Source organism: Streptomyces sp. NPDC005263 (assembly GCF_042872365.1).
Classification (GTDB): domain Bacteria; phylum Actinomycetota; class Actinomycetes; order Streptomycetales; family Streptomycetaceae; genus Streptomyces.
Map to the genome: position 1 here is coordinate 284,136 of NZ_JBIAKJ010000001.1, position 228,132 is coordinate 512,267.

206 protein-coding genes (2 of these 206 running past the window's edge) are annotated in these 228,132 nt (G+C 71.2%); 94 read left to right on the forward strand and 112 right to left on the reverse strand.

All coding sequences use genetic code 11. From position 1 onward, the window contains the following. The 5 genes from ACFYRY_RS01335 to ACFYRY_RS01355 all read right to left on the reverse strand — a co-directional run. A protein-coding gene (locus ACFYRY_RS01335; protein WP_389138827.1) for a pyridoxamine 5'-phosphate oxidase family protein crosses the window boundary here: on the reverse strand, positions 1–311 show its 5' portion. It extends 175 nt beyond the left edge of the window; only the first 311 of its 486 coding nucleotides appear in the window; the start codon lies at positions 309–311; its stop codon lies off the left edge, out of view. Between the two features lie 124 nt (positions 312–435). Beyond that, positions 436–1,110: a helix-turn-helix domain-containing protein gene (locus ACFYRY_RS01340; protein WP_389138829.1), complete on the reverse strand. Its 675-nt coding sequence runs from the start codon at positions 1,108–1,110 to the stop codon at positions 436–438. Between the two features lie 19 nt (positions 1,111–1,129). Next, the gene (locus tag ACFYRY_RS01345; protein WP_389138831.1) at positions 1,130–2,200 is read right to left on the reverse strand and encodes a zinc-dependent alcohol dehydrogenase family protein; all 1,071 of its coding nucleotides are present in this window, start codon (positions 2,198–2,200) and stop codon (positions 1,130–1,132) included. A 209-nt stretch (positions 2,201–2,409) separates the two neighbouring features. Continuing rightward, on the reverse strand, positions 2,410–2,907 hold the full coding sequence (locus ACFYRY_RS01350; protein WP_389138833.1) for a flavodoxin domain-containing protein: 498 nt from the start codon (positions 2,905–2,907) through the stop codon (positions 2,410–2,412). A gap of 217 nt (positions 2,908–3,124) precedes the next feature. Continuing rightward, positions 3,125–5,506, reverse strand: coding sequence for a phosphoketolase (locus ACFYRY_RS01355; protein ID WP_389138835.1), 2,382 nt, complete (start codon positions 5,504–5,506; stop codon positions 3,125–3,127). A 46-nt stretch (positions 5,507–5,552) separates the two neighbouring features. Between ACFYRY_RS01355 and ppk2 the strand changes: the two genes are divergently transcribed. After that, positions 5,553–6,356: a polyphosphate kinase 2 gene (gene ppk2, locus ACFYRY_RS01360; protein WP_389141006.1), complete on the forward strand. Its 804-nt coding sequence runs from the start codon at positions 5,553–5,555 to the stop codon at positions 6,354–6,356. Between the two features lie 17 nt (positions 6,357–6,373). Here the strand turns inward: ppk2 and ACFYRY_RS01365 are convergent, their stop codons facing one another. Both ACFYRY_RS01365 and ACFYRY_RS01370 read right to left on the reverse strand, forming a co-directional pair. Further along, entirely contained in the window at positions 6,374–7,249 is an 876-nt protein-coding gene (locus ACFYRY_RS01365) for a universal stress protein (protein ID WP_389138837.1), read from the reverse strand. Positions 7,250–7,254: 5 nt separating this feature from the next. Beyond that, positions 7,255–8,277, reverse strand: coding sequence for a zinc-dependent alcohol dehydrogenase (locus tag ACFYRY_RS01370; protein ID WP_389138838.1), 1,023 nt, complete (start codon positions 8,275–8,277; stop codon positions 7,255–7,257). A 304-nt stretch (positions 8,278–8,581) separates the two neighbouring features. Between ACFYRY_RS01370 and ACFYRY_RS01375 the strand changes: the two genes are divergently transcribed. The 4 genes from ACFYRY_RS01375 (at position 8,582) to ACFYRY_RS01390 (ending at position 12,551) form a co-directional block, all read left to right on the forward strand. Next, the gene (locus ACFYRY_RS01375; RefSeq protein WP_389138839.1) at positions 8,582–10,294 is read left to right on the forward strand and encodes a SulP family inorganic anion transporter; all 1,713 of its coding nucleotides are present in this window, start codon (positions 8,582–8,584) and stop codon (positions 10,292–10,294) included. Between the two features lie 152 nt (positions 10,295–10,446). After that, positions 10,447–10,911 (forward strand): cyclic nucleotide-binding domain-containing protein, encoded by a 465-nt coding sequence (locus tag ACFYRY_RS01380; protein ID WP_389138840.1) that lies wholly within the window; start codon positions 10,447–10,449, stop codon positions 10,909–10,911. 33 nt (positions 10,912–10,944) lie between these two features. Then, on the forward strand, positions 10,945–11,670 hold the full coding sequence (locus ACFYRY_RS01385; protein ID WP_389138842.1) for a CBS domain-containing protein: 726 nt from the start codon (positions 10,945–10,947) through the stop codon (positions 11,668–11,670). A 179-nt stretch (positions 11,671–11,849) separates the two neighbouring features. Beyond that, on the forward strand, positions 11,850–12,551 hold the full coding sequence (locus ACFYRY_RS01390) for a response regulator (protein WP_389138844.1): 702 nt from the start codon (positions 11,850–11,852) through the stop codon (positions 12,549–12,551). 48 nt (positions 12,552–12,599) lie between these two features. On the opposite strand, the gene ACFYRY_RS01395 is transcribed toward ACFYRY_RS01390, so the two are convergent. After that, positions 12,600–13,601: an aldo/keto reductase family protein gene (locus tag ACFYRY_RS01395; RefSeq protein WP_389138845.1), complete on the reverse strand. Its 1,002-nt coding sequence runs from the start codon at positions 13,599–13,601 to the stop codon at positions 12,600–12,602. Between the two features lie 152 nt (positions 13,602–13,753). Here ACFYRY_RS01395 and ACFYRY_RS01400 point away from each other — a divergent pair, with 152 nt between their 5' ends. After that, on the forward strand, positions 13,754–14,302 hold the full coding sequence (locus ACFYRY_RS01400; RefSeq protein ID WP_389138847.1) for a GNAT family N-acetyltransferase: 549 nt from the start codon (positions 13,754–13,756) through the stop codon (positions 14,300–14,302). An 86-nt stretch (positions 14,303–14,388) separates the two neighbouring features. Further along, on the forward strand, positions 14,389–15,222 hold the full coding sequence (locus tag ACFYRY_RS01405; protein WP_389138849.1) for a class II glutamine amidotransferase: 834 nt from the start codon (positions 14,389–14,391) through the stop codon (positions 15,220–15,222). Between the two features lie 58 nt (positions 15,223–15,280). Here the strand turns inward: ACFYRY_RS01405 and ACFYRY_RS01410 are convergent, their stop codons facing one another. From ACFYRY_RS01410 to ACFYRY_RS01445, 8 genes are all read right to left on the reverse strand, one after another. Continuing rightward, on the reverse strand, positions 15,281–16,444 hold the full coding sequence (locus ACFYRY_RS01410; protein ID WP_389138851.1) for a substrate-binding domain-containing protein: 1,164 nt from the start codon (positions 16,442–16,444) through the stop codon (positions 15,281–15,283). 68 nt (positions 16,445–16,512) lie between these two features. Beyond that, positions 16,513–17,631, reverse strand: a complete 1,119-nt coding sequence (locus ACFYRY_RS01415) for an ABC transporter permease (RefSeq protein ID WP_389138852.1) — start codon at positions 17,629–17,631, stop codon at positions 16,513–16,515. Continuing rightward, positions 17,628–19,175, reverse strand: coding sequence for a sugar ABC transporter ATP-binding protein (locus ACFYRY_RS01420; RefSeq protein ID WP_389138854.1), 1,548 nt, complete (start codon positions 19,173–19,175; stop codon positions 17,628–17,630). Before ACFYRY_RS01420 ends, ACFYRY_RS01415 begins: the two co-directional genes overlap by 4 nt. A gap of 154 nt (positions 19,176–19,329) precedes the next feature. Next, positions 19,330–22,173, reverse strand: coding sequence for a SpoIIE family protein phosphatase (locus ACFYRY_RS01425; RefSeq protein WP_389138855.1), 2,844 nt, complete (start codon positions 22,171–22,173; stop codon positions 19,330–19,332). 183 nt (positions 22,174–22,356) lie between these two features. Continuing rightward, positions 22,357–23,631 carry an MFS transporter gene (locus ACFYRY_RS01430; protein ID WP_389138856.1) on the reverse strand — a complete coding sequence of 425 codons (1,275 nt, stop codon included), beginning with the start codon at positions 23,629–23,631 and terminating at the stop codon, positions 22,357–22,359. A 118-nt stretch (positions 23,632–23,749) separates the two neighbouring features. Further along, positions 23,750–25,126, reverse strand: coding sequence for a phosphatase PAP2 family protein (locus ACFYRY_RS01435; RefSeq protein ID WP_389138858.1), 1,377 nt, complete (start codon positions 25,124–25,126; stop codon positions 23,750–23,752). Between the two features lie 166 nt (positions 25,127–25,292). Beyond that, entirely contained in the window at positions 25,293–26,279 is a 987-nt protein-coding gene (locus tag ACFYRY_RS01440; RefSeq protein WP_389138859.1) for a hypothetical protein, read from the reverse strand. Then, positions 26,263–26,901: a helix-turn-helix transcriptional regulator gene (locus ACFYRY_RS01445; RefSeq protein ID WP_389138860.1), complete on the reverse strand. Its 639-nt coding sequence runs from the start codon at positions 26,899–26,901 to the stop codon at positions 26,263–26,265. Before ACFYRY_RS01445 ends, ACFYRY_RS01440 begins: the two co-directional genes overlap by 17 nt. 332 nt (positions 26,902–27,233) lie before the next feature. Between ACFYRY_RS01445 and ACFYRY_RS01450 the strand changes: the two genes are divergently transcribed. After that, positions 27,234–28,544, forward strand: a complete 1,311-nt coding sequence (locus ACFYRY_RS01450) for an MFS transporter (protein ID WP_389138862.1) — start codon at positions 27,234–27,236, stop codon at positions 28,542–28,544. On the opposite strand, the gene ACFYRY_RS01455 is transcribed toward ACFYRY_RS01450, so the two are convergent. From ACFYRY_RS01455 to ACFYRY_RS01475, 5 genes are all read right to left on the reverse strand, one after another. Continuing rightward, positions 28,524–29,732 carry an ROK family protein gene (locus ACFYRY_RS01455; protein ID WP_389138864.1) on the reverse strand — a complete coding sequence of 403 codons (1,209 nt, stop codon included), beginning with the start codon at positions 29,730–29,732 and terminating at the stop codon, positions 28,524–28,526. The two genes, ACFYRY_RS01450 and ACFYRY_RS01455, sit on opposite strands and share 21 nt — an antisense overlap. Positions 29,733–29,801: 69 nt before the next feature. After that, positions 29,802–32,381, reverse strand: a complete 2,580-nt coding sequence (locus ACFYRY_RS01460) for a beta-galactosidase (protein WP_389138865.1) — start codon at positions 32,379–32,381, stop codon at positions 29,802–29,804. Next, on the reverse strand, positions 32,378–33,316 hold the full coding sequence (locus ACFYRY_RS01465) for a carbohydrate ABC transporter permease (RefSeq protein WP_389138866.1): 939 nt from the start codon (positions 33,314–33,316) through the stop codon (positions 32,378–32,380). The genes ACFYRY_RS01460 and ACFYRY_RS01465 overlap by 4 nt, the downstream gene beginning before the upstream one ends. Further along, the gene (locus tag ACFYRY_RS01470) at positions 33,316–34,230 is read right to left on the reverse strand and encodes a carbohydrate ABC transporter permease (RefSeq protein ID WP_389138867.1); all 915 of its coding nucleotides are present in this window, start codon (positions 34,228–34,230) and stop codon (positions 33,316–33,318) included. The genes ACFYRY_RS01465 and ACFYRY_RS01470 overlap by 1 nt, the downstream gene beginning before the upstream one ends. Continuing rightward, on the reverse strand, positions 34,227–35,513 hold the full coding sequence (locus tag ACFYRY_RS01475) for an ABC transporter substrate-binding protein (RefSeq protein WP_389138869.1): 1,287 nt from the start codon (positions 35,511–35,513) through the stop codon (positions 34,227–34,229). The genes ACFYRY_RS01470 and ACFYRY_RS01475 overlap by 4 nt, the downstream gene beginning before the upstream one ends. A gap of 918 nt (positions 35,514–36,431) precedes the next feature. On the opposite strand from ACFYRY_RS01475, the gene ACFYRY_RS01480 reads away from it, so the two are divergent. Then, on the forward strand, positions 36,432–37,343 hold the full coding sequence (locus ACFYRY_RS01480) for a hypothetical protein (RefSeq protein WP_389138871.1): 912 nt from the start codon (positions 36,432–36,434) through the stop codon (positions 37,341–37,343). Between the two features lie 331 nt (positions 37,344–37,674). Here ACFYRY_RS01480 and ACFYRY_RS01485 read toward each other — a convergent pair whose 3' ends face one another. The 7 genes from ACFYRY_RS01485 to ACFYRY_RS01515 form a co-directional block, all read right to left on the reverse strand. Then, complete coding sequence (locus tag ACFYRY_RS01485) at positions 37,675–38,781, reverse strand: NAD(P)/FAD-dependent oxidoreductase (RefSeq protein ID WP_389138872.1); 1,107 nt, start codon at positions 38,779–38,781, stop codon at positions 37,675–37,677. Between the two features lie 244 nt (positions 38,782–39,025). Then, positions 39,026–39,502 (reverse strand): carboxymuconolactone decarboxylase family protein, encoded by a 477-nt coding sequence (locus tag ACFYRY_RS01490; protein WP_389138873.1) that lies wholly within the window; start codon positions 39,500–39,502, stop codon positions 39,026–39,028. Between the two features lie 81 nt (positions 39,503–39,583). Then, a complete protein-coding gene (locus ACFYRY_RS01495) occupies positions 39,584–41,485 on the reverse strand; it encodes a glycoside hydrolase family 97 catalytic domain-containing protein (protein WP_389138875.1) in 1,902 nt (633 codons plus the stop codon). A 38-nt stretch (positions 41,486–41,523) separates the two neighbouring features. Continuing rightward, positions 41,524–43,860 carry a Tat pathway signal sequence domain protein gene (locus tag ACFYRY_RS01500; protein WP_389141008.1) on the reverse strand — a complete coding sequence of 779 codons (2,337 nt, stop codon included), beginning with the start codon at positions 43,858–43,860 and terminating at the stop codon, positions 41,524–41,526. A 194-nt stretch (positions 43,861–44,054) separates the two neighbouring features. After that, positions 44,055–46,067, reverse strand: a complete 2,013-nt coding sequence (locus ACFYRY_RS01505) for a S9 family peptidase (protein ID WP_389138876.1) — start codon at positions 46,065–46,067, stop codon at positions 44,055–44,057. 101 nt (positions 46,068–46,168) lie between these two features. After that, complete coding sequence (locus ACFYRY_RS01510) at positions 46,169–46,702, reverse strand: GNAT family N-acetyltransferase (RefSeq protein ID WP_389138878.1); 534 nt, start codon at positions 46,700–46,702, stop codon at positions 46,169–46,171. A gap of 86 nt (positions 46,703–46,788) precedes the next feature. After that, complete coding sequence (locus ACFYRY_RS01515) at positions 46,789–47,184, reverse strand: hypothetical protein (RefSeq protein WP_389138879.1); 396 nt, start codon at positions 47,182–47,184, stop codon at positions 46,789–46,791. 245 nt (positions 47,185–47,429) lie between these two features. Here ACFYRY_RS01515 and ACFYRY_RS01520 point away from each other — a divergent pair, with 245 nt between their 5' ends. From ACFYRY_RS01520 to ACFYRY_RS01540, 5 genes are all read left to right on the forward strand, one after another. Continuing rightward, positions 47,430–47,567 (forward strand): hypothetical protein, encoded by a 138-nt coding sequence (locus ACFYRY_RS01520; protein ID WP_356777535.1) that lies wholly within the window; start codon positions 47,430–47,432, stop codon positions 47,565–47,567. A gap of 223 nt (positions 47,568–47,790) precedes the next feature. Next, entirely contained in the window at positions 47,791–48,438 is a 648-nt protein-coding gene (locus tag ACFYRY_RS01525; RefSeq protein WP_389138880.1) for a DUF6629 family protein, read from the forward strand. Between the two features lie 234 nt (positions 48,439–48,672). Beyond that, positions 48,673–49,998, forward strand: a complete 1,326-nt coding sequence (locus tag ACFYRY_RS01530; protein WP_389138882.1) for a lipase family protein — start codon at positions 48,673–48,675, stop codon at positions 49,996–49,998. A gap of 98 nt (positions 49,999–50,096) precedes the next feature. Continuing rightward, complete coding sequence (locus tag ACFYRY_RS01535; protein WP_389138883.1) at positions 50,097–51,062, forward strand: YihY/virulence factor BrkB family protein; 966 nt, start codon at positions 50,097–50,099, stop codon at positions 51,060–51,062. Positions 51,063–51,272: 210 nt separating this feature from the next. Beyond that, a complete protein-coding gene (locus ACFYRY_RS01540; protein ID WP_389138885.1) occupies positions 51,273–51,998 on the forward strand; it encodes an FAD binding domain-containing protein in 726 nt (241 codons plus the stop codon). Between the two features lie 45 nt (positions 51,999–52,043). Here ACFYRY_RS01540 and ACFYRY_RS01545 read toward each other — a convergent pair whose 3' ends face one another. Both ACFYRY_RS01545 and ACFYRY_RS01550 read right to left on the reverse strand, forming a co-directional pair. Further along, on the reverse strand, positions 52,044–52,619 hold the full coding sequence (locus tag ACFYRY_RS01545; RefSeq protein ID WP_389138887.1) for a phosphatase PAP2 family protein: 576 nt from the start codon (positions 52,617–52,619) through the stop codon (positions 52,044–52,046). Next, complete coding sequence (locus tag ACFYRY_RS01550) at positions 52,612–54,000, reverse strand: diacylglycerol/lipid kinase family protein (RefSeq protein ID WP_389138889.1); 1,389 nt, start codon at positions 53,998–54,000, stop codon at positions 52,612–52,614. Before ACFYRY_RS01550 ends, ACFYRY_RS01545 begins: the two co-directional genes overlap by 8 nt. Before the next feature lie 356 nt (positions 54,001–54,356). Here ACFYRY_RS01550 and ACFYRY_RS01555 point away from each other — a divergent pair, with 356 nt between their 5' ends. The 3 genes from ACFYRY_RS01555 to ACFYRY_RS01565 all read left to right on the forward strand — a co-directional run bounded on the left by ACFYRY_RS01555 (position 54,357) and on the right by ACFYRY_RS01565 (position 59,025). Then, positions 54,357–55,454, forward strand: a complete 1,098-nt coding sequence (locus tag ACFYRY_RS01555) for a M23 family metallopeptidase (protein WP_389138890.1) — start codon at positions 54,357–54,359, stop codon at positions 55,452–55,454. Between the two features lie 211 nt (positions 55,455–55,665). Continuing rightward, positions 55,666–56,781, forward strand: a complete 1,116-nt coding sequence (locus ACFYRY_RS01560; protein ID WP_389138892.1) for an SGNH/GDSL hydrolase family protein — start codon at positions 55,666–55,668, stop codon at positions 56,779–56,781. A 144-nt stretch (positions 56,782–56,925) separates the two neighbouring features. After that, entirely contained in the window at positions 56,926–59,025 is a 2,100-nt protein-coding gene (locus tag ACFYRY_RS01565; protein WP_389138894.1) for a hypothetical protein, read from the forward strand. A gap of 76 nt (positions 59,026–59,101) precedes the next feature. Here ACFYRY_RS01565 and ACFYRY_RS01570 read toward each other — a convergent pair whose 3' ends face one another. The 4 genes from ACFYRY_RS01570 to ACFYRY_RS01585 form a co-directional block, all read right to left on the reverse strand. Further along, positions 59,102–59,710, reverse strand: coding sequence for a TetR/AcrR family transcriptional regulator (locus tag ACFYRY_RS01570; protein WP_389138896.1), 609 nt, complete (start codon positions 59,708–59,710; stop codon positions 59,102–59,104). Positions 59,711–59,744: 34 nt separating this feature from the next. Next, entirely contained in the window at positions 59,745–61,799 is a 2,055-nt protein-coding gene (locus ACFYRY_RS01575) for a discoidin domain-containing protein (RefSeq protein WP_389141010.1), read from the reverse strand. Between the two features lie 201 nt (positions 61,800–62,000). Beyond that, on the reverse strand, positions 62,001–62,660 hold the full coding sequence (locus ACFYRY_RS01580; protein WP_389138898.1) for a YceI family protein: 660 nt from the start codon (positions 62,658–62,660) through the stop codon (positions 62,001–62,003). A 711-nt stretch (positions 62,661–63,371) separates the two neighbouring features. Beyond that, on the reverse strand, positions 63,372–64,901 hold the full coding sequence (locus tag ACFYRY_RS01585; protein ID WP_389138899.1) for an MFS transporter: 1,530 nt from the start codon (positions 64,899–64,901) through the stop codon (positions 63,372–63,374). Positions 64,902–65,219: 318 nt separating this feature from the next. Here ACFYRY_RS01585 and ACFYRY_RS01590 point away from each other — a divergent pair, with 318 nt between their 5' ends. After that, positions 65,220–66,062: a serine/threonine protein kinase gene (locus tag ACFYRY_RS01590; protein ID WP_389138901.1), complete on the forward strand. Its 843-nt coding sequence runs from the start codon at positions 65,220–65,222 to the stop codon at positions 66,060–66,062. A gap of 71 nt (positions 66,063–66,133) precedes the next feature. Further along, positions 66,134–66,637, forward strand: a complete 504-nt coding sequence (locus ACFYRY_RS01595; protein WP_389138903.1) for a carboxymuconolactone decarboxylase family protein — start codon at positions 66,134–66,136, stop codon at positions 66,635–66,637. Positions 66,638–66,740: 103 nt separating this feature from the next. Here the strand turns inward: ACFYRY_RS01595 and ykgO are convergent, their stop codons facing one another. The 3 genes from ykgO to rpmG are packed head-to-tail and all read right to left on the reverse strand — an operon-like array spanning position 66,741 to position 67,373. Continuing rightward, a complete protein-coding gene (gene ykgO / locus ACFYRY_RS01600) occupies positions 66,741–66,863 on the reverse strand; it encodes a type B 50S ribosomal protein L36 (RefSeq protein ID WP_356776726.1) in 123 nt (40 codons plus the stop codon). A 37-nt stretch (positions 66,864–66,900) separates the two neighbouring features. Beyond that, positions 66,901–67,161: a type B 50S ribosomal protein L31 gene (locus ACFYRY_RS01605; RefSeq protein WP_389138905.1), complete on the reverse strand. Its 261-nt coding sequence runs from the start codon at positions 67,159–67,161 to the stop codon at positions 66,901–66,903. A 47-nt stretch (positions 67,162–67,208) separates the two neighbouring features. After that, positions 67,209–67,373, reverse strand: a complete 165-nt coding sequence (gene rpmG / locus ACFYRY_RS01610; protein ID WP_356776722.1) for a 50S ribosomal protein L33 — start codon at positions 67,371–67,373, stop codon at positions 67,209–67,211. Positions 67,374–67,602: 229 nt separating this feature from the next. On the opposite strand from rpmG, the gene ACFYRY_RS01615 reads away from it, so the two are divergent. Beyond that, entirely contained in the window at positions 67,603–68,598 is a 996-nt protein-coding gene (locus ACFYRY_RS01615; protein ID WP_389138908.1) for a helix-turn-helix domain-containing protein, read from the forward strand. A gap of 98 nt (positions 68,599–68,696) precedes the next feature. Here the strand turns inward: ACFYRY_RS01615 and ACFYRY_RS01620 are convergent, their stop codons facing one another. From ACFYRY_RS01620 to ACFYRY_RS01635, 4 genes are all read right to left on the reverse strand, one after another. Beyond that, positions 68,697–70,979 carry a helix-turn-helix domain-containing protein gene (locus ACFYRY_RS01620; RefSeq protein ID WP_389138909.1) on the reverse strand — a complete coding sequence of 761 codons (2,283 nt, stop codon included), beginning with the start codon at positions 70,977–70,979 and terminating at the stop codon, positions 68,697–68,699. Positions 70,980–71,034: 55 nt separating this feature from the next. Continuing rightward, positions 71,035–72,789 (reverse strand): hypothetical protein, encoded by a 1,755-nt coding sequence (locus tag ACFYRY_RS01625; protein ID WP_389138911.1) that lies wholly within the window; start codon positions 72,787–72,789, stop codon positions 71,035–71,037. 298 nt (positions 72,790–73,087) lie between these two features. Beyond that, positions 73,088–74,620 (reverse strand): helix-turn-helix domain-containing protein, encoded by a 1,533-nt coding sequence (locus tag ACFYRY_RS01630; RefSeq protein ID WP_389138913.1) that lies wholly within the window; start codon positions 74,618–74,620, stop codon positions 73,088–73,090. Positions 74,621–74,721: 101 nt separating this feature from the next. Beyond that, positions 74,722–75,330, reverse strand: coding sequence for a GNAT family N-acetyltransferase (locus ACFYRY_RS01635; protein WP_389138914.1), 609 nt, complete (start codon positions 75,328–75,330; stop codon positions 74,722–74,724). 96 nt (positions 75,331–75,426) lie between these two features. Between ACFYRY_RS01635 and ACFYRY_RS01640 the strand changes: the two genes are divergently transcribed. The 5 genes from ACFYRY_RS01640 (at position 75,427) to ACFYRY_RS01660 (ending at position 80,639) form a co-directional block, all read left to right on the forward strand. After that, positions 75,427–76,047, forward strand: coding sequence for an L-threonylcarbamoyladenylate synthase (locus ACFYRY_RS01640; RefSeq protein WP_389138916.1), 621 nt, complete (start codon positions 75,427–75,429; stop codon positions 76,045–76,047). A gap of 126 nt (positions 76,048–76,173) precedes the next feature. Further along, positions 76,174–76,929, forward strand: coding sequence for a dienelactone hydrolase family protein (locus tag ACFYRY_RS01645; RefSeq protein WP_389138918.1), 756 nt, complete (start codon positions 76,174–76,176; stop codon positions 76,927–76,929). A gap of 194 nt (positions 76,930–77,123) precedes the next feature. Continuing rightward, positions 77,124–77,918 (forward strand): MHYT domain-containing protein, encoded by a 795-nt coding sequence (locus ACFYRY_RS01650; RefSeq protein ID WP_389138920.1) that lies wholly within the window; start codon positions 77,124–77,126, stop codon positions 77,916–77,918. 112 nt (positions 77,919–78,030) lie between these two features. After that, entirely contained in the window at positions 78,031–79,533 is a 1,503-nt protein-coding gene (locus tag ACFYRY_RS01655; RefSeq protein WP_389138922.1) for a metallophosphoesterase family protein, read from the forward strand. 77 nt (positions 79,534–79,610) lie between these two features. Further along, positions 79,611–80,639, forward strand: a complete 1,029-nt coding sequence (locus tag ACFYRY_RS01660) for an LLM class flavin-dependent oxidoreductase (RefSeq protein ID WP_389138924.1) — start codon at positions 79,611–79,613, stop codon at positions 80,637–80,639. A gap of 4 nt (positions 80,640–80,643) precedes the next feature. Here ACFYRY_RS01660 and ACFYRY_RS01665 read toward each other — a convergent pair whose 3' ends face one another. Next, positions 80,644–81,618 (reverse strand): TauD/TfdA dioxygenase family protein, encoded by a 975-nt coding sequence (locus ACFYRY_RS01665; RefSeq protein WP_389138925.1) that lies wholly within the window; start codon positions 81,616–81,618, stop codon positions 80,644–80,646. 157 nt (positions 81,619–81,775) lie between these two features. On the opposite strand from ACFYRY_RS01665, the gene ACFYRY_RS01670 reads away from it, so the two are divergent. Continuing rightward, the gene (locus tag ACFYRY_RS01670; protein WP_389138927.1) at positions 81,776–82,606 is read left to right on the forward strand and encodes an aldo/keto reductase; all 831 of its coding nucleotides are present in this window, start codon (positions 81,776–81,778) and stop codon (positions 82,604–82,606) included. Positions 82,607–82,719: 113 nt separating this feature from the next. On the opposite strand, the gene ACFYRY_RS01675 is transcribed toward ACFYRY_RS01670, so the two are convergent. From ACFYRY_RS01675 to ACFYRY_RS01715, 9 genes are all read right to left on the reverse strand, one after another. After that, complete coding sequence (locus tag ACFYRY_RS01675) at positions 82,720–85,059, reverse strand: SpoIIE family protein phosphatase (RefSeq protein WP_389138928.1); 2,340 nt, start codon at positions 85,057–85,059, stop codon at positions 82,720–82,722. Between the two features lie 64 nt (positions 85,060–85,123). Beyond that, positions 85,124–85,591: a peroxiredoxin gene (locus tag ACFYRY_RS01680; RefSeq protein WP_389138929.1), complete on the reverse strand. Its 468-nt coding sequence runs from the start codon at positions 85,589–85,591 to the stop codon at positions 85,124–85,126. Further along, on the reverse strand, positions 85,588–85,968 hold the full coding sequence (locus tag ACFYRY_RS01685; protein WP_389138931.1) for a hypothetical protein: 381 nt from the start codon (positions 85,966–85,968) through the stop codon (positions 85,588–85,590). Before ACFYRY_RS01685 ends, ACFYRY_RS01680 begins: the two co-directional genes overlap by 4 nt. 216 nt (positions 85,969–86,184) lie before the next feature. Next, complete coding sequence (locus tag ACFYRY_RS01690) at positions 86,185–86,706, reverse strand: MarR family winged helix-turn-helix transcriptional regulator (protein WP_389138932.1); 522 nt, start codon at positions 86,704–86,706, stop codon at positions 86,185–86,187. 30 nt (positions 86,707–86,736) lie between these two features. Then, positions 86,737–87,963 (reverse strand): NAD(P)/FAD-dependent oxidoreductase, encoded by a 1,227-nt coding sequence (locus ACFYRY_RS01695; protein WP_389138934.1) that lies wholly within the window; start codon positions 87,961–87,963, stop codon positions 86,737–86,739. Then, positions 87,960–88,157, reverse strand: coding sequence for a ferredoxin (locus ACFYRY_RS01700; RefSeq protein ID WP_389138936.1), 198 nt, complete (start codon positions 88,155–88,157; stop codon positions 87,960–87,962). The genes ACFYRY_RS01695 and ACFYRY_RS01700 overlap by 4 nt, the downstream gene beginning before the upstream one ends. A 50-nt stretch (positions 88,158–88,207) precedes the next feature. After that, positions 88,208–89,437, reverse strand: a complete 1,230-nt coding sequence (locus ACFYRY_RS01705; protein WP_389138938.1) for a cytochrome P450 — start codon at positions 89,435–89,437, stop codon at positions 88,208–88,210. A gap of 283 nt (positions 89,438–89,720) precedes the next feature. After that, positions 89,721–90,443 (reverse strand): response regulator transcription factor, encoded by a 723-nt coding sequence (locus ACFYRY_RS01710; protein WP_389138940.1) that lies wholly within the window; start codon positions 90,441–90,443, stop codon positions 89,721–89,723. A gap of 31 nt (positions 90,444–90,474) precedes the next feature. Then, entirely contained in the window at positions 90,475–91,131 is a 657-nt protein-coding gene (locus tag ACFYRY_RS01715; RefSeq protein WP_389138942.1) for a TetR/AcrR family transcriptional regulator, read from the reverse strand. Between the two features lie 184 nt (positions 91,132–91,315). On the opposite strand from ACFYRY_RS01715, the gene ACFYRY_RS01720 reads away from it, so the two are divergent. The 5 genes from ACFYRY_RS01720 to hemC all read left to right on the forward strand — a co-directional run bounded on the left by ACFYRY_RS01720 (position 91,316) and on the right by hemC (position 97,152). Beyond that, complete coding sequence (locus tag ACFYRY_RS01720) at positions 91,316–92,797, forward strand: MFS transporter (protein WP_389138944.1); 1,482 nt, start codon at positions 91,316–91,318, stop codon at positions 92,795–92,797. Between the two features lie 232 nt (positions 92,798–93,029). Then, on the forward strand, positions 93,030–94,010 hold the full coding sequence (locus tag ACFYRY_RS01725; protein WP_389138946.1) for an ATP-dependent DNA ligase: 981 nt from the start codon (positions 93,030–93,032) through the stop codon (positions 94,008–94,010). A gap of 208 nt (positions 94,011–94,218) precedes the next feature. Beyond that, positions 94,219–94,995 carry an NPP1 family protein gene (locus tag ACFYRY_RS01730; RefSeq protein ID WP_389138948.1) on the forward strand — a complete coding sequence of 259 codons (777 nt, stop codon included), beginning with the start codon at positions 94,219–94,221 and terminating at the stop codon, positions 94,993–94,995. A 114-nt stretch (positions 94,996–95,109) separates the two neighbouring features. Next, a complete protein-coding gene (locus tag ACFYRY_RS01735; RefSeq protein WP_389138950.1) occupies positions 95,110–96,126 on the forward strand; it encodes a questin oxidase family protein in 1,017 nt (338 codons plus the stop codon). Between the two features lie 90 nt (positions 96,127–96,216). Then, entirely contained in the window at positions 96,217–97,152 is a 936-nt protein-coding gene (hemC, locus tag ACFYRY_RS01740) for a hydroxymethylbilane synthase (RefSeq protein WP_389138952.1), read from the forward strand. 55 nt (positions 97,153–97,207) lie between these two features. Here the strand turns inward: hemC and ACFYRY_RS01745 are convergent, their stop codons facing one another. The 4 genes from ACFYRY_RS01745 to ACFYRY_RS01760 all read right to left on the reverse strand — a co-directional run bounded on the left by ACFYRY_RS01745 (position 97,208) and on the right by ACFYRY_RS01760 (position 100,034). Then, the gene (locus tag ACFYRY_RS01745) at positions 97,208–97,723 is read right to left on the reverse strand and encodes a hypothetical protein (RefSeq protein ID WP_389138954.1); all 516 of its coding nucleotides are present in this window, start codon (positions 97,721–97,723) and stop codon (positions 97,208–97,210) included. A 190-nt stretch (positions 97,724–97,913) separates the two neighbouring features. After that, positions 97,914–98,774, reverse strand: a complete 861-nt coding sequence (locus ACFYRY_RS01750) for an ABC transporter permease (protein WP_389138956.1) — start codon at positions 98,772–98,774, stop codon at positions 97,914–97,916. After that, positions 98,734–99,582, reverse strand: coding sequence for an ABC transporter ATP-binding protein (locus ACFYRY_RS01755; protein ID WP_389138958.1), 849 nt, complete (start codon positions 99,580–99,582; stop codon positions 98,734–98,736). Before ACFYRY_RS01755 ends, ACFYRY_RS01750 begins: the two co-directional genes overlap by 41 nt. Next, a complete protein-coding gene (locus ACFYRY_RS01760) occupies positions 99,579–100,034 on the reverse strand; it encodes a MarR family winged helix-turn-helix transcriptional regulator (RefSeq protein ID WP_389138960.1) in 456 nt (151 codons plus the stop codon). Before ACFYRY_RS01760 ends, ACFYRY_RS01755 begins: the two co-directional genes overlap by 4 nt. Positions 100,035–100,292: 258 nt before the next feature. Here ACFYRY_RS01760 and ACFYRY_RS01765 point away from each other — a divergent pair, with 258 nt between their 5' ends. Then, the gene (locus ACFYRY_RS01765) at positions 100,293–101,084 is read left to right on the forward strand and encodes an RNA polymerase sigma factor SigF (protein WP_389138962.1); all 792 of its coding nucleotides are present in this window, start codon (positions 100,293–100,295) and stop codon (positions 101,082–101,084) included. 18 nt (positions 101,085–101,102) lie between these two features. Here the strand turns inward: ACFYRY_RS01765 and ACFYRY_RS01770 are convergent, their stop codons facing one another. Next, positions 101,103–101,438, reverse strand: a complete 336-nt coding sequence (locus ACFYRY_RS01770; protein WP_389138964.1) for an ANTAR domain-containing protein — start codon at positions 101,436–101,438, stop codon at positions 101,103–101,105. A 166-nt stretch (positions 101,439–101,604) separates the two neighbouring features. Here ACFYRY_RS01770 and ACFYRY_RS01775 point away from each other — a divergent pair, with 166 nt between their 5' ends. Then, a complete protein-coding gene (locus ACFYRY_RS01775) occupies positions 101,605–102,408 on the forward strand; it encodes a VOC family protein (RefSeq protein WP_389138965.1) in 804 nt (267 codons plus the stop codon). 84 nt (positions 102,409–102,492) lie between these two features. Here the strand turns inward: ACFYRY_RS01775 and glgX are convergent, their stop codons facing one another. Continuing rightward, a complete protein-coding gene (glgX, locus tag ACFYRY_RS01780) occupies positions 102,493–104,631 on the reverse strand; it encodes a glycogen debranching protein GlgX (RefSeq protein WP_389138967.1) in 2,139 nt (712 codons plus the stop codon). Next, positions 104,628–105,155 (reverse strand): pep a2, encoded by a 528-nt coding sequence (locus ACFYRY_RS01785; RefSeq protein ID WP_389138969.1) that lies wholly within the window; start codon positions 105,153–105,155, stop codon positions 104,628–104,630. The genes glgX and ACFYRY_RS01785 overlap by 4 nt, the downstream gene beginning before the upstream one ends. A gap of 293 nt (positions 105,156–105,448) precedes the next feature. Here ACFYRY_RS01785 and ACFYRY_RS01790 point away from each other — a divergent pair, with 293 nt between their 5' ends. The 7 genes from ACFYRY_RS01790 to ACFYRY_RS01820 all read left to right on the forward strand — a co-directional run bounded on the left by ACFYRY_RS01790 (position 105,449) and on the right by ACFYRY_RS01820 (position 116,506). After that, positions 105,449–105,748 (forward strand): DUF5133 domain-containing protein, encoded by a 300-nt coding sequence (locus ACFYRY_RS01790; RefSeq protein WP_356776643.1) that lies wholly within the window; start codon positions 105,449–105,451, stop codon positions 105,746–105,748. A 74-nt stretch (positions 105,749–105,822) separates the two neighbouring features. Next, a complete protein-coding gene (locus ACFYRY_RS01795; RefSeq protein ID WP_389138971.1) occupies positions 105,823–107,820 on the forward strand; it encodes a maltotransferase domain-containing protein in 1,998 nt (665 codons plus the stop codon). Then, positions 107,817–109,553, forward strand: a complete 1,737-nt coding sequence (treS, locus tag ACFYRY_RS01800) for a maltose alpha-D-glucosyltransferase (protein WP_389138973.1) — start codon at positions 107,817–107,819, stop codon at positions 109,551–109,553. The genes ACFYRY_RS01795 and treS overlap by 4 nt, the downstream gene beginning before the upstream one ends. Positions 109,554–109,581: 28 nt before the next feature. Then, positions 109,582–110,940, forward strand: coding sequence for a maltokinase (locus ACFYRY_RS01805; RefSeq protein WP_389138975.1), 1,359 nt, complete (start codon positions 109,582–109,584; stop codon positions 110,938–110,940). A gap of 3 nt (positions 110,941–110,943) precedes the next feature. Continuing rightward, positions 110,944–113,154 carry a 1,4-alpha-glucan branching enzyme gene (gene glgB, locus ACFYRY_RS01810; RefSeq protein WP_389138977.1) on the forward strand — a complete coding sequence of 737 codons (2,211 nt, stop codon included), beginning with the start codon at positions 110,944–110,946 and terminating at the stop codon, positions 113,152–113,154. Between the two features lie 115 nt (positions 113,155–113,269). After that, on the forward strand, positions 113,270–114,358 hold the full coding sequence (locus ACFYRY_RS01815) for a glutamate--cysteine ligase (protein ID WP_389138979.1): 1,089 nt from the start codon (positions 113,270–113,272) through the stop codon (positions 114,356–114,358). 243 nt (positions 114,359–114,601) lie between these two features. Continuing rightward, complete coding sequence (locus ACFYRY_RS01820; RefSeq protein WP_389138981.1) at positions 114,602–116,506, forward strand: AMP-dependent synthetase/ligase; 1,905 nt, start codon at positions 114,602–114,604, stop codon at positions 116,504–116,506. A 103-nt stretch (positions 116,507–116,609) separates the two neighbouring features. On the opposite strand, the gene ACFYRY_RS01825 is transcribed toward ACFYRY_RS01820, so the two are convergent. Both ACFYRY_RS01825 and ACFYRY_RS01830 read right to left on the reverse strand, forming a co-directional pair. After that, positions 116,610–116,897 carry a DUF4190 domain-containing protein gene (locus ACFYRY_RS01825; RefSeq protein ID WP_389138983.1) on the reverse strand — a complete coding sequence of 96 codons (288 nt, stop codon included), beginning with the start codon at positions 116,895–116,897 and terminating at the stop codon, positions 116,610–116,612. Positions 116,898–117,057: 160 nt separating this feature from the next. After that, positions 117,058–117,234, reverse strand: coding sequence for a hypothetical protein (locus ACFYRY_RS01830; RefSeq protein WP_389138985.1), 177 nt, complete (start codon positions 117,232–117,234; stop codon positions 117,058–117,060). 204 nt (positions 117,235–117,438) lie between these two features. Here ACFYRY_RS01830 and ACFYRY_RS01835 point away from each other — a divergent pair, with 204 nt between their 5' ends. Then, the gene (locus ACFYRY_RS01835) at positions 117,439–117,873 is read left to right on the forward strand and encodes an ATP-binding protein (protein WP_389138987.1); all 435 of its coding nucleotides are present in this window, start codon (positions 117,439–117,441) and stop codon (positions 117,871–117,873) included. Positions 117,874–117,888: 15 nt separating this feature from the next. Here ACFYRY_RS01835 and ACFYRY_RS01840 read toward each other — a convergent pair whose 3' ends face one another. The 3 genes from ACFYRY_RS01840 to ACFYRY_RS01850 all read right to left on the reverse strand — a co-directional run bounded on the left by ACFYRY_RS01840 (position 117,889) and on the right by ACFYRY_RS01850 (position 118,950). Next, on the reverse strand, positions 117,889–118,326 hold the full coding sequence (locus ACFYRY_RS01840; RefSeq protein ID WP_389138989.1) for an ATP-binding protein: 438 nt from the start codon (positions 118,324–118,326) through the stop codon (positions 117,889–117,891). After that, positions 118,323–118,445, reverse strand: coding sequence for a hypothetical protein (locus ACFYRY_RS01845; RefSeq protein WP_389138991.1), 123 nt, complete (start codon positions 118,443–118,445; stop codon positions 118,323–118,325). The genes ACFYRY_RS01840 and ACFYRY_RS01845 overlap by 4 nt, the downstream gene beginning before the upstream one ends. Positions 118,446–118,578: 133 nt before the next feature. Then, the gene (locus tag ACFYRY_RS01850; protein WP_389138993.1) at positions 118,579–118,950 is read right to left on the reverse strand and encodes a PRC-barrel domain containing protein; all 372 of its coding nucleotides are present in this window, start codon (positions 118,948–118,950) and stop codon (positions 118,579–118,581) included. 397 nt (positions 118,951–119,347) lie between these two features. Between ACFYRY_RS01850 and ACFYRY_RS01855 the strand changes: the two genes are divergently transcribed. Both ACFYRY_RS01855 and ACFYRY_RS01860 read left to right on the forward strand, forming a co-directional pair. Continuing rightward, positions 119,348–123,625 (forward strand): HAMP domain-containing protein, encoded by a 4,278-nt coding sequence (locus ACFYRY_RS01855; RefSeq protein ID WP_389138995.1) that lies wholly within the window; start codon positions 119,348–119,350, stop codon positions 123,623–123,625. Then, positions 123,622–126,081, forward strand: coding sequence for a SpoIIE family protein phosphatase (locus tag ACFYRY_RS01860; protein WP_389138997.1), 2,460 nt, complete (start codon positions 123,622–123,624; stop codon positions 126,079–126,081). Before ACFYRY_RS01855 ends, ACFYRY_RS01860 begins: the two co-directional genes overlap by 4 nt. A gap of 30 nt (positions 126,082–126,111) precedes the next feature. On the opposite strand, the gene ACFYRY_RS01865 is transcribed toward ACFYRY_RS01860, so the two are convergent. Next, positions 126,112–126,438, reverse strand: a complete 327-nt coding sequence (locus tag ACFYRY_RS01865; protein WP_389138999.1) for an STAS domain-containing protein — start codon at positions 126,436–126,438, stop codon at positions 126,112–126,114. Positions 126,439–126,786: 348 nt separating this feature from the next. Between ACFYRY_RS01865 and ACFYRY_RS01870 the strand changes: the two genes are divergently transcribed. The 8 genes from ACFYRY_RS01870 (at position 126,787) to ACFYRY_RS01905 (ending at position 135,909) form a co-directional block, all read left to right on the forward strand. Next, positions 126,787–127,197 carry an STAS domain-containing protein gene (locus ACFYRY_RS01870; RefSeq protein WP_389139001.1) on the forward strand — a complete coding sequence of 137 codons (411 nt, stop codon included), beginning with the start codon at positions 126,787–126,789 and terminating at the stop codon, positions 127,195–127,197. A gap of 188 nt (positions 127,198–127,385) precedes the next feature. Then, positions 127,386–128,285, forward strand: a complete 900-nt coding sequence (locus ACFYRY_RS01875; protein ID WP_389139003.1) for an STAS domain-containing protein — start codon at positions 127,386–127,388, stop codon at positions 128,283–128,285. Continuing rightward, positions 128,282–128,701, forward strand: a complete 420-nt coding sequence (locus tag ACFYRY_RS01880; RefSeq protein ID WP_389139005.1) for an STAS domain-containing protein — start codon at positions 128,282–128,284, stop codon at positions 128,699–128,701. The genes ACFYRY_RS01875 and ACFYRY_RS01880 overlap by 4 nt, the downstream gene beginning before the upstream one ends. Further along, positions 128,701–129,138 (forward strand): anti-sigma regulatory factor, encoded by a 438-nt coding sequence (locus tag ACFYRY_RS01885; protein ID WP_389141012.1) that lies wholly within the window; start codon positions 128,701–128,703, stop codon positions 129,136–129,138. Before ACFYRY_RS01880 ends, ACFYRY_RS01885 begins: the two co-directional genes overlap by 1 nt. Beyond that, complete coding sequence (locus ACFYRY_RS01890) at positions 129,138–130,184, forward strand: SpoIIE family protein phosphatase (protein WP_389139006.1); 1,047 nt, start codon at positions 129,138–129,140, stop codon at positions 130,182–130,184. Before ACFYRY_RS01885 ends, ACFYRY_RS01890 begins: the two co-directional genes overlap by 1 nt. Continuing rightward, a complete protein-coding gene (locus tag ACFYRY_RS01895; RefSeq protein WP_389139008.1) occupies positions 130,181–131,899 on the forward strand; it encodes a PP2C family protein-serine/threonine phosphatase in 1,719 nt (572 codons plus the stop codon). Before ACFYRY_RS01890 ends, ACFYRY_RS01895 begins: the two co-directional genes overlap by 4 nt. A 221-nt stretch (positions 131,900–132,120) precedes the next feature. Further along, on the forward strand, positions 132,121–133,497 hold the full coding sequence (locus tag ACFYRY_RS01900; protein WP_389139010.1) for an NAD(P)/FAD-dependent oxidoreductase: 1,377 nt from the start codon (positions 132,121–132,123) through the stop codon (positions 133,495–133,497). A gap of 165 nt (positions 133,498–133,662) precedes the next feature. Then, on the forward strand, positions 133,663–135,909 hold the full coding sequence (locus ACFYRY_RS01905; protein WP_389139012.1) for an FUSC family protein: 2,247 nt from the start codon (positions 133,663–133,665) through the stop codon (positions 135,907–135,909). A gap of 48 nt (positions 135,910–135,957) precedes the next feature. Here ACFYRY_RS01905 and ACFYRY_RS01910 read toward each other — a convergent pair whose 3' ends face one another. From ACFYRY_RS01910 to ACFYRY_RS01930, 5 genes are all read right to left on the reverse strand, one after another. Continuing rightward, positions 135,958–136,389, reverse strand: a complete 432-nt coding sequence (locus ACFYRY_RS01910) for a hypothetical protein (RefSeq protein WP_356776131.1) — start codon at positions 136,387–136,389, stop codon at positions 135,958–135,960. Positions 136,390–136,418: 29 nt separating this feature from the next. Beyond that, the gene (locus tag ACFYRY_RS01915) at positions 136,419–137,252 is read right to left on the reverse strand and encodes a DUF1206 domain-containing protein (protein ID WP_389139014.1); all 834 of its coding nucleotides are present in this window, start codon (positions 137,250–137,252) and stop codon (positions 136,419–136,421) included. Between the two features lie 262 nt (positions 137,253–137,514). After that, positions 137,515–137,739, reverse strand: a complete 225-nt coding sequence (locus ACFYRY_RS01920) for a DUF5133 domain-containing protein (RefSeq protein WP_389139016.1) — start codon at positions 137,737–137,739, stop codon at positions 137,515–137,517. A gap of 20 nt (positions 137,740–137,759) precedes the next feature. Next, the gene (locus ACFYRY_RS01925; RefSeq protein WP_389139018.1) at positions 137,760–138,617 is read right to left on the reverse strand and encodes a SigB/SigF/SigG family RNA polymerase sigma factor; all 858 of its coding nucleotides are present in this window, start codon (positions 138,615–138,617) and stop codon (positions 137,760–137,762) included. Positions 138,618–138,795: 178 nt separating this feature from the next. Continuing rightward, entirely contained in the window at positions 138,796–139,239 is a 444-nt protein-coding gene (locus ACFYRY_RS01930) for an ATP-binding protein (RefSeq protein ID WP_389139020.1), read from the reverse strand. A gap of 238 nt (positions 139,240–139,477) precedes the next feature. Between ACFYRY_RS01930 and ACFYRY_RS01935 the strand changes: the two genes are divergently transcribed. The 3 genes from ACFYRY_RS01935 to ACFYRY_RS01945 all read left to right on the forward strand — a co-directional run bounded on the left by ACFYRY_RS01935 (position 139,478) and on the right by ACFYRY_RS01945 (position 142,007). After that, on the forward strand, positions 139,478–139,699 hold the full coding sequence (locus ACFYRY_RS01935; RefSeq protein WP_389139022.1) for a hypothetical protein: 222 nt from the start codon (positions 139,478–139,480) through the stop codon (positions 139,697–139,699). A gap of 61 nt (positions 139,700–139,760) precedes the next feature. Continuing rightward, complete coding sequence (locus ACFYRY_RS01940; protein WP_389139024.1) at positions 139,761–141,239, forward strand: aminotransferase class I/II-fold pyridoxal phosphate-dependent enzyme; 1,479 nt, start codon at positions 139,761–139,763, stop codon at positions 141,237–141,239. Positions 141,240–141,551: 312 nt separating this feature from the next. Beyond that, entirely contained in the window at positions 141,552–142,007 is a 456-nt protein-coding gene (locus ACFYRY_RS01945) for a cyclic nucleotide-binding domain-containing protein (RefSeq protein WP_389139026.1), read from the forward strand. Between the two features lie 53 nt (positions 142,008–142,060). Here ACFYRY_RS01945 and ACFYRY_RS01950 read toward each other — a convergent pair whose 3' ends face one another. Together ACFYRY_RS01950 and ACFYRY_RS01955 are read right to left on the reverse strand one after the other, a co-directional pair. After that, positions 142,061–143,362, reverse strand: coding sequence for an MFS transporter (locus tag ACFYRY_RS01950; RefSeq protein WP_389139028.1), 1,302 nt, complete (start codon positions 143,360–143,362; stop codon positions 142,061–142,063). Positions 143,363–143,510: 148 nt separating this feature from the next. Next, on the reverse strand, positions 143,511–144,125 hold the full coding sequence (locus tag ACFYRY_RS01955; RefSeq protein ID WP_389139030.1) for a LysE/ArgO family amino acid transporter: 615 nt from the start codon (positions 144,123–144,125) through the stop codon (positions 143,511–143,513). Positions 144,126–144,194: 69 nt separating this feature from the next. Here ACFYRY_RS01955 and ACFYRY_RS01960 point away from each other — a divergent pair, with 69 nt between their 5' ends. Further along, positions 144,195–145,094 carry a LysR family transcriptional regulator ArgP gene (locus tag ACFYRY_RS01960; protein ID WP_389141014.1) on the forward strand — a complete coding sequence of 300 codons (900 nt, stop codon included), beginning with the start codon at positions 144,195–144,197 and terminating at the stop codon, positions 145,092–145,094. Positions 145,095–145,341: 247 nt separating this feature from the next. Here ACFYRY_RS01960 and ACFYRY_RS01965 read toward each other — a convergent pair whose 3' ends face one another. Then, positions 145,342–146,112, reverse strand: coding sequence for a TetR/AcrR family transcriptional regulator (locus ACFYRY_RS01965; protein ID WP_389139032.1), 771 nt, complete (start codon positions 146,110–146,112; stop codon positions 145,342–145,344). Positions 146,113–146,255: 143 nt separating this feature from the next. Here ACFYRY_RS01965 and ACFYRY_RS01970 point away from each other — a divergent pair, with 143 nt between their 5' ends. Beyond that, on the forward strand, positions 146,256–147,476 hold the full coding sequence (locus ACFYRY_RS01970) for a saccharopine dehydrogenase family protein (RefSeq protein WP_389139034.1): 1,221 nt from the start codon (positions 146,256–146,258) through the stop codon (positions 147,474–147,476). 128 nt (positions 147,477–147,604) lie between these two features. Further along, positions 147,605–147,856: a WhiB family transcriptional regulator gene (locus ACFYRY_RS01975; protein WP_389139036.1), complete on the forward strand. Its 252-nt coding sequence runs from the start codon at positions 147,605–147,607 to the stop codon at positions 147,854–147,856. A 93-nt stretch (positions 147,857–147,949) separates the two neighbouring features. Here ACFYRY_RS01975 and ACFYRY_RS01980 read toward each other — a convergent pair whose 3' ends face one another. From ACFYRY_RS01980 to ACFYRY_RS02000, 5 genes are all read right to left on the reverse strand, one after another. Then, positions 147,950–148,399 (reverse strand): DUF6098 family protein, encoded by a 450-nt coding sequence (locus ACFYRY_RS01980; protein ID WP_389139038.1) that lies wholly within the window; start codon positions 148,397–148,399, stop codon positions 147,950–147,952. Between the two features lie 72 nt (positions 148,400–148,471). Further along, positions 148,472–150,292 (reverse strand): sensor histidine kinase, encoded by a 1,821-nt coding sequence (locus ACFYRY_RS01985; RefSeq protein WP_389139039.1) that lies wholly within the window; start codon positions 150,290–150,292, stop codon positions 148,472–148,474. Further along, positions 150,289–150,987 (reverse strand): response regulator, encoded by a 699-nt coding sequence (locus ACFYRY_RS01990; RefSeq protein WP_389139041.1) that lies wholly within the window; start codon positions 150,985–150,987, stop codon positions 150,289–150,291. The genes ACFYRY_RS01985 and ACFYRY_RS01990 overlap by 4 nt, the downstream gene beginning before the upstream one ends. A gap of 48 nt (positions 150,988–151,035) precedes the next feature. Next, positions 151,036–151,788, reverse strand: coding sequence for a L,D-transpeptidase family protein (locus tag ACFYRY_RS01995; RefSeq protein WP_389139043.1), 753 nt, complete (start codon positions 151,786–151,788; stop codon positions 151,036–151,038). A 57-nt stretch (positions 151,789–151,845) separates the two neighbouring features. Then, positions 151,846–153,258, reverse strand: coding sequence for a M1 family metallopeptidase (locus ACFYRY_RS02000; RefSeq protein WP_389139045.1), 1,413 nt, complete (start codon positions 153,256–153,258; stop codon positions 151,846–151,848). A gap of 159 nt (positions 153,259–153,417) precedes the next feature. Between ACFYRY_RS02000 and ACFYRY_RS02005 the strand changes: the two genes are divergently transcribed. Next, positions 153,418–153,768 (forward strand): DUF488 domain-containing protein, encoded by a 351-nt coding sequence (locus ACFYRY_RS02005; RefSeq protein WP_389139047.1) that lies wholly within the window; start codon positions 153,418–153,420, stop codon positions 153,766–153,768. Between the two features lie 19 nt (positions 153,769–153,787). On the opposite strand, the gene ACFYRY_RS02010 is transcribed toward ACFYRY_RS02005, so the two are convergent. Then, positions 153,788–155,461, reverse strand: a complete 1,674-nt coding sequence (locus tag ACFYRY_RS02010; RefSeq protein WP_389141016.1) for an FAD-binding dehydrogenase — start codon at positions 155,459–155,461, stop codon at positions 153,788–153,790. A 58-nt stretch (positions 155,462–155,519) separates the two neighbouring features. Next, the gene (locus ACFYRY_RS02015) at positions 155,520–156,146 is read right to left on the reverse strand and encodes a TetR/AcrR family transcriptional regulator (RefSeq protein WP_389139049.1); all 627 of its coding nucleotides are present in this window, start codon (positions 156,144–156,146) and stop codon (positions 155,520–155,522) included. 139 nt (positions 156,147–156,285) lie between these two features. Between ACFYRY_RS02015 and ACFYRY_RS02020 the strand changes: the two genes are divergently transcribed. The 3 genes from ACFYRY_RS02020 (at position 156,286) to ACFYRY_RS02030 (ending at position 159,075) form a co-directional block, all read left to right on the forward strand. After that, positions 156,286–156,912: an alpha-ketoglutarate-dependent dioxygenase AlkB family protein gene (locus tag ACFYRY_RS02020; protein WP_389139051.1), complete on the forward strand. Its 627-nt coding sequence runs from the start codon at positions 156,286–156,288 to the stop codon at positions 156,910–156,912. A 137-nt stretch (positions 156,913–157,049) separates the two neighbouring features. Further along, complete coding sequence (locus ACFYRY_RS02025) at positions 157,050–157,796, forward strand: MBL fold metallo-hydrolase (RefSeq protein ID WP_389141018.1); 747 nt, start codon at positions 157,050–157,052, stop codon at positions 157,794–157,796. Positions 157,797–157,836: 40 nt separating this feature from the next. Beyond that, positions 157,837–159,075, forward strand: coding sequence for a DUF4032 domain-containing protein (locus ACFYRY_RS02030; protein WP_389139053.1), 1,239 nt, complete (start codon positions 157,837–157,839; stop codon positions 159,073–159,075). Between the two features lies 1 nt (position 159,076). Here ACFYRY_RS02030 and ACFYRY_RS02035 read toward each other — a convergent pair whose 3' ends face one another. Continuing rightward, on the reverse strand, positions 159,077–159,949 hold the full coding sequence (locus tag ACFYRY_RS02035) for a universal stress protein (RefSeq protein WP_389139055.1): 873 nt from the start codon (positions 159,947–159,949) through the stop codon (positions 159,077–159,079). A gap of 269 nt (positions 159,950–160,218) precedes the next feature. Here ACFYRY_RS02035 and ACFYRY_RS02040 point away from each other — a divergent pair, with 269 nt between their 5' ends. The 4 genes from ACFYRY_RS02040 to ACFYRY_RS02055 all read left to right on the forward strand — a co-directional run bounded on the left by ACFYRY_RS02040 (position 160,219) and on the right by ACFYRY_RS02055 (position 166,768). Continuing rightward, complete coding sequence (locus tag ACFYRY_RS02040; RefSeq protein WP_389139057.1) at positions 160,219–161,895, forward strand: FAD-dependent oxidoreductase; 1,677 nt, start codon at positions 160,219–160,221, stop codon at positions 161,893–161,895. Further along, positions 161,892–163,352: an ATP-binding protein gene (locus ACFYRY_RS02045; RefSeq protein WP_389139059.1), complete on the forward strand. Its 1,461-nt coding sequence runs from the start codon at positions 161,892–161,894 to the stop codon at positions 163,350–163,352. The genes ACFYRY_RS02040 and ACFYRY_RS02045 overlap by 4 nt, the downstream gene beginning before the upstream one ends. Continuing rightward, positions 163,349–163,711, forward strand: a complete 363-nt coding sequence (locus ACFYRY_RS02050) for a UBP-type zinc finger domain-containing protein (RefSeq protein WP_389139061.1) — start codon at positions 163,349–163,351, stop codon at positions 163,709–163,711. Before ACFYRY_RS02045 ends, ACFYRY_RS02050 begins: the two co-directional genes overlap by 4 nt. 84 nt (positions 163,712–163,795) lie before the next feature. Next, complete coding sequence (locus ACFYRY_RS02055) at positions 163,796–166,768, forward strand: AAA family ATPase (RefSeq protein ID WP_389139063.1); 2,973 nt, start codon at positions 163,796–163,798, stop codon at positions 166,766–166,768. Positions 166,769–166,810: 42 nt separating this feature from the next. Here the strand turns inward: ACFYRY_RS02055 and ACFYRY_RS02060 are convergent, their stop codons facing one another. After that, a complete protein-coding gene (locus ACFYRY_RS02060) occupies positions 166,811–168,037 on the reverse strand; it encodes an SGNH/GDSL hydrolase family protein (RefSeq protein ID WP_389139065.1) in 1,227 nt (408 codons plus the stop codon). Positions 168,038–168,312: 275 nt separating this feature from the next. Between ACFYRY_RS02060 and ACFYRY_RS02065 the strand changes: the two genes are divergently transcribed. The 6 genes from ACFYRY_RS02065 to ACFYRY_RS02090 all read left to right on the forward strand — a co-directional run bounded on the left by ACFYRY_RS02065 (position 168,313) and on the right by ACFYRY_RS02090 (position 175,003). Then, positions 168,313–169,419: a tetratricopeptide repeat protein gene (locus ACFYRY_RS02065; RefSeq protein ID WP_389139066.1), complete on the forward strand. Its 1,107-nt coding sequence runs from the start codon at positions 168,313–168,315 to the stop codon at positions 169,417–169,419. Next, the gene (locus tag ACFYRY_RS02070) at positions 169,416–170,441 is read left to right on the forward strand and encodes a polyprenyl synthetase family protein (protein ID WP_389139068.1); all 1,026 of its coding nucleotides are present in this window, start codon (positions 169,416–169,418) and stop codon (positions 170,439–170,441) included. The genes ACFYRY_RS02065 and ACFYRY_RS02070 overlap by 4 nt, the downstream gene beginning before the upstream one ends. Before the next feature lie 186 nt (positions 170,442–170,627). Beyond that, on the forward strand, positions 170,628–172,271 hold the full coding sequence (locus ACFYRY_RS02075; protein ID WP_389139070.1) for a serine/threonine protein kinase: 1,644 nt from the start codon (positions 170,628–170,630) through the stop codon (positions 172,269–172,271). A gap of 149 nt (positions 172,272–172,420) precedes the next feature. After that, positions 172,421–173,392, forward strand: coding sequence for an LLM class F420-dependent oxidoreductase (locus tag ACFYRY_RS02080; RefSeq protein ID WP_389139072.1), 972 nt, complete (start codon positions 172,421–172,423; stop codon positions 173,390–173,392). 91 nt (positions 173,393–173,483) lie between these two features. After that, complete coding sequence (locus ACFYRY_RS02085) at positions 173,484–174,515, forward strand: hypothetical protein (RefSeq protein ID WP_389139074.1); 1,032 nt, start codon at positions 173,484–173,486, stop codon at positions 174,513–174,515. Between the two features lie 62 nt (positions 174,516–174,577). Next, a complete protein-coding gene (locus tag ACFYRY_RS02090) occupies positions 174,578–175,003 on the forward strand; it encodes an SsgA family sporulation/cell division regulator (RefSeq protein WP_389139076.1) in 426 nt (141 codons plus the stop codon). Positions 175,004–175,204: 201 nt separating this feature from the next. Here the strand turns inward: ACFYRY_RS02090 and ACFYRY_RS02095 are convergent, their stop codons facing one another. Next, on the reverse strand, positions 175,205–175,705 hold the full coding sequence (locus ACFYRY_RS02095; protein ID WP_389139078.1) for a DUF6328 family protein: 501 nt from the start codon (positions 175,703–175,705) through the stop codon (positions 175,205–175,207). Between the two features lie 144 nt (positions 175,706–175,849). Between ACFYRY_RS02095 and ACFYRY_RS02100 the strand changes: the two genes are divergently transcribed. After that, a complete protein-coding gene (locus ACFYRY_RS02100) occupies positions 175,850–176,269 on the forward strand; it encodes a hypothetical protein (protein WP_389139080.1) in 420 nt (139 codons plus the stop codon). Between the two features lie 141 nt (positions 176,270–176,410). Beyond that, positions 176,411–176,758, forward strand: coding sequence for a hypothetical protein (locus ACFYRY_RS02105; RefSeq protein ID WP_389139081.1), 348 nt, complete (start codon positions 176,411–176,413; stop codon positions 176,756–176,758). A 3-nt stretch (positions 176,759–176,761) separates the two neighbouring features. On the opposite strand, the gene ACFYRY_RS02110 is transcribed toward ACFYRY_RS02105, so the two are convergent. Both ACFYRY_RS02110 and ACFYRY_RS02115 read right to left on the reverse strand, forming a co-directional pair. Beyond that, on the reverse strand, positions 176,762–177,745 hold the full coding sequence (locus tag ACFYRY_RS02110) for an aldo/keto reductase (RefSeq protein WP_389139083.1): 984 nt from the start codon (positions 177,743–177,745) through the stop codon (positions 176,762–176,764). Between the two features lie 47 nt (positions 177,746–177,792). Continuing rightward, positions 177,793–179,031 carry an FAD-dependent monooxygenase gene (locus ACFYRY_RS02115; protein ID WP_389139085.1) on the reverse strand — a complete coding sequence of 413 codons (1,239 nt, stop codon included), beginning with the start codon at positions 179,029–179,031 and terminating at the stop codon, positions 177,793–177,795. Positions 179,032–179,237: 206 nt separating this feature from the next. On the opposite strand from ACFYRY_RS02115, the gene ACFYRY_RS02120 reads away from it, so the two are divergent. Beyond that, positions 179,238–179,690 carry an SRPBCC family protein gene (locus ACFYRY_RS02120; protein WP_389139087.1) on the forward strand — a complete coding sequence of 151 codons (453 nt, stop codon included), beginning with the start codon at positions 179,238–179,240 and terminating at the stop codon, positions 179,688–179,690. Between the two features lie 10 nt (positions 179,691–179,700). Here the strand turns inward: ACFYRY_RS02120 and ACFYRY_RS02125 are convergent, their stop codons facing one another. Then, a complete protein-coding gene (locus ACFYRY_RS02125) occupies positions 179,701–180,432 on the reverse strand; it encodes a ribonuclease H (protein ID WP_389139089.1) in 732 nt (243 codons plus the stop codon). Between the two features lie 31 nt (positions 180,433–180,463). Continuing rightward, the gene (locus ACFYRY_RS02130) at positions 180,464–181,264 is read right to left on the reverse strand and encodes a VOC family protein (protein WP_389139091.1); all 801 of its coding nucleotides are present in this window, start codon (positions 181,262–181,264) and stop codon (positions 180,464–180,466) included. A 190-nt stretch (positions 181,265–181,454) separates the two neighbouring features. Here ACFYRY_RS02130 and ACFYRY_RS02135 point away from each other — a divergent pair, with 190 nt between their 5' ends. Beyond that, positions 181,455–182,330: an aminoglycoside phosphotransferase family protein gene (locus tag ACFYRY_RS02135; protein WP_389141020.1), complete on the forward strand. Its 876-nt coding sequence runs from the start codon at positions 181,455–181,457 to the stop codon at positions 182,328–182,330. A gap of 56 nt (positions 182,331–182,386) precedes the next feature. Here the strand turns inward: ACFYRY_RS02135 and ACFYRY_RS02140 are convergent, their stop codons facing one another. After that, positions 182,387–182,869, reverse strand: coding sequence for a VOC family protein (locus tag ACFYRY_RS02140; protein ID WP_389139093.1), 483 nt, complete (start codon positions 182,867–182,869; stop codon positions 182,387–182,389). Between the two features lie 123 nt (positions 182,870–182,992). Here ACFYRY_RS02140 and ACFYRY_RS02145 point away from each other — a divergent pair, with 123 nt between their 5' ends. The 3 genes from ACFYRY_RS02145 (at position 182,993) to ACFYRY_RS02155 (ending at position 185,581) form a co-directional block, all read left to right on the forward strand. Further along, positions 182,993–184,210: an epoxide hydrolase family protein gene (locus ACFYRY_RS02145; RefSeq protein ID WP_389139095.1), complete on the forward strand. Its 1,218-nt coding sequence runs from the start codon at positions 182,993–182,995 to the stop codon at positions 184,208–184,210. 128 nt (positions 184,211–184,338) lie between these two features. Further along, positions 184,339–184,977, forward strand: coding sequence for an ATP-dependent Clp protease proteolytic subunit (locus ACFYRY_RS02150; protein ID WP_389139097.1), 639 nt, complete (start codon positions 184,339–184,341; stop codon positions 184,975–184,977). 1 nt (position 184,978) lies between these two features. Next, a complete protein-coding gene (locus ACFYRY_RS02155; protein ID WP_389139099.1) occupies positions 184,979–185,581 on the forward strand; it encodes a ClpP family protease in 603 nt (200 codons plus the stop codon). A gap of 15 nt (positions 185,582–185,596) precedes the next feature. On the opposite strand, the gene ACFYRY_RS02160 is transcribed toward ACFYRY_RS02155, so the two are convergent. Next, on the reverse strand, positions 185,597–186,058 hold the full coding sequence (locus ACFYRY_RS02160) for a helix-turn-helix domain-containing protein (RefSeq protein ID WP_389139101.1): 462 nt from the start codon (positions 186,056–186,058) through the stop codon (positions 185,597–185,599). A 626-nt stretch (positions 186,059–186,684) separates the two neighbouring features. On the opposite strand from ACFYRY_RS02160, the gene ACFYRY_RS02165 reads away from it, so the two are divergent. Continuing rightward, positions 186,685–187,575: an RNA polymerase sigma factor SigF gene (locus ACFYRY_RS02165; RefSeq protein WP_389139102.1), complete on the forward strand. Its 891-nt coding sequence runs from the start codon at positions 186,685–186,687 to the stop codon at positions 187,573–187,575. Between the two features lie 126 nt (positions 187,576–187,701). Here ACFYRY_RS02165 and ACFYRY_RS02170 read toward each other — a convergent pair whose 3' ends face one another. Further along, positions 187,702–188,157: an ATP-binding protein gene (locus ACFYRY_RS02170; protein ID WP_389139104.1), complete on the reverse strand. Its 456-nt coding sequence runs from the start codon at positions 188,155–188,157 to the stop codon at positions 187,702–187,704. A gap of 216 nt (positions 188,158–188,373) precedes the next feature. Here ACFYRY_RS02170 and ACFYRY_RS02175 point away from each other — a divergent pair, with 216 nt between their 5' ends. Next, positions 188,374–189,609, forward strand: coding sequence for an epoxide hydrolase family protein (locus ACFYRY_RS02175; RefSeq protein WP_389139106.1), 1,236 nt, complete (start codon positions 188,374–188,376; stop codon positions 189,607–189,609). Positions 189,610–189,750: 141 nt separating this feature from the next. Here the strand turns inward: ACFYRY_RS02175 and ACFYRY_RS02180 are convergent, their stop codons facing one another. Further along, positions 189,751–190,161 (reverse strand): hypothetical protein, encoded by a 411-nt coding sequence (locus ACFYRY_RS02180; RefSeq protein WP_389141022.1) that lies wholly within the window; start codon positions 190,159–190,161, stop codon positions 189,751–189,753. A gap of 338 nt (positions 190,162–190,499) precedes the next feature. Between ACFYRY_RS02180 and ACFYRY_RS02185 the strand changes: the two genes are divergently transcribed. After that, positions 190,500–190,883: a nuclear transport factor 2 family protein gene (locus ACFYRY_RS02185; RefSeq protein ID WP_389139107.1), complete on the forward strand. Its 384-nt coding sequence runs from the start codon at positions 190,500–190,502 to the stop codon at positions 190,881–190,883. A gap of 107 nt (positions 190,884–190,990) precedes the next feature. On the opposite strand, the gene mgrA is transcribed toward ACFYRY_RS02185, so the two are convergent. Next, positions 190,991–191,983 carry an L-glyceraldehyde 3-phosphate reductase gene (gene mgrA / locus ACFYRY_RS02190; RefSeq protein ID WP_389139109.1) on the reverse strand — a complete coding sequence of 331 codons (993 nt, stop codon included), beginning with the start codon at positions 191,981–191,983 and terminating at the stop codon, positions 190,991–190,993. A gap of 126 nt (positions 191,984–192,109) precedes the next feature. On the opposite strand from mgrA, the gene ACFYRY_RS02195 reads away from it, so the two are divergent. Together ACFYRY_RS02195 and ACFYRY_RS02200 are read left to right on the forward strand one after the other, a co-directional pair. Continuing rightward, positions 192,110–192,994: a LysR substrate-binding domain-containing protein gene (locus ACFYRY_RS02195; protein WP_389139110.1), complete on the forward strand. Its 885-nt coding sequence runs from the start codon at positions 192,110–192,112 to the stop codon at positions 192,992–192,994. Positions 192,995–193,022: 28 nt separating this feature from the next. Beyond that, complete coding sequence (locus ACFYRY_RS02200; protein ID WP_389141024.1) at positions 193,023–193,538, forward strand: DUF664 domain-containing protein; 516 nt, start codon at positions 193,023–193,025, stop codon at positions 193,536–193,538. Here the strand turns inward: ACFYRY_RS02200 and ACFYRY_RS02205 are convergent. The 8 genes from ACFYRY_RS02205 to ACFYRY_RS02240 form a co-directional block, all read right to left on the reverse strand. Next, positions 193,520–194,599, reverse strand: a complete 1,080-nt coding sequence (locus tag ACFYRY_RS02205) for an adenosine deaminase (protein WP_389139112.1) — start codon at positions 194,597–194,599, stop codon at positions 193,520–193,522. The two genes, ACFYRY_RS02200 and ACFYRY_RS02205, sit on opposite strands and share 19 nt — an antisense overlap. A 28-nt stretch (positions 194,600–194,627) precedes the next feature. After that, positions 194,628–195,023, reverse strand: a complete 396-nt coding sequence (locus tag ACFYRY_RS02210) for a VOC family protein (RefSeq protein ID WP_389139114.1) — start codon at positions 195,021–195,023, stop codon at positions 194,628–194,630. 163 nt (positions 195,024–195,186) lie between these two features. Then, entirely contained in the window at positions 195,187–195,849 is a 663-nt protein-coding gene (locus ACFYRY_RS02215; RefSeq protein WP_389139115.1) for a 1,4-alpha-glucan branching protein, read from the reverse strand. Between the two features lie 80 nt (positions 195,850–195,929). Continuing rightward, complete coding sequence (locus ACFYRY_RS02220) at positions 195,930–196,835, reverse strand: aldo/keto reductase (RefSeq protein ID WP_389139117.1); 906 nt, start codon at positions 196,833–196,835, stop codon at positions 195,930–195,932. 61 nt (positions 196,836–196,896) lie between these two features. Beyond that, positions 196,897–198,135, reverse strand: coding sequence for a PP2C family protein-serine/threonine phosphatase (locus ACFYRY_RS02225; RefSeq protein WP_389139119.1), 1,239 nt, complete (start codon positions 198,133–198,135; stop codon positions 196,897–196,899). 136 nt (positions 198,136–198,271) lie between these two features. After that, a complete protein-coding gene (locus ACFYRY_RS02230) occupies positions 198,272–199,594 on the reverse strand; it encodes an aldehyde dehydrogenase family protein (RefSeq protein ID WP_389139121.1) in 1,323 nt (440 codons plus the stop codon). A 126-nt stretch (positions 199,595–199,720) separates the two neighbouring features. Continuing rightward, positions 199,721–200,923 carry an RNA polymerase sigma factor gene (locus ACFYRY_RS02235; protein ID WP_389139123.1) on the reverse strand — a complete coding sequence of 401 codons (1,203 nt, stop codon included), beginning with the start codon at positions 200,921–200,923 and terminating at the stop codon, positions 199,721–199,723. Further along, positions 200,923–201,279 (reverse strand): YciI family protein, encoded by a 357-nt coding sequence (locus ACFYRY_RS02240; RefSeq protein ID WP_389139124.1) that lies wholly within the window; start codon positions 201,277–201,279, stop codon positions 200,923–200,925. Before ACFYRY_RS02240 ends, ACFYRY_RS02235 begins: the two co-directional genes overlap by 1 nt. A gap of 121 nt (positions 201,280–201,400) precedes the next feature. Here ACFYRY_RS02240 and ACFYRY_RS02245 point away from each other — a divergent pair, with 121 nt between their 5' ends. Continuing rightward, a complete protein-coding gene (locus ACFYRY_RS02245; protein ID WP_389139126.1) occupies positions 201,401–202,429 on the forward strand; it encodes an acyl-CoA dehydrogenase family protein in 1,029 nt (342 codons plus the stop codon). A gap of 21 nt (positions 202,430–202,450) precedes the next feature. Here ACFYRY_RS02245 and ACFYRY_RS02250 read toward each other — a convergent pair whose 3' ends face one another. The 8 genes from ACFYRY_RS02250 to ACFYRY_RS02285 all read right to left on the reverse strand — a co-directional run bounded on the left by ACFYRY_RS02250 (position 202,451) and on the right by ACFYRY_RS02285 (position 209,873). Beyond that, positions 202,451–203,689 (reverse strand): hypothetical protein, encoded by a 1,239-nt coding sequence (locus ACFYRY_RS02250; RefSeq protein ID WP_389139128.1) that lies wholly within the window; start codon positions 203,687–203,689, stop codon positions 202,451–202,453. 29 nt (positions 203,690–203,718) lie between these two features. Beyond that, positions 203,719–204,153: a peptidoglycan-binding protein gene (locus ACFYRY_RS02255; protein ID WP_389139129.1), complete on the reverse strand. Its 435-nt coding sequence runs from the start codon at positions 204,151–204,153 to the stop codon at positions 203,719–203,721. A gap of 122 nt (positions 204,154–204,275) precedes the next feature. Further along, positions 204,276–205,418, reverse strand: a complete 1,143-nt coding sequence (locus ACFYRY_RS02260) for an LLM class flavin-dependent oxidoreductase (protein ID WP_389139131.1) — start codon at positions 205,416–205,418, stop codon at positions 204,276–204,278. 25 nt (positions 205,419–205,443) lie between these two features. Continuing rightward, the gene (locus ACFYRY_RS02265; RefSeq protein WP_389139133.1) at positions 205,444–206,628 is read right to left on the reverse strand and encodes an SfnB family sulfur acquisition oxidoreductase; all 1,185 of its coding nucleotides are present in this window, start codon (positions 206,626–206,628) and stop codon (positions 205,444–205,446) included. A 4-nt stretch (positions 206,629–206,632) separates the two neighbouring features. After that, entirely contained in the window at positions 206,633–207,187 is a 555-nt protein-coding gene (gene ssuE / locus ACFYRY_RS02270) for an NADPH-dependent FMN reductase (protein ID WP_389139135.1), read from the reverse strand. Positions 207,188–207,246: 59 nt separating this feature from the next. Then, the gene (locus ACFYRY_RS02275) at positions 207,247–208,464 is read right to left on the reverse strand and encodes an acyl-CoA dehydrogenase family protein (protein WP_389139137.1); all 1,218 of its coding nucleotides are present in this window, start codon (positions 208,462–208,464) and stop codon (positions 207,247–207,249) included. Positions 208,465–208,499: 35 nt separating this feature from the next. Continuing rightward, the gene (sfnG, locus tag ACFYRY_RS02280; RefSeq protein ID WP_389139139.1) at positions 208,500–209,618 is read right to left on the reverse strand and encodes a dimethylsulfone monooxygenase SfnG; all 1,119 of its coding nucleotides are present in this window, start codon (positions 209,616–209,618) and stop codon (positions 208,500–208,502) included. Positions 209,619–209,789: 171 nt separating this feature from the next. Then, positions 209,790–209,873, reverse strand: coding sequence for a putative leader peptide (locus ACFYRY_RS02285; RefSeq protein WP_369335566.1), 84 nt, complete (start codon positions 209,871–209,873; stop codon positions 209,790–209,792). A gap of 136 nt (positions 209,874–210,009) precedes the next feature. Here ACFYRY_RS02285 and ACFYRY_RS02290 point away from each other — a divergent pair, with 136 nt between their 5' ends. After that, entirely contained in the window at positions 210,010–210,927 is a 918-nt protein-coding gene (locus ACFYRY_RS02290; protein WP_389139141.1) for a LysR family transcriptional regulator, read from the forward strand. Between the two features lie 42 nt (positions 210,928–210,969). Here ACFYRY_RS02290 and ACFYRY_RS02295 read toward each other — a convergent pair whose 3' ends face one another. Then, complete coding sequence (locus tag ACFYRY_RS02295; RefSeq protein ID WP_356777008.1) at positions 210,970–211,137, reverse strand: hypothetical protein; 168 nt, start codon at positions 211,135–211,137, stop codon at positions 210,970–210,972. A gap of 271 nt (positions 211,138–211,408) precedes the next feature. On the opposite strand from ACFYRY_RS02295, the gene ACFYRY_RS02300 reads away from it, so the two are divergent. From ACFYRY_RS02300 to ACFYRY_RS02315, 4 genes are all read left to right on the forward strand, one after another. Beyond that, positions 211,409–212,935, forward strand: coding sequence for an SDR family oxidoreductase (locus tag ACFYRY_RS02300; RefSeq protein WP_389139143.1), 1,527 nt, complete (start codon positions 211,409–211,411; stop codon positions 212,933–212,935). After that, positions 212,932–214,305 carry a cryptochrome/photolyase family protein gene (locus tag ACFYRY_RS02305; protein ID WP_389139145.1) on the forward strand — a complete coding sequence of 458 codons (1,374 nt, stop codon included), beginning with the start codon at positions 212,932–212,934 and terminating at the stop codon, positions 214,303–214,305. Before ACFYRY_RS02300 ends, ACFYRY_RS02305 begins: the two co-directional genes overlap by 4 nt. A 187-nt stretch (positions 214,306–214,492) precedes the next feature. After that, the gene (locus ACFYRY_RS02310) at positions 214,493–215,092 is read left to right on the forward strand and encodes an anti-sigma factor domain-containing protein (RefSeq protein ID WP_389139146.1); all 600 of its coding nucleotides are present in this window, start codon (positions 214,493–214,495) and stop codon (positions 215,090–215,092) included. 145 nt (positions 215,093–215,237) lie between these two features. Next, positions 215,238–215,678 carry an SPW repeat protein gene (locus ACFYRY_RS02315; protein ID WP_389139148.1) on the forward strand — a complete coding sequence of 147 codons (441 nt, stop codon included), beginning with the start codon at positions 215,238–215,240 and terminating at the stop codon, positions 215,676–215,678. A gap of 151 nt (positions 215,679–215,829) precedes the next feature. Here the strand turns inward: ACFYRY_RS02315 and ACFYRY_RS02320 are convergent, their stop codons facing one another. Together ACFYRY_RS02320 and ACFYRY_RS02325 are read right to left on the reverse strand one after the other, a co-directional pair. Continuing rightward, complete coding sequence (locus ACFYRY_RS02320) at positions 215,830–216,606, reverse strand: GNAT family N-acetyltransferase (protein ID WP_389139150.1); 777 nt, start codon at positions 216,604–216,606, stop codon at positions 215,830–215,832. Between the two features lie 336 nt (positions 216,607–216,942). Beyond that, on the reverse strand, positions 216,943–217,806 hold the full coding sequence (locus ACFYRY_RS02325) for a chaplin family protein (protein ID WP_389139152.1): 864 nt from the start codon (positions 217,804–217,806) through the stop codon (positions 216,943–216,945). A gap of 296 nt (positions 217,807–218,102) precedes the next feature. Here ACFYRY_RS02325 and ACFYRY_RS02330 point away from each other — a divergent pair, with 296 nt between their 5' ends. The 3 genes from ACFYRY_RS02330 (at position 218,103) to ACFYRY_RS02340 (ending at position 222,722) form a co-directional block, all read left to right on the forward strand. Then, the gene (locus ACFYRY_RS02330) at positions 218,103–219,698 is read left to right on the forward strand and encodes an alpha/beta hydrolase (protein WP_389139154.1); all 1,596 of its coding nucleotides are present in this window, start codon (positions 218,103–218,105) and stop codon (positions 219,696–219,698) included. A 105-nt stretch (positions 219,699–219,803) separates the two neighbouring features. Then, positions 219,804–220,901: a chemotaxis protein gene (locus tag ACFYRY_RS02335; RefSeq protein WP_389139156.1), complete on the forward strand. Its 1,098-nt coding sequence runs from the start codon at positions 219,804–219,806 to the stop codon at positions 220,899–220,901. A 348-nt stretch (positions 220,902–221,249) separates the two neighbouring features. After that, positions 221,250–222,722 carry a PP2C family protein-serine/threonine phosphatase gene (locus ACFYRY_RS02340; RefSeq protein ID WP_389139158.1) on the forward strand — a complete coding sequence of 491 codons (1,473 nt, stop codon included), beginning with the start codon at positions 221,250–221,252 and terminating at the stop codon, positions 222,720–222,722. A 42-nt stretch (positions 222,723–222,764) separates the two neighbouring features. Here the strand turns inward: ACFYRY_RS02340 and ACFYRY_RS02345 are convergent, their stop codons facing one another. Then, positions 222,765–224,258, reverse strand: a complete 1,494-nt coding sequence (locus tag ACFYRY_RS02345; RefSeq protein WP_389139159.1) for a hypothetical protein — start codon at positions 224,256–224,258, stop codon at positions 222,765–222,767. 247 nt (positions 224,259–224,505) lie between these two features. Between ACFYRY_RS02345 and ACFYRY_RS02350 the strand changes: the two genes are divergently transcribed. Then, positions 224,506–225,645 (forward strand): aminoglycoside phosphotransferase family protein, encoded by a 1,140-nt coding sequence (locus ACFYRY_RS02350; RefSeq protein WP_389139161.1) that lies wholly within the window; start codon positions 224,506–224,508, stop codon positions 225,643–225,645. 271 nt (positions 225,646–225,916) lie between these two features. After that, positions 225,917–227,887 carry an N-acetylmuramoyl-L-alanine amidase gene (locus tag ACFYRY_RS02355; RefSeq protein ID WP_389139163.1) on the forward strand — a complete coding sequence of 657 codons (1,971 nt, stop codon included), beginning with the start codon at positions 225,917–225,919 and terminating at the stop codon, positions 227,885–227,887. A 5-nt stretch (positions 227,888–227,892) separates the two neighbouring features. Here the strand turns inward: ACFYRY_RS02355 and ACFYRY_RS02360 are convergent, their stop codons facing one another. Then, positions 227,893–228,132, reverse strand: the 3' portion of a protein-coding gene (locus tag ACFYRY_RS02360; protein ID WP_356775198.1) for a hypothetical protein. Its footprint extends 258 nt past the window's final position; 240 of the gene's 498 nt are visible here — the last part of the coding sequence; the start codon falls outside the window, past its right edge — the gene reads right to left on this strand; it ends in the stop codon at positions 227,893–227,895.

Below are 228,132 nucleotides of genomic sequence, written 5' to 3' on the forward strand. Positions count from 1 at the left end.
AGCTGTGCGTGCTCGGCCGGGTCGGTCACCAGGGTGGCCGACCCGGTGACCACGACGCTCCAGCCACAGTGGGCGGTGGTGTCGACCTCGTCGGCCTCGAAGGCGACCACGGCGCCGTCGACCGCGCTCACCAGTTGTGAGGAGGCCGAGGTGCGCACCAGGATCGCGCCGTCCCGGTCCAGGCAGAAGGTGACGGGCAGCACGGCCGGCAGCGCCTGCCGCGTGTACACGATGCGCCCCACGGGCGCCTGGACCAGCAGGCGCGCGCACTCCTGCCGGTCGAGTTCGCGGAATCCGTCGTCGGCGTACATCTGCCTTCTCGTCTCTGACCTGACACATCTGACAGCTCGGCGCCGCTCACCTGTTCGTGCTCACGCGGTGAGGAGAACTCAGCCATGGAGCATCGGCGGCCTGCTTCCCCGGGGAGGGCCCGGTTCAGACCGTGATCCGGCGTCCGGTGACGGCATACGGTTCGATGCGCACCCACATGTCGCGTCGGCCCCCCGCCCACGGTGTGCTGTACGCCTGGTGCGCGAGCCGCTGTGCCTCGCCGGGATCCGTCACCAGGCGCGCGTGGCCACGCAGCAGCACGCTCCAGCCCTGGCTGAACACGTCGTCGATGCGGTCGACCTCGAACGCGACCCGGGAGCCGGACGCCAGCGACGGTGTCGCGCCCTGGGCGGTCCGGAAGACGACGCCGCCGTCGACGACGCTGTAGTTGACCGGGACGATCACGGGGCCCTGGTCCGTGCACAGCCCGAGCCTTCCCACCCCGTGGGTCGAGATCAGGTCAGCGCATTCGGTCCTGCTCAGTTCGGTGAACCCGGGAGCACGAGCGGCCTGCCCGGGACCGGGTGGCATCTCGGCATCGCCGCCGGTGAGCGCCGACACCCGGGTCTGCAGAACCGCCGCCAGCGAGAGCAGCGCCCCCCTGCTCGGCGCGGCGCCGGGATGCTGCTCCAAGTGCGCCAGATAGGTGGGGGCCATGCCCGCTCGGGCGGCCGTCTCCTCCCGTGTCAGCCCGAGTTGGACCCGGCGTGCGGCGAGTCGGCGGCCCAGGTCACCCGAGGGCGGGCCCTCCGTCGCGTTCACCGGTGTCTCTTCTGTCATGGCCCGTCACGTCCTCTCGTCAGGCCGCCCGGAGGGCGACTTCCTCGTGCGACGGCTCGCCGAGCACCACCTTGAGGGCGCCGGTGTCGGCGGCCCGGGCGAAGACCTCGTACGCCTCCTCCGCGTGCTCCAGCGGGAAGGTGTGGGTGACCAGTTGCGCGGTGGGCAGCCGGCCGGCGGCCGCCATGCGCAGCAAGATGGGCGTCGAGTGGGTGTCCACCAGACCGGTGGTGATGGTCACGTTCTTGATCCACAGGTCTTCCAGGTGCAGCGTGGCGGGCTTGCCGTGGACACCGATGTTGGCCACGTGGCCGCCGGGCCGCACCACGCGGGTGCACAGCTCGAAGGTCTCCGGCGCGCCGACCGCCTCGATGACCACGTCCGCGCCCAGACCGTCGGTGAGATCGGCGATCAGCTGCTCGGGGTCCTCGCGGGCGTCGGCCACCGCGTCGGCACCGAGCCGCTTGGCGGCCTCCAGCCGGGACGGGGCCAGGTCGACGGCGACGATCCTCTCGGGCGCGAACAGGGCCGCCGTGGCGATCGCCGCGAGGCCGATGGGACCGGCTCCGACGATGGCGACGGTGTCGCCGGGGCGCACCCGCCCGTTGAGGACGCCCACCTCGTAGGAGGTCGGGAAGATGTCGGCCAGCATGACCGCGTCCTTGCTGTCGACCGCGCCGGGCAGTGCGTGCACGGACAGGTCGGCGTGGGGGACGCGGACGTACTCGGCCTGAGTGCCGTCGATCAGGTGGCCGAGGATCCAGCCCCCACCGCCCCGGCACTGGCCGTAGCTGCCCTCACGGCAGTAGCGGCAACGGCCGCAGGCGGTGATGCAGGAGACCAGCACACGATCGCCCGGACGGACGGTCCGGACGTCGTCGCCGACCTCCACGATCTCGCCGACGGCCTCGTGGCCCAGGACGGTGCCCGGCCGTACCTCGGGCACATCGCCCTTGAGGATGTGCAGGTCCGTCCCGCAGATGGTGACGGTGTCGACCCGCACGATGGCGTCGGTCGGCTCCTGGACGGCGGGGTCCGGGACCTCCTCCCAGGCGGACTGCCCGGGGCCGTGGAAGACGAAGCCTTTCATGACGCTCCTCACCATCCTCTGTTCGCGTGCCGGGATCGCCTCATGGGTCCAGCCTGTCCGGTCGTCGTCCGCGCTGCTTGGGCCGTCCGGCCCTTGTGCGGACCTCCCGGCCCCGGTGCCGCCTTGCGAACCGGGCGTCGGGGCCGGTCAGCAGCTGCCGAACACCCCCACACCCCTCCCCCATCTCCTGTCCTCTCCTCTTGTCCCGCCTACGTCCGTGCCAGGGCATCCGCGATGCTCTGCGCCCATGCCTGGATGGCGCCGAAGTCCCGGAAGTCGCCGCCCTTTCCGGAGCGGAGGATCATCTTGGCCATGCGTCCCTTGGCGCCTTCCTCCAGGCACCCGCCGAACGTGACGTGGTCCCGGACGTCCAGGCGGTCCATCGCCCGCCGCACACCTCGCACGGGCGGGATGTCCCGCTCGGAGGCCGAGGGGTCGAGCGGGCCGCTGCTGAAGAACCACACGGGGCGCTTCGCGAGTTCGCCGCTGTGCCGGCGGACGAACCGCCGCGCGTCCTTGTGCCAGCGTCCGGCGTAGAGGCCGCCGCCGACCATGACGGCGTCGTACGGCGACACGCTCGTCACGGACCCGGCCGGCAGCACCTCGACGGTCAGTCCGTCCTTGCGCAGGACATCGGCGACGGCCTCGGCGATGCCCGCCGTGGATCCGTTCGTCGTTCCGTAGGTGACCAACACGGTGTCGGTCATGATGGTCCGCCTCCTCTCACGGTCGGCTCGGCCTGCCGTCGGCCGCGCCGGCTCTCGGCACTTCGATCGTCCTGCGGGCCGGGACGGAGTCCCAGGGGCTGTACGGGGACGGGCGCGGGGCCGATCGGCCCCGCGCGCCGCCGATGGTCCCTGCTTCCCCCCTCCCACCTCCCGGTGGGAGGGCGGCGGCCGGCCCCTTCGGACGCGCGCGGGGAGGTCAGGCGCTCCAGGTCCAGTCCACGACCTCGGGCAGGTCCATGCCGTGCTCGCGGATCCACGCCTGGTGGCGGGTGCGGGCGTCGGCCATCTGCTGGCGCACGGCGGCGGCGCGCACGGCCACGCCTGGGACGCGGTCGATGACGTCCATGACCAGGCGGTAGCGGTCGAGATCGTTGCGGACCACCATGTCGAACGGCGTGGTCGTGGTGCCGGACTCCTTGTAGCCGCGTACGTGCAGGTTCGGGTGGCCGGTGCGGCGGTAGGCGAGGCGGTGGATGAGCCACGGGTAGCCGTGGTAGGCGAAGATCACCGGCTTGTCGGTGGTGAACAGGCCGTCGTACTCGAAGTCGCTCATCCCGTGCGGGTGTTCCTCACGCGGCAGCAGCCGGGTCATGTCGACCACGTTGACCACGCGGACGGCCAGCTCCGGCAGATGGCGGCGCAACAGCTGTGCGGCGGCGAGGACTTCCTGAGTGGGCACGTCTCCGGCGCAGGCGAGGACGACGTCCGGCCCGCCGCCGTTCTCGGTGCCGGCCCACTCCCAGATGCCGGCGCCGCGTGCGCAGTGGGCGCGGGCCTGGTCCATGGACAGCCAGTCGAAGCAGGGCTGCTTGCCTGCCACGATCACGTTGACGTAATCCCGGCTGCGCAGTGCGTGGTCCGCCACCGACAGCAGGGTGTTGGCGTCCGGCGGCAGGTAGACCCGTACCACCTCGGGGCTCTTGTTCAGGACGTGGTCGACGAAGCCGGGGTCCTGGTGGGAGAACCCGTTGTGGTCCTGGCGCCACACATGGGAGGTCAGCAGGTAGTTGAGGGAGGCGATGGGCGCGTGCCAGGTCAACTCCCGTGCGGTCTTGAGCCACTTGATGTGCTGATTGACCATGGAGTCGACGATGTGCACGAACGCCTCGTAGCAGGAGAACAGTCCGTGACGGCCCGTCAGCAGATATCCCTCCAGCCAGCCCTGGCAGGTGTGTTCGGAGAGGATCTCCATCACCCGGCCGTGGTGCTCGAGGTGTTCGTCGCTCACGAGGTGCTGGGCCTGCCAGGCCTTTCCGCTGACGTCGAAGACGGCCTGGAGCCGGTTGGACGCGGTCTCGTCGGGACCGACGAGGCGGAAGTCCCGGCGCCCGCCGGTGTCCCGCATGACCCGGGCGAGGAGGTCACCGAGGACACGGGTGGGTTCGTGCAGGGTGGTTCCGGGCTTGTCGACGGGTACCGCGAAGTCGTCGAGTGACCCGATGGGAAGGTCCCGCACCAGCAGGCCGCCGTTGGCGTGCGGGGTGGCGCCGAGCCGCCTGGCGCCGTCGGGGACGCAGGCGAGAACGTCGGCGACGGGGCGGCCGTCGGCGCCGAAGAGTTCCTGGGGCCGGTACGAGCGCAGCCAGGTCTCCAGCTGTTGCAGATGCTCGGGGTTCTCGCGGACCGCCGCGAGCGGGACCTGGTGGGCGCGCCAGGTGCCCTCGACGGGCACGCCGTCGACTTCGGCGGGGCCCGTCCAGCCCTTCGGGGTGCGCATCACGATCACCGGCCAGTGCACGCGCTCGGTGACGCCGTCCTCGCGGGCGGTCTGTTGCATCGCCGCGATGCGGTCCAGGGCGTCGTCGAACGCCCGGGCCATGGCCCGGTGCACCTCGGCCGGGTCGTCGCCGCTCACATGGATCGGCTCGTGGCCGTAGCCCCGCAGCAGAGAGTCGAGTTCGGCCTCCGGGAGCCGGGAGAGCACCGTCGGATTGGCGATCTTGTAGCCGTTGAGGTGCAGGATCGGCAGCACCGCGCCGTCGTGCACGGGGTCGAGGAACTTGTCGGAGTGCCAGGACGCGGCCAGCGGCCCGGTCTCCGCCTCTCCGTCGCCGATCACACAGGCGACCAGCAGGTCCGGGTTGTCGAAGGCGGCCCCGTAGGCGTGCGCCAGCGAGTAGCCGAGTTCACCGCCCTCGTGGATCGAGCCCGGCGTTTGAGGGGCGACATGGCTCGGCACACCGCCGGGGAAGGAGAACTGCCGGAACAGCAGGGCCATGCCGTCCCCGTCCCTCGGCACGTCCGGGTAGGTCTCGCTGTAGGTGCCCTCCAGCCACGAGTTGGCCAGCACGGCCGGCCCGCCGTGCCCCGGCCCCCAGACACACAGTGCGTCCAGTCCGCGCGCCCTGATCACCCGGTTGAGGTGGGTGTACACGAGGTTGAGGCCGGGCGAGGTGCCCCAGTGACCCAGGAGCCGGGGCTTGATGTGCTCGGCCTTGAGTGGCTCGGTGAGCAGCGGGTTGGACATCAGGTAGATCTGTCCGGCGGCCAAGTAGTTCGCGGCCCGCCAGTGGGCGTCCAGGGTGCGCAGCTCCTCGTCGGAAAGTACCGTGGCGTCCTGGTGTTCGACCGTGGGCATGAGTGACTCCGGATTCATCGGCGTAGGTCTCGGGCTTGGAGGCGGCATGGCCGGCAAGAAGGCGGCGAAGCTGCCGCGCAAGGCGTACGAGCGGGAACTGCTCCGCCTGCAGACGGAGCTGGTGAAGCTGCAGGAGTGGGTGCGGGCGGAGGGCGCCCGGCTGGTCGTCGTCTTCGAGGGAAGGGACGCGGCGGGCAAGGGCGGCACCATCAAACGGGTCGCCGAGCACCTCAACCCGCGCGTGGCACGGATCGCGGCGCTGCCGAAGCCAACCGAGCGCGAGCGCACCCAGTGGTACTTCCAGCGCTACATCGAGCACCTGCCGGCGGCCGGGGAGATCGTGCTGTTCGACCGGTCCTGGTACAACCGGGCCGGGGTCGAGCGGGTGATGGGCTTCTGCACCACGGAGGAGTACCAGCTCTTCCTGCGCCAGTGCCCGATCTTCGAACGCATGCTGGTCGAGGACGGGATCCTGCTGCGCAAGTACTGGTTCTCGGTGAGCGACACCGAGCAGCAGGAACGCTTCCGGCGCCGCATGGAGGACCCGCTGCGGCGCTGGAAGCTGTCCCCGATGGACCTGGAGTCGATCACCCGCTGGGAGGCCTATTCGCGGGCCAAGGACGAGATGCTGGTGCACACCGACATCAGCGAGACGCCGTGGTTCGTGGTCGAGAGCGACGACAAGCGCCGGGCCCGGCTGAACATGATCGCCCATCTGCTGGGCTCCCTGCCGTACAGCGATGCTCCCCCGCCCGTGCTCGAACTGCCGAAGCGGCCGGAGTCGACCGGCTATGTGCGGCCGTCCCGCGATCTGCAGACCTACGTCCCCGATCACGCGGCGAACCTCTGAACAACCGGCCACCCCGCTCACGTCCGCTCGGGGACGACCGCGACCGCGCAGGCGGCGTGGTGCAGGACCGCGTGGGCGACGCGTCCCAGCTGGAGCCCGCGGTGCCCCGGGTCGCGCCGGGCCCCGACCACCAGCAGGTCGGCCTGGTGCGAGGCCCCCAGGAGCACCCCGCGGGCCGGTCCCTCCACCGTCCGCCGGCGCAGCTCCACATCCGCGGGCACGTCCTTCAGTGCCTGTTCCAGGATCTCAGCGGCGTGCTGTTCGTGCAGCCCGGCGGGTTCGCCGGCGAGCAGGGGGTGGTCGGTGGTCTCGTGCGCGGGGCACCGCCAGGCCCGTACCGCGTCCAGGGTCGCGTCGCGGATCCGTGCCTCCTGGACGGCGAAGCGCAGGGCGGCGGAGTCCGCGCCCCGCTCGCCGACGCCGACGACGACCCGGCCGCCCGGCCCGGACCGGACCTGGTTGTCCTGGCTGCCGCGGAGCACGATCACCGGGCAGTCCGCGTGGGCTGCGGCGGTCAGGCTGACCGAGCCCAGCAGCAGCTCGGCGAACCCGCTGCGGCCGCGGCTTCCGAGCACCAGCGCGGCGGCGTCGCGTCCCTCCCGGATCAGGGCGTGCCCGGGTTCCTCGGGCAGCACGTCGGTGACGGCCCGGAGGCCGGGATGGCGCAGGCGGGCCCGCTGTACGGCGGTCCTCACGACGTCCTCGGCCATCACCTGCTCGGACGGCTCGCCGGGGTCTCCCGCGGGCGTGGCACCCTCGTACCGCTCCCAGAGGGAGGCATGGACGAGGCGCAGCGTCGCGCCGCGCAGGACGGCCTCGTCGGCCGCCCAGTCGACGGCCCGCAGGCTCGGCTGGGAGCCGTCCACGCCTACGACCAGGGGCCGTCCGGTCATCGCCGTCACCACCCCGCGCCCAGGTCGAACACGATGCGGGCCTTGACCTCGCCGCGCAGGACCTCGTCGATGGAGTCGTTGACGGAGACGAGCGGGCGGGCCTCGTACATGACCTTGGTGCGCCCGGCCGCGTGCAGCTGGAAGACCTCCGTGAGGTCCTGCCGGGTGCCGACGATCGAGCCGATCACGGAGGTGCCGTTCAGGACGGTGTCGAAGACGGGCACGCGGACCGTGCCGTGCGCCGGCAGGGCCACCATGACCAGCTTCCCGCCGCGCCGCAGCCCGGAGTTGACGGCCTCGAAGGCCGCGTCGTCCACCGCGAGCGCGAGGGCCACGTGTGCGCCGCCGTGCCGCTTGAGCGTGGTGCCGACGTCGTCCTCGCGGGCGTCGATGACGAGGTCGGCGCCGAGTTCCGAGGCGAGTCGCAGCTTCTCGTCGGTGACGTCGATCGCGGCGACCCGCGCGCCGGCGATCTTCGCGTACTGCACCGCCAGGTGTCCGAGCCCGCCGATGCCCGAGATCGCGACGAGCTGGGCCGGCCGGACGCCGGCCACCTTCAGCGCCTTGTAGGTCGTCACGCCGGCGCAGGTCAGCGGGGCGGCGTCCATGGCGGTGACGCCTTGGGGCACCGGTTGGGCGAAGTCGGCCCAGGCGAGCATCTTCTCGGCGTAGCCGCCGTCGCAGCCGTAACCGGTGTTGATCTGCTGCTCGCACAGCGTCTCCCACCCGGACAGGCAGTGCTCGCACCGTCCGCATGCCTTGCCCAGCCAGGGCACGGCCACCCGTTGGCCGAGGGACAGGTGGGTGACGCCCGCACCGAGCGCCTCCACCAGACCCACGCCCTCGTGCCCGGGGACGAACGGCGGGTTCGGCTTGACGGGCCAGTCGCCTCGGGCGGCGTGGATGTCGGTGTGGCACAGCCCGGACGCCTCCACCCGGACGCGGACTTGTCCGGGGCCGGGCTCCGGATCGGGGCGCTCCTCGATGACGAGGGGCTCGCCGAGTGCTCGTACGACCGCAGCCTTCATGGGTGTGTTCTCCTCGGTGACGGGTCGGTCGTGGGGGACGACGGCGGGGCTGATTCCAGCGTCGTGTCCGGCGGGGCTCCTTGCGCAGGGGCCACTGGTCCCGGATGGGGGCCGACCGGCCCGCGGCGCGGGCCGGCGTCCAGGGGGGCGCGGGCGGCGGCCGCCGCATTCGTCGTCGGGGGGCCGAGCGACCCCGTCGAGGACGGTGACAGCGCGGCCGGTGTCCCGCGAGGGTGTCGTGTGGTGGTCCTCGCGCCAGGTCGGCCACCGGTGGACCATGACGTCAGACGACGGAAGGCGGCAGATGTCCCAAGGCTCCGGCAGACACCTCTCGGGGTGGCGCCGCTCGGCTCCCGGCCTGGTCGCGCTCCTCGGCTACCGGCGCTCGTGGCTGAGGGGCGACCTGCTCGCCGGGGTGACCGTGGCCGCCTACCTCGTACCGCAGGTCATGGCCTACGCGGGTGTGGCCGGCCTGCCACCGGTGGCCGGTCTGTGGGCGATCCTCCCGGCGCTCGCGCTGTACGCGCTGTTCGGTTCCTCGCGCCTGCTGTCGGTCGGCCCGGAGTCCACCACCGCCCTCATGACGGCCACCGTGGTCGCACCGCTGGCCGCCGGGGACCCCGGGCGCTACGCGTCACTGGCGGCGGCCCTCGCGGTCACGGTCGGACTGCTGTGCCTGGTGGCCCGGGCGGTGCGGCTGGGCTTTCTCTCCGACCTGCTCTCCCGCCCCGTACTGATCGGCTATCTCGCGGGCGTGGCGCTCATCATGATGGTGGACCAGCTGACCAAACTCACCGGGGTGCCGACGACCGGCGAGAAGTTCTTCCCCCAGCTGTGGTCCTTCCTCACGCATCTGTCGGACGCGCACCTCGCCACCGTCGTGTTCTCCACCGTCACGCTCGTCTTCCTCTTCGTGATGGCCCGTCACGTCCGTGCCGTGCCCGGGCCGCTGGCGGCCGTCGTCCTCGGCACCGCCGCCGTGGTGGCCTTCGACCTCGACGGCCGGTACGGGATCAAGGTGATCGGCGAGGTCCCGTCCGGTCTGCCGAGCCTCGCCGTCCCGGACCTGGGGGAAGTGCCGGGCCTCGTGCTGCCCGCGCTCGGGGTGCTGCTGGTCGCGTACACCGACTTCATCCTCACCGCGCGGGCCTTCCGCGACCGCGACGACGAAGGTCCCGGGCTCGACGCCGACCAGGAGTTCCTCGCCCTGGGAACGGCCAACCTCGGCGCCGGCGCGTTGCACGGCTTCCCGGTGAGCAGCAGCGCCAGCCGCACCGCCCTCGCCGCGTCGGCGGGCGCCCGCAGTCAGGCGTACTCCCTGGTGGCCGGAGCGGTGGTGCTCGCGGTGCTGCTCTTCCTCAGCCCGCTGCTGACACGCACACCGTCCGCGGTGCTCGGCGCGCTCGTCGTCTACGCCGCGGTCCGCATGGTCGACCTCGCGGGCTTCGGACGGCTGGCGTCCTTCCGCCGCCGGGAGCTGCTGCTGGCACTCGGCTGCCTCGCGGGGGTGCTCGCCCTGGACATCCTGTACGGCGTGATCGTGGCCGTCGGTCTGTCGGTGGCCGAGCTGCTGACCCGGGTGGCCCGCCCGCACGACGCCGTCGAGGGTCTGGTGCCCGGCGTGGCGGGCATGCACGACGTCGACGACTACCCGCGGGCCCGCACGATCCCCGGTCTGCTGGTCTACCGCTACGACTCTCCGCTGTTCTTCGCCAACGCGGAGGACTTCCGGCGCCGCGCCCTGTCGACCGTCGACGAACAGGACGAACCGGTCCGCTGGTTCGTCCTCAACACCGAGGCCAATGTGGAGGTGGACATCACAGCCCTCGACGCGGTCGACGAACTGCGCCGTGAACTGACCCACCGCGGCATCGTGTTCGCCCTGGCCCGCGTGAAGCAGGACCTGCTCGACGATCTGGAGGCGTACGGCCTGACGGACTCCGTCGGCAAGGACCGGATCTTCCCGACGCTGCCGACGGCGGTGGCCGCCTACCGCACATGGCTCGGGAGCCGGTAGGCCGAGGCGTCCTCCCCTCTCAGCGTTCGCGGACACTCCGCGGCTCATTGGTACCCAACGGTCCGATGCGTGGGCCAGGTGGCCCATGGCCCACCAGGAGGACCCGGCACACGCTGGCCTTGGAAGTTCGCACCCCTCCGCGGAGGCAGGCCATGAACGTTTCTCCCACCCCCACCATGCTGCGCTCCTTGTCAGCGGAACACTTTCAGCAGCTCATGCGCGTCGCCCGGGAAGTGTCCATACCCCAGGGGACGCGCCTGTTCGAGGAGGGTGCGCGCGCCGACCGTTTCTGGATCATCCGCACCGGCAGCATCGAGCTCGACATGCGGGTGCCCGGACGCCGGGCGGCCGTCATCGAGTGCCTCGGGCACAACGAGCTGGTCGGCTGGTCCTGGCTCTTCGCGCCGCACGTCTGGCACCTGGGCGCCGAGGCGACCACACCGATCCGGGCCTACGAATTCGACGCCGAGGCCGTCCGGTCGATGTGCCGGGACAACCCGGCCCTGGGCAACGACGTCAGCCAGTGGGTGGGCCAGATACTCGCCCACCGTCTCCGCTCGGCCAGGACACGCCTGCTGGACCTGTACGCCCCGTACGGCGCCGGCAGCGCCATCTGATCCACACCCTCGTACAGCGACCAAGGAGTGGTCATGCACGCCACCCCGTACATCGTCAGCGATGTGATGACCCATACCGTCGCGGCAGTCGGCCGCCGAGCACCCTTCAAGGAGATCGTGCAGCTGATGCAGGACTGGAAGGTCAGCGCCCTGCCCGTCATCGAGGGTGAGGGCCGTGTCGTCGGCGTCGTCTCCGAAGCGGACCTGCTTCCCAAGGAGGAGTTCCGCGACAGCGATGCCCGGCTCCGCTCGAGCGAAGGGACCCCCACCGGCCAACTGCGCCGCCTGTCCGACCTGGCGAAGGCCGGCGCGGTGACCGCGGAGGAACTCATGACCTCCCCGGTTCTGACCACCCACCCGGACGCCACCCTCGCCCAGGCCGCCCGGACCATGGCCCGTGCGAAGGTCAAGCGGCTCCCCGTGGTCGACGCCGTGGGCCTGCTCGAAGGTGTCGTCAGCCGTACCGACCTGCTCAAGGTCTTCCTCCGCGCCGACGACGAGATCGCCGAGGAGGTACGACGCGAGGTCGTTTCCCCTCTGTTCCCCGCGCAGAAGTCAAGCATCCGGGTGGACGTGCGGGACGGCGTCGTCAAGCTCGTCGGCCGGGTCCGGGACACCTCGCTGGTGCCGGTGGCGGCACGGCTGGTCCGGGCCGTCGAGGGCGTCGTGGACGTGGACTTCGACCTCACCCGCCACGTCGACCCGGCCCCGCCCGAGGGTGCGCCTCCCGGTGACACCACGAGCAGCGGTTCGGCGTGAACCTGCCAGGAACTGTGGCGGCGTGCCCGCCTGTGAACTTCGGTCTCGTGAGTGCCGCCACCTCGTTCGCGCGAGTGGGGCCGGTCGGCCCTGGTGCGTTCGGCCCGGGCGGGTGATGATCGGCGTCAGGGACGGTGGTACGCGCAGCCCGTCCTCCACCGGGGAACGAGGGGTCTGTCATGTCGGAGCCGCGCACTTTCACCGAACAGAACCCGATCCGGGTGTTCCTGCTGGACGACCACGAGGTCGTCCGCCGGGGCCTGGCCGACCTGCTCGGCGCCGAGCCGGACATCGCGGTGGTCGGCGATGCCGGCACCGTGGACCACGCACTCGCGCGAGGCCCGGCGCTGCGCCCCGACGTCGCCGTCCTGGACGTGCGGCTGCCGGACGGCGACGGCATCTCGGTCTGCCGGGAGCTGCGCGACCAGATGCCCCAGCTCGCCTGTCTGATGCTGACCTCGTTCGACGACGAGGAGGCACTGCTCGACGCGATCATGGCCGGTGCCTCCGGCTACGTCCTCAAGCAGATCAAGGGGTCCGACCTGGTCTCGGCCGTTCGCACGGTGGCCGCGGGCCAGTCGATGCTGGATCCCGCGACCACGGCCCGCCTGATGAGCTCCCTGCGCGCCGACCCGGCGGACAGCCCGGCCGTACCGTCCGAGCTGGCGAGCCTGTCCCCGCGCGAGAGGGACATCCTGGTGCTGATCGGCGACGGCCTGACCAACCGCGAGATCGGCAGGAAGCTCTACCTGTCGGAGAAGACCGTCAAGAACCACATCTCCCGTCTGCTGGCCAAGCTGGGCGTGCAACGCCGGGTCCAGGCCGCGGTGCTGGCCTCCCAGCTCGAGCAGCCGGACACGGGAGAAAACCGAACCCAGTGAGGGGCGAGGACCGCCGAGCCACTGTCGGCCCCGCCCCCCCCCAGCGGCTCAGGGACGCTGCGCCGGCACGCTCTGGTGCACGAGATGCGGATCCGTCACCGCCACCGGCAGCACGATCTCATCGATGCGCGCCATCAGATCCGCGTCCAGCGTCACCCCGGCCGCCTTGGCGTTCTCGGTCACCTGCTCCGGCCGGGAGGCGCCGACGATCGCGGCCGACACGTTGCTGTTCTGCAGCACCCAGGCGACCGCCAACTGAGCCAGACTCAGGCCGGTTTCGTCGGCCAGCGGCTTCAGGCGCTGCACCGCCTCCAGCACCTCGTCGCGCATGAAGCGGCCGATCATCGCCGAGCCCTTGTCGTCGGTCGCCCGCGACCCGGTCGGCGGCTGCTGCCCCGGAAGGTACTTGCCGGTCAGCACACCCTGGGCGATCGGGGACCACACGATCTGCCCGATGCCCAGCTCCTCGCTGGTGGGCACGACCTCACCCTCGATGACCCGCCACAGCATCGAGTACTGGGGCTGACTCGACACCAGCGGGATCCGCAGTTCCCGCGCCAGCGCGTGCGCCCGCCGTATCTGATCGGCCGTCCACTCGGAGACGCCGATGTACAGGGCCTTACCGGAGTGGACCACGTCGGCGAACGCCTCCATGGTCTCCTCCAGCGGCGTGAACCGGTCGAACCGGTGCGCCTGGTAGAGGTCCACGTACGAGGTCTCGAGCCTGCGCAGGGAGTTGTCGATCGACTCCATGATGTGCTTGCGCGACAGCCCGCGGTCATTCTTGCCGGGGCCGGTGGGCCAGTACACCTTGGTGAAGATCTCGATCCCTTCGCGCCGCTCGCCCTTCAGCGCCCGCCCGAGCACCGACTCGGCGCGTGTCTCCGCGTACACGTCGGCGGTGTCGAACGTCGTGATGCCCGCGTCGAGAGCGGCCCGCACGCACGCGACGGCGGCCTCCTCCTCGACCTGCGAGCCGTGGGTCAACCAGTTGCCGTAGGCGATCTCACTGATGATCATGCCGCTGTTGCCGAGGTGGCGGTATTCCATCGTTGAACCCCTCAATGCGTAGGTGTGCCCATGATCCTGCCCCAGCCCGGCGCCGATGCGACCGGCCGGGGTCGAACAACCACCGGGCAAAGGCCGGGGCGAGCGCCGCACCCGCCGCATGACGGTGTCTCCTGGTGCGTAATACTCTCCTCATGAAGTCGAGCATTACGCGCGGGAGCGGGACGGTCACGGTGCGGAGGGCCGTCGTGCGCGACGCCAGACGGCTCACTCGGCTCGTGCGTGGCTCACGCGCCTACGAGGGGCCGTACGCGCCCATGGTCGCGGACTACAGGGTGGGCCCCGACTACATCGAGACCCACCGCGTCTTCGTAGCCGTCGCCGCCGACGAGCACGAAAGCCGCGTCCTCGGGTTCTACTCGCTCGTCCTCGCCCCGGCGGAGCTCGACCTGCTGTTCGTCGCCGACGGAGCACAGGGGCGTGGCATCGGACGGATGCTCGTCGCACACATGAAGTCCGAGGCCCGTGCGGCCGGGCTCGACCGCGTCCGGGTGGTGTCGCATCCTCCCGCCGAGGGCTTCTACAGCAGCGTGGGCGCGGTGCACACCGGGACCGTGTCCGCGAACCCGCCCGCTGTGGTGTGGGACCGTCCCGAACTCGAGTTCCGCATCGCGCCCGGCACGGGCTCGGCGCCCTGGCAGGACCCGACGTGTGGCGATCAACGGTCAGGCGTACGACCCTGAAAAAGCCGCTCCCCGGCCCGGTTCTCCCAGTGCCGGGATCGGCGTCCGGCCCGGCGCGGATCGGAGCGCCAGGAAGGTGGTAGCTGATGTGCCGGTGGCTCGCCTACTCGGGAACGCCCATCCTGCTCGACACCATCCTCTACAGACCCGCCCACTCCCTGATCGACCAGAGCCTGCACTCCCGGCTGGGCGTCGAGACCACCAACGGTGACGGGTTCGGCGTCGGCTGGTACTCACCGGACGTCGACTCCCCCGCGGTCGTCCGTGACACCGGCCCGGCCTGGAGCAATCGCAATCTGCGGGAGATCGCCGACCACGTCCGGTCCCCGCTGTTCTTCGCCCACATCCGGGCCTCGACCGGTACCGCGGTGCAGCAGACCAACAGTCACCCGTTCCGGTACGGCCGCTGGATGTGGATGCACAACGGTGCGATCGCCGACTTCCACCGCGTCCGGCGGGACCTCGCGCTGTCCGTCGACCCGACGCTCTTCGCCGACATCGAGGGATCGACGGACTCCGAGTTGATGTTCCGGCTGGCGCTCACCTTCGGCCTGGAGGACGACCCTCCGGGCGCCGTGGCGCGGATGGCCGGCCTGGTGGAACGGACCGGTCACGAGCACGGGGTGGAGTTCCCGTTGCAGATGACCGTCGCCGTGACAGACGGAGAGGGGCTGTGGGCCTTCCGCTACTCCAGCCAGGGAGAGTCGCGCTCGCTGTACTCCAGCACCGAGGTGCGCGCGCTGCGGGCGCTCCACCCCGACCTGGCGTTCCTGCGGGAGGTCTCGGACGAGACCCGCCTCGTCGTGTCGGAGCCTCTGGGCGATCTGCCCGGCGCCTGGAAAAAGGTCCCCGAGAGCTCATGCACCCTCGTGCGACCCGGAGCGGACGAACTGCTTCCGTTCACGCCGCAACTCGTCTGACCGACCGCCTCGACGCGGCGTGGCATGGCGTGGCAAGGCGTGGCGTTCTGGGTGGCCCTCACCTGCCCCAGATCTTCCGGTACGCCTCCTGGTATCCCGACGGGTCCCAGCTCGTGGCGCCGTCGCTGTTGTCGGCGGTGGAGACGTGGACAGGGGCCACGTATCCACTGGCCGGCCGGCCGGCGAAGGCGCGGTTGAACTCGTCGACGATCTGCCAGCCCTGCAGGGACAGCGGCTCGGGCACGGTGGCCGCCTGGTACTGCCTGCTGTTGATGCGCTGGAAGGCGGAGGGGTCACCGTCACCGGCCCCGATGTTGAAGGGCGGGCCGGAGCCGTTCTCGCCCGCGGCGCGGAAGGCGGGCGCGGCGTCGGCGAAGTACAGGTCGTTGATGGCGACCGAGTGGGTCCACCTGCTCTGGAACCGGGAGAGAAGCGAGGAGATCTCCCGCGGGGTGCGGCTGCTCGCATCCGGGATCGGGATGTTCTCGTACGAGAGCAGCTTCACGCCCGAACATGTGGCGAGCCCCTTCCTGATCAGCTCGGACTTGTTCCTGGCGAACGGGATCGAGGCGTCGGTGATGAGCACCACCCCGGCGCGTCCGTTGGAGTCCGAGATGATCCACTGGGCGCTGATCCGGGCCACCTCCTCGACGCGGGTGGTGACGTTGGTGAAGAGCTCGGGTCGCCGACTGGGACCGGGAGCGGCGACCGCGTGCCAGCCGATGAGCGGAATGCCCTGCGCGTTGGCCTGCGCGACCTGCTGCGATGTCGAGCCGGGGTCGAACCCGCCGATGACGATGCCCGAGGGCTTGAGGGACACGGCCTGGCTCATGGCCGCCTGGATGCCGGCGGGGGTGCCTCCTCCGTCGATCACGCGCACGTTCCATCCGATGACCCGCGCGGCGTGCCGCACCCCGTCCGCGGCGCCCGCGACGCCGGGATTGGTCATGGTCTGGGCGACGTAGACGATGGTCTTGCCGGACACCGCTGCGGGACCGCTGGTCGGCCCGCCCCAAGGAACGTCGCTCTTCTCCGCCCGGGTGACCGCGGCCTGTGCCTCGCTGTGGACGGCGGGGCAGCCGCTGGGACCCGTGGGTGACTCCCCCGCGCCGCCCGACGAGCCGCGTTCGCAGCCGACGAGGACCGTCGCCGTCACCAGCAGCCCGCAGAGGGCGAGGCGGGCCTTGACGACCGGGGGGTGGGGCTTGTGGTTGCCGTGCACGGGAACTCCTCGCGGAGGAACGAGCGGGCGGATGCGGCCGGGGCACGGAGGCGATGCCCGGGGCGTGGTCAAGGAGCGGTGCCTGTCGTGCCGCCGTCCTGCCTCCAGGAGGACGGCGTCGGTGGTTCGGCGGGCGCGTCGCGGGCCGCGACGGCTCCGGTGCGCATACGTCGGCGGGCGGCGTATCCGGCCAGGCCGACGGCGATGAGCAGGGTGCCGCCGTAGAACAGCGGGACCGTCCAGAAGTCGGCTCCCATCTGACCGATGCCGGTGAGGCCGACGGCGAGGACGGCGACGGCCACGACGGTGCCGAGGGCGTTGGGCCGGCCGGGCCTGATCGCGGTGGAGCCCAGCAGGGCGCCGGCGAAGGCCGGCAGCAGGTAGTCGAGGCCCACGCTCGGATTGCCGATCTGCTGCTGGGCCGCGAGCAGGACCCCGGCGAAGCCGACGATCAGCCCGGACGCGGTGAAGGCGTAGATGGTGTACGTGCCGGTCGGGATGCCGACGAGGTCGGCCGCGCGGGGGTTCGAGCCGACCACGTACAGGTTCCGGCCCAGCGGCAGCCGTTCCAGCACGAGCCAGAGAACGAGGGCGAGGGCGAGCACGTAGAAGGCGGGGACCGGAAGGCCGAGGAAGGTGGAGTCGTACAGGTCGGTGAAGGCGGCCGGGAGGCCTTGCGGGCCGGGGACGATCCGGCCGCCGTCGGTGACCCAGCCGGTGACGGCGTACAGCATGCTGCCGGTACCGAGGGTGGCGATGAAGGAGTCGATCCGGCCGAAGACGACGATGACCCCGTTGAGGACGCCCACCATCGCCCCTCCCACGATCACCACGAGGCAGGCGAGCGGCCAGGGCCAGTCGCTGTTGACGATGAGCTGCATCACCATGACGTGTGCCAGGCCGAGGCCGTAGCCGATGGAGAGGTCGAACGCGCCGGTCACGATGGGAACCATGGCGGCGAGCGCGAGGACGGCCGGGATCGACTGGTTCGACAGGATCGAGTCGACGGTGTCCAGGGTGGGGAAGGTGCGCGGCAGGGCGAGGGAGAAGGTCAGGACGAGCAGGGCGGTCAGGGCCAGCAGACCGTAGGCGCCGACGAGGTGCCCCGCGGGGCGGCGCAGTCGCCCCGCTCGCCCCGGCCGGGGCCCCGGCGAGGAGTGGGAGGAGGGTGGCGGCTGGGAGGTCACGAGGTCGTTCCGGTTCCGGAGGAAGGCATGGCCGAAGCGGCCCGGGTGAGCTCGGCGACCGTGAGAGCCGCGCCGCTCAGCTCGGCCGTCACGGACCCGCGGACGAAGACCAGGGTGCGTCGGCACACGCCCGCGATCTCCTCGAAGTCGGTGGACACGAGCAGGACCGCGAGGCCCTCGGCCTGCGCCTCGTCGAGCAGGCGGTGGATCGCGGCCTTGGCGCCGATGTCCACGCTCGCGGTCGGTTCCTCCAGGATCAGCAGCCGCAGGCCCGCCCTGAGCCATCGGCCGATCATGACCTTCTGCTGGTTCCCGCCGGAGAGGACGGCGATGGGCGTCTCGGTGTCGCGGGGGCGCACCGCGAACCGTTCGAGCAGAGCGGCGGCCTCGGTGCGTTCGCGGCGAGGGCTGATCCAGCGCGGCGCCGACCGGCCTTCGGCGCGCCGATTGGCCAGGAGGTTCTCGCGTACGGTCAGCTCGGCGAGGCACCCCTCCCGCAGTCTGTCGCCGGGGACCAGGCCGACCCCGCGACTGACGGCGTCGGCGACCGTACGGGGCCGGTACGGCCGGCCGCCCAGAAGGGCGCGCCCGTCGAGAGGGGGACCCATGCCGGCGATGGCCCGGCCCAGCTCCCGGTGCCCGGCGCCCGACAGGCCGACCAGTCCCAGGGCTTCACCGGCCCTCAGCTCCAGGCTGACCGGGCCGGTGCCGGGGGCTCTCACATCGGTGAGGGCCAGTTCGGCCGCGCCGGTGACCGGTGCCGTGGTGGGGTGGTGGCCCGCCAGTGCCTCGCCGACGATGTCGTGCACCAGACGGGCGGGACTGTGGCCGGCCAGTGAGCCGTGGCTGACGAGCAGCCCGTCCCGCAGCACCGCGAAGGCGTCGGCGACCTCGTACACCTCGTCGAGGCGGTGGCTCACGTAGAGGATGGCGTGACCCTCGTCGCGCAGGGCGTGCAGGACGCGGAACAGCCGGGCGCAGTCCGCGGCCGGGAGGCGGGCGGTCGGCTCGTCGAGGACGATGAGCTTCGCGCGGGCCGCCAGTGCCCTGGCGATCGCGACCAGGGAACGCTCGGCGGGGGCGAGGGTGGCGATCGGTGCGTCCGGGTCGAGATGTCCGGCGACGAGCCGCAGCGCGTCCACGCAGCGCTCGCGGGTCCGCCGCCAGGAGATCAGTCCGGCGCGCCGTGCATACCCCGCGCTCAGGGCGATGTTCTCGGCGACCGTCATCCACTCCACGAGGCCGAGGTCCTGGTGGATGAAGGACATGGTGCGGGAGGCGGCGGGAGTGCCGAGCGGGTGTCCGTCCACCGTGATCCGCCCCGCGTCGGCGTGGTGGACGCCGGCGAGCACCTTGATGAGGGTGGATTTGCCCGCGCCGTTGGGTCCGAGGAGGGCGAGGACGCTGCCGGTGTGGATGTCGAGGTCGACCCCGGCCAGGGCGAGGGTCCCGCCGAACCGCTTGACGAGCCCACGGATGCGGACCAGGGGTTCCGCCTCGAAGGGCGCCGTCGCCTTCGCGGACGTGTCGGGAGCGTCGTGCACGGACATCTCCGGGGGTCGGCCTGGCGATTTCTGCCCGATGTTCGAGGGGACATCTGCCGAGCAAATTACAGCATTTCAGACATTTCTGTTTGCTGTGGCGTCACTGTGACTCCAACGGGTCAGCGGGCCGCTCCCGCACCGCCGGGGTCCGTCCTCACCTGCCGTCGAGCTCGCATTCGGCCCAGATGACCTTGCCCTCCGCGAGGTAGCGAGTCCCCCAGGTCCGCGCCAGCTGCGCCACCAGGAACAGGCCGCGTCCGCCCTCGTCGGTGGCGGCCGCCCGACGCAGGTGCGGGGCGGTGTTGCTGGTGTCGGAGACCTCGCAGATCAGGGTGCGGTCGTACAGCAGGCGCACCCGGATCGGCCCGGAGCCGTGGCGGACGGCGTTGGTGACCAGCTCACTCAGGATCAATTCGGCGGCGAACGCGGCCTCGTCGAGGCCCCAGTCGGCCAGTTGCCGGACGGCGGACGCACGGACGTCGCCGACGAAGGCGGGGTCGGCGGGCAGTTCCCAGGTGGCGATCTGACGGGGGTCCAGGGCGTGGGTGCGGGCGACGAGCAGGGCGATGTCGTCGCACGGGTGGGCGGGGGCCACGGCATCCAGGATCGCCTGACAGGTCTCCTCGGGCGCGCGCTCCGGGTGATCGGTGAGGACTTCCCGCAGCTCTTCCAGGACCACATCGACGTCGCGGTGCCGGTCCTCGATGAGCCCGTCGGTGTAGAGGACCAGCTGACTGCCCTCCGGGAGGTCGACCTCGACGGCGTCGAAGGGCAGCCCGCCGAGACCGAGCGGGGGTCCGGCCGGCAGGTCGGGATACGAGACGTTGCCGTCGGGGTGGACGATCGCCGGCGGAGGATGGCCCGCACGTGCCATGACGCACCGCTGCGAGGTCGGGTCGTAGATCGCGTACAGGCAGGTCGCTCCGATGATGCCGGCACCCTCGCCGTCGGGGTCCTCCCGGTCCAGACGCCCCACCAGGTTGTCGAGGTGGATGAGCACCTCGTCCGGAGGGAAGTCGAGTTCGGCGAAGCTGCGCGCGGCGGTGCGCAGCCGGCCCATGGTGGCGGCGGAGAGCATGCCGTGGCCGACGACGTCGCCGACGAAGAGGCCGATGCGGGTGCCGGAGAGAGGGATGACGTCGTACCAGTCCCCGCCCACGTCGGCTTCCGCGGGCAGGTAGCGATGGGCGACCTCGACGGCGTCCTGATCGGGCAGTCCGTGCGGGAGCAGTCTGCGCTGCAGGGCCAGGACCATGGTGCGCTCATGCGTGTAGCGCCGGGCGTTGTCGATGGACAGGGCGGCCCGAGCGGCGAGTTCCAGGGCCAGCGAGCGGTCGTCGTCCCCGAGGGGGGCGGGGTCCTGGGCGCGGTAGAAGCTGGCGATACCCAGGACGACACCACGGGCCACGAGAGGAACGGCGATGAGGGAGTGGACGTGGGCCAGCAGGCGTTCGGTGTGCTCGGGGTCGTTGGCGAGCCAGCCCGCGGCGGCCTTGAGGTCGGGCTCCAGTACCGCCTGCCCGCTGGTCAGGCACCGGCCCTGGGGTGTGGTCGGGCCGAATTCGCTCCGCTTGCCGGCCGGGGTGAAGGGGAGGTCGTCGCGGATGCCGTGGACCACCGCACGGCGCAGGTCACTGAGGGGGTCGGCGGCCTCCTCACCGCGCAGCACCGCCTCGGGCAGGTCGATGGTGACGAAGTCGGCCAGCCGCGGGACGGCCGTCTCGGCGAGTTCCTCGGCGGTGCGGCGCACGTCCAGGGTGGTGCCTATGCGGACGCTGGCCTCGGACAGCAGCTCCAGGCGGCGTCGCGCGGCCAGGGCGTACGCCCCCACGTGCGGCTCTCCCACCAGCACGAGCCCCCTGGCGGCGGGGGGCGGTTCCGGGTGGGCGTGCGCAGCGCCGTCGACCGTGCCGTCCGTGCCGTCCGTGCCGTCCGTGGCGGCCTGCGCGGGCGCGGCGTCGGTCAGGTGCGTGGACAGTGAGGTGACGGTGAGGCGGGCGAGCCGTGAGGCGGCGGGGGCGTCGGCAGGTGGGGGCGGCAAGCCCTGCAGCTCGTCCGCCCGGTGCGGGACGGCGGTGGGCTCGCCGTCTCCTGACGTGGCGCCGGGCAGGACGGCCTCGATCGCGATGCCCTCCACCCCGGAGGCGCTCGTCATCGGGCGGCTCATGAGGGTGGCCCGTCGGCCGCCGGGCAGCGGCACGTCGACGGCGGTCGACTGCGCGCGGGAGATCAGTTCGGCGGCCTTCTCCATGAGGATCGCCCGGTCCCGGGGAAGCAGGTCGAGAGGCGGTTCGTCCAGCGCGACGACGCGGTGTGGGCCGTCGGCGTCCTCGGCTCCGGTGGCCAGGTACGCCCGCAGCAGCGAGCGCTCACGCGCGGAGCTCTGCCCGAGCAGCCGTCGCTCCACGGCGTCCGCGGCCTTCCGTATCAGGACGGCCAGCGCGGGGGTCTCGGCGCTGCGCGGATATCCGAAGCAGAGGACGCCCTCGATGCGCCCGCTGAGCGGGTCGCGGACGGGAAGCGCGACGCAGGCGTTCGCCTGGGAACGCTCCGCGAAGTGTTCGGCGCCGAAGACCCTGATGAGTTGCCGCTCCGCGAGGGCGAGACCGATGCCGTTGGTGCCGGCGAACCGCTCGGCGAACACGAAACCCGGAACGCGTTGGATCGCGGGGAGAGCTCTGGCCAGCGACATCTCGCCGAAACGGCGCAACAGGACCGTTCCGCTCGCGTCGGCGACGGAGATGTTGATCTCGCTGCCGGAGAACGCGGCCTGCAGCCGGTCGAGCACCGGCTCGGCCGCGCGGACGATCCGGCTGTCCGGGTCGAAATCCTCCCGGAAGGGCAGGTCCGACTGGTCCGGCGACAGGCCGAGGGACTGGCAGCGCTGCCACGAGCCCAGGATCGACGCCCGTACGCCCCCCTCAACCGGCTCACCCTGCAAGAACCGCTCACGGAACTGGGCGGGCCCCATGCCGTCCGCAGCACGCCCCAGCGTCATCGGTGCCCCGTCGGACCGAACCACGCTCCGCCTCTCTCACACCCGAGATACCTGCTTTTCGTAAAAATCCTGCAATTCCGAGGATACGGTCATTAGGTACATGCGTCACGATGTGGAAAATTCTCACGCAAGGTGACTGGATGGACTGTTCGCGGGTGTCCGGGAAGCGGTCACCGGCAGCGGTCAGTCCGCGGGCCCGAGTGGCCTGGCCAGGTGTGCCGCGACGGCCATGACCACGACGGAGATCAGGACGATGCCGGCGCCGACGTAGAGCGGCGCGGTGTAGCCGAGGCCCGCGGTGATGGCCAGGCCCCCGAGCCAGGCGCCGAGGGCGTTGCCGACGTTGGACGCGGACACGTTGGCGCTGGCGGCCAGTGCCGCCCCGTGGGCGAAGTCGGTGACGCGGGTGATCATGCCGGGCACGCCGGCGAACCCGAACAGCCCCATCAGGAACACCAGGATCACGGACGCGGTGGCGCTGCCGGCCAGCAGACCGAACGCGGTCAGGGTGACGGTGAGACCGAGCAGGGCGAGGATCAGGGTCCGGTCACGGTCCTGGTCGGCCGCCCGTCCGCCGACCAGGTTGCCGACGACCAGGCCTACGCCGTACACCATCAGCAGCCAGGCGACGTCGGACGCGGCGAAACCGCCGACCTCGGTGAACGTGTAGGCGAGGTAGCTGAACGCGCCGAACATCCCGCCGTAGCCGAGTGCGGTGGCTGTCAGGGTCAGCCAGACCTGCCAGGACCGCAGCGCACGGAACTGAGCCCGCAGGCTGGTGGGCGGTGTCGGCTCCGAGTGGCCCGTTCGTACCGACGACGGTGCCTCTCCCGCGCCGTTCGGGACGAGGGCGGCGATACCCGCCAGCGCGAGCACGCCGATGACGGTGACCGCCCAGAAGGCCGCTCGCCAGCCCCAGCGCTCACCGACCAGCGCGCCGAACGGGACGCCCAGCACGTTCGCGACCGTCAGCCCGGCGAACATGAGCGCCACCGCGCGGGACTTCTTCTCCGGCGCGACCAGACTACGAGCGACCAGCGAGCCGATACCGAAGAACGACCCGTGGCACAACGCGGCGATGATCCGCCCGAGCAGCATCATCTGGTAGTTCGGCGCGACGGCGGACAACAGGTTGCCGATGACGAACAACGCCACCAGGCCGACCAGCACTCCCTTGCGGGACAGTCGTGCCGTCGCCGCGGTCAGCGCGATCGCACCGATCGCGACACTCAACGCGTACCCGGAGATCAGCCACCCCGCTGCGGCCTCGGAGACCGCGAGACTCGACGCCACCTGCGGCAGCAGCCCGGCGATCAGGAACTCGGTCAGACCGATGCCGAACCCACCGAGTGCCAGGGCGAGCAGTCCACTGGGCCTGCGTCGCTGTCGGGCCGCCGGCTCACGCCGAACGAGTCCGCTGTCGCCGTCACTCAGGTGCGAGGTGGGGAGTTCGCTCATGGCCCCACCCTCACCTCGGGGGGCACGTCCGTCCATGGACAAAGATCAACGACGCTTGGACGAAAGCGCGGACACCAGCGCGGGCGAAGTCCGGCCAAGGTCTTCCATGCGACCTGGCTCACACGACTGGTTCGAGTTGTGGTTCGGGTCGCTGGGCCAGTGCGGCCGTCGGTTCCCACTGCCTGGTGGTCCGCAGATAGCCGTACACCACTGAGGTCATCGCCAGAATGAGGAGTGGTCCGAAGACCCACGGATGCCTGGCCATCTCCACCGGCAGGTAGCGATAGGACACCAGGAGAGCCGCGAAGACCGTCGTACCGTAGGTGACCAGCTGGATTCCCGCCCGGTCCCAGCCACGGTCGAACGCCCGCATCGCCGCCTCGATCGTGTACGTGAACACCACGCCGGCGATGAGGTCCGCGCCGTAGTGGTATCCGAATCCCAGCGTGGCGCCGAGCGTGGCAACCAGCCAGAACGTCCCTCCGTAGCGGAGCATCCGTGGGCCCTTGCGGGAATGGATGAAGATCGCGGCGGCCCACGCGGTGTGCAGGCTGGGCATGCAGTTGCGTGGGGTGATCCCGTCGTAGGTCATCAGGTGCGGGATGCCGACCGGCGGCGTGTTCGGCCACAGGTCGGCCACCGCCCACTGCAGGCCTCCGGTGCCGGTGGCGCCCGGGCCGTAGGCGAAGACCGGCCCGACCACCGGGAAGAGCATGTAGATGCCCGGCCCGAGGAGGCCGATCACCAGAAAGGTGCGCACCAGATGATGGCCCGGGAAACGGCGCTCGGCCGCCACGTTGCGCAGCTGGTAGAGCGCCACGACGACCGCGGCCGCCGGAAGCAGGGTGTAGACGCTGTCAAGAACATGCGCGCCGATCGGACCGGTTTCCCTGACGATCCGGCCTACCACCCATGACGGGTTGCCCAGCGCGTGATCGGCGGTCGCCACGTACTGGTCGAGCACCACCGGGCGGGTCTTCGACGTGATGAGCAGCCAGGTGTCGCCCACCTTACGGCCGACCACCATGAGCAGGCCCAGTCCGACGCCCTTCAGCAGCAGGACGCGTTCCGGGCCGGCGCGGCGGGTGAGAGCGATGACCGCGTAGCCCAGAATCACCCACCACGCGCCGTTGCCGAAGGGGTGGCCCTCGCTCATGTCGGCATGGGCCAGCAACCGCACCAGCAAGAAGACGACGTCGATGCCGATCGCCACACCAGTGGCGATCAACCGTTGCCGCCAGGTGAACACCACCATCATCAAGGCCATGCTGAAGTACAGCAGGAAACCCGATTTTGGCAGGAATATCAGCTCTCGCGCCTGGGTGGTGAGTGGCCCCGGCAGCCCGTAGCCGCGCGCGGTGATCTCCAGCGCGATGAGGAATCCAAGGGTCACCACACCCGCCGTGGCCCACAGTATCGCCCGTGGTTGGCGCCACGCGGCGAGCTTGTCTCTGCGGTTTATTCGCGAAAACACCCGCGATACGTTAGATATCAATTGTTTGGCCGATTTGTTAGATGTCAGTTGTATAGGTAACTCTTTGGACCGGATAGCGCGGTTTTCCGGTGAAGGACTGGCAATGACAGCACTCGCGTGAGTTCGAACATGTTATCGGAGCACTTTGGCGGCCCGGGCCTGAACCCACGTCCGGCTTCAGCCCTTTTCAGAGGCCGTAGCGCTCCACGAGTCTCTTCATCGCCTCGAAGGCGGGCTTGGGGGCGTAGTCATCGGTGGTGAGCCCGAACTGGTGGAACAGCCCTGACTTCGCACTGTCCGCATCGCGCAGCGCGAAGTGGGTGTAACCGCTCAGGTGAAGTTGCTTCGCCTGGGCGGCGATGACCCGTACGACGGTCTCGACGATGTCGGCCTGCCGGTTCGGGGGCCGGTCGGGGCCGGTGGGCCAGCCGTGCTCGGTGATGTGCAGCGGCAGGAGTCCCAGTCCGGCGGGCGCCAGCACCGCCTCACGGTGATGGCGTAACAGTCCCTCGACGGCGTCTTCGAGCTCGGCCGCGGCAACTGGCCGGAAGACGTCGGGGAAGAAGTCCAGGCCGACGTAGTCGAGATCGGCTATGAAGTCCTCCCCGCCGTGGTCGGTCAGCTCGGTGACGAAGGAGGCGGCCGGGCCGAAGAGCGGGGTGGTGTTGAACCCCACCCGCAGGTGCCGGTACCCGAGTTCGCGTGCCCGCCTCTTGGCGACGGACACCCCACGGACGATGGCGTCACGCACCCCCGGGTAGTAACCGTCCAGCACGGGGTTCGAGGTGACGTCGGGCTCTTCCGTCACTTGCAGCGTGCTCGTGACCGGGCCGTACTGTTCGACCAGTTCGCGCAGGAACGCGCAGTAGCCGTCGACGTTCCCGGCGGCGGACTGGTATTGCGCCACCAGATCCAGGCGGCGCCCCCGGACGGCGTACTGGGCCGCGGCGGCCGGCGTCGCGGTCGCGTGGGGCTCGCCGAGTCTGGTGGCGTCGTCGAAGCCCGTGTAGGCGCGCACCAGGAACGGACGGCCTGGCCGACCCTGGAGGCAGTCGAGCGCGTTCGACACGAGAGCCGGGTCATCGGGCGGGCCGCCGGTCAGTCCCCCGGTGTCGTCACCGGTGACTGAGCCCGGATAGATCCCGAAGAGCATGCCCTCATGCGCTGTCAGCATCACGCGCTGGATTCCTCTCGGTGCGGTGGTCCGGGGACGGGGGAGTTGCCGCGGCAGTCGGCCAGGTCAGTGAGCCGGTGCGGATGTCGTCGATGACCGAGGCGATCCATGCCAACTCGGCGCGAGCGAGGCACACCGCGTACTCGGCCTCGATGACGTGCAGGCGAGGCACCCCGGCCGCCAGGGCCTGCGCGAGACGCTCCTCATCGGCGGACGTCCGCTGCCCGAGGCGTCGGGCGCGCTCGGTCAGGGCTTCCACCGCACCGTCCGCCCCGAGAGCACCGAGGTAGGTGACCGCGCCGAGGAACTGTGAGAACTCCCGCTCCGGGGTGCGGATGTGGGAGTCCAGGCGTCGCACGAGTTCGTCGTGGCCCGCTCGCGTGAGGGCGTAGACCGTTCGCTCCGGCCGGTTTCCCGAGCGCTGTCGCCCTTGCGAGGCCACCCATCCCGCTTCCGCCAGAGCGGCGACCGTGTTGTAGAGCGTGCCTCGGGTGATCAACGCCGCGTGGCTGTCGCTGCGTTGATGCAGTTCGGCGAGCATCTGATGCGGGTGCGAGGGCTGTTCGAGCAGGAGGCCCAGCACGGCCAGGACGATCGGGTTGTCGAGCGCGCGACGCGGCATAGTCGAACTCTATCAGTCCAAATAGACTAATGGGAGGTGGCCGACACAGGACGCCACGCTTGCGGTGTTCGCTCGCGATCGATCCGCCCGCCATCTGAATTGCGTTACGTACAAGGGCCGTTGAGGGCTAGGGTCCGGGGTGGAGCGAGAGACCCACGAGGAGCGAAGAGATGCCCGGTCGTCCGAGCGCGCGTTGACGTCGTAGGCCGTATCGGCCGGTCATCGCGTGCTGCCCTTGATGTCGCGGCACAGCGAGCCTTTCCGTCCGACCCGGGCGCGCCTTCAGGGCGCCGGGTGGCGGGCCTCGTTTTTCGGCGACCCGAAGGATCCCCGTGCCGTCCGCTTCCCGCGCTGAATCCGATTCCGGTCGATCCGTTCCGCCGAGCCTGTGGCGGGACAGCGACTTCCGCAGCCTCTGGGTCGGGCAGACAGCCTCCCAACTCGGCGAACACGCGGGCCTGGTGGTCCTGCCGCTGCTCGCCGTCGTGACCCTCGACGCCAGTGCCGGGCAACTGGGCATGCTGCGCGCGGTGGGGCAGGCGCCGATCCTGTTGCTCTCGCTCTTCGTCGGCGCCTGGGTGGACAGGTGGCGGGCCCGCACCGTGATGGTGCTGACCGACTTCGGCCGGTGCCTGGCCCTGGGCGCGACCGCCGTGGCCGGCGTCCTCGGTTGGCTGGGGCTGCCCACGCTGTTCGTGGTCGCGGTCGTCGTCGGGGCGCTGTCCGTGTTCTTCGACGTGGCCTACCAGACGTCTCTCGTACGGCTGGTGGAACGCGACCAGTTGGTGCGGGGCAACACCGCGCTGGAGGGCAGCCGGTCCGCGGCCCAGATCGGCGGTCCCGCTCTGGGCGGCGCGTTGGTGTCCCTGCTGTCGGCGCCGATCGCGGTCGCCTCCGGCGCGCTGTTCTTCGCGCTGTCCTTCCTGTCGATCCGACGGATCGGTCGGATCGAACCGTTCCCGCGGCATGCGGAACGTCCCCCTCGGGTCTGGCGGCGGATCCATGAGGGCCTCTGCTTCGTCATCGCTGACACCTCGCTGCGGACCGTGTGCCTCGCCTCGGCCGCGTTCCAGTTCGCCTTCGCTGCCACGATGACCGTCTATCTGCTCTTCCTGCCGCGCGAACTGCACCTGTCGGGCACCTTCGTCGGGCTGGCGCTCGCGGCGACGGGACCCGGCGCGCTCCTGGGCTCCGTGCTGGCCGCCCGCCTGCCACAACGGTTCGGGTACGGCCGCGTACTCGTGGGCGCTGCGCTGCTCGGCGACGGCGTCATGCTGGGTGTGCCCGCGCTGCACGGCTCCGCCGCGGTGACGGTTCCCGTGCTCCTCACCGTCAACTTCGTGTTCGGGACGGGCGGTCAGCTGGTGAACGTCACGGTGATGGCCGTCCGGCAGACGGTCACTCCGGACGGGATGCAGGGCCGGGTGGCCGCGACGATCACGTTCGCCGGCATGGGGATGACCCCGCTCGGCTCCCTGCTCGGCGGATTCCTCGCGCAGGAATGGGGGCTGCGCACCAGCCTCCTGGCGGCGGCCGCGGCGATGATGCTGTCCCCGGTGCTGATGGCCTCGTCCCCCCTCGCCCGTCTGGGGACCGTGCTTCCGCAGCGGGGTCCGAACGCCCTACGGCCGCCCCTGTCCTGACTGGTCGCCGCCGTGCTCCGGGTCCGTTCGCGGCCGGGTGCCGGCCGGGCTGGCCAGACCGAGACGAGTGAGAAACTGCTGCAGGGTGAAGGCCGCCATGCCCAGGGCCACCGCGTTGCCCGGGACGTGGGACGGTTCGACGGTGAGGCCCGGCAGCGAACCTGGCAGGACATGGTGCGGAAGTTCGTCGCGCACGGCGGGCACCAGCCATTCACCCAGGGCCTCCGAGGTCCAGCCGGTGAGGGTGATCCTCGGGATGTTGAGCAGGTTGACCAGGTCGCCGAGCGCCGCGGCCAGGTAGCGCGAGGTACGCAGGGCCAGACCGATCAGTGCCGGATCGCCCGCGTGGAGACCGGCTGCGACCGCCTCGACGAAGTCGCGCTGCCGTCGCTGCCGGAGCGCGGGATGCTTCAGGTCGATCTCGGCGAGCGTCGTGTGCAGACCGTGGACACCTAGATACGCCTCGACGCAACCCCGCCGACCGCACCGGCACGGTCTGCCGTCCAACTGGAGCAGTGTGTGGCCCCATTCACCGGCGTTGTTGGTGGCGCCGCGGATCAGTGAACCGTCGACGGCGATGCCGGTGCCGACGCCGGTGCCGAGGTTGACGACGGCCATGGCGTCTTCGCCGCGCCCGATACCGAACCACATCTCGGACAGGGCGAGGGCCTTGAGCGGATTGTCGACGTAGACCGGGATCCGGAGGTTCTTCTCCAGCATTCTCTCGATCTGGACGTCGTGCCAGTCCCAGTTCGGCGCGAAGACGGAGACGCCCGCGCCGGGATGGACGTGCCCCGGCATGCTGACCCCGACGCCGATGACGCGCTCACACTCGGTCGCGCCGGACCCGACGGCCGCCTCGATCGCGCGGACGATCCCGTCGATGACGTAGTCCGGGTCGTTCTCGTGCTCGTCGAGCGCGACCTCGCCCTGGCCCAGCACGCCGAGAGCGAGGTCGTACACGGTGGCGTCGACGTAGGTCTCGGCGACGTCGACGCCGACCATGCGGCCGCGGTCCGGATTGATGGTGAGGCGCTCCTGCGGCCGCCCGCCGGTGTTGCGCTCCACGGTCGCGATGTGCAGGACGTCCTCGGACAGGAACTCGGTGACCAGTGTCGCCACGGTCGCCGGGCTGAGTCCGGTGTGCCGGGCGAGTTCCTGACGGGTGGACGGCCCGAGTTCGAACAAAGCGTGCAGAACCTCGAACCGATTCTCGCTCCGAAGATCACGGGCCGTGTGCCGCGACACCATTCTCCTTCAGCTGTCAGCGGACTCCAGCCACAGGGTACGGAGCTCCGCGTCACCCGGCCCCGCGGTGCCCCTCAGCAACAGGGTCAGCCCGGACCAGCCCGGCGGCACCCACAATACGTTCGAGTCTCCGCCCGAGAAAGCCGGTCGGGCACCGACCCAGACGCGGCCCACGCACTCCCCGGCGGACCATCCCGTCGCTCGGATCTGTGATCCCTCCAGCCGTACCAGGAAGCCGTCGTCGGACGGCGGCAGGTCGACGTCGAGCCACGCCTCCTCCCCCGGTTCGAGGACCAGCGGCAGCGGAACGCCCTGCCCGGGAATCGCCTCGTTCGCGAACGCGGTCAGCAGGTCGTCGTCCTGCACGGCGCACGACCAGTCCGTCACCGCTTCGAGGCTGAGCAACTCGGCTCGCAGGCCTCCGCCGCTGGGGTGGTGCGGCATCGTGACGGAGATCTGGTGTGTTCCGGCAGACAGCACCACCCAGGGGTCCTCGGCGTGGACGGTGCGCGGCTCACCGTTGTCCACGCTCACCCGCACCGGCTCGACCATGCCCCGCAGGTGCAACGCCGACGCGGTGGCCGAGCTGATGTCGCGGGTGTAGGTGACCGGGAGGGCGACGCGTGTGCTGCTCCACCCGCCGAGCTCACGCAGGGGCGCCGGCCGGCCGGCCCAGTGGTCGCTCACCGACCACAGGGCCGACACATCCGCCACGTCCCGCACCGTCCACAGGGTGCCGAGGCCGCGCAGCGCCCCGAGGCGCAGTGCCGGCAGCCGCGCGTCGTCGAAGTTGGCGTGCCCCCAGATCTCCACCACGGCCTCGACGGCTGCGCGGCCGGTCGCCTCATGGACGTCGATCCGCCGTGCCGCGCCGAATCCGGCGATCGTCGGATGTACCCGTCCGGCGATGGAGAGGTCGACGATGTCCGCCGCGCCGACCAGCAGCAGTTCGTCGACACCCGTCAGGTCCACGGTGGTCCGACAGGTTCCGCGCCCCCGGTACACGCCGAGCGACTCCAGCGTCGGCGGCACCTCGTGCGAGCCCGCCGACTCCTCGGGTGCGAGGGCCGGTCGCCGCCGCACGGCCCGTACGGCGGTGGGCGGTGTCGTGCTCCGAAGGGGTGGGGCGTCGGCGAGGCGCACCGTGCCGTCGCTGTCCGTCGCCCGCAGGCGCGCGGCGTCCGTCGGCGCCAGCGCCACAAGTGTCGCTCCCCCGACGGCAGTCCGCTCGGGCGCGCCGACCGCCGGTGCCGGTATCTCGACGCGGGTCGCGCCCAGTACGACGGTGACCGGCACCTCGGAGGAGAACGTCAGCACGCCGTCCGACGCCCCGACCAGATCCGCGGACGCCAGGGTGAGCGTCGCGTCCAGACCCCAGGGCCCGAGCGGTACGTCCACCAGCATCAGCGGACAGGAGTCCGGAGCGACGGCGACCGGGACGCCGTTCACGACCGCCTTGCCCGGTGTCGAACCGAGATGCGGTACGGCGATGAGCCGGCCGCCTCCGTCGAGGTCCAGGGCCGATGGTGACGAACTGGTGGGGAAGTCGGCCTCGACCTCCGCCCCAGGCACGGCCGAGGTGGCGAGCGCCAGGTGGGGGCCCAGCGTGTCGATCACGCGGGCGAGCACCTGCGCCTGGACGTACTCGGGTCGTTCGGTGCCGGTGGACGAGACGTACCCGCCGAAGTCGTAGCCATGGCTCATGAAGTTGCCGGGGGTGCCCCAGTTCCCCGTGGACGGCGTGTACCCGAAGTTCCACCCGGACGACTGGAGATAGGGCGCGATCAACGAGGCGCCGCTCGCCAGGAGCCGGCGCAGCGTCCGGTGGCGCCGGTTGGTCTCCGTGATCAGCAGCGGCAGGTCACGCTCCGCCAGTAGCTCGGCATAGTGTCGTACCTCGGGTTCGATGTGCGGTGAGTCGTCGTCCGGGTAGAAGTTGCAGGCCGGTACGACGTCGGGGACGTTCCCGGTGGCTCCTTCGAGGTCGCCCTGTCCGGCGCAGGCGATGAGCGGCACGGTGATGCCGTGGCGGATCGCCTGGTCACGCAGGTGGGTCAGATACCCCGTGCGGTCCGCGCAGTCGAAGAAGTCCAGTTCGTTCTCCAACTGGACCATGATGACGGGGCCGTCCGCCGGGTACTGACGGCGGGCCAGGAGCGGCAGCACCTGGTCGAACCACGCGGTGACCTGGGCGAGGAAGCGCGGCTCGTGCTGGCGGACCCGCAGGTCGGGGTCGAGGCCCAGCCAGGCCGGCAGGGCGCCCCCGTCCCACTCGGAGCAGATGTACGGACCCGGCCGCGCGATCACGTACAGGCCTGCCTCCTGCGCGAGGTCCAGGAAGGCGGCGACGTCGCGTCTGCCCTCGAAGTCCCAGCGGCCGGGCGCCGTCTCGTGGAAGTTCCACGGCAGATAGACGTCCACACAGGTATATCCCGAGGCCCGCACCTGTTCGAGCCGCGCCCGCCACTGCTCCCGCGGAAGGCGGAAGTAGAACAGCGACGCGCACAGCACGACACGCGGGACGCCCTGGGTCCGGATGCCCCGGGCGTCGAGTTCGACGCCCCCGCTGACGACTGTCGGCTGACTCACTTGACCCCCGCGCTTCCGCTGCTGATGTCCATTTCGTACAGGTACCGCTGGCCGAGGTAGTAGACGGCGATCATCGGCAGCGTGAGCAGGATCGAGCCGACCATCACCAGGTTCCACGGCGGCGGCTGGCCCGCCACCGCTGTGGTGGTGATGTACTGCACGCCCAGCGCCAGCGGCATCTGCGACTCGTCGTTGAGGTAGATCAGCGGCCCCATGAAGTCACCCCAGGAGTACGTCAGGGTGAAGATGCCGATCGCGATCAGCACGGGCCACAGCATCGGCACCATGATGCGCCGGTAGATGCCGAAGAACCCGAGCCCGTCCACCATGGCGGCCTCGTCGAGCTGGCTGGGCAGGCGGGACACGAACTGGCGCACCAGGAAGACGTTGAAGGCGTTCGAGAAGAAGTTGGGCACGATCAGCGGCCAGTAGGTGTTCACCCAGCCCAGGTCCTTGAACAGGATGAACTGCGGGATCATCGTGATCTGTGTCGGGATCATCATCGTCGCGATGACGACGAGGAACAGGGCGTTCTTCCCAGGGGCCCGCAGGCGCGCGAATGCGTAGCCGACCAGTCCGCTCGACACCATCTGGCCGATGACCGAACCCACCGAGATGATCAGCGAGTTGATCAGGAACCGGCCCATCGGCAGGTCGGTGCCGAACACCTTGGTGAAGTTCTGCCAGTGGAACTCGTGCGGGAAGATCGTGAACGTGTTCGTGGTCACGGTGTGGTCGCTCGACAGCGCGATCGACACGGCGAAGATCAACGGTGTCGAGAGCAGCGCGGACACCACGATCAGCGTGGCGTAGGTGAACGGTGTCGCCCGGAACACCCGCAGGACGCGGGGCGCGTCGCCGGCGCGCCTCGGGTCGCCCTGGCGCTTGGTGCCCTGCTGCTGTTGCGGAGCGGCGGCGGATACGACGGTCGCCATCACTTCACCTCGGTCTCGTAGAACACCCAGCGGCGGGTGGTGCGGAAGGCCACCAGGGTGAACACCAGGATCACGGCGAACAGCAGCCACGAGATCGCCGACGCGTAGCCCATGTGGTAGTAGGAGAAGGCCTGGTCGAAGAGGTACGGCACCGTGGTCTGGCTCGCGTTGTAGGTGCCGGGCTGCTGCGCCTTCGGGGTGAGGATGTACACCTGGGAGAAGATCTGGAACGCCGCGATCAGTCCCATCACCAGGTTGAAGAAGATGACCGGCGTCAGCTGCGGCACCGTGATGCTCCAGAACTGCCGCACCGGCCCGGCGCCGTCGATCTCGGCAGCCTCGTACAGCTCCCGCGGAATGCCCTTCATGGCGGCGAGCAGCAGGACGGTGGCGCTGCCGGCGCTCCACACCGACAGCAGGATCAGCGCGTACTTCACCCAGCTCGGGTCAAGTAGCCACTGCGGCCCGGAGATTCCGACCCACCCGAGCACGTCGTTGAGCGGACCCGACGGCGCGAGCACCACCCGGAAGGCCATCGACGCGGCGACCAGGGGTACCAGCGTCGGCAGGTAGATCAGGGTGCGGAACAGTTTGCGGGCGCGGACCTGCTTGTTGAGCAGGTTCGCCAGCCACAGCCCGACCAGCAGGCTGAGCGGGACGGATATCGCCGCGTAGTGGAGAGTGTTGCCGAGTGCCTTCCAGAACACGGGGTCCTCGGTCAGCAGCTTGACGTAGTTGTCCAGACCGACCCACTTGGGCGGGGTGAAGGAGTCCCAGTCCGTCATCGAGAGGTAGATGGACGAGATCATCGGTCCGAGGAGGAACGCGACGAAGCCGATCACCCACGGCGAGACGAAGAGGTAGAACCAGAGCGCCTCACGGCGCCGCCGCTTCGACATGGCCACGCCGGTCACCCAGCGGACTTGATGATGGACTCAAGGTTCTTCTGCAGTGCGGTGAGTGCCTTCTTGGCGCTCTTCTCCTTGCCGAGCCAGAAGTCGGCCGTGGCCGTGTCGATCGCCGCGAGCATCTCGTTCCACTCGGGGATGAACGGCGCCTTGAAGAGGAACTCGCTGGACTCGGCGAACACGCCCATGTCCACCTTCGTCTTCATCCACGCCGGCTTGAGGAACGCGTCGCTCTTCTGTACCTCGAGGTTGGCCGGCACGTCCTCGGCGGCTGCGATGATCTGCTGCTGGGGCCCGGGCGACGTAAGGAAGTCGATCGCCTTGAAGGCGTTGTTCGGGTTCTTCGCGGTGCGGGAGATGGCGAGTCCGCTGCCGAAGGAGGACACGGCCTGCTTCTTGCCGCGCCACATCGGCGCGATGTCCCACTCGAACTTGGATTCCGCCTGGCCGGCGATGGCCCAGAACCCGGTGGTGTTGACCGCTACCGTGCCGGCCGCGAAGGCCTGGTCGCCACCGACGTCCGTGCCCATGTCGGCGTACTGCGCCTTCGTCGGCACCACGCCGTGCTTGAAGGTCAGATCACCGACCCACTGCAGCGCCTCGACGACTTCGTCGCTGTCCGCCGTCGGCTTCCCGTTGGCGTCGATGATGGCGCCACCGTTCTGATACGCCAGGCTCCACCACTGCGGCCACCAGCCAGCGCCGCCATAGCCCCAGGTCTTGCCCTTCTCCGTCAGCTCCTTGAACGCGTCGAGGGCGTCGTCCCAAGTCCACTCGGCGGTGGGCGCCTTGATGCCCTTCTTGTCGAACAGGGTCTTGTTGTAGTAGAGGATCATCGCGCCGGAACGGTCCGGTATCGCGTAGACCTTGTCCTGGTACGAGTAGAGCGACCCGATCGTCCCGAACCGCTGCGCGAGGTCAAGTCCCGCGCTCTTGGCGAGGTCGTCGAGCGGCCTGAGCTGGTTCTTGCTCGAGTAGACGTTGACGTTCTCGGCGACCTGCATGATGTCCGGGCCCTTGCCGCCCGCGATCATCGTCTGCACCTTCTGCGGGTACGAGTCCACCGGGATGAGCTGGAGCTTGACCTTCAGGTCGGGGTACTTCTTCACCAGCAGGTTGATGCGCTTCTGGTACGTGGCCCGGTCGGTCTCTCCGCCCCACACCGTCATCACCAGGGGGTCGTCGCTCGACCCCGCGCCGGAGCCGCACGCCGTGAGCGTGATGACGCCCGCCGCGACTCCTAGGCCGAGAAAACCCCGTCGCGAAAACCGCGCTCTGTCAAGCGTCATGGCACTGCCTTTCCGTGAAGCACGCACACGCCCTGAGGTCGCCCGACGATCACGCCGGACTTCGAATGGCGGTTAAACTAACCGTCGTTTTAAGCCAGGGACAAGCCCTTGTTTCACACAGGTTTCAGTCGACGTCCCGGTAGTGTGCCGCCGCAAAAGCGGTCATCTTCGATGTCCTCGCAGGTGGGGTGCCGGTGCGGGGAGCACCTCCATGAGGAGCCGGTTGCCGGCAGGAGTGTCGGCCGGGGGCCGCGCCCTCGTTCCGACACCGGGCGGCGGTCGGCAGGAGCCTGGTGTCGCGGGGCGAACCCGCGGTCCCGAGGTGTGTGCGGCGCCCGTGACGGCACATGACGAGAGCGGGGGTGCACTCCGGCCGTCACACCTGCGAGTTGGGGCGCCGCTCTTGACACCGGTGCGACGCGTGGGGGATTTTGTGTCGCGATCAGACACGCCGCGGTGACCTATGTGCCGGTGCGCCGCCGCGTACACGGCGGTTTTCGGCCGCCTGTCGGGATGGACAGGCGTGGCTGACAACCGACGAGGCCGATGCCCGGATCGGTGTCGGGCAAGCATGGTCCGACGCCCTGACGATCCCTTCAACCGGGGCCGAGCCGACGGCTGTTGACGATTCCTCGGGCGCCCGCGGACAGCTGCGACGACCTCCGATGACCTGCCTCTCCGGCCGGGGTCGAGCCACCCGACCATGCGCCGCCGCCCATGCCGACGCGCAGAGGCACGGCGCGTCGCGACCACCGATCCCCGGATATGCACGGGGTCGGGGAATCTGTGCAGGAGCCTCACACGGGCTGCACTTGGCCTTTCGAAAGCCTGGATAGCGTGACTGCCGTTCCATCCTCGTACGCACGTGTCAGACCGGGACCCGAGCGGGTCACCCGGCCAGTCAACCCAGGAAGCCCCATGGACTACTGCTCCTCGTGTCGTCGGCATCTCAACGGCGCCCTGGTGTGCCCCGGGTGCGGCGCCTACGCCCCCGACATCGCTCCGCCCGCCGCCGGTGCCCGCACCGGCCTGGCCCCGGGCTCATGGGCGATGGCAGGAGAGGCGACCGACACGGCGTACGCAGCAGAGTCCGCGACCTCCGGCCACTGGTCCGACGAGACCGCGCGGGACGGGGCAGCCCTCGGGACCGGTACGAAAGAGTTCGGGACCGGTGCACAAGCGGCTCCGTACGCCGCCCCGTCCGCCGACATCGAGGACGCGCCGCCCAGCGGGGAAGGGCGAGCGGCCCGCCGCCGCCAGCGAGCTCGCTGGAAGAAGAACCAGCGCCGTGCCGTGGTCGCGACCGCCGTCGCACTCGTCGGAGGCGGCCTGACCATCAGCACGATGAACCGGGGCTCCACCGACCGGACCCAGGCGGCCACCGCGCCCGACGACCGGACGATGGGCGCCGCGGAGAAGGAGACGTCCTTCCACGCCGTTCCGACGTCGACTCCGCCCACCCTTCACCGATCGTCACGCACCACCCCCGAGGCGCAGCCGCCGGTCACCAACGAGCCGCGGCAGCAGTCCGCCCTCTCCACCCCTGACCGCACGAGCCGGTCGGCCGATCGGCCTGCCGCCGCCGCGCCGCCCCGCCCGGCCGCCACGTCGGCCCCGACGCTGAGCAGCACCCTGTCCCCCGACACCGCGGCCCCCGCCACCACGGACACCGTCGACACGGCGACACAGCAGCCGTCGACGACCCCGTCCGACTCCGGCACCGGCTCGGGGTCGGGGTCGGGGTCGGGGTCGGGGTCCTCACAGTCCCATCCCGCCCCGGCATCCACATCGCCGACGCAGCTCTGCCTGCTCGTGGTGTGCATCGGCTGACCGTGGCGGGCGATGGATGACGGGCCTGGGGTGCCCCTGCTCACCCCAGGCCCCCGCTCGACTCCGAGCGCCCGCCCGACTCCGAGCCCCCGCGCAGCCGCAAGCCCCCGCCCAGACCCACGCCCACGGAGCCGCTGGCTCGAACACCCTGGCACCGCACGTCTTCGGCACTCCCCCGCCGCGCCCGCGCACACATGGTGGCGAGCCATCCTGCCCCCGCTGCGGCACGCCGATCGCCGCGTGGGCGACGACACGCCGTGGGTCCTGAGGCCGTGGACGGTCCGGCGCCTCGTGCGCTGAACCGTCCGACGTGGCCTCGGCGTTCGGCGGCTCAGGCCGCGGTGTATCCGAGCTGCCGTCTCATGTACGGAGTCAGCAGGGTCTTGGCCTTGCCGAGGGTGCTGGTGCGGGAGCCGAGGACCGCGGTCTCCCCGCCGGGCACGGGCATCATGGTCACTCCGTCGGCGGGACCGAACGGCACGATGAGCGGGGTGCGGTGGATGGGCCGGTAGAGGCGCGGCTCCTTGCGATGCCTTCCGGAATGCTGCAGGCAGGCACGGATGTTCCAGGCAGCGAGGTCGGCCTGGGCGAGCGCGGCGGGAGTGATCTTGAGCTCGGTGGCGTCGTTCACGTCACCGACCGCGAACACGTCCTGCCGCCCCGCGACCCGGAGGGTCCGGTCGACCTTCACGTGCCCGCTCGGGTTCAGCCAGTCGCCGTGCCCGGCGAGGCGCAGCCAGAGCGTGTTGGGGGTGGTACCCGTCGCCCAGAACGACACGTCGGCCTCGATGACGTTCCCGCCGGCGTCGCGATACGTACCGAACTCGGTGCCCTGAGAGATGAAGGAGTCGAGCCGCACGTCCACGTCGTGGGACTCCAGCCAGGATCGTGCCCTTTTCCCGGCCCGCGCGCTGCCCATGACGTCGAGGAGGGCGGGCCCGGCGTGCGCGAGGGTGACCCGGGCGTTCGGCCGGGCCAGCCGGATCTCGGCGCTGAGCTCGACACCGGAGGGTCCACCACCGACGACGAGGATGTGCTCGGCGCCGGCGATGCTCCGCTGATGTCCGGCGAACGACTTGGCCGCCTCCTCGGCGGTGGTGCCGGTGAAGCGGGCCGGTTCGGGATAGTCGGCCCCGGTGGCGATCACCACCACGTCGTACGGGAGGCGCTCGCCCGTCGCCAGCACCACCTGCCGCTCGTCGGTGTCGACACGGACCGCCTTGCCCATGACCACCTGGCCACTGCGCAGCAACCGGTCGTACGGGATGAACGGGGTGGCGGTCCACTCCGGGCGCACACCGGCGCGCAGGGACGCGATGCGGTGGAAGAAGATCTCCTTGCGATCCACCAGCGTGACCCGCGCCGTCCCGTCCAGTCGTTTCGCCAAACGCACGCCGGCATAGCCGCCGCCGATCACAACCACGTCGCCGTCACGCACGCCGAGCCTCCTGTGGAGCTGTGGGGGGATAGCGAGTGCCGTGATGGAGGCGCCGTCCTGGGCCACTCGACTGCCGGTGAGCGTAACGCTTGAAACATAAAGTCTCGGGAGGGGTTCGTGCTTCTTGTGTGAAGCGACCGTGCTGATGTGGGTCACGGACGGGCCGACGCCCCCGGGCACCGTCGAGCGGTGCCCGGGGGCGTGTGCCACCGGCGGCGGTCGTGCCGGTCGTCGTCGGCCGGGGTTATCCGAACTGACCTACCTGGTAGTCGCCGGCCGGCTGCTGGACCATGACGTTCAGGCGGTTGAAGGAGTTGATGATCGAGATGAGCGACACCAGAGCGACGAGCTGCTCCTCGTCGTAGTGCTTGGCGGCGTTCGCCCAGACCTCGTCCGGGACCCCTCCGGCCGCGTCGGCGATGCGTGTGCCCTGTTCCGTCAGTTCCAGGGCGGCGCGCTCGGCGTCGGTGAAGACCGTGGCCTCCCGCCAGGCCGCGACCAGGTTGAGCCGCACCGTGGACTCCCCGGCGTGCAGGGCGTCCTTGGTGTGCATGTCGGTGCAGAAGCCGCAGCCGTTGATCTGACTGGCCCGGAGCAACACCAGTTCCTGGGTCGCGGGCGGCAGCGTCGACTCCGTGGCGATCAGCCTGCCCGCCGCGGTCGCGTGCTTGAGGAACTTGGCTGCGAACGGGCTGCCGAAGAGGTTCAGTCGGGCTTCCATGGTGCACTCCTTGCCGTGATGGGCGGATACACCTCTAGGACGGAACGGCGCGGCGAGTTGTGACACGGAAAGCCGAATTCCTCAGCGGTAGCAGGTGGTTACGCCCGGACGCCAGGGACAGGCGATCCCGGCGAAGCCTCCGTTGGCGACGACGTCGACGCTGAGAATGTCGCCGCCGCGCACCACCCGCCGGTCCTGGACCAGCCCGTCGGCGCCGTCCCGGATCGTCTCGACCAGCCACCGTCCGGGGCCGACGGACAGCGGCACCGCGGCCGTGCGGGCGGCACCGGCGTACACCCCGCCCAGGAACCAGCGGTCGCCACTGCGGCGGGCGAGGACGGCCTCCTGGCCGGGAAGCCCGGCGAGCAGCCGGGTGTCGTCCCAGGCGGCGGGAACCTGATCGAAGTAGGCCCGGGCGAGCGGCCGGTCGTCGTACGACTGGGGGGTGCCCGCGAACATCTGCAGCCCCGACTCGTAGGCGACCGTCAGCCCCACCTCGGCCGCGTCGGAGTTGGGGCGCAGACCGACGCGCTGGAAGGCGCCCGGCGTGAAGTCCATGGAGCCGATGACGTTGCGGGTGAACGGCAGGGTGGTGAGGTGGGCGGCGGTGTTCGTCCGCTTCTCCTCACCGCCGACACCCTCCAGGGTCATCACGTGCGGCCAGGTGCGCTGGATGCCCTTGGGGATGGTCGAGCCATGGAAGTCGATCATGAGGTGGTGGGCGGCGGTCTCCGGGAGGATGGCGTCGTACCACTGGAGCATGGACTGCGCCTCGGAGTTCATGAAGTCGATCTTGACGCCCTTGACGCCCCACCGCTCCAACGTGGGCAGCCACTGGGCGCGTTCCTCGGGTGTGTCGAGGTCGCGCTGATGGATCCAGACGATGATCCCGACGCCCTTGGCACGCGCGTACTTGACCAGTTCCGGCATCCAGCTGTTGGTCTGCCAGTCGGGGTCGGTGACGTCCCACTCGTCCTTCTTGAAGTACCAGCCCGAATCGACGGCCTCGTAGGGCCAGTCGCGTTCGGCGGCGTAGTCGACGTAGGCCTTCTGCGCGGCGAGGCTCTGCCCGGCTTCCTTGCCGCCGGCGAGCCAGGTCCACAGCACCGTGCCCGGCCGGATCCAGGAGGAGTGGGCGACCTTGGAGGCGGGCGCGAGGTCGTCGGTGAAGGTGGACCGGGTGACGGTGGCGAGGTCGCCAGTCACCATGGCCCGCCAGGAGGTGGCGAGGGAACCGTCGGCGCTGACCCGTTCGTCGGCGAGCTGGACGCGGTAGGTCCCGCTGCCCTGGGTGTGGGCGAGCCGGGCCCCGGAGTAGCTGCCGGTGAGGTCGGACTCGGCGAGCAGGGTGTAGCCGCCGGGGGTGGAGAAGAGCGCTTGCGGGGAGTAGGCGTTGGTGGGCGCGGTCGCCGCGGTGTACTGCGCGAACTGGCCTTCGTTGTCGACCCGGTAGGCGCTGAGCCACGCACCCGCGTCCGACGGCAGGTTGAAGGCGGAGGTCTCGCCGAGCACGTCGCCGTGTCCGGCGGGCAGGACGTACCGGTAGGCGACGCCGTCGGCGGAGGCGCGGACGACGAGGTCGAGCCGGGCGCCGGCGGCGGTGGCGAACGACAGCCGGGTCTCGTTCATGCGGACCCGGCGGTCCAGTCGTTTGCCGGACTTCGTCCGGTAGCGCTCGTCGACCACTCGGTCCTTGCGGCGCAGGAAGCGCAAGTCCTGGGAGAGGTCGGCCTGTTCGGTGACGATGCCGACGGGCGACGGCTCGATGACGGTACGGCCGTCGCGGGACACCGCGAGGCTGAGCGTGCCGGTGGTGGCGTCCAGGGATATCCGCGCTCGGGGTGCGTGGGGCGCCGCGGAGACGGCCCAGACGTGGTCGCCGGAGCCCAGGTCCTGCTCGGCCCGCGCGGGCACGGTGGTGAGGAGGGTGGCCACCAGCCCGGCGCAGAGCGTGGCGACCGCGGTTCTGATCGGAACAGCCATGTGAATCTTCCCTGTTGTGGATCCGGGGTGGGCGGTGGTTACGGCAGTCCCCAGGCGGCGCCCGGTTCGCTGATGGCGACCGGCGCGATGTCGAGGTCCGGGCGGGAGCCTGAGTGGATCAGCACCTCGCGGCCCCGGGGCAGGTCGATGGAGATGACGCCGTCACCCAGGTCGTGGGTGCGGGCCGGGCTGCCGTCGTCGAGGAGTACGGTGAGCCGGCCGCTGAGGCCGTGCCGGAGCTTGAGCGGTTCACCCGCCAGGCTCCTGATCCGGATGAACCGGGTCGTTCCCTTTGTGCGGACGGCGCTGACCAGGAAGGCGCCCTGGGTACGGAAGTCGTGCAGGGTGACGTCGGCCCAGGCGGACGGGACGGCCGGGAAGACGCGGATCACACCGCCCCAGCTCTGGCAGAACATGTCGTGCAGGGACTGCGAGGCGGACAGCGGCGTCTCGATGACCGGACCGGCCTCGGTGTAGTGCGTGTTGGCGCGGCAGGGGTAGCGGGTGGTGGGGTCGAAGAACTTCCTCAGGTACGTGATCGCGGTGTCGCCGTCGCCGGTCATCGCGTACATCGAGGCGGCCCCGGTGTAGCTGTAGCCGCGGTGGGCGCCGGTCAGCGCGTGCCAGTGGACGAGGGACTTCGCGATCAGGTCGCGGCTCGCGGGCTGGTCCCAGTTGACGAGGTACAGCGGGTACACCATCAGCAGGTGCGAGTAGTGCCGGTGGGACTGCGCGTACGGGGTGTCGGCGCCGATCATGAAGCCGTTGTCGTCGACCGGGTACGGCGTGAGCTTGGCCAGCACCTCCTGCCAGCGTGGCTTCAACTCGTCGTCGACACCGAGCAGTTCGGCGGACTCGAGGAGCGTCTGGCAGCCCCAGCGGATGAGGGACAGGTCGTAGTTGGTGTCCTGCGGCGGCACGACGGGGTACTCGGGCGAGAGCGTGCTGGGCAGGTGGAGCTTGCCGTCGCTGCCCGCGGTGAGGAAGTGCAGATAGTAGTTGATCGCCCGGCGCAGCACCGGGTAGACCGTGTCGCGCAGCAGCTCCTTGTCCATGGAGTGCCGGTAGGAGAGCCACACATTGTGCAGTGCCCAGGTGAGGTCGCCGGTCTCGGCACCCGTGCCGGGCCGGCCCACCGTCCGGTTGGCGAACATGTCGGAGCTGCGGCCGACGCCGGAGCTGTCCGACCGGTAGGCGGCGGGGACGTTGGCGATCAGCTGTTCCTGGTTCTGTCGCAGCGTGCTGGCGAGCGAGTCGAGTTCCGGGTGGTTGAAGCCGTGGATGAGCCAGTACTCCAGCTGGACGTTGAGGTTCCACCAGACGGCGGGCCACGGGGTGGGCTCCAGCCACGGTCCGCAGGTGGCCATGACGGGGCCGCCCGCCCGGCTGGCGGAGGCGACCTTGTAGAGCTGGATCCAGTGGAAGCTCTGCAGCCGCTGGTCGGGGAACGAGACGAAGCTCTTCTGGTAGAACGCGTGCCACCAGTCGGTGTGCCGTCCCCTGAGGGTGCCGTACGAGGACGCGCGCCGCAGGTTGCGCAGCGAGTCGGCCTCAGCGGCGGTGTCGGAGGGGAAGCTGTGTCCGACGCTGAGAAGCAGGTCGTTGCCGGTGCGGCGGTACGCGGTGGCGGTCTGGCCGCCGCCGGTGAGGGGCTGGAGCACCTGTTTCGTGCCGTCGGCGGCGGTCTTGGTGGTCCAGGGCGGGTTGGCGGTGTAGTCGGCGGGCGGGGCCTCGCTGATGCGGCGGGGGCTGAGGGCCTCCTCGGGGTGGAAGGTCCAGGTGACCTTCTCGCCGCCGGTGGCCTTCACGCGGGCCGCCAGGACCTCGTCGTGGATGAGGGCGGAGAGGGTGAGCTTGCCGGCGGTGGTGGTGACGGTGCCGGTGAGCTCGGCGTTCCACAGGCTCAGCCGCCAGTCGACGGCGGTGATGGTGCCGACCGGTTCGAGCGTGAGGTGTCCGACCGGCAGGCGGCAGGTGCCCCAGCCGCTGCCGAACTCGGGCCGGTGGTCCTGGACGCGGCCGTGCTGGACGGTGAAGCGGATCTGGTTGGCGCCGGGCTCCTGGTAGACCATGCTGCCGAGCAGCCCGTCACCGAGGAACGGGCCCTCGTACCAGAGGGTGGGCAGTCTGCTCCACCGCAGGTCCTGGCCGCGCAGAAACTTCTCCCAGGCGGCGTCGGTGGTCATGGTGTCGCGCAGCTTCCAGGGGCGTCCGGCGCTCCCGGCCGCCGGCGTGACGCCCGCTGTCCCCGCCGCCCGCACCGACTGTTCGGCGTGTGCCGTTGCGGGCAGTGCCGCCACTGCCGCACCGCTCAGCGCGGTACCGAGTAACGCTCTGCGGGCCACCGGCGAGGGCTCTCCCTGCGGTGAGGTCATCATCGTCCTCCAAGACCTGACGGATCCTCGATACATCGGGTGTATCGGCGAACCTAGGCACCGCTTTATGTACCTGTCAATGAGTAGGACGAGTGCGGTATCAGGCCATCGGTTTGGGTAATCGAAGAACGATTGACGCTTCGCCCCTAGGTCCGTCAGGCAGCGCTAGCTGGTGAGCCATCCGACCTTTCTGGTCAGAGCAGCGCGGGACGTTTCCACTCCTGGTCGAGGACGTGGTGGTCGAGGAAGGTCAGCACCGTGTCGTACAGGACGCGGATGTGGTTCGGCACGCCGATGCCGTGGCTCTCGTCCGGGAAGTACAGGAAACGGACCGGCACGCCGTATCGCCGCAGGTCGTTGTGGAGCCCCTGGGCCTGACCGACCGGCACCCGGTAGTCCTTGCCGCCCTGCACGATCAGCATCGGCGTGGTCATCTTCGCCGCGTCGAGGTGCGGCGAGTCGGCCTCGTACCGTTCGCGTCGTGCCCTCGGGTCGCCGAAGATCTTCAGGAAGTAGGCATGCAGGTCCGTGTCGTTCAGCAGTGCCTCCAGGTTCCACATGCCGGCGTGCGAGACGATCGCCTTGAAACGGTCGGTGCGGGTCGCGGCCCGGTTGGCCAGGTAGCCGCCGTAGGACCGGCCGGCCAGGCCGGTGCGGGTCGGGTCGAGGTCGTCGCGCGCCAGCGCCGCGTCGGTCAGGGTGATGAGGTCACGGTAGGGCTGCCCGCCGTACTGGCCGCGGCCGCGCTCCTGCATGCGCTGCCCGTAGCCGGTGGACAGCGCCGGGTCCGGCAGCAGCACCGCGTATCCGCGGGCGGTGAACGGCCACGGGTTCCGCAGCCAGCTCCAGTTGTTCCAGGACCCCTGCGGTCCGCCGTGCGGAACGACGATCAGCGGGGCCGGGCGCTGGGCCGAGGCACCCTCGGGCAGGGTGAGCCAGGCGCGCAGCGGGAAGCCGTCGTCGGCGTCGGCATGCACCTCGGTCAGGGTGCCGGGGAGCGGTCCGAGGGCCCCGGGGGCGTCGAGGAACGTGGGGTGTTGGTCGGCCGTGGTGGCGTCCAGCCGGACCACCCGGGGCGGGCTGTCGATCGTGCCGCGCAGTGCGTAGAGGGTGGCCCCGTCGGGGGTCACGCACAGCGAGGAATAGGCGCCGGATGCTGTCAGGCGGGTGACCGTGCCGTCCGCGTCGCGGCGGAAGACCGGGCAGTGGCCCCGCTCGTCGCCGGTGAACCACAGCGTGCCGTCCCCGGGGCGCGGCGAGAGGACCGCTCGTCCCGGCCACGGCCAGTTGTCGAACGTGGGCAGCAGATCGGTCTCTTCGCCGGAGGCCAGGTCGAAGGCGACAAGGGTGACCCGCCATTCGGTGTCGTAGGTCTCCTCCCGCTGCCGCTGGCAGACCAGGGTCCCGCCGTCGGCGCTGAACGCGAGACGGTAGTACTGGTGGCCGGGACGCGAGAGCGTGTGGCGCTCGGCGCCGGTCGTGGCGTCGGCGACCACCACGACGTTCGTGTCCGCGGCGCGGCCGGCCTCGGCCCGCGTGTAGGCGACCAGCGATCCGTCCGGCGAGAGTGCCGCGTCCCCGCCGCCCTCAAGGCCCTGGCTGCCGGCGTCGACCGGAGCGTCGCCGGAGCGCAGGACGAAGGTGTGCGGCTCGTCCGGTCCGAGGGCGGTGTCTCCGGCGCGGGTCGCGCTCGCCCCGTACAGGATGGCGTTCACCCCGGCGGTTCGGCGCTCTCGGCGAAGCTCTGCGTGTGTCTCGGCGTCCGTGGCGCCGGGGAGCAGACCCGCGGTGTAGGCGACCGTGCCGGTGCCTCCGGCGACGGTGAAGGCGGATATGCCTCCGGGGTGGTGGGCGATCCGTTCGGCCTCGCCGCGCTCGGGCAGCGTCCACAGCGCCACACCCTGAGGGTCACTGTCGGTGTCGGCAGGGTCGGCGGTCTCCAGGGCGGACAGGAACAGCAGCGTGCCGTCGGCGGCGAAGGCGGGCGCGAACACGCTTTCGTCGGACCCGATCACGAGGTGGGGTTCTCGTCCGTCGGCCGGGTCCAGGTCCCACAAGGCGGAGACGTATCCGGTCCCCTCATCGTCGCTCCGCTGAACGGAGACGATCAAGCGATGTCCGTTGGGCGCCAGGACCAGGTCGGTGAGGCGGGGGTGCGCGGCGAGCAGCTCATGGAATTCGGGGGTGTCCCCCGGGGGATGGGGCATGGCGATCATCCTGCCCGCTCCCCCCGTTCGACGACAGGGTCCCGCGGACTGAGGCTCTTCCAGCTCAAGTCCGCCGGTCGACCGACCGGAACCGGGTCGGGTCAGGCATCGAACTCCGAGAGATCGATGGCGTGAACAAGCAGCGGAACGCCGTACACCGGATGGACCGTCTCACGCTCCGGCGCCATGCCGAGCTTGCGGATGACGTTCGCGGAGGCCTCGTCACCCACCCGGCTGATGCTGATGACGCGGCCGAGACCGCGGTCCTGGAGGGCGAACTCCAGCGTGGCATGGGCCGCTTCGGACCCGTATCCCTGTCCCCAGAACGGTGCGCCGAGCCGCCAGCTGATCGCCGCCTCGGCCGACGCCTCCGGCAGGAAGTCGGGCACCGACAGACCGGTGAAGCCGGCCAGTTCACCGGAGGCGAGCAGCTCGACGGCGAACAGTCCGAAGCCCTCCTCGTCCCATTCCTCCTCCCACCGCTCGATCGCCTCCGCCGTGTCCTCGAGGTCGCGCACCGAGCCGTCGTCGACCCAGCGCATCACCCGCGGGTCGCCGTTGATGTCCGCCATGGGGGCGAGGTCGTCGTCACGCCAGCGACGGAGGAGGAGACGGGGGGTGCGGATCTCGATCATGACGCCCATCCTGCCGAAGAAGACGGCCGCACCGGTAATCGCCCCTCGCCCGCGCGGACCGTCTCAGCTCACCCACGACCGGCGCGTCACGCGGCGCGGACCCGGTGCGGCGCCGTGCGTGCGGGCAGGGCAGCCGCGGCGCGCGTGGGCACAGCCGGAGTACGCGCCAACCGGACCCGGTGAGTGGTCCTGGTCGGATCGACGACGGCCTCGCCGAAGGTGATCCGTCCCGTGGAGTGCAGCGCGTCGCATTCGTCGGTCGGCAGGGCGGCGTAACAGCTTCCCCGTCCGGTGCCGGGGTCGAACGGCTGCCAATAGCTGTATCTGCGGCGCCCGTCCGCGTGCACGGTGAGAAAGACAGGGGTGCAGGGGTCGGAGATGACCCGCAGAACGTCACCACCGGTGGAGCGGACCGGTGTGCGGGACCGACCCGAGGTGAGGACGGACACGGGGCGCTGCGCGGCTTGCGGCGTGGACTGCATCTGCGGTGGCCTTCCTGCGGGGACTCAAGACCGGCTACCCAGTGCAGACGATCTTGATCTCGCTTTCTCGGCATTGTTCAGCACACCACTGACAACGCGGCGGAGGGACCGCCTCCCGGGTGCTGACGCCAAGTCGATCTCGGGACTGAAGACGGGCGAACGGGGTGAGTAGTTCCGCAGGGGTAAGCGAGTTGAGGCAGAAGCACGCGCCGTCGGCGCCGGAGGGAAGGAGCCACATGCCAGGCATGCTGGAACGAATCAAGCGGTACGCGCAGAGCCCTCAGGGGCGACGCACGGTCGAGCAGGCACGGCGGGCCGCGGCCGACCCCCGACGGCGGGCCCAGGCCCAGCGCCTGCTGGGCAAGCTCCGCGGCCGTCGCTGACGGCGTCCGCCCTCCCGCCATCCGCCATCCACTCGACGACCGGGCGGTCCGGCCCACAGACGCGGCCGGGCCGCTCGCCCGCGTCCCGGACGGCTCTTGCGACGCTCACCTTCGTCCCCGGTGACGAGGCCGCCGTGTCACCCCGACCGTCGGGGCGGTCGGACGTAGCTTGGTCCGCGGTGAACAGGCGGACACACCCGACGACGAATCCCATGGTGGCGCGATGTGCTGGAGTGCGACGGCCGACCTCGTGGCGGGCACCGCTGTCGCGGGCGTGGGAGTGGCGTGTGTGGCGCGGACGCGCAGCGGCCGGGAGCTGCCCCTCGCCGCACTGCCGTTGCTGCTCGGTGCCCACCAGCTCGTCGAGTCGGTCGTCTGGTACTCGGGGGGCGGCAGCGGACCCGCCACCACCGCGTGGGCCGTCATCGCGCTGCCCCTGCTGACGGTGTGGGTGCCAGCCGGAGTGCTGTGCGCCTGCCCGCCGCACGCTCGACGCCGAGTGTGCGCCCTGCTCGTCGTCGCGACCCTGACAGCGGCGATGCTGGCGTACGGGCTCGCCACCGGGCCGGCGAAGGCCGAGATCCGCGGTCACACGGTCGGCTACACCTTCGACCTTCCGCTCACGCCCCTGCTCATCGTCGGCTACCTCCTGGCCACCGTGGGCTCGTTGCTGCTGTCCGGTGACCGGTGGCTGCGGGTGCTGGGGATCCTGGTCGCCCTCGGCGCACTGGGCTGCTGGGTTCTGTGGCGGTTGGAGTTCGTCTCCACCTGGTGCGCGCTCGCGGCCGTGTGCTCCGTGGTGGTGTTCCGTTGGGTCGGCACACGGCCGGTGTCCGTGCCGGCGGAACGTGGTCCGGCGGCACGGTACTGACATCAGGGCGCCGCCTGTCCCCCGTGCGCCATATTACTGAACCGTAACCTTCCGAGTGCTACCGCGGGTAACGTGATCGCGGCTACGGTCCTGACAGTTCGTCTAAGAGCGGTACGGGAAGCGCCGGTGGGACGACCGGCTGGCTGCCCGCGCCGCGGTATCCGCCCCACCGGACAGTCAGCCACCCGAGCCGCACCCGAAAGCTCGGCCTCCCCCCACACCCGGAGGTCCGCCATGCCCGCACACGCACGCATCGTGGCCGCAGCCGTGACCGCTGCCGCCTGCCTCGGCGCCACAGCCCTCCCGGCCGCCGCGACCACGGACACCGGCGCCGTGATCTCCCGCGGAGTCACCATCCCCACGTTCTACAATCCGCCCGCCACGCTGCCCGTGGCCGACGGTGCCCTGGTCCGCAGCGAGCCTCTCCCCCTGGCGCTGAGCCTGCCCGGCATCGACGGACCGCTGCCGGGCAGGGCCACCCGTCTGATGTACAAGTCCACGGACTCGGGCGGCCGACCCGTGGCGGTCACCGGGGCGTACATCGAGCCGACGGCCGCCTGGAAGGGCAACGGGGCACGGCCGCTGGTGGCCGTCGCACCCGGCACCATGGGACAGGGCGACCAGTGCGCCGCCTCTCTCGGCCTCGAACATCCCCTCCGGTTCAACGGGCAGACCGTTTCCGTCGGTTACGAGACCCTGGCCGTCTACCGTCTGCTCGCCAAGGGAATCGCCGTCGTGGTCACCGACTACGCCGGGCTCGGTGCCACCGACCGTCTGCACACCTACGTCAACCGCGTCGACGAGGCGCACGCCGTCCTGGACGCCGTCCGTGCGGCCCGGTCCCTGCCCGGAACGTCGGTCACCGCCGGCTCCCGGGTGGCACTGTTCGGCTACAGCCAGGGCGGCGGCGCGACCGCCGCGGCCGCCGAACTACAGGCCTCCTACGCTCCCGACGTCACGCTCGCCGGCACCTACTCCGGTGCCCCGCCCGCCGACCTGGCCAAGGTCACCGAAGCCATCGACGGGAGCGACCTCGCCGGGGCACTGGGCTGGTCCGTCAACGGTTTCCTGCAGTCCGACCCCGCCCTGCGGCCGATCGCCGACGCCCACCTCAACGCGAAGGGCAAGGCGGCGCTCACCGACCTGTCGACCATGTGCGTCGGGGACGCGCTGTTCGCCTACAACTCCGCCCGCAGCACGGCCTGGACCACCGACGGCCGGCCGATCAGCGACATCATCGCGGAGGAACCCGCCCTGCGGGCGTTCCTCGCCGAACAGCGCCTCGGCACCATCGAACCGGCCGGACCGGTCCGTGTGGCGACCGGCACCAGCGACAATCTCGTACCGCACGCGCAGGCCCGTCAGCTGGCCGTCGACTGGTGCCGCAAGGGCGCCGACGTGACCTACAAGTACGTTGCCCTGCCCGACCTGGGCGACTCGCTGATCAACCACTTCGCGCCCCTGCTCACCGACCAGGGCGACGCCATCTCCTGGCTCACCGACCGTCTCGACGGCAAGCCCGCCACGTCCAACTGCTCCGGCCTGCCCTCCCAGCCCTGAGGAGCCGCTCACAACAGAGCCGCGGGGCGAGGTCGGGCGGGACGGTTCTCGGGGCAACCGGAGAGGGGGAACCGCCGTACGACGAGGAGCCGCCGCGCATGGGAACCACCGTCCACGTCCCACAGACCCGGGACATGATCGGAGACGAACTCTCCGGCGACGAAGCGTTCACCGCCCTGCGCCATTACGGGGGATGGCGGCTGCTGACCGACTCCTTCGCACGGTTCCGTTACTCGGACGGCTTCACCAACGCACGTGCCCTCGCCTTCCAAGTGGTGCTCGGACTGGTGCCGTTCACCGTGGCGCTGGTCGGGCTGGCCACCTCGGTGCACACGGAGAGGGTGGGCCGGATCATCGAGCTCACCCTCGGCGGGATCGTGCCGGGTGCCAGCGCCGACATCGTCGAGGACGCCTTCGACGGGACCCGGCGCAGTGCCCACGGCGACGTCTGGAGCACCCTCGCCCTGTGGCTCGGGCTGGCGTTCGCGCTGCTGAACCTCGCCTCGGCCATGGGGCAGATCGAGCGTGGCGCCAACCGCATCTACGGCATCGAGCGTGACCGTCCCTTCCCTCGCAAGTACGCGCGAGCGTTGGTGCTCGCGGTCACAGCGGGCCTGCCGATGGTGCTCGGATTCGTCGCCCTCGTCGCCGGGGCGGCCGTCGGGGACGCGGTGGCCCGCTCGGCCGGATGGGCGGACGGGGGGCCGCGGTGGTGGGACGTGCTCGACATTCCGGTCGGACTCGCGCTGGCCTGGGTGGCCTCCGCCGTGATCTTCCGCTGGTCGCCCCGGCGGGTCCAACCGGGCTACACCTGGCTGGCGTTCGGTTCCGCCGTCCATCTCCTGCTGTGGGTGTCGGCCACCTGGCTGCTCGCGCTGTACGTCGAGGAGAGCGGCGCCTTCGGATCCCTGTACGGACCGCTCACCGCCTTCGTCGCCCTGCTGCTGTGGGCCAACCTCACCGCCGTCGCGCTCTTCCTGGGCATCGCGTTCGCCGCTCAACTCGAAGCGGCCCGCGCCGGCATCGCGTCAGCCGTACGGCCGGACCCCGGACCCGGCGCCTGACCCACGAGGACCATCCTCTGCGAGAACCCGGGGACTTCGGCGGCCGCCCCACCCACGCCACGACCCCCGCGCGAGGGGCGCGCGGGCCCGTGGCGTGATGAGCCCTGCACGCGCCCCCTCCCCCGGGGAAAGAATGCGCCATGTCAGTGATCGTGTGGCTGAGGTTCCCCCCTTGCGCCACCAACTCGCCGGAAGGGCTGGTCGGTTCCCGTGTTGTTGCGTCTGCCGGTGTCCGTGTCCGAAGCACAGGAGTACCTGACCGAAGGGGCCGTGCCGATCGGTGGTGCGACGCTCGTCTGGGCCGGCTGGCAACAGGACGGGTTCCCCGACCAGGCCATGTCGCTGCGCCGACTGCCCGAGGCCAATGTGATCGAGCGCGAGGCACTGGGCGCGGCCGTGGTGTTGCGCGAGATCGACGACCGCGTGCCCGAGGTACTGCGTCGGGCGGCCGCGACGGTGGGCACCGGAGCCGTGCGCCGTACCGCCACGGTCGGCGGCAACCTCGTCGGCAGCACCCTGCGCTGTCTGCTGCCCGCGGCTCTCGTGCTGAACGCCCGTGCCGTCGTTCTGGACACGGACCGGGTCCACGAGACCGACCTCGCCGAGGTTCTGGCCAAGCGTCACCTCCTGCTCGGTCTTCGCTGGCGCGAGCCGCTCGTCAGCGGATACCGCAAACTGAGCGGCGAGGCCGGTGGACCACCGCCTCTGATAGTCGCCGCCGCCGTGCACGCGGACGGCGGACGACACCTCCTTCGGGTCGCCGTCCGCGACGGTCACGAGGTCCTCAGCGACAGCACCGGGTACGACGTCGGCACCGACACCGAGCAGATTCTGAACGGCCTCCAGGGCACCACCCTCGGCGCCCTCCACGCCACCGGCTGGGCCGTGGTCCGCCACCATGTCACCGAGTTGCTGGCCGACCGCGCCGGCCGCTGAAGGCGCGGCCGGCTCGCCCCTACGACATGCCGAAGGCGGCCCCGCTCAGCTCTCCCAGCGGGCGGCGGCGAGGACCGCGGCCGCCGCGCCGGTTCCCAGGACCGCGCCGGCGACGACATCGCCCGGGTAGTGCACTCCGGTGTGGATCCGCGAGTAGCCCACCGCGCAGGCCAGCAGGCCGAGCGGGACCGTGGCGACCGGCAACGCGGGGCCCACGGCGGCGGCGAAGGCGACGGCGGAGGCCGTGTGGCCGGAGGGAAAGGACGCGGACGCCGGCATCGGCACATGCCTGCCCGGGAACGGCGAGTCCTCGGCGCGGCGGGGACGCGGCCGCCGGACCAGACGCTTCCCGAGCAGGTTGGCGGTCGTGGACGCGACACCGATGGCCGCGACACCGAGTACGGCGGCACGACGCGGCCGACCGGGGCACAGCGCCAGCAGTCCCGCGGTCACGAACGAGATCTTGGAGTGGTCCGCGGCCGCCGACAACCGCCGCAGAGCGGAGTCCAGTGCGGGTGTCCTGGTGACCGTGACAGCCTCGTAGAGCGCCTGGTCGAGGGCGGCGAGATCACGCATCAGGCCTCGCTGCGCCCGATGGTCCGGCGAGGGGCGGTCAAACATCGCTCTGCTCCTGTTTCTTCCGGGACGAATGGGGGGTCCGACCGAAGGCGAGACGGACGACACGCCGCCAGTCGACGGACGGTGCGACATACGGGGCACCCGGGCGGTGTCTGGGCACCCGCACCCTCAGGACGCCGGGGCGTACCGTGCACATCACGGGCGGGGGCAGGGTCAGGGCCTCGCCGTCGACGGCCACCGGGATGAGCTCCTCGTCGGCCTCGACGACGACGCTACGCGCCTTCAGCGCTGTGATGCCGCTGGCCCGTTCACCGCGCAACGCCAGCTCGGCGGCCTGCGCGGGGCCTTCCACCCGGACCGCGATCACCCCGAGTCTGCCCGCGTCGAGTCTGGGTCTGCGTCCGCCGCCGAGGGGGTCGGCCCTGCCGTAGGGGTTGTTGCTGACCAGGAGGGTCTGCGGGGCGTGCACCCGTTCGTCGTCCGCCCGGACGTCGAGGGCGGTCGCACCGTCGCCGACCAGCAGGTCCGGCAACTGGTCGAGCGCGGTGGCCGCCTTGGCGTCGCGGTACTCGGGGCTCTGCACGATCTCCGCGTACGCCCCGAACGAGACCGTGTTGACGAACGGCCGTCCGTCCACGTCCCCCAGGTCGACGCGGAGTTCCACACCGTCCGAGAGGGCGTCCAGGCAGCTTGCCGGGTCGTCGCGGTCCAGGCCGAGATCCATCGCGAAGTGGTTGCGGGTGCCGGCGGCCACGACCACGAACGGCAGCCGGTGCTCGGCGGCCACCCCCGCCACCAGGGCCTGGGTGCCGTCGCCACCCGCCACGCCGAGCAGGTCCGCGCCCTCCGCCACGGCCTGTCGCGCCACCGCCACCGGATCGGGGTCTGTGTCCAGGTCGAGCAGCACCACGCGGGCCCCCAGCGCCTCCGCCCGCTCCACCAGGTTGTGCTGGACGACCTTGCCGCCCCCGGAGCGCGGGTTCATGATCAGCACCGGTCGGCGGGGCGGCCGGGCCGAACGGGTGTGCATGCCGTGCGGCTTGCGCAGGCGGCGCAACGCGCTCCTGGCGCAGGCCAGCCCCAGCGTCCACGACGCCACTGCCGCCACCGCCACCACCCACAGTCCCGACACGGCGTAGAGCACCAGGACGCCCACGGGCGCGGCCAGCGCCAGCACGGCGCCCAGAAGGCGGGCCACTCCCCGGTGTGCCAGCGCCCACCAGATACCCGCACCGGCCACGGCGAGACCGGCGAGGCCCAGCAGCAGGACCAGCCACCGGCCGGATCCGGCGCCCACCACCACGGCCGCGACGGCACCGGCCACACACAGCAGGGCGAGCCTCGCCAGGGTCCGCACGGACAGCCCATCCCGCTGACCGGTGCCGCTCCGCGCCGGCTCACTGCTCGTTCGGGTCGCGTTCATGATGCGTCGGGGGTCCCCCGGGGTCCCGTGTCCGCGTGCCCGCAGCCCACGGTCGCCCCACCTGCCTCGGGTCCCTTCCCTGCCCCTCTCTCTCCATGGTCGTTCCGGCCGCCGGTTCGCCATCCCGACATCCCGGTACCAGTGTCACGGGATCGGACGGACCCGCCACCTCGGACTCGGCGAGCCAACGATCTCACGGGGCCGCGGCCCGTCCCGGCACGATGCACACGTGCCCCCTTCTTCCGCGTCGACTCCCTGTGGACACATTCGGGCGTACCCGAGATCTGCCCGTTCGGGCAGGTCACTCTGCCTCCGCGTCTCGTGATGGCCGGGCGACGGCGCGCTACCGTCCGTCCGTGACCATCGAGACCCCTCCGGATGCGCCGTCGACGCCGATCCCGCAGGGTGCGCCCGCTCCCCGCCGGCGCGGTCCGGGCGTGTTCACCGTCGTGGTTCTGCCGGGTCTGGCCACCCTGGCGGGCATCGCCGGCTGGCTGGTGCTGACGGGCGGCTTCTCCCCCGACCAGCCGCAAGCCTCCGCTTCCGGCCCGGTCGGCACGACCCGCGTCGACGCCTCCTACCTTCCGTGGCTCCGCAAGGCCGCCTCCGCCTGCCCAGTCCTCACCCCCGCCGTCCTCGCCGCCCAGATCGAGCAGCTCACCGGCTGGAGCAACGACACCGAACGCCTTTCGGGCGAGAAGGGGATCGCCGCGTTCACGGACGCCCGATGGCGCACCTGGGGCAAGGACGACAACGGCAACGGCCGCTCCTCGCCCGGGGATCCGGCGGACGCGATGATGGCGCTCGGGCGGCAGGACTGCTCGCTGGCCGAGAAGGTGACCGAGCTCAGGACCGACGGCAGGGTCAGCGGCGACCTCGTGGACCTCACGCTGGCCGCCTACACCGTGGGCACGGACACGGTGGCGCGGGCGGGCCGCGTGCCGGCCGAGTCGCGCGGCTACGTCGCCGAGGTGAAGGCGCTGCTCCCGCGCTACGAGGCGTTCGACCAGGAGAACCCCGACGACACCGCGGACCGGGCGCCGGGCGCGGTCCTCGCCCCGCCGACGAGCGTCCTCACCGTCACCTCCTCCTACGGTTCCCGCGAGCATCCACTGACGGGAGTGACCAAGCTCCACACCGGGGTCGACTTCGGTGCGCCGCAGGGAGCGCAGGTGTCCGCCGCCGCCGCGGGTCGCGTCGTGTTCGCCGGGATGACCAAGGCGTACGGCAACCGTGTCGTGATCGACCACGGCACCGTCGGCGGCAAGCCCCTGCAGACGACCTACAGTCACCTGTCGTCCCTCCAGGTCCCCGTGGGCCGGACGGTGGAGGCCGGCACGCCGATCGGACTCGTCGGGTCCACCGGCCTGTCCACCGGCCCCCACCTGCATTTCGAAGTGATCTTCGACGGGGGATACAGCGATCCGATGCCGTGGCTCAGCCCCGGTGCGTGAGACAACACGCGGTACCGGGGCGGGAGTTCGGCCCGGCTCCTGGAAATCGCGTACCGCGAGGGGTTGACGATGGCTCGCACGACGGTCACCTTCGATAGGAGTCGATTGTGGGAGCGCTCCCATAAATTCGACGGCCTGTACGATTTCGCACCCCTCGGCCCTGCCCGGCAAGACCGCCCGCACCGTCCCGTCACCCTCGAAGGATGGCCTCATGGACACGCCTGGTCGCTTACCCCGAAGGACGTTCGTCACCGCCGCCGTCGCGGGTGCCGTCGCCGGTGTCGCCGCCCCCGCGCGGGCATCCGGCACCCGGGCCCGGTTCCACACCGCGGGACGGGTCACCAGGAGCGCCGACGGGTCCGTGCGGTACAGCTGGCCAGGTATCTACTTCGAGGGCCGTTTCCACGGGACCGGCGTCGGCGTCGTCCTCGATGACGCGGACAACGACTACGACGTCCAGATCGACGGAACGACCGTCGAGACTCTGGTGATGCCGGGGCGGACCACGTTCTGGGTCGACGGCCTCCGGGACACCGGGCACCGCGTGCGGCTCGTGAAGCGCACCGAAAGCCCCTGGGCCGTGGGCCGATTCGGCGGATTCGTCGCCGCTCCCCGAGGCACCCTTCTCCCCGGGCCCCGGCCACGGAGCAGACAGATCGAGTTCATCGGCGACTCCAACACCGCCGGCTACGGCAACGTCTCCACCACACGCGACTGTTCGAGCAACGGCGGAGTCAACCGGAACACCAACACCGACCTCGCCTTCGGCGCCCTCACCGCCCGCGGTCTCGACGCCGACTACCAGATCAACGCCTTCTCCGGCCGCGGCATGGTCCGCAACTACAACGGCAGCAGTCCCGAAGCCGACTTCCGCACCTACTACGACCGGGCCCTGCTGAACGTCGACGGCGACGTCTGGCGCAGACCGGCCGACTGGCGTCCACAGGTCGTCGTGATCGGACTGGGCATCAACGACTTCTCCACGCCTCTCAACCCCGGCGAACGCTGGGCGACGCAGGACGAGTTGGTCACCGCCTACGAGAAGGCGTACCACGGTTTCCTGGACACGTTGCGCGCCCGGTACGGTTCGAGGACGTTCCTCGTGGTCAGCGCCACCCACCTCTGGAACACGGACGCGTTCACTGACAGCACTCTGCGCATCGTCGAGCAGCGCAACCGGCGCGGCGACCACCGGGTCAGCCACTGGTACTACGACGATCCCGGCCTGGACCACCTCGGCTGCGACTGGCACCCCTCACTCAACGACCACCGGATCATCTCGGGGCTGCTGGACGGTCATCTCGCCACCCTGCCGCTGCGTTGGTAGCAGGCCAAATCAGGACTGAACACCCCGTGAAGCAAAGGTGAATTATTTCCGACGTGCAGGTGCACAACCTTTCACGCTCTTCCCCCGTCGAACAGGTGAACAACGCGTCACCTGCCGCGCAGTCCCTGGGGGGAAGTCTTGTCCGTGATCGTCCGTTGGTTGTGTGCCGTCCTGCGTGTCCGTGGGAAGGCCGACCTCTTCCTGGTGTTCCTCTTCGGCGCCGGCTTCGCACTGCTCCCCGTGTTCGCACTGATGCCGTCCCTGTGGGGCTTCGCCGCGGCGTCCGCCGTGAGCTACCTCGCGGACGAGGCGTTGCACGTCCGAGCCCCGGGGTTCGTCCGCCGACTGGCGACCTTGCAGTTCAATCGCACCATGCGGTTCGCCGCCCGCACCGTCATGCTGCTCGCCCTGGCCGAGCGGATGGACGCGCCGGAGACGGTGCTGGTCGCCGGCCTCGCCGCTTTCACCATCCACTTCGGCATGGTGATGCTCTACACGGCGTTGCACCGGGGTATCCGCCAGCGGCGGGTCCTGCCGGTGGCCGTGCGGAATCTCGACATGAGCGCCGCGGGCATCCCGGCGCACCCGCCCGCCTTCCTCTACCGGCGTTTCCTGCGCAAGCTGCTCCATCTCGACGTGGTGGCGCACGCGGCTCTGCTCGCCGCGCTGGCCGCCGGAAGGTGGTACCCGGCGGGCATCGGCTACGCGGTCACGGCCGGGCTCCCGGTGGCGGCGGTGCTGGCCCTGCTGGTCCAGTTCCGTGCGGCCCGCCGGACGCCGTCGCGCGACGACATCATCGGCGAGGTCAACCGGCAACTGGCCGGCTACCGGCCCGAGGTGGCGCTGTACTTCAGCTTCGCCGCGGTGTCACGGGACTTCATGTACCAGGTCAACATGTGGATCGAGACGCTGGAGAAGCTGGACCGACGGCCCGTGATCATCCTTCGGGAGCACGCCTCGTTCCGTCATCTCAGCCGTACCTCCCTCCCCGTGCTGTGTGTGCCCAAGGCGGACGACCTCGCGGAGCTGGACCTGTCCGGCGTGCGGGTCGCGCTCTACCCCGGCAACGCGGGCAAGAACGTCCACATGCTGCGGATCGCCGAGGCCAAACACGTCTTCATCGGCCACGGTGACAGTGACAAGCTCGCCAGCAGCAACCGGGTCAGCAAGGTGTACGACGAGATCTGGGTGGCAGGCCGGGCCGGCCGCGACCGGTACCAGCGGGTGCGGCACGCCATCAGCGACGACGCCATCGTCGAGGTGGGCCGCCCGCAGCTGGCGCCCATCCGGCTGCACGCCGACCACACGCCCGGACCGCTGCCCGTGGTGCTGTACGCCCCCACCTGGGAGGGCTGGAGCGACGACGACTGCCACACCTCCCTGATCCCGATGGGCGTGCCGCTGGTCGAGAAGCTCCTCGAGCAGAACGTGCGGGTCATCTACAAACCGCATCCGCTCACCGGCAAACGCTCATCCGAGGCCACCGCGGCGGACCGGGCCATCCGGGCCATGCTGAGCGCCGACAACGAGCAGCGCGAGGCCGCGCAGGCGCAGGAGGCGCTCGCCGCGGCCCGGCCGCGGCTGTCGGAGATCCGGGCCCGGCTCGACGAGTTGGCCGGTCGGCACCAGGGCGACTACGCGGAGCAGACCCGCGCCGCGAGGGTCCCCGGTGACGACGGCGCGGCCGAGTGGCAGGAACTGCACGCCGAGTGGCACCGGATCTACTGGGAGGCCCGCGGTCCCGTCCGGCACAACGTGATCCTCACCCAGCTGCCGACCCTGTACGAGTGCTTCAACCAGGCCGACATCCTGATCAGTGACGTCTCCTCGGTGGTCGCCGACTTCGTGGCCAGCCTCAAGCCGTACGTCCTGACCAACGCCCACGACCTGCCCGATCAGGAGTTCCGGGCGGCCTACACCACCGCCGGGGGCGCCTACCTGCTCGACCGTGACTGCGTCCGGCTGCCGGAGATCCTGCGCTCGGTCCGCGAGCCGCACCACGATCCGATGGCCGCGCACCGCCGTACGCTCAAGGAGTACGTCCTCGGCCCGGACAGGCCCACCTCCATGGAGCGGTTCAACGCCGCCGTCAACGCGCTGGCCGCCCGGTCCGAGGCGGAGATGACCGAGCGCACGGCCGAAGGGGGCCAGGACCTGGTGATCCCGGCGCAGCGGACCGACTCGGCTCCTCGTACCGACCTGACCGGTCCGTCCGATCGACCGGCCCCGCTGAGCAACGTCTGAGCGGTTGTCCGCGTGGGCCCGTCGGCCCTCTCCCTCCGCTCCGGCGAGGTGAGGGGGCTGACGGGCCCACGCCTGTTCACCGGGGTGTGTCGTCGGTGTCCACCAGGCCGGCGATGTGCGCGGTGACCGTGGCGAGGATGTCGGTCCAGGCCGCGTCGTCGCCGAGCACCAGGTAGTTGAGGGTCAGCCCGTCCGTCATCGCGGCCAGGTAGCGGGCCAGGACGGAGACGGGCACGCTCAGCCGGAAGTCCATGCCCCGGCCGAGTTCGTCGATGAGTTCGCCGTACGCGTCGCCGTAGAGCTCGTACTGGCGTCGCGCCAGATGCTCGAACCCCGGTTGTCGCAGGGCGTACTGGGTGAGTTCGTAGGTGAGCATGTGCTCGTCCGGGTGGGCGCGGACGTGGTCCCAGTACGCCTGGAACCCGGCCCGGACGGTCTCCTCCAGCGTGGCCCTGGGCCGTATCGCCTCCTTCACCACGGTCACGGAGTGGGCCGTGAGCGTCGTGATGACGGACTCGATCAGGGCCTGCTTGGAGTCGAAGCAGTAGTGGAAGACGCTCAGGGACACGTCCGCCTCGGCGGCGATGGACCGGGTCGTCGTCCTGGCGACGCCGTCCCGGGTCATCGCCCTGATCGCCGCCTCCGTCAACTGTCGGCGCCGTTCCGCCGACGGCATCCGTGCCATGTGCGCCGCCCCTCGTGGTCGTGCCGGCCCGCCGTCAGCTGCTGTGGACGCCCACCTCGGCCAGCGAGTAGCCCCAGTCCGTACCACGGTCCAGGCCCAGGATCCGCACGTAGCGGGCGGGGGTGCCGGTGAAGCGGGCAGTGTCCAGGCCGCCGTCGCCCGAGGTGGTGGACCATGCGTTCTGCCAGTTCGTGCCGTCGGTGGAGAGCTGGATGCGGTACGCCTTCCCGTAGGCGCGCTCCCAGTCGAGCGTGACCCGCCCGACCAGGCTCGTGGAGCCCAGGTCGATCCGCAGCCACTGGTCGTCGCTCCAGTCGCTCGCCCAGCGGGTGCCCGGGTCGCCGTCCACGGCACGGCCCGGCGCGTAGCTGGTGAGCGGGTTCGACTCGGACGAACTGGCCGTGGCGGTCGCGCCCTTGGCGAGGTTGACGCCCGCCTGGTGCCGCTCCGTCCCGCCCCAGGTGCCGAGGTAGGACTCGGCGCCCCGGAAGAGGTCGTCCACCACGTCCTGGCCGCCGACGCGCCGGATGTCCTCGATCCAGTCCGGGACGAGACCGTAGTGCGCGGCGCCGTCGGTGTTCAGGTCCCAGGTGCGACTGCCTGTGGTCTGCCGGTCGATGACGGAGCCGCCGTCGACGCTCTTGAAGGGGTACGTGACCTTGTTGGCGGCGTCCGCGCCGCGCGGGGCGGGCCAGCCGCCGACTCCGTTCATGTCCGTGCCGAAGCCGTAGCCGACGTCGTACTTGTCGCGCAGGGCGTTCGTCCGCTTGGCCTCGGTGCTGAACTCCTCGGAGCCGTGCATGTACTGGGCGACGAAGCCGCCGAGGCCGTAGACCCGCTCGGTCCAGTTGAGGTCCATCCAGCTGTGCGAGGAGATCACGCCGGGGTACGACGCCGACTCGAAGATGTCGAGCACCCGGCCGGTGGCCTTGACGCTCATGTGGTCGATCTCCAGCATCATCTTGCGTTTCATCATGCCGCGCGCGGCGTACTCACCGAGGTCGGTCAGTCCGCGCGCGTTGCACTGGGCGTCCTCGTCGTACGCGGGGACGTCCACGCCCGCCGGGAGGTCGTCCTCCGCCTTGGAGGCGGCGGTGCCGATGGGGTTGTCGTGCTGGGGCCCGGCGCACTTCTCCGTCTTCCAGAAAGTGCCGGTCGACAGGAACTGCCCGACGTTGATGGCCGTTCCGAGTCCGCCCTCGTCGAAGCGGACACCGCACAGCGCGTTGTCGAACTTGTGGCACAGGAACATGCTGCGCACGCCCAGCCCGTACAGCTCGTCGAGTCCCTTGTCGATGTCGGCCTTGCTGCACTGGGCGATGTCCAGGACCTGCTTGCAGCCGAACGGCTCCGACGTCTCGACGCCCAGGACGACCGCCAACTTGCCCTGTTCGACGACCTTTCGGGCCTGCGCGCTGTCGGTGACGATCCTGAACCAGCCCTTGCCGGGACCGCCGTACATCGTGTCCACGTAGGCCTGGAGGTCGTACGTCCGCTTCGCCTGCAGGCGGATGGACGTCATCTCGTCACAGCTTCGGTCCTTGAAGGGGTAGATCGAGCAGATCACGCCGTTGGTGACGAGGTCGTTGACGAGCACCCGCTGACCGCCGCGCCAGGCGCGCTCCACCCAGGCGTAGTAGTTCTGCTGGTGGGTCATCGAGTCGTAGGCGGGCCAGTCCTTGAAAGTGGGCCAGCCGACCGGATCGTGCTTGCCGTCACCGCCGTTGGTGATGTAGTCGAAGATCGCGAGGGAGCCGTCGGGGTAGTGCTCGGGACAGTCCTTGAGCGCGTCGGCGACGCCGGCCTCGGAGAACGTCTTTCCGCAGATGAGCCGCCCGCCGAAGCCCTCGTCGGCGAAGAGGTGGTTGTGGGCGTCGACGAAGCCTCGCACCTCGCCCTGCGCGTTCGTGCCGGTGAACGGCTCTCCGGTCACGTTGATCTGGGAGTCCGGCGCCGGGCGCGCGGTCGGCACCCACCAGTCGGCGTCGGCCGCCGAACTCGGGGTGGGGCCGAGGGACATGGCCAGTACGAGAAGTAACAGCGACATCAGGGTGACGTCTTTGCGTCCACGGTACGGGCGTTTGGTCATGGTCACTGCCCACGTCCCTCGATCGGCGGGATGGCACGGTCGACGAAGGCCCTGGGCAGCCCATCGAGTTGTCATGACCGGCGCAATATCTGCGTCGAGGATCGCGGCGAGCGCATGTCGAGTCAAGAGTCCGGGACGCTTGACCTGATGAGCGCGCGCCCGGACCGCCCCACACTGTTCGGTTCGTCCGTCTCCTCAGGGTCAGCCGGTGGGGATGGCGCGGATGGCGGCGATGTCGAGTTGGAGGCGCACCTTCTCGCTCACCATGGCGCCGCCTTCGGCGAGCTTGGAGCTGTACGTCAGACCCCATTCGGAACGGTTGATGGTGGTGGTCCCGTCGAAGCCGACGCGTTCGTACCCGAAGGGGTCGGTGACGTGTCCGATGTAGGTGAGCTCCAGCACGACCGGCCGGGTGGTGGCCCTGATGGTGAGGTCACCGGTCATGAGGTAGACATCGTTGCCGGAGACCTCGACTGCGGTGCTGGTGAAGCGCAGGTGGGGGTAGGTCGCGGCGTCCAGGAAGTCACGGCCCACCAGGTGGGCGTCGCGTTGTTCCACGCCGGTGTCGACGCCGGCGGTGGAGACGACGATCTCCGCCTTCGAGCGTTCCGGATCGCGGCCGTCGAAGTAGAGACGGCTCTGGTATTCGGTGAAGGCACCGCGGACCGTGGTCACCATGGCGTGCCGCACGGAGAAGCCGATCCTGCTGTGTGCGGGGTCGATGACCCATTCTCCGGTCAGCGCCGAGAGGCCGGGTTCCGGAAGCACGGCGGAGGCGGCGCCCGTCGACCGAGTGGGGGGTTGGGGGGCGGCGGCGTGCTCCGAGCGTCGGAACACGCTGCCACGGCTGAACAAGTTCATGATTCACCTGATTACTGCACGAGGAGATCCAGCCGCAAGTCCGCACCGGTGACCGGCACTTTCCGAAGGCACACCGCACACATCGCGCACCGTCCCGGCATCGGAGAGGAACGAAAACTTCACACACCCGCCACTCGGCTCCCAGCAAGCCGCGGAAAACGGAGTGGCGGACGCGTGCCCGTTCGTCGACGACTTCAGGCGCTGCCCTCAATGACATTCCGGGCCACATAGCGCGAATACCCCTGGTCGACTCCGACGAGTGCGCGGGTCGCGAAGTCCTCGCGGATTTCCTGGGTTTCGTTCCGGATTAGTACGGGGCGGTGAGGAAAGGTCACCGCCATGACGGAACCCCATCCCGCTGGGCGGGATGGGGTTCCTTTTGGAGCGCTGGGCAGGCCTTGCACCTGCATTTCCCCGCAGGAAGCGGGGCGTCTTTCCTTGGACCACCAACGCATCGTCGGACACCGGAAGTTCGGCGCCGCGTTCTGGATCAAGCTTACCCCAGGCTGGAGGGTGCTCGTGCCCACACTCGTTCGACGGGCCGCTGTCGCGTCACGGCACTCCCGGGCCCTGGTCGCGCCGCGGTGCGTCCGCACCCCGCCGCACGGCCCGCCCTCGACACCGCGCCGTTGCGGGGTCGGGGCTGGTCCGTCGTGCGGCGATGTCACGTGCTGCGGCACCTGGGGGACGATCCTCGGCCCCCGGCCCGGCTCAACGGACTCCGGCGTGTTGGCGTGAGGCCTTGTACAGGTCCGTGGAGGTGCTGATCAGTTCCCGCTGTTCCTCCCGTGAACCGACCATCGGCTGCGAGCCATTCAGCGGTACCTGGGCGCTCTCCGGCAGGAACTTCACCGTCACCAGGCCGATGACCCCGGCCAGCATCAGGTAGTAGGCGGGCACCAGGTCGTCGCCGGTGACGCTGACCAGCGCCTCGGTCACGAGTGGAGTGGTACCGCCGAAGGCGGCGACGGCGAAGTTGAAGCCGATGCCCATGGCCGCGTAGCGGACGGCGGTCGGGAACAGGGCGGGCAGCGTCGCGGCGCTCGGCGCGGCGAAGCAGGCCAGCAGGGTGGAGAGAATGAGCACGCCGAAGATGGGGAGCCAGGTCCCCTCCGCCTTGATCAGCAGGAAGGACGGGACGGCGAGGACGATCATCGCGGCCGCCGCCCACCCGTAGAGGGGCCGTCGGCCGACGCGGTCACTGAACCGGCCGAGGAAGGTGATCAGCAGCACGATCCACACCATGCCGACCAGCACCAGGACGTCGGCGGAGCTGCTGGAGCGGTGCAGCGTCTCCGTCTGATACGTGGGCAGGAATCCGGTGACCATGTAGTTGGTGACGTTGTAGAGCAGCACCAGGCCCATGCAGATCAGCAGCGGCCGCCAGTGGTCCTTGACGATGGCCCGCAGCTCGCTGCCCGTCGACTCCTGGGCAAGGCTCTTCTCGTGTTCGTCCAACTGCTGCTGGAACGCCGGGGATTCCTCCAGCTTGAGCCGCATGTACAGACCGATGACCCCGAGCGGACCGGCGATCAGGAACGGGATCCGCCAGCCCCACGAGAGCATCTCGGCGTCGCTGAGCAGCAGGTTGAGGACGGTGACCAGAGCGGAGCCGAGGGCGTAGCCGGTGAAGGTGCCGAAGTCGAGCCAGCTGGAGAGGAAGCCTCGACGGCGGTCCGGGGAGTACTCGGCGACGAAGGTGGTGGCGCCACCGTACTCGCCGCCGGTGGAGAAGCCCTGGACCATGCGGGCGAGCAGCAGCAGGATGGGGGCGGCGATGCCGATGGTGCCGTAGCTCGGGATCAGGCCGATGGCGAAGGTACCGACCGCCATCATGATCATGGTCGTGGCGAGCACCTTCTGCCTGCCGAGCCGGTCGCCCAACGGGCCGAAGACGAGGCCGCCGAGGGGGCGGACCACGAACGCCGCGGCGAAGGTCGCGAAGGAGGAGATGACCTGGGCGGCCGGCGAGGCGCCGGGGAAGAACACCTTGCCGAGGGTGGCGGCGAGGTAGCTGTAGACGCCGAAGTCGAACCACTCCATGCAGTTGCCGAGCGCCGAGGCGCCGACGGCGCGCTTCAGCAGCGGTCGTTCGACGACCTGGACGTCCTCCTCGCGGAAGGCGCGCTTGTTGCGTCGCAGCCGTCGGGTCAGTTCCTCCCTGACCTGCTGCGGCAGCTTGGCGACGGACTTCGGAAGGTTCCCCCTGCCCGGCGGCTTTGGCTGCTCCTCTGGATTCATGTGTGCCACGATCAGGGCCTTTCTCCCGACATCATCTGTGCTGCGCCGATCGTCCAGCGCCGTCATTGCTGCTGCCCACGTTTGCGCGTGCCACACAGCAAAGTCCCCTGTCGGCGTCGGTGACGTCGTTCACGCCGCACGACCTCGCTCTGCCCTCCTGCTGCGACGGGCCGTACGTGATCTCGGGGCGGGCCCGATCGCCGTCCGAGGGCCGTCGCGTGACGGGCCGCGCATCGCGCTTTACACATGACGCGTTGCGCGTTACGCGTCGTGCGCAGCAGTGTGGAATTTCAACGACCGCCACGGGGGAAGTGTGAAATGGACACAGTTATCGTGCAGTTGCCCGACGACACCACGGCACATCAGCGGGGAATTCACCGGAAGCCGCGGCTGCTCCACATGGGGCCCGGTGAGACGAAGGACTTCGGTCGGGGGGCGCCGGGCGAGGTGCCGGCCATCGTGCTGGCCGATCCGGGGGTGTCGCGCCTCGCGGGACGCATCGAGGCCGCTGGAGACTTCTGGCGCCTGTCGAACTTCAGCGCCACGTCCACCTATGTGGTGGAGAACCTCGAAGGAGCCGGCGAGTACATCAAGGTCGCGCCCGGACGGCTCGGCGCCCCCGTCCCGTTCGAGTTCTCCAGAGTGGTGCTGCCCGCGCTGGACGGCACCGCGGCCTTCAAGGTCTTCGCGCCGCAGCACGCCTACGCGCCGGACGGGGCGGGCCCCGACCACGGGGAGCGGACCGTCAGTCCCTTCTCCCTCGACCCGACGTCGAAGTACTTCCTGGTGCTGGTCGCGCTGTGCGAACCGAGGCTGCGCAGTTCCTCCGGTGCGGCCCTGCCCGGCGCCGGAGAGATCGTCGAAAGGCTGCGCGCCCTGGAGTCCTGCCGTGACCTGACCCGCTCGGCGGTGAACTACCACATCGACTATCTGACGTCCGCGAAGCTCCGGCTGCGCAGCGTCCACGAGGACGACCTGTCGCCGTCCGGCCCGAAGGACGGCGGGCGGGTGGGCGCCAAGCGCGAGGACCTGGTGACGCTCGCCCTGCGGTTCAACCTGGTGCACGAGGAGCACCTCGCGCTGCTGCCGCGTCGCACCCCCGCACCATGCCCGGCGACCGCACCCGAGGCGGTGACGCCACCTGCGCCCGCACACCGCTGACCGCCTGTCCACGAAGCCCGGCGGCGCGCGTGATAGGACCATCGGTGAGACATCGCGATCAAGGAGCGCACGTGACAGATACGGCACCGGCCACCACCGGCAGACGGGTCTTCGTCGACAAGCAGAGCCCCGAGGCGTACCGCGCCCTGACCGCCACGGGTGAGGCCGTGCGGGGCGTCGCCGCCGCCGCGGGACTGGAGCGGCTCCTCGTCGAGCTCGTCAACATCCGGGTGTCGCAGATCAACGCGTGCGCGTACTGCCTCAACCTGCACACCAGGGCCGCGCTGCGGGCCGGCGAGACCACCCAGCGTCTGGGGGTGCTCCCGGCCTGGCGGGACACCGAGCTGTTCACCCCTCGCGAGCGGGCCGCTCTCGCGCTGGCCGAGGCCACCACACGTCCGGCGGACAGCGTGCTGCAGGAGAGCGCCTGGGCACAGGCGCGGGTGGTGCTGTCCGACGACGAGATATCGGCGGTGATCTGGGTGGCGATCACGATCAACGCCTTCAACCGGGTGTCCGTCATGAGCAAGCATCCCGTGCGCGCTGTTCCCGCACCGCCGCCGTCATCGGCCTGACGGCGATGTCTCGTCCACCGTTCAGGCGGGTGATCGGGCTGGTCGCACGGTCGGCCCGGCCACCGCGGGCGGTGGCCGGGCCGACAGGGTGGACCGCGCAGGCTCAGCCCTGGCGGGCCTTGAAGCGCGGGTCCCTCTTGTTGATCACGAATGTCACGCCCCGGCGGCGCACCACCTGAGCCCCGGGCCGGGACTTCAGCGCACGCAGCGAATTGCGCACCTTCATATCGGTGTCCTCCTCCTGCTCGACGGCTGTCGCGTGGTCAGCGGACGGTGGTCGCCGGGTCTCCGTAGCGTCGCCGGAACCGCTCGACGCGGCCCGCGGTGTCCACGACCCGCGAGGCGCCGGTGTAGAAGGGGTGGCCGGCCGACGAGACCTCGACGTCGATCAGCGGGTAGGTGGAGCCGTCCGTCCACTCGATCGTCCGCGACGTCCGCGCGGTCGAGCGGGTGAGGAACGTGGCTCCCGCCGCGCGGTCGCGGAAGACGACCGGGCGGTAGACGGGGTGGATGTCGGACCTCATGGTTTTTTCCTTTCTCACGGCCGTCCGGCGCGGTGCGATGACCTCGGTCATCGCTCCTCGCGGAAGGGGACGTGCTCCCCGGCCACCGGGTCGTACTTGCGCAGGACCAGCCGGTCGGGGTCGTTGAGACGGTTCTTGCGTGTCACGTAGGTGACGCCGGTCCCGGCCGTCGACCTCAGCGTGACGACGGGACGCGCGGTGTTGCGTGCCATGAGGCCCTCCTTCCGCCCACATCACGGACTTCTTGGTCCGTGCATGTCAGCTACGTGGGCTACAACGCCGTCTTCCGTCACCGCATTCCCGACCCGGCCCAAGACGGGCGCACTCGCTGAACCTCCGGTTGTTCTTCCTGTTGTTCTTCCTGGCGCGGGTGGTCGATCCGAGGTGTGATGGATGGCGTCGCACGGTCGGCGTTCGCGTCGGAACCCAACAGGAGTCGCCATGAGCATCACCCTGACGACCTCTTCGCTGTCCCCGTCCGACCGCGCGGAGTTCTGGCGTGACGCCGTCTCCCACACGTTCATTCCGCTGGACGTCGAGCTGTACGAGGCGCGGCCGTCCGCGGCGACGATCACCAGCCATCAGCTGGGGCCGCTCCAGGTCTCGGCCGTCTCGGCGGGGCCGCAGAAGGTCGTACGGGACGGCCGGATGATCGCGCGGGGCGGCGAGAGCCACCTCACGCTCACCATCCAGCACCACGGGACCGCCCGGCTGGAGCAGGACCGGCGTGATGCGTTCCTGGAGCCGGGGCAGTTCGCCCTGTCCGACTCCGCGCGGCCCTTCCTGAAGGAGTTGCCGGCGAAGTTCGGATTCACGGCGTTCCACCTGCCCCGCGGCGCGCTCAACGTGACCGACGCGGATCTGGGGGCCCTCACCGCTACGGTGTTCTCCCCCACGGGCGGCTGCGCCGGCGTCGTGGCGGCCTATCTGGGAGCGCTGGCCCGCGACGCGGCCGGGATCCCACCCGAGTCCGCACACCAACTGGGGCTCACCGCCATCGACTTGCTGGCCACCCTGATCCGGGAACGTCGGGACCGGCACGTGCCGCAGGCCCCCGAGGCGAGCCGGGCCATGCTGGCCCGCGTCAAGGACCACGCGTTGCGGCACCTGCCCGATCCCGATCTGTCGCCACGGTCGATCGCGGACGCGCACCACATCTCGGTCCGGTACCTGCACAAGCTCTTCGAGTCCGAGGACACCACGCTGACCAGGTGGATCCAGACCCGTCGGCTGGCGATGTGCCGTCGCGACCTGGCGCGCCACTCGTTACGCGGGCCCGGTGTGGCGTCCGTGGCGCATCGTTGGGGGTTCGTCAGTCCCGCGCATTTCAGCCGCGCCTTCCGGGCCGCGTACGGCATGTCGCCCCGGGACTGGCAGGCGACGGCGCGTGGCGAGGAGCCCACGCGGAGTCCGGCGGAGGGGGCCGGCCGCCGATGACGCCGATGACCCCGAGGCCGCTGCGGCCGCCGCGCGGCAGGCCCGCCAGAGCTCCGCGCCTGCCCGAGCGCGAGCCTCGCCTCGCCTCGCCCGCGGCCTCAGTCCGTGCCCTCGCCCCGCTCCAGCCACTTCTCCCGCAGGCCGGTCGCTTCGTCCAGCCACCGTTCGGACCCGGCCTCGGTGAAGCAGTGGACGGCGTCCTCGATCATCTCCATCGCCTCGTCCCGTCGGCCCAGTGCCCACAGGGCCCGCGCCTTGCGCATCGCCGGCACGCCACGGTTGAGCGGAACCCCGACCCGGGCGTCGTGCTCCAGCGCGCGGTCGCAGGCCTCGATCGCCGCCTCCCATCGGCCGAGGTCCAGCAGGACCTGTGCCTTGCCGCTCAGGGCGTTCATGGCCGTGACGTCGGCGATGTGCGGCGCCGGGGCGGTGGCCGGGTCGTTCACCCACGCGACGGCGGTGTCGAAGGTCTCGACGGCTTCCTGGAGACGGTTCGCCGCGCGCAGATTGAGGGCGAGGCCCAGGAGGGCCTGCGGGTGTCCCTCCTTGTCCCCCGCGGCGGCGAACAGGGCGACCGCGCGCCGGGCCTGTTCGACGGCCGCGCCGAACTTCCCCGAGTCGGTGGCGGCGTAGGCGGCGTACGTCAGTGACCACGCCTCCTGCACGGGGTTGCGGGCCTGCCGCGCGAGTTCGGCAGCCTCCAGGGCGAGGGCCATGCCGTCGGCGGGTCTGCCCAGGCAGGTGGTGAACGCCCAGGCCAGGTAGTTGGCATGGGTGGCTTCGAGACCGGGGTCGCCGAGGGCGTGGGCGGCGGCTCGCGAGAGCGCGAAGACGGTGTGCCAGTGTCCCCAGTGGGCCCACCGGTCGGAGAACCAGTGCATGGACTCCGCGACCTCGACGACCACCCGGTGTTCGCCCGCGGCCGCCGCGGTGCGCAGGGCGGCGAACCAGTTGGCGCTCTCGGTACGCAGCCAGTCCTGGGCGGACGGTGCGTCGCGCAGGTCGACGAGCGGGTCGTCGACGGTCCGTGGGCCGAGGACCGGTTCGAACCACTGCCCGGCGCTGCGGGCCGTGTCCAGGAGCCAGGTGTGCAGGGCCCTGCGGGCAGCCTCCCGTTCGCCGGGGGACTCCTCGTCGCTCAGGCACTGGTGCGCGTACAGCCGGACCAGGTCGTGGAAGGCGGCCCGGTCACCGCCGGCGGCGTTCAGCAGGCCGAGTTCGATGAGCTCGTCCATCAGCTGTTCCACCTGCGCGGGCCCGAACGAGGTGAGTGCCGACCCGAGCGCGGGAGCGAAGTCGGGGCCCGGAACCAGGGAGAGCCGTCGGAACAACTTCCGTGCGGGCTCGGCCAGTTGCTCATAGGAAAGAGTGAAGGCCGACTTGATCCGGAGGTCTCCGGCGGTCAGCCTGTCCAGGCGCAGGTCCTCGGCGGCCAGCCGGGCGGCCAGACCGGTGGCGGTCCACGCCGGACGGCTGACCAGGCGGTTGCCCGCGATACGCAGGGCGAGCGGCAGGCCTCCGCAGAGGTCGGCGATGCGCTCCAGGGAGGCGGTGTCCTGCTCGTCCGCCCCGGGACCCGGCCGGTCCGCGGTGATGGTCTCCAGCAGGGCGGTGGCCGCGTCGGCGGCGAGGGGGGACGGTATGAGTCGCCGGGCGTACTCGATGCCGGTCAGCGCGCGGCGGCTGGTGATCCAGAAGGTGCAGGTGCCCTCGCCCGGCAGCAGTGGACGCAGTTGTGCCTCGTCGGCGGCGTTGTCGAGGATGACGAGAACGTTCTTGTCGCGGACCAGACGGCGGTGCAGCACCTGGCGTTCCTCGACGTCCGCCGGCAGTTCGCGTTCCCGTACGCCCTGGGCCTTCAGCAGGCGGGCCAGCGCCTCATGGGGGGCGACGGGCTGGGCGTCCAGACCGCGCAGATTGAGGAACAGGCATCCGTCGTCGTACCGCTTCGCCTGCTGGTGGGCGGCCTGGACGACAAGTGTCGTCTTGCCCAGTCCCGGGGCTCCGCTGACGATGACGACGTGGGTGCCGGCGCCCGGTCTCCCGGCCGTGTCGAGCCAGCGGATCTCCTCCTGACGGCCGACGAAGTCGGGGATGGGCGGAGGGAGATCGCACAGCCCGGACGGCGTGCGTCTGGTGCGGCGGCGGCCGTCGCGGGCGGCGGCCAGCAGAGCGTCGGCGTCTTCCTGCCGGAGACCGAGGGCGGTGGCCAGGGCCTGGACGGTGCGCGCCTGCGGTCCTCTGCTGTGGCCCCGCTCCATGTCGCCGATGGCGCGATCACTGACGTCCGAGGCCTCGGCGAGTTCCTCCAGCGTCATGCCCGCCGCATGTCTGAAGCCGCGCAGCAACGGACCCAGGGCGTCCGGTTGCGGACCGACCACGACAGCGTTTTCCTCTCCTCGGCGGCGTCCCAGCCTAGAGGACGGGCCACGGTGGTCAGTCCGCGCAGCAGCGGCCCGCCCCGCCCCGTCCGGGGCTCGAGGCGGTGGCCATCTCGGTGTCGGTATCGGTGGGCGAGTCGGTGCCGGACCCCGAGTCGGTGTCGGTTGCGGTGTCGAGGCGGCAGTAGCAGGACGCCTCGACCGGTACGTCGGCCAACGCGGCGGCGATACGCAGTTGCTGGGCGATGATCCGCGCCTCGTCCGCCCTGCCCAGGCGCACCAGGCATTCGTGCAGGCCGTGCAGGGCCCAGACGTTCCCCGGGTGCTGGAGGGCCCTCGGGAGCGTGTCGTCGAGGCCGAGGTCGGCCCGGTAGACCGCCTCGGCCTGAGCGACGCGCCCCTGTTCGAGGAGCAGGGCGCCGTAGGCGTGGCGGGTGGGCTGCATCCAGCCCCAGGGCTCGTCGTAGGGGAGATTGTCGTCCAGCTCGATCGACCGTTCGAGCGCGGTGAAGGCGGCGTCGTGGTTGCCCTTGCGGTACTCCAGCTCGCCGTCGAGCATCGCGGAGGCGATCGCGAGGATGTCGGCGCATGTGTTGTTGAACAGCATGCGGGTCCCGGGGACGCGGGCGACCGCCTCGTGGAAGAGCCGTCGTTCGGCCTCCGCCTCGGAGATCCGGTGGGTGGCGGAGAGGGCGACTCCCCGGGCGTAGTGGAGCATCGCGGTCGTCACGCAGTACAGGCGGGGGTCGGCGGGCAGGGGCCGCGCCAGGATGTCGTCCCAGCGGCCGAAGCGGATCAGGACGTGCACCCGCATGGCGAGGAAGGCCTCCAGCCAGTCGGCCATCGGCGGGCTCTGGACGCGCAGCAGGTCCTCCGGGATGGACGCCTCCAGTTGGGCGGCGGTCTCCAGGGCGACCTCGGACTGGCCGAGGAACATCGCTCCGTAGATCTTGAAGTGGTAGTTGTGCGACCGGTACAGCGTGTAGAAGTTCATCGCCCCGGCGCGTGCGTGGACCTTCTCGTCGGCGATGATCGCGGCGCTGTTGTCGGACACCACACGCCGGTAGTCGCCGCAGAGCACCTCCAGGTGCGAGGGCATGTGGTGGAGGTGACCGGCGTCCGGTACCAGACCGCGCAGCCGGTCGGCGACGGGCAGGGCCAGCTCGGGAGCCGGGGACATCTCCATCAGGTGGATGTACAGGTGCAGGACGCCCGGATGCCGCCGTCCGGCGTCGGTGGCGAGCGCGCGGTCCAGGACGGCCTTGGCCTCCGAGGTGCGGGCCCCCTCGGCCGGCTCGCCGGTGCGCAGGTCCCACAGCTGCCAGGGGGTGAGGTTCATCAGCGCGTCGGCGTACAGCGTGGCGATGTCCAGGTCGTCCGGGGCGAGGGCGTGGACGGTGCGCATGCTGTCGGCGTAGGGCGCGTTCCACACCGAACAGTCCGCCACCGGCTCGGCCCGCGGATACCGGGCGCGGAGTGCGCCGATCAGCGCCCGCTCCACCGCGGTGGCACCGGCGGCCCTCGCATGGGCCGCTTCGACGGCGGCGTGGGTGCGGTCGACGGTCCTGGCCAGGTCCTGGTCGTCAAAGAACTCCCAGGGTTTGTTGTAGTTCGGGCCGAGGGCGTAGGCGATGCCCCAGTAGGCCATGGCACAGTCGGGATCCGCCTCGGCCGCCGCCTCGAAGCAGGAGACGGCCTCCTCGTGATGGAAGGCGTACGTCCACACCAGGCCCCGGTCGAACCAGAGTTGGGCCTCGGGGGACGAGGTCGTCACGGAGCGGCCGTGCGGGCCGAGATCGTAGTACTCCATGCGTCACTCCTGACTGTGCTGCCGCTCGGCAGATGGTCGTCCCGGAGTCGATTTTCCCCGATCTGGGCCTGTTCGTGCCAGGTGTCCCCCGTGCACCCCGCGCGGGTGTCGACGTTCACTCCCAGGCCCCTGCGAAGGGCCCGCCGCGACCGGGTGGAGTCGTCCGGTGACGGTGGGTGCCGCGCCAGGGGCGCGACCGGTCCCCCGTTCCGGTCGTGCCCCCGCGGTGTGTCAGAACTTACGTGCCAGGCCCAAGCGTTGTGTATCGCACCGGTGCCCGCTGGTCCGCCCGGAGGACTCACCCGTGCACAGATGAGTCCGGATGGCCCCGGTTCGCCCGGTCCAGGACGGGGGCTTCGAGCTCGCCGACGACCACATGGGCGAGGACGACCTCGTAGAGATCGCTGCCGGCGGCGAGCAGGTGGTGCTCCAGTACGGGCTCCGCGCTGCGGACGTGGTCACGCACGGTCTGGGGGTGCATCCCGAGGGTCAGTGCCGCGCGTTCCGCGTTGCCTCCGGCCGCGATCCAGGTGCGCAGCGTCCGGCGCAGGTCGCGGGTGTCCGCACCCAGCCGTCCCAGGAGGTCGTGGGCCCAGCCCCGCACCGCGGTCCCGGCCAGCAGGTCGGCCAGCCGGGCGGGGACCGGTTCCGGCCCGGTGTTCTGGGCCGGCGGCTCGGAGAAGCCGACCTGGGTGTTGAGGGCGAGGTGGGCGAGAGCCCGGACGGTGAGGTCGGAGAAGTCCGTGCCCAGCAGGCCCTCGACCCGTTCCATGCGGGCGCGCACGGTGTTGCGGCTGACGCCGAGGACCTTGGCGGCGCTGACGGCGGTGAACTCCAGGCCGAGCCGGGTGGTGGCGAGCAGTTCGGCGCGGGTGTGGTGCGGGAGCGTGTCGAGCGGCCGCAGCACACGGGCGCTCCAGTGGTGCAGGCCGGCCGGGTCCATCAGGCGTTCGGGGTGGGTGCGTTCGGCGTAGACGGCCGATTTCTCCGGCCGGAAGCGGGCGACGGCGAGGGCGCTGACGGCCTGCCCGTAGGCGGTGGCGGTGCGGGCGAGGCTCTGTCGGACGCTGCCGCCGAGGAACGTGTCGGGGGTCCGGGCGGCCAGCGAGCGCAGTGCCCGGGCCGCCGGCTCCTCGGGGGCGACCACGATCACGTGCTGGTCCACGGCCGGGCAGCGGACGACGAGGGCCTGTTCCTGCGTGGCGTCGAGGCATTCGTCGGCGAGGCGGTCGCGGGCACCGGCGTCGCCCTCCAGGACGTAGACGCAGGCGGTGTCCGTGTCGAGCAGGCCGGGCCACAGGCCCGCTGCGACCCTGCGTGCCGAGACGGTGTCCTCCACCATCAGCAGTTGCAGGATCGCCAGCCGCAGATCCGACGTCGCGCGCCGCAGCCGGTGGCCGGCCGCGGTCGTCTCATTGGCCCGCAGCAGCAGTTCCAGGACCTGCGCGGTGTGCAGCACGACCTCTGAGGCGCGCCGGTCGAAGGGGTCCTGACGCGACACGGCGAGCACGCCCGCCGTGGCCGGGTGCGGGCGTTCCACTCTCACCAGGCGCTTGTGCTGCCCGTGACCCTCCCAGGAGGCGGAGGCGATGCGGCCGGTCACGATGTCCCGGACCAGGTCCTCGTCCACCTGGACGCGGGTGCCGGCGAGGAGGGCGCCGCTGTCGTCCTGGAGGGAGACCGTGCCGTGCACGGCGGCCGCGAGCCAGGCGACGATCCGGCGGACGTCGCGCCCGGTCGGTCGCAGCTGGTCGAGCAGTTCCTGTGCCCAGTCCGTGGTCTCGCCGGCCTTCGCCCCTGTGGGACGGTGCCCGTCCGCCCGCCCAGCCACGTCGCCTTCCCCTGGCCCTTCAGTCGTGTCACGTCCCGCCGCTCGGACGTTACCTCAGCCTTGTCCGCCGGACGCCCGCCCCGGGCACTCGCCTTAACCACTTAACAACTTGTCCACATTTCCGTTCCGCTCGCCGCGTGTTCCGCGCGCCTGGAGACATGCCGGTGGCCGTCGAGCGGGAACGCGGGCGGCGCCGCGGGCAACAGCGCCTCGAAGACGTATCCGCACTTGTCCGCGACCCGGCAGGAGGCGGTGTTGTCCACCTGGTGCAACAGTTCCAGGCGCGTCACCTCGCTGTCGGGGAAGGACGCGAAGATCCAGTCCGTCAGCGTCCGCAGGGCCCGGGGAGCGACACCCCGGCCGCGCGCGTGGGCGGCCGTCCAGTAGCCGACCTCGGCCGACCCGCTGTCGCGAGCGCCGCGTTTGACGACGACGTGGCCGACCAGTCGCCCGCCGATCGCACGGTCACGGGTCTCGACCACCGCGAACGACAGGCGTTCGCCGCTCTCCCCGAGCCGCCGCTGCCGCGACACCCAGTCCAGGGCACTCGCCTCGTCGTGCGGGCCGCCCGGGGCCCACCGGCGCAGCGCCTCATCGTCGCGGAACACGGCCACCAGGCCGGTGGCGTCCGCCGGGTGCCACGGCCGTAGGGCGAGCGGGGGCGCGGTCGGGGTGGCGGGGGCTTCCAGCCGTACGGTTGCGATGTCCATGACCGGAGGCTACGGCCGGGCCGGCTCGGGCCAGGGGAATCGCGCCCGGAGCGGGGCACGCGCGACCGGCGCCGCCGCACGGCATAAGCTCGGCGGATGGCGAAGTACTTCGACGTGCACCCCGACAACCCCCAGCCGCGCACCATCGCCCAGGTCGCCGACAGCGTCCGCGCGGGTGCGCTCATCGCGTATCCGACGGACTCCTGCTACGCGCTGGGCTGCCGGCTCGGCAGCCGTGACGGCATCGACCGGATCCGGACCATCCGCCGCCTGGACGACCGCCACCACTTCACCCTGGTCTGCCAGGACTTCGCGCAACTCGGCCAGTTCGTACGGGTCGACAACGACGTGTTCCGCGCGATCAAGGCGTCGACCCCGGGCAGCTACACCTTCATCCTGCCCGCCACCAAGGAGGTGCCGCGCATGCTGCAGCACCCCAAGAAGAAGACGGTCGGTGTCCGGATCCCCGACCACGTCGTCACCCAGGCGCTGCTGACCGAACTCGGGGAGCCGCTGCTGTCCAGCACACTGCTGCTGCCCGACGAGGACGAGCCGATGACCCAGGGCTGGGAGATCAAGGACCGGCTCGACCATGTACTGGACGCGGTGGTCGACTCCGGGGACTGCGGGACCGAGCCGACCACGGTCATCGACTTCTCCGGCGGCGAGGCCGAGATCGTCCGGAAGGGCGCGGGCGACATCTCACGGTTCGAGTAGGCGTTCCGCCAGACGCTCCGGGGCGGGAGCGGTGAGCCACACGACACATGCCACCATGATCGGGCCTGCCCCTCCCAGCGCCGGGCAGGGCCTTCGCCGACTCCCCTTTCAGAGAGGCAGCCCCCCATGACCGCCGTACAGGCAACCGCTGTCGACATACCCACCGAGGACGGCGTCGCCGACGCCTACCTGGTCCACCCCGCGGACGGGCAACCGCATCCCGCGGTCCTGTTGTACATGGACGCCTTCGGGCTGCGCCCGCAGCTGAGGTCCATGGCGGACCGGCTGGCCGAGGCCGGCTACACGGTTCTCGTGCCCAACCTGTTCTACCGGCACGGGCGGGCACCCGTCTTCGAGTTGCCGGACTTCATCGACCCGGGCGCACGTCCGCAGCTCTTCGAGCAGATCGGCCCGGTCATGGCGGAGCTGACGCCGGACGTCGCGATGCGGGACGCCGGCGCCTACCTCCGGGCGCTGGCCGACTCGCCGGTGGCCGCCGCCGGTCCGGTCGCCCTCACCGGCTACTGCATGGGCGCACGGCTCGCCCTGCTCACCGCGGGCACCTACCCGGAGCGGGTCGCCGCCGCGGCCGGCTTCCACGGCGGACACCTCGCGCCCGACACCCCGGACAGCCCGCACCTGGTGGCCGGCAACGTCACAGCCGAGCTGTACTTCGGGCACGCCGACCAGGACCCGTCACTGCCCGTCGAGCAGCAGGAACGCCTGGAGGAGGCGCTCACCGCCGCCGGTGTCCGCCACACCTGCGAGGTCTACACCGGGGCACACCACGGTTTCACGCAGGCCGACACCGCGATGTACGACGCCGCGGGCGACGAACGGCACTGGACGGCCCTGCTGGACCTCCTGAAGCGCACCTTCTGAACGAGCGGGTGTCCGAGGACGGTGCCACATCGCACGACGTCGACCCACACGTCTGGCTGAAACTCGCCGCTCAGTGACTCGAGTCAAGCCATGGTGATCGGAGTTCGCGGCGTACCGACGGTAAGCCCTTGCTCTTGTTCCGCTCCGCCACGTAAACCTTCCCCGACAACCAGCCGTAATGGGGGAGATGGCGTATGGAAGGCACGGTTGACGGGTTCCGCTACGGAGCCGTCACGCCGGTGGCGGCCTATCTGATGGCGTGCCTGGGTGGGGCGTTGGGATTACGTTGCATCGTCCGCACCCTGCTGGACACGCAGACGTGGAAGACGGGCTGGCTGGCGCTGGGGGCGACCTCGATCGGCAGTGGCATCTGGACGATGCACTTCATCGCCATGATCGGTTTCCGGGTCGAGGAGACCCGGATCCGGTACGACGTGGGCCTGACGGTACTCAGTCTCGCCCTGGCGATCGTCATGGTCGGCGTCGGCGTGTTCATCGTCGGGCGTCGCGGTGCGAGCCGGGCCACGCTGGCTGTCGCGGGCACGGTCACCGGTCTCGGCATCGCCGCCATGCACTATCTCGGCATGGCGGCGATGCATCTGAACGGCGACCTGCGCTACGCCCCGGCCGTCGTCGCGCTCTCGGTGGTGATCGCGATCGTCGCCGCCACGGCGTCCCTGTGGGCGGCGGTTTCCGTCCGCGGCTTCCTGACCAGCCTCGGGGCCAGTCTGGTCATGGGTGTGGCGGTGTCGGGGATGCACTACACCGGGATGGCCGCCGTGAGCGTTCACGTGCACGACGGCGGCCGTGAGACCTGGGCGGGCGACTCGCCCAGCTCGCTGCTGTTGCCGATGCTGTCGGGGCCGGTCCTCTTCCTGATACTGGCCGGGGTGGTGGTGATGTTCGATCCCCTGCTGGTCCTGGGCAACGGCGAGCGGAGCCGGGGGACGACGCCGACGACGACAGCCGGGGCGACGGTGAGACGGTGAGCGGGCACGGCTCGTCCAGGCGACGAGTCGGAGTGCCCACCACCTCGGTGTCAGTCAATGCCCAAGTGACTCCCCCGCTCGGCCCGTTCTAGATCGTTGTTACGGTGCACCGGTGTCTGACTCCTCACGCGATACCGCCGAAGGCGCCGGCTGGGGCACCGCAGAACGCGGCGAGTACCAGCGGCTCATGCCCTCCCGGGTCGAGAAGATCTCCTGGCTGAATCCGAAGACGTTGTGGGCCGCCCGCAACGGCGTCCTGGCGTCCTGGTTCGGGGACCCCACGGGTCGTACCCGCAGCCGGTGGGTGGCGCAGCGGGCGGCGGCCGGGGCACCCGCCGACAAGGTGGTCCGGCGCGACGACCCGGACGAGTTCTCGTTCATGGTCATCGGCGACACGGGCGAGGGCGACGATCCCCAGTACGCCGTCGTGCCGGGCTTCCTGAAGACGGGTCAGGACACCCGCTTCGCCGTCATCGCCAGTGACGTGATCTATCCGGTGGGCAGCGCCGACGACTACGGCACCAAGTTCTTCCGCCCGTACCAGGACTACCCGGCGCCGATCTACGCGATACCCGGCAACCATGACTGGTACGAGGACCTCGGCGCGTTCATGCGCGTCTTCTGCGACGACGCCCCGCCCCTCGCTCCCGAACCCGCGCCCCGCCCCCTCACCCGGGCCTGGCTGCGGTCGCTGCTGTGGCACCGGCCGCGTCCGCACGACGGCGGGCGACTCGACCAGGAACGGGAGTTGCGCGGCTCGCCGGCCCAACGGGCCGTGCAGCCGGGACCGTACTGGGCGGTGGACGCCGGACCGGTGCGGATCATCGGGATCGACACGGGTCTGCTGGGCACGCTCGACGCCGAGCAGGGGGCCTGGCTCCGTGAGGTCTCCCAGGGCCCCCGCCCGAAGGTCCTCATCACCGGGTCGCCCCTGTACGTGGACGGCGAGCACCACCCGTGCCCGATAGAGGGCGGTGGGACGGTCGACGACATCGTCCGCGACCCGGACCACCACTACGTGGCGGCGATAGGCGGCGACATCCACAACTACCAGCGCTACCCGGTACGGGTGGGCGACCGCACCCTCCAGTACGTCGTCTCCGGCGGCGGCGGGGCGTTCATGCACGCCACCCACACCATCCCCCGGGTCTCGGTCGGCGGCGTCACCGAGAAGGACTTCCGCTGCTACCCGCTGCGCGGCGACTCCCTCGCCTTCTACAGCCGCCTCTACGGCCGCCGCCTGCGCCTGCGCCGCTTCTTCACGCTCACCGAGGCCGAGGCCACCGCCGTCATCGCCGAGCGGCTCGGCATCTCCCCGACCCGCGCGCCGGGCGGGGCCACCAAGGTCACCGCGCGCACCCGGCTGGTGGCCGCTCTGCTGGGCGCCGGGGGCCGACCCGACCGCACCTCGCGCTTCCGGCTCCCGGTGCGCAAGATCTACACGCAGCTGTTCTCCCCGAGCTCGGCCACGTACAGCCCGCCCTTCTTCAAGTGCTTCCTGCGTCTGGACGTCACCCCGGAGGCGATCCGGCTGCGCTGTCACGCGGCGACCGGAAACCGCGCCCAGGAGATCGAACCGCCCGTCGAGGACGAGGTGACCATTCCGCTGGTCTGACGGGGCACGGGAACACTTCCGGACACGGTCCCGTTGGCACCGTCGTACGCGATGATCGAAGAACGCCGGAGGAGCCCGTGCCGCCCACCTCACGCCCGTTGCGCAAGCTGGGCTTCCTGACCATCGGCCTGTTCGACGAGGCCGATCCGCGCCGGGGCCACGAGTCCACGCTGGAGATCATCGAGCTGGGCGAGCGGCTGGGCTTCGACAGCGCGTGGCTGCGCCATCGCCATCTGCAGTACGGCATCTCGTCGCCCGTCGCGGTCCTGGCGGCGGCCTCGCAGCGCACCAGCCGCATCGACCTCGGCACCGCGGTGATCCCGCTGGGCTGGGAGAACCCGCTGCGGCTGGCCGAGGACCTGGCGACCGTCGACCTGCTGTCGGGCGGTCGGGTCAACCCCGGCGTGAGCGTGGGCCCGCCGATGCACTACGACCAGGTCAAGGACGCCCTGTACCCGGACACCGCCGACGCCGAGGACTTCGGGTACGAGCGGGTGCGGCGGCTGCTGGACTTCGTGCGGGGCGAGCCCGCCACCGACTTCAGCGGGGTCGAGGGGTTCGAGGTGTTCTCGGAACGGGTGCAGCCGCACTCCCCCGGGCTCGGGCGGCGCCTCTGGTACGGCGGCGGCAGTCTCAGCTCGGCGCGCTGGGCCGGTGAGCACGGCATGAACTTCCTGACAAGCAGCGTCGTCAAGGCGGAAGAGTCCGAGGGGACGCCGGACTTCGCGGAGATCCAGCTCTCCCACATCCGTGCCTTCCGCGCCGCCCACCCCGACGGCGAGGACGCCCGTGTCTCCCAGGGCCTCGTCGTCATCCCCACCGACTCCGCCTCGCCCGAACAGCGCGCCCGGTACGAGGAGTACGCGGCGAAGCGCACCCCTCGTACGGCGGCACCGCAGGGACCGGCCCGGCTGATGTTCGCGCCGGACATCGTCGGCACCTCGGACGAGATCGCCGAACGGCTCCACGCGCACGCCGCTTTCCGCGAGGTCGACGAGGTGGCTTTCGCGCTGCCGTTCACCTTCGGGCACGAGGACTATGTGCAGATCCTCACCGACATGGCGACGAGGCTCGGTCCGGCGCTGGGGTGGCGGCCCGGCGTCTGAGGGGTCACCACCGGCCGGGTTCGGTCCCCACGATCGGCTCCGAGGGCCTGCCGTCCACGCCGCGGGGCAGGTCACCGGCGAGCATCACCCGGTGCATGGTCCGGGGGAAGTCGAGGTGCGCGTTGTCGGAGGGCGCCAGGTGGATGGTGGCCCTGTTGTCCCAGAAGGCGACGCTGCCGGGCTCCCAGCGGAAGCGGACCGTGTACTCGGGCCGGGTCGCCTGGTCGAGCAGCATCTCCAGGATCGCGCCGTTCTCGGCCCGGGACAGCCCGGCGATCTGCTCGACGTAGTAGCCGTTGACGTAGAGGATCCGCTCCCCCGTCTCCGGGTGGACCCGGACCAGCGGGTGCAGCGAGGCGACCTGATGGTCCAGGAGATGCCGGACGTACGCGTCGTCGCCGGGCCGTGGCTGGTAGCCGACCCCCAGCCGGTGCTCGGCCCGCAGCCCGTCCACGAACTCCCGCACCGGGAGGGAGAGACCGGCGTACGCGGCCGCGAGGTTCGACCAGGTGGTGTCCCCTCCGTAGGGCGGCACGGTCTCGGCGCGCAGGATCGTCGCCATCGGCGGGTCGACGCGGGCGCCGTGGTCACAGTGCCAGCCGCGCAGCAGGGTGTGCCGCCTACGCCTGAGCCATTCGTCGTGCTCCATGCCGAACCTGCCGCCCAGTTCCAGCCGGTCGGCGGTCGTCTCGATCTCGGGGAAGTCCTGCGGGGAGGCGCTGCCTCGTCCGCGCGGCGCGACCGGCTCGCCGAACCGGCGTGCGAAGGCCACCTGCCCGGCGTGGTCGAGCCGCTGTCCCCGGAAGAACACCACCTTCCAGCGCAGCACCGCCGCCCGGATCGCGGCGATCACGCTGTCGTCGAGGTCGCCGGCCAGGTCGACGCCGGTGATCTCGGCGCCGATGTGTCCGGCGGCCGGTCGCACCTCGATCCCCGTGGCCCCGTCCGGGCGGTCCGCAGTGGCCCTGTCCGTCGTCATACACGCTCCGTTGATCCGTCCGTCGGTACCGGCTCGGTCCGTACCGGTCCCCGAAGATCGTGACACGCTCCGGCCGGTCCGCTTGATCACGGCTCGTGCTGCCCGTGAGGCTGGGTACCCGGCACAGTCACAGGCACAGTCAAGGGAAGGTCCGGCAGTGATCAGCATCCCGACGCACACGCTCAACGACGGCACGACGATCCCGGCCCTCGGACTCGGCACCTGGCCGATGGACGACACGCAGGCGGAGCAGGCGGTACGCGGTGCTCTGGAGACCGGCTACCGCCTCGTCGACACGGCGACGAACTACCGCAACGAGGCCGGGGTCGGCCGCGGCGTGGCGGGCGGCGCGGTGGACCGGGAGGAGATCGTGGTGACCACGAAACTCCCGGGCCGCCACCACGGCTACGAGGAGACCCTCGCGTCCTTCGAGGAGTCCCGCGCCCGCCTCGGCCTGGAGCAGGTGGACCTGTACCTGATCCACTGGCCGCTGCCGCGCGTCGACAAGTACGTGGACTCCTGGAAGGCCATGATCAGGCTCCGTGCGGAGGGCCTCGTCCGTTCGATCGGCGTCTCCAACTTCACGGCCGAGCACATCGAGCGGCTGGAGAAGGAGACGGGCGTCCTGCCCGCCGTCAACCAGATCGAACTGCACCCCTTCTTCCCGCAGGACGAGCTGCGCGCCTTCCACGCCGCCAGGGGCATCGTGACCGAGAGCTGGAGCCCGCTGGGCCGGGGCACGGAGCTGCTGGAGGACCCCGCCGTCGCCTCCGTCGCGAAGGCACACGGGGTGACGCCCGGCCAGGTCGTCCTGCGGTGGCACGTCCAGCTGGGCGCCCTCCCCATCCCGAAGTCGTCCGATCCCGAGCGGCAGCGCCAGAACCTCGACGTCTTCGGGTTCGAGCTGAGCGCCGACCAGATGGACGCGATCGCCGACCGCCCCCACCGGCGGGTCGGCGGGGACCCTGAGACACACGAGGAGTTCTGAGGGCGGGCCGGTGACGCCGGGCCGGCCCGCCGCGGGGTTCCGAGTCGCCCGCACGACTCACCGCTGTCCGCGGAGGTACCGGACCCCGGTTGTTCTTCCGGCTGATCGGGGGATCAGAACTCCGGCGTCAGCGACTGCTCGGCCCAGATCGTCTTGCCGCTGCCGGTCTGCCTGCTGCCCCAGCGCTGGGTGAGCTGGGCGACCAGGAGCAGGCCGCGGCCCCCTTCGTCGAAGGCGTGCGCCCGGCGCAGGTGCGGCGAGGTGGAACTGCCGTCGGAGACCTCGCAGATGAGGGTGCGGTCGCGGATCAGCCGCAGCTGGATGGGCGATTCGCCGTACCGGATCGCGTTGGTGACCAGTTCGCTGACGACCAGTTCGGTGACGAAGGCCGCCTCGTCCAGTCCCCACGCGGTGAGTTGCTCGGTGGCGGCCTGCCGGGTGTCGGCCACGTGGACGGGGTCCGGGTCGACGTCCCAGGTGGCGACCCGGTCCGCGCCCAGCGACCGGGTGCGGGCCAGCAGCAGCGCCACGTCGTCGCTGGGTTCCTCGGGCAGTACGGCCTTCAGCACGGTGTCACACAGCGAGTCGAGGGTGTCGGTGCGGGCGGTCAGGGCGTGGCACAGTTCGTCGATGGCGTGATCGACGTCACGGTCGCGGTCGCCGACGAGCCCGTCGGTGTACAGGGCGACGACGGCGCCCTCGGGCAGTTCCAGTTCGGTCGCCTCGAACGGCAGGCCGCCCACGCCGAGCGGCGGGCCCGCGGTCAGCGGGACGAGGCTCGCGGTGCCGTCGGGCAGCACCACGGCGGGCGGCGGATGACCCGCGGAGGCCAGGGCGAGACGGCGGGAGACCGGGTCGTAGACGGCGTACAGGCAGGTGGCGCCCAGTTCCCCGGGCTCGCTGTCACGGTCGTCGCCCGCGAGGTGGATGACCAGGTCGTCGAGGTGGGTGAGCAGTTCGTCCGGCGGCAGGTCCACGTCGGCGAGGGTGCGCACGGCCGTGCACAGGCGGCCCATGGTCGCCGACGAGGGGATGCCGTGTCCGACGACGTCACCGACGACCAGGGCGACCCGGCTGCCGGAGAGCGGGATCACGTCGAACCAGTCGCCGCCGAGGCCGGCCAGCGAGCCGGAGGGCAGATAGCGGTGGGCGACCTCGACCGCCGCCTGTCCGGGCAGGCCGCGGGGCAGCAGACTGTGCTGCAGGGCCAGGGCGGTGGTGCGTTCCCGGGCGAAGCGGCGGGCGTTGTCGACGCAGACGGCGGCGCGGCTGGCGAGTTCCTCGGCGAGGACGGCGTCGTCGTCGCCGTAGTCGTCCGGGTGGGCGATGCGGACGGCCACGGCGACGCCCAGGGTGGTGCCGCGGGCCCGCAGCGGCACCGCGAGCATCGAGTGGACGCCCCTGCGATGGGGGCGTCCCTTCGGAGCGCGCGCGTTGCGTTCGTCGACCCAGCGCATGAAGTCCGGCTCGCCCGCCTGGCCGATGACCGCCCGGCCCTCCCGCAGCGCCCGCGCGGGCGGCGAGTACCCGGGGTAGACGTCCACCTCGCCCAGGTGCACGGCCGCCTCCGGGGTGCCCTCGGTGCCGGAGCCGTGCGCGACGCGACGCAGGACGACCTCTCCGCTCAGCGCCGCCTGGGGTTCGTCCGCCCCGAGGACCCATTCGAGCAGGTCCACGCTGGCGAAGTCGGCGTACCGGGGAACGAGGAGCTCGACCAGTTCCTCGGCGGTGCGCACCACGTCCAGGGTGGTGCCGATGCCGGCCGCCGCCTCGTTGAGCATGGCCAGCCGCCGCCGGGCCCAGTACTGCTCGGTGCTGTCGAGGGCCGCGAGAGCCACCCCGGTGACCACGCCCGAGGCATCCCGCACGGGCCACATCTCGGTGCTCCAGGCGTGTTCCCGGTTGAGGGCCGGGGCGCCCGTGTAGCTCTCGTATCGGGCGGGCCGTCCGGTCTCGGCGACCTGGCGCAGGTTGCTGTGGAAGCCCCGGCTGTGTACGGCGTCCTCCACCGATTCCGGGAAGGGCCTGCCGACCAGGTCCTCCTCCGACACGCCCATCACCCGGCAGGCCGTTTCGTTGAGGCGCAGATAGTGCTGGCGGGTGTCGAAGACCGACATCGACACGGACGCCTGTTGGAAAGCCTGCTCGGCGAGGGTGGGTTCCCGCTCGCCGGGCTGCTCGGTGATCACATAGCCGTTGGGTGCGCCGTCCGCGCCGAGCACGGGGTGCGCTCGCAGCGCGACCGGGACGGGGGTGCCGTCCCGGTGCCGCAGGACGACCGGGCCGGCCAGCTCCGCCACGACTCGGTCCGCTGGGTCCTCGGCGAGCAGTTCCCGCGCCGCGCGTCCCACGACCTCCTCGGCCGTGCGTCCCGTCAGGCGCCGGGCACCCTCGCTCCACCCCGTCACGATGCCCTGGGCATCCGTGGTCGCCGCAGCGGAGACATGCTCCATATCGTCCAGGATGGTCTCTTTGTCACACCGCATCAACCGCGCTGTGGCGACTGGGGCACCCGCGTCACGTCCGATGGGCCCGCAACGCGTCGAGGGCGCGGTCGGCGTGCGTGTTCATCCGCAGTTCGCTGCGGACGGCCTCCAGGACCGTCCGGTCCTCGGCTATGACGAAGGTGACCCGCTTGGTGGGGGCGAGCGAGAAGCCCCGCTTGACGCCGAACCGTTCCCGGATCGTCCCGTCGGGGTCGGACAGCAGGGGCATGCCCAGGTTGTGCTGTCCGGAGAACTCCTGCTGGCGTTCGACGGGGTCGCCGCTGATACCCACGGGCCGGGCACCGACGGCGGCGAATTCGGCGGCCAGGTCGCGGAAGTGACAGGCCTCCGCGGTGCAGCCGGAGGTCAGGGCCGCGGGATAGAAGAAGAGCACGACGGGTCCGTCGGCGAGCAGGCCGGTGAGGCTGCGGAGCGTGCCGGTCTCGTCCGGCAGCTCGAAGTCCTCGACCTTGTCCCCGACCTCTGTACGTGTGGTCACGACCGGCCCTCCCCGTTCGCGGCGACGCCACGCGCCCACAGGACGAGGGGCACCTGGAGGGGCAGTCGCCCGAACACCGCGGCCTTCTGCGGCGCGGGCCGGTGACGCCGGTCCAGGGCCATCTTGACGTTGGCGGGGAACACCCCGACGAAGAACGCGGCCGTGGCCAGCGCCGCCGTGCGCCGGGTGCGCGGCAGGGCCACACCCGCGGCCAGCGCCAGTTCCACGGCACCGCTCGCGTACGTCCAGGCCCTGGGCGAACCCGGCAGGCCGCTCGGGATCATCGCGTCGTAGGGGCGTGGAGCGGCGAAGTGGGTGACACCCGCGGCGGCCAGCAGGCCGGCGAGCAGCAGGGGCGAGCGTTCGGACCGTGACACGGTTCCTCCTCTGATGACCTGCCGCGCGATATTACTGGACGGTAAAACGCGGGGGGACCGGCCGGGTCCGCGTCGGCTTGGGAACGGCGGTTGCGCGAGCCCGCGGGAAGCCTGCGTGCGTCGTGCTCGCCTCGGGCGGGCCGTTCTCGCCGCAGGTCATGCCCACGCCGGTTCTGGGGGGGTGCCGGCCGATGCCACGTCGCCGAGGCCGTGCCGTCAAGCCGTCTCGGCCGGTGCCGCGGCCGCCGGTTCGGTGTCCTCGTCGACGGAGTAGGACAGGAAGTCGTCGACCATGCGGTGGAAGAGCGCGGCGAGCAGGCGCAGCTCCTCGGGCGACCAGTCGGCGAGGGCGAGTTGCATTCCCCGGGCGCCCGCGTCCCGGATCCGGGCGATGGCCTGCCGGCCCGTGTCGGTGAGCTGGATCCGCTGCGCGCGTCGGTCGTCGGGGTCGGGGACGCGGGTGGCGTACCCCGACTTCTGCAGCTGCTGCACCGTGCGCGTCACATGGGAGGCCTCCACACCCAGCCGGTTCGCCAGTTCCCCCGGCCGCAGCGGCTCGGAGTCGGCGACCTGGCGCAGCAGCGCCACGGCGGCACGGTCGAGCGGCACCCCGGCCAGGGCCATGAGCCGCTCGTGCTGCCGGGCGCGCGTGCTCAGGTACGTGATGCGGGTGAGCGCCCGCTCGATCTCGGTGACTTCCGGGGAGGCGGGAGTGTCGGGGAGCGGCTGTGTGGACATGCGAGCCACGTTACCATCTTGTTGCGTAACTCAAGTAATATGGTGATCCGCTGGGACCTCGACCCGGACAGTGACCCGGACGGTGTCGTCCCACGGCGCGCCCGCCGCGATGGCCTGCCGCCAGGTCCGGAGCGCCTTGGGCGGCATGCCGACCGCCAGGGCGCCGCTGACCCGGTCGCCGGTGCGGTACAGGGCGACGAACCGGCACCGGCCCAGGTCGCCGTCCACCACCGCGACCTCGTCGTGGCCCCGCAGGAAGCCGTACGCCTGGATCTTCATCCCGTACTGGTCGGACCAGAAGTACGGCACCGGCGCGAACGGCTTGCGTGCCTCGGGGCGGAGCAGGTTGCGGGCGGCGGCCATGCCCTGTTCGGCGGCGTTGGTGCGGTGCTCGATCCGCATCGACGTGCCGAACAGCGGGTTGTGCCAGCGGGCGATATCACCGGCCGCGTACACTCCCCCAGCCTCCGGCCGGGCGGAGCCCCAGGTGGCCTCGCAGTACTGGTCGCAGACCACACCGTCGCTCAGGACGAGGCCGCTGCCTTCCAACCACTCGGTGTTCGGCCGTGAGCCCACGGCGACCAGCACCTCGTCCGCGTCGACGACCTCACCGTCCGCGAGCCGCACCCCGTCCTCGGTCACCTCGGTGACGGTGACCCCGCAGCGCAGGTCCACGCCCCGCTCCAGGTGCGCCCGGGTCAGCACCTCCCCGACCGCCGAGCCGACGGCGTGGGCCAGCGGCACCGCGGCGGGTTCCAGGAGGGTGACGTGGACACCGAGCCGCCGGGCGACGGCGGCGGCCTCCGCGCCCAGGAAACCGGCGCCCACCACGACCAGGCGCCGCCCGGGCGTGAGCCGGTCCCGCAGCGTGAGGGCGTCGTCGAGGGTGCGCAGGACGTGGGCCCCCTCGCCGGGCAGCCGGCGCGGCCGGACCCCGGTCGCCACCACGAGTCCGTCGTACGGCACTTCGCGGCCGTCGGCCAAGGCGACGATCCGCTCGGCGGGTTCCAGGCCGGTCGCCGCCACCCCGAGCCGCACGTCGAGGCCGAGCGCGGCCAGGTCGGCGGGGGTGCGCAGCGCCAGCCGCTCCGCCTCCCACTCCGCGGCCAGCAGTTGCTTGGACAGCGGCGGCCGGTCGTACGGGGGCAGCGGCTCGTCACCGACGAGGGTGAGCGTGCCGTCGTAGCCCTCGCGGCGCAGCGTCTCGGCCGCGGCGAGCCCGGCGGCCGAGGCACCCACCACGACGATCCGCCTCACCGCCGCACCAGCCGGATGGCGGCGGCCGGGCAGATCGCCACGGCCTCGCGCACGTCGTCGAGCAGGTCCGCCGGGGGCCGCTCGTCCAGCAGGAAGGCGATGCCGTCCTCGTCCCGTTGGTCGAAGACCTCGGGGGCGGCCATCACACACTGCCCCGACGCGACACACTTCGGCTCGTCCAGTTCCACGCGCATGCTCTGCACCTCGTTCGCTCTCTGTGGGGGGTTGACCGTCGGTGCGCGAGTCACCAGGTGACGGGCAGTTCGTAGACGCCGTAGACCGAGCCGTCGTGCTTGAACGGCAGGCTGTCCACCTCGGCGGCGAGACGGAGGGTCGGAATGCGGCGGTAGAGGGTGCTGTAGACGACCTGGAGTTCCATCCGGGCCAGCGGCTGGCCCAGGCACTGGTGGACGCCGAAACCGAAGGCGACGTGCCGACGGGCGTCGCGGGTGATGTCCAGCCGGTCGGGGTCGGCGAAGGCCTCGGGATCGCGGTTGGCGATGTCGTTGGGCAGGATCACGCCCTCACCGGCCCGGATCACCTGGCCGGCGATCTCGATGTCCTCGAGGGCCGCCCGGCGTCGTCCGCCGTGCACGATGTTGAGGTAGCGCAGCAGTTCCTCCACCGCCGACGCCACCAGCTTGGGGTCGTCGCTGTCCCGCAGCAGCGCGAGCTGGTCCGGATGCTCGAGCAGCGCGAGCGTGCCGAGCGCGATCATGTTGGCGGTCGTCTCATGGCCGGCCAGCAGCAGCAGTACGCCCATCTGGGCGGCGTCCTGCCGCGTCAGCTCGCCCGCCTCGACCCGCGCCACGAGCCCGGAGAGCAGGTCGTCGCCGGGGTCGGTCATCTTCCGGCCCATCAGCTCGTCGAGGTAGCCGATCAGCCTCCCGTGGGCGGCCATGCGGTCCTCCATGGCCGCGTCCCGGGTGATGAGGGTCCTGCTGTTGTCCTGGAAGAAGTCGTGGTCGGCGTACGGCACTCCGAGGAGTCGGCAGATGACCAGCGAGGGCACCGGCAGGGCGAACGCCTGCACCAGGTCGAGGGGGCCGCCGGTGGCGAGCATGTCGTCGATGAGGTCGTCCACGATCTTCTGCACGCCGGGCCGCAGCGCCTCGATCCGCTTCACCGCGAACGGCGCGGTCACCATGCGTCGCAGGCGGGCGTGCTCGGGGTCGTCCATCAGGACGAAGCTGATGGTGTTCTTGCCGTTGCTCGGTGCCTGGAGCGGATAGCCGGGGGTGGTGATGTCGGCGCTGACGCGGGGGTCGAGGAGCAGGGTGCGCTGGTCCTCGTAGCGGGTCGCCAGCCAGGGCGTGCTGCCGTCCCAGAGGCGGACCTTGACGAGGCGGCCCTCGTCCTGCTGGGCCCGGAGGGCCGGGGGCGGGTCGAAGGGGCAGCCCGCCGCCCTGGCCATCGGGAACTCGGGGACCGGCGTGGCCGCGTCGGGCGCGCCGCCGGTGAGGGTGTCGGCCATGGTTCTCCTCGGTGTGGGGGGGCTCCGGGGGCGGAACGCCGGGGTGAGAGGGGTGAGGCCTCGATGAGCACAGGCAAACAGACAGGACTGACGTCAACCCGTCAGTTTCCTGACAGAAAGCTGACGTGGTCCGGATCACAGTCGCATTCAGGACGCACGAATCCCTGTGCTTCATAAGGGGGTTGTGAATGACGGCCGTGCCTGAACGGGCGCGTCGACGTCGACCGTGGACCACGGGACGGGGCCCTGCCGGGCGACGGCGGGATGTTTGCTCCGCGACGCCTCAGAACTCGGCGTCGGCGTCTCCCAGCCAGTATCCGAAGCCCCGGCGGGTGTGGATCAGCACCGGCGCGTCCCGGTCCACCTTGCGTCGCAGCCGGGAGACGAGTTGCTCGATGGCATTGTCGCCGCGGTGGTGGCCCCAGACGTAGCGGCCGATCTGCTCCTTGGACAGCACCCGGTGTGCGTTGGCCAGGAAGTGCAGCAGCAGTCGGTACTCGGCCGGTGTGAGGTCCAGCCGCCGGGGGCCGCGGCGCGCCTCGCAGCGGGTGTCGTCCAGGACCAGGTCCCGGTAGCCCAGCTCGTCGCCGCGCGGCCTGCGGCGACCGGGTCCGCGCAGCAGGACCTGCACCCGGGCGAGGACCTCGGCCACCCGGAAGGGCTTGGTGACGTAGTCCCGCTCCCCCGGGCCGAGTTCCGGCACCAGCCGGTCGAGAGACTCGTACACGGTCAGCAGGAGCACCGGCGGGCGGTCGACGACGGTGGGCCGGTCGCGGCCGATGCTCTCCAGGTCCGGAAGCGTCGCGTCGACGACCAGGAGGTCGAACCGGCGCTCGGCGAGCCGCGCCAGCGCCTCGGTCCCGCTGCGGACCACGGTGACGCGGTACCCCGCCAGGTCGAGGGTGGTGGAGAGCAGCTCGGCCGTGTCCGGCTCGTCGACGACGAGCAGCAGGTGCTCTCCGGCCCCGCGGACCGGCGCCGGTTTCTCACGGATGACGCCGTACATTCCCCCCACCCTACCCCGCTGCTTGCCTAACTCAATTAATTCTGGCCGGGGTTACGGGCGCCTGCCACATGCCGACGACCGCGTCCACCAGACCGGTGGCGGCTTCGTGCCAGGTGGAGCGTGGCGTGGGCGTGTGCTCGGCGAGCGCCCGCTCCCGCTCGGCACAGACGTGCACGATGAGGTGGCGGGCCATGTCGCCGCGCTCGGCCCGCACGTCGTCGGGCAGCTCGGGCAGGCAGCGCCGCAGCCCCTCCACGATCTGCCGCAGGTCCGGGGACGCCAGTGACTCCTCCGCCATGGTCCGCCGCAGCGCCGGGTCGGTCATCACCTGGGCGCAGAACCGCGCGTACCAGGTGGGACTGCCCAGCGCCGCGAGGTGCTCGGGCACCGGGCGGACGAGGCAGTCCACCCAGTCGCGCACATCGGTGGAGTCGCCGGTGGCGGCCAGCAGCCGGGCACGGATCTCCCCGATCGGTTCGGCGTGCCTGCGGATGATCGCCCGGACCAGGTCGGTCTTGGTGCCGAAGTGGTAGCCGACGGCCGCGTTGTTGCCCTGGCCCGCGGCCTCACTGACCTGACGGTTGGACACCGTGTACACGCCGCGTTCGGCGAACAGCCGCTCAGCGGCCGTCAGGATCAGCTCCCGCGTCGCGCTGACCTGTTCGGCTCGTACCGTCCTGCCCGCCATGCTCACCACCGCACCGGGGCCCGGGAAACCCCGCGCCGGCCGGCCCCTGGAGCCGCCACGGGTCCGCCGCCGAGCGACGCCTCACGTCCCTGAAGCCTACGTAAGGAAACGGAGCCAGTATGGTAAGTCAAGCAGCTGCCTTAAATCTGGCTGCCTCTTCACCTGACGCCCCCGGAGGCTCCCTATGTCCGACGCCCTTGCCCCACCCGCCGAGGCCGGGGGCGCCGCCGCGCCGAGACCCAACGCCGTCGTGGCGGTGCTGGCCTTCGCCGGGATCGTCGTCGCGTTGATGCAGACCCTGGTGATCCCGATCGTGCCGGAGCTTCCCCGGCTGCTCGACGCGCCGGCGTCCGACACCGCCTGGGCGGTCACCGCGACCCTGCTGGCGGCGGCCGTGGCCACTCCGGTGGTGGGCCGCCTCGGTGACATGTTCGGCAAGCGCCGGATGCTGATGATCAGCGTCCTGATGCTGGTGATCGGCTCGGTGGTGTGCGCGCTCAGCGAGTCGCTGGTGCCGATGGTCGTGGGCCGGGCGTTGCAGGGCCTCGCCTCGGGGGTGATCCCGCTGGGCATCAGCATCATGCGGGACGAGCTGCCCGCCGAGCGGCTGGCCGGATCGACCGCGCTGATGAGCGCCTCCCTCGGCGTCGGCGGCGCCCTCGGTCTGCCCACGGCCGCTCTGATCGCCGACAACTTCGACTGGCACGTCCTGTTCTGGGCCTCCGCCGCCATGGGCGTGATCGCCCTCGTTCTGGTCGTGAGCCTGGTGCCGGAGTCGCGGGTACGCACCGGTGGCCGCTTCGACGTGGTCGGCGCGCTCGGCATGGCGACCGGCCTGGTGTGCCTGTTGCTGGCGATCTCCAAGGGTGCCGACTGGGGCTGGACCAGCGGCACCACGCTCGGACTGTTCGCCGCCGCCGTGCTCGTGCTGCTGGCGTGGGGCGCGTTCGAACTGCGCACCACGCAGCCGCTGGTCGACCTGCGTACCACCGCCCGCCGTCAGGTCCTGGTCACCAACCTGGCCTCGGTGGCGATCGGTTTCTCCATGTTCGCGATGTCCCTGGTGCTCCCGCAGCTGCTCCAGCTGCCCGAGCAGACGGGTTACGGACTGGGCAGATCGCTGCTGACGGCCGGTCTGGTGATGGCTCCCTCCGGCCTGGTGATGATGGCGACCGCGCCCGTCTCCGCCGCCGTGTCCAAGGCCAAGGGGCCGAAGGTGACGCTGATGATCGGTGCGGTGATCGTGGCCTGCGGGTACGGCCTGAACATCGTGCTGATGTCCGAGGTCTGGCACCTGGTGATGGTCTCCTGCGTGATCGGCGCCGGCATCGGCTTCACGTACGGCTCGATGCCCGCCCTGATCATGGGTGCCGTGCCCGCGAGCGAGACGGCCGCCGCCAACAGCCTCAACACCCTGATGCGGTCCATCGGCACGTCGGTGGCCAGCGCCATCGCGGGTGTCGTCCTCTCGCAGATGACCACCACCCTCGGCGGCTTCGCGCTGCCCTCCAAGGACGGCTTCCGGACGGTCATGGCGCTCGGCGTCGGCGCCGCCCTGCTCGCCCTCGCGATCGCCGCGTTCATTCCCCGGCAGCGGGTCTCCCTCGCACCGACCCCAGCGCCCGGGGCCGACACGCCGACGGTTCGCACCACCACGGCGAAGTGAGCGGACGGCGAACGGAGACCCAGGGGGTGTCCGCAAAGTCGCGCCGTCCGGCACGCAGGCCGGGTCTACGGCGGGCGCCCCGGGCCGACCCGCGGCAGCGTCCGAGGGCGCACCGACGCTCGGGGCGGGGGCGGCGTTCAGCCCCGGCCGGTGCCTCGTGCACAGGGCGCCGTTCAGGCGAACCGGGCGCGCGGCACGCGTGACGAGGGGCGGGAGCGTCGAGAACTGACCCGTGAGCCTCCCGCTGATCCCGCCCATGCTCGCCACGACCGGCGTCCTGCCGCCCGCCGCGCAGGACGCCCGGTGGGCCTACGAGACGAAGCAGGACGGCCAGCGGGTGGTGGCGTACCTCGCCGGGGACGGCGGCGTGGTCCTGCGCGCCCGCTCCGGGGAGGTCGTCACCGTCGCCTACCCCGAACTGCTGCCGCTGGGCCGCGCCCTCGGCCGCACCCCCGCCGTACTGGACGGGGAGGTGCTGGCGCTGGACGAACGGGGGCGCGCCGACTTCCAGTTGCTCCAGTCCCGCATGGGTCTGGTGCAGTCCCCCGGCAGGGCGGCGCGCCGAGCGGCGGAGGTGCCCGTCCACCTCGTCCTGTTCGACGTGATGCACCTGGGGGGCCGCTCCCTCGTCGCCCTCCCCTACACCCGGCGGCGCACCCTCCTGGAGGGGCTGGACCTGAGCGGGCCGCACTGGTCCACCCCGACCGCCCTGGTCGGTCACGGCGAGCAGGCACTGCGGGCCACCCGCGAGAACGGGCTGGAGGGCCTGGTCTGCAAACGGCTGGACTCGGCGTACGAACCCGGAGTGCGTTCCCGGGCCTGGATCAAGATCCGGAACATGCGCAGCGAGGACGTGGTCGTGGGTGGTTGGCTGCCCGGCAAGGGGCGGCTCACCGGCCTGCCGGGCGCGGTGCTGGTCGGACAGCGCACCCGGGGGCGGCTGCGTTACGTCGGCGGGGTGGGCACCGGCTGGAGCGAGACCGAGCGCGAGCAGCTCGCCGCGCTGCTGAGGGCCGCCGAGACGGACGTGTGCCCCTTCGATCCCGTTCCGCCGGTCGCCGGCGCCCACTGGGTACTGCCCCGCCTGGTCGGCGAGGTCCGCTACAGCACCCGGACCCGGGCCGGAATGCTGCGCCAGCCGTCCTGGCTGCGGTTGCGGCCCGACCTCGCCCCCGAGGAATCGGCGGCGGACCTTCCGGACGACCTGCCCTGACACGCTTCTCCGACGTCACCCCCTGACGTCCTCCCCCTGGCGTTCTGCCGCGACAACCCGCCCTGACACGACGTCAGGACCCAACTGTTGGGGCCACTGTCACCAGAGAGACGCCCGCACACTCTTGGCGCGGACATGAAAAGCCGGGAAGCTGATCTCCCTTGCCCCCCACAGCCGTTGGGCTGCGCCCGGACCAGAGGAGGACGCAGTGTCGTCACCGTCGTTCAAGGCTCACCGCAGGAGATGGCTCACCGGCCTGGCCGGCGCCGCCGCCCTCGTCGTCGCCTTCCCCGCCGTCGCCTTCGCCGCCCCGCCGCAGGCGCTCCCCGCCAACGCCGAGACGGCCGAGAAGACCTTCCAGCCGGCCTTCGACTACGACACGGACGGGTGCTACCCCACCCCCGCGATCGGCCCCGACGGCAGCGTCAACGGCGGCCTCAACCCGACCGGCGCCCTCAACGGCGGTTGCCGTGACGCCTCGGACCTCGACAACACCAACAGCTACTCGCGCTACAAGTGCAACAACGGCTGGTGCGCCTACATGTACGGCCTGTACTTCGAGAAGGACCAGGCCGTGGCCGGCAGCAGCATCGGCGGGCACCGGCACGACTGGGAACACGTCGTGATCTGGACGCAGAACAACCAGGTGCGGTACGTCTCGACGTCCAACCACGGCTCGTTCACCGTCACGGCGGCGTCCGGGGTCCGCTTCGACGGCACCCACGCGAAGGTCGTCTACCACAAGGACGGCATCAGCACGCACTGCTTCCGGCTCGCGAACTCGAACGACGAACCGCCGGAGAACCACAAGGGCACCTGGCAGTACCCGCCGCTGGTCGGCTGGAACGGCTACCCGTCGGGCCTGCGCGACAGGTTGAGCGCGTACGACTTCGGCAGCGCCAACTTCGGCCTCAAGGACGCCAACTTCGTCAACCACCTCACCTCGGCGAAGCCGTCCGGCATCGCCTTCGACCCCGGCGCCTGACCCGGACACCGCCCTGGCGACGGGCATCGGGCGCGAGACCTACGACCCACGCACCCCAGGGTTGGGTCCCGCGCCCGATGCCCCGCGATACGGGCGCCGCATAGCGTCCCGCGCATGGACACCACTGACACGAGCGGACAGCTCGAAGAAGCCCTGGAGCGCCTGCACTCCTGTGGACCGGAGCGGCTCGGCCGGCTCACCAACCACGCCCCCATGGTCGTCGAGGCACTCGCCGCGCACGGTCAGGCCGGCGCCGTGCACCGCTGGCTGGACCTGTACCGAGGCAGGCTGGAGGACTTCCCCGCCCCGGTGGCCCCCGTCACCGACGACAACTGGCCCTCGGCGCTGGGTGATCCGCGCCGGGCCGCCGACTGGATCGGCTACTTCTCCCGGGCCCTCGCCGACCACCCGTGGCACGACGTCCTCGCCCTGTGGTGGCCACGCCTCCTGCCGGGGATCTACGGCGGCTCCACCCATCCGGTCATCCGGGTCGGCCACGCCGTACGCGCCCTCGAAGCGGGACCGAACCCGCCCCGGCTCACCGAACTCGCGCACGGACTGGGCTACTGGGCGGCCCGGCACCACGCCGTGTCCGGGATCACCCCGCTGCCCGGCGACCGCTCCGCGGCGCGGTCGCTGGACGCGGCACCCGCCGTCGAGGCGGCCGAGGACGGCTTCCCGGCCCGGCTCGCAGCCGTACGCCGGCTGCCGGTCTGGGCGGACGACGTCACCGACCCGGACACGGCCAGGGAACGGCTCACCGAACTCGTCCGCGCCGCGACCCATCGCTACGCCACCCACGGCCACGGCGAGGAGACCATGCTGGTGCACGCGGCCACCGCCCCCAACGCCGTGCTGCGCACGCTGGGTTCGCTGCCGCGGGAGATGTGGGTGCCGAGCCTGCGCGCGGCCTGGACGGCGTCCGCCGCGGTCACCGCGATGTACGCGCCCGCGCAACCGGTCACCTACACCCCTCCCGCACGGCTGACGGCCGAGGAGGTCCTGGAGCGGGCCCTGGCGCACGGCGACGAGCACGTCATCAAACTCACCGACACGGCGTTGGACGTGGGCGACGAACAGGCCCTCGCCGCCGCGCTGCGCTCGGTCGAACTCAGTACACCACTGGCCTGAAACGGTCGGCCAACGCCGGTATCCGCCTCCTCGTCCGGAAGTCGAGCGGTACTGCACGGGCGCACTGCCCGAAGGGACTATCGTGTCCGCATGTCCGTGCCCGAACTGATCCGTATCGTCTCCCGCGACTCGCCGATGGCGCTCGCCCAAGTGGAGCGGGTCCGCGCCGAGTTGGCCGCCCTGTATCCCGACACGCGCACCGAGGTCGTACCGGTGAAGACCACCGGGGACAAGTGGATGGGCGATCTGTCCGCGGTCGAGGGCAAGGGCGCCTTCACCAAGGAGGTCGACGCCGCGCTGCTGGCCGGCCGGGCCGATCTCGCGGTGCACTGCGTCAAGGACGTGCCCGCCGACCGGCCGCTGCCCGCGGGGACCACGTTCGCCGCGTTCCTGAAGCGGGACGACATCCGCGACGCCCTCATCCACCCGGGTGGCCTCACCCTGGACGAGCTGCCGGCCGGTACCCGGATCGGCACCTCCTCGGTGCGCCGGGTCGCCCAACTGGCCGCCACCCACCCGCACCTGGACTGTGTGCCGTTCCGCGGCAACGCCAACCGGCGCCTGGAGAAGCTCGCGGCAGGTGAGGCGGACGCGCTGCTGCTCGCGGTGTCCGGCCTGGAGCGCATCGACCGGCGGGACGTGATCAGCGAGGTCCTCTCCCCCGAGACGATGATGCCGCCGATCGGCGCGGGCATCCTCGCGCTCCAGTGCCGCGAGGGCGACACCGCGACCATCGACGCGGTCAGCGCGCTCGGTGACCCGGACACGTTCCGGGAGGCCACCGCGGAGCGCATGTTCCTGCACGTCCTGCAGGGACACTGCAACAGCCCGATCGCCGGGTACGCCCGCGTGGACCGCAGTGGTGAACTGTCCCTGCGTGCCTGTGTGTTCACCCCGGACGGCAAGACCCGGCTGAACGCGCACGAATGGGCGGGCCCGCTCGACCCGGCGACGCTCGGCACCTCGGTCGCCGTGGCCCTGCTGCGGCAGGGCGCCCGCGAGATCATCGACGGCATCCCGCACTGAGCGCAAGCACCGAATGGGCCCGCCCCGAGGGGCGGGCCCACCTCAAGCGCCCACGTCAGGCGGTGCCCTCTTCGGCCTGGTCCCGCAGGAAGTTGCTCACCTGGCAGGCGAGGCCCTCACGGACCGTGCCGGTGCCGACGGCCCCCTCCTGCAGTCCGATACCGCCCGCCCACAGCCGACGGTCCGCCCACTCCTCGTCGACCCGCAGCTGGATCTGGATGTCCACCTGGCTCAGGGACGCCTCCGACCCGGCCGCGTACAGCACGGCGGTGGCCCGGCGCAGCGGGTAGACGTCGTAGCCCTCGATGAACTGGGAGTTGCGCCAGTCCAGGAACGCGCTCTCGCCGTCGGGGCCGATCCGCACGTCGATCTGACCGTCCTCCAGGTGGATACCGAGGTGGCGGGGGCCCCGGTTCTCCACGGTGACGCGCATCCGGAAATACGCCAGCCCCTCGGCCGCGTCGTCCCGTCCGCGCGGCGGCTCGGCCGCTTCCAGCTGATGGACGCGGACCCGCAGACCGGCATGCTCGTCGTACTCCTGCCAGTCCCCGACCACGTTCGGCTCGTACACAGTGCACCTCTTCGACCTCAGAGAGCTGCTTCCTATCTGTGCGCTCAGCGCAGTGTCAAATGAGCAGAATGAGCTGTGGCCAGCGAATTCGTCCCCTTGATCGGTGATCAAGCCGTGCGCAGGAAGAACAGGCCGACCGGGCGGACGACCCGTTCCCGGCGCGTGCCGCACATCACTTTCCGGCCGTCGCTCAGCGTGCCAGCCGGCCCAGCAGCGAGGAGGCCGCGGTGATGCCGAGCGCGGCGGCCACGAGCAGCACCGCGAAGTCGAGCGCCAGATGCGCGGGCGTCCCCAGGAGCAGACCGCGCAGGGCGTCGACCTGATAGCTGAGCGGGTTGGCCTTGCTGACCGCCTGGAGCCAGCCCGGCATGACGGACACCGGGTAGAGGGCGTTGGAGCCGAAGAACAGAGGCATGGTGATCGCCTGCCCGATTCCCATCAGCCGGTCGCGGCTGAGCACGACACCGGCGATGGTCATCGACAGGCAGGAGAAGAAGACGGATCCGAGGATCACGGCCGCGGCGACACCGACGAGTTCGAGCGGGTTCCAGGTCAGGGCGACCCCGAGGAGAGCGGCGATGACGATGACGACCACGGCCTGGATCAGCGATTTCACCCCGGCCGCGAATGCCTTGCCGGTGATCAGCGCCGAGCGTGGGGTCGGTGTGACCAGCAGCTTGTTCAGGATGCCGGCGTCGCGTTCCCAGATGATCTGGATGCCGTAGAAGATGGCGATGAACATCGCGGACTGGGCGATGATGCCGGGCGCGAGGTAGTCGACGTAGGGGATGCCCTGGGTGGGGATCGCCTTGATCCGGGTGAAGGTCTGGCCGAAGATCAGCAGCCACAGGGCCGGCTGGACCGCGCGGGTGTACAACTCGGTCCGGTCGTGACGCAGTTTCTGCAGTTCGACGGCGCACATGGCGATGACCCGGGCGGGCAACAGCCGCCAGCCCGCGCGGGGCTGGGGCGGTTGCACCAGCAGGCCGATGCCGTCCTCGCGGGCGCGGTCAGCCGACGCGGTTCGCGGTTCGGCGGGTGCTTCGGACATCGCGGAAACCTCCTGACTGGTCGTCGAGACCGCTGCCCGCGACGTCGCGGAAGACGTCCTCCAGCGTGGGCAGGGGGGCCGTGGCCGGGGCGCCTGCCGCGCGCCGGCGTTCGCCGAGGCCCTCCCTGAGCTCGGTCGGGGTGCCGAGCGCCCGGACGCGGCCGCGGTGCATCAGTGCGATCCGGTCGCAGTACTGGTCGGCCTCGTCCATGTAGTGGGTCGTCACCAGGACCGTCATGCCGGTGGCCGCGCGGACGGCGTTGATGTGCTCCCACACGCCGGTGCGGGCGATCGGGTCGAGCCCGACGGTGGGTTCGTCGAGGATCAGCAGACGGGGCGCGCTGACCAGGGCCTGGGCGAGTTCGAGGCGACGGACCATGCCGCCCGAGTAGGTGCCGGCGAGCCGGTCGGCGGCGTCGGTGAGGCCGACGGCGGTCAGGGCCTGGCCGACGCGTTCGGCGCGTTCCTTGCGGGGCACGTCGAAGACCCGGGCGAACAGGGCGACGTTCTCCCGGCCGGTGAGGCCCGCGTCGGCGGAGAGCTGCTGGGGCACATAGCCCAGCAGACGGCGTACGGCCATGGCGTCCTTGGCGGTGTCGCGACCGAAGACGCGGACCTGCCCCGCGGGCACCGGCAGGAGGGTGGTGATGCAGCGGATGGCGGTGGTCTTCCCGGCACCGTTGGGGCCGAGCAGTCCGAACACCTCACCCTGGGTCACGGTCAGATCGAGTCCGTCCACCGCGGTCGTCTCACCGAAGGTGTAGACGAGGTTCGCGCAGGTGACGGCGGGGTCAGTGTCCTGGGTCATGACTCCTCGGCCTCCTCGTGCAGGTTGTAGGCCAGCTTGCGCAGGGCCGGGAGCGCCGCGCGCAGCGCCTGCTGGTCCGCCTCGTCGAGGCCGGACACCTGGCCCCGTACGAGTGCGGCGCGCCGTCTGCGCCACTCCCCGAGTCGGTGCTCGGCCGCGGGAGTCGGCAGCAGTCGCGCCGCCCGCCGGTCGGCCGGGTCCGTCTCACGGGTCAGATACCCCTCCCGGGCGAGCCGGTTGACCAGCGTGGACACCGAGTTGCTCGCGAGGTACAGGTCCTTGGCCGCGTCCGAGATGCCGATCCCGGGCCGCGCCACCACGAGGCGCAACAGCTCCACCTCGGCTCCGCGCAGCGGTGGGGCGGCCATCTGGGGGCGCAGTCGGCGTCGGATCAGCCGCTGGACTCCGACGAGCGCGTCGGCCAGCTCCTCCGGAAAGGGATCGAGTTCCACCCGATCGACGTTACCTCTGTAGCAGAGGTAACGAACCCCAAAGAGTGGTCAAGGGCGTCGCGTGGGGCGACCACGTGCCGTCCGGTGGCTTTGGGGTTGTTTTGACACGCAAGTGTCGGGAATATGGCCTTATGTGCTTCGGACAGGAGGCACGTCCGTGGGAAGTCGGCCCGCTCGGGCCCGCGTGTACTCCGCTTGTTCAGTGGCCGCGCCCCCACGTGTCTGTCCATCCAGCACCTGCTGAGGGAGGCGGGCAGTATGCCTGTCACTGGCAGAACGAAGCCGCATCCGCACGATGACGCCCCCGACACCGCCGCCGATTTCGAACGGCTCGCCGCGCTGCCCGACGGTCCGCAGCGCAAGTCGTTGCGGGACGAGGTGGTCGAACTCTGGCTGCCCATGGCGGAGCGCATCGCGGTCCGGTTCCGGGGCCGCGGAGAGTCCCTGGAGGACCTCTACCAGGTGGCGGCCCTCGGACTGGTCAAGGCCGTCGACCACTACGACCCCGGGCGGGGCTGCGCCTTCGAGGCCTACGCCGTGCCGACCATCACCGGCGAGATCAAGCGGCACTTCCGCGACCACATGTGGACGCTGCACGTACCTCGACGCGTCCAGGACCTGCGCAATCGTGTGCGCCGGGCCGCGAAGGAACTGTCGCAGACGACTCCGGGCCGGGCTCCGACCGTGCCGGAGATCGCCGCTCACGCGCAGATGACCGAGGACGAGGCCCGTACCGGCATGGAGGCGCTGGAGTGCTTCACCGCGCTGTCGCTGGAGGCCGAGATGCCCGGCACCGACGGGTACGCGCTGGGTGACGCGATCGGCGGTCCGGACCCGGCCTTCGAGATCGTCGTGGACCGGGTGGCCGTCCGGCCCTGCCTGGAGGCGCTGCCGGAGCGCGAGCGCACCATTCTGTATCTGCGGTTCTTCCGGGGCATGACCCAGAGCACCATCGCCGAGCACCTCGGCATCTCGCAGATGCATGTGTCCCGACTGCTCAGCGGCTGCTTCGACCGGCTGCGTGAGGAGGTCCTCGCCGACGCCGGCTGAGCCGCGCGGCCGCGGCCGTCACTCGGGTGGCGGCGCTCCGGGGATCTGTGTGGGGCCGTACCGGTCGAGGGCGTCTTCGAGCTCCGCGCGGATCTCCGGTGGCATCTCTCCGGCCCGCCCCCACAGCACGATCAGCTCCGCGACGTCGCGCAGCTTGATGTTGGTGTGCTGGGAGACGTTCTTCAGCACCTCCCACCCCTGGTCGGGCGCGACTCGGCCGAGTGCGACGACCATGCCGATCGCCTGGTCCACCACGGCGTGCGAGGCGACGGCTTCCTTGAGCTGGTCGACCTCTTCCTGCAGCGCGAAGATGCGGTCCGAGTCGTCGGCGGGCTCGTGCGGTACGCGGGACACGTCTACATCCTGGCCACCCGATGGGGCCGGCGCTACCCGGCGGGGCGCATACGGGCCATCGTTTCGGTGGCGCCACCGGGGTACTCGGCAGGCGCCCCGAGCGGTTCCGGTCGGACACTGGGACGAGACCGTGGCCCCCGGCCGAGGAGAGCAGGACACGACTGTCATGAAGCCCCACGTGAGCCCCCACCACGCGACGAAGGACGTCACGTCCACCCACTCGGTGTTCGGCGCGCCCTGCTGGGTGAGCCTGACCAGCCGCGACGTGGAGGCCACGGTGGGGTTCTACACGGCCGTGCTGGGCTGGCAGTGGCGACGGGCGAGACTCGGCGACCGTTTCCGTATGGCGCTGGCCGACGGGACCCCGGTGGCCGGGATCGCCGCGGTGGCCTCCATGTGGCAGATGGCGGTCGCCTGGACGCCGTACTTCGCGGTGGCCAGCGCCGACGAGGCCGCGTCACGGGCGCAGGAACGCGGCGGCACCACCGCGGTCGGGCCGCTGTCCTTCCCGCCCGGACGGGCGGCTCTGCTGGCCGACCGGGACGGGGCCACCTTCGGCATCTGGGAGGGCGAGCTGTTCGCCGACTGGGAGAGCTGGCGCGAGGCCCAGCCGGCCTTCATCAGGCTCCACACCCGGGACGCCTTCGACTCGGCCATCTTCTACGGCGAGGTCCTCGACTGGGCGTCGGAGCATCCCGGCTGCTGCGAGGTCCACTACGAGGGCGGCGAGGTCGTGCTGCGCAGCCGCGGCGACATCGTGGCCCGGATCGAGTCGGGGGCCCTGGGTTCGGCTCCCGACCCGACGATCCGGCCGCACTGGCAGGTCCACTTCGCGGTCTCCGACGTGTCGGCGTGCACGCGGGCCGCGGAGATGAACGGCGGCAGCGTGCTGTCGAAGGGCAGCGACGAGGCCGTGCTGCGCGACCCGGACGGGGCGCAGTTCACGGTGACCTCCCGCCGCGGACGCTGACCGGGTCCGCCTCCGGGCGGACGGCACGGGCCGGTGATCCGGGCCGGCTCACCTGTGGACCCTGCCGCGGCCGCTGGGACGCGGTCACCTGGAGGCGTGCGACGGCCTCGACAGCAGGACCAGACTCCGTGCCTCGACCGTCATCGCCGTGCCCGCCTTGTGCTCGGACTCGTCGGTGCCCTGCGGCTCGGCGGTGTCGATCAGCGTGGTCCAGCGTTCGCCGTAGGTGACGTCCGGCAGCCGGAACTCCACCGGCTCCCAGTAGCCGTTGAGCAGCAGCAGGAGCGAGTCGTCGACGACGCGCCGCCCGCACGGGTCGGGTTCGGCGATCGCGTCGCCGTTGAGGAAGACCCCGACCGAGTGGGCGTCGGAGCGCTGCCAGTCCTCGTCGCTCATCTCGCGCGCGTCCGGCAGCAGCCACACCAGGTCGGGCAGCGGCTGGTCCGCGTGGGTCACCGTCTCCCCGCGGAAGAACCGGCGCCTGCGCAGCACGGGATGGGCGGCGCGCAGCCCGATGACGTGCCGGGTGAAGGCGACCAGGTCCCGCTGCTCGTCGGTCAGCCGCCAGTCGATCCAGGAGACGTCGTTGTCCTGGCAGTAGGCGTTGTTGTTGCCGCGTTGGGTACGTCCCAGTTCGTCGCCGTGACCGAGCATCGGGATGCCCTGCGAGAGCAGCAGCGTGGCGATGAAGTTGCGTGTCTGCCGGGCCCGCAGGGCCAGCACCGCCGGGTCGTCGGTCTCGCCCTCGACCCCGCAGTTCCAGGACCGGTTGGTGCTCTCACCGTCCCGGTTGTCCTCGCCGTTGGCCTCGTTGTGCTTGTCGTTGTACGAGACCAGGTCGCGCAGGGTGAACCCGTCGTGCGCGGTGACGAAGTTGACGCTGGCACGAGGTCGGCGCCCGGTGTGCTGGTAGAGGTCGGAGGACCCGGTCAGCCGTGACGCGAACTCGGCGAGCGTGTGCTCCTCGCCTCGCCAGAAGTCCCGTACGGCGTCCCGGTACTTGCCGTTCCACTCCGACCACAGCGGCGGGAAGTTGCCCACCTGGTACCCGCCCTCCCCCACGTCCCAGGGTTCGGCGATCAGCTTGACGCGGCTGATCACCGGGTCCTGCTGGATCAGGTCGAAGAACGCCGACAGCCGGTCCACCTCGTGGAACTGCCGGGCCAGGGTGGCCGCGAGGTCGAAGCGGAAGCCGTCCACGTGCATCTCCGTGACCCAGTACCGCAACGAGTCCATGATCAGCTGAAGGACGTAGGGGTGCCGCATGAGCAGGCTGTTGCCGGTGCCGGTGGTGTCGTAGTAGTGCCCCCAGTCGCCGTCCACCAGGCGGTAGTACGAGGCGTTGTCGATGCCCCGGAAGGACAGCGTGGGGCCCTTCTCGTTGCCCTCCGCGGTGTGGTTGTAGACGACGTCCAGGATCACTTCGAGGCCGGCCTCGTGCAGCGCCTTCACCATCGACTTGAACTCGGTGACCTGCCGCCCGCGGGTGCCGTGCGCGGCGTAGGCGTTGTGCGGCGCGAAGAAGCCGATCGTGTTGTAGCCCCAGTAGTTGGACAGGCCGCGGTCCGTGAGCACGCCGTCCTGCACGAACTGGTGGACCGGCATCAGCTCGACGGCGGTCACGCCGAGCGAGGTCAGGTGCTCGATCACCGCGGGGTGGGCCAGGCCGGCGTAGGTGCCGCGGAGGTCGGGCGGGACGTCGGGGTGGGTGGCGGTGATCCCGCGGACGTGGGCCTCGTAGATCACACTGTCGGCGTACGGCCGTCCGAGTGGGTGGTCGTCGCCCCAGTCGAAGGCCTGGTCGGTGACCACGCCGAGCATGGTGTGCCCGGCGCTGTCGGACCGGGACGGGCCGCTCGCGCGCTCGAAGAGGGAGGCGTGGTTGTCCACCTGCCCGTCCACCGCCTGGGCGTACGGGTCGATCAGGAGTTTGGCCGGGTTGCAGCGGTGCCCGAAGGACGGCTGCCAGGGGCCGTGCACACGGTAGCCGTAGCGCTGCCCCGGTCCGATCCCGGGCAGGTAGCAGTGCCACACGAAGCCGTCGACCTCGGTCACCGGGACCTCCCGGTGGGTGCCGTCGTCGTCGACGAGGACCAGGTCGACGCGTTCGGCGACCTCGCTGAACAACGCGAAGTTGGTGCCCTCGCCGTCGTGCGAGGCGCCCAACGGGTAGGGGTGCCCGCTCCAGGCGGGCACCCCTACCCGGCGGGGGCGCGCGGTCACCGCGCGTCCTCCAGGACGCCGTCCGGTGTGCCGGCCGTTCCGGCCGGGGCGGGTCCGGCGAAAGCCGCGACCCGGACCTCCCGCGGCACCTGGAGACCCTCGCGCAGGTCGGGCGCGGGCGCGATGGGCACCAGCGGGACGCGTTCGCCGGCGCGGGCGCGCTGCGAGAACCAGATGACCTTGCTGCCCGTGTCGGTGGCGCAGCAGCCCCAGCCGTCGCTCATCGCGGCGATGCGCTCGAGACAGTCGCGCAGGTCCTGGTCCGGACGCAGGTCGCAGTCGTTCTCACTGATGGCGGTGATGAGGTGCTGGCCGTTCCACCACATCTCGATCGACGTGTTCTTGTCGTTGGCGTGCTCGTCTATGGCCCTCAGCAGCAGTTCGGTGCCTCGACAGACGGGCTCGACCAGGTTCTCCAGGTCCCAGTGGCGGAGGTGAGCGGCCAGGATGCGCCCGACCTGTCCGACGCGTTCCGGGCTGACCTCGACGTCGAGGTGGTAGTAGCAGGGCACTGCGGTGTTCATCGTCGTTGGCTCCTCACCGGCGGAGCTCTCGCTCCGCCTCGTCCCCTGCGGGGCCGGGCCCCGGACACGAAGCGTGAGCACTGATCGCTTCTGAGTCACCTCAAGGGTGAGTGCGCTACGCCATTCGTGCAACACGAGCGTTCGACCGCGCGGTTGAAGATCCAACAAGACGTTGAGTCATCAAACGTGCACCATGTGTGAAGACCTCGATGCCCGTCACGGATCCGCGCGTACCCGCACGGCCGCCCGACGGTCGGGAGACGCGCCATCGAGCCCGGGAAGGTGAACGGCCCATGCTGCTACCGGCCAAAGCCGAAGTGGCCCGGCAACTGCGGCGGTACCGGGCGTGGGAACGCAGGATGCTCGCGTCCCCCGCCGACTGCCGGATCCGGTCCACCTTCGAGGACTCGGGCTACACCCTGTGCGTGCTGATGGGGAAGCGGTGCGCACGTGAGGCCGCGGACGCCGCGGAACGCTATCTGCGGTCCACGCTCGTCGCCTACCTCCGGGAGGAGAGCGAGCGGCCCCGTCGGCGGCCGTTCGTCAGACGGGGTCCGCCGGCATCGGGCCGGCGGTCTCCCGCCGGACGGTAGACGCCTTCCGGCGCATGTCGTCTCCCCGGCCCGGCCACGCACCCGGCCCAGTCGAGAACGCGGAGGTGGTGCACATGAGTTCGTTCCCGGCCATCGGCCGCATTCCGGTCCGGGACGTCAGGCCTGCCGTGGACGGGGGCAGGCGGCCCGCGAAGGCGGTCGTCGGTGAGACGTTCGAGATCTCGGCCACCGTGTTCCGCGAGGGGCACGACGCGGTCGCCGCCAATGTCGTCCTGACCGGCCCCGAGGGCCCGCGCGGGCCGTGGACTCCGATGCGGGAACTGGCCCCGGGCACCGACCGCTGGGGCGCCACCGTCACCGCGGACGTCGCGGGCCACTGGACCTACCGCGTCGAGGCGTGGAGCGATCCGCTGTCCACCTGGCGGCGCACGGCCCGCATCAAGGTTCCGGCCGGCATCGACACCGGACTGGTCCTGGAGGAGGGCGCCGAACTCTACGAACGGGCGGCGGCCGGAGTGCCGCGGGGGCCGGTGCAGGCGGCGTTGCTGGCCGCGGTGGAGGTCCTGCGCGACGACTCGCTGCCGGTCGCGACCCGGTTGGCCGCGGCGTTGACGCCGGAGGTGGACGCGGTCCTGGCCCGGTATCCGCTGCGGGAACTGGTCACCGCCTCGGACCCGCTGCCGCTGCTCGTCGAGCGGGAACGGGCCCTGTACGGCGCCTGGTACGAGTTCTTCCCCCGCTCGGAAGGCACCGCCGACACACCCCACGGCACCTTCCGCACCGCCGCCCGCAGACTGCCCGCGATCGCCCGGATGGGCTTCGACGTCGTCTACCTGCCGCCCATCCACCCCATCGGGCACACCTTCCGCAAGGGCCGCAACAACACCCTCTCGCCCACACCCGACGACGTCGGCGTGCCCTGGGCGATCGGCTCCCCCGAGGGCGGCCACGACGCCGTCCACCCGGACCTGGGCACCCTCGAGGACTTCGACTGGTTCGTGCAGCAGGCCCGGGACCTGGGCATGGAGGTGGCCCTGGACTTCGCCCTGCAGTGCTCCCCCGACCACCCCTGGGTGCAGAAACATCCGGAGTGGTTCCACCACCGGCCCGACGGGACGATCGCGTACGCGGAGAACCCGCCGAAGAAGTACCAGGACATCTACCCCATCGCCTTCGACGCGGACCTCGACGGCCTCATCGCCGAAACCCTGCGGGTCCTGCGGCACTGGATGGCCCACGGAGTGCGGATCTTCCGGGTCGACAACCCGCACACCAAACCCGTCATGTTCTGGGAACGCGTGATCGCCGACATCAACCGCACCGACCCCGACGTGATCTTCCTGGCCGAGGCGTTCACCCGGCCGGCGATGATGCACACACTGGCCCAGATCGGCTTCCAGCAGTCCTACACCTACTTCACCTGGCGTACCACCAAGGACGAACTCACCGAGTACCTGACCGAACTGTCCGGCGAGGCCGCCTCGTACATGCGGCCCAACTTCTTCACCAACACCCCCGACATCCTGCACGAGTACCTCCAGCACGGCGGCCGTCCCGCCTTCGAGGTCCGCGCCGTCCTCGCCGCCACCCTCTCCCCCACCTGGGGCATCTACAGCGGCTACGAACTGTGCGAGAACACCCCCCTCAAAGAAGGCAGCGAGGAATACCTCGACTCCGAGAAGTACCAGCTCAAACCCCGCGACTGGGAAACAGCCGAACACGAGGGACGCAGCCTCTCCCCCCTGATCACCCGGCTCAACACCATCCGGCGCCGGCACCCCGCGCTGCACCGGCTCAGGAACATCCACTTCCACCGCACCGACAACGACGCCCTGATCGCCTACAGCAAGCGTGCGGGCCAGGACACGGTCGTGGTGGTCGTCAATCTCGATCCGCACCACGCCCAGGAGGCCACGGTCTCGTTGGACATGGCGCGGCTCGGCCTGGAACGGCACGAGTCCGTGTCCGTGCACGACGAACTGGCGGGTGAGACCTACCGCTGGGGCGAGAGCAACTATGTGCGGCTGGAGCCCGGTCGGGCGCCCGCGCATGTGTTCCACGTCCAGCGAACGGCCGCCTCGCCACAGATCGGAGGGTCCCCCGCGTCATGACTGTCAACGAGCCCGTCCAGGACACCTTCGAGGACACCCCCGTCAAGGACCGGGACCCCGAGTGGTTCAAACGCGCCGTCTTCTACGAGGTCCTCGTCCGCTCCTTCCAGGACAGCAACGGCGACGGCGTGGGCGACCTCAGGGGCCTCACGGCCAAGCTCGACTATCTGCAGTGGCTCGGGGTCGACTGCCTCTGGCTGCCGCCGTTCTTCAAGTCGCCCCTCCGTGACGGCGGGTACGACGTCTCGGACTACACCGCCGTGCTGCCGGAGTTCGGTGACCTCGCCGACTTCGTGGAGTTCGTCGACGCGGCCCACCAGCGCGGCATGCGCGTGATCATCGACTTCGTCATGAACCACACCAGCGACCAGCACCCGTGGTTCCAGGAGTCCCGCGACAACCCCGACGGCCCTTACGGCGACTACTACATGTGGGCCGACGACGACAAGCAGTTCCAGGACGCCCGGATCATCTTCGTCGACACCGAGGCCTCCAACTGGACCTTCGACCCCGTCCGGCAGCAGTACTTCTTCCACCGCTTCTTCTCCCACCAGCCGGATCTCAACTACGAGAACCCGGCGGTCCAGGAGGAGATCCTGGCCGCCCTGCGGTTCTGGCTGGACCTGGGCATCGACGGCTTCCGCCTCGACGCCGTGCCCTACCTGTACGCGGAGGAAGGCACCGACTGCGAGAACCTGCCGGCCACGCACGCGTTCCTCCGGCGGGTCCGCAGCGAGATCGACGCGATGTATCCGGACACGGTGCTGCTGGCGGAGGCGAACCAGTGGCCGGAGGACGTCGTCGACTACTTCGGCGACTACGCCTCGGGCGGCGACGAATGCCACATGGCGTTCCACTTCCCGGTCATGCCCCGCATCTTCATGGCGGTCCGCCGCGAATCCCGCTACCCCGTCTCGGAAATCCTCGCGAAGACCCCGGCCATCCCCTCGAACTGCCAGTGGGGCATCTTCCTGCGCAACCACGACGAGCTCACCCTCGAAATGGTCACCGACGAGGAACGCGACTACATGTGGGCGGAGTACGCCAAGGACCCCCGCATGCGCGCCAACATCGGCATCCGCCGGCGCCTGGCCCCTCTCCTCGACAACGACCGCGACACCATCGAGTTGTTCACCGCCCTGTTGCTGTCGCTGCCGGGCTCGCCGATCCTCTACTACGGCGACGAGATCGGCATGGGCGACAACATCTGGCTCGGCGACCGGGACGCCGTACGCACCCCGATGCAGTGGACCCCGGACCGCAACGCCGGATTCTCGGCGGCCGACCCCGGCCGACTCTGTCTGCCGACCATCATGGACCCGGTCTACGGCCACCAGGTCACCAACGTCGAGGCGTCGATGGCCTCGCCGTCCTCGCTGCTGCACTGGACCCGCCGCATGATCGAGATCCGCAAGCAGAACCCCGCCTTCGGTCTCGGGTCGTACACCGAGCTCCAGTCCTCCAATCCGGCGGTGCTGGCCTTCCTCCGCGAGGCCCCCGCGACCGATGAGAACGGGGACGACCTGGTCCTGTGCGTGAACAACTTCTCCCGGTTCGCGCAGCCGACGGAGCTCGATCTGCGGGAGTTCGCCGGCCGGCACCCGGTCGAGCTGTTCGGCGGTGTCCGTTTCCCGGCCATCGGTGAACTGCCGTATCTGCTGACTCTCGGCGGCCACGGCTTCTACTGGTTCCGGCTCTCCCGAGTGGCATCCCGCATCGGTCGACGACTGTGAGCGTGTGCCGACGAAAGGACGCGTCACCATGCCGAAGACCGCACTGCTCGGCCCCGGACACACGGTCGTCGCCGACCCGATGCTGTCGCTCGGCGACCTGCTGCGGGACTGGCTGCCCCGGCAGCGCTGGTTCGCGGGCAAGGACCGGCCCGTCACGGAACTCGGTCTGCTGTCGATGACCGAACTGTTCCCGGGCTGTCTGCACCTGCTGGTGCGGGCCGGTCACTCGGGGCCGCCGATACCCGCCGACGCCCCCGACGGCGACTGCTACCAGCTGCTGCTCGGCATACGCAAGCACCACTCGCCGCGCCTGGGCCGGGCACTCATCGGCCGGGCGGAGCAGGGACCGTTCGCGGATCTGACGGTCTACGACGCCCTGCACGACCCCAGGTCGGCGCAGCTGCTCCTGGAACGCCTGCGGCACCCCGGGTCGGCCGGTCCGCTCCGCTTCGAGGGCGACCCGTCCGTGCCGGTGCCGGGCGGGCTGCCGCCCCGGCTGCTGGACGCCGAGCAGTCCAACTCCTCGCTGGTGTACGGCGACGAGTTCATCCTGAAGCTCTTCAGGCGCGTCCAGCCGGGGATCAACCCCGACCTGGAGGTGCCGGGCGCGCTGGTCGGGCAGGGCTGCCGCCGGGTACCGCGTGCCGTGGCCTGGTTCAGGACCACGCATCCGCAGGAGGCGACGCTGGGGGTGCTCCAGCCGTATCTGCGGGACGCCTCCGACGGCTGGACGCTGGCCCTGCGGGCGCTCTCCACCGGGGACGACTTCGCCGCGCAGGCGCACCAGCTGGGGCAGGCCACGGCGGAGGTGCACCTCGCGCTGGCCTCGGCCTTCGCGACCGGCGCCCACGACGAGAGCCGCCGGACGGCGGCCGCGATGACCGAGCGGCTGGACGCCGCCGCGCACTGCGTTCCGGCCCTCAAGCCGTTCGTCCCCGGGCTGCGCGGCGCCTTCGGGTCGCTGGTCGCCTGCGATCCCGGGCCGCCCGCGCAGCGCATCCACGGCGATCTGCACCTGGGGCAGGTGCTGCGGGCCGGTCGCGAGTGGTTCGTGATCGACTTCGAGGGCGAGCCGTCCCGCCCGCTCGCCGAGCGGCGCAGCCTCCAGTCCCCGGTGCGGGACATCGCCGGGATGCTGCGCTCCTTCGACTACGCGGCCCGTCAGCGACGCCCCTGGCGTCCGGAGTGGGCGCGTCGTTGCCGGGAGGCGTTCTGCGGGGGCTACGCCGCCCGCGCCGGCTGGGATCCGCGCAAGAAACACGGGCTGCTGCGGGCCTACGAGACCGACCGAGCTGTCTACGAAGTCCTGTACGAAGCCAGGCACCGCCCGAACTGGCTCCCGGTACCCATGGCGGCGATCGAACGCCTCGCCGTGAGAGGAGACTGACCCGTGGCCCTGCGCGACGACACCTCACTGCCCGAGCCGTCCGGCCCCGCCCGGTGCGGTACGGCCCCGCCCCTGGATCCGTCCGAGCGCGGGCGTCTGCTGTCGGGTGCCCATCACGACCCGCACGCACTGCTCGGCGCCCACCCCGCCCCGGGTGGGATCGTCTTCCGCGCGCTGCGCCCGTTCGCCCGCTCGGTGAGCGTGGTGATCGACGGCAGGCGCAGCCGGCTGGCCTCGGAGGGCGAGGGGCTCTTCTCCGGCGTCCTGCCGCTCGACGCGATCCCCGCGTACACGCTGCTGGTGGCGTACGGGGACGAGGAGCAGGAGGTGCACGACCCGTACCGCTTCCTGCCCGCCCTCGGCGAGAGCGACCTCCACCTCATCCGCGAGGGCCGGCACGAGCAGCTGTGGAAGGCGCTCGGTGCCGAGCCGATGGTCCACGAGGGCGTGGCGGGGACCCGGTTCACGGTGTGGGCGCCGAACGCGCGAGGGGTGCGGGTCGCGAGCGAGTTCACGTTCTGGGACGGGCAGGCGTTCCCGATGCGGTCCCTCGGTGCGTCCGGTGTGTGGGAACTGTTCCTGCCCGGCATCGGCGAGGGCGCGCGGTACAAGTTCGAGATCACCTCACGGCACGGCGGCCGGTTCCTGAAGGCCGACCCGATGGCCCGCCGCACCGAGACACCGCCCGACACGGCGTCCGTCGTGACCTCGTCGCGGTACGAGTGGGGTGACCGGGAGTGGATGGACCGGCGTGGGGACGTCCCCGTGCACGAGGCACCGTTCTCGGTGTACGAGGTCCATCTCCCGTCCTGGCGACCGGGCCTGACGTACCGTCAGCTCGCCGAGGAGCTGCCGGCGTACGTCAAGGACCTGGGCTTCACCCACGTGGAACTGATGCCGGTCGCCGAGCACCCCTTCGGCGGGTCCTGGGGCTACCAGGTCACCGGCTTCTACGCCCCAACCGCCCGGCTCGGCACCCCGGACGACTTCAAACACCTCGTCGACGCCCTGCACCGGGCCGGAATCGGCGTGATCATGGACTGGGTGCCGGCGCACTTCCCCAAGGACGACTGGGCGCTGGCCCGGTTCGACGGGGACCCGCTGTACGAGCCGGGAGACGACCGGCGGGCGGAGCATCCGGACTGGGGGACCTACGAGTTCGACTTCGGCCGGGTCGAGGTGCGCAACTTCCTGGTCGCCAACGCCGTGTACTGGTGCGAGGAGTTCCACATCGACGGGCTGCGGGTGGACGCGGTCGCCTCCATGCTCTACCTCGACTACTCGCGCGACTCGGGACAGTGGACGCCCAATGTGTTCGGCGGCCGCGAAGACCTGGACGCCATGGCGTTCCTCCAGGAGATGAACGCGACCGTGTACCGGCGGGCTCCCGGGGTGGTGACGATCGCCGAGGAGTCCACGGCCTGGGGCGGGGTGACCCGGCCGACCGACAGCGGCGGTCTGGGATTCGGGCTGAAGTGGAACATGGGCTGGATGCACGACTCGCTGGAGTACATCGGCAAGGAGCCGGTGCACCGCAAGTACCACCACAACGAGATGACCTTCTCGATGGTGTACGCGTACAGCGAGAACTTCGTCCTGCCGATCTCGCACGACGAGGTCGTCCACGGCAAACAGGCCCTGGTCTCGAAGATGCCGGGCGACTGGTGGCAGCGGCGCGCCAACCACCGCGCCTACCTGGGCTTCATGTGGGCCCACCCCGGCAAGCAACTCCTGTTCATGGGGCAGGAGTTCGCGCAGGGCGCGGAGTGGTCCGAGGCGCACGGGCCGGACTGGTGGCTACTGGACCCGGCCTACGGGGCGGAGGCCGACCACCGGGGCGTCCGTGACCTGGTCCGCGACCTCAACACCGTCTACCGCCACACCCCGGCGATGTGGCAGCGCGACACCGACCCCGCCGGATTCCGGTGGGTGGTCGGGGACGCCGCCGACGACAACGTCTTCGCCTTCCTGCGGTTCGACGCCGAGGGCTCCCCCCTGCTGGCTGTCTCCCACTTCTCCCCCGTGGTGCGCCACGACTACCGCCTGGCCGTCCCGGACGACGTGGGCACCTGGTACGAGGTCCTCAACACCGACGCCGGACGGTACGGCGGCGGCGACGTCACCCACCCCGAGCCGCTCGAGCCCGAGGACGGAGTCGTCCGGCTGACCCTGCCGCCCCTCGCGACGGTCTGGCTGACACCACGCCCCCGGTGAGGCACGGGCGATGACGGCAGGTGTTCGAACGGCTCCGGAGGGGCAGTCGGGGTCGTACGGCCGGCCCGCGCCGGGTGGCCGCCACCACCGACAGACCAGAGAAGGGGTGCATCACGTGCGCACCGTAGGAGTGGAGGAGGAGCTCCTCCTGGTCGACCCGGAGACGGGCGAACCGCAGGCGATGTCCGCCGCGGTCCTCGCCAGTGCCGCGCACGACGGCACCGACCCGCCCGTCTTCGAGGCGGAACTGCACAACCAGATGGTCGAGTTCGCGACACATCCGCAGTCGGGCATGGAGGAGCTGCGCGCGGAGATCGGCCGCTGCCGCAAGGAGGCGGCCCGGCACGCCGGCGACAGCGGCTGTGCCGTCGCCGCGCTGGCCACGTCACCGCTGCCGGTCAGCCCCTCGGTGGCCACGGGCCGCCGGTACCAGTGGATGGCGGAGCAGTACGGGATCGCCACCCAGGAACAGATGGTGCTGGGCTGCCATGTGCATGTGTCCGTGGAGTCCGACGAGGAGGGCGTCGCGGTCATCGACCGGATCCAGCCCTGGCTGTCGGTGCTGTCCGCGCTGAGTGCCAACTCCCCCTTCTGGCAGGGCCAGGACACGCTCTACAGCAGCTATCGCAGCCGGGTGTGGCAGCGGTGGCCGTCGGCCGGTCCGACCGAGCCCTTCCGGTCGGCGGAGCGCTACCACCGCAGGGTCGCGGAGATGGTGGCCACCGGGGTCATCCTCGACGAGGGCATGATCTACTTCGACGCCCGGCTCTCCCGGAACTACCCGACCGTGGAGATCCGGGTGTCGGACGTCTGTCTGCGGGCTGACACCGCGGTCCTCATCGCCACCCTCGCACGCGGGCTCGTCGAGACCGCCGCACGGGAGTGGCGGGCGGGCGTGGACCCGGCCGGGCACAGCGTGAGCCTGCTGCGGCTGGCGTCCTGGCGTGCCGCGCGTTCCGGCCTCAACGAGGAGCTGCTGCACCCCGCGACCATGCGGCGGATGCCCGCCGAGACGGTGGTCCGGGCCCTGCTGGAGCATGTCGAGGACGCCCTCGCCGACAGCGGGGACCTCGACCGGGCCCGCGAGACCTGCGCCGAGCTGCTGCGCGGAGGCACCGGCGACCGGGTCCAGCGTGAGCTGCTGGAACGGACCGGGAACCTGCGCGACGTGGTCACCGCGTGTGTGCGCCGGACCCAGGTGTGAGCCCTCGCCCCCTACCCCTGGGTGCTGCCGCAGCAGTGGTACGAGGGCCTACGCCGGGAAGAACGCGGCGATGACGACGCCAGGACGAGACTCGTGCCGTCCGGGTCCCGAACCGGCCCGGATCGCCGACGCCGGTCCAGTTGTTCAATCCCGGCACCCCGCGCGGTCACCTCGGCTACATTCGAGCACCGCGGATGACCGTACTCGTCGGCGGAGTCACACCCCGTACACGTCAGGATCAGCATGCGCGACGTCACTCCCCCGCCCCCGACCGCCCCACCAGCGCCCGGCGGGCTCGCCGACAGCGTCTTCGACACGGCGGCCGTCGCACCGACCCGGCCGGTGCTGGCGCGCCGGCCCGTCGCCGCCTTGCCCGGCTGGGACGAGGTGACCGCCGCGGAGCTGCGGGACGAGGTCGTCGAGCTGGCGAAGGGGCTGATCGCGTCCGGGATCTCCCCGGGGCACCGGGTCGCGATCATGGCGCGTACCCGGTACGAGTGGACGGTCGTCTGCTACGCGTTGTGGGCCGTGGGCGCCGAGGTCGTGCCGATCTATCCGACCTCCTCGCGCGACCAGGTCGAGTGGATCCTGCGGGACGCGGCCTGCGTCGCCGTACTCGTCGAGGACGAGCAGACGGTGATGACGGTCGGATCGGTGTGCGCGTCACTGCCCCGGCTGCGGCACGTCTGGCAGCTGGACGCGGGGGCGCTGGAGGAGCTAGCGGCGCGGGGCGAGTTCATTCCGCTGGCCACGGTCGACTCGCTGCGCCGCATCGTCCTGCCGGACTCGACCGCGGTCGTCGCCTACACCTCCGGCACGTCGGACCGCCCGCTGGGCTGCGCGCTCAGCCACCGCGGTCTGGCGAGCGTCTGCGACACACTGCTGGCGGGCTGGCGCCAGACGACCGCGCCACCCGGTGAGCAGGGGTCCGTGCTGGCCTTCCTGCCGTTCTCCCATGTGTACGGCCTCATGATCCAGGCCTTGTGCCTACGGGGTGGCCTGCTGATGGGGCACGAGCCCGAGCTGGGCGGGGACGCGCTGGCGAGGGCGCTGCGGTCGTTCCGCCCCACCTACTTCTACGCCGTGCCGTCGGTCTTCGAGAAGATCTACAAGAACTTCCTGCGCACGGCCCAGCAGTCGGGCCGCGGCGCGCTGTTCGAGCGGGCGGCGGAGACGGCCCGGGACTTCGCCGCGGCGTGCGAGCGGCAGCGGCTCGGCGAGGGGCCGGGCCCCGGCTTCGACCTCCGGCTCCAGCACGCCCTGTACGAGCGGACGGTGTACCGCGGGCTGCGCGGCGCGCTCGGCGGCCGGGCCCGGCGTGCCACCTCGGGCGGCTCTCCCCTGAACCGGGAGCTCTCACTGTTCTACGAGGGCATCGGCATCTACGTCCACGACGGCTACGGCCTCACCGAGACCAGCGGCGGGATCACGATGCAGCCGCTGGGCCGGGAGAAGTCCGGGACGGTCGGCCAGGCCCTGCCGGGTACCGACATCCGGGTCGCGGAGGACGGGGAGATCCTGGTGCGCGGGCCGTCGATGTTCCAGGGCTACGTGGGCCACGCGGCGGCGTCCCGCCCCGCGCTGCACGGTGGCTGGCTGGCCACCGGGGACATCGGTCGGCTGGATCCCGAGGGTTACCTCACGATCACCGGCCGCAAGAAGGACGTCATCATCACCAGCAGCGGCAAGAGCGTCGCCCCGGCGGCACTGGAGCACCGGCTGCGGGTGCACCCGCTGATCCACCAGGCGGTCGTGGTGGGCGACAACCGGCCCTGCGTGGGGGCGCTGATCACGCTGGACCCGGACTTCCTCGCGCACTGGCGGGCAGCCCTGACCTTGCAGAGCGACACGCCGAGCCGGGAGGCACGGGAGGAGAACGCGCTGCGGGAGGAGATCACACGGGCGGTGGCGGCGGCCAACAGCGCGGTGTCGCGGCCGGAGTCCATCCGGGTCTTCCGGGTGCTGCCGGAGCCGTTCGACGTGGCCAGCGGGTTACTGACGCCGTCGATGAAGCTGCGCCGGGACCTCATCGTGCGGACGTACGCGTTCGAGATCGACGCGATGTACCAGGCGCGCTCATGGGCCGGACGCACCCGGGTGCCGGACGAGACGTCGGCCTGGGACGACGCGGACAACGTGTTCCGCTGAGGGCGGGCCCACCAAGCGGTGGGCGCGGGCGGCCACGGATCTGACGAAGGGCGCATGCCGGTACCTCGGCATGCGCCCTTTCGGCACGGGACGGGGGCTGGGGTCAGCCGCCGACGTACCAGGTGAAGCCACCGTTCGACGCGGCCACCGCGAAGAGGACCGCGAAGAGGACCAGGTCGATGATGCCGAGGACGATGCCGGCCTTGGCCATCCCCGCCCCACCCTTGGCCGGTGCCTGACGCAGCCCCACGGCGCCCAGCACGATCGCCACCGGGCCGAGAACCACGTTGAAGAAGATCAGCCCGATAATGCCGCAGATGAGGCCCGCGATAGCCAGACCATTGGTACGCGACCCGGAGGACGCGGCAGAGGAACTGCCGTAACTCGTCATCACATTCTCCCGTTGTCCGGTGTTTCCGGTGTGTGGATTACCGCCCGAGTTCCCTTCAACAGGCCTTGCACACCGGCGAGTTGCCCTGAAGCGCAGGAGCGTGATTTCCTGCCTGGGGAAACCAGCACAGCAATGATTCCGAAATTCCTGGTTCCGCTTTTCAGCGCCTGCGGCCGCGTGCCGCCCAGGAGGTGCCCACGCCGGCGAGGTGCAGGGCCAGCACGGTGAGGCCGAGGAGCATGACGTTCGTCGACGTGAAGGCGTCGTTGGTCGAGATCTCGGCCGCGTTGATCAGGAACGCGATGAAGAACAGAACTGCCGCTGCTATGGCGAGCACGGGTCACTCTCCGTTCGTCGTGTCCTACGAGGTCTTTCTGCGTCCCTCTGCCCCGATTCCGCGGCGACAGGCCCGTCGGCGGCGCACGGTTCGCCAGTCTGATCGTGTCCGCGCGAGTAGCCTCCGTCGGCTTGGGAACTAGCAAACGGTGGGGGCGCAAGGGGAAGGACGACAGCCCTGCAGACGACGGGCCGGGAAGGCGAGATGGCAAGCGATCCGCATAGGGACGACACACTGACTTCCAAGGAGATCCCGAGCCGCAGCAGCCGCTTTTCGGGCGAGCTGCGCAACGTGACGGGCGCACGCCTGGAAGCGGAGAAATTCCTCTCCGATCTGGCACGTACCGCGCCGCCGGCCACGCCGGAGTACTGGGACGACATTCTCCTTGTGGTCACGGAGCTGGCCGCCAACGCGGTCCAGTACGCGCCAGGTCCTTTCGAACTGTCCATGCGCCGGACGTTCGACGGCGTGCACGTGGTCATGCAGGACACGAACACGACACCACCGGCGCCCCGCCCCTTCCACCCCAGCAAGGGCGGGGGCGGCATCGGATGGCACCTGATCCACACACTGTGCGACCAGGTGAGCGTCGTCACCAGTGAGCGCGGCAAGGAGATCCACGTCTTCCTCCCCTGGTGAGAGGTCTCTCAGCGCTCAGCCGGGCATCGCACGCAACGGCACGAACACGCTGATGGTCTTGCCGCCCTCGGGGCGCCTGTGGACACCGATCTCACGGGCGAGACGAATGATCAAGGGCCAGCCATAGCCGTTGCCGTGGTGCCCGTCGGGCAGCGCGCCCGTCCCGTAGGCGACGTCGGGCACCGTGGCACTGTGGTCGTGGACGGCCAGCCAGACCCCTTCGGCGGTGGGCGAGACGTCGAACCCGGCCAGTCCGTCACCGTGCCGGATGGCGTTCGTGACCAGTTCCGACACCACCAGCTGCAGGTCGATGTCGTCTTCCTCCCGCACGGTGCGGGATTGCCTGCCCCACTGCTCGCGCACCACCGACCGCGCGTAGGCGCGTGCCTCCGCGGCGGTCTCCACCCTCGGCGCCGCCCGGGACTCGGGCGGGGTGCCATCCGCCGCCCTCACGTCCGCGTCACTGCCCAGGGCACCTCCGTGACGCTCCCGACGACGCTCTCGACCTGGTCGGCCTGGTCGGCCTGGTCGGCCTGGTCGGCCTGGTCGGAGAACCCTGCCGTTCCTGTCACCTCGATCAGCCTTTCCCGTTCCCCGGGTGCTCCGAGCGAGGGCACGCTCACGCGCGCCCTCGCTCAAAACCCCGGCGGCTTCTTCTTCTCGATGCCGGTGTGCGCTCGGTCCGGCTCCCTCGGCCGCCCCCGGTCAGGTGCTGGTCGTCTCGCGCGGCGGCAGCTGATGGTAGTAGTCGCCGACGCTCGCCAGGTAAGCGGCGTCCATGGTCTCGCTGTCCGTCTGGAACCGGGGCGCCGCCTTCACCTCGCCCCGCGTGCAGGACAGGGATATCTTCCGGCCCTCGGTGTCCACGCCGGTCACGACACCGACCGGGACCAGGACGCTGCGGCCGAAGACCCACACCCCGGTGTCCACGACCAGGTGCCGCATCCCGAAGTGGTCCGCCTGTCGGTCCACGTGACCGATCGTGCCGTCGGTCGCCGCCACGGTGTAGCCCGTGAGCTCCTGACCCTCCGCGTAACCGCTGTCCGGTGAGTACGACCAGATTCCGTCGATGACCACACCGCTCCTTCCTCCCCGGTCCGTGACGGGTCCGGGCCCGTGCGCGGACGGCGCGCCCGCCCGCTCCACAGCAGCAATTACCCTCCAGCCGCGGTCGCATTCTGCGCTTCGCGCCACAACGGCCGAACGTCGACCCCGGCCGAGCAGGAAATCGTTCCCAGTACCCCTACCGAGTCCGGGCATGCACACCCCGGACGACTTTCCGTACCGGGGGAACAGATTGGGACGACGCTTTGTCCGCCGCTCGGCACCTGGGTTAGCCTGCTTCGTCTTTCTCATCGTGCGGTTCCGTGAACTGCGCAAATGCATGTATGACTTGCGGAGGGCCGCCCGACGGCCCGACTTGGTTCCGAGTCCCCGGTCGCGGGGACTCTTGGGGAGCGGAACGAGGGTGCGCATGACCAGCAACACCACCGAGGTCGTTGATGCGGTCCCGGGAGATCACGAGCTGCGGCAGCTCCTCGCGGGGCTGACGGCGGTCCGGGACGGGGACTTCGGTACTCGCCTGCCGGACGACGGCCACGGCCTCATGGGCGACATCGCCACCGTGTTCAACGGCATGGTCGACCAGTTGTCCGTGTTCACCTCCGAGGTCACCCGGGTGGCCCGCGAGGTCGGCACCGAGGGAACCCTCGGCGGACAGGCGGAAGTACCGGGAGTCTCAGGCACCTGGGCCGATCTCACGGACTCCGTCAACGCCATGGCGGGCAACCTGACGACGCAGGTCCGCGACATCGCCCAGGTGGCCACGGCGGTGGCCAAGGGCGACCTGTCCCAGAAGATCGACGTCCCCGCCCGGGGCGAGATCCTCCAGCTGAAGGAGACCGTCAACACGATGGTCGACCAGCTCTCCGCCTTCGCCGACGAGGTCACCCGCGTCGCCCGCGAGGTCGGCAGCGAGGGGCAGCTCGGCGGACAGGCGCAGGTGCCGGGGGTCGCCGGCGTCTGGCGGGACCTCACCGACTCGGTGAACGGGATGGCGGGCAACCTGACCGGCCAGGTCCGCAACATCGCCCAGGTGACGACGGCCGTCGCCCAGGGCGACCTCTCCCAGAAGATCACCGTCGACGCCCGCGGCGAGATCCTCGAACTGAAGAACACCATCAACACGATGGTCGACCAGCTGTCCGCCTTCGCCGACGAGGTCACCCGCGTCGCCCGCGAGGTCGGCACCGAAGGACGCCTCGGCGGACAGGCGGACGTCAAGGGCGTCAAGGGCACCTGGCGGGACCTCACCGACTCGGTGAACTTCATGGCGGGGAACCTCACCTCGCAGGTCCGCAAGATCGCCCAGGTGGCGACCGCGGTCGCGAAGGGCGACCTCTCCCAGAAGATCACCGTCGACGCCCGCGGCGAGATCCTCGAACTGAAGAACACCCTCAACACGATGGTCGACCAGCTGTCCGCCTTCGCCGACGAGGTCACCCGCGTCGCCCGCGAGGTCGGCACCGCCGGGAACCTCGGCGGACAGGCGCAGGTGCGGGGGGTCTCGGGCACCTGGAAGGACCTCACGGACAACGTCAACGTGATGGCGTCGAACCTGACCGGCCAGGTCCGTTCGATCGCCCAGGTGGCGACCGCCGTGGCCCGCGGCGACCTGTCGCAGAAGATCACGGTCGAGGCCAAGGGCGAGGTCGCGGCCCTGGCGGACGTCATCAACACCATGGTCGACACCCTGTCCGCGTTCGCCGACGAGGTCACCCGCGTCGCCCGCGAGGTCGGCACCGAGGGACGGCTCGGCGGACAGGCGCACGTACCGAACGTGGCCGGGACGTGGAAGGACCTGACCGACAACGTCAACTCGATGGCGAACAACCTCACCGGCCAGGTGCGCAACATCGCGCTGGTGACGACCGCGGTGGCCAAGGGCGACCTGTCGAAGAAGATCGACGTGGACGCCCGCGGCGAGATCCTCGAACTCAAGACGACCATCAACACGATGGTCGACCAGCTCTCCGCCTTCGCCGACGAGGTCACCCGCGTCGCCCGCGAAGTGGGCACGGAGGGCCGCCTCGGCGGCCAGGCCGAGGTGGAGGGTGTCTCGGGCACCTGGAAGCGCCTCACGGAGAACGTGAACGAACTCGCCGGCAACCTGACCCGGCAGGTCCGCGCGATCGCCGAGGTGGCGAGCGCGGTCGCCGAGGGCGACCTGACGCGCTCGATCACGGTCGAGGCGTCCGGCGAGGTCGCCGAACTCAAGGACAACATCAACTCCATGGTCGGCTCCCTGCGCGAGACCACTCGGGCCAACCAGGAGCAGGACTGGCTCAAGACCAACCTCGCCCGGATCTCCAGCCTGATGCAGGGCCACCGTGACCTGCCCGTGGTGGCCGAACTGATCATGGACGAGCTGGTGCCGCTGGTGTCGGCCCAGTACGGCGCCTTCTACCTCGCCGAGGAGAACGACGAGGGCCCCGAGCTGAGGCTCGTCGGCTCCTACGGCTATCCCGACGACGACAGCAGGCCCACCCGGATCGCCTTCGGCCGCACCCTGGTCGGTCAGGCCGCGCGCAGCCGCCGCACGATCACGGTGGACGAACTGCCGCCCGACTACGTCACCATCTCCTCGGGGCTGGGCCAGGTGGTGCCGACGGCGCTCGTCCTGCTTCCCATCGTGGTGGAGGGCCAGGTCCTCGGCGTGATCGAACTGGCCTCGGTCACCGCGTTCACCCAGATCCACCAGGACTTCCTGGAACAGCTGATGGAGACCATCGGCGTCAACCTCAACACGATCGTCGCCAACGCCCGCACCGACGAACTCCTCGGCGAGTCGCAACGCCTGACGGCCGAACTCCAGGCCAGATCGGCGGAGTTGCAGGAACAGCAGGAGGAGCTGCAGCACTCCAACGCGGAGCTGGAGGAGAAGGCCTCGCTGCTGGTGGCGCAGAACCGGGACATCGAGGCCAAGAACCTGCAGATCGAGCAGGCCCGGCAGGAACTGGAGGCCCGCGCGCAGCAGTTGTCGCTGGCCTCGAAGTACAAGTCGGAGTTCCTGGCCAACATGAGCCACGAGCTGCGCACCCCGCTCAACAGCCTCCTGATCCTGGCCCAGTTGCTGGCCCAGAACCCCTCGCGCAACCTCACGCCGAAGCAGGTCGAGTACGCGGGCATCATCCACTCGGCCGGCTCGGACCTGCTCCAGCTGATCAACGACATCCTCGATCTGTCGAAGGTCGAGGCCGGAAAGATGGACGTGGCGCCGGAGGTCGTCTCGCTGCGCCAGCTCATCGACTACGTCGAGGCCACCTTCCGGCCGATGACGACACAGAAGAGCCTGGACTTCACGGTGACCACGGCCCCCGGCGCGCCCGCGGACCTGCTGACCGACGAGTCGCGGTTGCGTCAGGTACTGCGCAACCTGCTGTCCAACGCGGTCAAGTTCACCGAACAGGGCAGTGTGGAGCTGCGCGTGGAGCCCGCTGCCGACGAAGAGGTGCCCCAGGGCGTCCTGCGGGGCAGCACCCTGGTGGCCTTCCGGGTGAAGGACACCGGGATCGGCATTCCGGAGCAGCAGCTGGAGACGATCTTCGGTGCCTTCCAGCAGGCGGACGGCACCACCAGCCGCAAGTACGGGGGCACCGGGCTCGGTCTGTCGATCACCCGGGAGATCGCCCATCTGCTCGGTGGCGCGGTCACCGTGGACAGCACGCCGGGCCAGGGCAGCACCTTCACCCTGTTCCTCCCGGTGGCGCGTCCCGACTTCGAGGAGCTGATGAGCAGTGACCCGCCGCTGGAGAAGGCGCCGGACACCACCCTGGACCCGCACTACCTGAGAGGTCGTCAGGCGGCTGGTCTCCCGGCCGGGAGCGGGGAGCGCCGACGCCGTCTGCTCGTGGTGGAGGAGCGTTCTCGTGGGCTGCTGACCCTGGTCGCCGAGAGCGTGGTCGCGGACGTGGCGCACGACCGGGGCGGGAGCGGGACGGGGGCCGCGGTCGACATCATCACCGCTGTCGGGGCGCAGGAGGCCGCGGGGGCACTGGCGGACGAGCCGTGCCACTGCGTCGTACTCGAACTGGGCATGCCGGACGGTGAGGCCTCCCGGTTCCTGGAGGCCCTCCAGGGGGACTCCGCGCTGGCGAGCGTCCCGGTGCTGGTGCACAGCGGTCACCGGGCCGACCTGGCCATGGAGGAGACGCTGCTGTCCCGCGCCGCGGGCGGGGCGCGGGAGTTCCTGTCCAGCCTGGACGAGTTGCGCGAGCGCATCGCACTGCACCTGTCGGCCGAGGAACCCGGGGACGTGCTGTCCCTGGTGCGTTCGGAGGAACCGCAGCAGTTGACGCCCCACGCGGTCGACGACTCGTTCGCGGGCCGTACCGTGCTCGTCGTCGACGACGACGCGCGCAACCTGTTCGCGCTCAGCGGGATCCTCGAACTGCACGGCTTCCGGGTCCTGCACGCGGACAACGGCCGCAAGGGCATCGAGGCCCTGGTGAACAACCCGGACATCGCGCTGGTGCTGATGGATGTGATGATGCCGGAGATGGACGGGTACACCGCCACGGCCGAGATCCGCAGGATGCCGCAGTACGTCGGGCTGCCGATCATCGCCGTCACCGCGAAGGCGATGCCCGGCGACCGGGAGAAGTCCCTCGCCTCGGGCGCCAGTGACTACGTCACCAAGCCCGTGGACACCCGGGACCTGATCGCCTGTGTCCGTCGGTGGTTGTCCGCATGAGGCCACCGAGTTCCGAGCAACCGCACGAGCACGGCGACGCGGAGTCCGCTCCCGGATCCGCCGCCCCTCCCCCGCCTCTTCCCGAAGGCCTGCCCACCGACACCGGGGGCACCGCCCCCACGGCCTCCCCCGCGGGCAGGCTGGCCGCGACCGTGGAGCGGCTGCGCAGCGAGGTGCGGGTGGCTCAGGCCGAGGCGGAGGGGCGGGCTCTGATCGAGCTCGCCAAGGGCATCCTGGTCGAACGTCTGCAGTGCGGTCCCGCGCAGGCCGCCCGTCAGCTCCTGGAGCTGGCCGAGCAGGCGAAGGTGACGCCGCTGGAGTTCGCGGTGGAGGTCATCAACCAGTCCGCCCGGGACCGGATGTCGGAGGTGACGGACGCCTTCCTGGCCGCCACCTCGGCCACCGCGGACGCCGAACCGGAGGGCGACTCGCCCGCCGTACGGCTGCGGGCCGCCGAGAGCGGTGCGCTGGCCGCGGACGACACCCAGGCCGTCGCGGACTCCCTGCTGCAGCAGGCCCTGCAGCCTTTAGGAGCGGTGGCCGTGGCCATCTGGGCGGCGGGGCCCGACGGTTCCCTCACCCTGGCGGGCAGCGCCGGTTTCTCCCCGGCCGAGGCGGCGCGCTGGCGCTATGTGCCGCCGGACGTGGCGACGGTGGCGCGGCGCGGCCTCACCGAGCGGTCGGGGCACTGGATCACCTCCCTCGCGCAGACCGGTCTGCCCAGCATCGGCAGGCACCATCATCCGGACGGTGGCCGGGCCGCGCTGCCCGCCGGGACCGGCGGGCGGGTGCACGGCGTCCTGGAGATCGCCTGGCCCACGCCGCTGGCGCCCCAGCCGCAGCGGATAGTGCGTCAGGTGGAGGCGCTCGCCGAGCTGTGCGCGCACACACTGGAGACGTACACCGTGGTCCAAGGCACCGCGCCGGAACCGCGGGTGCTGCCGGACGCCGCGGAGCTGATGGACCTGGCTGACGGACTGCACGATCCCGCTCTGGTCCTGTTGCCCCACCTCGACAGCTCCGGCCACCTGGTGGACTTCCGTATCCAGCATGCGAACAGCCGGTTCCTCGACCCGGCGGGCCGGCCGCGTGCCGTGGTGAACGGCGCGCTGCTGCTGGAGGCCTACCCGATGGCCGCCGCGGAGAGCGAGCTCTTCCAGCGGGTGGAGCGGGTGTACGCGACCGGCGAGCCCTTCCGGGCGCGCCGGATGAACCTCACCGCACTCGTCGACCAGGTCCCGCTCTCGGCGGTCGCCGACATCAGCGTCAGCCGGCACGGCAGCGCCGTCCTGCTGCTGTGGCGCATCGAGGACGAGACAGCCCGGCTCGCGAGCCTGCTGCAGCACGCCCAACGGCTCGGGCGGATCGGGGGGTTCGAGGAGATCCTGCTGACCGGTGAGATCACCTGGAACGGTCAGCTCTTCGACCTGTACGGCCTCTCCTCGTCGAGCACCCCGGTGCCGCTGGAGGAGCTCCCGGCCCACGCCCACCCGGACGACACCGGCGACATCCGCAGGTTCCTGCGGACGTTGCTGCACCGGCAGCGGCCCGCGTCGGCGGCGTTCCGGCTGCAGCGGCCCGACGGGGTCACCCGGCACATCCGGGTGGTCGCGGAACCGGTGCTGGACACGGACGGCAGGCTGTTCGCCGTCCGCGGGGCATACCAGGACATCTCGGCGCAGCACTGGACGGAGGTCGCGCTCGCGGCCACCCGCGACCAGCTCGCGCACAGCGAGCAACAGGCCACCGAACGCAACCGGTTGACCCTGCAGTTGCAGCACGCCATCATGCCGCCGACCCAGGCTCCGTTGCAGGTGCCCGATCTCCAGGTGGCGGTCCGGTACCGGCCCGCCGAGACCGAGCAGCTGGTGGGCGGCGACTGGTACGACGCCGTGGTGCTGCCGTCGGGCATGGTGCTGTTGTGCGTGGGTGACGTGGCGGGGCACGGGATAGGGGCGGCCACCAGCATGGTCGTGCTGCGCAACGCGCTGCGCGGACTGGCCGTCACCGGTGCCGGGCCGGGGCAGCTGCTGTCCTGGCTCAACATCGTGGCGCACCATCTCACCGGAGCCGTCACCGCCACGGCGGTCTGCGGACTGTACGACCCCTCCCGGCACACCCTGCGCTGGGCGCGGGCGGGCCATCTCCCGCCGGTGCTGGTGCGGGCGGCCCAGGCCGCGCCGCTGCCTCTCGTCAAGGGCATGCTGCTCGGTGCCGTCCCGGAGGCGGTCTACGAGGAGGCCGAGGTCCAACTGGAGGCCGGGGACACCCTGTTGATGTACACCGACGGTCTCATCGAGCGTCGGGACCGTTCCGTGGAGGAGTCACTGCGGCATCTGCTGACCACCGCTCGTACGGTACCGAGGACACTCGACCAGCAGTTGGACCGACTGCTCACCTACAGCCGGTCGGACACCGACGACGACACCTGTCTCGTCGGCATCCGGGTCGGCTGACGGTTCTGACCGGAAAAGGTGACGGCAGGCTCAGGAGGCCCGCAGGTAGGTGTCCCAGCGGGCCTCGGGCCACAGGTCCGCGGCGTGCCGCAGCAGCCTGCGGGGCTGGCCGGTGAGGCCGGCCACGCGCAGCCGTCCGCCGTTGCGGTCGACGGCTCGCTGCATGCCGCGGATCACGTACAGGACCGCGCTGTCCACGAAGACCACGTGACCCAGGTCCAGGGTGAGGTCGCGGACGGTGTCCGGCAGGTCGTCGGCCGCGGATTCGAGCTGCGGGCGGGACCGGTGGTCGATGTCGGTGTCGACCGTCACCAGGGCAGAAGTGCCGTCGTGGCACAGTGAGATGCAGGTACCCATCTTCTTCTTGCCCCCTCTCGTCGGGGCTCGGTGGCCCGATGCCGGGCCTGGTGGGCGCCAACCACCGTGTCACATGTGTGGTGTTCCGTCGAAATGCCTGCACAGCTCGCCCGCATACCGTGCGCATTCGGGGGTAAGCGCGGGGCGCGGTGAAAGACGACGACGGACTTCGAAGGGCAGAGGATGAGACGCGGCACTCGTGGAACGCTGTGGGGGCCTGTGGACAGGGCCTCCCGCCACCCGCCTGACCGCTGAGAGTTTGATCACGGGACACCGTCGGAATCGGTGCGCTTCGAACCCGCTCACCGGGGTAACCAGCCCTGGCCGTAAGCACTTGTGGAGGTACTCGTGTCCATTGCCCAGAACCCCTTGTCCGTCGAGGTCACCCTGCCCCGGGAGGACGTCGCCCTGATCACGGTCGAGGGCTACTTGGACGTAGACACCGCGACGGAGTTCCAGCATCACCTGGCCAACCAACTCCACCATGGCCGACGGCACTTCCTGCTCGACCTGTCGTCCGTCCCGTTCATGGACTCGTCCGGCATGAACATCATCCTGCGGGTGTACCAGGAGGCCCGCGACATACCGGGGAGCGTGCACATCATCTCCCCCACGCCGGCGGTGCGCCGGATCCTGGACCTGACCGGCGTGAGCATCACGGTTCCGGTGTCCGAGAGCCTCGACGAGGCGCTCGCCCGGGCCGACGCCTACCAGCCGGACGAGGACGGACAGGTCGAGCAGAACGAGCGACAGGCCTGATCCCAAGGGCAGTCCAGGGGCCTTCGACACGCTGGTCGCCTCGCCGGCCCGCGTGTGCCGGGACGAGGTGTCGTACGAGGTGGGGGCATGGTTACAGTGGTCGACCGGCAGGGTCACCACGCCGTCTCGTTGCCTCCAGCGGGTTCGGTGCGACAACACGACGACGAGGACTCCGAGGAGCAATACAGGTGCCGGAGCACGAAACTGTAGGACAGCACGGATCGCCGTCGAGGGAGGTCGCGGACTTCCTGCGTCGCCGTACCGAGCAGATCGCCCAGCGGTGGGCCGACGAACCCCTCTTCCGGACGGTGTTCACGGTCTCCCGGGACGAGGCGGTGGAAGCGGGCAGGATCGTCATCGACGCGCTCGCCCAGGTCGCCGACACGGGGCAGGTGCACGATCCCGACTCCGCGGGATTCACGGTGGTGCGCGAGCAGCTGGCGCGGATGGGCGCGGCTCGCTCCCGGGCCGGTTTCACCACCGCGCAGGTGTCCAACGACGTGAACGCGCTGCGTCCGCCGGTCGAGACCCTGCTGCTCGCCGACCTCCCCGAGGACGAGACCGACCGGGTCCGGGAGTGCACCACCGCGCTGACCGTGCTGATGGGCACCCTGCGGCTGGTGGTACTGGAGACCGCGCTCAGCGAGGGACAGGCCCTGATCGAGCGGCAGCAGCTGCAGCTGATGGAAGTGGCCACGCCGGTCATCAAGCTGTGGGACGGCATCGTGGCCGTGCCGCTGATCGGCACCCTCGACAGTGCCCGGAGCCAGGTGGTGATGGAGACGCTGCTGGAGGCCATCGTCGACCAGCACGCCCGGTTCGCGATCCTCGACATCACCGGTGTGCCCACGGTGGACTCCCTGGTGGCCCAGCACCTGATGAAGACGGTCGCGGCCGCCCGGCTGATGGGTGCGGAATGTGTGGTCTCCGGGATCCGTCCGGCGATCGCGCAGACCATGGTCCATCTGGGCCTCGACCTGGGCAACGTGATCACCCGGGCGAGCCTGGCCGACGCCCTGGCGTACACCCTGCACAAGCTCGGCTCCGACATCGTCAGCGCGACGCCCGGCGGTGCGGTTTCACAGTGAGCCATGACTTCTCCCGCCCCGTCACGGGGCATGTGCCGGTCCTGCGGCTCGGTGACATCCTCCTGGTCACCCTCCAGGGGGATCTGTACGACAGCACGGCGCAGCAGTTGCAGCAGGACATCGGCGAGACCATCGTCGGCACCGGGGTGACCGGGGTGGTCATCGACATCTCCGGGGTGGAGATCGTCGACTCCTTCCTCGGGCGGGTGCTGGCCGAGATCGCGGCGAACGCCCGGCTGCTGGCCGCGCGGACCGTGATCGCCGGTATGCGCCCGGCGGTGGCGATCACTCTGGTGGAGCTGGGACTGACGCTGCCCGGGCTGCGCACCGCGCTCACCACCGAGGCGGCGATGGAGCTCCTCGCGGGACTTGACCCCCACACCCGCTCCGGCGGTCTGCGCCGGGAGAACCGGTGATGCAGACAGCCGCGGGCGTCGAGGCCTGCCTGCCGATCCGTTCGGACCTGGATCTGGTGTGGGTGCGTCAGCATGTGCGGCAGGCGGCCGGCCTGCTGGGCTTCAGTCTGGTGGAGCAGACCAAGGTGGTCACCGCGGCCAGTGAACTGGCCCGCAACACCCTGGTGCACGGCGGGGGCGGACAGCTGGAGACCGCCGCGGTCACCAGCGGGCGATCCCGCGGGCTGCGGCTGACCTTCTCCGACGAGGGACCGGGCATCCCGGACCTGGACCGGGCGCTGAGCGACGGCTACACCTCCGGCGGCGGTCTGGGGATGGGACTGGGCGGCGCGCGGCGACTGGTGCACGAGTTCGCCGTCGACAGCGCTCCGGGGGTCGGCACCAAGGTGACGGTGATCTCCTGGGCGTCGGTGCCGCGGCCGCGCGAGGAGTACTGATGCCGCAGGTGTGGGACGTCCCGGTGCACGACTCGACCCGGGTGCGTGACGTACGGGTGGCCGCGGAACGCGCGGCCGCGCGGGCGGCTCTCGACGAGCCTCGTACGGCCGCCGCCGCGCTGGTGGCGACCGAACTGGCGACCAACCTGCTCAAGCACACCGGGGGCGGACAGATCCTCATCGACGTGGTGGACCCGCCGCTGCCCGAGGCCGGCGCCCCGATGATGGTGCAGATCGCCGCGATCGACCACGGGCAGGGCATCGCCGACGTCAGCGCTGCCCTGCGCGACGGTTACTCGACGGCGCGTTCCCTGGGCGCCGGCCTCGGCACGTGCCGCCGCATAGCGGACGACTTCGGCCTGTACAGCGTGCCGGGGCGGGGCACGGTGGCGCTGGCCCGGGTCGGTACCCGCGCGAACGAGGCAGCGCCGGCCGCACCGGTACGGGTCGGCGGCGTGAACATCCCCTTCGGCGGGGCGGAGTACTCGGGCGACGCCTGGGCGTGGGCCCGCTCGGGCGACCTGCTGACCCTGATGATGGCGGACGGGCTGGGACACGGTCCCGAGGCGGCCCGGGCGTCGACGGCCGCGACGCGGGCCCTGCACACCTCGGCCCACCTCCCGCCCGCCGAGGCGCTGGTCAACCTGGACTCGGCGCTGCGCGGCACCAGGGGGGCGGCCGTCGCGGTGGCCCAGGTCGACACCGGCGCGGGGGTGCTGCGGTTCGCCGGCGTCGGCAACATCGGGGCGCGGCTGCGTGAGGGCGGCACCTGGCGTTCGCTGCTGTCCCGGCCCGGCATCGTGGGCGTCCACCGGCATGCCACGCTGCGTGAGGACCGTATCGCGTGGGCGGCCGACCGGCTGCTGATCCTGCACAGCGACGGCCTGCCCAGCCGCTGGGTACCCCCGTCCGACCCGGACCTGCTGGCGGCCGACCCCGCCGTCGTGGCCGCGGTGACACTACGTGACGCGAGCAGTTCCGCCCGGCCGGTGCGGGACGACACCGCCGTGGCGGTGCTGGCTCCGTCCCCGTCGGAGGGTCCATGACGCCCAGTCTGCAGATCACCACCGCCGTCGACGCGGCCCGGGCCCGGATCGCCACCGCCCGGCTGGCCGCCGCGCACGGGGTGTCCGCTGTCGACCGTACGCGGCTGACCAGCGCGCTCAGCGCGCATCTGCGGCAGTGCCTCACCAAGGGCGGCACCTGGTGGCTCACCCTCGACGTGACCGCCGGGCCCGGCGAGGACGGGCTGCTGCACGCGCTGGTGACCTCGGCCGACGCCACGAGCGGCGCCGCCGCGCAGCCTCCGTGGCGGACGTCGGTCCGCTGCCCGGAGGCGACGGACGGGGCCGGCGCCGCCGCGGTCGCCGACGACCCCGCGGTCCTGGCGGAGGCCCTGCTCGGCGCCGACGAGGACACCGCGCTGGTGCTGGAGAAACTCACCGAGCAGGAGGAGCTGGTCGCCTTCCACCGGGAGGAACTGCACCAGACGAACCAGGGCGTGCTCGCTCTGCACGCCGAACTGGACGCCGCGGGACGTGCTCAGCGGGAGGCCTTCGCCGCCGAACGCAAGGCGCGCACCGAGGCGGAGAGCGCCCGGCGCCGGCTGATGTTCCTGGCGGACGCCAGCGCGGTGCTGACGGCGTCCCTCAACCATGACGAGATCGTGCGCCGGCTGCCCGACCTGCTGGTGCCCGAGTACGCCAGCAGCGTCGACGTCTGGCTGTTCGACAGCGACAGTGACCGGCACCGGCCCACCCCGCACCCGGCCGCCGCCGTGCGTGCCGCGCGCACCGGGCGTCCCCAGTACGCCGCCGCCCACCCGGGAGGTCTGCCGGGCGTCGACGACCAGCCGCCGTCGGCGCTGGATCCCACCCGGCCCCTGCTGTGCGTCCCGCTGCCGACGCGCCGCGCGCCGCTGGGCGTCCTGATCCTGTCCCCGCCGGGCGAGAGCTGGGACCCGGACGACGCCGTGATGCTGATCGAGCTCACCAGACGGGCCAGCATCGCCATCGACAACGCCCGCCGCTTCGAGCACAACCGGGACATCGCCGAGACACTGCAGCGCGCCCTGCTCACGGACCTGCCGACCACGTCGGGCCTCAGCCTGGCGGCCCGCTACCTTCCGGCCACGCACGGACTCAACATCGGCGGCGACTGGTACGACGCCTTTCGGCAACCCGACGGCAGCCTGATCACCGTCATCGGCGACGTCACCGGGCACGGTCTGCACGCGGCCGTGATGATGAGCCAGTTGCGTACCGCGCTGCGCGCCTATGCCGTGGACGGCGGCAGCCCCGGCCAGTTGCTGACCCGGCTGCACACGTTCCTGCACCACCTTCAGCCCGATCTGTACGCCACCGCGGTCATCGCACGCTTCCGGCCCGACGATCCCACCCTGACCTGGGCGGCGGCGGGCCATCCGCCGCCGGTGCTGCGTACCCCCGACGGGCAGGTGCACACGCTGGACGCCAAGCCGGGCGCGATGCTCGGCATCCCGCTGCGGCAGGTGATCGCCGACCACACCGCGCCGCTGGTGCCCGGCTCCACGCTGGCGTTGTACACCGACGGTCTGGTGGAGCGGCGCGCACAGGGCATAGACCCGGGCATCGAGCGTCTGGCGGAGGCGCTCGGGACGTTCCGCTCCGAGGAGCTGGACGCGGACCTGGACGGCGCGGCGGACCGGATCCTGACCCCGCTGCTGAGCGACTCCGAGCGCGACGACGACGTGTGTCTGCTGCTCTGTCACCTGGCCGCCTGAGTTCCCTGAGGGGGTTTGTCCGCGAAATGTGCTCCTCTTCTTTCCCTCCCGCCCCGATGCGCTTCGGCGGCCGGGCGGGCATGGTGGTGATCGACGCGTACGGCTGCCCGCCGCGGCCCGGCGGGACGGTCGGCATCCGGTTGGATCAATGAGGTGCGAAGCAGCGATCCACGGGCAGGCGAATGGCGTTCGAGGCAGACCGCCTGGAGCCGCAGAAAGGGATGAACACCGTGACACGACCCAGGATCCTGGTGGTTGGAGCAGGTTTCGCCGGTGTGGAGTGCGTTCGCCGTCTGGAACGCAAACTCTCCCCCGACGAGGCCGACGTCACGCTCGTGACGCCGTTCGCCTACCAGCTCTACCTCCCCCTGCTGCCCCAGGTCGCCTCCGGCGTGCTGACGCCGCAGTCGATCGCCGTCTCGCTGCGCCGCAGCAGGAAGTACCGCACCCGGATCATTCCCGGCGGCGCGATCGGCGTGGACCTCAAGTCGAAGGTCTGCGTGATACGGACCATCACCGACCGGATCGTCGACGAGCCGTACGACTACATCGTGCTGGCCCCCGGCAGCATCACCCGCACCTTCGACATCCCCGGCCTCACCGATAACGCTTTCGGCATGAAGACCCTCGCCGAGGCCGCGTACGTCCGCGACCACGTCATCTCCCAGCTCGACCTGGCCGACGCCAGCCAGGACCCGGCGGAGCGGGCCTCCCGGCTGCAGTTCGTGGTGGTCGGCGGCGGCTACGCGGGCACCGAGACCGCGGCCTGCCTGCAGCGTCTGACGCACGCCGCCGTCAAGCGCTACCCCCGCCTGGACCCGGGGCTGATCAAGTGGCACCTGATCGACATCGCGCCGAAGCTGATGCCGGAACTGGGCGACAAGCTCGGCAGCAGCGCGCAGGAGATCCTGCGCAGGCGCGGCATCGACATCTCCCTCGGGACCTCCATCGCCAAGGCGGGCCCGGAGGAGGTCACGTTCACCGACGGGCGGGTGATCCCCACCCGCACCCTCATCTGGACCGCGGGTGTGGTCGCCAGTCCCCTCATCGCCACCCTCGGCGCGGAGACCGTGCGGGGGCGGCTCGCGGTCACCGCCAGCATGAACCTGGCGGGGCACGACGGGGTGTTCGCGCTCGGCGACGCCGCCGCGGTGCCCGACGAGGCCAAGGGCGAGGACGGCGCGGTGTGCCCGCCCACCGCACAGCACGCGATGCGGCAGGGCAAGCACGTCGCCGACAACGTCATCGCGGCCCTGCGCGACCAGCCGCTCCGCCCGTACGTCCACAAGGACCTCGGTCTGGTCGTCGACCTCGGCGGCAAGGACGCCGTGTCCAAGCCGCTCGGCATCGAGCTGCGCGGCGTGCCCGCGCAGGCGGTGGCGCGCGGCTACCACTGGCAGGCGCTGCGTACCGGTGTCGCCAAGACGCGGGTGATGACCAACTGGGTGCTCAACGCGCTGGCCGGTGACGATTTCGTCCGCACCGGCTTCCAGGCCCGCAAGCCCGCCAAGCTGAAGGACTTCGAGTACACCGACTCGTATCTGAAGCCGGAACAGGTGCGGGCCCACGTCGACGGCTCGGCGCGGCTGGAGCCGTGACGCTCCGGCCCACCTGACGCGGACCGTTCCTGACCGCCGATCGTCCCTGACGGTCGGCGGTCGGCCGTCGGTCAGGGGAGCGACCGGGCCGGAAGCGGGCGATCGGCCCGGTCATGACATGCTGAGCCGGAGATCATGAAGTGACACGGGAATGAGTACGGCGGCGTGAAGGCAGTGGGACGGTCCCTCCAGGCACGACTTCGGGACGGCGTCGCGGCGTCCGATCCCGGACTGTTGCGACTGGCCGCCGGCCTCAGAACGGTGGGCGCCATCGCCCTCACGATCACCGTGCTCGGCCTGCTCGGCTCCGACGTCACGCATCTGGTGGCCGGGGCGATGGCGGCCATGGTCGCGACCTTCGCCATCCGGGAGAAGCAGCGCGGGCAACAGGCCGTGACCCTCGCGCTCGGGCTGCCCGTCGCACTGGCGTCGGTGACGCTGGGTGCGCTCCTCAGCTCCCGGGTGGTGGGCGGGGACGCCTTCTTCGTCGTCCTCATCTTCTGCGCGGTCTACAGCCGCCGGTTCGGCGACCGCGGCACGGCGCTCGGCCTGATCGGCTTCCAGGTCTACTTCCTGTCCCTGTTCGTCGGCGCCGCCGTCTCCGGCCTGCCGGAGCTGTACGGCGCCCTCGGCATCGCCTTCGCGAGCAGCGCGCTGGCGCGTTTCGTGCTCGTGCCCGAGACTCCCGCGGGCATCCTGGACCGGCTGCGCGAGGCGTTCCGGGCCAGGCTGGCCCAGTTGGTGTCCGCACAGGTCGAGCTGCTCGACGCCGGTCCCCAGGAGCTGGAGAAGGCCCTGGAGGACGTGCGCGACGGCACCGCCCGGCTGCACGAGACAGCGATGATGATCCAGGGACGACTGGAGGAAGGCACCGCCGACAAGGCCACGGCCCGGCTGCTGCAACGCCGGATCGCGGACGCCGAGATCGCCGCGGAGCGGCTGGGTCTGCTGCTGCTGACCGCGCGCAGCGCCGAGCGGGCCGACACACTGACCATGCACCTGCCGGGCGCCCCCGCCCCGGCGGGCGCTCCCCTGCCGGTGCGCGACGAGGCGACCGCCACCCTGCGCCGGGATCTCGACGCGCTGCGGATGCTGGTGCTGCGGCCGGTGTCGGAGAACGGGACCGCGCTGTCCCATGTGCGCAACCGGCTGATCGGCTACCGCGACGAGGACACCCTGCCGGCCGCCCCGACGGTCGTCCAGGACGTGTTCCGGGGCATCGGTGAGGCGGCCCGCGCGGTGCTGGGGCTGCGGATCGCGCTGGGCGGGGCGCGGGACGAGTCGGACGACACACCGGCGACGGCCCGCTCGCGGGAGGAACTGGACGCCGAGGACGCGGCGATCGACGCGGGTGAGGACGAGGACCGCGAGGACGACGAGGCCACCGGGCTGCGCCGGCCCACCACCCGGGCGGCCGTCCAGGTCGCGGTGGGGTCCTCGCTGGCCATCGTCGGCGGTGAGTTCCTCTCCAGCCAACGCTGGTACTGGGCGGTGCTGACCTGCTGGATCGTCTTCATCAACACCGCGTCCACGGGCGAGATCGTGGTCAAGGGCTACCGCCGGCTGGTGGGCACCGTGCTGGGCGTGGTGGCGGGCATCGTGCTGGCGGGCCTGGTCGGCCATCACACCTGGACGGCGTTCGCGCTGGTGCTGGTGTTCGTCTTCGCGATGTTCTACACGGCGCCCCTGTCGTACACGTTGATGTCCTTCTTCGTCACGGCGGCGCTGGGGCTGCTGTACACCCTCCTGCACACCTACACCTTCTCGGTGCTGGTGCTGCGGGTGGAGGAGACGGCGCTCGGCGCGGCCTGCGGGATCGTGGCGGCGGCGTTCGTGCTGCCGGTGCACACCGACCGCCGTACGAACGATCTGCTGGTCACCGTTCTGGACCGGCTCAAGGACGTCACGGAGACGGCGGTCGACCAGCTCAGCGGTGGACCTCCGGTCGATCTGCTCGACCAGGCGCGCGATCTGGACCAGGCGCTGGCCGATCTACGGGCGGCCACCCAGCCGCTCACCCACCCGGTCACGCCGCTGCGGGCCCGTCGCGACACCGCCCGGTATGTGGTCGCGCTCCTGGAGACCTGCGCGTATCACGCGCGTTCGCTTGCGGCGACGGCCGAGCTGCTGCCCACGCATCCGTCGATCGCGGCCGATCCGAGGCTGCGCCGGGCCGGGCGGCGCATCGCGGACAACATCGCGGTGATCGCCGCGCGGCTCGCCGACGAGCAGGCGGCGGTCGAGATCGAGACCGGGCGGAGCATCGCCTCACTGCTGGAGCCGGACGTGCCGGGCACCCCGAGGTACGGCAGGGTCACCGACCGGGTGCTGCGGCATCTGCAGCGCCTGGACGAGACCGTGGCGGGTCTGGCGCGGCCGCTGGGCGTTCCGGTGGCCGAGCCGCGGCGGTGACGACGGGCGCCTGCCCCGGGTGACGGACCGGGTTGGGGACCCGGGCCGTCAGATGTCCGTGGGCAGGTCGCTGGCTTCGGCGATGCCACGCAGCTCATCGTTCATCTGCTGCCGTTCGCGGATGTAGTCGGCGATCTCGCCCAGGCGCACCGGGTCGGACGCGGTGGCCGCGTCCGTGACGACCCGGACCGGCCCGGTCTCGTCGATGTCCAGCTCGACCACCTCGTTGTCCAGCCGGCCCGTCACCGCGGTGGCGATGACGAGGGCGGCCTCGTCGCGGACCTCCTGGGGCAGCCCGCCGGGCCGGTCCTCGTCGAGCGCGAAGTCGAGCGCGGGCAGGCGTTCTTCCTCGATGGCCTTGAGAACCGGCTCGACCACGCTGAGCAGCAGGTTGTAGTCCTCGGTGTCCATACGGATACGCAGCAGGCCCAGGTAGACGTCCACGGGCCGGCCGTCGGGCGGAAGCTCGGGTTCGTTCATCCTGTGCGGGTTCCCCGGGTAGGGCCGGTTCAGACCCTGCGCCAGCGTGCCATCGCGAATGAGAACAGTCCGAAGAGCACGAGCCCGGCGGCCACGCAGACCAGCAGCCAGGGTCCGAGCGGGGTCTCGGCGAACGAGCGGAGGGTGTCGTCCAGTCCCTTGGCCTGGTCGGGTTCGTAGTCGACCGCGGCACGCACGGCGAAGCCACCGGCGGCTGCGAACACCACGCCGCGGGCCGCGCCGCCGCCCACGCCCGTCACGTCCACCAGCCGGCGGGTGCGCGGGGACATCTCGCCGAGCTTCAGCTTGTCGTGGTACTTGCGCAGGACCGCCCGGCCCGCGATCCACACACCGGCGATGACGATGCCGATGCCGGCCGCGCCCACCAGCCACTGTCCGGCGGGGGCCTCGAGGACCCGGGCGGTGACGTCCTTGGACTGCTTGTCGCTGGAGTTGCTGCCGCCCGAGCCCGCGGCGAAGGACAGCACCGAGTAGGCGACGAACGTGTAGAAGACGCAGCGCACGGCCGCCATCAGGCGTTTCCTGGCCTTGCGGCCGTCCGGTCCGACCGACCCGAAGACCACTTCGGACAGTCGCCACAGGGCCATGCCCACCAGCCCGATGCCGAGGGCCCACAGCAGTACGGCCCCCAAGGGTTTCTCGGAGATCTCGGCGAGGGCGCCGCCGCGGTCTGCCTGGTGCTCGCCCTCGCCGAAGGCTATCTGCAGCGCCAGGACGCCGACGAGCAGGTAGATGACGCCTCGCGCGGTCAGTCCCGCCCGTGCGGCGCTCTCCCCGGCCGAGCCCCTCGCCATTCTGCGGGCGCCCGTCCGACCGGTACGCACCGTGGCACTCGTGTTCATGTCGTCCTCCTGGAGGCCGGATGCCCCGGTCCTGAGCGGGCACTCCCGGCGCGTGGGTGGTGGTCGAGGTGATGTTCGAGGTCTGGGCCCGCGCGGGCTCACGACCCTGGCGTGCGGGGGCCGCGGGGATCCCCCCGGGGGGCGTGCCGCGGCCCTGGGTGTTGAGCGGGCGAACACGGGCCGAGGTGCGCACCTCACGCACCTCGGCCCGTAGCCGCTCCGGCTCATCCCGTACCGCGGCCTCGTCGTCCGCGGTCTGCTGTCATTCGACCAATCGCGCCCGATCCGGCTCGGGTCCGGTCGCGAGCAGACGGTGCGCGGCCTCCAGGGCCACGCGCACGTCCCGCGTGCCGGTGGACACGCAGAGCGTGTAGGCGAGGTCGCGCGCCCTGGGGCTCGGTTCGCTCACCCGGGCGGCCTCCGCGGCCGACAGGGCCTCGTACTCGTCGACGATCTGACGCAGGAATCCGGGATGGGGCATCAGCATCCGTGTCGCTCCTCGTCCACTCAGACGGCCCGTCCGCCGGGCGCGTGTCCGCCTGCCCGCTGCCCCAGCGCCTCGTCCCGCACCCGGGCGCAACTGCGGCTGATCAGGCGGGAGACATGCATCTGGGAGATGCCGAGCTGGTCGGCGATGCGGCTTTGCGTCATGTCCTCGAAGAAACGCATGTAGAGGATGGCGCGCTCCCGCTCCGGCAGCCTGCGCAGGCCCTCCTTGGCGGACTCGCGGTCGACGACGGTGTCGAAGGAGTTGTCCGAGGCGCCCAGGGTGTCCGCGAGGCTGTAGCCGTCCTCGCCGGCCGAGAGCTCGGCGTCCAGCGACAGGGTGCTGAAACTTTCGAGGGCCTCCATCCCGGTGGCGACCTCGTCCTCGGTCAGCCCGGTGTGGGCGGCGATGTCCGCCGTCGACGGCTCGGGGGAGCCCGGGTTCTGGGTCAGTTCGCGGCGCGCCACTCGTACCTTGTTGCGCAGTTCCTGCACCCGACGGGGCACGCGCAGCGCCCACATCCGGTCCCGGAAGTGACGCTTGACCTCACCGGTGATGGTGGGAACGGCGTAGCTTTCGAAGGCGCCGCGTTCGGGTTCGAAGCGGTCGATGGCCTTCACCAGTCCGAGGGCGGCCACCTGGCGCAGGTCCTCGACCGACTCGCCGCGGTCGCGGAAGCGGCCGGCGATCCGGTGGGCCATGGGCAGCCAGGCGGTGACGAGCTCGTCGCGGACGGCGTCCCGTTCGGGACCGTCCTCCAGTGCGGCCATCCGGGTGAAGAGGAGGGCCGTGTCGGGGGCGTCGTCGTGACGGCGCCGGTTGGGGGAGGTCGGCTGAGCGGGCGTGCCGGGACGGCTGGTCGACATATCGATGAGCATGCGGAATCGCTCCTGAAGCGGTGGGTTCAGGGAATGACCGCGGGAGGGTTGCCGCGCCCGGATGACCAGGAAGGCCCCGGAGCAGCCATACCGCTCCCGCTGGCGCGCCTCCGGTCCGAAGCACGAAATTGCGTCTGCCCTGCACCCCTGGGACCAAACTCGGATCCCCGGAATGTGTTCAGGACAGTGGGACCACGGCAGTGATGCACTTCCCGCCGGCGGGCAGATCGGTCACCCGGACGTCGCGGGCCAGTCGGCAGACGATGGGCCAGCCGTGGCCACCGACCCGCCGGCGCCCCTGCCGGTCCGTCGGCGGGGCGACCACGGGCAGCTGGTCGCTGCGGTCGCTCACCGACACCCGTACGCCGGGTCCCACCACGTCGACGTGGAAGTCCGTGATCCCGCCGCCGTGCAGGATCGCGTTGGTGGTGAGTTCCGAGGCGACGAGCAGCGCGTCGGAGAGGGCGTCCGCGTCACACGGGCAGTCGGTGGCGCGGCAGCGTTCGACGACGGCCCGCTCGACCGCTTTGCGCGCCTCGGCCGGTTTGCAGGGTCCAGCACGGCCGCGCCGCTCGGCGACGAACGGTTCGAGGACGAACTCGGTCCTGTGCTGCTCGCACATCCCTTTCACTCCCTGCTTGCTGAGGTGGTCGGATCGGGCGACCGGTGGCGGCCTCGTCCGGGCGCGGCACCCGTGGATCGCGGCGCTTCCCGCGGTCACGGTCTCGGCGGTTGCGTCCCTGGCCGGGCGGGCTCCCGCAGGTCTCCCTACTTCGGCTCACCTCTCCCCGGCGTGCCAAACCTCTCGTTCCGGGCAGACCTCGGGCCATTCAGGCGACGTGAGCGGGTACGCGGTTGCCATGACTGATGTGGTTGATTCAGACGAGCTGTTGCGGCGCATCCAGCGCGCCCGGGCGTTCGCCGAGGAGGAGGAGCGGGCGTGGCGGACCCGCCGTGAGGACCTGCGGATGACGGATCCGGACGGGGCTCGTGACGCGGAGGTGCGGAGCGTGGTCTACGAGAGTGTGCTGAGGGTGCTGGACGAGATCCTGACGCCGGGCAGGTCCGCCGGAGGGACGTGACGCCCGGCCCGGGCTCCCCGTCGCGGGCGTCGAACGACCCCGCGTGGGGAACCCGGGCCGCATGGCGATCGATCACACCCGTGCACCCGTTCTGGAAGCCCTGGCCGACTATCACCGCAAGGGGCGGCTGACGTTCGCGCCTCCGGGTCACAAGCAGGCCCGGGGCGCGGATCCCGCGGTGCGGGAGGTGCTGGGCGACGCGGTCTTCCTGGGGGACGTGCTGGCGTCGGGCGCCCTCGACGACCGGCTCACCCGGGGCAGGGTGCTGGAGCGGGCCGAGGAGCTGATGGCCGACGCCGTGCACGCGGAGCACACGTTCTTCACCACCTGCGGGAGTTCCCTGTCCGTCAAGGCCGCGATGCTTGCGGTCGCCGGGCCGCACGAGAAGTTGTTGATCGGACGGGACGCGCACAAGTCCGTCGTGTCGGGGCTGATCCTGTCCGGTGTCGAGCCCGTCTGGGTCGAGCCGCGGTGGGACGCGGAGCGGCGGCTGGCGCATCCGCCGTCCGCCGCGGAGTTCGAGGCGGCCTTCGACGCCCATCCCGACGCCAAGGGCGCGCTGATCACCAGTCCGACGCCGTACGGCGCCTGTGCGGATCTGCGGGAGGTCGCCGGGGTCTGCCACCGTCGTTCGGTTCCGCTGATCGTGGACGAGGCCTGGGGCGCCCATCTGCCCTTCCACCCCGATCTGCCGTCCTGGGCCATGGACGCCGGCGCCGACATCTGCGTGACCAGCATCCACAAGATGGGCAGCGGTCTGGAGCAGGGTTCCGTCTTCCATCTGCAGGGCGGTCTGGTCCCGGCGGACCTGTTGAAGACGCGGGCGGATCTGTTGGGCACCACCAGTCCGTCGGTGCTGCTGTACGCGGGCCTCGACGGGTGGCGTCGTCAGATGGCCCTCCGCGGCGAGCAGCTCATGGGCGGCGCGCTGGACCTCGCCGCCGACGTCCGGGCGCGGATCGAGAAGATCGACGGGATGCATGTCAACGACCGGGACGACTTCTGCGGTCCGGGACTGGCCGAGGACTTCGACCCGTTGCCCGGCGTCATCGACATCGAGGCGCTCGGGATCACCGGGTACCAGGCGGCGGACTGGCTGCGCGAACACCGGGACGTCAACGTGCATCTGTCCGACCACCGTCGGATCGGCGCGCAGATCACCCACGGCGACGACCGGGAGACGGCCGGGCAACTGCTCGCCGCACTGGAGGACTTGGCGCGGGCCGCGCCGGACCTGCGCCCCGCGTCGCGGGTGGAGGTGCCGTCGCCCGGCGAGCTGCGGATGGTGCAGGCCCGCCTGCCGCGGGACGCGTTCTTCGGACCCGCCGAGCACGTCCCGCTGTCCGAGGCCGCGGGGCGGATCGCGGCCGAGATGATCACGCCGTATCCGCCCGGGATCCCCGCCGTACTACCCGGCGAGCGGCTGAGCGAGCCGGTGCTGCGCTATCTGCGTACCGGGCTGGACTCGGGCATGAACCTTCCCGACGCCACCGACCCCGGGCTGGAGACGATCAGGGTCCTGGGCCGGGACGCGGAGTGAGCACGGAGTGAAACAGGTCACCTGCCCCGCATTCCGCTTCGCACAACCGCCCTGAATGGTTTACGGTTCACTTATACGTGGCCACGGAGTCGACCGTACCGTCCTCCGGAGTCACCGCTCAACGGCCCTGGCTGGTCTCCCCCGTCCAGCCAGGGCTTTTTCATGCCCGGATACCGGTTCCCGCACGAACCTGCTCGAAGATTCTCATGTCCGCCGAGGTGCCCGGGGAGCCGGGAGCCGCTGGAATGGGCTTAGCGAAAGGACCCCCCTTCGGGAAGAACCGGAAGTGCCGCCGGCGAGGAGCCCCGTGCCATGACCAAAGCGATCAAACTGCTGACCGCCCTCGGGCCGCCACAACGCGAGCGCCTGATGACCCTGGCCCGGGAGGTCTCCTTCCCCGAGGACGCCCGGATCTTCGAGGCGGGCGGCACGGCCGACCGCTTCTGGGTCATCCGCTCGGGCGCGGTCTCGCTGACCCAGCAGGTGACGTCCCAGCAGCGCGTCACGGTCGCCAGTCTCGGCGCGGGCGACCTGCTCGGCTGGTCCTGGCTGTTCCGGCCCTACCAGTGGGACTTCGGCGCGGAGGCCTTCAGCCCGGTGCGCGCCTACGAGTTCGACGCGGCGACGGTGCTCCAGCTGTGCGAGGAGGACCGCCGGCTCGGGATGACCCTGCTGCGGACCGTCGCCGAGATCCTGGCGCATCGACTGGAGACGACCCGGGGCAAGCTGATGGAGCAGTACGCCTTCAAGCGGCGCGGGGGCCTGTAGGGCGCCGAGTCCGGCGGCGGTAGCGGTGTTGTCGGACTCTAGGGCGCCGATGTTCAGATGCGGTAGCGGCGCAGGGCCGGGACCGCGAGCGCCAGGCTCAGCATGACGGCGACCACCAGGAGCCCGCCGCCCGCGACCGCCGTGCGCGCGCCGAACGCCGAACCCGCCGTGCCGTGCAGGACGTCGGCCAGGCGCGGGCCGCCCGCGACGACGACGGTGAAGACGCCCTGCATCCAGCCGCGCATCTCGTCGGTCGCGGCGGACAGCAGGATCGCCCCGCGGAAGACCATGGAGACCATGTCCGCGACGCCAGCCACCGCGAGGAACACCACGGCGAGCCACAGGCTGTCGCTCAGGCCGAAGCCGGTGATGGCCGCGCCCCAGGCCACGACCGCGCCGATGACCATCCAGCCGTGCCGGCGGGCCCGGGAGAACGTGCCGGAGAACAGCCCGCCGACCACCGCGCCGATGGGTATCGCCGCGAACAGGAGGCCGAGCGCGAGTCCTTCGCCGTAGGGGGCGTACGTCTGCGAGGCGAGCTGGGGGAACAGGGCGCGGGGCATGCCGAAGACCATCGCGATGATGTCGGCGAGGAAGGACAGCAGCAACACCTTGTGGGCGGAGATGTAGCGGAATCCGGCCGCGATCTCCCGCACTCCCGCCCGGCGCGCGGAGGCCGACGCCAGAGGCGGCAGGGAGGGCAGCCGGTGGACCGCCCACACCGTGACGCACAACGCCAGGGCGTCGATGAGATACAGCTCCGGCAGGCCGACGACGGGGATCAGGACACCGGCGAGCAGCGGTCCGACGACCTGTCCGGTCTGCATGACGGTGGAGCCGAGGGCATTGGCGGCGGGCAGCTGCTCCTCGGGCACCAGGCGGGCGATGGACGCGTTGCGGGCCGGGGCGTTCAGTCCCCAGAACGCCTGCTGCACCGCCAGCAGCACCATGAGGACGGCCACCGAGTCGAACCCGGTGACCGCCTGGAGCCAGAACAGGACCGAGGTGACGGCGATACCGCTGTTGGTGATCAGCAGCAGCCTGCGCCGGTCCATGGTGTCGGCGACCGCCCCGCCCCACAGGGCGAACACGATCAGCGGCAGCAGTCCGGCGAGGCTCGCGGCGCCCACCCAGGCCGAGGACCCGGTGATGTCGTAGATCTGCTTCGGCACGGCGACGGCGGTGAGCTGGCTGCCGACGGCTGTGACGATCGTCGAGGACCACAGTCTGCGGTAGGCGGGCACGCGCAGCGGGCGGGTGTCCATGGCCCACCGGCGCCAGCCTCCCCGGGGCTGCTTCGTCTCGTCCGCGGAGGCCGAGTGCGGTTCGGTGCTGCTGCTCTCGCTGGTGTCCACGGGCTTCCTGATTGTTTGTTACACCTATCGGGTCCGGGGTTCACTATCGCAGCACCTTCCGAGAGCCGGGACGCGATATCTCAGGTTGTGGACATCAGGCCATTCCGTCGCGGACTTCGGGCCATTCCCTTGGGACTTCGGGCTCGCACTAGGCCTCCGCCACGAGCATGACGCCGAGGGTGATCATCGTTGTCGCGATCAGGCCGTCCAGGACCCGCCAGGCGGCCGGCCGGGCCAGGAAACGACCGAGCAGCCGGGCTCCGAATCCGAGCGCGGCGAACCAGCACACACTCGCCAGCACGGCTCCGAGCCCGAACGTCCAGCGCAGCGGGCCCCGGTCGGCGGCGATGGAACCGAGCAGGAAGACGGTGTCGAGGTAGACATGGGGGTTCAGCCAGGTCATCGCCAGACAGGTGAGCACCGCCCGCCGGACCGAAACCTCCGGCTCCCCCTCGGTGCGCAGGGCACCGCCGGGCCGCAGCACCCGACGCGCGGCCAGGGCGCCGTAGACGAGCAGGAACGCGCCGCCGATCCAGCCGATCGCGGTCAGCGCACCCGGCCAGGCCACCACCACCGCGCCCACCCCTCCGACGCCGAGGGCGATCAGGAAGGCGTCGGACAGGGCGCAGATGCCGACGACGGCCAGGACGGCGTGTCGCCGGACCCCCTGGCGCAGCACGAAGGCGTTCTGGGCGCCGATGGCGACGATCAGTGAGAGGCCGGTGCCGAAGCCGGCGGCCGCGGCGGTGAGGGAAGCGGTCATGACGTCGACGCTAAGGAAACGATCACCGCGTGTACAGCTAAGGATTCTTACGTACCATTAGCTGTCGTGATGATGACCGAGCTTCCTGTTGACCAGGTGCGGACGCTGCTCGCAGTGGTGGACGAGGGCACGTTCGACGCGGCGGCCGCCGCTCTGCACGTGACGCCGTCGGCGGTGAGCCAGCGGGTGAAGGCTCTGGAGCAGCGCACGGGGCGGGTGTTGCTGGTACGCACGAAGCCGGTGCGGCCGACCGAGTCCGGCGAGGTGGTCGTGCGGTTCGCCCGGCAGTTGGCCCGGCTGGAGCGGGACGCGCGCGCCGAGCTCGGCATGAGCGGCGCGTCGGAGCCCACCCGGGTGTCGGTCGCGGTGAACGCGGACTCCCTGTCGACGTGGTTCCTGGGGGCGCTCACGCGGGTCCCCCGGGAACCTCGTCTCTGTTTCGAGCTGCGCCGCGAGGACGAGAGCCGCACGGCGGCACTGCTTCGGGAGGGCCTGGTGATGGCCGCCGTCACGTCGTCACCCGATCCCGTGGCGGGCTGTTCGGTGCGGTCGCTGGGCCGGATGCGGTATGTGGGCGCGGCGCACCCGGACTTCGCCGCACGACATCTCGGCGGACCGCTGGCGGAGGCGCTCGCGTCAGCGCCGGTGCTGGTCTTCGACCGCGGCGACGACCTCCAGGACGCGTTCGTGCGCGGGCTGCGCGGCGACCGGCACGGGGCGAGTCAGGTGCGGCACCACATCCCCACCTCCGAGGGCTTCGTCGAGGCCGTGGTGGCCGGTCTCGGCTGGGGCCTGGTGCCCGAGGTTCAGGCGCGGCCGCTGCTGGACGCGGGCCGCCTCGTCCCCCTGGCGCCGGAACGCACGGTGGACGTGCCGCTGTACTGGCAGCAGTGGAAGCTCGACTCACCGGCACTGGCCGCGGTCGCCGACGCGGTGGCGACGACCGCCGCGGAGGCGCTGCGCGCCTGACCGGCCGACGGTCCCCGGAGTTCGGCCTGACGGCCTGCCGCGCCCCACCGACGACCGACACCCATGCGCGGTCGGCCACAAGCCGCCAACCCAGCCGGACCGTGGCGCCGAATCCGCCACCCGCGCCCCACCGCCGACCGACACCGTGGGCGTAGCGACCTGTCAGTCCATGCGGGCCCAGCGACACACGCCCAGCCGACCTGCCGTCCCCGCCGTCCCGCCGTCGACGCGGCGTGCCGTCGGTGATTCACGCCCCTGGCCCGGGATGCTGGGCGGGCGGAGCCTGGTCGTGTCCGCCCGGCCCCGGCCGGGCGCGGAGCGACGTCAGTCGGGCCTGCGCGCTCTCCAGGAGCATCTCCAGGGCCGTCGGATACGCGCTGGTCACCATGCGGGTGGCCAGGAGAGGGGCCGCTTCGGCGATGCGGGGGTGGGTGGCGCGTGGGAGGCGGGCGTACGTCGAGCGCCACACCTCCTCGTCGGCGTGCTGGGAAGCACTCGGCAGGGTCAGCGAGGCCGCGTCGAGGGCGGCGAAGGCGAGGGTCTGGTCGATGAAGGCGTGGTACACGCGCACGGTGTCCGGCACCGGGAAGCCCGCGGTCCTGAGGATGTCCAGGACGGCCTCGTCGGCGGCGAGTTCGTTCGCCCGGCCGGTGACCCGGTTCGTGGTCAGCAGGGCGGCCTGCGGGTGCGCCAGGTACGCGGTGTGGATGCGCAACCCGACGGTCCGCAGGTCCGACCGCCACTCCCCCGTCGGCTCCCAGCCCTCCAGGGCCTGACCGATGAGCGCGTCACCGATGGCCAGCGTCAGGTCGTCCATGCCGCGGAAGTACCGGTAGAGCGTGGACGGGTCGGCGTCCAGGGCGAGGCCGAGGCGGCGGGCGGTGAGTCCCTCGCTGCCGTGTTCGCGCAGCATGCGCAGCGCGGTCTCGACGATCAGCCGCTCCGACAACACCGTGCCGCCCCTGGTGGGCCGGCGCCGGCGCCGTTTCTCCTCGGGGACCACGGGTTTCGGCGTCACGGCCGGCCTCCCTCTCTGAAAACCCTTATGCCAACGGCATTGACCTTGTGTGAGCGTACGGCGTTGTATCGGCGCCGAGGGCCCCACATCAGCGATGCATCACGACACATCAGCGACGTTCGAACCGGCAGGGAGTTCTTGTCATGCGTGTACTGCTCGTGGGCGCCGGCGGAGTGGGCACCGCCATCACCCGGATCGCTGCCCGACGGCCGTTCTTCGAGGCGATGGTGGTCGCCGACCACGACGCGACGCGGGCCGAGACGGCCGTCGCGACGCTCGGCGACGAAGGAAGCCGCTTCCTGGCCGAGCGCGTGGACGCCGGCGACGAGGCCGCCGTGGCGGCACTCCTGGCGCGCCACCGCTGTGACGTCCTCCTCAACGCGACCGACCCCCGGTTCGTGATGCCGCTGTTCCGGGCGGCGCGAACCGCCGAGGCGACCTATGTCGACATGGCGATGTCGCTGTCCCGGCCGCACGCCGAGCGCCCGTACGAGGAGTGCGGGGTCAAGCTCGGTGACGAGCAGTTCACGCGGGCGCCGGAGTGGGAGATCGCCGGCGCGCTGGCCCTGGTCGGGATGGGCGTGGAGCCGGGGCTGTCGGACGTCTTCGCCCGGTACGCGGCCGACGAACTCTTCGACGAGATCGAGGAGATCGGTGTCCGCGACGGCGCGAACCTCACCGTCGACGGCTATGACTTCGCCCCGTCCTTCAGTATCTGGACCACGATCGAGGAGTGCCTGAACCCTCCGGTCGTCTACGAGGCCGACCGCGGATGGTTCACCACCGAGCCGTTCAGTGAGCCGGAGGTGTTCGACTTCCCCGAGGGCATCGGGCCGGTCGAGTGCGTGAACGTGGAGCACGAGGAGGTGCTGCTGGTGCCGCGCTGGGTGGACGCCCGCCGGGTCACCTTCAAGTACGGGCTGGGCGAGGAGTTCATCCGGACACTGCGGACGCTGCATCTGCTGGGCCTGGACCGGACCGCCCCGGTGACGGTGCCGGGCGTCGCCGGTCCGGTCGCGGTCTCGCCACGGGACGTCGTCGCCGCCTGTCTGCCGGACCCCGCGACGCTGGGCGAGCGGATGCACGGCAAGACCTGTGCGGGCACCTGGGTGCGCGGCGTCAAGGACGGGGCGCCGCGCGAGGTGTACCTGTACCACGTGGTCGACAACCAGTGGTCCATGGCGGAGTACGGCTGTCAGGCGGTGGTGTGGCAGACCGCCGTCAACCCGGTCGTCGCCCTCGAACTGCTCGCCACGGGCACCTGGACCGGCACGGGCGTCCTGGGCCCTGAGGCCTTCCCGGCCCGCCCCTTCCTCGACCTGCTGACCGCGTACGGCTCCCCCTGGGGCATCCGCGAACAGTGAACCCCCGCCATATCTTCACGAGGTCCCACAGGACTCGGTTGTTTCACCCCCGCATTGACCGGTGACCCGGAAGCGAGTAAGCCACATCCCCGAGGGCACGTTCGACTTCGATCGCAGGTGACTTTTTCATGGAGAACTGGCGCGAATACGCCGCGTGCAGCCACGAGGACCCCGATCTCTTCTTCCCGATCGGCACCACCGGGCCGGCGCTGGTGCAGGAGGAACAGGCGAAGGCCGTGTGCCGGCCCTGTCCGGTCCAGGACCAGTGCCTGCAGTGGGCGCTGGACACCGGGCAGAGCATCGGCGTCTGGGGCGGAACGGGCGAGAACGAACGCCGTGCCATCAAGCGGCGCGCGGCGGCCCGTCGGCGAGCCGGATGACGGGATGGATGGGAGGCGGCTGACGTGGGGGCCCGGTGATGTACGAGACGCTGTTGGTCAATACAGCGTCCTGTATGCCACCGGGCCCCCACGTCAGCCGCCGCTCCGGCGCAGCGGTCCCCAGTCGTTCTGCTGGCGGTCCACCGCGGCCCGCGCCTCGTCGATCACCCGGCGGTCGATCCAGCACACCGGCCCCACATCCACCACCAGCGGCTCGTTGTCGGGCCCACGGCCCGTCTCCCGGCCCGTGAGGACCCAGGGACGCACCCCGGGGCCCTTCTCGTGCACCAGATGGGAGTAGTCGTACAGACGTCGGGCCACCCACAACCCGACCGGGCGGTCCTCCCACCACTCCTCGACGTCGAGCGGGTTGGCGGACAGCCCCGGCATGGACACACCCGTGAGATCGTCCGTGCTGGACAGCCGGGCGAGGTCGGTCTCCGGGCCGCGTGACCAGCGGACGTACGTGGGACGGTGGCACGCGACCAGGTCGGTGAGTTCGGCGAGCGTCCGTACGACCGGCAGTTCGCACGCTGCGGTCATGGTTCTGACCTCCCTCTTCGCCGTGTGCTCGGACGGTGTACCCGATCGACGGCGACGGAACCGGACGGACCGCTACCGCGGCGGGCCGCCGGGCAGCCGCAGGGTGAAGACGCTCCCCTTACCGGGCTCGCTCGCCGCCTCCACGCTGCCCCCGTGCGCGGCGACCAGGTGGCGGACGATGGGCAGGCCCAGACCGCTGCCGCCGGTGCGGCGGCTGCGGGACTTCTCCGCGCGCCAGAACCGGTCGAAGACGTACGGCAGGTCGTCGGCCTCGATTCCGGTACCGGTGTCGGTGACCTCCAGCAGCACGTCGCCGTCGGCGCGGCGCGCGGCCAGGGTGACGGTGCCGTCGGCGGGCGTGTGGCGCAGCGCGTTGGACACCAGGTTGCCCAGCGCCTGCCGCATCCGCACCGCGTCGGCGTGCAGCCAGGGTGTGCCGTCCACGGTGGTGCGGAGGCGGACGCCGGCCGCGTCGGCCGCGACCCGGTGGGCGGCGGCCACCTGGTCGAGGAGTTCGTCGCAGCGCACCGGCTCCGGGTGCAGGCGCAGCGCGTCGGCGTCGGCGTCGGCGAGGTCGCGCAGGTCGTCGATGACCCGTTGCAGGACGAGGGCCTCGTCGTGCAGGGCGGCGAGCAGGGCCGGGTCCGGGTCGACGACGCCGTCGCGGGTGACCTCGAGCCAGCCGCGGATGTTGGTGAGCGGGGTGCGCAGTTCATGGGCGATGTCGCTGACCATCGCCTTGCGTTGGGACTCCAGGCGTTCGCGGCGCTCCGTCAGCTCGTTGAAGGCGGCGGCCAGGATGCCGGTCTCGTCCCGGGTGGTGACGGGGACCCGCACGTGCAGTTCCGGCGGCTGCTGGGCGGCCTCGGTCAGCGCCCGCAGCGGCCGGACGAGCCGGGTGGCGATCACCGCCGTCACGGCCACGGTGACGGCGAGGACGAGCCCGGCGGCACCGACGACCTTGGCCTTGTTGCCCGGGGACATGTCGAACCGTACGGCGGGAGTGTCCTTGTCGCCGCCCAGGAACAGCTGCGCGGCGGGAGCGGCGTAAGGGTCGAGCTGGGTGCGGCGGGCATCGTCGAGGCAGTCCTGGGCCGCACGCGCGACCTTGGACCCCATCTTGGCGAGCGAGGGTGCGAACGACGGGGCACGCAGAGCTGAGGGGGTGACGTCCACGCCGAGGTACAGCGGCACCCCGGGCTCCAGACCCGCCCGGGTCAGGCAGGCCCGGGCGCCTTTCTCGAGGGCCTTCAGCGCCTTCTGTTCGGTCACCACCGGCGTGTTGAACCGGCCGTCGGCGCACGCGTCGGGCACATAGGCGGGATCGGCGCTGCCGTCCGCCTCGGTGAGGACCGGTCGGCCGCTCGGCGCGCGGCTGAGGCTCAGATCGATGCCGTAGCGGGCGAAACAGCCCTGTCGTTCGTGGGCCAGGGCGTCGAGCTCGCCGCGTTCGCCCTCCGTCAGCCGGTACGGGCCCACGACCCGCGGATCCGTGCCGCTGATCTGGGCGCCGCGCTCGGTGTAGGTGTCGGTGCGCAGGGGGTCGACGGTGGCGGCGGCGGTCAACGGCAGCGCGGTCCCGCGGGGCGCGGAGTCGGCGAGGGGGGTACGGTCGGCAGTGGTCAGGGCGATGCGCCGGCCCGTCCTCGCGGCCAACTCCCGCACCGTCGGCCCGACTTCGCTCCAGTCGGGGTGGGTCGCGGCGTATCCGCTGAGCCGGGCGAGGACGTCCATGTCGTCGGCGAGGACCTGCCCCTGCTCCTCCCGCAGGGCGCGGGTGGTGGTCTCCACCGCCAACCAGGCCGTCGCCGCCACGGAGCACACGGCGACGAGACCGGAGGCGATGAGCAGCCGCACCAGCAGGCGCTTGCGCAACGGTATCCAACCGCTCATCCGTGGCCGCCGCTGAGCTTGTAGCCGACCCCGAAGACGGTCAGCAGCCGGGCGGGCCGGCGCGGGTCCGCCTCTATCTTGCGGCGCAGGTTCATGACGTGGACGTCGACGGCCCGTTCGGTGGAGGCCCGGTCGGCGCCCCGGGTGACCTCCAGCAACTGCCGCCGGGAGAAAACCCGTTCCGGTTCGCCGGCCATCGCCAGCAGGATCTCGAACTCGGCCGGTGTGCACTCCACGAGGGCGCCCTCGCAGCGCACCTCGTGCCGTACCCGGTCGACGGTTACTCCCCCGGCCCGTACGACGGACTCGTCCCGGCGCTCGGCCGGCGCGCGTGAACTGCGCCGCAGGACCGTGCGGATGCGGGCCATCAGCTCGCGCGGGCTGTACGGCTTGGTCATGTAGTCGTCCGCGCCGAGTTCCAGACCCAGCAGGACGTCGTCCTCGGCGGTGCGGGCGGTGAGCATCAGGACGGGGATGTCGTCGTCCCGGCGCAGCACCCGGCACACCCCGAAGCCGTCGATCACCGGCAGCATCAGGTCCAGGACGACGAGGTCCGGCCGGAGCCGTTGGGCCGCTTCGAGGGCTGCCCGGCCGTCGTGGACCACGGTGGCGGTGTGTCCCTCCGCCAGCAGGGACCGGCGGATGAGTTCGGCCTGCATCTCGTCGTCCTCGGCGACCAGCACATGTGCGCACACGCGGCGGAATCCTAAGCGGTTGGGGAGCCTTGGCGGACTCAGGGGTCCTCAGCGGGCCAGGGAGTCCGCGTCGCCCATGACGACGACGGGGTGTCGGCCGGGATCCAGCGCCCGCAGCAGTTCGACCATGTGCTGTTCGGCGATGCTGACGCAGCCGTGGGTGGGGCCGCCGTGGTCGACGTGGAACCAGATACCGCCGCCGCGGCTCGCGCCGAGGGGCCGGGTCCAGTCCAGCGGTGTGGTGCCGGGCCGCCGGTTGTAGTTGATGGCGATCACGTAGTCGAAGGACCCGGCGAGCGGCTCACCCTCGAAGCCCGTGCCGGTCGCGGTGAAGCCGCTCCCCCGGTCGTACGGCAGCCGGGTACCGGGGTCGCGGAGCCGGCCGCCGGCGTCGGTGAGGGTGAAGACGCCGATGGGTGAGCGCAGGTCACCGGCCCGGTGGTGGTCGGTCCAGCCGTTGCGCGCGTTGTGCGCCCACCAGCTCGCTCCGGCCCGCCAGCCGGCCGCGGTGCGCTCGTACAGGACGACCGTGGACAGCGGGGAGTCGCTGCCCCTTCCGGTCACGACGACAGCCTGCCGGGCGTCGGAGGGGACCTCGGACAGCGTCTTCGGCCCCAGCCCCGGCAACTTCCGCGGTGCGGCGACGGTGTTCTCCGGCGAGGGCCGGCCGGGCGCCTGCGGCGTGCTCACCGCCGGGGCGGCGCCGGGCCGGTGGTCCTGGACCGCCGCCGCGCCACCGCCGCATCCCGTGAGCAACAGGGACGCGGCCAGCAACGCGGCCGGAGGACTGTGTCTGATCATGGTTCGACCTTGGACGACGAATGTGAGGAACTCGTCAGGATCACAATTCCGTTCGGTTTAGGGCCTGTTGGGCTTGCCCGGCGTGTACAGCCAGGTGTGGAACAGCGCGTCCAGGTCCTTGCCGGACTGCCGTTCCGCGAGCCGCACGAACTGGGCGGTGGTGCCGTGTCCGTCGCGGTGTTCTGCGGCCCAGGCCCGCAGGATCCGGTAGAACGTCCGGTCGCCGACGGCCTTGCGCAGGACCTGCAGGGTCATGGCGCCGCGGGCGTAGACCGGCGTGGCGAAGATGTTGGCGCCGCCGCCGGGGTCGCCGGGCGGGAAGGCCCACAGGCGGTCGCTCGCCGGACGCTTGTAGAGCTCGTCGAAGGTCTTCTGCGCGCTCGGGCCGCCGTGCTGTTCGCTGTACAGCCACTCCGCGTACGTCGCGAAGCCCTCGTTGAGCCAGATCTCCTTCCAGGAGGTGAGGGAGACCGAGTCGCCGAACCACTGGTGGGCGTTCTCGTGGACGAGGGTGCTCAGGTCGGGGGCGCTGTCGTACACCGGTCGGGTCTGGGTCTCCAGGGCGTAGCCGACGTTCGGGGCGTGGTCGACGATGGAGCCGGCGGCGCGGTAGGGGTACGGCCCGAACAGCTTGCTCTCCCACTCCAGCACCGAGGGCAGCTTCTTCAGTACGGGCTTCGCCGCGGCGGCCTCCCGCGGGTCCACGGCGTCGTAGACCTTGATGCCGTCACGGGTCGTGTACTGCGTGACCTGGAACGTCCCCACGGTCGCGGTGGCGAGGTAGGCGGCCATGGGTTCCCGCTCGCGCCAGCGGAAGGTGGTCGTGCCGTTCTTGGTGCTCTGCCCGAGCAGGACGCCGTTGGCGACGGCGGTGCGGCCCTTGGGGACGGTGATCGTGAAGTCGTAGGACGACTTGTCGAGGGGGTGGTTGTTGGCCGGGAACCAGGTCATGGCGCCCTGTGGTTCACCGGCGACGAAGGCGCCGTCGTCGGTGGGGATCCAGCCGTCGAGCGAACCGTCCGGGTCGGTGACCGGCGCGGGCTTGCCGGAGTAGGTGACCGTCACCTGGAACCGGTCTCCCTTGCGCAGGGCGTGGCGCGGGGTGACGACGAGTTCCTGGCCGTCGCGCCGGTACTCGGCCTTGGCGTGGTCGACCGTGAGGCCGGTGACCTTCAGCCCTGCGAGGTCGAGGTCGAAGCGGCTGAGCCGCTGGGTGGCACGCGCGGTGAGCACGGCCTTGCCGGTGAGGTGACGGCTGCCCGGGTCGTAACGGAGCGTCAGGTCGTAGTGACCGACGTGGTAGCCGCCGTTGCCGGCCAGCGGGAAGTAGGGGTCTCCGACGCCGGACGTGCCGAGAGGGCCCGCGGCAGCGGGCCCGGCGGCGGCGAGCAGAGCCGCGAGGGCGACGGGGACGGTGACGCTCACGGCCTCTCGGCGGAGGACGGCGGTGCGTCTGACGGACGGTCTCACGCTGACTCCTACAGATGGGGGGTGCCAACGGCCTCACACTAGGTGCCCGCCTCCCCCCGATCGACCTACACCGGGTCAAGTCCCGTCGCGCCCACCCGGTCTGACCGGGGCTCGGCGCTACGCCGCCGAAACCGCCCGCCGCCCGAGGAAGGCCCGCCCGTGAGCGTCCGTGTCCGTCGCGTCTACGAACCGCCCGAGCCCGACGACGGCGTACGTGTCCTGGTCGACCGGCTGTGGCCGCGCGGCCTGTCGAAGGACGCGGCGCACGTCGACGAGTGGCCCAAGGCCCTCACCCCGTCGACCGAGCTGCGCCGTTGGCACCATACCGGCGAGGGGTCGTACGAGGAGTTCAGGGAGCGCTACGAGGCGGAGCTGACCGCTCCCGAGGCGGCCGAACTCCTCGACGGGTTACGGGAGTTGACCGGCCGGGGCGCCGTCACGCTGCTGACCGCCGCCAAGTCCCCCGAGCAGAGCCACGCGTCCGTGCTGGCCCGTCTCCTGACGGCGTGAGGAGACGGGCCGTTCACTGTCAGGCGGTCTGCTGAGCGGCCGCCCGCCCCGCCGCCCGTCCCGAGAAGAGGCAGCCGCCGAGGAAGGTGCCCTCCAGCGCGTTGTAGCCGTGGACGCCCCCGCCGCCGAAGCCGGCGACCTCGCCCGCCGCGTACAGCCCTTCCAGGGGCTTGCCGTCGGCGCCGAGGGCGCGGGAGTCCAGGTCGGTCTGGATGCCGCCGAGGGTCTTGCGGGTGAGGGTGTGCAGCTTGACGCCGATCAGGGGGCCGGCCGCCGGGTCGAGGATGCGGTGCGGGGTGGCGACCCGGCCGAGCCGGTCGCCGATGTAGCGGCGGGCGTTGCGGATGCCCTGCACCTGGGCGTCCTTGCTGTAGGGGTTGGCGATCTGCAGGTCGCGGGCCTCGATCTGGCGCCGGATCCCGGTCGCGTCCAGGAGCGCCTTGTCGGTCAGGTCGTTCATCTTCCCGACGAGTTGTTCCAGGTTCGAGGCGGTCACGAAGTCCGCGCCCTTGCGCAGGAAGGCGTCGACCGGCCCCGGCGCCCCCTTGCCGAGCACCCGCTCCTTCAGGAAGCCGGCCCGGTCCTTGGCGGTGATGTCGGGGTTCTGCTCGGAACCCGACAGGGCGAACTCCTTCTCGATGATCTTCTGAGTGAGGATGAACCAGGAGTGGTCGTATCCGGCGATGTCCTCGGTGGTGCGCAGGTACTCGAGGGTGCTGAGGGTGTCGTAGCCGGGCAGGCACGGCTCGGGCAGTCGGCGGCCGAGGGCGTCGAACCACATCGAGGACGGGCCCGGCAGGATGCGGATGCCGTGGCCGGGCCAGATCGGGTCCCAGTTGCGCAGCCCCTCGGTGTAGTGCCACATGCGGTCCCGGTTGACCAGACGCACCCCGGCGTCGGCGCTGATGTCGAGCATCCGGCCGTCGACGTAGGCGGGCACGCCGGTGACCATCTCGGCGGGCGGGGTGCCGAGGCGCTCGGGCCAGTGGCGGCGGACCATCTCGTGGTTGGCGCCGATGCCGCCGGTGGTGACGACGACGGCCTGCGCGGTGAGTTCGAAGTCGCCGATACGCTCGCGGCTGGAGGCGACGCCCCGGGCCGAGTGGTCCTCGGCCAGCACGGTGCCGCGTACCCCGCGCGCCGCGCCCTTCTCGACGACCAGCTCGTCGACCTGGTGGCGGTGGTAGAAGGTGAGCAGCCCCTCGCGAGCGGCCTGCTTGGCGTGGTCGACGAAGGGCTCCACGACCCCCGTTCCGGTGCCCCAGGCGATATGGAAGCGGGGTACGGAGTTGCCGTGTCCGTGGGCCGTCAGGTCGCCGCGCTCGGCCCAGCCGACGGTGGGCAGGAACGAGATGCCGTGCCCCTGGAGCCAGGAACGTTTCTCCCCTGCCGCGAACTCGACGTAGGCGCGCGCCCAGCGCACCGCCCAGGAGTCCTCGTCGTCGACGCGGTCGAACCCCGCGCTGCCCTGCCAGTCGTTCCAGGCGAGGTCGAAGGAGTCCTTGATGCCCAGGCGCCGCTGTTCCGGGGAGTCGACGAGGAACAGCCCGCCGAAGGACCAGAAGGCCTGCCCGCCGAGGTTGGCGGCGTTCTCCTGGTCGACCAGCGCGACCCGGCGGCCCCGACTGGTCAGCTCGTGCGCCGCGACCAGGCCCGCGAGTCCGGCTCCGACGACGATGACGTCCGCATCCATGGCGACCGTTGCCTTTCTCATGGGGTGTCTTGGGGCTTCGGGGGTGTCTTGAGTGGTGTCATGCGGGGGTGCCGCCGCCGTCGGTCAACAGGGCGGTGAGCAACTGTCCCAGCCAGACCCGGGCGTGCTCGACGTCCTTGTCCAGCAGCAGTTGGGTGGTGACTCCGTCGTACGCGGCGACGACCGCGCGGGCCGCGCCGTCGACGTCGCCGAGCGCGGCGGGCAGGGCGGCGGGTCCGGTGGCCCGGGCGAGCCGTTCCTCGATCGCCCGCCGCAGCCGTTCCCGGTGTTCCAGCAGGGTCTGGGCGACGGCCGGATCGCGGGCGGCGTGGACGAGGAAGTCGGTCTTCACCAGCAGCCAGTCCACGTCGAGCAGGAGCACCTCCAGGACCCGCTCCACCGAGGCGGCCACGTCGAGCTCGGGTCCGTCCAGGGCCAGCGCCCGCGCCACCTGCTCGGCGATCAGGTCGGCCCGCTGCCGGTAGAGGGCGAAGAACAGCTCGTCCAGGCTGCCGAAGTTGGAGTAGAAGGCGCCCCGGCTGTACCCGGCCGCCTCGCAGACCTCCTCGATGGAGACCCGCCCGAACCCCTTGGCGGCGAACACCGCGAACGCCGCGTCCAGGAGGTTGGCGCGGGTGCGGATACGGCGTCTGGTCACGCGTCCGGTCGTCTCCCGCACCGCCATGTCCGCCCTCCGTCCCGTTCGATACGGGAATGTATCCGATACGTCGATGTATCGAAAGCCCCTTGCGTCCCCACCCGGACGTCGTCGCGGAGACCGGGAACACCCTGAACAAATTTTCGAATAGGGGTACGCTGAATCCATGACCAGGCACTTCCAGGCTTCCCTCTTCGACCAGAGTGACCGGCTGAGCCTCGGCCCCCTGGACGGGATCCGCCGGACCGTGCTCGGCGCGGGCGCCTGGATCGACGTACTGCCCGGATGGCTGAGCGGCTCCGACGCCCTGTTCGAGCACCTGGCCTCCGATGTGCCCTGGCGCGCGGAGCGGCGGAAGATGTACGACCACGTCGTCGACGTACCGCGCCTGCTGGCGTTCTACGGCGATGACGACCCCCTGCCGCACCCCCTGCTGACCGAGGCCCGCGAGGCGCTGTCCGCGCGCTACGCCGAGGAACTGGGCGAACCCTTCCGCACGGCCGGGCTCTGCTACTACCGCGACGGGCGCGACAGCGTCGCCTGGCACGGCGACCGGATCGGACGCGGCGCGCACCAGGACACCATGGTCGCGATCCTCTCCCTGGGTACGCCCCGCGACCTGCTGCTGCGGCCGACGCGAGGCGGGGACACGGTCCGCCGGCCGCTGGGGCACGGCGACCTGATCGTGATGGGCGGCTCCTGCCAGCGGACCTGGGAGCACTGCGTACCGAAGACGACGCGCGCCACCGGGCCGCGCATCAGTGTCCAGTTCCGCCCGCACGACGTGCGCTGACGCGGGGCGGCCCAGGGCGCTCGCTCTTCGCGTGCGCGCCCTTCGCGTTCGACGTGCGGCCGGACCCGGCGACTTCGACTGCCTCCTGGTCTGCTTTGCTGTCTGCGTCGAGCAAGGACCTCACACGCGGGACGATGATGCGCGCAGATGTGCAGCAAGTAGCCGACGGCGCCTATCTGGTGCACGGCAGCAACACCAACTGGGTGATCCTCACCGAGGGCGACGCCGTGACACTGGTCGACACCGGCTACCCCGGAGACCGGGAGCAACTCCTCGCCTCCCTCGCGGAGTTGGGCAGCTCTCCGGAGGCCGTCGAGGCCGTGCTGATCACCCACGCCCACAACGACCACCTGGGCTCCGCCGAGTACCTGCGCGGCGGCTACGGCATGCCCGTGTATCTGCACGAGGCCGAAGTGCCGCACGCGCGGCGGGAGTTCCTGCACCAGGTCAGCGTCGGGACGGTGGTGAAGAACGGCTGGCGGCCCGGTGTCCTGCCGTGGGCCGTGCACGCGATCCGCTCGGGCGGCACCGCCCATGTCCCGGTGGCCTCCCCCCAGGCGTTTCCGGCGCCGGGCGCGCTCGACCTGCCCGGCCGGCCCGTTCCCGTGCACACGCCCGGCCACACCGACGGGCACAGCGCCTTCCACCTCCCGGACCGGGGTGTGCTGATCTCCGGCGACGCCCTGGTGAGCGGCCACCCGACCTCCCGGGCCAAGGGCCCGCAGCTGCTGCCCGACATGTTCCACCACGAACGGCCCCGGGCCGTGGCGTCGCTGGACGTGCTCGCCACGCTGGAGGCGGACCTGCTGCTGCCCGGGCACGGTCCGGTGCACCGCGGTCCGGTCCGTGAGGCGGTACTTCAGGCAAGGGAGCGCGCGCTCTAAGGTGAGGTGACGATCACCGGCGAGCAAGGACAGTCCACCCATGGCCCTGCAGATCAGCGCGACCAACCCGGAGCATCCCGCGCTCCTGCTCGAACTGCCCTGGCATCTTCCCCTGGAGGAGTGGCCCGAGGAGTACCTGGTGCCGCTGCCGCGGGGTATCTCCCGCCACGTCGTGCGCTACGCCCGCGCCGGTGCCGAGGTGATAGCGGTCAAGGAGCTCGCCGAACGCCCGGCGCTGCGCGAGTACGAGCTGCTGCGGGACCTGGACCGGCTCGGCATCCCCGCCGTGGACCCGCTGGCCGTGGTCACCGGACGCACCGCCCCGGACGACGCCCCGCTGGAGTCGGTGCTGATCACCCGGCATCTGGGCGGCTCCATGCCGTACCGGTCGATGTTCGAGACCACCATGCGGCCCGCGACCATGCACCGCCTGATGGACGCCCTGGCCGTGCTTCTGGTGCGGCTGCACCTCGCCGGGTTCGCCTGGGGCGACTGCTCGCTGTCCAACACGCTGTTCCGGCGGGACGCGGGCGCGTACGCCGCCTACCTGGTGGACGCGGAGACCGGCGACCTGCACCCGCAGCTCAGCGCCGGTCAGCGCGACTACGACCTGGACCTGGCCCGGGTGAACATCAGCGGCGAACTGCTCGACCTGGAGGCGTCCGGGGCCCTGCACCCGTCGGTGGACCCGATCGAGTTCGGCACGGAGATCTGCGCCCGCTACGGCACCCTGTGGGAGGAGCTGACCCGCAGGTCCGTCTACCCGGCGGGCAAGTACCACTTCATCGAGCGCCGGATCCGCCGTCTGAACGACCTCGGGTTCGACGTGGCCGAGATGCAGATCGAGCACTCCTCGAACGGCGACTCGGTCACGTTCGTGCCCAAGGTCGTGGACGCGGGCCACCACCAGCGCCAGTTGCTGCGGCTGACCGGCCTGGACGCCGAGGAGAACCAGGCCCGCCGGCTCCTGAACGACCTGGAGAGCTGGATGGCCACCCAGGACGACTACGCCCCGGGCGACCCCCTCGCGGCCCGTCCGGAGGTACTCGCCCACCGCTGGGTCCGGGACGTCTTCCGCCCCACCGTGCGCGCCGTGCCCCTCGAGCTGCGCGGCTCGATGGACGCGGCCGAGATCTACCACGAGCTGCTGGAACACCGCTGGTACCTGTCCGAGCGCGCGCAGCACGACCTGGGGCTGGAGACGGCTGTGGAGGACTACATCAAGAACATCCTTCCCAAGGCCCGGGAGACCCTCCAGCCCAGCCCCGCCACCGACTGACTCAGGCGTGCGGCGCCACGGCCACCGGGCAGCCCGCGTGGTGCAGCACGCCGTGGGCCACCGATCCGATACGGGCGCCCACGGCCGTCCGGTGGGCACGGCGCCCGACGACCATCAGCTGGGCCCCGGTGGCCACCGACAGCAGCACCTGGCCGGCGCTGCCCATCTCCACGTGCTCGACGACCGGCACGTCCGGGAAGCGGTCCCGCCACGGCTGCAGCGCCGCCGCCAGGGCCTTCTTCTCGTACGGCTCCAGGCCACCGGTCTCGTCGAGGAGCCTGAGCGAACCGGGGCTGTAGGCGAAGACCGGCGGCAGGGTCCAGGCCCGTACCGCGCGCACCGTGGCACCGCGCGCCGCGGCCGTCTCGAACGCGAACCGCAGCGCCTCCGCGCTGTCCTCGGGCTCGCCCTGCTGACCCACGACGATCTCGCGGCCCGCCGCCTCGGCCGCGGGCTCGTCACCGGCGCGCACCAGGACGACCGGCCGGGTGGCCTCGACGATCACCTGCTGGCCCACCGATCCCAGCAGGAAGCCCATGACCCGGCCGTGGCCGCGCGAGCCGAGCACCAGCATCTCGGCCTCTGCCGCGGCGGCGACCAGCGTCTCGGCATCGGCGCCCTCGATCACGTCAGTGGACACCTCCAGCTCCGGATGGCGTTCGGTGACGGTCCGGGCGGCCTCGCCCACCGCCTCCTTGGCCCATCCGATCTGGACCTCCGGGTCGGTGGCCTCGATCGCCTCGTGCGCCTGGTACCGCCAGGCGTGCACGACCCGCAGCGCCAGCTTGCGGCGGACCGCTTCCCGGGCAGCCCAGGCCAGCGCGGCCAGGCTCTCCTCGGTTCCGTCGACCCCTGCCGTGATCGGGCGCGTCATGCTTCCGGCCTCCCTGCGTCTTCTTCACGTGACTGGTTACCCAGTCTTCACCACCGGATCCCGAGGGCGACCAGTTCCGCGTGCCCGGCCCGCAACGCGGCCGGTGGGCCGCCCCTGTTGACTCCCCGCGCCCGGCCCTGTGCCCGGAGCGAACGGCTCCAGGTATCCGGAGCGAACCGGGGCGATCGAACATACGATGGCCTGGAGTCGGCGCGGTGACCACGACGTGGGCCGCCGTGCCGTCGGTCCGACCTCGGGGTGGGAGACGTATGGCACAGGCCGCGGACGCAGCGCGGACCGTCATCTTGACCGTGGACGACGACCCGGGGGTCTCCCGAGCCGTCGCCCGCGACCTGCGGCGACGCTACGGCGAGTCGTACCGGATCGTGCGCGCGGAGTCCGGCGAGTCGGCGCTGGAGGCGCTGCGCGAGCTGAAGCTGCGCGGTGATCTGGTGGCCGTGATCCTCGCGGACTACCGGATGCCGCAGATGAACGGCATCGAGTTCCTGGAGCAGGCCCTGGACGTGTATCCGGGGGCCCGGCGGGTGCTGCTGACCGCGTACGCGGACACCAACGCGGCGATCGACGCGATCAACGTCGTCGACCTCGACCACTATCTGCTCAAGCCCTGGGACCCGCCCGAGGAGAAGCTGTACCCGGTCGTGGACGACCTCCTGGAGTCGTGGCGGCGCAGCGACTTCCGGCCGGTGCCCGCCACCAAGGTGGTCGGCCACCGCTGGTCGGCGCGTTCGTCGGACGTACGGGAGTTCCTCGCACGCAACCAGGTGCCGTACCGCTGGTACTCGGCGGACGAGCCGGAGGGGCGGCGGCTGCTGGCGGCGGCCGGACAGGACGCGCAGCGGCTGCCGCTGGTGATCACCCCCGACGGCACCGTGCTGGTCGAGCCGGAGGCGCCCGAGCTGGCCGCGCGGGTCGGTCTGGCGACGACCCCGGAGGCGGACTTCTACGACCTGGTCGTCATCGGCGGCGGCCCGGCCGGGCTCGGCGCCGCCGTGTACGGGGCCTCTGAAGGGCTGCGGACGGTGCTCGTGGAGCGGTCGGCGACCGGCGGGCAGGCCGGGCAGAGCTCCCGCATCGAGAACTACCTCGGTTTCCCGGACGGCGTGTCGGGGGCGCAGCTCACCGACCGGGCGCGGCGGCAGGCGGCGAAGTTCGGTGCCGAGATCCTCACCGCGCGGCAGGTGACGGGACTGGAGATCAACGGCGCCGCGCGGGTCGTGCGCTTCTCCGACGGCTCGGCCGTCGCCGCGCACAGCGTGATCCTGGCGACCGGTGTGTCGTACCGGCAGCTGGCGGCGCCGGGCACCTCCGACCTGACCGGCTGCGGGGTGTTCTACGGTTCGGCGCTGACCGAGGCGGCCTCCTGCCAGGGCCATGACGTGTACATCGTGGGCGGCGCCAACTCCGCCGGGCAGGCCGCGATGTACCTGGCGCGGGGCGCGAAGTCGGTGACCCTGCTGGTGCGCGGGGCGTCGCTGTCGGCGTCGATGTCGTACTACCTGATCCAGCAGATCGAGGAGTCGCCGAACATCTCGGTGCGCTGCGGGACGGTCGTGGAGGCCGCGCACGGCTCCGGGCGCCTGGAGCAGCTCACGCTGCGCGACGTGGAGAGCGGACGGACCGAACTCGTCGACGCGCAGTGGATGTTCGTGTTCATCGGAGCGGCCCCGCTGACCGACTGGCTGGACGGCGCTGTGCTGCGCGACGAGCGCGGGTTCATCCTGGCCGGTCCCGATCTGACCCCCGACGGGCGGCCACCGGCCGACTGGGAGCTGGACCGGCCCCCGTACCACCTGGAGACCAACATCCCGGGCGTGTTCGTCGCGGGCGACGCCCGAGCCGAGTCCGCGAAGCGGGTCGCGTCCGCCGTCGGAGAGGGAGCCATGGCCGTGATGCTCGTCCACCGGTATCTGGAGCAGTCATGAGTGGGCAGCCGATGCCGTGCAGCCCGCGGGAGGTCGGGTCGCTGTTCCTGTTCGAGAAGCTGTCCCCCGAGCAGCTCGGACAGCTGTGCGCCGAGGGGCGGGTGGAGAAGTTCGAGCCCGGCCCGGTCTTCACCGAGGGCGAGCCCGCCACCTGCTTCTACGTGATGATCGAGGGCACGGTCGTGCTCTCCCGGCGGGTCGGCGGCGACGACGTGGAGGTCACCCGGACCTCCCAGCCCGGGGTCTACTCGGGGGCCATGCAGGCGTACCTGGGTGACCGGGTGCCCCAGGCGTACGTCAACTCGCTGCGGGTCACCGAGCCGACGCGTTTCTTCGTGCTGCCCGCGGACACCTTCGCGGACTTCATGCAGGAGTGGTTCCCGATGGCGGTGCATCTGCTGGAGGGACTGTTCTTCGGGACGAAGAGCACCCAACGGGTCATCGGGCAGCGCGAACGGCTGCTGGCGCTGGGCTCGTTGTCCGCGGGACTCACGCACGAGCTCAACAACCCCGCCGCGGCGGCGGTGCGGGCTACCGCGACGCTGCGGGAACGCGTGGCCAAGATGCGGCACAAGCTCGCCGTCATCTCCCAGGCCTCCTACTCCCCCGCGGCCATGGCGAACCTCATCGACATCCAGGAACGCACCGCCGAACGCGTCGCCAAGGCCCCCACGCTGAGCCCGTTGGAGGCCTCCGACCGGGAGGACACCCTCACGGACTGGCTCGACGACCACGGCATCGCGGACGGCTGGCGGATCGCCCCCACCTTCGTCCAGGCCGGTCTCGACGCCGACTGGCTGGACCAGGTGGCCGCCGCCGTCGACGAGGAGATTCTGCCGAACGCCATCGGGTGGCTCAACTACACCGTCGAGACCGAGCTGTTGATGGACGAGATCAACGACTCCACCAACCGCATCTCCCATCTCGTGGACGCCGCCAAGCAGTACTCGCAGCTGGACCGGGCCCCCTACCAGGTCGCCGACGTGCACGAACTCCTCGACAGCACCCTGCTGATGCTGTCCGGCAAGATCGGTCCGCGGATCAAGGTGGTCAAGGAGTACGACCGCACGGTCCCGAAGGTGCCCGCCTACCCGGCGGAGCTCAACCAGGTATGGACCAACCTGATCGACAACGCGGTCCATGCCGTCAACGGCGCAGGCGGAGAGGGGACGTTGACCGTACGGACGGCCCTCGATCACGACCGGCTGCTGGTGGAGTTCCGCGACACCGGGCCCGGTGTGCCGGCGGAGATCCGCGACCGTATCTTCGACCCGTTCTTCACCACCAAGCCGGTGGGCGAGGGCACCGGTCTCGGCCTGGACATCTCCTGGCGGATCGTCGTCAACAAACACCACGGTTCCCTCCAGGTCGAGTCCGAGCCGGGCGACACCCGCTTCCAGGTCTTGCTGCCGCTCACGGCCGCGGACCCCGACACACCCTCCGAGGAGCCCGTATGACCAGCGACAACCCGATCGACGGCCTCGACCCCGCCGCCCCGCCGAGCGGCGCCGGATGCGTGGAGTGCGACGCGGCCGGCGGCTGGTGGTTCCATCTGCGGCGCTGCGCGCAGTGCGGGCACATCGGCTGCTGCGACTCCTCCCCCGCTCAGCACGCGACCGGCCACTACAAGACCACCGGGCATCCCCTGGTGCAGAGCTTCGAGCCGGGCGAGGGCTGGTACTGGAACTACGCGACGAACGAGCTGTACGAGGCGGGGCCGGAGCTCGCGCCGCCGGCGAGTCATCCGGCGGACCAGCCCACGCCGGGCCCCGCGGGGCGGGTGCCGGCCGACTGGGCCCGGTCGTTGCGGCAGTGACGTCCCGGCCCCGCGCCCTCGCCGTCCGGCGCGGGCGCACTCGGCCCCAGTGGCTCTGTCAGTGCCGCGTGCCAGGATGGATCCGTGCCGACGATCTCAGACACCGCCCCACTCATCGGCCGGGAGGACGAACTCGCCCGTCTCACCGGTGTGCTGGAGCGTGCCCGCGGCGGTGAGGCCCGGGCGGTGCTGATCGCCGGGGACGCGGGCGTGGGCAAGACCCGGATGCTGGACGAGCTCGCCCAACGCGCCGACCGCGCCGGGATGACGGTGCTCACCGGGCACTGCGTGGACCTCGGTGACGTGGGTCTGCCGTATCTGCCGTTCACCGAGGTGCTGGGGCTGCTCGCGGCCGACGAGCGGTTCGCTGACGTTCTCGCCGCGTATCCGGTGGTGGACCGGCTGCTGGGCGGCGGCACGGACACGGCTCGGGACACGGGGGGACGGCTGCGGCTGTTCGAGGGCATCGCGGGACTGCTGGCCGGCGTCTCGGACATCGCCCCGCTGCTGCTCGTCCTGGAGGACCTGCACTGGGCCGACCAGTCCTCCCGGGACCTGCTGCGGTTCCTGCTCAGCCGGGGCATCCTCCAGCGGTCGGCGGGCGGTGCGCCCACCCACCGGCTGGCGGTGTTCGCCTCCTACCGTGCGGACGACCTGCACCGCCGTCACCCGTTGCGTCCGCTGCTGGCGGAGCTGGTGCGGCTGCCCGCCGTGGAGCGGCTGGAGCTGCGGCCCATGACCGATCCCGACGTCGCCCGTCTGGTCCGCGCGTTGTGGTCGAGTCCGCTGCCGGACGCCACGGTCCGGCGGATCGTCGAGCGCGCCGAGGGCAACGCCTTCTACGCGGAGGAACTGCTCGCGGCCACCGACTCGGAGGCCGGGGGCGTTCCCAGCGGCCTCGCGGACGTCCTGCTGATCCGCTTCGAGCAGCTCTCCGACACCGCCCAGCAGGTGCTGCGCACGGCCGCGGTGGCGGGGCGCCGGGTCGAGCACGACCTGCTGCGGGACGCGGTCGGTCTTCCCGAGGACGCGCTGGAGTCAGCCCTGCGGGAGGCGATCGGGCGGCAGCTGCTGGTCCCCGGCCACGGCGACACGTACGCCTTCCGGCACGCCCTGGCCCGCGAGGCGGTCTACGCCGATCTGCTCCCCGGGGAACGGGCCCGGCTGCACGGCGCGTTCGCCCGGCTGCTCAGCGGGCGGGGCCGTCCGGCCGAGAGCGCGGCGGAGCGGGCCCACCACTACCGCGAGAGCCACGACCTGGCCCAGGCGCTGACGGCCTCGTTGGAGGCGGCCGGACACGCGCAGTCGCTCGGCGCGCCCGCCGAGGAACTACGGCACCTCGAAGCCGCCCTGGACCTGTGGTCGGCGGTGGAACCGTCCGCTCGGCCCGCGGGCGAGGGCGCCGACCGGGTGACGCTCACCCTGCGCGCCTCGGCGGCGGCCGCGCACGCCGGCCAGGCGCACCGGGCGGTCTCCCTCACCCGCGCCGCGCTCGCGGGCGTCGGACAGGACGCGGACTCCGAGCTGGCCGCCCGGGTCCGGTACACGCTCGCCGGGAACCTGATCGGCGTCGACAGCCTGACGGCGGCGTTCGAGTACAGCAGCGAGGCGCTCGCCATGATCCCGGCCGAGCCCCCGTCGCGCACCTGGGTGTGGGCGGCGGCCACCCATGTGCTGGCGGCACGCCAGGTCGGGGAGTACGACACGGCGCGGCGGATCGCCCGGCAGGCGCTGAGCGTCGCGGAACGGCTGGACGTGACCGACGCGCGGGCCGATCTGCTGATCTCGCTGGCAGGCCTGGAAGGCGGTGGCCGCCGGACGCCGGAGGGTCGGCAGCGGCTGCGGGAGGCCCGGGATCTCGCGCGCGGCTCGGGCAACGCGCCGGTGGAACTGCGCGCCCTGTTCAATCTGGCCATCGGCTCTTTCGAGTCCGGTGACCTCGACGAGTGCCTGCCGTGGCTCACCGAGGGGCTGGACCGGGCCCGCCGTGCGGGCCTGCTGTCCTCGCCGTATCCGTTGGAGATGCGTTATCTCCGGCTGCTGGTGCTGTACACGCTGGGCCGCTGGGAGGAGTGCGTTCGCGCGGCGGCCGCGGACGCCGAGGTGCTTCCGGCGGCCGGCGAGTACACGGCCGGGCCCGCGCTGTACGTGGCACTGGCACGCGGTGACCGCACGGCCGCCGACCGTGCCGAGGCCCTGTTGGAGGGGCCGTTCGACTGGATGAGCACACTGGTCGCGGGCATCGTGCTGACCGACGCGGCGGCACAACGGGGTGCGCCGGAGGCGGCCGTCGGGCGGATGCGCTCCATCGTGGCGGCTTTCACCGACGTCGCGGGCACACCGCCGTACGTCACGGTGCGGCTGGCCGCCCTCGCCCTGGCCGCGGTCGCCGACCGGGCCGCCACGCTGCGTTCGAGTGGCGACGAGGTCGAGACGCGCCGCTGGACGGACACCGCGACCGAACTGCGCGACCTCGCCCGGCTCTCCTGCGCGCACGGGGAGAACGGCACCCCGCAGGGGCCGGAGGGGCAGGCGTGGCTGGCCCGGGCCGAGGCGGAGTGGGCGCGGGCGGTGTCCGGGCCGGACGCGGCCGCTTGGGAAAGGGCGGTCGCCGCCTTCGAGTTCGGTGACGTGTACGAGCGGGCGCGCTGCCAAGCGCGGTTCGCCGAGGCCCTGTTGACGGACGAGCGGCGCGAGGAGGCGGGCGTGGCGGCCCTGGAGGCGCGGGCGACGGCCGTCCGGCTGGGCGCCACACCTCTGCTGGAGCAGGTGGACGCCCTGATCCGCCGTGGACGTCTGACGCAGGCTCCGGCCGCCCATGCCCGCACCACCATCCTCACCTCCCGCGAGCAGGAGGTACTGCGGCTGCTCGCCCTCGGCCGCAGCAACCGGCAGATCGGCGAGGACCTTTTCATCAGCGCCAAGACGGCGAGCGTCCATGTCTCCAACATCCTCGCCAAGCTGGGCGCGGCGAGCCGCACGGAGGCGGTGGCGGTCGCCTACCGGCAGGGGCTGATCAGTGCGGAGCGGAGCGGATCCGGGCACGGACCGTCCTGAGTGACGGTTACTGACCGTTCCGGGGCCGGGGAACCGGCGGGGTCATGGCTTCGGCTCCGGGTCCCGGTCGGCGCAGTCGAGGCTCCTCAGGTCGACGGCGTCGGCCATCGCCCGCATTCCCCTGTCGTTGGGGTGGATGTGGTCGCCGCCGTCGAAAGCGGGCAGGATCCGTGCGGGGTCACGGGGACTTCGCAGGACGCGGTCGAAGTCGGTGACGGCGTCGAACTCGCCGCTGGTCCTGATGAAGGTGTTGACCTCCTGGCGTACGGCTTCGGCGTCCTGGTCCCATTCGGACCAGCCCTTGAAGGGGCCGACGGTGGCTGCGACGACGCACTTGCCGGCCGCGTGCGCACGCTTGACGAGCTTCTGGTAGCCGCCGGTCAGGTCCTCGGTGGTGACGCCGGTGTGGGCCTTGAGGTCGTTGACGCCCTCGAAGAGGAACACGGTCCGGACGCCGGGCTGGGCCAGCACGTCCCGGTCGAGTCGGTTGAGTGCGCTCTGTCCGGACCCGTCCGCGAGGACCTTGTTGCCCGCGATGCCCTCGTTGGCGACGCCCTTGATGCCGGTGTCCGCGCGTTCCAGTCGGCGGGCGAGGTAGTCGGGCCAGCGGCGGTTCAGGTCGGCGGTCGAATGCCAGCCGTCCGTGATGGAGTCGCCGAGGGCCACGACGGCTCGGGTCCCACGGCTCGCCCGCACGGAGACCGCGTCGAGGTAGAACCGGGAGCCGGTGCGCTTCACCCAGGAGGCGCCGCTCTCCTCGGCGGTGTGGTCGCCCGAGGTGACGTACGACGTCTGCATGCCCAACCAGTGGCCGGTCACCGGGCCGGCCGCGTCGGGTGTGTGGATACTGACCGCCAGGTCGCTCGCGGCGGGCAGGTTGCCGGGCAGCGGATCGCTGAGCACGGTCTGTCCGGCGGGGACGGTGACGGAGCGCGCCCCGCCGAAGGTCAGCCGGCGGTTGCTGCCGGGTACCAGTTCGGCGCCCGTCCTGCGCAGACCGGCGTAGACGCTGTCGAACGTCACGGGCCGGTCCCCGAAGGCGTTGGAGAGCCGGATCCGGGCGTCGTGGCCCGCGACGCTGGTGTGCACCACGAGCCGGTAGCCGCGGTCGGCCACCGCCTCGCCGACCCGGTAGGCGCTCGCACCCCAGGTGATCACGCCGGCCGGGGGGCGGATCACCCCGGCTCGCAGGGACGTGGACTGGCAGGCACTGGCGAACAGCAGCGCCGCGGCCACCGAGCCCAGCTTCGCGGTGAACCGGGCGGTCATCGTGCGAGGTCCTCCAAGGTGACGGGCTCTTCGGGCTGCGGACGGACGGTGTGGACCCTACCCGCGTACGCCGCCGAGCCCCAAGGCCGGGCCATCACAGTCGGCCGCACTGATGTGATCTACGCCGCACAGGCAACCCCGGCGACCACCCCGCCGTCTTGATCGACAACAGATGACGCCGCGGCCCAATAAACCGGGGCAGGATCCCAGCGCGCTATACACCCCATGTATACATCATGTGTAGACATGACGGGCATGGCGACCGAGAGGCAGGCATGTACGGCAAGGCATTCGCCCCGGAGTACCAGGGCGCCCTCACCACCCTGTCAGTGAACTCCTCGCTGACCGAGGTACTGGCCGCAGGTACCGAACAGTTACGGGCCGCGGAGCGGGCGGGGCAGCACGGGGAGGCCGCGCGCTGCGGGCTCGCGGTCGCCGAGGCACACCGACGGCTCGGCCGGATCGGGGAGGCCGACCGGGCCTGGAAGGCGAGCTACCGCGCGGCCCGTGAGGCCGGGGACACCGCGGCGATGGCCTGGGCGCTGTGGAGCGGCGGCACCCTGGCCCGGCAGCGCGGCGCGTTCGCCCTGGCCCGACGTCTGCTGGAGCTGGCGGCCGAACTCGGCGAACGCGGCGGTGACATCGTCGTCCGCGGCTACTCGCTGGCGGGACTCGCCGAGACCGGACGCATCCAGGGCGACTACGAGGCGGTGGGCCGGCTGCACGAGCAGTTGCTGGCCGAGGCCCGGCGGCGGGGCGAGGCCCGGCACACGGTGTGGGCGCTGGAGGGCATCGCGCAGATCCACCGCAACACCGGCTCCCTCGACACGGCGTACGCCCTGTTCGAGGAGGCGGCCGAGATAGCCGCACGCGCCGACGACCGGCGCGGACACGCCTGGGCGCTGCGCGGGCTCGCCGACGTGGTCTCCGTGCGCGACGGGGACACGGAGCGCGCGCTCGGCCTGCTGTCCGAGGCGGAGGAGACCTGCCGCGCGATGAAGCTGTCCAGCGCGCTGGCCTACAACCACAAGATGCGCGGCAACGTCCTGTACCGCGCCGGGCGTCACGCGGAGGCCCGGGACTGCTACGAGCAGGCGCTCGCGGAGTTCCGTGACATGAGCGAGCCGCGCGGCACCGCGCTGGCGCGGCTCGGTCTGGCCAAGTCCCGGGCCCGCCTTGGCCGCGACCGCGCCGAGACCGCCGCCGAACTGTCCGACCTGGCCGGCACCCTGGAGCGGCTCGGGCTGCGGCACGCCAAGGAGATGGTGGCGCGGGCGCAGCAGGAGTTCGGCATCCTGACGGACCCACCGGAGCACTCGCCGGCGGTGTCACACGGACAGCCGCGGGAAGCCTTCGGCGCACCGGCACAGGCCGTACGGTGACGGCGCTGACGTCGGCGGTCGCCGCCCCCGAAGTCCTGGACCGTTGCCGGGGCTTGGTGCGGCCCGCGCTCCAGGAGGCGGTCGGGCGACTGCACCCGTGGGTGGGCGAGATGGCCGGCTACGCGTTCGGCTGGTGCGAGGTCGGAGGCGAGCCCACCCGGTCCACCGGCGGCAAGGGGGTGCGCCAGGCGCTGGCCGTGCTCGGGGCCGAGGCCGTCGGCGCGCCCGGACGGGCCGCGGTCCCCGCGGCGGTCGCGGTGGAACTGGTGCACACCTTCTCCCTGTTGCACGACGACATCATGGACGGCGACGCGGCCCGGCGACGCCGGCCGACCGTGTGGAAGGCGTACGGCACGGGCCCGGCGGTTCTCGCGGGTGACGCGCTCTTCGCGCTGGCCGTCGAGACCCTGGCCGGCGCGTCGGCGGGCCCGGAGGCGCTGCGTCTGCTGTCCGTGGCGCTGGGCGACCTGGTGCGCGGCCAGGCCGACGATCTGCTGCTCGCCGCGCGTCCCTGGGCGGGGCCGCGCCGTGTGCGGACGGTCGAGTACCGCACGACGGCCGAGCACAAGACCGGTGCCCTGCTGGGCTGCGCGGCCGGGCTGGGGGCCCTGCTCGGCGGCGCGCCGCCCGCCGTGGTCACCGCGCTCGACCGGGCCGGACGGCATCTGGGGGTCGCGTTCCAGATCGTCGACGACGTGCTGGGCATCTGGGGCGACCCCGCCGTCACCGGCAAGCCCGTGCACGGCGACCTCCGGGAGCGGAAGAAGACGTTCCCGGTCCTGGCCGCGCTCGACTCCCCGTCCCCCGCGGCCGGTCGGCTGGCCGCCCTGCTGGAATCCGACGCGGAGCCCGCGCGGGCCGCCGCGCTGATCGAGGAGGCGGGTGGCAGGTCGGCCGCACTGACCGAGGCCCGGCGGCACATCGCCGCCGTGGAGGCGCTGTTGGCCGAGACGCCCCTGGAACCGGCGGCCGGGGACGATCTGCGGTCCCTGCTGGACTTCCTGGTGCGACGCGACCTCTGAGAGCGGGCCGCCGCCGACCCGGCCGTGTCGACCCCGTTCAGCGACCGTGCGGTTCCCCTGACCTGTCATACAGCGGTTGAACAAAAGGGAAGCAATGCACTTCAGTCGCGAATTCATTGAACGCACCCCGTCGTACCCCTCGTACCTCTGTGAAAGGTGAGAGCCAGGGGTTCAGCGAGGGATGACATGGTCAAGGCGCACGTGTCCACACACGAGTTGGTCGCCGGAAGGTACCGGCTCCTGGAGGTCGTCCACCGCGAAACCAACCGGATCTGCTGGTACGGCGAGGACCTCGGGGCCGGGCGGCCCCGTCTCCTCACCCAGATCGGGCTGCCGGCCGACCTGGACGGGGACAGTGCGCGCCGGGCCACCGCCCGCGTCATCCGGATGGCCGAGACCATGGGCCGGGTGTGTCCGGGCCAGGTCGCGGAGGTGGTCGACGCCGTCGTGGAGTACGGCAACCTGTGGGTCGTCACCGAATGGATCGACGGTGTGCCGCTGACGGAACTCATCACCCAGCAGGGCGCGTTCAACTTCGCCCGGGCGGCGCGCATCGGCCTGGAGGTGCTCGACGTGCTGGAGGCCGCCCACGGTGAGGGCATCACCCACGGCGAGCTCAGTCCCGGCCAGGTGTTCGTGGGAGACCAGGGTGCCGTCGTCCTCACCGGCTTCGGGCTGACCGGCGCGACCCTGGCCCCCCGGATCACCGCACCGTCGTACGCCTCGCCCGAGCAGGCCCGCGACGAACGCATCGGGCCGGCCGCCGACCTGTGGGCGCTCGGGGCGATGCTGTACACGATGCTCGAGGGCCGGCCGCCGTTCCGCGACCGGGACCGGCCGGAGTCCACCTTGCGCGGGGTGGACCGGCTTCCGCTGCGCAGCCCCGTGCACGCCGGACCGCTCGCCCAGACCGTGCAGGGGCTGCTGCGCAAGAACTCCCGGGAACGGCTGACCCGCCAGGTGGTTCGCGAGGCTCTCACCCGGGTCCTGAACGAGGAACCGCAGGACGCCCTGCGGGCGCTCCCCAAGCCCCGTCGGCGCGGCCTCTACCAGACGGGCCCGGTGTGGAGTCGCCGGACCATGGTCGCCGGGACCGCCCTGGCCGTCGTGACGGTGTCCGTCGCGGTCCTCGCCGTGACCCGCCAACTGCCGGGCACCGACTCCGGCTCCGGCAGCGCGGCGTCCCGGCCGCCCGCCTCGACCCCGGCCACCGAGGGACAGACCTCCCTGCCGCCCAGTTCACCGGCACCCACCACTGAGACGTCCACCGCTCCGACACCCACCACGCCGACACCCACCGTCACACCGACGCGCAAGCCGCCCCCGTCCCCGTCCCCTTCTCCTTCTGGCAACGCGCTCCCCGCCGGATTCAGCGTGTACCGGTCACCGGAGGGCTTCTCCGTGGCTCTTCCGGCGGGCTGGAAGGCGCTGAACACCTCGCGCCAGGGCGACCTCTCGTATCGCGTGACCTTCGGAAAGGACGACGACCCGCGCACGCTCGCCGTCACCTACAGCGAACGAGTGGGCCCGGACCCCGTCGCGGTCTGGCGCGACGACGTCCAACCGCGTCTGGAGCAGGCGGACATCGGCTTCCGGCGGATCGGCGAGATCCGCGCCACGACCTACCAGGGGCGTAAGGCCGCCGACATGGAATGGCTCGCCGACGACCCCCACGGCACCCAGACGCGCACGTTCGGCCGCGGTTTCCTCATCGGCGAGAGCCGCAGCTTCTCCCTGCGCTGGACCACACCGGCCGCCGACTGGAACGACTCCGCGAACCGACAGGCTCTGGACGCCTTCCTGAAAACGTTCCGGCCGACCTCGGACTGAGCCGAGCCGCGCGGCGCCCACATCGAGCGCAGCCGCGCCGGTTGCAGCGGCTGGGTGCGCCGGCGCGCCGTGAAGCCGGTCGGGCGCCGTGACCCGAGGGGGCGGCGATCGGCCCGTTTTCCCTGCCGCTGACCGGGGACCCGGCCGTTATGGTGCAAATCGGCTACACGATGATGACCGAACAAGCCGGCCCCCGTGACCTGGTCGACCACCTGGTCCGGGCCGAGGAGGCGGGTTTCGACTTCTCGGTGACGTCGGACCACTACTTCCCGTGGCTGCGTACGCAGGGTCACTCGCCGTACGCGTGGAGTGTGCTGGGGGCCGCCGCCCAGGCGACGTCCCGCATTCCGCTGATGACGTACGTGACGTGTCCGAGCTTCCGCTACCACCCCGCGGTGGTGGCGCAGAAGGCGGCGACGATGCAGCTGCTGTCTCAGGGCCGGTTCCGGCTGGGGCTGGGCTCCGGGGAGAATCTCAACGAGCACGTGGTGGGCGGCGGTTGGCCGTCGGTCGACGTACGGCACGAGATGCTGGAAGAGGCGGTGGAGATCATCCGCGAGCTCTTCGAGGGCCGCCACGTGAACCGTCGCGGTACGCACTTCGACGTCGAGTCGGCCCGTCTGTGGGACCTGCCGGACCAGCCGCCGCCGATCGGCCTCGCCGTCTCCGGTGAGCAGTCCTGCTCCCTCGCGGGCCGGCTGGCCGACCTGGTGATCGCCACCGAGCCCAAGGCGGGCCTCCTGGACGCCTTCGACCGGCACGGCGGCCAGGGCAAGCCGCGGGTGGGCCAGCTGCCGGTGTGCTACGACCCGGACCGGGACGCGGCCGTCAAGCGTGCCCACTCCCAGTTCCGCTGGTTCGGCAACGGCTGGAAGGTCAACTCCGAGCTTCCGCACCCGGATTCCTTCGAGTCGGCCACCCAGTTCGTCACGCCCGACGACGTCGCCGCCTCGATCCCGTGCGGCGACGACCCGGAGGACTTCGTCGAGGCGGTACGGCCGTACGCCGAGGCCGGGTTCACCGAGATCGCCCTGGTGCAGATCGGCGGCGAGTCCCAGCCCGCGTACCTGGACTGGTCGGCGAAGACGCTGCTGCCCGCGCTGCACGACGCACTGGGCTGACGGCACGGGGGCTGCCCGGGCGCCGGCGGGAGTGCAATAGGCTTCCGCCCGCACCAGCGCAGTTCGACCAGCCTGCCCAGGAGAGTCACCCGTGACACTGTCGATCGTCCCGTCCGAGACGTCCCCCGTGCCCCTGTCCGACCTCGTGGCGCGGGACGCGCGCGAGTTCGGCGTCTACGCGCGCACCGGAGGATGGGCCTTCGGCCTGATGGTGGCGCGCAGCGTGCGGCCCGGCGGCCAGGGCGCGGACGAGACACCGAAGGTGTCGGCGAAGGAGTTCGCCGAACTGGCCGGCTGCTCGCCCGAACGTGTCATGCGCTACTACAAGGCGTGGGACCGGGCCGCCGACGACGGCCTGGTCCCGCAGTTCGAGGCGCTGACGCCCGGCCAGGAGGTGGAACTGCCGGACGCCGACGTGTGGCTCGGCTACTACGTCTCCCGCAACAGCGCCACCTCCGAGCGGGGCACCGCCATCACGGAGGCGGCCGAGGCCGAGGGCATCCGGCCGACCAAGGCGCTGGAGGTCGCCGAGAACCCGACCGCGCTGCGCGCCGCGATCCTCGCCGACCCCTCCACCGCCCGGGCGGCCCGCCAGGCCCTGCTGGACCGGGTCCGTGAAGACCCCGAACTGCAGGCCGAGTGGGCCCGGGACGTGGTGCGCACCGACGACCTGAAGAAGGCCGTCGCCAGTGAGAGCAGGTCCGCCGACCGGATCGGATACGTCCGCCAGATCGCCGAGTCGGGCCAGGTCAAGACCCCCGCGGGCCAGACCATCGACGCGCCCGTCGACGTCCGTCAGGAGGCGGAACGGCACCTGTCCCTGCTCGACGAGCTGGAGGAGGACGAGGACACCGGCGAGTGGGCCTCCGAGGCCTACGACACGATGAAGTCGCTCGTCGTCGAGGCGGTGGAGTCCGATCCCGAACTGCGCGTCCAGGAACGGCGGACGAAGTTCTACAGCAGCCTCCAGCGGGCCACCAAGGTCTTCGAGGAGCTGACCTTCGACGACGCCCAGGATTTCTACGAGGACGACATGGTCCAACAGCTGGAGGAACTCCAGCGCGCCATCGCCTCCTGCATCACCTCGCTGCGCGGAGCGCGAGCAAATCACCCGGAGAGCTGAGCATCTTGCGCCCGACGGGGGTACTAGAGGTCTCTATGACTGTTCTCCCCGGAGGCCTTCTCGTGAACTCGTTCGTCCACAAGACGCTCGTCGTGCAGCTCCAGGCGGGCGCCGCCGAGCGCTGCCCGGTGCTCGCCCACCTCAGCTACGACGCGGCGGACCCGTCCGCCGTCACCGCGGTGTTCAGTCACGACGGCCGGGTGCTCGCGCGGTGGCGGCTGGACCGGGAGATGCTCACCGAGGGCCTGCGCAGGCGGGTCGGGGTCGGTGACGTGCGGATGCGGCCGTCCTCGACCGGCATGTGGGAGGAGTTGTGCGTCGAGTTCCTCGGCGACGCCCGCCCCGACGGCGGCCGTCAGCGCGCCGTGGTGTTCGCGTGGGCTCCGGCGGTGGCGGCCTTCCTGCGGGACACCCGGGCGGCCGTGCCGCCGGGCCGGGAGCAGGTCCGGATCGACGACTTCCTCCAGGACGTTCTCGCCGACGGCTGACGCGGGGTGCCGGTGAGTTGCCGGGCCGCTCTCGCCGGAGCGGGCGGCAGCGGTGATCGGTGGCCAGGCGGCTGACGCCTTCCTGGCCACCCGGGGCGGCCTCCGGGCACCCGGTGGGACACGTTCCGCGCTCCGCGTGGGCCCGATGACCGGTGTCCCGCACTCGGCCCCCGCACGACCGTCAGCCCGACGCCCCCGGCGTCACTTCGTCGTGTGGCGCTGCCGGACCAGCAGCGGCACGAAGAACCAGCACAGCAGGTACCAGGCGAGCACCGCGGCGACCAGCCACGGCACGAAGTCGTCGTGGGTCGCCACCCTCAGGACCAGCAGCAGCGCCGACGTCATGGTGGCGAGCAGCAGCACCAGGCCGACGAAGGTCAGCCGGGAGGCCCACTCCACCGACTGCGGCTTGACCCGCCGGCCGGACACCAGGCGGTGCAGGGACACCGGACCGATCAGCGCGCCGGTGGCGCAGGCGCCCAGCACGACCGTCACGATGTAGATGTTCTTGTCCGTGCCGGCCAGGTTCGCGTACTTCGGTGTGAACACGACGGTCAGCAGGAAACCGAACAGGATCTGTACGCCCGTCTGGGCGACCCGCACCTCCTGGATGAGCTCTCCCCACTTGCGGTCGGCTCTCTCCTCCTCCGTCTCGTTGCGCCCCGTGTGGTCCGTGTCCGCGTCTTTCCCGGTGGCCGACAAGTTTCCTCCCCTGCTTGATCGAACTTCGCTTCGTTCTTGTGCACCGAGTTCCCTCTTTTACGCCTTCTTGACCAGTCGGGACGGCGACCAAAAGGCGGCCCCACGAACGTGTTTGCGACGGAGGTGAACGGCAAACCGGTTCCCATGACGGAATCGGACAAGGAAACGAACAAGAAGACAACCACCGCCACCACCAAGGCGCGGCAGACCGCGAACCAGGCGACGGCCCCGGCGACACAGACCGCACGGGCAGCCGCCAGGAAGACCGACGAGGCGGCCTCGGCCGCGAAGGCGGGCGCGCAGCGGGCGGCCGACGCGACCAGCACGGCCGCGCAGACCGCGGCCAGGGGCGTGGAGACGGGACGGCAGGCGATCGTCTCGGCCTCGGGACAGGTGGCCGCCGGCGCGAAGACCGCGTGGACGGTCATCAGCAACCGCAAGCTGGTCGCCGCGGGCGTGGGCGCCGGTCTGACCGCGCTGGGTGCCGCGTCCTTCGCGGCGGGCCGCCGTTCCGAGCGCCTGACTCACGGTCCGGTCACCCGCCTGACCGGCGGCCGCTTCTGAGCGGTGGACAACCGCCGTCCGGGCGACTGTTTCAGCGATCACCGGACGGTTACACGGACCGCGGGACGGATGGCGTGACGGCTCAGGCCGTCACGCCACCGGCCTGTCCGACGCCGAACCATCCGAGGAGTCCCGTTGACCATGTCCGACACCGAGCTCACCGTCACACTCAGCGGCGGCAGCACCGCCGACGCGCGGGCGGTCGTGCGGGCCCTGGAGCCCGCCTTCGGCTCCGCGCGGGAACTGCCCGCCGACCAGAACGCCACGGTCCACACGGCCACCTTCGACAGCAGTGCGGCGGATGGGCCGGCCGCCGCGGCGCAGGGCACCGCCGATCCCCTGTCCGCGCCGGTCACCGTCACCGTGCAGGGCACGCCGCAGGCCGTGGAGAAGGCGAGCAGCACGCTGGCCCGGACCTTCGCCACGCACGATCAGGGATCGGCCTCGGGCGACCAGGAGCGGGAGAGGCAGCTGATCCTGGAGCCCTGAGCCCTACCAGCGGGCTTCCACCTGCTCCTTGATCCGCCGGTCGTAGAGGTCGCTGATCGCGGTCAGCGTCGCCTCGGACAGCTCCGGCAGCTTGGCGGCCCTCGCGTTGGCGCGGGCCTGCTCCGGCGAGCGGGCGCCGGGGATCACGCTGGTCACCCCCGGCTGCTGGATGATCCAGCGCAGCGCCAGCTGGGCCGGGGTGTATCCCTCCGGGGCGAGCGCCGCGAACTCGGCGGCGGCCTCGACGCCGGTCGTGTAGTCCACGCCGGAGAAGGTCTCCCCCACGTCGAAGGCCTCGCCGTGCCGGTTGTACGTGCGGTGGTCGTTGTCGGGGAACACCGTGTCCTTGGTGTACTTGCCCGACAGCAGGCCCGAGGCCAGCGGAACCCGGGCGATGACGCCGACGCCGGCCTCCCGGGCCGCGGGGAGCACCTCGCGCAGCGTCTTCATGCGGAACGGGTTCAGTATGATCTGCACGCTCGCCACACCCGGCCGCGCGATGGCCCTCAGGGCTTCCGCGCAGGTCTCCACGCTGACGCCGTAGGCGGCGACGCGCTCCTCCTCGACCAGGGTGTCGAGGGCGTCGAAGACCTCGTCGCTGGAGTAGACGGGCGTCGGCGGGCAGTGCAGCTGCACCAGGTCGATACGGTCGACCCCGAGGTTGCGGCGTGAACGGTCGTTCCAGGCACGGAAGTTGTCAAGGACGTAGTTCTCCGGGAGCTGCTCGGCACGGCGGCCCATCTTGGTCGCGACCAGCACGTGCAGATCGGGACGGCCGCCGAGGAAGGCGGCGATGGTCTGCTCGCTGCGTCCGTCGCCGTACACGTCGGCCGTGTCGAAGAAGGTCACCCCCGACTCGGCCGCCGCCTCCAGCACCGCCACGGCTTCCTTGTCGTCGACATCCCCCCAGTCGGCGCCGAGTTGCCAGGTCCCGAGACCGACAACGGATGCGTGCTGCTGCGACCTGTCGAATGTGCGCTCGTCCATGGCGTCAGTGTGTCATCCGCCACGAGGGCCCCGGGAACGAGACGGGGTCACTTGCGGGAGGCCAGCGCCCGCGCGTGCACGGTCCGTGCCACCTTCGGGCCGAGCCAGCGTTTGAACCGGCGCAAGCTCTCCAGCTGCCCGACCGCCTTGTCCATCCGGTAGTACAGCTGGGGCGGGACGTACGGCAGCAGGGGCGAGTGGCGCTGGCCGAGCAGGGCGAACATCTGGTCCGGGGGCAGCTGGATGTAGCGGGGCAGGTTCTCGTACCACTGGGCGCTGTAGCGGGCCGCGCTCTGGATGGAGAGGAGGGCCTGCTTGCGTTCCCGCTCGTAGTGGGCGAGAGCCTGCGGGAGGGCGGTGTGCTGGTGGAGCGCTCCGGCCAGGGCGATGGCGTCCTCCAGGGCGAGGGTGGTTCCGGCGCCGATGGAGTAGTGCGTGGTGTGGGCCGCGTCGCCGAGCAGGACGAGGTTGCCGTGGTGCCAGGTCTTGTTGGTGAGGGTGCGGAAGTTCAGCCACTGGGCGCGGCCCTGTCCCGAGGAGCGGCCGATCAGGGCGTGCCCGTCGAGCACGTCGGCGAAGAGCTTCTCGAGGAGGGCGAGTCCGTCGGCCTCGTCGGCCCGGTCCAGTCCGAGTCCGGCGCGGGTCTCGGGGGCGCATTCGACGACGCAGGTGCTGCGCTCGGGGCTGAAGGGGTAGCCGTAGCACCAGATCCAGCCGTGGTCGGTCTCGACGAAGGCGAAGGTGAAGGCGTCGAAGACCTTGGTGGTGCCGAGCCAGATGTAGTGGTTGCGGCCGGCCCTGTTCTCCTCGCCGAAGCGGTGGGTGTGCCCGGTGCGCAGTGCGCTGCGTACACCGTCCGCCGCCACCACCAGGTCGGCGTCGGGGAGGTTGCGGTCCGTCACCTCGTGCTCGTGCTCCAGCCGCACGCCGAGGGACCGGGCTCGCCCGGCGAGGATCTCCAGCAGTCGGTGCCGGCCGATGCCGAAGCCTTCGTCACCCGGGTGTCGCGTGACGATGTCCCGGACATGGGCGACGCCGTGGTTCCAGCGCACCGAGTGTTCCTCCACGGCACGGGCCGACTCGGGGTCGTGCGCGTGCAGCTTGTCGAGCAGTCCGCGCCAGTAGGTCACACCCCAGCCGTAGGTCGATCCCTCCGGGTCCCGTTCGTGGACGGTGATGTCGTGGGAGGGATCCCGTCGCTTCAGCAGGATCGACAGATACAGCCCGGCGGGCCCGCCACCGACACAGGCGACCTTCACGCGCACCCCTGGTTCACTCGGTTCCATCGACTGGTTCCATCGAGGTGATCACTCAAGGTGAGTGATCAGCAACGCAGGGTAGCAGGAGGGGGTGTGCCTGGCGTGGGCTCGCGCATCGCGCCGCCCGCTCGGACACCGTCGACATCGACCGACGATCTCCGGTTCGCGGTTTACCGCGCAGGTCACGGGTACTCGCGCCGGACCATCCGACGAGACGAAGGAGGCGATCACCTGTGTCGCAGGTCGAGGAATCCATCGAGGTCGGTGTCCCCGTGCACACCGCCTACAACCAGTGGACCCAGTTCGAGTCGTTCCCCGAGTTCATGAACGGGGTGGAGCGCATCGAGCAGCGCACGGACACGCTCACGCACTGGGTGACCAGTGTGAACGGGGTGCACCGGGAGTTCGACGCGGAGATCACGGAGCAGATCCCGGACGAGCGGGTCGCCTGGACCACGGTCGGCGGCGAGGCGAAGCAGGCGGGTGCGGTGACGTTCCACCGGCTCGACGAGCAGCACACCAAGGTGATGCTGCAGATGGACTTCCACCCCGACAGCGTCACCGAGAAGGTCGGTGACAAGCTCGGGTTCGTGAAGCGGCAGACCAAGGGCGACCTGGAACGCTTCAAGAAGTTCATCGAGGAGCGCGGTCAGGAGACCGGGGGGTGGCGCGGCGCGGTCGTGTGACCGCCGCGCGCTATCCGGCGGCGGCCGTACGGCACTCCGGATGGCCCCAGCCCTGATCGTTCTTGGCGATGGGTTCCCCGGCCGCGTACGGGCGTCCGCAGACGCAGCGGCCGGGGAACTTCGCCTTGATGGTCCGCGCGGAGCCGCCCCCGCTCCGGCCGGACGTCTTGGTACCGGCCTTGCTTCCCGCCTTGGCCCCGCCCGAACGGGTCCGCGGGGCGCGGGTCGCGGGCGTGTCCGGTGCGGCCGGCGGCTCGGGCGAACCGAGGCCGCTGCCCGCGGGCTCCTGCACGATCGCGGCCTGGCTCGCGGCGCGGTCGGCGAAGTCGTTGAGCCGGTCCCCGTCGACCTGGTGGGCGGGCACGTAACGGAACTCGACCGAGCGGCCGTCGAGCAGTTCGTCGATGCGCACGACCAGTTCCTGGTTGGCGACCGGTTTACCCGCGGACGTCTTCCAGCCATTGCGCTTCCAGCCGGGCAGCCAGGTGGTGACGGCCTTCATCGCGTACTGGGAGTCCATCCGGACCTCCAGTGGCACATCGGGGTCGGTCGACGCCAACAGCCGTTCCAAGGCGGTGAGTTCGGCCACGTTGTTGGTGGCCTTGCCGAGCGGGCCCGCCTCCCACCGGGTCGGAGTCTCCGACTCGTCGGCGACGACCCAGGCCCAGGCCGCCGGCCCGGGGTTTCCCTTCGAAGCCCCGTCACACGCGGCCACCACACGTTCACGCATGCGTCCGATCATGCCATGGCCGCGCGGGACGTTCGGACACACCTCAGGAGACGTCCGCGACCTGCGGCATCTCCCCCGCCGTCGTCGTCACATCGATCACCGAGAAGCTCGCGCCCTGCGGGTCGCTGATGGCGGCGAAACGCCCGAACGGGGTGTCCATGGGCCCGAAGCGCAGCACGCCACCGAGCTTGGTGGCCCGGGCGACGGCCTCGTCGCAGTTGTCGACGGTGAAGTACACATTGATGTACGGCGGCACCTCGGGCGGGAACTCCTCCCCCATCTTCATCCGGCCGAGCACCATGTCGCCGCCCACCTGGAACATACGGAAGTCGACCGCGTCGTCCTGCATCTGCTTGACGGTGTACGGGAAGACGGCCGGGAAGAACGGGTCCGACTTCTCCGGCTCACGGGTGAAGACCTCGGCCCAGCAGTACGCGCCGGCCTGCTGGGGCGGCGCCTCGAAGCCCTCGTGGGTCCCCGCCTGCCACACCCCGAAGACGACGCCGCTGGGGTCGCGGGCCAGGCACATCGTGCCGAAGTCGCCCACCTGCATCGGCTCCATCAGCACCTCGCCGCCGTTCTCACGGATCTTGCCGGCGGTGGCCGAGGCATCCGGGGACGCGAGATACAGGCACCACTGCGACTGCCCCTCCTGGCCCGGCATCGGCGGTACGACGGCGGCGACCGCCTTCCCGTCGACGTAGGCCTGCGTGTAGTTGCCGTACTCCGACGACGCGTCGCCGAAGGTCCAGCCGAGGACGTCACCGTAGAAGCGCTTCGCTCCCTCGACGTCGTTGAACATCGCATCGGCCCAACAGGGGGTTCCCTCAGGTTGTACGGCCATTTCTGCGGCCCTCTCCCGATCGGTGAATGGTCCGGTTTCTCACGCTATCCATCCACCCGCCCTGCCGCGCGCCGAACGGGTGACCGGGACACATCGGGCCGCCGGCGGCCCGCCACGTCCCCGCCCCGGCAAAACCCTTCGACGCGAAGGCCGTCGGTCCGCTGGGATGGGCCGGGTGTGTGCCATGAAGATGCGTGAAGGCGAAGTCGACATCGACGTCGCGCTGGTGCGGCGACTGATCGCCGAGCAGTTTCCCCGGTGGGCGGGGCTGCCCGTGGAGCGCCTGGAGTCCTCGGGGACCGAGAACGCCGTGTTCCGGCTCGGTACGGATCTGGTCGTACGGCTCCCCCGGCACCCCGGTGCGGTCGGGGACGTGCGGCACGAGCAGCGCTGGCTGCCGGTGCTCGGCCCGCGGCTGCCCTTCGCCACGCCCGAGCCGCTCGCCCTGGGCGGCCCCGGCGCCGGGTTCCCGTGGCCCTGGTCCGTGTACCGCTGGCTGCGGGGCGGCAACCCGGTCGTGGGCGCCCTGACGGAGCCTGATCTGCTCGCCAAGGACCTCGCGGCGTTCATCGGTGCCCTGCGCCGGATCGATCCCGACGGCGGCCCGCCCGGCTGTCGGGGTGGCCCGCTGGCCGGCCGGGACGAGGCGATGCGCGCGGCGCTGGACCAGCTGGAGGGCAGGGTGGACACCGCCGCGGTGACGGCCCGGTGGCAGGAGGCACTGCGCGCCCCGGAGTACGCCGGGCCGCCGGTCTGGGCACATGGCGATCTCATGTCCGGCAATCTGCTGGTCACGGGCGGACGGCTGACCGGCGTGATTGATTTCGCCACCGTGGGTGTGGGTGATCCGGCCGTCGATCTGATCACGGCGTGGTGCCTGCTGCCCGCCGCGGTCCGCGGCTTGTTCCGTGAGGCGGTGGGCGTGGACGAGGCGGAATGGGCGCGCGCTCGGGGCTGGGCGCTGTCGGTCGCGGTCATCGCGCTGCCGTTCTACTGGCACACCAATCCGCCGGTGGCTCAGAACTCACGGCATGTGATCGGGGAGATCCTCGCCGAGGCGGAATGACCGGGTGCGGCCACGACGCCCGTCGTGGACCGTGGCCGCTCGCCCGGACAGTCATGTCACTCGCCCGCGTAGGCCCGCTCCAGGGCGGCGATGTCGAATTTGCTCATCGCCATGAAGGCCTTGGTCGTACGGGACGCCTTCTCCGGGTCCGGGTCGCTGATCATGTCGATCAGGTGCTCGGGGACGACCTGCCAGGACAGGCCGTACTTGTCCTTGAGCCAGCCGCAGGGGCCGGGCTCGCCGCCGGCCTCGGTGAGCTTGGTCCAGTAGTAGTCGATCTCCTCCTGGTTCGCGCAGAAGATCTGGAAGGAGACCGACTCGTTGAATGTGAACTGCGGGCCGCCGTTCAGCGCGACGAACTTCTGGCCGTTCGCCGTGAACTCCACGGCCAGCACGGAGCCGACCGGGCCCGCTCCGCCCTCGACGTTGCGGCCGACACGTCCGATGCTGGAGTTCTTGAAGATCGACACGTAGTAGTGGGCGGCTTCCTCGGCCTGGCCGTCGAACCAGAGGCACGTGGTGAATCCGTCGGTGGTCATGAGTCCTCCTGGGCGTGTGGAACACGGTCACCTGTGTCGACCGATCCTCGCCCCGGAACTCATCGGTCGCGCGGGAGAACAATCCAGGTGGCTGTTACACCGTTCGCGCCTAGCATCACGGTCATGACGTTTTCGCCCGCCCACAGCGCCAGCGGTTTCCATCCGTTCCGCATCGACATACCGCAGAGCGAACTGGACGACCTGCACGACCGCCTCGACCGGGCCCGGTGGCCGGACCAGCTGCCCGGCGTGGGCTGGGCCTACGGGGTGCCGTCGGACTACCTGCGCGACCTGGTGCGGTACTGGCGGCACGACTACGACTGGCGGGCGGCCGAGGCGCGGCTGAACCAGTGGCCGCAGTTCACGACCGAGATCGACGGCGCGCAGGTGCACTTCGCGCACATCCGCTCGCCCGAGCCCGACGCCACCCCCCTGGTCATCACGCACGGCTGGCCGGGGTCGATCGTCGAGTTCCTCGACATCGTCGGGCCGCTGACGGACCCGGCCGCGCACGGCGGTGACCCCGCCGACGCCTTCCACGTCGTGCTGCCGAGCATTCCCGGCTTCGGGTTCTCCGGGCCCACCCGGGAGACCGGCTGGGAGGCGCGCCGGATCGCCGACGCGTGGGTCGAGCTGATGACGCGCCTCGGCTACGAGCGTTTCGGCGCCCAGGGCGGCGACTGGGGCGCGGGCATCTCCCGCGAGCTGGGCCGGGTCCACCCCGACCGGGTCATCGGCATCCACCTCAACCTGCTGCCCGGCGCGCAGGCCGCCACCGAGCCGACGCCCGGGGAACTTCAGGCGCTGAGCCCCGAGGAGCGGGAGCGCACGCTCACCTCGTGGAGCCGTTGGGCCCGGTGGTTCCGGGACGGGACGGGCTACTTCCATGTGCAGTCCACCCGGCCGCAGACCCTGTCGTACGCGCTCACCGACTCGCCTGTCGGTCAACTCGCCTGGATCGTGGAGAAGTTCCGCGAGTGGACGGACTCCGAGGAGCTGCCCGAGGAGGCCGTCGACCGGGACCTGATGCTGACGAACGTGATGCTGTACTGGCTGACGGGTACTGCGGGTTCGTCCGCCCGCGTCTACTACGAGCGCGCCCACGCCGAGGGGGAACGGATCGCCGCCCCCGACGAGCCCTCGACCGCGCCGACCGCGGTGGCCTCCTTCCCGGGCGATCCGCAGATCCCCCTGCGCCACAAGGCGGAGCGGACGGAGAACATCGTGCGCTGGACGGAGTTCGACCGCGGCGGGCACTTCGCGGCGATGGAGGAACCGGACCTGCTGGTGGGCGACGTACGGGCCTTCTTCCGGCAGCTGCGCGACAAGGACGCCGGCTGACGCGACAGGGGGCCTTGGCGGTCCGCTCTGCCCGCGGCGAATCTGCCGCGGGCAGAGAAACCGCTCAAACGCGTCGCCCGAGGTCAAGAGTGGAGTCGACGGCATCCGAGCCTCGACGAGGAGAACCGATGACTCCACTCACCACGCTCGCTCCGCGGGCCGAGGAGGGCGACACCCCGCCCACCCGGTTCGACGACCACCTGGCCGCCCAACTGCTCGCCCAGCGCATCGTCCTGCTGGGCACCCAGGTCGACGAGGTCTCCGCGAACCGGGTCTGCGCCCAGCTGCTGATCCTGTCCGCGGAGGACCCGCGCACCGACATCAGCCTGTACATCAACAGCCCGGGCGGCTCGGTGCACGCGGGCCTGGCCATCTACGACACCATGCGGCTGATCCCGAACGACGTCTCCACGCTCGCCATGGGCTTCGCGGCGAGCATGGGCCAGTTCCTGCTCAGTGTGGGCGCTCCCGGCAAGCGCTACGCGCTCCCCAACGCGCGGATCATGATGCACCAGCCGTCGGCCGGCATCGGCGGTACCACCGCGGACATCGAGATCCAGGCCGAGAATCTGGATCAACTCAAACGGAGCATCGAGCGGATCACCGCGGAGCACACCGGCCAGAGCCCGGAGACCATCTCCCGGGACGGCGACCGCGACCGCTGGTTCACGGCCGAGGAGGCCAGGGAGTACGGCATGGTCGACCGGGTCGTGGAGTCCCTCGCGGACGTCCGCCCGGCCGCCTCGAAGCGACGGATGGGACTGTGACATGGGGACCTACACGATTCCGAACGTCGTCGAGCGGACCCCGCAGGGCGAGCGGTCCTACGACGTGTTCAGCCGGCTGCTGTCGGAGCGGATCATCTTCCTCGGCACCGAGATCGATGACGGCGTGGCGAACGTCGTCATCGCGCAGCTCCTCCATCTGGAGTCGTCCGCTCCGGAGTCCGAGATCGCGATCTACATCAACTCGCCCGGTGGCTCGTTCACTTCGCTGATGGCGATCTACGACACGATGACGTACGTGCAGGCCCCGATCTCGACCTTCTGCGTGGGGCAGGCCGCGTCGACGGCGGCCGTCCTGCTGGCCGGAGGGGATCCCGGGCGGCGGTTCGTCCTGGAGCACGCGCGGGTACTGCTGGGCCAGCCGGCCAGCGGTGGCAGCCGGGGCATGGTCTCCGATCTCGCCCTCCAGGCCAAGGAGATGGTGCGGATCCGCTCCCAGGTCGAGGAGGTGCTGTCCCGGCACACGCACCACGACATCGCGACGCTGCGCGCGGACATGGACCGGGACAAGGTGTTCACCGCGCAGGAAGCCGTCGCGTACGGGCTGGCCGACGAGGTGGTGAGCCGGCGCCTCGTGAGGGTCTGAGGCGCCGGGCACCGGTCAGGCGACCAGGCACAGCCCGTTGTACGGCGTGCCCGACGCCCTGCGACCCGTGGACCGCTGTCGGCCGAGCTCTCCCTGGGCCAGGGACAGCAGGTCGCCGAGGCCGAGTCCGAGGGCATGGGCGGCGGCCGCGAGGACCTCCGAGGAGGCCTCCTTGCGGCCGCGCTCGACCTCCGAGAGGTACGGCATGGAGATCCGGGCCGCGTCGGCGACGTCCTTGAGGGTGCGGTCCTGGGCGAGGCGTTCGCGGCGCAGGACGTCGCCGACCAGGTCGCGCCACAGGGGTTCCTTCGGCGCGCGGGGTTCGAGGGGAGCGGGGGCCGGCGGGGCCTGGCGGGGCGGGGCCTGGCGTGGCGGGGTCGCGGCGGGGCGTTCGGACGCGGGGCGGGCGTTCCCCTGGCGCGCGGCAGGCGGGCGCAGGGGAATCACGCGGGCTTGGTTCGGCGCTTGGTTGCTCACGTCCTCAGACTAGGTATTTCCCACGATGGAGGGCCGGGCATTCCGCCCTGGGTGGAATGCCCGGCTCGGTGCGGGAAGCCGTGGGCCGTCCTCCACGGCGGTCGCCCCGCGAACCCGGTGCCGCTCATTTTCGGCCAGATGGCGCAGCGCCCCCTGGAGGGAGAGAGGTTCGACGGCGGGACCGGTGCCTCGCTCTCCCCGGCCCGCACACGTCGTTGCCAGGGTGGCCCGCCGGTCACGTAGACCTGCCGCGCCGACGCCGAACTCCCTTGAGAATCAGGCCCGGTGCTCGACACGCTTTTCCAGGCGGAGTCCCCTGCCCCACCGCCGCACCCTCGGTCGGGCGGTGCCGGCCCTGTCTCCCGAAGACCGGTCATCCGGGCAGGAATCCGTGCTCTCGCCGACGGCCACCGCCGATTTTTCGCCTGCCGCGAACTTCATAGGAATGCGTCATCATGCCCCGGGTAGGCGCAAGACCGAAGGACCTGGAACGGTTCGGCGGTTCGCGGTCGGCGTGCATATGTCATCGTGATGCGGGTACCCGCAGGCCGCGAAGCCGGAGCAGGACCCGAGACCAACCTAGGCCGAAGGGCAGAGGTCGAGCCGTGACTTTCGAGGGAGAGGTAATGGACACCGCCGTGATCCGGTCGGAGGCACAGGTCGTGAAGCAGACCGCCGGGACCAGGACGACGGGTGACGGGCCGCTGCCTGGAGTCGAGAACCCGCGGACCGTGGCCCCGCGCGACGCGCGAGCGCTTTCCCGCCAGTTCTTCAAGCGACTGACCGAGCTTGAGGAAGGCACGCACGAGTACCAGTACGCACGCAACACGCTGATCGAGATGAACATGTCCCTCGTGCGGTTCGCGGCGGGCCGGTTCCGCGGCCGCGGCGACGACATGGAGGACATCGTCCAGACCGGGATGATCGGTCTGATCAAGGCCATCGACCGCTTCGAACTGGCCCGCGAGGTCGAGTTCACGTCGTTCGCGCTCCCCTACATCGTCGGCGAGATCAAGCGGTTCTTCCGTGACACCACCTGGGCCGTGCATGTGCCCAGGCGGCTGCAGGAACTGCGGGTGGAGCTGGCCAAGGCCCGGGAGGAGCTCGCCAGCCGCCTGGACCGCGACCCGACCGTGGCCGAGCTCGCCACCCTGATGAACATCGCCGAGAACGAGGTCGTCGAGGCCCAGATCGCCTCCAACGGCTACAACTCCTCGTCGCTGGACGCCGCGCTCACCGGTGACGGTGCCGAGGGCGGCGAGGCCGTCCTCGCCGACTTCATCGGAGTCGAGGAGGACGGACTGCGGCTCGTGGAGGACTTCCAGTCCCTCGCCCCGCTGATGGCCGAACTGAGCGAACGCGACCGGCAGATCATCCACATGAGGTTCGTGGAGGAGGCCACCCAGGCGGAGATCGGCGAGCGTCTCGGCTGCTCGCAGATGCATGTGTCCCGACTGATCAAGCGGATCATCACCCGGCTTCGCCAGGGAATGCTGGGCGAGCTGGGCTGCGCCTGACGACCCTCCGGACCGCGCACTGATCGCGGGTGCCGCCCCCACGCAGAATGGGGCGGCACCCGCGATCAGTGCGCGGAGCCGCGGTGCGCCTCGGAAGCTCGGTGGCCTCAGTCAGCGGTCAGGGCTTCATTCCCCGCGCAGCCCCACCACGGCGCGCACCCGCTTGCCGACCGGCACCCGCTCGACAGCGATCTCGGTGGCCAGCGCGTGGACGATCTCCAGTCCGTGCCGGCCGATGCGCTGGGGATCCCTGGGGAAACGCCGGGGCAGGGCGGCGCTGCTGTCGTAGACCACCACCGCCACGGATGCGTCCGTGCCTTCCAGTTCCAGGATGTACGGGCCGCCGCTGTGCCGGTCCGCGTTGGTGACCAGTTCGCTGACCACCAGCAGCAGCTCACCCTCGGTACGACGGCCCACGTCGGCGCACCACTCGGTCCTGAGCTGCTCCAGGAAGCCCGCGGCGAAGGCGCGCGCCTCGGCGATACATCCCGGCGCGCCGGTGTAGTGCGCCGCCCGCCACAGCGGTTCCACGGGCACGTCGAAACCAGTCCGTATCACTGCCCCGTCCAGGTGCTCGATCATGCGTTTCTCTCTCGGAAGCCGGACTGGCCGGACGCTACTGCATCAGTGCTCGTACCCCGAGCCGGGCATCACAGTCCCCGAGTTCCCGTGACGCCCCTTACGTCGAACTGTGAGCGGCTCCGCGGCCCGGCCGCGCTCCTTGACCTGCCGGGCTCGCCGCCCAGGCGTCCGACAGGCCGACGACACTGTTGCCCCCTACCCAGGAGGAGCCCCGCCATGACCATCCCGCACCCCTTTCCCCTGGAGCCCACCCCGATCCACGTGTCCGACCAGGTCCTCGACGACCTGCGAGCCCGTCTCACCGTGACCCGTCCGCCGCTCGACGAGGGGAACGATGACTGGTCCTACGGCGTCCCGGCCGGCTACCTCCATGAGCTGGTCGCCCACTGGCGGGACGGCTACGACTGGCGCGAGGCCGAGGCCGCCATCAACGCCTACGAGCACTACCGGGTGAGCGTCTCCGGTGTCCCCGTGCACTTCATGCGCAGGCCTGGCCGCGGCCCCCGCCCGATTCCGTTGATCCTCACCCACGGCTGGCCGTGGACGTTCTGGCACTGGTCGAAGGTGATCGACCCGCTCGCCGACCCGGCCGCGTTCGGTGGTGACCCCGCCGACGCGTTCGACGTCATCGTGCCGTCCCTGCCCGGCTTCGGGTTCCCCGGCCCGCTCACCGGCTTCCCGGACGTCAACTTCTGGAAGGTCTCCGACCTCTGGCACACCCTGATGACCGAGACGCTGGGATACGAGAAGTACGCCGCCGGGGGCTGCGACATCGGCGGGATCGTCTCCAGCCAGCTCGGCCACAAGTACGCCGACGAGCTGTACGGCATCCACATCGGCTCCGGGCTGCCGCTCGACTTCTTCACCGGCCCCCGCGCCTGGGACTTCGCCCGGAACGGGCCCCTCACCGACGAGCAGCCCGCCGACGTCCGCGCCCGCATCATCGAGCTGGACCGCCGCTGGGCACCTCACCTCGCCGTGCACATGCTCGACGGCGCCACCCTGGCCCACGGGCTGAGCGACTCCCCCGCCGGACTGCTCGCCTGGCTGCTGGAACGCTGGAACGCCTGGAGCGACAACGGAGGCGACGTCGAGTCCGTCTTCACCAAGGACGACCTGCTCACCCACGCCACGATCTACTGGGCGAACAACTCCATCGCCACCTCGATGCGTTACTACGCCAACGCCAACCGCTACCCCTGGACGCCCTCCCACGACCGCACCCCGGTCGTGCAGGCCCCCGTCGGCCTCACCTTCGTCACGTACGAGAACCCGCCCGGCATCCACACCGCCGACGAGCGCGTCCGGGCGTTCAGGACCGGCCCGCAAGCCGATTGGTTCCACCACGTCAACGTCAACGCCCACGACCGTGGCGGCCACTTCATCCCCTGGGAGAACCCCGACGCCTGGGTGAGCGACCTGCGCCGCACCTTCCGCGGCCGCAGGCCCTGAACGCCCCGGCGGGACGACGTCAGGAAGACCGGCGAGGGCCATGCGGGGGCCGCCGCCCGGGCTCATCGACCGTTTTTCGCCTGGCCGGATTCCACCGATGCATTCACCTGCGCGTCTGATGCGCTTTCCCGGACGCACGTCTCAGGCCACGGGCGTGAAGAGTGCCGCGGCGGTGCGCTGCATCCGCAGGGCGTCCACCGACTCGGCCAGCAGCTCGTACTCGGTGGTGTCGTCGAAGGCGGCGATCCGCACCAGTCGTCCGGCGGCCAACTCGTCGGCGACCAGATTCTGTTGGGCGGGGTCCGCGCACCAGGCGCGCAGTTCGGCGGGCACGTCGGCCACGGTGTCGGCGACGGGGACCAGCGCGCCGGCCGGTAAGTGCTCGGCCTCCGGCCGGGGGTCGAGCCGGTCGGCCATCCAGGAGGCACGGTCGCGCAGCCACCACAGGGCGAGAGCGAGGGTGGGGGCGCGGTAGGTCCCCAGGGGTACGCCGATGCGCCGACCGCCGCAGGTGCCGTACCCCGTGACGTGACACAGGAACTCGTCGTGCACGATCCACTCCCCCGTCGCTCTGCCGGCCTGCCGGGCCGGACCTCGCCTTCGGGTGCGGCTCATGCGCTGTCTGTGACCGGCCCTTCGCTGGATGTGAAGCGCCTAGCAGTTGAGTATGTTCACTACTGAAACAGTGTCACCACATCTTTCCGGCCAGTCTCCTGGCATATTCACCGCCCGGCATGGCCGAAACACCACCTGTGCTCGCTGCGGCCGTCATTACCTGAGGGGTAATCGACCCGCGGTGCCGATCCGGGCAGGGTTGTCGTACCGGATCGGGGAGAGCCCGGATCCGGCTTCCGACCAGCAGGTACGTCCTCGATGGAGGCTGATCTCCCATGCCCGCGAACACCGACCGTTACGAAAGTGCCGTCGCCCGCTACTTCGAGGCCTGGAACGCCCGGGAGCCCGAGACGCGGGCCAAGACGGTCGCCGCCGCCTGGACCGCGGACGGCGGCTACACCGACCCGCTCGCCGACGTGGGCGGCCACGAGCAGATCGCGGCGGTGATCGCGGGGGCCCAGGAGCAGTTCCCGGGCTTCGCCTTCCGGCTGGCCGGGACGGTGGACGGGCACCACGACACCGCCCGCTTCTCCTGGGAACTGGTGAGCGAGACCGACGGCTCGGCGCCGGTGGCCGGCTCCGACGTGATCACCCTGGACGCGGACGGCCGGATCAGGTCCGTGCTCGGATTCCTGGACCGGGTGCCCGCGGGCATGTGAAGCCGGCTGAACGCAGCAGGGCGCCGACCCGGAGGTCGGCGCCCTGCCGATGACGAGGTCGTGCGGGTCACGACGCCCTTACGGGGTGTGGCCCGGGTGCCTCACGCTCACCGCCGCACGATCGCGTCGATCCGCGTCAGCTCCTCCGCGTCGAAGTCCAGGTTGTTGATGGCGCCGACGCTGTCCTCCAGCTGCCGCGGGCTGCTCGCGCCGACCAGGGCCGAGGTCACCCGGCCGCCCCGCAGCACCCAGGCCAGCGCCAGCTGGGCCAGGGTCTGGCCGCGGGACTCGGCGATGCCGTTCAGCTCGCGCAGCTGCCGCACCAGGTCCTCGGTGACCGCGTCCGAGTTCAGGAACGGGCTGTCGCTCGCCGCCCGCGAGCCCTCGGGGATGCCGTCGAGGTAGCGGCCGGTGAGGAGCCCCTGCTCCAGCGGGGAGAAGACGATCGAGCCGACCTGGAGTTCGTCCAGCGCGTCGAGGAGGCCCTCGTCCTCGGGGCGGCGGTCCAGCATCGAGTAGCGCGGCTGGTGGATGAGCAGCGGGGTGCCCAGCTCACCCAGGATCCGGGCGGCCTCGCGGGTCTGCTCGGCCGAGTAGTTGGAGATCCCGACGTACAGCGCCTTGCCCTGCTGGACGGCCGAGTGCAGCGCGCCCATCGTCTCCTCCAGAGGAGTCTCCGGGTCGGGGCGGTGCGAGTAGAAGATGTCGACGTAGTCCAGGCCCATCCGCTTCAGGCTCTGGTCCAGCGAGGACAGCACGTACTTCCGCGAACCCCACTCGCCGTACGGGCCGGGCCACATCAGATAGCCGGCCTTGGTGGAGATGACCAGTTCGTCGCGGTAGGGCGCGAAGTCGGCCTTCAGTGCCTCACCGAAGGCGGACTCGGCGGCTCCGGGCGGCGGGCCGTAGTTGTTGGCCAGGTCGAAGTGGGTGACCCCGAGGTCGAAGGCGCGGCGCAGGATGGCGCGCTGGGTCTCGACGGACCGGTCCGGGCCGAAGTTGTGCCACAGGCCCAGCGACAGCGCGGGAAGCTTCAGGCCGCTGCGTCCGGTGCGCCGGTAGGGCATCTCCGCGTAACGGTCGGGGTGTGCGGTGTACAACGCGACTCCAGAAGGGGTTGGCACGGTGGAACCAGGTTCCGGGGAACCGGTGCCTACTCTGTCGTGACCTGGGGCAGTGGTCCAACAGAAGAATCCGATGGAATTCAGCGGATAGGGTTCTCAATCATGGAACTGCGTCATCTCCAGCACTTCGTCGCGGTCGCCGAGGACCAGCACTTCACCCGGGCCGCGGAACGGCTGATGGTGTCCCAGTCCGGCCTGTCGGCCTCCATCCGGGCGCTGGAGCGGGAACTCCAGACCCCGCTGTTCGTGCGGACGACCCGCCGGGTGACGCTCACCGAGGCGGGGCGGGCGCTGCTGAGCGAGGCCGAACGGATCCTCGCACAGGTGCGGTCCGCGCACGAGGCCGTCGCCGCCGTGCAGGGCGTCCTGCGCGGCACCCTCGCGCTGGGCACCGAGCAGTGCATCGCGGGCGTGCAGGTGGCGCGGTTGCTGGCGGCGTTCCGGCGGCATCATCCGGACGTGGAGATCCGGCTGCGGCAGGCGGGGGCGGGCGCGCTCGCCGAGGAGGTCGCCGCCGGCCGTCTCGACCTGGCCTTCGCGGTGCGTACCCGGGCCGACTCCGACCAGCTGCGTTCCGTACCGCTGACCAGTGAGCCGATGACCGTGCTGTGCCATCCCGACCACCGGCTCGCGACCGTCGGCGCGGCGGTCACGCCGGAGGAGATCGGCGCCGAGGTCTTCGTGGACTTCCACCCGGACTGGGGGCCGCGCCGGATCACCGACGCGGCGTTCGCCGCCGCGGGCGTGCGGCGGACGGTCGCCCTGGAGGTGAACGACGTGCACAGTCTCCTGGACCTGGTGGACGAGAACCTCGGTATCGCCGTCGTGCCCCGGCACTTCCGGCACAAGCGGGAGGCCCTCACCGCCCTCCCGCTCAAGGGCACCGACGACGCGGCATACGAGACGGTGGCGCTGCTGCCGCCGCCGCAGGCGGCCAGCCCCGCCGCCCGGGCGCTGATGGCGCTTCTGGAGGACGAGGACGCATGACGGACGAGGATGCGCCATGGTGGACCGTATGCATGCCAAGGACATCCTCATCGACGCGTACGGCCGCATCCAGGAAGAGGTCCATGCCACCGTCGAGGGCCTGGACCCCGACGACCTCCACGCACGCCCCGTACCGGACGCCAACTCCATCGCCTGGCTGATCTGGCACCTCACCCGGATCCAGGACGACCATGTGGCCGGCGTGTCCGGGCTCGACCAGGTCTGGCCGGCCCAGGGCTGGGAGAAGCGGTTCGGCCTCGACCTCCCGCGCCACGACACCGGCTACGGGCACAGCCCCGCCAAGGTCGCCAAGGTGCGGGTCGACTCCGGTGAGCTGCTGACCGGGTACTACGACGCCGTGCACGAGCAGACACTCGGGTATCTGCGCGGCCTCGCCGCCAAGGACTTCGAACAGGTCGTGGACGAGCGCTGGGATCCGCCGGTCACTCTGGGCGCACGCCTGATCAGCGTCCTGTCCGACGATCTCCAGCACGTCGGACAGGCCGCCTACGTCAGGGGGCTGATTCAGAGCGCCGCTTCGTAGCCCGGCAGGACGACGTCCTCGATGAGGGCCGTGCGCTCGTCGAACGGGATGAACGCGCTCTTGAGGGCGTTCACCGTGACCGTGCGCAGGTCCTCGGCCGTCCAGCCCGCCTCCTCCACCAGCAACGACATCTCCCGGGTCATCGTGGTGCCCGACACCAGACGGTTGTCCGTGTTGAGGGTGACCCGGAAGCCGAGGTCCTTCAGCGCGGTGATCGGGTGCTCGGCGATCGAGGTGGCCGCGCCGGTCTGGAGGTTCGACGTCGGGCACATCTCCAGGGCGATACGGCGATCGCGCACCCAGCCCGCGAGACGGCCGAGCTTGCCGGCCGCGAGGTCGGGGATGTCGTCGGTGATGCGGACGCCGTGCCCGATGCGCTGGGCTCCGCACACCTGGAGCGCCTGGTGGATGCTGGGCAGACCGTGCGCCTCGCCGGCGTGGATGGTGAACGGGACGTTCTCGCGGCGCAGGTGCTCGAACGCGGCGAGGTGGTCGGCGGGCGGGAACCCGTCCTCGGCGCCCGCGATGTCGAAGCCGACCACGCCGGCGTCCCGGAAGGCCACGGCCAGGTCGGCGGCCTCGCGCACCCGGTGGAACATCCGCATCCCGCACAGCAGGGTGCCGACCCGCACCGGTGTCCCCGCGGCGGTCGCCTTCGCCATGCCCGCCGCCAGGCCCTCCTGGACGGTCTCGACGACCTCGGGCAGGGTCAGCCCGCCCTTCAGCATCAGCTCGGGCGCGTAGCGCACCTCGCCGTAGACGACACCGTCCGCGGCGAGGTCGAGGACGTACTCCTCGGCCGTGCGCAGCAGGCCCTCCCGGGTCTGCAGCACGGCGAGGGTGTGCTCGAAGGTGGCTATGTAACGCACCAGGTCACCCGAGCCGGCGGCCTCGACGTACCAGTCGGCGAGGGCGTCCGGGTCGGTGGTGGGAAGGGTGTGTCCGACCGCTTCCGCGAGTTCCACCACCGTCGCGGGGCGCAGTCCGCCGTCGAGGTGGTCGTGCAGCACGGCTTTGGGCAGCCGGCGGATGGCGTCGGTGTCGATGCGGGGCGCGGTCATGTGCGTGGTGTTCTTTCTCGGGTGGGACTCAGTCGGTGGTGGGCTGGAGCAGGTCCCAGCGGTTTCCGTACAGGTCCTGGAAGACGGCGACCGAGCCGTACGGCTCGTGCCGCGGCTCCTCCAGGAAGGTCACGCCCGCGGCGAGCATCCGGGCGTGGTCGCGGGCGAAGTCGTCGGTGTGCAGGAAGAAGCCGACCCTCCCGCCGGTCTGGTCCCCGACACGGGAGCGCTGGATCTCGCCCTTGGCACGGGCGAGCAGCAGATCGGTGGCGCCCGGGTGAGGGCCCGGCCGTACGACGACCCAGCGGGAGCCGTCCGGACGCGGGGTGTCCTCGACGAGGTGGAAGCCGAGGGCCTCGGTGTAGAAGCGGAGCGCCTCGTCGTAGTCGTCGACGACGAGGGTGATCAGGGCGACGCGTCTCATCGGGACCTTTCGGAGCGGGTGACCGACGGGAGGTTATACGTAAAACTTCGAGCGCGCCAGTCAGCGGGGCACGGAGCCCGGGGGCGAACCGACGGGGCTGTCCACCATCCGCTCCCCGGCAGCGGCGGACCGCGAGTGAGCGCCGCTGCCGTTGTGGGCCGTCCTAGGTCGCGGAGCCGGGGTACAGAACGGCGAACAGCGACTGGGTCTCGGCGTCGTCCGGGGTGCGCCACGGGCCGGCGACATGGCCGGTCGCGCCCGGCGGGAGGGAGAGCTCGCCCTCGGGAGCGGGCCGCAGGACGCGGTGCAGACGCAGGCTCGCCCCCTGCGGGAGGGACAGCTCGGTGCCCTCTTCGTCGTCGGCGGCGGTGAGGGCGGTGGAAGGCAGCGGACCGTTCTGCGTGCAGGAGCGGGTGATGTCCGGGTCAGGGGTGTCGGTGACGCTCTGCGCCTGGGCCTGGGCGCCGCCCTCGACCAGGGCGAGCAACTGGGCGACCAGCACCGGGTCGTGGCAGCCGTCGTAGGCCCAGCGGGGCCCCAGCACGCCGTGTTCCATCGTGCCGACGAGGGCGTGCTCGGCCCCCTGGAGCGGGGCGCTTCGATAGGTGAGCGGTACCAGGTAGGCGGCCGGACGGGCGCCGGAGGTGTCGGTAGCCACCATGAACTCGATGCCGACCTCGCCCTGCGGATCGTCCAGTCGGAAGCCGCCCGCCTTGGACAGTCGGGGTTCGCCCGGACCACCGGCGTACCAGGGCCGGGTGGGCAGCCAGGCCGTCAGCAGTTCGAGCTTGGTCGGCTTGAGGGTGGTGCGGTGGATGACGGCCATGGAGCGGGCTCTCTTTCCGTGGGTCGGTTGCGGGACACGCACTACGGGGGAAGCGAGGGCGCGTTCGGGGCGGCCTCGGCTCAATCGCCCTTCCGGTGCAGCACGTCGAGCGTGGCCGCCTCCTCGTCGGTGAGGCGGAGGGCACCCGCGGCCACGTTCTCCTCGAGGTGGTCGGGGTTGCCGGTGCCGGGTATGGCCAGGATGTGCGGGCCCTGTCGCAGGGTCCAGGCGAGTCGGACCTGGGTGGGTGTCGCGCCGTGGGCCCGCGCGACGGCGAGGACCGCGTCGTGGTGCGTGGTGGCGGCGGGCCGGGGGCCACGGTCGCCGGCGACGGCGTAGAACGGCACGAAGGCGATGCCCTGTTCGCCGCAGATGCGCAGGAGTTCCTCGGTGGACGGGTCGTACGAGTCGAGTCCGAACCGGTTCTGCACGCACACCACGGGGGCGATGGCCTGCGCCTCGGCGAGGTGGCGGGGCTCCACGTCGGAGATGCCGAGGTGCCTGATCAGGCCCTCCTCGCGCAGTTCGGCGAGGGCGCCGAAGTGCTCGGCGATGGAGTCCTGTCGCATGCGGCGGAGGTTGACGACATCCAGGTGGTCGCGTCCGAGCTGGCGCAGGTTCTCCTCGACATGGCCGCGCAGGTCTTCCGGCCGGGCCGAAGCGGCCCACTCCCCCGAGTAGTTCCGGAACGGGCCGACCTTGGTGACGATGACCAGGTCGTCCGCGTGTGGCGACAGCGCGCTGTTGATGATCTCGTTGGCCGAGCGCAGCGCGGAGAAGTAGAAGGCTGCCGTGTCGATGTGATTCACGCCGAGTTCGATCGCTCTGCGCACCACGGAGATCGACCGCTGCCGGTCGCTCGGCGCGCCCAGGTGAAAGGCGGCGCTGCCCGTCAAACGCATCGCGCCGAAGCCGACACGGTTCACGGTCAGGTCACCGAGCTGCCAGGTTCCCGCGGCGTCCGCCGTGATCGTTTCGGAGGTCATCGACGGATTCTGGCATACACCCGTACCACTGCCGAACGTGTTTCCGACTGCCCGCGCGGCATCACAGGCGGATGACGATGAGGGCGATGTCGTCTTCGGCGCCCGCGGCGACGTCGAGACGGTCCAGCAGCGCGTCGGCCAGCTGGTCGGGGGCGAGGGTGCTGTCCTTGGCCAGGGCTGTGGTCAAGCGGGCCAGGCCGACGTCGATGTCCTCGTCGCGGCGCTCGAAGAGGCCGTCGGTGTACATCACGAGGGTGTCCCCTCGGGTGTAGGACAGGCCGGCCTGGGGCCTGGGGACGTGGTGCGGGCGGGCGCCGAGCGGCGGATCGGTCGCCTGGTCCAGCAGTTCGAAGGTGCCGTCGCCGTGGAGCAGGACGGGCGGCGGATGTCCGGCGTTGCTGTAGATGATCAGTCTGCTGCGGGTGTCAATGAGGACCTTGACGGCGGTCGCGGCCGTCGCACCGTCCAGGGAGCGGGCGTACAGGCCGAGGACCTCCAGGGCCTGGGCGGGGCTGGGGATGGCGCGGATGGCCGCGCTGAGGGCGCTGCGGAGCATCCCCATGATGGCGGCGGCTTGCAGGCCGTGGCCGACGACGTCGCCGACCGCTGCCGCGTAGCGCTCGGGTGTCAGGTCGACGACGTCGTACCAGTCACCGCACACGTTCATCGATCTGGTCGCCGGTAGGTAGCGCACGGCGATGCTGTCGGTGTGGCGGTCGAGGTCGGGGACGATCAGCATGGCTTCCTGAAGGGCGACGGCGACCTGCCGCTCGCGGGCGTGGGCCTGGCGCAGCTGCTGGTTCAGCCGGTGCAGCTCGCCGGCCCGCGCGTACAGCTCGGCTGCCATGCCCTTCTCCCGGTCGGTGAACTCCTCGGTGAGCTGTTGTGCCTGGTGTGAGTGGACGAAGGCCGTGACGTCCTCGGCTCGCTGGACGATCCATTTCACCTGGCCGTCAGGTCCCGGAATCGGGGTGTGGATGTCGGACCACCACCGCTCCTCGAACCCGCCGGGCAGGTCGAGGGCGGGGATGTCGTACCGCTGCAGCACCAAGGTGTCCGCGTTGCCGGTGTCGAGGACCCGCCGCAGTGACGCTTTCAGGTTCGTCTGTGCGTCGTCGGGGGTGCCGGGGCTTCCCGGCAGGGCGTCGAAGAAGTACCTGCCGACCAGCTGATCTGTGCGCAGGCCGGTGGTCTGCAGGTATGCCCTGTTGATGTAGCGGATCACCAGGTCCGTGTCCAACATCAGGTAGGGGCTTGGTGTGGCGTCGAAGTACGCGGTGAAATCGATGTCCGCTGCCATTCACGCGCCCTCCGTAGCCTGCGAGCGCGAATGCCTCAGCTTTCAATCTACCGGTGATCCGGCGGCCGGGCTCAGCACGCGTGTCACCGAGATGAGCCCGGACACCGCCCATGGTTGATCTCGAAGCGGCGGCGGCTCAGCTCAGCGGCTTCTCCAGGACCGCCTTGCGGTGGCTGAACGTCTCGATGGAGTAGCGGCCGTGGTAGCTGCCCATGCCGCTCTCCCCCACCCCGCCGAAGGGCAGGTCGGAGACGGTGAGGTGGGCCAGCGGGAGGCCGTAGCCGAGTCCGCCCGAGGAGGTCTCGTCGGCGATCCGGCGCCGCGTCGGCTCTGCCTCCGTGAAGACGTAGAGGGCGAGCGGCTTGTCGCGGTCGTTGATGAAGTCGATCGCCTCGGACAGGCCGGGAACCGTGACGATCGGCAGGATCGGGCCGAAGATCTCCTCCCCCATGACGGGCGACTCGGGGTCGACGTCGGCGAGGACGGTGGGCGCGATGTACTTGGCCGTACGGTCGCTGTCTCCGCCCACCACCACCCGGCCCGAGTCGAGCAGTCCGGTCAGCCGGTCGAAGTGGCGTTCGTTGACGATACGGCCGTACTCGCCGGACGCCGCCGGGTCGGTGCCGTACAGCGACTCGACGGCGCGGACCAGGGCGGGCTCGAGGGCGGCCGCGGTCTGCGGGTCGGTCAGGACGTAGTCGGGGGCGACGCAGGTCTGTCCGGCGTTGAGGAACTTCCCGCGGGCCAGCCGGTCGGCGACCACGTCGAGGTCCGTGTCGCGGTCGACGAACGCCGGGGACTTGCCGCCCAGTTCCAGGGCGACCGGCGTGAGGTGCTCGGCGGCGGCGCGCATCACGACACGGCCGACGGTGCCGTTGCCGGTGTAGAAGATGTGGTCGAAGCGCTCGGCCAGCAGGGCGGTGGTCTCGGGGATGCCGCCCTCGACGACGGCGACCGCGTCGGTGTCCAGGTAGGCGGGCAGCAGCCGGGCCAGCGCGGCGGACGTGGCGGGAGCGAGCTCGCTCGGCTTGGCGACCACGGCGTTGCCCGCGGCGAGGGCGCCGACCACGGGGGCGAGCAGGAGCTGGGCCGGGTAGTTCCAGGGCGCGATGACGAGGACGACACCGAGCGGGTCGTAGCGCGTCCAGGCGCTGGCGTCGTCACCGAGGTACGCCGGGACCGGGGCGGACTCGGGGCGCAGCCAGTCGGTGAGGTGGTCGAGGGTGTGGTCGATCTCGCGGACGGTGAAGTCGATCTCGGTGCGGTACGCCTCGGTGGCGCTCTTGCCCAGGTCGGCGTGGAGTGCGGCGGCGAGGTCGGCGCCGTTCTCCGTGAGCATCGCGCGCAGGCGGGTGAGCTGGTCGGTACGCCAGGCGACGGGCTTGGTGCGGCCGGTGCGGAAAGTGGCGCGCAGCCGGGCCACGATGTCGGCGGGCTGCTCGGGTATGCGGTCGTTCACGGTGCCTCGCTGGGGTGCGCGGGCCTGTCGCCGGCGACAGGGATCTCAACAGTCGGATGTATATGCCAACCTTTCATACGCCCCCGCACATTCCAGGGCCTGGGCACCGTTTCCGTGTGCGTCGGCTCACCAGGGGCCCAGTGCGCGTCGCCGGTGCTCCAGGTAGGCGCGTTCCGCCGGGTCGCCGGTCAGCCGGGCGGCGGACTCGTACGCCCGCGCGGCCTGCTCGGTACGGCCCAGGCGGCGCAGAAGGTCGGCGCGGACCGCGTGGAGGACGTGGTAACCATCGAGGTCCAGCGTGTCCACGAGATCGAGGGCCGGCCCCGGACCGGCGGTCTCGGCGACGGCGACCGCCCGGTTCAGAGCCACCACCGGGCTGGGCGCGAGGGCCATGAGCTGGTCGTAGAGCTGGAGGATCTGTGCCCAGTCGGTGGCGTCGGGGCTCGCGGCGTCGCTGTGGACGGCCTGCACGGCGGCCTGGACCTGGTAGGGCCCGGGCCGGTCGCGGCGCAGGCAGCGGCGGACGAGCGACTGGCCCTCGGTGATCAGTTCACGGTCCCACAGGCGGCGGTCCTGCTCGGGCAGCGGCACGAGCCGGCCGTCCGCGTCCCGCCGGGCGGCTCGCCTGGACTCGACGAGCAGCATCAGCGCGAGCAGCCCGGTGGCCTCCGGCTCGTCCGGCATGAGCTCGCTCAGCAGGCGGCCGAGGCGGACGGCCTCCGCGCACAGCTCGGCCGAGCCGCCGTACCCCTCGTTGAAGATCAGGTAGATCACGGCGAGGACGCCCTTGAGGCGGTCCGGGAGGTCGGCGTCGCGCGGCACCCGGTACGGGATCCGCGCGTCGCGGATCTTCGCCTTGGCCCGGACGAGACGCTGGGCCATGGTCGGCTCGGGCACCAGGAAGGCGCGCGCGATCTGCCCGGTGCTGAGCCCGCCGAGCAGACGCAGCGTGAGGGCGACCCGCACCTGCGGAGCGAGCGCGGGATGGCAGCAGGTGAAGATCAGACGGAGCCGGTCGTCGCGCACGGGGCCCTCCTCGGGCGGCGGGTCGCCGGCGTACAGCAGGGCTGCCTCGGCGTGGCGTTCGTCGCGCCGCGCCTCCCGGCGCAGCCGGTCGACGGCACGGTTGCGGGCGGTGGTGATGATCCATCCGGCCGGGCTCGGCGGCACCCCCGTCTCCGGCCAGCGCCGCACGGCCGTGGTGAAGGCCTCCTGGACAGCTTCCTCGGCGAGGTCGATGTCGCCGAGGAAGCGGACCAGGACGGAGACCGCGCGGCCGTACTCCGCGCGGAAGACGGCCTCGACGTCAGCGTCGGCGGAGTGCGGCATCAGCCGTCCGCCTGGTGCATGAACGGGCGCACCTCGATGGGCAGGGTGGTGGCCCAGGTCGCCCGCTTGCCCCATTCCAGGGCCGCGTCCAGGTCGGGTGCCTTGATCAGGCAGATGCCGCCCAGGTACTCCTTGCCCTCGGCATACGGCCCGTCGGTGATCAGTACGTCGCCGTCCGCGGGCCGCAGCACGGTGGCCGTCTCGGGGCCGTGCAGTCCGCCGGCGAAGACCCATGCCCCGGCCTCGCGCAGCTCCGCGTGGAAGGTGTCGAGGTTGTGGACGATCTCCGCCATGGCCTCGGGGCCGGGCGGCGTGCCCTCGGTCGGTGTGATCACGCTCAGCAGGTAGTACTGCATGACATCCTCCTCGGCGTCGTGTGGTGCTCTCACCTCCTACACGAACGCGACACCTCAGGATCGACACCGTGTGCGTGGCATCGGGGGAAACTTTTTCCGCCGCACCGGAAGAATCCTCTCCATGAACGCACCGCACCCGCTCGTCATCCGTGCCCGCAGCCTCGCGGACGACCTCCTGGCACCCCACGCCGAACGTGTCGACCGGGAGGGTGTGCCCGCGACCCACATCGAGGAGATCAAACGGTCGGGTCTCCTCGGAGTGAGCGCGCCCCGGGAGTACGGCGGTGCGGCGGCGCCCGTCTCCGTGGCCCAGCGGACGGCGGAGATCCTGGCCGGGGCGTGCTGCTCGACCTGGTTCGTGCAGACCCAGCACCACACGCCGGTCCTGACGCTCGCGAAGAGCGAGGGTCCGGTGCGCGAGCGCCTGCTGTCCCGGCTGGCGAGCGGCGAGCTGCTGTCCGGGGTGGCGTACGCCCACCTGCGGGCCCACCCGCGCGTTCCGGTCCGGGTCACCCGGGACCGGGGCGGCTGGCGGTTCGACGGTTCGGTGCCCTGGTACACGGGGTGGGGTCTGAACGACGTCATGCTGCTCGCCGGGGTGAGCGAGACGGACGAGGCGCTGTTCGCCTTCACGGAGGCGAGGGAGCAGCCGGGCCTGCGGGCATCGGAGCCGATGCGGCTGGCGGCCCTCACCGCGTCGCGCACGGTGTCGCTGGAGCTGGACGGCCTGTGGCTGCCGGAGGAGGCGGTGGCCCTGCGTATGCCGTACGACCGCTGGGCGGCGGCGGACCGTCTCAGGACGGTGAACGCCAACCCGGCGGTCTTCGGCGTCGCGGAGGCGGCCCTGAACCTGGTGGACGAGGAGACGGCGGCCCCGCTGCGCGCCCGCCTGAGCGAGGTGCGCGACCGTGCCTACGCCCTGGCCGCCGACGCGGCGCCCCATGAGCGCGTCCCGGAACGCCTCGCGCTCAAGACGCAGGCGTACGAGGTGTTGCGGACGGCCACCACGGCGGCGGTGGTGAGCGTGGGAGGTCGCTCGATGCTGCTGACGAACCGCGCCCAACGCCTGGCCCGGGAGGCGCTGTTCCTGCTGGTGCAGGGTCAGACGCGGGAGTCACGCACGGCTCACCTCCACGCGCTGGCCGGCTGATGCCGGCCGGCGCGGCCGGGTTCACCGCGCGGCGGGCCCTTCCGGTTGTTCCGCCGGACCCTTCTTGACCGGGTCCCTGCGGGGTCCTTCACCGTCTCCGTCCTGGACGGCCGGCGTTCCCTGCGTCCAGGCCTCCTCGCGCACGCTGCCCTCCATCACGGCGGCGCTCTCCGGGTCGACGACCGAGTCGGTGGGTCTGCCCACCTCCGACAGCGTCATCTGCGCGCGGTCGTCGACCAGTCGGGTCACCAGGTGCTGCGCGGCGCCGAAGACCGCGGCCCAGGCGAGGACCTGCGCTCTGCTGTCCAGGTCGCTGAGCCCGGGGACGAAGGCTCCCCTGATCAGCAGCACCCCCAGGAAGGCGGACAGGGCGCCGGTCGGGAATTTCAGTACCGCCGACGCCAGGGGGAGCTTGTAGGGAGCGCTGGTGCCCCGGATGTGGCGCAACGAGGCGATGACGGTGAACGCCGCACCGGCCAGCCCGGCGATCTCGACGGTGAGGATGTCCCTCGACTGGGCGAAATTGCTGGGAACGCCGCCTACGGACTTCTTGCCGTAGTCCCTGCTGGGGCAGACGATGCCGTTGGCGGCGTCGCCGGGGCCTAGCTTGGGCGCGAAGCACAGGCTGAGCGATCGGGGGGAGAACCAGCCGTAGAGGGCGAGGCCCGCCACGCCGAGCAGGACGACGAACGTGGCCGTCCAGAGGATGTTGCGCAAGCTCCGCACTCGGGCCAGTTCGGCGTCCAGGGCGGCGTACGCGCTGTCGAGTGCCCGGGTCAGCAGCTCCCGGTCGGCCCGGGTCAGCTCGCCGGAGACGAGGTGACGGATCCTCAGGGCGAGGCCGACGCGCTGTGGATCGTCCTTGTCCAGATGGCGTTTGACCAACGCCATGATCTCTCCGACGCGGCCGGCGGCCTTCGCGTCGGAGGCCAGTTGGAAGAGCAGCACGTCGGCGCTGCGCAGGTTCGACCAGACGCCTTCCTGCGCGGTCGAACCCGACCACAGCCGCCGCCAGCCGAACGTCTCGTCCGCCGCCGAACCGGCCTTGCCGAGATGGGCCGCTGTCCCCGCGAGGAGGGCCTTGCGGTCGTCCGTGAGCGGCTTGGCCTTCTCGCGGCTCAACTGGACTTCGAGATAGGCGATACGGGCTTTGGCCCGTGCCCGCCAGGGCGACCGCGGAGGCCGGGAACGCAGCCCTGCCTCCAGCCGCCGGCGTGTGCGGGCCCACGTGCTTTCACGGGCAGCCACGGAAGTGGCCATGGCCGGTCTCCCTTGATGCCCCGGGCGGCCTATTCACCACTCATGTGGAGAGCGGGCACATGAAGTCTCTCCCACGACACCCGACCCGGAATTCCGTCGGCGTCGCTGCCCGTGAAGCCCAGTTTCCGTTGGAACTTGGCATAGGACTTCCGGTCCGCCTCGCTCCACTGGTAGTCGGGCTCGTCGAGATACGCCGAGCATCCCTCCTCGACGAGGCGCCAGCCCATGGCCTCGATGATCGGGCTGCTCACGGACGGCCTGAAGAAGTCCTTGCCCGGGAAGGGTTCGTCCTCGCCACCGTGCGGCGCAACCACACGAATCCGGTCCTTCGGGTGTATGAGGTTCTTGTTCTTGATCTGAGGATTCCACTCCAGGATCTGGTCCAGCGACACATGGTGCCGGGCCGCGATGTCGGAGAGCGTGTCGCCCTCCCTTACCACGTAGAACTCAGGTGTGCCGTTCATACGTCCATGCTAAGGACGGATCGGGAAGAGTTCGACTCGGGGAAAACAGCCGGATTTCCCGCAAACAGCGGGCAGTTGAATATTCATGGAATCCCGGATGCCGCATCGGATTCGGCGCTCGTTCAGCTCGCGAAGGGCACCTGCGCCGAAGGGGCGTTCGCGGTGCGGAACGGATGCTGCCACACGCCCTGTGCGGCCAGCCGCGGCAACACCCCTTCGCCGAACCAGTAGGCCTCTTCGAGATGGGGATACCCGGACAGTACGAACTCCTCGATGCCGAGTGCCGCATACTCCTTGATCCGCTCGGCGACCTCCTCGTGGCTGCCCACCAGCGCGGTCCCCGCACCCCCGCGCACCAGTCCGATACCGGCCCACAGGTTGGGGTGGATCTCCAGTCCGTCCCGGCTGCCGCCGTGCAGCTCGAGCATCCGCCGCTGCCCCTGGGACTCGCTGCGCGCGAGCCCCGCCTGGACGGACTTCACGGTCTGCGGGTCGAACCCGTCGAGCAGTCGATGCGCCGTGGCCCAGGCCTCCTCGGAGGTGTCCCGGGTGATGACGTGCAACCGGATGCCGAACCGCACCGTCCGGCCTTCCTTCGCCGCGAGCCCCCTGATCCAGGCGATCTTCTCGGCGACCTGGGCCGGCGGCTCGCCCCAGGTGAGATAGACGTCGACGTGCTTCGCGGCGACCTCGCCGGCGATGGGCGAGGACCCGCCGAAGTACACCTCGGGGACGGGGTCCGGCACCCGTGCCAGCTTCGCGTCCTCGACCTGGAGGTGCTCACCTTGCAGATCGACGGTCTTACCCTCCCACAACTCCCGTACGATCTGCAGGAATTCACCGGTACGTCGGTACCGGTCGTCCTTGTCGAGAAAGTCGCCGTAGGCCCGCTGCTCGTGGCTCTCGCCGCCGGTGACGACGTTCAGCAGCAGCCGCCCGCCGGACTGGCGCTGGAAGGTGGACGCCATCTGCGCGGCGAGCGTCGGGGAGACGAAGCCGGGCCGGAAGGCGACCAGGAACTTGAGCCGCTCCGTGTTCTGGCTGACCATCGCGGTCGTCAGCCACGCGTCCTCGCACCAGGCGCCGGTCGGGGTGAGCGCGCCCACGAAGCCGAGATCCTCCGCGGCGCGGGCGATCTGGCTCAGGTAGGCGACCGTCGGCGGCCGGTCCCGCCCGGAGGCAGTGGCCGGGGTGCCGTGGCCGCCGCCGACGACATGCCGGCTGTCGCCGTTGGTGGGGAGGAACCAGTGGAAGGTGAGGGACACGGGGGTCTCCGTTCTGGAAGGTCTGCTACAGGAGGCCGTGGCGCGGCGGCCGCGTGCCGTTCAGCACGTACCTGCCGATGTGCTGGACCTTCCAGCGGGCGGGGTCGTGCAGGGTGTGGGTGCGGGCGTCGCGCCAGTGCCGGTGCAGGTTGAGGGAGTTGAGCGCGGACCGGGTACCGGACACCTCGAACAGGGCGCCGGAGACCTCCACGGCGGTCTGCGCGGCGTGCGCCTTGGCCGCAGCGACCGCGATGGACGCCTCGGCCGCCGTGTCGTCGGTGAGGTCGGCGCGGGCCGCGTCCACGCTGCGGGCGGCCTCCCGCAGCAGCGCCTCGGACGCCCTCACCTGGATGGCCAGTTCCCCGAAACGCTGGATCAGCAGCGGGTCCTCGGCCGCCGTCTCGACTCCGCTCTCGAACCAGGGCCGACTCTTGGTGCGGACAAACTCGGCGGCCTCGACCAGCGCTCCCCGGGCGAGGCCCGCGTCGATGGCGGCGTGGAGCAACTGGGCGACGGCGCCGTGGAGTTGAGGGCCATGGAAGGTGAGGTGGTGCGGGAGGATCCGGTCGGCCGGGACCTGGACAGCGTCCAGGCGGACGGTGCCGCTGGCCGTGGTCCGCTGCCCCATGCCGTCCCAGTCGTCGATCACCGTGAGCCCGGAGGCGTCCCGGGGGACGTAGGCGACGTACAGGTTGTCGTCGTCGGCGCGGGCCAGTACCGGGATCCAGTCGGCGAAGAGAGCTCCCGTGGAGTAGTGCTTGACGCCGGTGAGGGTGGACGAGCCGTCGGGGCCGGCTTCCAGGCGGGTGCGGATGTCCTGGACGTGTGTGGTGCCGGCCTCGGACTGGGCGTTGCCGAAGCGGCGTCCGGCGAGAACCTCTCCGAAGAAGAACTCCTTTTGGGGCGAGCTTCCTTGACGACGGATCACGTTCACGTACACGAAGTGGCTCTGCGGGATCTGGGCGAGGCTCGCGTCGGCCGAGGCGAGCAGCCTGAAGATCTCCGCCAGGGTCTCCTGACGTACGTCCGCTCCCCCGTGCTCGGCGGGCACGGTGACCGCGAGCAGACCGGAGGCGGACAGGCGGTCCAACTCCTCGCGTGGCAGGCGGCGTTCGGTGTCCCGCTCCGAGGCGCCGGCGCGGAACTCGTCGGCGAGCAGGCGGGCCACCGTCAGGGCCTCGACGTCGTCGGCGATGACTTTCGCGGTCACGGTGTCAGCCCGCCGCGGCCAGCAGGGGGGTGCGGCCCAGGACCGTCGAGAACTGGTCGAGGACCTGGGTGAGGGCCTCGATCGCGGTCGGGGCGACGGTGAGGGTGCCGTCCTCGTGGGCGGTGATGTCCTTGTCGAGGGTGAACCAGCCCTGCACGATGTGGCCTGCGCCCATGGAGCTGAGCACCGGACGCAGCGCGTAGTCGATGGCCAGCACGTGGGCCGTCGTACCGCCGGTCGCCAGGGGCAGGACGGTCTTGCCGGCGAGGGCGTACTGCGGGAGCAGGTCGAGGAGTGCCTTGAGGACGCCGGAGTAAGCCGCCTTGTAGACGGGGGTGCCGATGACGATGCCGTCGGCGCGCTCGAAGAGCTCGGTGGCCGCGACGATCGCGGGGTGCCGGAAGTCGGCGCCGAGCAGGGCATCCGCCGGGATCGTGCGGACATCGAGCGGGATCACCTCGTGGCCCTGGGCGGCGAGGCGGGCGTCGAGGTGACGCAGAAGCCTGCCGGTGCGGGAGGAGGCGGAGGGGCTGCCGGAGACGGACAGGACGGTGGCCATGGGTCCTCTTTCGGGGAGAACGGGGCGCCCGCGGATGACGGGCGCCCCGGGGCGGACGGTCAGGAGTACCAGGTGGGTTCGGGCAGTTCGCCTTCGAGGACCCAGCGGCCGACCTCGCGTCGCTTGTAGGCGACGGGGTCGTGCAGGGTGTGGGTGCGGACGTTGCGCCAGAAGCGGTCGAGTCCCTCGGCGGCGGTGGTGGAGCGGGCGCCGGTCACCTCGAAGATGCGGTTCGAGATCTCCAGGGCGACCTCGGTGGCCCGGGCTTTCACGGCGGCCACCCGTACCTCGAAGTCGCCGCGGGTCTGCTCGGTGACCGCGTCGGGGTCGTCGTGCAGCTTCTGCCCCTCGGCGGCCACGGCGTCGGCGAGGGCCTCCACCGCCCAGAGCTTCGCGGTGAGATCGCCGTAGGTGTCGATGACGTACGGCTCGTCGACCGCCCGGTCGTGACCGCCGTGCAACCAGGGCCGCGTCCTGGTCCGGGTGTAGGTGGCGGCCGTCTCCAGCGCGCCGCCTGCGATGCCGAGGTAGAAGTTGACGAAGACCAGTTGGATGGTCGGGACGTTGAGGGTGTTGTAGGTGCGCGGCTGGAACTGCTTGTCGACGTATCCGGCCGCCGACGACCAGGGTGTGCGGACCCCGTCGATCGTGACACCGCCGCTCTCGGTGAGGCGCTGGCCGATGTTGTCCCAGTCGTCGTGGAAGGTCAGGCCCTCGGAGTCGGAGGGCACGATCGCGAAGACGTGGCTGTCGGTGCCCTCGAGGACGCCTTCGAGGACGGTGACGTCGGAGACCTTGCTGCCGGTGGAGAAGGACTTGCGGCCGGTGAAGACCAGGTCGTCGCCGTCCTCGGTGACGATCACGTCCTTGTCGCGAGGGTTGACGGCCCCGCCGAAGAACCAGCGGTTCCTGGCGGCCTCCGCCTCCACGTGCTCCCACTGTTCGCGGGTGCCGACCAACCGGGCGGCCCAGTTCCACAGGTAGTGGTAGCCGAGGAGCTGGCCGATGGAACCGTCGGCCTTGGCGACCTCGCGGACCACCCGGTAGGCGGTCGGCCAGTCCTGGCCCGCCCCGCCGTGCTCCGTGGGGCCGAGCAGGGTGACCAGGCCGGAGTCCTTCAGGAGCTGGACCTCGGCGTACGGGCTGGCGCCCGCCCGATCACGGGCGGCGGCGTCGGTGGCGAGGACGGCGGCCACCTCGGCGGCGCGCGCGATCCAGTCCTCGGCGGTCTGCGGGGCGGGGCGGGTCTGCCAGTCGGTGGGCGTGACGGTGCTCATGAGTGTCGACCTCTTTCGCGGTGGGGCGCGGACAGTCAGGCATGGGGCGCGGCGAACTCGGTTTCAGAATCGGGGAGTTGAGCCTCCAGCTCACGCACGAGCGGCAGCACCCGCTTGCCGAAGTACTCGACCTCCTCGTGGTAGTGCAGGAAGCCGAGTAGCAGGAGGTCGACGCCGAGCTTCCGGTAGGCGACGATCCGCTCGGCGATCTGCTCCGGCGTGCCGATCAGGCCGGTACGGAAGCCGTCGTTGTACTGGATCAGGTCCTCGAAACCGGAGTCCTGCCACATGCCCTTGCCGTCGGCGGCGGACTGGCCGGCCTGCTTGACGGCGGCGCCGAAGCCCTCGACTGCCTCGGAGTCGGCCTGGGCGACGATCTCGCGCAGCGTCTCGCGGGCCTCGGCCTCCGTGTCGCGCGCGATGAGGAAGCCGTTGAGCCCGAACTTCGGTGCCGTACGGCCGACTTCGGCGGCGGACCTGCGGACGTCCGCGATCTGCTCGGTCACCCCGTCGAAGTCCTTGCCGTTGGAGAAGTACCAGTCGGAGACCCGGCCGGCCATGGCGCGGGCGGCGGTGGAGTTGCCGCCCTGGAAGATCTCGGGGTGCGGGCGCTCGGGGGTGTTGAGAGGCTTGGGCTTGAGGGAGAAGTCACGCAACCGGTAGAAGTCACCGGCGAGTTCGGTGTGGTCCTCGGTCCAGATCTGACGCAGGGCGCGGATGAACTCCTCGGAGCGGCGGTAGCGTTCGTCGTGCTCCAGCCAGGGCTCGCCGAGGGCGGTGAACTCGCCCTTGAACCAGCCGGAGACGACGTTGACGGCGAAGCGGCCCTTCGACAGGTGGTCGGCGGTGGCACCGAGCTTGGCGAGGACGCCGGGGTGCCACAGGCCGGGGTGGACGGCGGCGATGACCTTCAGGCGCTCGGTGGCGAGGAGGAGCGCGAGGCTGAAGCTGGTCGACTCGTGCTGGTACTCGGCGCCGTAGCTGGCCATGTAGCGGACCTGGCTGAGGGCGTACTCGAAGCCGTTGTTCTCGGCGAGGACGGCGAGTTCGCGGTTGTAGTCGTAGCCCCAGTCGGTGCGCTGCTCGATCTTGCTGGTGACGAGTCCCCCGCTGACATTGGGGACCCAATAGGCGAATTTCACGGGCGCGGGCATGCGGAACTCCTGTTGCGGAATGCACGGGGATCACGGAAACGCCGAATCGGAGAAGCGCGAGGCGCTCAACGGGGTTCAGGCCGTCACGGATTCAGGCGGTGAAGTGAGGACGCGGCAGGCTCCTGCCCCGGAGCGGGGTGGCAGGGCGGGCGCGGAGAAAGGGGCGGCGGCTCAGGCCGCGAGGCAACAGGAGGCGCTGGAGACGCGCGCGAGGTCGACGTGGCGTCGCCGCGTGAGGTCCAGTCGCATCTTCATGTCGTCGATGGTGGCAGTCGGCGGAGACAACCGTCAAGGAAAACCCGACCGGTCTCGTATCGCGGACCATTGAATTTCACGAACGTGTGACAGGGAAACCCTTGAACGGCCGTCGAATCCCACGCATTCTGCTGCGGTGCGCACTGAACAGCTGGAATACATCGCGGCGGTCACACGGCTCGGTTCCCTGCGCCGGGCGGCGGAGGAACTGCGGCTGTCGCAGCCCGCGTTGAGCGAGACCGTCAGAAACCTGGAGCGGGAGCTGGGAGTCGATCTCCTGGAACGCAAGCGGTCCGGGGCGACGATGAGCGCGGAGGGCCGGGAGCTGCTGCCGTACATCGTCCGTGTACTGGAGGCGGTGGACCGGCTGCGGGTGGCGGCGGGCGAGCAGCACCGCATCAGCCGGATGGTGCGGGTCGGCACGGTGAACGCGGCGACCGTGCCGTTGCTCGTCCCGGCGGTCCGCGACTTCCGTGCGGTGCATCCGGTCACGCAGGTCGAGGTGGTCGGCGCACAGCAGACGGAGATCCACCGGGCCCTGTCCGAGGGAGGTTTCGACCTCGGTCTGGTCAATCACCTCGACGGCGACGACGTACCCGCCGGCTTCGAGTCCACGCGGTTGCTCCACGGCCGACCGGTGGTGTGCATGCGCCCCGACAGCCCGCTCGCGTCCCGGCCCACGGTGACGGTGGACGACCTGCTCACGGAGCCCCTGATCGCGATGCGCTCGGGGTATGTCATGCACCGCTACGTGCACCGGCTCCTGGACGGCCGCACCCCGTCCTTCTCGTACTCCACCGACGGCGCGGAGATGGGGAAACTGATGGTCGCCGAGGGCCTCGGGGCGACGGTCCTGCCGGACTTCAGCGTGGCCGGGGACCCGCTGGAGCGGCTCGGCACGATCACCTTCCGGCCGATCGCGGACGACACCACCCGGGTGCTGCTGATGCTGCAACGCAGGAAGGCCGAGTCGGTGCCGCAGGCGGCGCAGGACCTGTACGACGTGTTCGTACGCCGGGCCAGGATGCTGGGCGGGACACTCAGCGCCCACTGACCGAGCGCGCTCTGCGGGACCGGGGCGGGTGCCAGTCCTGTGCTAATCCTCGTCGCGCGCCGGGACCACTACGAGGAACGCGTCCGACTTCAGGTCCATGACCACCTGCGCCGGTTCGCCCTCGGCGCGGCGCGCCGCCGCGTACTCCTCCGCCGGCCACGATCCGCGCGGAGCACCCGCAGGAAACCGCTCCAACACCTTCGCGCCCATAGCGGCAGCACCTCCAGCTCGCCTTTCGGCTCTCCGTATGTCGACTCTCGTACGTTCCGCCTGCCCGCGAACGGACGGGACATGTGCCGCTTCGGCAACCGGACCCGGTACCTCCGCCGAATCCACCTCGAACAGCCGCATCTGGTCCGGTCCGTCCGTGGAAAGGATCAGTGGAGGCGGTCAGCGGAGGAGTCCAGTGGGCGAGCCCAGTGGGAGAGCCCAGTGGGGGACGAGACCGCGGGAGCCACCGAAACCGAGGGAGCGAGGCCTGATGAGCACGGACGACTCCGGACCGGGGCTGCGCTGTCTGGTGACCGGAGCCACGGGGTACATCGGCGGGCGGCTCGTTCCGGCACTGCTCGCCGAGGGGCACCGGGTGCGCTGCCTGGCCCGCTCCCCCGGGAAACTGCGCGACCATCCGTGGGCGGACCATGTGGAGGTGGTGCGCGGTGACGTCACCGACGCCGCGTCGGTCGCGGACGCGCTGCGGGACATCGACGTCGCCTACTACCTGGTGCACGCGCTGGGCACCGGCCGCGGCTTCGAGGAGACCGACCGAGCGGCGGCACGCGTCTTCGGCGAGCAGGCCCGGGCAGCCGGGGTACGGCGCATCGTCTACCTCGGCGGCCTCACACCGGCGGGCGTGCCCGAGCGGGAGCTGTCGCCGCATCTGCGCTCCCGCGCCGAGGTGGGCCGCGTCCTGCTGGACTCGGGAGTCCCGACGACCGTGCTGCGGGCCGCCGTGGTCATCGGCTCGGGCTCGGCGTCCTTCGAGATGCTGCGTCACCTCACCGAACGGCTGCCCGTGATGGTGACGCCGAGCTGGGTGCGCACCCGGATCCAGCCGGTCGCCGTGCGGGATGTGCTGCGCGCGCTGGTCGGCAGCGCGCGCATGCCGGGCGAGGTGAACCGGGCCTTCGACATCGGCGGGCCGGACATCCTGACCTACCGGGACATGATGACCAGGTACGCCTCCATCGCCGGGCTGCCGCGTCGCGTGATCGTCCCCGTACCCGTCCTCACCCCCGGCCTCTCCAGCCTCTGGGTCGGACTGGTGACCCCCGTGCCTCCGGGGATCGCGCGGCCGCTGACCGAGTCGCTGCGCCACGAAGTGGTCTGCCACGAACACGACATCGAGCGGTACGTACCCGATCCGCCCGGGCACCCCCTCGGCTTCGACGAGGCCGTACGGCTGGCGCTGCGGCGGGTCCAAGGCGCAGAGACGGCCACCCGGTGGTCGTCCGCGTCGGTTCCGGGCGCGCCGAGCGACCCCCTGTCGACGGACCCCGACTGGGCCGGCGGCAGCCTGTACACGGACCGGCGGGAACTGACCGTGGACGCCTCCCGGGACGCCCTGTGGCAGGTGATCGAGGGGATCGGCGGGGACAACGGCTGGTACTCCTTCCCGCTCGCCTGGGCGGTACGGGGATGGCTGGACCGGCTGGTCGGCGGGGTCGGTCTGCGGCGGGGGCGCCGGGACGCGGCACGGCTGCGGGTGGGGGACTCGCTGGACTTCTGGCGGGTCGAGGAGATCGAACCCGGCCGGCTGCTGCGGCTGCGGGCGGAGATGCGGTTGCCGGGTCTGGCCTGGCTGGAGATGTACGCCGAGACGGACGACACTCCGGGCCGGGGCCGCACGCGTTACCGCCAGCGTGCCCTGTTCCATCCGCACGGACTGCTGGGCCACCTCTACTGGTGGAGCGTCTCGCCCTTCCACTCGGTGGTGTTCGGCGGCATGGCCCGCAACATCGCGAGGGCGGCGGCCCGGGCCTCGTCGTCGGCGGAGCACGCGTCATGAACGTCTCGGTCGTCCTGTTCACCGCCGATCTGCGGCTGCACGACCATCCGGCACTGCGGGCCGCGGGCGACGGGGGCCGCCACGTGGTCCCCCTGTTCGTGCGTGACCGGGCCGTGGACCGGGCCGGTTTCGCCGCCGCCAACCGGCTGGCGTTCCTGGCCGACTGTCTTCGGGACCTCGACACCGCTCTGCGCGAGCGGGGCGGCCGGCTCGTGGTCCGTACCGGGGAAGTCGTCGAGGAGGTGTGCGCAGTGGCCGTCGAGGCGGACGCGGACGAGGTCCACATGGCGGCCGACGTCAGCGGGTACGCGCGCCGGCGCGAGCAGCGGCTGCGTCTCACGCTGGAGGCGGCGGGGCGTCGGCTGCACGTCCACGACGCCGTGACCACGGCCGTGGTACCGGGGGCGGTCACACCGGCGTCCTCCGACCACTTCGCCGTGTTCACTCCGTACTTCCGGCAGTGGTCCGGTCAGCGGCTGCGTGACACCCTCGCCGCACCCGGCGCCGTACACGTCCCGGACGGCATCGGCTCCGAGCCCCTGCCCGCCCGAAGCGACGTCTCGGGCGTGTCGGAGGGACTGGCCCGAGGTGGCGAGCGGGAGGGCAGGAAACGCCTGTCGGCATGGCTGCGCCGCGGCGTCGAACAGTACGAGGACCGGCACGACGACCTCGCCGGTGACGCCACCTCCCGGCTGTCGCCGCATCTGCACTTCGGCACCCTCTCCCCCGTCGAGCTGGTCCATCGGGTGCGAGGCGTCGAGGGCCCGGGTGCCGAGGCCTTCGTCCGGCAGGTGGCCTGGCGGGACTTCCACCGTCAGGTCCTCGCCGCGCGCCCGGACACCGCCACCGTCGACTACCGCACGAAACACGACCGTTGGCGGTCCGACCGCTCGGCGCGCGAGGACACGGCGGCCTGGAAGGAGGGCCGCACCGGCTACCCGGTGATCGACGCGGCGATGCGCCAACTGCGCCACGAGGGCTGGATGCACAACCGCGCCCGGCTGCTGACCGCCTCCTTCCTCACCAAGACGCTCTACGTCGACTGGCGCGTCGGTGCCCGGCACTTCCTCGATCTGCTGGTCGACGGCGACATCGCCAACAACCAGCTCAACTGGCAGTGGGTGGCCGGCACCGGCACGGACACCCGCCCCAACCGCGTCCTCAACCCCGTCACCCAGGCCAAGCGCCATGACCCCGACGGGGCGTACGTACGGCGCTGGCTGACCGAACTCGCGGGCGTGCCCGGCCCGTCGGTGCACCAACCCTGGAAACTCTCCGGCCCGGACCGGGCGGCACTGGACTACCCGGACCCGATCATCGACCTGGCTGACGGGCTGGCCCGCTTCAGGCGGGCCCGTGGACGCGACTGAGGACCTCAGCCGGACACGTTTTCGGCGTCCGACCAATCCGCTCGGTGTCCGGCACCGGATTACCTCCGGTAATGCCACCCCCTGTGAGGACCTCGGTGAAAGAACCTGTGCACTTCGGCCGACCCACGCCCGCCCTTCCCCTCCGCACGGGCACGCCTCGGCCGCGCGAGCGTCTGGCGGTGACCGCGTGATCACCACGGACCCGCACGGGCTGACTGGTGCCTACGCCCTGCACGCCCTGGACGCCCACGAACGCGAGGTGTTCGAACTGCACCTCGCCGACTGCGGGGCCTGCCACCTGGAGGTCGCCGGGTTCGCCGCCACCGCGGCCCGACTCGGCCTCGCCGCGTCCGCGCCGCCCCCGCCCGTGGTCCTGGAGGAGGTACTGCGCCGAGTCACCTCGGTGGGGCAGGAGACGGCCGGCCCCGCGGCCGTGTACGACCAAACGCCGGCCGCCGTGCTCGCCGCTCCCGACGCGAAGGCCCGTGCCTCGACCCTGGTGGGCGGCGCGCGAGGCACCGTAGTGGTCTCGGCCGGCCTGGACGAGGCCGTTCTGGTCGTGTCCGGGATGGCCGAGCCGCCCTCGGGCAAGGTCTACCAGCTGTGGTTCGACGACGACGGGCGGATGCGTCACGCCGGTCTGATGGACCCGCGCCGGTCGAGTCAGGCCGTGTCCCTGACGGGCGCCGTCGACGGGGCCCGGGCCGTGCGCATCACGGTCGAACCGACGGGCGGTTCACCCGAGCCCTCATCGAGCTGGGTCGCCGTGCTGAAGGTGCCGGTCTGACACCGACGCGGGAGAAGGGTTCGCCGAGCGCACTCTCCCCTGACCTCTACACATAAGGACCAAATAAGAGCAGAATGGAATGACGCGGCGTTTACCGCATACCGCACCAGACGCGGTCAGGCCAGCAAGTCAAAGGAGACGAGTCATGGCCAACGTCTCGCACCCCAGGGGTGACATCACCACCCATCCAGATGCCTCGGAGATGCGGGAGCGGTACGCCCGCATGCTCGGCGGTCGCGATGTGGCTCTCGTGGACGGACCGGTGTTCCTGCTCGGTCTGTACTGTGCCGTGTCCCCCTGGATACTCCACTACACGACGAGCCAGCCCGACCTCGTGACCCACAACCTGATCGTCGGCATCGCGATCGGTCTGCTGGCCCTCGGCTTCACCCGGGCCCCGGAGCGCATGTACGGCCTGAGCTGGGCCATGTGCGCACTGGGCGTGTGGATGATCGTCTCGCCCTGGATCGTCGGCGACAGCCCGGACGCCGGGGTCATCTGGAACAACGTCGTCATCGGCGCCCTCGCCGTGGTGCTGGGGCTGATGTGCATCGCCACGACGACGAGGAGCACCCCGCGGCCGTAGGCCCCCGACGGGACACGCACGACCGGGAAGGAACAAAGGACCACCCCGGGGCCGGTCCGCGCACCGCGGACCGGCCCGCCTCAAAGCCCCTGGCGAGCGGCGCGAACGCGCGGTTGACTTCGGCGGACTCAACTCGGCCTGTAGGCGCGGGCTACGGCACGTACTCGTACGGCGTCGTGGTGGTGAGCGGCTGGAAGCCGAGGTGTTCGAGGATGGGGCGGCTCTGGTCGGAGGCGTCGACCTGGAGGTAGCGGTAGCCGCGGGACACGGCGGCGCGGGCCCGGTGGGCGACGAGCGCACGGTAGATGCCCCGGCCGCGCCAGGCCTCGACGGTCCCGCCGCCCCACAGGCCCGCGAAGCGGGTGCCGGGGACGAGTTCCATACGGGCGGCGCTCACCGCTGTGTCTCCCGCCAGCGCCACGACGGCGACGACGGTGTCCGGGTCGTCCGTGAGCCGGGCGAGCAGCTGGTGTCTCAGCCGGGAGCTGTCGGTGCCGAACGCCTTCTCGTGCACGTCCGCGACGAGATCGACGCCGGCCCGGTCGGTGACCGGCAGGAAGCGGACTCCCTCGGGCGGTTCGGCATCCAGGGTCAGATCGGCGATCTCCCCGATCATCAGTGTCTCTTCGGGGCCGGGCTTGAACCCGGCGGCCCGGAGGCGTTTTCCGAGGTCCACCGGCAGATCGTGGCCATAGAGCTTCCACTCGAACTCGCGGCCGAGACCGCGGTAGTGGGCGATCTGCTCGGCGATCGCCGCGTCGGCGGACGCCTCGTCGAGGTCGGACCAGACGACACCGTTCCAGCCATGGGCGGAGGCGACCTGGCGGACCACCCGCCCCACCCGCTCGATCCGGGCGCCGGGGCCGTCGGGCTGCGCGCCCTCGCGCATGTTCCGGTCGTACAGGGCGAGTACCGCGGTGTGATCCATGGCCTCACTCCACCATCAGGGGGCCTTCGCGGCAACGCCGTTTACGACCGCGCCCCGTCCGGGCACACACCCACGACACCGTTCACGACCTCGCGCTCGTTCCGGTCGGCGGGGATGGCGTGCCGTCCCGGTCGGCACGTCGCAGCCACGCCTCCCCCGCCGGCCCACGCGGCCTCGGTGCCGCTCGGGTGGTTCCGGGCCGCAGGGCCGGGGGCTGGACGCGGGGCGACGATCACGCCAGGAGGGTGGGCAGCGGCCCCGCCGACCCCGCTGGTCGGGTCCGGGCGCTGTCGGCCCGCCGGTGCCTGTGTGCAGTACAGCGAGGCAGGTGACCGGTCAGCGCACCGACTGTGGCCGGTAGCGCCGGTACACGACCGCTCCTCCCAGGATGAGCGCGGCACTGCCCAGGAGGGCGGGCACGGTCCGGTCGGCTCCCGTGTCGGCGAGGGCGCCGGTGAGGTGCTGCGGCGGGATCGACCGGGTGACGGGGCTCGTCTGCGGCGGCGTCGGCCTGTGCGCCGGCCGCACCGGACGGTCGGGGCGGCCGGGGCCGTCGGGTCGGCGAGGGCGGCCAGGGCGGTCGGGCACCGTCGAGCGGTCTCCGGGGGGTGTCACGGACTCGTTGCCGACGACTGGGTGGACGCCGACCACGTTCACGCTGTTGCCGATGAGGTTGACGGGGGCCTGGACCGGCAGGTGGACGCCGTTCCCGGACAGCATGCCCAGCGACTCGATTCCGCCGCCACTCGACGTCGCCCTGCCCTGCGTGCCCGCACCCTCATGCAGGCCCGGGACGCTCTGGAGACCCGCACCACTGTGCGTGCCCGCACCGCCGCGTGTAGTCATCCCGCCGCCCCGCGCCTCGGCACCGCCGTGCGCGCCGGTCCAGCCCCACGTGTCCGCACCGCCACGCGCGCCGGTCCAGCTGCTCGCGTCCTCAGCGCTGAGCCCACGTGCCGATCCGTCGCCGCTCCCGTTGGCGCACCTGTTACCGGCTGCGGGGTTGAGCAGTCCCACCACGTTCATGGTGTTCTCGCACAGGTTCACCGCGGCGTGCGCGGGGAACTGAGCGGTGTCGCCGGACCTCGGCCCGGACGAGCCCACCGCGGCGCCGTCCGCAAAGGCGCCCTGCGGCGCGCACGCGGCGGACGCCGGCGCGGCCACTGCCATCGCGCCCGAGGCGGCGACGACGGCGATCATCCCGTTTCGGGTAACCCGTTTCATAGGTTCCCTGCCTTCCAGACATGGTCGCGGGCACTCACCCGCACCCCTTTTAAACGCGGGCGAACCGTCCGAGTTATGGCTTATCGACCATTCACCCCATCGAGCGCCGCGGTTGTCGAACTGGCGGCCGAAACCTCGTGAGCGCGGCGAGAGGGCGCAGGGTAGGCCAGGCTCGGTGATCCCGCTGGCCCGGAGGCGTGCGCTTCGAGGCCCGCCTATCGTGATCGAGGGCGCCGCTTCCCGGTCCGCGACGGGCGTCCCTGGAGGCATCGATGCTGTCCAAGCTCTCGACGCGGCCCACGGTCCGGCGCTGCGCGATCACTTCGGCGGCCGGGCTGGCCCTGATCGGCGCGGGGCTTCCGGCGTCCGCGTCGGACGGATCCGCACCCGACCTGTCGCGGTTCTACCGCCAGAAGGTGGTGTGGGCGAAGTGCGAGGGCGTGGAGATGCCCGAGGATCTCCAGTGCGGGAAGGTGACCGTCCCCCTCGACTACACGAAGCCGCGGGGCGCCACCCTCGATCTGGCGCTCGCCCGCTACCGGGCGACCGGCCCGTCCCGTGGTTCGGTGCTGCTGAACTTCGGCGGGCCCGGCAGCGCGGGAGTCACCGAACTCGCCGCCGGGGGCGAGGACTTCATGGACCTGACGAACGGCTACGACGTGGTGTCCTTCGACCCGCGCGGCGTCGGCAGGTCCTCGCCCGTCAGTTGCGGCGGCACCGACGCGGGCTCCGCCCTGGTGACGGACGAGGACACCGACGTCACCGAGGATCCGAGGGCCGTACTCGAACGGGTCCGCGCGGCGGCCGCCGCGTGCGCGAAACACTCCGGGCGGGTCCTCCCGCACATCGGCACGGTGAACGCCTCCCGCGACCTGGACGTGATACGGCAGGCCCTGGGTGACAAGAAGCTCAACTACCTCGGGTTCTCCTACGGAACGCGGCTCGGCGCGGTGTACGCGGCCCAGTTCCCCGGGAAGGTCGGCCGGCTGGCGCTCGACGGCGTGGACACGCTCACCGAGCCGCTGTCCGAGCAGGGCGTGGCGGGTGCCGCGGGACAGCAGCGCGCGCTGGAGGATTTCGTCGACTGGTGCGCGAAGGACATCGCCTGCCCCCTCGGCACCGACGCCCGCTCGGCCCGGGAGGAGGTCGTACGGCTGGTCGCCTCGCTCGACCAGGACCCGGTGCCGACGGACTTCGGCGGGCGCTTCACCGGGCAGGATCTCGTCGCCGCGTTCAGCGGGGCCCTCTACAGCGAGGAGTTGTGGCCCTCGCTGGAGCGGGCGCTCGCCTCCCTGGTGGAGGACGGGGACACCCGGGCGCTCCTGGGGTTCTCCGGTGGCGGGTCCGGGTTCCGGGCGCCCGGGGTACGGGTCGGCGCCGGGACGGACGGTGTCCTCGTCGACCAGGACGACGTGCCTGCCGACAATCTCCCGGCGGCGCTGATGGCGATCAACTGCGCGGACGATCCGGACCGGCCCGACGCCGAGCGGATCACCCGGAGCCTCGGGCGGTTGCGCGCCGAGTACGAGCAGGCCTCCGCGGTCTTCGGCCGGTACCGGCTCACCGAGTACCTGATGTGCTACGGCCGCCCCAGGGGCACCGACTACATCCGTGAGAAGGTCCGGGACGTACCCACCCCGAAGATGCTGCTCGTGGGCACCCGCGGCGATCCGGCCACGCCGTACCGCTGGACCGTGGAGACGGCTCAGCGGCTCGGCGACTCGGCTGTGGTGCTCGACAACGAGGGTGAGGGGCACACGGGTTACGCGTCCTCCAAGTGCGTGCACCGGAAGGTCGTCGCGTACCTGCTGTACGGCTCGCTCCCGCCGGACGGCAGTTCCTGCGGCCCGGAGGATGCCCGCGACTGACGTACGGCGGTCCGGTCGCGGGCGGGCTCAGCCGTGCCCGGTCGACGGCACCTAACGCATATTGCCCCATATGCCTGATGTTGGAATCGGTCCTATGGTGCTGATATGGAGCACGCACTCAGCCCCGCGACCCTCACCGGACTGCGCCGCCCGCGCCCGTATCCCGCGGTGTCCGTGCTGACCCCGACCCATCGCCGCGAACCCGACAACGCCCAGGACCGGGTCCGGCTGCGCAATGTGATGACCGAGGCCAAGCGGCAGCTGGAGGCCGATCCCACGGTCCCCCGGGAGCGGCGCGTGGAGGTCGGCCGGCAGCTCGACCAGGCCCTCACCGAGGTCGATCTGGCGCACGCCGAGGACGGCCTGGTGATCTACGCCGCCCCAGGTGAGCACCATGTGTGGTCGCTGACCAGACCCGTGCCCGAACGTGTGGTGCTCTCCGACACGTTCCTGACCCGCAACCTGGTGTCCGCGCAGGCCGCGGACCGCTCGTTCTGGGTGCTCTCGGTCTCCGCCGACCGCGCCACCCTGTGGAGCGGCGGCACGGACCGTGTCTTCGAGGCCCGCACCGGCGATTTCCCGTTGGCCAGGAGCCGCGACAACTTCGACGCCGAACGCCAGGAACGGATCGGCGACCTGCCCAGCACCTTCCAGGACGAGGACACCCGTCACTTCTTGCGCGCCGCGGACACGGCGATGAGCGCGGTGCTGCGCGTCGACGAGCGGCCCCTGTACGTGACCGGTGAGCCCGCCGCGCTCGCCGCCCTGGACGAGGTCGGCAGCGCCACCGAGGGAGCCGCGCGCCTGCGGCACGGCGGGCTCGCCCACGGCACGCCGGAGTCCGTGTGGTCGGCGGTCCGGCCGTTGGTCGCGGCCGAGGCCCGCAGGAGCACCGACACGGTGGCACGCATCCTCGAATCGGCGCGGGGACACCGGGCGTTCGCGGCAGGCGTCGACGAGGTGTGGCAGAGCGCCCAGGAGGGTCGCGTAGGACTGCTGGCGGTCGAGGAGAACTACCGGGTGACGGTGCGTGACGACGACGGCGACCATCTGGTCCCCGCCGCGAGCGGCGACCTGGACGCCCGCGAGGACATCGTGGACGAGATCGTCGAACAGTGCCTGGAGACCGGCGCCGACGTGCGGTTCGTACCGGACGGCGCGCTCGGTGACGCCGACGGGATGGCGGCTGTCCTGCGGTACTGACCTCCACCATGGGTCGAATAGTGTGACCTGAGTCACATTAACGGAGGGTGGTCTGGATTCGGGCTCCCTTGCCACACTCCCTTAGAACGCACGACCGTCGAACGCCTGAATGGATGCGAGGGCGCCAACGTCGCACTCCATCAAATCCCGTACGAGACCTACGACTTGCGCGGCCCCGCACCCTCCGACAGGCGAGGAACAGAGCACTCCCCGAAGACTGTGGCATATGCCAGAAGCACCACCGTATCGTGTGTTGCCAAATCCCTTACAGCGCGTCGCGGGCTGTGCAACAGTCGTAACCGGTCCTTCCGTCCGCCTTGGTCGTACCGTCCCCCATCGGAGTGCGTCATGCCGTCCCATCTCTCCGCGGACCGCCCAGCCGCCCAGCCGCCAGGACGCGGCTCGGTCGACGCGCTCATTTCGCAGACGCGGCGACTCAAGGGCGACATGGACGCCGTACGAAGGGACACCCGACCCGACGGATCGGACCCACAGGACCGCTGGCAGCGCGCGCTGTACGACCTGGCACTGCACCAACTCGACGACCTGGACCAGCACTTGGCGCAGCTGCGGGACGGTCCGCCGCCGGTGCCCGCCGCCCCCACGTCGTCGGAGGAGCCCACCGTCCGAGCCGTGCCGCCCACTCCCCGGCACGGCTCTCTGATCAGCCGGGTGGGCAGCGCCGAGTGGAACCTCCTCACGGACGAGGCCAGCTGGTCCGCCGAGCTCTACCAGATCCTTGGCCGCGACCCCGCCTCTCCCCCGCTGACGCTCGACGAGCTGCCGTCCCTGGTGTGGGACGCGGACCGGCCGAAGCTGACGACGATGGTCACCGACTGTCTCATCGACGCCAAGCCCATCGACGGGGAGTTCCGGGTCGTGCACCCGGGCGGCGACATACGGACCGTGCACATGATGGGCGAGCCCGTGCTCGACCCTGACGGCAGCACCGCTTCGATGTGGGCGGTGCTGCGGGACGTCAGTGAACTGCGCCGGAGCCAGCGGGCGGTGAGCGAGACCCGTGACTCGCTGCACCGCCACCGGCACCAGGCGCAGACCGAGCACCGGCTCGCGGTCGAGCTGCAGGAAGCTGTGCTGCCGCCGTGGCGCGGCTCCCTGCGGCTCCCGCACCAGGGACCGGAGACACTCGACCTCGCGGCGCACTGTCTGCCGTCGACGACGAGCGCCCTGATCGGCGGTGACTGGTACGACGCCCTGGAACTCGCCGACGGCGAGACCCTCCTGAGCGTCGGTGACCTCACCGGCCACGGGGTCGCCGTGACCTCCGGCATGGCGACCCTGCTGGGTGCCGTCCGCGGAATGGCCGTGGCCGGCACCCAGCCCGGCCAACTGATGGCCTGGCTCAACCAGTTACTCGACGCCACCGTGCAGCCGGCCCTCGGCAGCGCGGTCTGCTGCCGCTACCGGCCACAGACCCGCACCCTGGTGTGGGCGCAGGCCGGACACCCCGCCCCACTGCTGTTCCGCGACGGGACGGGACGCAGGCTGCGCGCACCGGCGGGCGTTCTACTCGGTGCCACCTCCGGTGCCGTCTACGAGCAGGCCGAGGAAACCCTCCGCCCGGGCGACCTGCTCGTGCTGCACACCGAGGGGCTCGCGCCCGGGCGAGGGGAGTCCCCCCACCCGAGCGAAGCCGACGGCGAAAGGGATACGACGGCCGCGAACCGCCTGCTCGACCTGGCCCCGCGCCTCGGCGAGGCGCGCACCGCTCAGGACTGTGTGCGGATGATCGTGGCGGAGTTCGGCGAGGACGAGCGCGAGGACGACGCCTGCGTGCTCGTCGCCAAGGTGATGTCGTAACCACCGCCTCGCCGCCGCCCGACAGGTCCGGGACGCCACCCCTTACGCCGGCGCGGTGTTGCCGCCCCTGCCCTTCGGCCTGGGCAACGCCAGCCTGATCTCCTCCCGCAATTCGTTGATCTTCGGATAGCCGGAGTACTCGGCGGTGAGCCGGTACATCTGGCGCAGTCGGTCCCAGGTGCGGTGGGAGGAGTTGGAGCCCATCGACACCAGGGCGAGCCGCGCGTACCGGTCCGCCTGTTCGGGGTCGTCGCCGATGAAGCAGGCGGAGGCCATGGACAGGAAGTCGAAGATCTTCGACCGCTGGCGACCGTCGACCCTGAGGGCCAGCGCCTTCTCCGCGTAGTGCTGGGCGTGCACGGCCGCACCCGGATCGTGCTCGGCCAGCGTGCGGTAGGCCAGGGCCTGCATGCCGTACAGATCCTCCTCCTTGAAGGTCTGCATCCAGCTCGGCGCCGGTACGTCGCCCCGGTCGGACACGAAGAGGTCCTCCGCCTGTCCGAGGGTGCGGCGCATCGCCTGGCCCTTGCCCATGGAGGCCTGGGCCCAGGCCTCGATGGTGTGGAGCATCGCCCTGGTCCGCGGCAGCACCTCGTCACCGGAGCCGGACTGGGCGAGCTTCATCAGGTCGAGCGCGTCGTCGGGCCGGCCCAGGTGCACCATCTGGCGAGCCGCTCGGGAGAGCGCCTCCCCGGCGCGGGGCCGGTCGCCGCCCTCTCTCGCGGCATGGGCGGCGATGACGAAGTACTTCTGGGCCGTGGGCTCCAGGCCGACGTCGTGGGACATCCATCCCGCGAGGACGGCGAGATTGGCGGCGACGCCCCACAGGCGCCGCTGAAGGTGGTCGGGGTGCCGGTAGGCGAGCATGCCGCCCACCTCGTTGAGCTGGCCCACGACCGCCTTGCGTTGCAAGCCGCCGCCGCGGGCCGCGTCCCAGGCCCGGAACACCTCGACCGAGCGCTCCAGTTCCTCGATCTCCTGTGATCCGATGGGAGCGGCCTCGTAGCGATCGAGTCCGGCGGGGTCGGCGTGCAGAGGGTCGTCGAACTGGGGAGCGTCGGCCGTCAGCGCCGGATCGGTGTGCAGCCAGTCGTACATGGCACTGCTGAGTGCGGATCCCGCGGCGAGCGCGGCGCCCGCGCCCACCAAGCCGCGTCGGTTGAGCATGAGGTCCATTCCCGTGAATTCGGTGAGGACCGCAGCAGTCCGCTCGGGCGCCCACGGCACTTGGTCGGGATGTTCCGCACTCCCGTCGCCCTGCCGTCTTCCCGCACGCCCGTGCCGGACCAGACCGAGGTCCTCGATGGTCACGACACGGCCGAGACGCTCGGTGAACAGGACCGCCAACACCCTCGGCACCGGATCGCGCGGGATCTCTCCCGTGTCGATCCACCGCCGCACCCGTGAGGTGTCGGTCGACAGCTGGGGGTGGCCCATGGCCGCCGCCTGCTTGTTGACCAGCCTCGCGAGTTCGCCCTTGGACCAGCCGGCCAGGCCGAACAGGTCCGACAGGCGGGTGTTGGGTTGTCCGCTCACGTCAAGCCCCCAGGTACTCGGCTGAGTTGACAGTAGCCCGGTGAGAGTTGCCGGGCGACTATTCGCCACGGTTCGCCAGGGTGCGCCAGATGGTGTGCCAGTGGTCATCGGGTGTCAGGTAGGAATGCGCCACCCCGACCCGGTCCCGCCTTCCTGGAACACCGGACGCATTCCCCAGGGTGCGCCCAGGGGACCGGGCCGGGCAGCGCACTGTTGTAGCAGGCACACGAAGGGATCTGTCTCGCCCATGTACGCAGCATCGTCCTCCGTGTCCGCCCCACCCCGTTCGCTGCATCCCCGGCCTGCGGGCGGCGGCCCCTATCTCGACCCCGCACGTCCCACGGCCCCCGTGCTCGGCGCGGGCAGGGCACGGCGCGTGCCGGGGCTCGGCACCCAACCGCTCAGCGGGAGACTCGACTTGTCCGGCCCCCAGGGCGCCCAGCTGCGCACGGCGATCGCGTCGGTGCACCGGATCTGCCCGGAATTCGCCCCGGTGCAGGTGCTGCGCCGCAGCGGACGCTCCGTGCTCCTGGTCGGCACGACGGGGCGCAACACCGCCGTCGCCAAGTGTTTACTGGACCACTCCCCCGTGTGGGCCGAGCGGATCCGCCACGAGATAGCCGCATACCGCTCGTTCGTCCGGCACCGCCCCCCGGTGCGCGTGCCGAGGCTGATCGCCGCGGACCCCGACAACTGCACCCTCGTCATCGAGCGGATGCCCGGACGGGTGGCGGCACTGCACCGGCACCCCGCCGAGGCCCCGCCCCGCGCGGACATCAGGGCGGCGCTCGGCGCGGTCTGCCGGCTCAACTCCTGGCGGCCGCCGGCGGGCACCTTCGACGCCCCGCTCGACTACGCGACCCGGATCAACCGCTACCACGAGCTGGGGCTGCTCACCGACCGGGATCTGGGTGACCTGCAGAAACTGCTCCACGGCATCGCGGCGACCGCGGGCCGCCAGGGCATGGGCCAGTTCTGTCACGGCGACGCGCTCCTGTCCAACATCCTCCTGTCCCCGGCCGGTCCAGTGCTGGTGGACTGGGAGCACGCGGGCTGGTATCTGCCCGGGTACGACCTGGCCACGCTGTGGTCGGTTCTCGGGGACGCCCCGGTGGCCAGGCGGCAGATCAGCCAGATGGCCCAGTCGGCGGGACCCGCGTCGCGGGACGCGTTCCTGGTGAACCTGATGCTGGTGCTGACCCGTGAGATCCGTACCTACGAGATGGCCGTTCAGCGTTCGATGCACGACACGACCCCGACGGCGCCGGGAGGAGCCCACCCCGGTGCCGCGCCGTCCGGCGAGGAACAGCGGCTGCTGCTGAGGCGGCTGCACGACGACTGCCAGCTGGCCCGCCGGGCCGTACGCGCGGCGGTCGGCACTCGCTGACGGGGACGAGGATCCGCGGCACGCCGAGCAACGGCGTGCCGCGGATTTTCGTATGTCCGGGACCGGCCGGACGGGCGACTTTCCTGATCATTGGCGTACACCACTGACACCCGGCAGGTCCGCGGGCCTGAGCCATGAAACGCCCGTGGACCGGGCTGACATGGGAATTCCTCCACCCCTGGGCATGATTGACGGATCATCGGAAAACGGGTAGCACTGACGCACGCCCGGCCCCGCGCGGTTCATCGCTCGTCCGTCCCAGGAGGCTGCATTGCGAGGATCCCTCACCGCCCCCCGCAGGAAGGCCCGGCACAGAGCCGTCCGAGGAACCGCGGGGGCGCTCGGCTCGGCCGCGCTGCTCCTGCCGTTGCTCGGCGCGGCCCCCTCCGAGGCGCAGACCACCGACCCGCTCCGGTCGGCCTTCGTCTCCGCGGCCTCCGAGTACCAGGTGCCGCAGAGCGTCCTTCTGGGCGTCTCCTATCTCCAGTCCCGATGGGACACCCACGACGGGGCGCCGAGTGTCACCGGCGGCTACGGCCCGATGCACCTCACCGACGCCCGCGGCGCGCTCACCCGCGCGGCGGCACACCACAGCGAGGGCACGGAGGACGCCCGGGGTGACGGCGCCCGTCCGCCGCTGCACCCCAAGACCAAGACCAAGTTCCCCGACGCCTCCGCGCTCCCGGCCCGGCTCAGGACCCTGTCGAAGGCGGCGGAGCTGACGGGGCTCAGCACCGAGCGGCTGCGGACCGACCCCGCCTCGAACGTGGCCGGTGGCGCCGCACTCCTCGCCGCCGCCCAGAAGGACCTCGGCGAACCCCTGAGTCAGGATCCGGCGGACTGGTACGGGGCCGTGGCCCGGTTCTCCGGCGCGGACGACAGCGCCACGGCCGCCGCCTACGCCGACGACGTGTACGACGTCCTGCGCACCGGCGAGGAGCGCACCACCGACACCGGCCACAGGCTCGCCCTGGCCGCCCGGCCCGGCCTGGTCCCGAACACCGCGCAGCTCGCGCGGACGGGGCTGCGGACCCTCGACCCGGGCGGAACGGAGTGCCCGAGGACGGTGTCCTGCGAGTGGGTCCCCGCCCCCTACGAGGAGTTCGGCGACGGTGACTACGGCAACCACGACCTGGGCGACCGGCCGGCGTCCCAGAGCATCGACTACATCGTCATCCATGACACCGAGGGCACCTGGGACACGGTTCTCGACCTGGTGCGGGACCCGACCTATGTGTCGTGGAACTACTCTCTGCGGTCCACGGACGGTCACATCGCCCAGCATGTGAAGGCGAAGGACGTGGCCTGGCACGCGGGCAACTGGTACGTCAACGCCAAGTCGATCGGTCTGGAGCACGAGGGCTTCCTGGCGGACCCGGATGCCTGGTACACGGAGGCGATGTACCGCTCATCGGCGCGACTGGTGAGATATCTGGCCGGGAAGTACGACATCCCGCTGGACCGGCAGCACATCCTGGGCCACGACAATGTGCCCGGCCCCACCACGTCGACCGTCCCCGGCATGCACACGGATCCGGGCCCGTACTGGGACTGGCGCCACTACTTCGAGCTGCTGGGGCGCCCCTTCGAACCCAGCGCGGGTACGCGTGGCGGGCTGGTGACCATCCGCCCCGACTACGCCGGGAACCAGCCCGAGTACACGGGCTGCGTCACCCAGGGCGAGCCCTGCGCGGCCCACGGTTCCGGCGAGGTCCGGCTGTACTCCGACCACGACGAGAACTCCGCCCTGATCAAGGACATCGGTCTGGGCACGGACCCCACGCCCGGGGTGAACGACCTGTCCTCACGTGTCTCCACCGGCCAGCAGTACGCCGTCGCCGACCGCCACGGCGACTGGACGGCGATCTGGTTCCTGGGCCAGAAGGCCTGGTTCAAGAACCCGGGGAAGCACCCGACCGCGGTGAACGCGAGGGGGCGGGTGGTGACGCCGCGGGCCGGTCTGACGAGCGTCCCGGTGTACGGCAGGGCCTACCCGGAGGCGGCGGCCTATCCGACGGGAGTGCCCGTCCAGGCGGTCTCGCCGCTGCCGTATCAGCTGCGGGCGGGCCAGAAGTACGTGGTCGGGGACCGGGTGCCGGGCGAGTACTTCTACGCGGTCACCTTCGGCACCGACTCGCACAAGGTGGTGACCGGCGAGGACCTGTACTACGAGATCCAGTTCGGTCACCGGGTGGCGTTCGTGCGGGCCGCCGACGTCCAGGTGGTGCCGTCGGCCGGGTAGCCGCCTCAGCCCTGCTGGAACAGCTCCGCCGGGAGCGGCTTCAGCAGGGCGTACAGGTCGTCGGTGATGGGGCGGTCCCACGCGGCGATGGTCACCAGGACGTTGTCGCTGCGGTCGAACTGCACGCAGGAGATCCGGCTCTCGGAGAGCTTCAGGCGACGCACGATCAGGAGGTTGTCGCCCTGCATCACGGGCATGTCCTCGGTGCTGACGACGCTCACCTCCTCGTCGTTCTCCAGGGCCAG

Coding starts and splice junctions, on each gene's coding strand:
- ACFYRY_RS01340 (WP_389138829.1), bottom strand. CDS start 1,110: ATGACAGAAGAGACACCGGTGAACGCGACGGAGGGCCCGCCCTCGGGT.
- ACFYRY_RS01345 (WP_389138831.1), bottom strand. CDS start 2,200: ATGAAAGGCTTCGTCTTCCACGGCCCCGGGCAGTCCGCCTGGGAGGAG.
- ACFYRY_RS01350 (WP_389138833.1), bottom strand. CDS start 2,907: ATGACCGACACCGTGTTGGTCACCTACGGAACGACGAACGGATCCACG.
- ACFYRY_RS01355 (WP_389138835.1), bottom strand. CDS start 5,506: ATGCCCACGGTCGAACACCAGGACGCCACGGTACTTTCCGACGAGGAG.
- ppk2 (WP_389141006.1), top strand. CDS start 5,553: ATGGCCGGCAAGAAGGCGGCGAAGCTGCCGCGCAAGGCGTACGAGCGG.
- ACFYRY_RS01365 (WP_389138837.1), bottom strand. CDS start 7,249: ATGACCGGACGGCCCCTGGTCGTAGGCGTGGACGGCTCCCAGCCGAGC.
- ACFYRY_RS01370 (WP_389138838.1), bottom strand. CDS start 8,277: ATGAAGGCTGCGGTCGTACGAGCACTCGGCGAGCCCCTCGTCATCGAG.
- ACFYRY_RS01375 (WP_389138839.1), top strand. CDS start 8,582: ATGTCCCAAGGCTCCGGCAGACACCTCTCGGGGTGGCGCCGCTCGGCT.
- ACFYRY_RS01380 (WP_389138840.1), top strand. CDS start 10,447: ATGAACGTTTCTCCCACCCCCACCATGCTGCGCTCCTTGTCAGCGGAA.
- ACFYRY_RS01385 (WP_389138842.1), top strand. CDS start 10,945: ATGCACGCCACCCCGTACATCGTCAGCGATGTGATGACCCATACCGTC.
- ACFYRY_RS01390 (WP_389138844.1), top strand. CDS start 11,850: ATGTCGGAGCCGCGCACTTTCACCGAACAGAACCCGATCCGGGTGTTC.
- ACFYRY_RS01395 (WP_389138845.1), bottom strand. CDS start 13,601: ATGGAATACCGCCACCTCGGCAACAGCGGCATGATCATCAGTGAGATC.
- ACFYRY_RS01400 (WP_389138847.1), top strand. CDS start 13,754: ATGAAGTCGAGCATTACGCGCGGGAGCGGGACGGTCACGGTGCGGAGG.
- ACFYRY_RS01405 (WP_389138849.1), top strand. CDS start 14,389: ATGTGCCGGTGGCTCGCCTACTCGGGAACGCCCATCCTGCTCGACACC.
- ACFYRY_RS01425 (WP_389138855.1), bottom strand. CDS start 22,173: ATGACGCTGGGGCGTGCTGCGGACGGCATGGGGCCCGCCCAGTTCCGT.
- ACFYRY_RS01430 (WP_389138856.1), bottom strand. CDS start 23,631: ATGAGCGAACTCCCCACCTCGCACCTGAGTGACGGCGACAGCGGACTC.
- ACFYRY_RS01440 (WP_389138859.1), bottom strand. CDS start 26,279: ATGCTGACAGCGCATGAGGGCATGCTCTTCGGGATCTATCCGGGCTCA.
- ACFYRY_RS01445 (WP_389138860.1), bottom strand. CDS start 26,901: ATGCCGCGTCGCGCGCTCGACAACCCGATCGTCCTGGCCGTGCTGGGC.
- ACFYRY_RS01465 (WP_389138866.1), bottom strand. CDS start 33,316: ATGGCGACCGTCGTATCCGCCGCCGCTCCGCAACAGCAGCAGGGCACC.
- ACFYRY_RS01475 (WP_389138869.1), bottom strand. CDS start 35,513: ATGACGCTTGACAGAGCGCGGTTTTCGCGACGGGGTTTTCTCGGCCTA.
- ACFYRY_RS01480 (WP_389138871.1), top strand. CDS start 36,432: ATGGACTACTGCTCCTCGTGTCGTCGGCATCTCAACGGCGCCCTGGTG.
- ACFYRY_RS01490 (WP_389138873.1), bottom strand. CDS start 39,502: ATGGAAGCCCGACTGAACCTCTTCGGCAGCCCGTTCGCAGCCAAGTTC.
- ACFYRY_RS01495 (WP_389138875.1), bottom strand. CDS start 41,485: ATGGCTGTTCCGATCAGAACCGCGGTCGCCACGCTCTGCGCCGGGCTG.
- ACFYRY_RS01500 (WP_389141008.1), bottom strand. CDS start 43,860: ATGACCTCACCGCAGGGAGAGCCCTCGCCGGTGGCCCGCAGAGCGTTA.
- ACFYRY_RS01505 (WP_389138876.1), bottom strand. CDS start 46,067: ATGCCCCATCCCCCGGGGGACACCCCCGAATTCCATGAGCTGCTCGCC.
- ACFYRY_RS01510 (WP_389138878.1), bottom strand. CDS start 46,702: ATGATCGAGATCCGCACCCCCCGTCTCCTCCTCCGTCGCTGGCGTGAC.
- ACFYRY_RS01515 (WP_389138879.1), bottom strand. CDS start 47,184: ATGCAGTCCACGCCGCAAGCCGCGCAGCGCCCCGTGTCCGTCCTCACC.
- ACFYRY_RS01520 (WP_356777535.1), top strand. CDS start 47,430: ATGCTGGAACGAATCAAGCGGTACGCGCAGAGCCCTCAGGGGCGACGC.
- ACFYRY_RS01525 (WP_389138880.1), top strand. CDS start 47,791: ATGTGCTGGAGTGCGACGGCCGACCTCGTGGCGGGCACCGCTGTCGCG.
- ACFYRY_RS01530 (WP_389138882.1), top strand. CDS start 48,673: ATGCCCGCACACGCACGCATCGTGGCCGCAGCCGTGACCGCTGCCGCC.
- ACFYRY_RS01535 (WP_389138883.1), top strand. CDS start 50,097: ATGGGAACCACCGTCCACGTCCCACAGACCCGGGACATGATCGGAGAC.
- ACFYRY_RS01545 (WP_389138887.1), bottom strand. CDS start 52,619: ATGTTTGACCGCCCCTCGCCGGACCATCGGGCGCAGCGAGGCCTGATG.
- ACFYRY_RS01550 (WP_389138889.1), bottom strand. CDS start 54,000: ATGAACGCGACCCGAACGAGCAGTGAGCCGGCGCGGAGCGGCACCGGT.
- ACFYRY_RS01560 (WP_389138892.1), top strand. CDS start 55,666: ATGGACACGCCTGGTCGCTTACCCCGAAGGACGTTCGTCACCGCCGCC.
- ACFYRY_RS01570 (WP_389138896.1), bottom strand. CDS start 59,710: ATGGCACGGATGCCGTCGGCGGAACGGCGCCGACAGTTGACGGAGGCG.
- ACFYRY_RS01575 (WP_389141010.1), bottom strand. CDS start 61,799: ATGACCAAACGCCCGTACCGTGGACGCAAAGACGTCACCCTGATGTCG.
- ACFYRY_RS01580 (WP_389138898.1), bottom strand. CDS start 62,660: ATGAACTTGTTCAGCCGTGGCAGCGTGTTCCGACGCTCGGAGCACGCC.
- ACFYRY_RS01585 (WP_389138899.1), bottom strand. CDS start 64,901: ATGAATCCAGAGGAGCAGCCAAAGCCGCCGGGCAGGGGGAACCTTCCG.
- ACFYRY_RS01590 (WP_389138901.1), top strand. CDS start 65,220: ATGGACACAGTTATCGTGCAGTTGCCCGACGACACCACGGCACATCAG.
- ykgO (WP_356776726.1), bottom strand. CDS start 66,863: ATGAAGGTGCGCAATTCGCTGCGTGCGCTGAAGTCCCGGCCCGGGGCT.
- ACFYRY_RS01605 (WP_389138905.1), bottom strand. CDS start 67,161: ATGAGGTCCGACATCCACCCCGTCTACCGCCCGGTCGTCTTCCGCGAC.
- rpmG (WP_356776722.1), bottom strand. CDS start 67,373: ATGGCACGCAACACCGCGCGTCCCGTCGTCACGCTGAGGTCGACGGCC.
- ACFYRY_RS01615 (WP_389138908.1), top strand. CDS start 67,603: ATGAGCATCACCCTGACGACCTCTTCGCTGTCCCCGTCCGACCGCGCG.
- ACFYRY_RS01625 (WP_389138911.1), bottom strand. CDS start 72,789: ATGGAGTACTACGATCTCGGCCCGCACGGCCGCTCCGTGACGACCTCG.
- ACFYRY_RS01635 (WP_389138914.1), bottom strand. CDS start 75,330: ATGGACATCGCAACCGTACGGCTGGAAGCCCCCGCCACCCCGACCGCG.
- ACFYRY_RS01640 (WP_389138916.1), top strand. CDS start 75,427: ATGGCGAAGTACTTCGACGTGCACCCCGACAACCCCCAGCCGCGCACC.
- ACFYRY_RS01645 (WP_389138918.1), top strand. CDS start 76,174: ATGACCGCCGTACAGGCAACCGCTGTCGACATACCCACCGAGGACGGC.
- ACFYRY_RS01650 (WP_389138920.1), top strand. CDS start 77,124: ATGGAAGGCACGGTTGACGGGTTCCGCTACGGAGCCGTCACGCCGGTG.
- ACFYRY_RS01665 (WP_389138925.1), bottom strand. CDS start 81,618: ATGACGACGGACAGGGCCACTGCGGACCGCCCGGACGGGGCCACGGGG.
- ACFYRY_RS01675 (WP_389138928.1), bottom strand. CDS start 85,059: ATGGAGCATGTCTCCGCTGCGGCGACCACGGATGCCCAGGGCATCGTG.
- ACFYRY_RS01690 (WP_389138932.1), bottom strand. CDS start 86,706: ATGTCCACACAGCCGCTCCCCGACACTCCCGCCTCCCCGGAAGTCACC.
- ACFYRY_RS01700 (WP_389138936.1), bottom strand. CDS start 88,157: ATGCGCGTGGAACTGGACGAGCCGAAGTGTGTCGCGTCGGGGCAGTGT.
- ACFYRY_RS01705 (WP_389138938.1), bottom strand. CDS start 89,437: ATGGCCGACACCCTCACCGGCGGCGCGCCCGACGCGGCCACGCCGGTC.
- ACFYRY_RS01710 (WP_389138940.1), bottom strand. CDS start 90,443: ATGTACGGCGTCATCCGTGAGAAACCGGCGCCGGTCCGCGGGGCCGGA.
- ACFYRY_RS01715 (WP_389138942.1), bottom strand. CDS start 91,131: ATGGCGGGCAGGACGGTACGAGCCGAACAGGTCAGCGCGACGCGGGAG.
- ACFYRY_RS01720 (WP_389138944.1), top strand. CDS start 91,316: ATGTCCGACGCCCTTGCCCCACCCGCCGAGGCCGGGGGCGCCGCCGCG.
- ACFYRY_RS01735 (WP_389138950.1), top strand. CDS start 95,110: ATGGACACCACTGACACGAGCGGACAGCTCGAAGAAGCCCTGGAGCGC.
- hemC (WP_389138952.1), top strand. CDS start 96,217: ATGTCCGTGCCCGAACTGATCCGTATCGTCTCCCGCGACTCGCCGATG.
- ACFYRY_RS01750 (WP_389138956.1), bottom strand. CDS start 98,774: ATGTCCGAAGCACCCGCCGAACCGCGAACCGCGTCGGCTGACCGCGCC.
- ACFYRY_RS01755 (WP_389138958.1), bottom strand. CDS start 99,582: ATGACCCAGGACACTGACCCCGCCGTCACCTGCGCGAACCTCGTCTAC.
- ACFYRY_RS01765 (WP_389138962.1), top strand. CDS start 100,293: ATGCCTGTCACTGGCAGAACGAAGCCGCATCCGCACGATGACGCCCCC.
- ACFYRY_RS01775 (WP_389138965.1), top strand. CDS start 101,605: ATGAAGCCCCACGTGAGCCCCCACCACGCGACGAAGGACGTCACGTCC.
- ACFYRY_RS01785 (WP_389138969.1), bottom strand. CDS start 105,155: ATGAACACCGCAGTGCCCTGCTACTACCACCTCGACGTCGAGGTCAGC.
- ACFYRY_RS01790 (WP_356776643.1), top strand. CDS start 105,449: ATGCTGCTACCGGCCAAAGCCGAAGTGGCCCGGCAACTGCGGCGGTAC.
- ACFYRY_RS01795 (WP_389138971.1), top strand. CDS start 105,823: ATGAGTTCGTTCCCGGCCATCGGCCGCATTCCGGTCCGGGACGTCAGG.
- treS (WP_389138973.1), top strand. CDS start 107,817: ATGACTGTCAACGAGCCCGTCCAGGACACCTTCGAGGACACCCCCGTC.
- ACFYRY_RS01805 (WP_389138975.1), top strand. CDS start 109,582: ATGCCGAAGACCGCACTGCTCGGCCCCGGACACACGGTCGTCGCCGAC.
- ACFYRY_RS01820 (WP_389138981.1), top strand. CDS start 114,602: ATGCGCGACGTCACTCCCCCGCCCCCGACCGCCCCACCAGCGCCCGGC.
- ACFYRY_RS01825 (WP_389138983.1), bottom strand. CDS start 116,897: ATGACGAGTTACGGCAGTTCCTCTGCCGCGTCCTCCGGGTCGCGTACC.
- ACFYRY_RS01835 (WP_389138987.1), top strand. CDS start 117,439: ATGGCAAGCGATCCGCATAGGGACGACACACTGACTTCCAAGGAGATC.
- ACFYRY_RS01855 (WP_389138995.1), top strand. CDS start 119,348: ATGACCAGCAACACCACCGAGGTCGTTGATGCGGTCCCGGGAGATCAC.
- ACFYRY_RS01860 (WP_389138997.1), top strand. CDS start 123,622: ATGAGGCCACCGAGTTCCGAGCAACCGCACGAGCACGGCGACGCGGAG.
- ACFYRY_RS01865 (WP_389138999.1), bottom strand. CDS start 126,438: ATGGGTACCTGCATCTCACTGTGCCACGACGGCACTTCTGCCCTGGTG.
- ACFYRY_RS01885 (WP_389141012.1), top strand. CDS start 128,701: ATGCAGACAGCCGCGGGCGTCGAGGCCTGCCTGCCGATCCGTTCGGAC.
- ACFYRY_RS01890 (WP_389139006.1), top strand. CDS start 129,138: ATGCCGCAGGTGTGGGACGTCCCGGTGCACGACTCGACCCGGGTGCGT.
- ACFYRY_RS01895 (WP_389139008.1), top strand. CDS start 130,181: ATGACGCCCAGTCTGCAGATCACCACCGCCGTCGACGCGGCCCGGGCC.
- ACFYRY_RS01900 (WP_389139010.1), top strand. CDS start 132,121: ATGAACACCGTGACACGACCCAGGATCCTGGTGGTTGGAGCAGGTTTC.
- ACFYRY_RS01910 (WP_356776131.1), bottom strand. CDS start 136,389: ATGAACGAACCCGAGCTTCCGCCCGACGGCCGGCCCGTGGACGTCTAC.
- ACFYRY_RS01915 (WP_389139014.1), bottom strand. CDS start 137,252: ATGAACACGAGTGCCACGGTGCGTACCGGTCGGACGGGCGCCCGCAGA.
- ACFYRY_RS01920 (WP_389139016.1), bottom strand. CDS start 137,739: ATGCTGATGCCCCATCCCGGATTCCTGCGTCAGATCGTCGACGAGTAC.
- ACFYRY_RS01925 (WP_389139018.1), bottom strand. CDS start 138,617: ATGCTCATCGATATGTCGACCAGCCGTCCCGGCACGCCCGCTCAGCCG.
- ACFYRY_RS01930 (WP_389139020.1), bottom strand. CDS start 139,239: ATGTGCGAGCAGCACAGGACCGAGTTCGTCCTCGAACCGTTCGTCGCC.
- ACFYRY_RS01935 (WP_389139022.1), top strand. CDS start 139,478: ATGACTGATGTGGTTGATTCAGACGAGCTGTTGCGGCGCATCCAGCGC.
- ACFYRY_RS01940 (WP_389139024.1), top strand. CDS start 139,761: ATGGCGATCGATCACACCCGTGCACCCGTTCTGGAAGCCCTGGCCGAC.
- ACFYRY_RS01945 (WP_389139026.1), top strand. CDS start 141,552: ATGACCAAAGCGATCAAACTGCTGACCGCCCTCGGGCCGCCACAACGC.
- ACFYRY_RS01955 (WP_389139030.1), bottom strand. CDS start 144,125: ATGACCGCTTCCCTCACCGCCGCGGCCGCCGGCTTCGGCACCGGCCTC.
- ACFYRY_RS01960 (WP_389141014.1), top strand. CDS start 144,195: ATGATGACCGAGCTTCCTGTTGACCAGGTGCGGACGCTGCTCGCAGTG.
- ACFYRY_RS01970 (WP_389139034.1), top strand. CDS start 146,256: ATGCGTGTACTGCTCGTGGGCGCCGGCGGAGTGGGCACCGCCATCACC.
- ACFYRY_RS01975 (WP_389139036.1), top strand. CDS start 147,605: ATGGAGAACTGGCGCGAATACGCCGCGTGCAGCCACGAGGACCCCGAT.
- ACFYRY_RS01980 (WP_389139038.1), bottom strand. CDS start 148,399: ATGACCGCAGCGTGCGAACTGCCGGTCGTACGGACGCTCGCCGAACTC.
- ACFYRY_RS01985 (WP_389139039.1), bottom strand. CDS start 150,292: ATGAGCGGTTGGATACCGTTGCGCAAGCGCCTGCTGGTGCGGCTGCTC.
- ACFYRY_RS01995 (WP_389139043.1), bottom strand. CDS start 151,788: ATGATCAGACACAGTCCTCCGGCCGCGTTGCTGGCCGCGTCCCTGTTG.
- ACFYRY_RS02010 (WP_389141016.1), bottom strand. CDS start 155,461: ATGGATGCGGACGTCATCGTCGTCGGAGCCGGACTCGCGGGCCTGGTC.
- ACFYRY_RS02015 (WP_389139049.1), bottom strand. CDS start 156,146: ATGGCGGTGCGGGAGACGACCGGACGCGTGACCAGACGCCGTATCCGC.
- ACFYRY_RS02020 (WP_389139051.1), top strand. CDS start 156,286: ATGACCAGGCACTTCCAGGCTTCCCTCTTCGACCAGAGTGACCGGCTG.
- ACFYRY_RS02025 (WP_389141018.1), top strand. CDS start 157,050: ATGCGCGCAGATGTGCAGCAAGTAGCCGACGGCGCCTATCTGGTGCAC.
- ACFYRY_RS02030 (WP_389139053.1), top strand. CDS start 157,837: ATGGCCCTGCAGATCAGCGCGACCAACCCGGAGCATCCCGCGCTCCTG.
- ACFYRY_RS02035 (WP_389139055.1), bottom strand. CDS start 159,949: ATGACGCGCCCGATCACGGCAGGGGTCGACGGAACCGAGGAGAGCCTG.
- ACFYRY_RS02040 (WP_389139057.1), top strand. CDS start 160,219: ATGGCACAGGCCGCGGACGCAGCGCGGACCGTCATCTTGACCGTGGAC.
- ACFYRY_RS02045 (WP_389139059.1), top strand. CDS start 161,892: ATGAGTGGGCAGCCGATGCCGTGCAGCCCGCGGGAGGTCGGGTCGCTG.
- ACFYRY_RS02050 (WP_389139061.1), top strand. CDS start 163,349: ATGACCAGCGACAACCCGATCGACGGCCTCGACCCCGCCGCCCCGCCG.
- ACFYRY_RS02060 (WP_389139065.1), bottom strand. CDS start 168,037: ATGACCGCCCGGTTCACCGCGAAGCTGGGCTCGGTGGCCGCGGCGCTG.
- ACFYRY_RS02065 (WP_389139066.1), top strand. CDS start 168,313: ATGTACGGCAAGGCATTCGCCCCGGAGTACCAGGGCGCCCTCACCACC.
- ACFYRY_RS02075 (WP_389139070.1), top strand. CDS start 170,628: ATGGTCAAGGCGCACGTGTCCACACACGAGTTGGTCGCCGGAAGGTAC.
- ACFYRY_RS02080 (WP_389139072.1), top strand. CDS start 172,421: ATGGTGCAAATCGGCTACACGATGATGACCGAACAAGCCGGCCCCCGT.
- ACFYRY_RS02100 (WP_389139080.1), top strand. CDS start 175,850: ATGACGGAATCGGACAAGGAAACGAACAAGAAGACAACCACCGCCACC.
- ACFYRY_RS02105 (WP_389139081.1), top strand. CDS start 176,411: ATGTCCGACACCGAGCTCACCGTCACACTCAGCGGCGGCAGCACCGCC.
- ACFYRY_RS02110 (WP_389139083.1), bottom strand. CDS start 177,745: ATGGACGAGCGCACATTCGACAGGTCGCAGCAGCACGCATCCGTTGTC.
- ACFYRY_RS02115 (WP_389139085.1), bottom strand. CDS start 179,031: ATGGAACCGAGTGAACCAGGGGTGCGCGTGAAGGTCGCCTGTGTCGGT.
- ACFYRY_RS02125 (WP_389139089.1), bottom strand. CDS start 180,432: ATGATCGGACGCATGCGTGAACGTGTGGTGGCCGCGTGTGACGGGGCT.
- ACFYRY_RS02130 (WP_389139091.1), bottom strand. CDS start 181,264: ATGGCCGTACAACCTGAGGGAACCCCCTGTTGGGCCGATGCGATGTTC.
- ACFYRY_RS02135 (WP_389141020.1), top strand. CDS start 181,455: ATGCGTGAAGGCGAAGTCGACATCGACGTCGCGCTGGTGCGGCGACTG.
- ACFYRY_RS02140 (WP_389139093.1), bottom strand. CDS start 182,869: ATGACCACCGACGGATTCACCACGTGCCTCTGGTTCGACGGCCAGGCC.
- ACFYRY_RS02145 (WP_389139095.1), top strand. CDS start 182,993: ATGACGTTTTCGCCCGCCCACAGCGCCAGCGGTTTCCATCCGTTCCGC.
- ACFYRY_RS02150 (WP_389139097.1), top strand. CDS start 184,339: ATGACTCCACTCACCACGCTCGCTCCGCGGGCCGAGGAGGGCGACACC.
- ACFYRY_RS02155 (WP_389139099.1), top strand. CDS start 184,979: ATGGGGACCTACACGATTCCGAACGTCGTCGAGCGGACCCCGCAGGGC.
- ACFYRY_RS02165 (WP_389139102.1), top strand. CDS start 186,685: ATGGACACCGCCGTGATCCGGTCGGAGGCACAGGTCGTGAAGCAGACC.
- ACFYRY_RS02170 (WP_389139104.1), bottom strand. CDS start 188,157: ATGATCGAGCACCTGGACGGGGCAGTGATACGGACTGGTTTCGACGTG.
- ACFYRY_RS02175 (WP_389139106.1), top strand. CDS start 188,374: ATGACCATCCCGCACCCCTTTCCCCTGGAGCCCACCCCGATCCACGTG.
- ACFYRY_RS02185 (WP_389139107.1), top strand. CDS start 190,500: ATGCCCGCGAACACCGACCGTTACGAAAGTGCCGTCGCCCGCTACTTC.
- ACFYRY_RS02195 (WP_389139110.1), top strand. CDS start 192,110: ATGGAACTGCGTCATCTCCAGCACTTCGTCGCGGTCGCCGAGGACCAG.
- ACFYRY_RS02200 (WP_389141024.1), top strand. CDS start 193,023: ATGCATGCCAAGGACATCCTCATCGACGCGTACGGCCGCATCCAGGAA.
- ACFYRY_RS02205 (WP_389139112.1), bottom strand. CDS start 194,599: ATGACCGCGCCCCGCATCGACACCGACGCCATCCGCCGGCTGCCCAAA.
- ACFYRY_RS02210 (WP_389139114.1), bottom strand. CDS start 195,023: ATGAGACGCGTCGCCCTGATCACCCTCGTCGTCGACGACTACGACGAG.
- ACFYRY_RS02215 (WP_389139115.1), bottom strand. CDS start 195,849: ATGGCCGTCATCCACCGCACCACCCTCAAGCCGACCAAGCTCGAACTG.
- ACFYRY_RS02220 (WP_389139117.1), bottom strand. CDS start 196,835: ATGACCTCCGAAACGATCACGGCGGACGCCGCGGGAACCTGGCAGCTC.
- ACFYRY_RS02225 (WP_389139119.1), bottom strand. CDS start 198,135: ATGGCAGCGGACATCGATTTCACCGCGTACTTCGACGCCACACCAAGC.
- ACFYRY_RS02235 (WP_389139123.1), bottom strand. CDS start 200,923: ATGCCGCACTCCGCCGACGCTGACGTCGAGGCCGTCTTCCGCGCGGAG.
- ACFYRY_RS02240 (WP_389139124.1), bottom strand. CDS start 201,279: ATGCAGTACTACCTGCTGAGCGTGATCACACCGACCGAGGGCACGCCG.
- ACFYRY_RS02245 (WP_389139126.1), top strand. CDS start 201,401: ATGAACGCACCGCACCCGCTCGTCATCCGTGCCCGCAGCCTCGCGGAC.
- ACFYRY_RS02250 (WP_389139128.1), bottom strand. CDS start 203,689: ATGGCCACTTCCGTGGCTGCCCGTGAAAGCACGTGGGCCCGCACACGC.
- ACFYRY_RS02255 (WP_389139129.1), bottom strand. CDS start 204,153: ATGAACGGCACACCTGAGTTCTACGTGGTAAGGGAGGGCGACACGCTC.
- ssuE (WP_389139135.1), bottom strand. CDS start 207,187: ATGGCCACCGTCCTGTCCGTCTCCGGCAGCCCCTCCGCCTCCTCCCGC.
- ACFYRY_RS02275 (WP_389139137.1), bottom strand. CDS start 208,464: ATGAGCACCGTCACGCCCACCGACTGGCAGACCCGCCCCGCCCCGCAG.
- sfnG (WP_389139139.1), bottom strand. CDS start 209,618: ATGCCCGCGCCCGTGAAATTCGCCTATTGGGTCCCCAATGTCAGCGGG.
- ACFYRY_RS02285 (WP_369335566.1), bottom strand. CDS start 209,873: ATGAAGATGCGACTGGACCTCACGCGGCGACGCCACGTCGACCTCGCG.
- ACFYRY_RS02295 (WP_356777008.1), bottom strand. CDS start 211,137: ATGGGCGCGAAGGTGTTGGAGCGGTTTCCTGCGGGTGCTCCGCGCGGA.
- ACFYRY_RS02300 (WP_389139143.1), top strand. CDS start 211,409: ATGAGCACGGACGACTCCGGACCGGGGCTGCGCTGTCTGGTGACCGGA.
- ACFYRY_RS02305 (WP_389139145.1), top strand. CDS start 212,932: ATGAACGTCTCGGTCGTCCTGTTCACCGCCGATCTGCGGCTGCACGAC.
- ACFYRY_RS02315 (WP_389139148.1), top strand. CDS start 215,238: ATGGCCAACGTCTCGCACCCCAGGGGTGACATCACCACCCATCCAGAT.
- ACFYRY_RS02320 (WP_389139150.1), bottom strand. CDS start 216,606: ATGGATCACACCGCGGTACTCGCCCTGTACGACCGGAACATGCGCGAG.
- ACFYRY_RS02325 (WP_389139152.1), bottom strand. CDS start 217,806: ATGATCGCCGTCGTCGCCGCCTCGGGCGCGATGGCAGTGGCCGCGCCG.
- ACFYRY_RS02330 (WP_389139154.1), top strand. CDS start 218,103: ATGCTGTCCAAGCTCTCGACGCGGCCCACGGTCCGGCGCTGCGCGATC.
- ACFYRY_RS02335 (WP_389139156.1), top strand. CDS start 219,804: ATGGAGCACGCACTCAGCCCCGCGACCCTCACCGGACTGCGCCGCCCG.
- ACFYRY_RS02340 (WP_389139158.1), top strand. CDS start 221,250: ATGCCGTCCCATCTCTCCGCGGACCGCCCAGCCGCCCAGCCGCCAGGA.
- ACFYRY_RS02350 (WP_389139161.1), top strand. CDS start 224,506: ATGTACGCAGCATCGTCCTCCGTGTCCGCCCCACCCCGTTCGCTGCAT.